The following is a 226,864-nucleotide window of genomic DNA, read 5'->3' as shown; positions in this document are numbered from 1 at the left end:
ATGCTGCTCCTTGGCGGATGCTCGCTCCCGGGATTGAGCGCCGCATCGGAGGATACCATTAAAATCGGCGCCCAAAGCATGACCGAATCGGAAATCATCGCGAGCATGCTCGGACAGATGATTGAACATCACAGCGGTTTGAAGACAACCGTTATTAAAAACCTCGGCTCAAATGCCGTACAGCAGCAATCTTTGCAGAACGGTGATATTGATATCGCCGCTACGCGCTATACAGGAGACGCGCTGACGGGCACGCTGCGCATGGAGCCGGAAAAAGACCCGGACAAAGCGCTGCGGCTCGTTCAGCGTGAATTTCACAGCAGATATGATATGAAATGGTTTGATTCCTACGGCTTTGATAATACATACGTTTTTACCGTTTCCAAACAGCTTGCCCGCAAATACCATTTAGAAACGGTATCCGATGTCAAAAAAGAAGCGTCTCATCTGAAATTCGGCGTTGATAACTATTGGATGAAGCTGAGAGGCAACGGATACCAGGATTTTATGAAAACATACGGAATGGCATTTGAAGGCACGTATCCGATGCAGATCGGCCTCGTGTATGACGCGCTGAAAAGCAGGAAAATGGATATCGCGCTCGCGTATTCCACCGACGGAAGAATCATTGCTTATGGACTGAAAACGCTGAAGGATGATAAGCGGTTCTTTCCTCCATACGACTGTTCACCCGTCGTACCGGATCGTGTATTAAAAGAGCATCCCGAACTGGAAGGCGTGATCAATCAAATGATCGGCGCGATTGATACAAAGATGATGCAGAAAATGAATTACGAAGTTGACGGACAATTAAAAGAGCCGTCCATCGTGGCCAAGGAATATTTAGAAAAACATCATTACTTTGAATAACGGAAAGGAGATGTGCGGATGGACACGCTGAGAGAGCTGTTTACGTATTACGTTCAAAACGGCAGCTATGTTCTGTATGAGTGTTGGAGGCATTTTCTCATGTCGGCGTACGGCGTCGTTTTCGCAGCCGTTTTCGCCATTCCGGCGGGAATTGTGACAGCCAGGCACGGGCGTCTCTCCGGCTGGGTGTTTGCTGTGGCAAACGTGATTCAAACCGTTCCGGCGCTGGCGATGCTCGCAGTTCTGATGCTTGTCATGGGACTCGGCGCCAATACGGTCATTACGGCCTTGTTTTTGTATTCCCTTCTGCCGATTCTCAGAAATACGCACACGGGCATTATCAATATTGAGCACGCTTATCTTGAGTCGGGAAAAGCGATGGGTATGACGAAATATCAAGTACTTCGCATGGTGGAGCTGCCGCTTGCGCTTTCCGTCATTATGGCGGGTCTTCGAACGGCGCTCGTCATTGCCATCGGCATCACGGCAATCGGCACCTTCTTCGGCGCAGGCGGCCTCGGGGATATGATCGTCAGAGGCTCGAACGCGACAAACGGTACCGCCATTATTTTGGCGGGCGCCATTCCGACCGCGCTGATGGCGGTGGCCGCAGATCTGTTGATGGCGTGGCTGGAACGAGCCCTCAGCCCCGTGAAAAAACAAAAAAGAAAGCTGCTTGTACGCTCAGCCTCATGAAAAAAAGCATTCTTCCGCGTGAAGGATGCTTTTTTTGATTTCTTGATTAAATTTTGATAACTGCGCTGTAAAGTCTTACATATCAAATAACAAAGCAGAGGGGTAATCATATGAGCAACATCTTAGAAACGAGACAGCTGCAAAAATCATTCGGCAGACAACAGGCAGTGGCTGATGTGTCTCTATCGGTTAAGCGCAACAGTATATACGGCCTGCTCGGTCCGAACGGGGCCGGAAAATCAACAACTCTTAAAATATTGACCGGCATCTTGCGGCAAACATCCGGCGAGGTTCTGTTCGACGGGCATCCATGGAAGCGCGAAGATTTGAAAAAGACCGGTTCCCTGATTGAAGCGCCGCCGCTTTACAGCAACCTGACAGCCGCCGAAAATCTGAAAGTCCGCTGCGTGATGCTCGGGCTTCCTGATTCAAGAATTGCGGAGGTGCTGGAAATCACGGGATTAACGGGGACCGGAAAAAAGCGCGCCGGACAATTTTCCATGGGAATGAAACAGCGGCTCGGCATTGCGTTAGCATTAGTCAACCGTCCGTCGCTCTTAATTCTTGACGAGCCGACAAACGGATTGGACCCGATGGGGATTCAGGATTTGCGGGAATTTATCCGCTCCCTGCCCGCACGGGGAATGACGGTGATTTTATCAAGCCACCTGTTATCTGAAGTCGAGCAGATCGCAGACCATATCGGAATCATCAGTGACGGTATTTTGGGATATCAGGGAGAAATCAGCCGGGAAGACGATCTGGAGCGGCTGTTTCTGGAGGTAGTCAAATCAACACGGGAGAAAGCGGGGACAGGAAAATGATTCAGTACATGCAGGCGGAACACCTTACATCTAAAAGAACATTTATCAGAAAGCTGATCATTCTGATTCCGCTTCTGAACACGGCTTTTTCTTTTCTGCTGAATGCCGCCTATTTTATGACGGGCACGTTCAATTGGTGGGCGGTTATTTTCATGCCGCTCATGATTGCTCTAATGTGCGGTTTATCTGTTAAAAAAGAGAAAAAATCTGCGCATGACCGCGCGGTGTACTCATTGCCGGCAGATTTAAAAAGCATATGGCTCTCAAAAATAAGCTTGATCGCGCTGTATTCACTCCTGTCGCAAATCGTCTTTTTCATCATCATGTTTTTACTTGGCCTTGTGTTTCCGGGAATTGCTGCGCTGCAGCTGAAAGGCGTTGAAGCAGGCTCCCTTTTGTGGCTGACGACGCTTTGGGAAATCCCATTGTGCTTATGGATTGCCAGACAGTTCGGGTTTACGGCAGTCATTCTCGTGAATATGATCGCCGCCTTTGTTGTGGGTATTGTGCCGGCGTCCGGTTCATTGTGGTGGCTGAGTCCGTGGAGCTGGTCAGTCCGGGTGATGTCACCGATTCTCGGGATTCATCCGAACGGAATTCCGCTTCCCGCAGACAGCGGCTTATTGAACGGAAACGTGATATTTCCGGCTATTATTCTTTCGATCCTTTCTTTTATCGCAATAAGTTTGATTTCCGCAGTGCCTTTTGCAAAAGGGGGAAACCGGTCATGACCGTGCTTTTGAGATCTATGTGGGCCGATGTATTAAAAATGAAGCGCACGCCGCTCATATGGATGCATGCGGCGGTGCCGGCCGTATGCGCGGGATTTTTCCTGTTGTATATGATGTATGGAAGGATTCAGGAGCCTTATGTGCTGTACAGCGGCTTCTTCAGCGCGATTGCCGTTTTATACCCTTTCATCATCAGTATTGTCTGCGGCATGTCTGCCTCCGTTGAGGAACAGGCGGGCCATTTTCAGATGATGCTGGCGGTGCCTCATTCTAAAATCGTTAGTTTTGCGGGCAAGCTGCTGCTGTTGCTGCTGTTGAATGTATTATCGATAGGTCTCGCCATCTGTCTTTATTTGGCGGGGATGAAATTTATTCTTCAGATCAATGACCTTCCGTACTTTCTCTTTTTAAAGGGAGGGGCGTGGCTGATTGCCGGCAGTATTCCGCTTTACATGATGTCTTTTTTTGTCGGTATAAAGTACGGCATGGGACCTTCCGGGCTTTTAGGGGGAGCGGGTTTATTAATGGCTGCGCTGATGAATACGGGATTGGGCGATGTCATCTGGCGTTTCTTCCCGTGGGCATGGAGCGTGCGGCTGTCGGGCCTTGAAGGACTGCTGCATTTTGACAAAGTCAAAAAAGAGTTCCTCCCTTATGTGAGATACGATATGAGATTCGGAGAAATAATGTTATATTTTTCTATAGTGATATTATGTCTGGCCGGCCTCCATTGGTGCAGAAGATGGGAAGGGCGGCGTTCATATGAATAAAGGCAAGGAGCGATTCGGCCGGTGGCAAACATTTTAGCGGTAGATGATGAAAAAGATATTCTCGTTCTGATCAGAAACATTTTACAGCGTGATCAGCATACAGTAACGATTCTGGAAAAAGCGGAAGATCAGTCATTGGATTTTTTTCAAGGCTATGATTTGATTCTTCTTGATGTCATGATGCCCGGAACGGATGGTATCGAACTCTGCCGGAGGATTCGGCCGCTGGTGGACAGCCCGATCCTGTTTTTAACGGCAAAGTCTGACGAAGAATCCATTGTGAAAGGACTCATGACAGGCGCTGATGATTACATCACAAAGCCGTTCGGCGTAAAAGAATTGATGGCAAGGGTAAACGCGCATGTCAGAAGGGAAAGTCGGGAAAAGCGTCAGACGAAACGTCTGATATCAGGCTTCATGTTTGATTTTGACAATAAAGAAGTATGGTTGGATGACCGGAAACTGCCTCTTACGAAAAACGAATATAAAATCGTAGAATTTCTGGCACAGCATAAAAACAGAACATTCTCACGGGAGCAGATTTACGAGGAAGTGTACGGCTTGGACGGCGATGCGCTCTATTCAACCATTACGGAGTTTATCAGAACCATCCGGAAAAAATGTAAAGAACACGGGGCTGATCCGATCAAAACGGTGTGGGGTGTCGGATACAAATGGGAATAGCAAAAGGAAAATCCAGCATCCGCAAAGAGCTTGTCAAATTTACCATCACGCTGTGTCTGAGCACGATGGGAGTGGCGGCATTATGCGTCGCCTTAAATGCCATTGCCCTGAATGCCGGAGCGATCCTGCCGGCAAATTACAGCGAGCATGAGGCGGAACAAATCAAGCCCCGCCTGAAATCGGCGGAAAAGATAACAGAAGACATGATCCCTGAAGGTATGACATACGCCGTTTTTGATAAAAAAACAAAGCGGATGACGAAAGGAACGATGACGGAAAAAGACGCGGCCAACGCCAGAAAAAAGATCCAGCATCAGCCGTATTTTAATTATGCTCAAAAAGGATTCATGGTGGTTGATCGGAAAAATGAATATTGCGTTCTCCAATATTCACTCAGGTCGGAATTTCAGTCGCCGCTACTAAGGCGCTATCTGCCGAATTATGAATGGACGGGTCTTGCCATTCTGATCACTTTGCTTCTGTTAACCGTATTTATCGTGACGACGCGATTCGCCAATCAGCTGAGACGGCATTTCAGCACACTCAGTTCCATCACGGCAAGCATTCAAAAACAGAATTTAAATATCAATCCAAAAAGGCCGCGGATAAAGGAATTTGACGATGTCATTGACTCTCTGCTGAAAATGAAAGACGCGCTTCAGGCATCTCTGGCGGCACAATGGGAGGCGGAGCGGATAAAAAAGGAACAGATCGGCGCGCTTGCGCATGATATTAAAATTCCGGCAACGATTATTAAAGGAAATGCCGAGCTGCTTCAGTTAACAGAACCTGATGAGGAGCAGACGGAATACACGCAGTATATCCTTGATGCCGGAAACAAAATCGAGCAATATGTCGGGCAGCTGATTCAGCTTTCCAAAGCGGAGGAGGCAGTTGCTGTTCATCTGGAATATACCGATCTCAAAGAGTGGGCTAAAAACATATATCGTGACGCGGCGGCGCTTGCGGGGCCGAAACAGATTGATCTCGTCCTCAGTGAGCGGGGCATTGACCGAAAAGAAGCGCCGATTGATCAAGAACTGCTCCGCAGGGCGGTCATGAATATCGCGGCGAATGCCGTCGACTACACGCCGGAAAGAGGAGAAATCCGTGTGGACGTCCTATGCACCGATAACGCACTCAGTATTGCCGTATCCGACAGCGGAAGCGGGTTCTCGCAGGAAGCGCTGAAAAAAGCGACACAGCTTTTTTACACGGAAGATAAAAGCAGACATTCGGCGGGGCATCACGGCATGGGGCTTACATTCGCCCATCATGTCGTACATCTTCATCACGGGGAATTGATACTTGAAAATAAGAAGTCTGGAGGTGCCCGGGCGGAGATCCGAATTCCGCTGGAAGGCATCAGACAAAAACAAGCCCTGCACGCATGAGGGCTTGTTTTCCTGTTTAAGAAAGGAAAAAATAAAAACGGCTGTCCGTTTGAGAGACCAGCCGCTTATGCGGAAAAGATTTTATCAGGAAGGATCAATCCATTGTGAAGACCACTTGGAAATTTCCTCTAAAATAGGGGCTAATGCGCAGCCTTTTTCCGTTAAAGAATACTCAATGCGGACAGGCGTTTCCGGAATGACTTCCCGTTTGATCACACCTTCTGTTTCAAGTTCTTTCAGCCTTTCTGACAGAACTCTGCCGCTTAAATTCGGAAGCGCTGCCTCAATCTCACTGAAGCGCTGCTGTCCGTTCAATAGCTGAAAGACGATAAGAGCGACCCAGCGTTTACTCAAGATGTCGACTGCCTTTTCAAATCTGGGGCACATTTCTGATTGCTTCATGCTTTTTCACCTCGTCTTCTGCTATTATACCGCAAAATCCGAGGGAACGTATGTCTGGCGTTTGTTAAGTTGGGGAGGGTTTCAAAAAGAGGATGAGGAATCCGGGGAGCGCTTTTTCGCTTCAGCCGCAATAAAATCAAAGTATTTGCTGACGCTTTCAATATCTTCTTTTGTGAAGTGCTGCCATTTTTTGCTATCAAACAGCGGCAGATGCTCCGCGCCTCTGGCAACGGCCGTCTGATAGATTGCGTATATGGATTGATAGCTCTCAGGGGCCTCGCGGATTTCCTCCTGAAATGACTTGATGTGTCCGGCCCGCGCCATTAACTCCTCGTACGGAATTTTTAATGTGTCCGCCAATTTTTTAATGGTCGCGGGTTTAGGAATGCCGCGGTGCCCGTTCTCAATTCTTGAAATGGTCGCCGAGCTGACGCCGGAATAGACGGCAAGCTGATTAACGGTAAGCGGCGCAGCTCTCTTAATTGCTTTCCGAATGTGTTCATTAGGATCGCCTCACATGTGCAAAGTCATGAGTCTTCATTTGTTCTTTTTTTGGCTTCCGCGGATAAGAACGCAAAGTATTTATCTAGCAGAACCAGGTCTTCTTTCGACAGGTGCCGCCAGTTCTCCCGCTCCAAAAGGGATAAATCATGCAACTCATACGTTTCGGCTTTTTCCAGCAAGGTGCAGCCCGTGTCGTACGAGACTCCCGTTTCCTGAACGGTCTCTATGTATCCCGCCGTCTGCATCAGTTCCTCGTACGGGATTTTTAACGCATCTGCGAGCTTTTTAATGGTTGCAGGTTTCGGCACCCCGCGTTTGCCGTTTTCAATCCGCGAGATTCCCGCGGCACTGACGCCTGAATACGTTGCCAGCTGGTTCACTGTCAGATGCCGTTTTTCCCGCAATGTCCGTAATTGTTTCCCGAAGCTTTCCACAATCTCTCCCCCTCCCGCGGTCTATTTATATTCTAGTATGTTTATTGACTAAAGGGAATAGGAAGGCTGGAAAAGTATTGACAAAAGTTAACAAAAGCCGTATGGTTATGTATAAGAAAGAAAGTATTTGACAGAACGGAAGGTGAAGAAAGTGGTCGAAAAGATACAGATCAGAAGAGATTATGTGCTGCAATATATGGTCAATAATGACTACTCGTTAAACCAGCTCGCCCTGGAGATCGGAATATCTCCCGCCACACTGAGCCGTGTACTGAATGGAGAGCGGAGGCCGGGCCAGCTGGTCATCGGAAAAATGCTCTATTACTTTGACATGAAATTTGAAGATCTTTTTTACTACGACTTTGTTGACAAAAGTCAATAACAATTGAAAGACAAACACATTTCCGTTTTTTCTGACATGATGTGTACCGATACGGCGTGACATGCCTTTGCTTTTCATGTAAAATAGAAGCAATGTAGGCCAGTCAGTCTGGAGGTGTATGGGATGCACACATTATTGATTACTTTATTGGTTATCGTCAGTATTGCACTTATTATTGTCGTATTGCTTCAATCCAGCAAAAGCGCCGGTTTATCGGGTGCGATTTCAGGCGGGGCGGAGCAGCTTTTCGGAAAACAGAAAGCAAGGGGCCTTGATCTGATTCTTCACCGCACAACCGTTGTGCTGGCAGTCTTGTTTTTCGTGTTAACGATTTCGCTTGCGTATATCGTATAAGGCAATGTTTGTATAAGGTCTGATTAATATCAGGCCTTTTTCTTGTTGAGAGACCGCGTTTGTTTCTCGCAAAACTGTGGAAAACTAAATTGAATGTGCAAAAAAGGGGTTATGAGCATGAAAATTGTGACACCAAAACCATTTACATTTAAAGGCGGAGACAAAGCGGTGCTTCTGCTGCACGGATTTACGGGAAATACGGCAGATGTCAGAATGCTTGGCCGCTACTTGAATGAGCGCGGCTACACTTGCCACGCGCCTCAATATAAAGGGCACGGCGTTCCGCCGGAAGAGCTGGTACATACGGGACCAAAAGATTGGTGGAAAGACGTCATGGACGGTTATGAGTATTTACGGTCTGAAGGCTATGAAAACATTGCGGCCTGCGGACTGTCGCTTGGCGGGGTTTTTTCATTGAAATTGGGTTACACTGTACCCATAAAGGGAATTGTACCTATGTGTGCGCCAATGCACATTAAAAGTGAAGAGGTTATGTACGAAGGAGTTCTCTCCTACGCGCGCAATTATAAGAAATTCGAAGGAAAACAGCCGGAGCAGATTGAAAAAGAAATGAAGGAGTTTGAAAAAACGCCGATGAATACGCTCAAATCGCTTCAGGAGCTGATTGCCGATGTGCGCAAAAACGTCGACATGATCTATTCCCCGACATTTGTGGTTCAGGCACGGCATGACCATATGATTAATACAGAAAGTGCAAACATCATTTACAACGAGGTGGAAACGGACGACAAACAGCTGAAATGGTATGAAGAGTCAGGACATGTCATTACGCTGGACAAAGAACGGGACCTCGTTCATCAGGATGTGTACGAATTTTTAGAGAAACTCGATTGGTAACAAACAGGAGGTCGGATAATGGAAAAAGAAGCGTTTATGGACCGTCTTCTCTCGTTCATGAAGGAAGAGGCGTACAAGCCCCTTACCGTTCAGGAACTTGAGGAGATGCTGAACATCACGGAAGCCGAAGAATTTAAAGAGCTGGTAAAAGCGCTGGTGGCGCTCGAGGAGACGGGTCAGATCGTCCGCACCAGAAGCAACCGCTACGGGCTTCCGGAAAAAATGAATTTAGTAAAAGGAAAAATTTCCGCGCATGCCAAGGGCTTCGCGTTTCTGCTGCCGGAAGATACCTCATTAAGCGACGTGTTTATTCCGCCGAATGAGCTGAATACGGCCATGAACGGCGATATCGTCATGGTGCGGCTCAACTCCCAGTCAAGCGGATCGAGACAGGAAGGCACTGTCATCCGAATTCTGGAAAGAAGCATAGACCGCGTCGTGGGCACATACACAGAAACGAAAAGCTTCGGCTTTGTCATTCCGGATGATAAAAAAATCACGAGCGATATTTTTATTCCGAAACATGCCAATAACGGCGCTGCGGAAGGCCATAAAGTCGTCGTGAAACTGACAAGCTATCCTGAAGGCAGAATGAACGCCGAAGGAGAAATCGTTGAAATACTCGGCCATAAAAATGACCCGGGCATTGATATTTTATCAATCATCCATAAGCACGGCCTGCCGGGAGACTTTCCGGCCGAAGCGATGGAGCAGGCAACAAGTACGCCCGACACCATCGATGAAAAAGACATAAAAGACCGCCGTGATCTCCGTGATCAGGTCATTGTCACCATTGACGGCGCGGATGCGAAGGATCTCGATGACGCCGTCACCGTGACAAAGCTTGATAACGGCAGCTACAAGCTCGGCGTCCATATTGCCGACGTTAGCCATTACGTCACGGAGAATTCCCCGATTGATAAAGAAGCGCTGGAAAGAGGGACAAGCGTGTACTTGGTAGACCGGGTCATCCCGATGATCCCGCACAGGCTGTCTAACGGAATCTGTTCTTTAAATCCGAAGGTCGACCGCCTGACGCTTTCCTGCGAAATGACAATCAACCAGCAGGGACAGGTGACGGAGCACGAGATCTTCCAAAGCGTCATCAAAACGACGGAAAGAATGACCTATTCAGATGTCAACCGAATCCTCACAGAAGACGACGCTGAGCTGAAAGAAAGATATGAGCCGCTCGTCCCGATGTTTAAAGACATGGAACGCCTGGCGGAAATTCTCCGGGCGAAACGGATGAACCGCGGCGCCGTGGATTTTGATTTTAAAGAAGCGAAGGTGCTCGTCGATGAGGAAGGCGCCGTAAAGGACGTCGTCATCAGAGAACGCTCAGTAGCCGAAAAGCTGATTGAGGAATTCATGCTTGTCGCAAACGAAACGGTGGCCGAACACTTCCATTGGATGAACGTGCCGTTTATTTACCGGATTCACGAAGAGCCGAACGCTGAAAAACTGCAAAAGTTCCTGGAGTTCGTCACGACATTCGGTTATATCGTCAAAGGGACAGCCGGAGACATTCATCCGCGCGCATTGCAAAGCATTCTTGACGAAGTCCGGGACCGTCCGGAAGAAACAGTGATCTCAACAGTCATGCTCCGTTCCATGAAGCAGGCGAAATACGACCCGCAAAGCTTGGGCCATTTCGGGCTGGCGACTGAATTTTATACACACTTCACATCGCCGATCCGCCGTTATCCTGACTTAATCGTTCACAGACTGATCAGAACGTATTTGATCAACGGACAATCGGACGAAGCAACTCAAGAAAAATGGGCCGAACGCCTCCCGGAAATCGCTGACCATACGTCAACGATGGAACGGCGCGCCGTTGACGCAGAGCGGGAAACGGACGATCTGAAAAAAGCGGAATATATGCTTGATAAAATCGGCGAGGAGTTTGACGGCATGATCAGTTCCGTCACGAATTTCGGAATGTTCGTCGAGCTGCCGAATACGATTGAAGGGCTTGTGCACGTCAGCTTTATGACGGATGATTATTACCGTTTTGATGAACAGCATTTCGCCATGATCGGCGAACGCACGGGCAACGTTTACCGGATCGGGGATGAAATCACGGTCAAGGTCGTGGACGTCAATAAAGATGAGAGAAACATCGACTTTGAAATTGTCGGCATGAAAGGCACCCGCCGTCCGAGAGAAACAACAGGCGACCGCAGAAAACGCGGCAGACCGGCGCGGAAACGTGTATTAAACAGCAATACCCCGGCTTCACCGCCGAAATCGGAGGAAAAAGGGGAATGGTTTACAAAACCGAAGAAGAAAAAGAAAAAACGCGGTTTCCAAAACGCGCCGAAACAAAAACGCAAAAAGAAGAAGTAAATGCGAAAAGCAAATGGGGCAAAATGCTCTGTTTGCTTTCTTTCGCAAGCCGCATTTTCATTGTCGCGGAACGCTCCATTTGCTAAAATAAAGCGTATCGCACACAGAACGGTTTTTGCGGAGAGAGGAGGATAAGGCATGCCAAAAGGATCAGGCAAAGTATTATCACAAAACAAAAAAGCAAATCATGATTACTTTATAGAAGAAACCTATGAAACAGGCATCGTGCTGCAGGGGACGGAGATTAAGTCCATCCGCGCCGGCCGCGTGAACATGAAGGATTCCTTTGCGAAAATCGAGCGCGGCGAAGTGTTCCTCCACAATATGCACATCAGCCCGTACGAGCAGGGAAACCGCTATAACCACGACCCGCTCCGGACGAGAAAGCTTTTGATGCACCGGAAAGAAATCAATAAGCTGATCGGCCTGACTAAAGAGAAGGGCTATTCCCTCGTGCCACTGAAGCTGTACTTGAAAAACGGCTTTGCCAAAGTATTAATCGGCCTCGGTAAAGGGAAGAAAACATACGATAAACGCGAAGATTTAAAACGAAAAGACGCTAAAAGAGAAATCGAAAGAGCGTTCAGAGACAGACAAAAAGGCTTCTGATGCGTGAGCCTTGATGTGATGACTGCCCTATGCTATACTGTTCACACATCAGATTCACAGGCTGTTTATTGAAGTAATTCCCAATTGAATTTGTCTGTGGTCATGATATAATAACAGTACAGCCAGTTGCGCAAGAGCTTGATAGATCTCCCGTATACCCTTAACAAGGGGACGTTACGGATTCGACAGGGATGGATCGAGCTTGAGCTGCGAGCCGAGAGGCGATCTCGTTAACACGCACCTAAATATAACTGGCAAAACTAAAAGTTTTAACCAAAACTTAGCACTAGCTGCCTAATAAACGCAGCGAGCTCTTCCTGACATTGCCTATGTGTCCGTGAAGAGCACATCTAAGTAGGCTACGCTTGCGTTCCCGTCTGAGAACGTAAGAAGAGACTGACAGACTAGCTCTCGGAAGGCCCGCCCGCAGGCACGAAGACGAGTGAAACACGAAATATGCAGGCTACGCTCGTAGACGCTTAAGTAATCGATGTTTCTGGACGTGGGTTCGACTCCCACCGTCTCCATACATAACGCCAAAACCGCAGTGTTATCAAGGCTTTCAAAGCTTTCGATGGCACTGCGGTAACATTTTGGTAACACTTTTTAAAATTCTTCGTTTTCCATGTGGTCTACAATTTCCCTCTGTGCTGAAGGGTAAAGGTGACTGTATGTGTTTAAAGTTTCTGCCACATTTTTGTGACCTAACCTCTGAGCAATGATGAGCGGGTTGCTTTTTTTATGGATTAAATAAGATGCATGAGAATGTCTGAATTCATGAATCAGAATTCTTTTAACACCAGACAGTTTTATGTATTTTTCATACCGTCTATCTATGGTGCTGGTTGCGATGCTATCATAGAATGAACCGAAAACTCGATAATCTGGTTTGACTGGCGCTGTTTCTTCCGCGCTTTTTTTTATGTCCTTTAATAAGTCCATGACTTTTTGAGGCATCATAATTATTCTGATAGATGATTTTGTTTTAGGCTTGGTAACCTCTCGGTTATATTCTGTTTTATTTATGTCGATCAAATTGTTTTCGAAATCAACGTCGGCCCAGTTCAATGCCAACAATTCACCTTTTCGCGCCCCGCTGAAATATAAAGTCGAGAAAAAGGCTTTATATAAGTTGTCGTCAACTACAGAAATAAACCTTTTAAATTCATCGAATTCCCAATAATTAAACCGTTTGTTTACTTCCATTTCAAAATTCCCGGCGACCTTTGCGGGATTGTTTTTTGTATTATGGAACTTGATCGAGAAATTGAATACCGCCGAAAGTGTTGAATGAATTTTTTTTAGAAAGTCCGGGGAATATAAATCAATAATTTTGTTTTGATATAGCATCACTTTTTTAGGTGTGATTGATTCGATTTTAGTATTTCCAAATTCTTTGATCAGGTGATTGAATAAAATGTTCTTGATTACGTTAATGGATGATGTTTTTCGTCTCGCTTTGTACCATGTGAAATATGTTTCAGCAGCTTCTGAAAATGTAATTGATGAACCCTGTTCTTCATAGCTTACCAACATTTTTCTTTCTGCATCTTTTGCTGCCTTTTTCGTTTTAAAACCACGCCGTTTTACTTGTTTAAGAGAACCATCGTTCTGTGGTACACGGCATACAAAATAAAACGTCTTCTTATTTTCTTCTGGATAAACAGGCATACATTCCCTCCTTACCGTAGGACAAATGAACTCAGTTTTACTTTATAAGATAGCATGTGATCCTTTCTTTGAAAAGAATATGAGGTGAAATATCATGCTAAAAAGGTATGAATACTTATACTTTAATATACATTTATGGTATAATTAAGTATCAGAAGAATAATTTTCTTTAGAAATATTGCAAAATTCTAAATTTTACTGCCACCGTTCGACAAAATTCTCTTTGTGATTATGTTAAATTTAAGTTGAAAAGGTGATCATATGGGAACAGTAGCAACTAGAGATATAAGTATTCATATAAAAGAATTGATAAAGTCATCCGATGAAAAGCAGAATATGATTGCTGCTAAAATCGGCATAAGCGAAGGGTATTTAAGTAAGTTTCTCAGCGGGAAAGAAATAAATTTTTGGATGGTCCGTGAGATCATAAGGTATCTTGACCCAGATAATGAAACTGAATTGATAAAGCAATATTGTTTAAGCGGAGTGAAGAAGAAGAATTACCCAGCAGCTTTAGAATATTGTTATGCAAAACGGCTTTTTTCGGTCGTTGAATCGTTGATTAAAAATCAGATAGCCCGAGATGGAAAATCTGACTTACGGTCAAAAATCTATAGATTCATCCTTGATTTTCGATTATCTGATGGAAATATAGAGTACATTGAAAACCTTAAAGAACTAAAATCAAATTCGGATGAAACAAAGGTGTTACTATATATCTTAGAGATGTACGGTAATTTTTATAATGGCAGGTTTGAGATAACTCTATATCAAATAGAATCTATTAAAATCTTGATTTCTGAGTTGAGTGATCCATTCTTAAAAATGGCTTATTCGGCCCGCGTTGAAGAAGTTTTAGTTAATATCTATTTGAAACAGAAAAACAATGTTAATAAGGCGAGGGAAGTAGCTCACTCGCTTTTGGAAAAGAATCTTAGTGTCAATCTAAATATGACGGCGTTATACATATTGGCATTATCATATATTTGCGAATCCTATTCTGCCTCCTATCACTACTACATGGAAGTCATAAAGTTGCTTGGGAAATTCCCTGACAGAGAAGACGAATTAATTCAGAATAAAGAAGAAATAGCAATACTTCAGTGTTACTGGGACAAAGAAATATCAGAGGATTTTCGTGTCACTAAATTTGCAAAAGCATTGGCAAAAAAGAAGGCTCTTAATAAATTTTATAAACATGACAATTACAAAAAATATGCTTTATTGTTTGATGGTAAGGAAGAGGCATCATCGGAGAAACTACTGTTATCTCTTTATTTTTTTTCACAGCAACAAGACCAATTCAGAGCAACACTTCCAAAAATACACTTGATAAAATTAGGATTTAATTTTAATATTTAGTATCAGGAGGTGTTGCAAATGAGAAAAATGCTATTAACTCTATCCCTAGTGTTCGGTATACTGGCTCTTTCTTATACCAATGTGAGTTTTACTCATACAGCAAAAGGCGAATTTCAAACTGCCGAGATTAGAGTAGGAGCATAAATCATTGCCACCTGAAAAGTATATAATTTTTTAAAAAAAGACGCTGCCGTAACGGGCAACGTCTTTCGTACTTTTCGGGGATATTTCCTGTTTTCAAAAAAAACGAAAACAGGAAATTCTTGAAAAAGTGTTTATTTTGAAATTGATATTAAGTATAATGGGAACAAGCGTTCTTTTTGAAAGGGGAAACATCATGCACATTTCATTTGAAAACATCATCGGGAATTTGAAAAAGGAAATTGAAAAGTAGAAAAATGCAGACACAAAAAAACTTAAAGTTGGTTAATCTAGGTCTTTCAAATGCCGTTCTTTTAATTCCCTTAATTCTTTCAAATAGTTTATAACCATTTGTAATTCTTCTTCTGTAATCTTACTTCCGTTATCATGAACAATATTTAACTTTTTAAGGTCATCTATCGTGATACTCTTTTGAGCGAGAAGTTGCTTTTCAGGTTCTGAATATTTTTTCAGACTCTCTTCATCAAAAAACAAGTATGATTTATGAACGCCTAAATAATCAGCGATATTTTCTATAACCTGCATTGATGGTTGTTGTATATTTCTTTCAATGCGTGAAAGATAACTTTGCGTAATTCCTATTGAAGCAGCCATTTCTTCTATGGTTCTCTTCTTCTCTTTTCTAAGGCGACGTATAGCTTCCCCTAATTTTAGATTTTCCATAACAAACACCCGCTTTTTTTTTTAAAATAACCCTCTTACCTATAGGTAATTATATCACAGGGTATTCCTCACAAGAAATTTTTTTTGGAAAACTCTTGTATAAAAAATTCCTCTGTGGTAACCTAAAAATATACCTGACAGGAATTAAAAAGGGTGTGATTGAAATATTTCGTCTTAATGAATTTGGACAAATGATTAAGGAATTAAGAAAAAAACGTAAAATGACACAAAATGATTTTGCTCAATTACTTGGATTTACTGCTTCTTATATCTCTCGTATAGAGAGCGGGAAAGCAAATCCAACGTTAAAGGCTATTGAACAAATGGAAAAAAAGTTATGTATAAGAATTTTTTTTGAGTATTAATAGTCCTGTCAGGTATATTTTATAGGGAGGTAATAATTTTGTATCTGAATCTTTTTATCGCTCGCAAAGAAAAACGAAAATCGCAAAATGATGTAGCTCAATATCTAAACATTAACAAGCAGACCTATTACCTGAAAGAAAAGGGAGTCAGTGATTTTACAATCACAGAAGGTCAAAAATTAGCTGTTTACTTTGGCCGGACCTTGGATGAGTTATTTCAGAAATCATAAGGGGGACGCAAGAGTTGTTTTTAGTTAGTCAAATATGGATGTATAACCAGTTTCAGGTCATTATCAGTGAATCTGCTTCTGTACACCAAAAAGCCGTGGATAAATTGGTGGGACTTGGCGGGGTTGTAGTTGCAAACAATCGTCAAGACAACGCTCTGGGTTCAGTAATTGTAAATGGCAAGCGGTCTGTCTGGCCGTTGACGAAATCAGAAGGGGTTGGGCTAAATGAGCGAAATTAAATTCGTAAAGCTCAGCACTCATATGTTTGATGACGAAAAGATCAAGCTTATTGAACAGATGCCTGAAGCTGACACTTTGTTAATTATATGGGTTAAATTACTTGCTCAAGCTGGTAAAACCAATGCCTCCGGATACATCTTCCTTAGTGAAAATGTTCCATATACCGATGAAATGTTGGCAGCTATTTTCTCGCGACCGTTAGGGGTTGTAAGAATGGCCTTGGATACATTTAGACGGTTCGGAATGATCGAGATTAACGATCAGAACTATATCAGTATTTGCAATTGGGAAAAGCATCAGAACGTGGATGCGATGGATAAAATCAGGGAAGATACACGCAAAAGAGTTGCTAAATATCGGGAAAAGCAAAAGGCTTTACAGCTATCTCAACCTAGTAACGTTACAGGTAACGTTACAGTAACGCAAGGTAACGAACAAGAAGAAGAAAGAAGAAAGAAGAAGAAGAATTAAAAGATATATTGTCGGGTAAACCCGACGACGCATCTTCTTCCAAAAACGAAAAGGACGAGATTCCTTACAAACTGATCATTGGTCTGCTGAACAAAGTAGCGGGCAAACGATACCGACCTACTACACCAAAAACAAAAAAAGACATCAAGGCACGCTGGAACGAAGGTTTTCGCTTTGAAGATTTTAAACATGTCATTCTAGTAAAAACTGAGGAATGGCTCAATGATCCTGCTATGAATAGATTTTTGCGCCCTGAAACATTGTTCGGGACAAAATTTGAATCATACCTAAACCAAAAAGGAGGATCAGCGAATGAAGGATTTTACAAAAGAACAAGCGGCCGCAGTCCAGAGCGAAATATCTCGCAGGATGACATTCCATACTGATGAGCACGGTAACCCCGTCTACTGCGATAAACACACCCGGATAATAGGTGGAGAAGAAAAGCCGTATCCAGTGCAGTTCATTAAACTGCGGGACGGTTCCGCAAAGTGTCCCATGTGCGAAAGGGAGAAACGCAACAACGAAGTCGAGCGAGAGGCTGAGGAATGGCGCCGCCAGATGGATCAACAGGTTTTATCTATGTATTCATTAATAGCTGATCCCACACTCAAAGAAGCGACATTCTCAACATTTCAAAGTTATAACCATGAAGACGAGCGGAACAAGCGCCGAATGATGGAGCTTGTTAAGCAAGTGAAGGCGGGAGCCGTCATGAACATCTTCTTAACAGGTGAATCTAACGCAGGAAAAAGCCATCTTGCCATGTCAGCCATTAAAGAGCTGAACAAAAGGGACACGGAAGGATACGCTAAATCAGCGTTGTTTGTAAACAGTGACGCCCTTATGAGGCGAATAAAGAACTCATTCAAGGACAGCTCTGAAAGGCTTACCGAAGCTTTTGCGATCGAACTGCTGACAAGGGTTGATTATCTTGTCATTGACGACCTCGGGGCCGAGGTGGGCGACACAGACAACGAAAACAGGGCGGCAAATGATTTTATTCATCGCGTATGGTATGGCGTCTCTACGGGGCGGCAAGGCAAACTGACAATCGTTACAACTAATCTATCAGGCATAGCTCTGACTAAACTTTATGACAAAAAAGTTGTCAGCCGGCTCACGGCTCACTTGGAAACAGTCAAATTTGAAGAGAAACAGAAGGAAAGAAAAGGCCGCACTGCGCCCGCCCTGTCCTTTTAAGGAGGTGAAAACAGTTGATACAGGCAATCATGCCCGGCGTGCTGCAGATCGTCCCTGAACGCAAATTAACGGATGACCAGCGCAAAAAAGAAATAGACGAGCTTATCAAGGTTCTTGATCAAAAAATAGCAGACTATCAGAACTTTAGGGGGGATGCAGTGTGAGACGTGGTAAATCTCCGACGCGTGCACAAAAGGCAATCATTAAGGCAAACGGCCTGACCATTGAGAACTGGCTTGTCTTAGAGCACTTACAGCACGAGCACCGTCTCATACTGGTTCACCGCTATATGAATTACAAAAGGGAGTGTTTAGCATGAGTCAGGCGGTCAATGCCGAACGGTTCGAACTGGCTTTGGAAGATATGAATTATGAATGGTCAATGGTCCAGCTAAAAAAGGTCGTTCAATACTGGCATGACGGGAAATCAATTCTTGATATGTCGGAATTATTAAACAGGGATTCGGATGAAATCATTTTGCTGGTCATGGACTTTGCAAGAAAAAACGTCCTGCCCGCCCGTAAGAACGGTTTACGCGCTAACAAAAGAATTAGAATATCCGAGAAAACCATGAAAGATAAAATGTACCGACTACGCTATTTGTTTGAAGAAAGCCCGGTGTATATCCCTTTTCAGGACCTAAACTTCATGTTTTATGACAGCGAAATCAGGCGTTTCCGGGAGCTATGGGCGGCAGATGAGTCTTACCTCAACATAGCAAAAGAGCTGAAACGGAATGAAGACGAAACGTTATTTCTTATCATCGACCAAGCAAAAAAAGACCTCATAGAGCCTCGGGAATCCGGCTTGCTCGGAAAGGAAGCGTCAGAAGATGAACGCAACAAGCAAAAGCTTCCGTTTTGAAAAAGCAACGGTCCAGCAACTTATGGTCATCGTGCGTTATGAAGACTGCGCCCCGGAGGTACGGAACGCAGCTTTACAAATGCTGATTATGAAGGGAGTGGCAGACGTTTGGGACAGGCAGAACGAGAGCATTTAATTGAATGGCTTTTGCTTATCGGCTCTTTTGGCAGAGCTTTTCTAAACCGCCAGACAGATGAAGAGCTTGAGCGCTTATATAATCTTCAAATCAAAGGCATGAACAAAGAATAGGAGGACAGCACCATGACAGAAAATAAAAACTTGCGTCGGCACGGCGAAGTTACAACACGGGTGATGAGCGAAGAAGAACGCCTTGAGTATATAAAAAAACACCCAATCATTCCGACGGAAAAACCAAAGGTTGGCATACAGCTATTCCCGTCAAACTATTGGATGTAAGGACGGCCGCTAAAGCAACCGCCACCGTATGGTAAATAAAAACTCGACACTTTTATTATACCATACGGAGGCTTTGAACATGCAGCCAAAACATATATCACTCAATCAAAATACAAGTGTTTCTCAATTTATTGAGCCGGGGAAGGTGTCTGTCATCGTGTTAGACGGCAATCAAAACGCCGCGTATGTCGTTGAGGCACCCGAACACGGTAAAACAATCATTCAAACAGTAAAAGGCGGCCTGGCTCGTTGTGATTACGAGATCGGCCATAAATTCAATTAGCAGGGGTTTTCCCCTGCGGGGGAGGAACGGAACATGTATCAAAATGAAATTGCCCGCAAGTGTGAACGTTGCGGAAAAATATATTATTCAGCTCAATGGGTTGTATGCAAAACATGTCTTTTAGACCGGGAGGCCCGGGCATGAAAGAATTCAAAATCAATTTGTCAAAAGGTGAGGTTTTATATACCGGCTCTTACATTTGCACCCTTTCGAAAACGACAGCCAGTACACCGGAGCAAATCTCTTTGGAAGCAGCAGCCGAAAAGCTCGCGGAAGAGTTAATCATGCAGCAGGCTATGAATCGGGAGCACCAGCGCCAGCAGGATGTCACGGTCATTCAGTTTCGGCAGGCTCAGGAAGAGATCAGCCGGCTACGAGGGGAATTAAAACAAGCTCATGAGAAATCCAGCAACCATCTCGATGAATGGCGGAGAGCCGAAACCCAGACCGCGAAAATATCGGATGAACTAATGAATATGAAAGTCTTACTGCGAATGGAACAGGGGAAGGTTCGGCAACAGAAGACTAAAAACGAGCAGATGAAAGAAGCGTTGACTTTTTATGCGAAGGAGACGAATTACACAAAAGAATTCGAGGACTGTCCACCAGCTGTCGAACTCGACGGAGGGCAAACGGCCAGAAAAGCATTGGAGGGGGCTGCGGAGTGATGCCATTACAAGTCGAACTACAACGGAATGTGAAGGCCACGAAGGACGAAGCAATGACCGTCGAGCAGGCGGCCGAGCTTTTAAAGGTTCACCCGGATTACATCCCGACGCTTGTCGCTCGGTCTGACGATCTAAAAATGATCGGCGACCATACCATTATCGCTAAACGGGATAAAACTAATATCTGGCTGGTCGGGGCATGCGTGGGGCTTTTCTTCTTCGCTGTTTGTGTCCTGCCGGGCTTGATGGGGTGACGGGATGATCAAACAACAACTGGGACTTTTCAGAGAAATCATTGTTGATAACTTCGCGGGCGGAGGCGGAGCCAGTACCGGAATTGAATTGGCTACCGGGCTTTCGGTGGACATTGCGATTAACCATGATCCGGCGGCCATCGCCATGCACCAAGTAAACCACCCTGATACAGAACATTATTGTGAGTCTGTTTGGGAAGTAGACCCGAGGGAAGCAGCCAAGGGGCGGCCGATTGGTTTAGCCTGGTTCTCCCCGGACTGCAAGCATTTTTCAAAAGCCAAAGGCGGAAAACCCGTTGAGAAGAGCATCCGGGGGCTTGCATGGGTAGCGGTCAGGTGGGCGGCAACGGTAAGTCCGCGGGTAATCATTCTTGAAAACGTCGAAGAATTTAAAACGTGGGGGCCTCTTGGGAAAGATGGAAGGCCGGACCCGGACAAAAAAGGATATACGTTCCGTTCCTTTGTCAGAGCGTTAAACAGACACGGATATAAAGTCGAATGGAAAGAGCTGAAGGCGTGCGACTACGGCGCCCCGACAATACGGAAAAGGCTGTTCTTAATCGCTCGGCGTGACGGGCGGCCGATCATATGGCCCGAGCCGACACATGGCGATCCAAAAAGTGCGACAGTGAAGTCCGGAAAGCTTAAACCGTGGCGGACTGCCTCCGAGATTATGGACTGGTCACTGGAAACGCCGTCAATTTTCAACAGGAAAAAGCCTCTTTCAGAAAATACAATGCGGCGCATCGCTCGAGGTATACAACGTTTTGTCATTGACAGTAAAAAACCTTTTGTTATAGGGGAGCGCGGTAATTCACTCATTCAAATGGGATACGGCGATCCGGAAGGCCGGCGGGTGCTCGATCTGAAAAAACCACTCGGCACCATAACGGCCGGCGGCAATAAATTCGCCATTGCCACAAGTCACTTGATCAAGCTCCGCGGCACATGCAGAGACGGCCAAACGGTGACGAACCCAATGCCAACAATAACGGCGGGTGGCCTGCACGTTGGCGAAGTCAGGGCTTTCCTGACGAAATATTACGGGTCAGATACGGGGCAGGCTCTCAGTGACCCTCTGCATACAGTCACCACAAAAGACAGATTCGGCCTGGTCACGATTAAAGGTGAAAACTATCAGATCGCCGACATTGGGATGAGGATGCTTCAGCCTCATGAATTATTTGCGGCTCAGGGATTCCCGACTAATTACGTGATTGATAGAGATATAAACGGTGTAGCGTATTCGAAAAAGAAACAGATTGAGCGATGTGGTAACGCAGTTCCGCCGCCCTTCGCCGAGCAGCTTGTCAGGGCAAACCTTCCTGAATTCTGCGTAAGTGAACATATGACCAAGTTTACAAGACTAAAGGCTAATTAGGAGGGAATAGTGTGACTTTACTTGATGACATCGGCTTCACAGAGGAGCAATATCGAGAGCTTCGTGAACGCGGTATGTCTGATACGGAAATAGCGAGAGAGGAACTCCATTGCTCTCCATCCACTCTTTCCGTCTGGAAAAAGGCTAACGGGATAGTAATCCAGAAACCGTATCGCCTGTTTACTCTGGCAGAATGGACGGAGCTTCGTAACCAGAATTGGACACACTTCCAAATTGCACAGCATTTCGGTTTCAAATGTATTGATACTTATTTCTATCATGCAAGAAAAATAGGCATTCCGCGTAAACGGAGAAGGGAGAAAGTTGAATCATGAATCTACAAAAAATGTTTGAAATGCAAAAGGTGCTTGACGATCGGATCATCAAAGAAAAGGGGCTTGAGGGGCAGGACTTGCTCCCAAACCTCATTCTTGCTCTACAGGTGGAGCTGGCCGAGTGTGCGAATGAATGGCGCGGCTTTAAGCATTGGAGTAATAACCAAAAGCCAAGAACAAAAGTATCAACAAATGTTGGTGCGAATCCTGAAAACGCAGCCTTTTTCCGATGTGAAAATCACTATTGCGGAGAAAATTTAAACAAAGATGATTTTAAACACTTATTAGATCCGGATTATGAAATATGTCCTGTTTGTAACGTGGGTGATGTAACGGCTTTTCGTGATAAAAACCCACTGCTTGAGGAATACGTGGACTGCCTGCATTTTATCTTGAGCATCGGGAACCGGCTTGGCTGGAATGACACTGACACCATAGATGATGTAGTCGCGCAGCATTTAATTTCTAAAAAAGGGTTTGGTACAGCAAAAACATTCTCTTGCTTGCTATCCATTGCTTACGGATTCCATTTCAGCAATGTAGAAAAGCGGACATATATCAGTTTATTTACGACTTTCTTTGAATTAGGCAGCAAGCTCGGTTTTAAATGGGAGCAAATCGAAGCGGCTTACATGGACAAAAACGCCATCAATCACCAGCGGCAGCAGGAGGGGTATTGATGAACCACACCGACAACCCGATCATTTCAGCCGTCATCAGCAAATTAAACGCACAACAGGAAAAGGGGCTTGCCAAGTACGGCCAGCCCGTCCAAGTTAATGCCTATGATCTGCGCGGCTGGTTGCAGCACGCACTTGAAGAAACTCTTGACCAGGCAGTCTATCTGGAAGCGGCTATCCAAACGATCCAAGCGTTTGACGACAATCCAAAGATCAAACAAGTTGTCAAAGGATTCAATGAAATGAAGGCTGCGCGTGAAACCACGTAAAAGATTATAGGTTTTATTCTAGTACCGGAGAAATTGCATTGCTGACTACTGATAAAGCCAAAGATGCGCTTCTATGGGATGAACCCGCCGATGACACAGCTAATTCACTTGCAGAAATGATTGGCGGACGAATGATACCAGTAATTTAGCTCAGAAAATTAAATAAGTCCAAGACGGAGAGCCTGCGGACCTGATCATTGCACAGAATCACTGTGCTCTGATTGGTGTCCGTTTTTTATTTGAACGGAGGGACGGCATGAAAACGAAGAAAAACGCCACGCTGAGCATTGATTTTAAAGAAAAACAGCCATCGTCACACAAAAGTATCGAAAAAAAGCCGCAGAAGCTTACTGAGAGAGAGTTGGAGTACCTCATGGGTGTAAACAGGCCTACATATAAAAGAGGCCGTGGTGGAGCTTTTAGACAGAAATAATAACGGGAGGGATTTTTGATGAATCAAATGACACTGAACATACCTCAAATTGACGAAGAAGCTACGAGAATGAAAGCTGAAAAGCTGCTCGAACAATATCGCATGTACTTACTACAAGTGCCGGAAGATTTTTTGCCGAAAGTGACCGCAACATACAGCCTTGTTCCGCCCAGCTTTTCGAATGAATTTCATTCCTCCACAGAAGACGCAGCATTAAAACGCATGGATTGGGAGATTGAGAGGGAACGGTTTTTAAAGAGAATGCAAAGAGCGGTTAACCGGCTTTCCCAAAAGGAGCGGCAAATACTTGTCATGCTCTACATGCAGAATGAAGAAATGTATGATTATGAAGTCTATGCAGAAATGAGACTCAGTCAGCGGAGCTACTACCGGACGAAAGCAAAAGCATTTTACCGGCTGGCCTTTGCTCTTCGCGTGGAAGTCTATAAGGACGGGGGCGCGCCGGAATGAATTTTGTTCAGCCGATAAGGGACCCGGAATGCATTTTCTATATCAAACGGTTTCTAAAAGAACAGAGCGAGCGGAATTACATGCTATTTGTCACCGGGATAAATTCAGGTCTCCGCATATCAGATATATTGGAACTGAGAGTAAGGGACGCCAAACGGCCGTATTTCAACCTTATAGAGAAGAAAACCAAAAAGAAAAAGAGAATTGAAATGACGCCGGAACTTCAAAGAGAATTAAAAGCATATATTGAGGGGAAAGAAGATCACGAATATCTTTTCAAAAGCCGCGAAGGGATCAACAAGCCCATTTCCCGGTCGATGGCTTATAAGATTCTGAGGGCTGCTGCTGAGTATGTCAATTTGGATGATATAGGCACGCACACGCTGAGGAAAACATTCGGATACCATTTTTACAAGCAAACAAAAGACGTTGCCATGCTGCAGGAGATTTTTAATCACTCTGACCAGCGGACAACCCTTCGATACATCGGGATTAATCAGGATGCCATGAACAATGCCATGAAGAAATTCAAAATATAAGCAGACTCATCTAATCGACAAGATGAGTCTTTTTTTCTGCTTATTTTTATTGATTCTCTTCAAAAAGTGAGTGTGGAATTCATTTTAGGGATATGGCTTGAAAACAGCAGGGGCAAGGGTTGGCGGCACTTCGGGCAGTTGCACAGTATATAACATATGGGTAATTCGTGGATTGTGTGGATAAATGGAAAATTTGGGCGTTTTTCGTGGTATTATCGTGTTACAGGAGGTGAGCGGCATGAGTAGAGGCGCAACAGGTTCAGCGTTAGAAGAGAAAGGCATGGTTTGATAGAACAACACAAAGTAATGAAGGGGTGAGCGGGATGACTGCTGCAGAGCAAAAAGGAATGTACTAAAACGATTTTGGCAGAAAGATGGCACGATAACGGCACACCATTTTGTTTTAGATAAGGTATTATGGTAATAGGTAATAAACAGGCAGGCGCTTTCCCAATCGGGAGGGCGCTTTTTCTATTGGAGGGATAATATGAGCGGCATCGGAAAACCGTCTTACGAAGAAGTAAAACAATGGGTAATGCTTGATCCATGCGGAAACGGAATAATGTCTATGTCTATCTTGCAATGGCGGTTCAGAATCGGTTATGTGAATGCTGCAACACTTATGGAGCGGCTTGAGGAGGATGGGGTCGTTTCACCTTGGGACGGCTCGAAACCCAGAACAATCATAAAACAAGGATAATAACTAATAGAAATATGTACTAAATATTCAGTGTCGTCTTATAGAATGACGCTTTTATATTGTGGGAGGTGAGAGTTGTGACTAAGGACAAACCGTCTAAGGATGATCTTATCTGGTATAAAGAATTAGGCATTTATATTCTCCCAAAAAATAAATGATGCTGAGAGCGGTTTCCGATGGAGGTCGCTTTTTATATTCTCTGTAAACTGCTTCCGGTAAATCAGTCGTTGATATTTACTGATTTTGTTTCCATGTAGTTAATAAGAATCATTTATTATGCTCTACCATTTTTCCGCCTCTAATAATGTGTTAACATGTTTTTAATAAATCATTATCTTTACAGCTAGTACAAGAAAAAAACAAATTGTTAGAAAGTTGCAAGTAGAAAAAATATTTCATATAATGTGGGTGTACTTAAAAACAAGCACCCGGAATTATGCAGATTGGAGAAATCAAAATGACTAATAAGAAAATTATCTTTGACATTATTATGTACATTATTTTCGGTGGGGTAAGTGTTTACTTATTTTCGCAAACTAATTTTGGAACAGGTGCGTTGATTTGTATTATCGTAATTTATCTTGCTGTTATCGCGTATAAAGTCAAACAGTTAGTCAGTCGGGCTGATTCTTAGGGTGCGTTAAGGGGGATTAGTAAGTGAAAAGGAAAAAATTTTTGGCCGGGGTTTTGGCTGCGTCAATCGCTTCAGGTACAGTTTTACCAACAAGTTCTGCGTTTGCTGAAAGCATTCAAGCACCTTCCTATGAACAGTTAAATAAGGATTTTAAAATCACAAGTGAAGTAATTAAGGATGACGGCAAACTAGTGGAGATTCAATACGCTAAACAAGGTGAGAAACACAAAGCTGTGCTTAATGCAAAAGATCATACTGTTAAAGTGGACGGTGAAGTACAAAAAGGTTTGAACTATGATTTTGATGAAAAGAAAGCAGAGATAGCAAATGGCACTCAAAATTCATCAGCGACAGATACATTCACAACAATGGCCGCGAAACCAAAGGCAGGATATAAGTATGTTGGAACGGTGTCTGGTCATACAAAAGAGTCTAAAAATGCAGTCACCTTAGTGGGATCTTTATTTGGAACAATTCCTGGGCTTGGATGGGGTGCTAAGGCTGCAGGTGTCTTGTTTGCTTACTGGACCAAAGAACGAATCCCTGATGCTTATTACAAATATGATTTGTATGAAAAAGGTGCAATGACTAACTCATGGTATCAATATACTACAACTCAATTTTTTGAAGATAAAGCACATAAAAAGCCGATGGGTAAACCTTGGACAAGTAGCCCAACAAAAATCGACTTGCCTAATAGCTAACTGGGAAAGCAGGTGTTTAAGCCTGCTTTTTTATATTCTCTGCAAACTGCTTCCAATAAATCTCGGAAATACGAATGGCGGTTAACAGTCTGAGGACGGGGGGCAGTTTAGAAAGAATATGATTGGAGGGATTACATGAAAACAATTAATTAAGCCTTTGAGGAATTAGGAAAGAATCTAAGGTGTGCGGCTGAAAGGATGCGAACGCCCAAACCGCTATCCATAGAAGCTTTTTATGTTGGTAGAGCATGGAAACAATTTATGCGCATCCATTTGAGACGTCATGGTTTATTTCGCTCACGTTCTTCTGCTTGTCGTGTGTAGTCTGTTCAGGTAAATCAGAAAAGGAATAAGTATGGCAAGGCAACGTGACGAATTAGACAAAATCTATAATACAGCACGCTGGAAGCGAGTAAGGAAAGTCGTTCTGATAAGGGACGGCTATTTGTGTTGTGAGTGCCGTCGTCGTGGATTGATAACGGAGGCAAATACGGTTCACCATATCACTGCATTAAGGGATGATCCGAGCCGGGCGTTTGATCTTGATAATCTTGAAACGATCTGTATAGAGTGCCACAACAGGGAGCACCCGGAAAGAAGTGGTGGGGAGAAGAAGAAAAAACGCAACGAAAATGTTTTCAAATTCTACGGGAACAACGAAATCAGTTAAAAAAACGCTGAAACATACCCCCCTACCCTTTAAACATGGGGCAATGCGCTTTTCAAACAACGGTATGCCCCTTCCTATACAATAAATTCGATTTTGAAGATTTTTCGCCCCGGAAAAACAGAAGAGAGCATCCCGGCCGAAGCCTTGATGCTCTTGGGTTTATCGTATATCGGGGGCCGCAATTTGTAAAGGGTGAAAATGAATTTTTTTCGAAAGAGGGTGAAAACGGTGGCTATGCCTGCAAAAAGTGCCAAACTTACATTATTAGACGGCAATAAAAGCCGCTATACGAAAGCCGAATTAGAAAAACGTATTGAAAATGAAGAGAAAATGAAAATGAGGGCCGAAAATATCGAACCGCCTTCCTGGTTGTCTGCTACTGCAAAAAAGGAATTTAAGCGGCTGACTGAGCTTCTTTTAGAAGTGGAATTGATCAATGAGGCCGATATCACACATTTAGCCTTTTATTGTGACGCGTATTCTCAATACATTTCATTTGAAAGGCAAATTAAAAAATATGGGTTGTGGGTTGATGGAAAACCCAACCCTTTTATTATGCGTAAAAAAGATATGGCGGCGCAACTACGGACGTATGGTTCGGATTTAGGCTTGTCGCCGGCAGCGCGTGCAAAATTAGCAATTAACTTGGAGAGCGGGGAAGAAGAGGAAGAAGATGACTTCTAAACCCTTGCTTGACATGAGTTATTCGGAGCTTACCAAGTGGTGGGCTGATTATCAAGCAGAACAACAATCATGGGGCGGCATCCTTGTAGAGCCTTATCCCGAATTACTAACAACATGGTACGCAGAGCGGCTTATAGATGGGTCAATCCCGGCATCAAAGGAAAATATCTTAGCTGCTAAACGACACATGAGAGATTTAGAGCGGCAGGGTACAGATGATTTTCCTTGGATTTTTGATGAAGAGAAAGGGCATCGCCCTGTCAGGTTTATCGAAAAGAAGTGCAGGCCATCGAAAGGTGACTACGATCAACTTGTTCTGCAGCCATGGCAACATTTTGTCATCGGCTCCATTTTTGGATGGGTTCATAAAGATACAGGAATTCGGAAATACCGTGAGGCCGTGGATTTTGTTGGCCGGAAGAACGGGAAAACAACGATTATCTCAGGTACTTCTAATTATATGTTGGGTTTTGACGGAGAGCGCGGGGCCAATGTTTACGTTCTGGCTAATTCACAAAAACAATCATCTATTCTGTTCAATGAATCAAAGGCAATGATTGAGAATTCCCCATATTTAGACAAACGTTTTAAGGCATTAAGAAGTGAGATTCGTTACGAAACTATGAAATGCACAATGCAAGCCATGTCAGCGGAAAAGAATAATAAAGATGGGGAAAATCTTCATTTTGCTGTATTTGATGAAATTCACGAATATGTGGATTATGCACTAATCAATGTCATGAAAAAGTCAAGGGGTATGAGGAAGCAGCCATTAATTATTTATATCACGACTGCCGGCTACGTTTTAGATGGGCCGTTAATGAATTTCTTTGAGGCGGGAAAAGAATGCCTTGAAAACCTTGAAGATGATTTAGACGAACGGACTTTTTATTATCTGGCGAAGCTGGACAAGCCGGAAGAGGCGGACGATCCGCGGATGTGGATAAAAGCCAATCCAAACATTGGCCTTATGGACTTTGTAAACCTCGTGACAGACTACAAAAAGGATAGGAAAAACCCGCAGGAGCTGGCCGACTGGTTAACAAAGCAATTTAATATTTTCAGTGATGTGGATGAACTGTCATTTGTTGATGTTGCTACGATCAATAAAAATAACAAAGAAATTGACATTGACTTGCTGAAGGGCCGGGAATGTGTCGGCGGTTATGACTTGTCCGAAACTGAGGATTTTACCAGCGCTTGTTTAGAATTTCCGCTTGATAACGGGGAGATATTCTTTTTAACTCATTCATGGATACCAGAAGCCCGATATAACCGGGACAATAATCAACAGCGGTTAGATGAATGGAGGAAAAAAGGATATCTGACCATTATCCCGGAGGCTGAATACGTCAATTACGAGGTTGTTTTGGATTGGTTTATTGAGAAATCTAAGCTGTACAAGATAAAGAAAATTGGTTACGACAAGTCCAAAGCGTTATTTTTAAACGCAGCTCTTGAAGAACATGGGTTTGAAACGGAAATAGTAATTCAAGGCTTTAAAACGCTTGGTGGCCCAATGCAGAACTTTAAAGAACTGATGTTAGACGGGAAGGTTATTTTTAACAATAACAAGCTTTTCCGTTGGTATCTGAACAATGTAAGAATGGTCAAAGATCGCAATAATAACTGGATGCCTACGAAACAATCCAAGAATCGCAAAATAGACGGGGTGGCCGCGGCATTAACGGCCCATACGTTTGTAATTCCTATGATAATCAAGCCGAAAAAGTCCGGGAAAGTGAAATATTATTCCGTTGCCGATTTAAAAAACATGTAGGGGGTGAGGCTTTGGGATTAAAGGAGATTTTTAAACGTTTTTTTAACCGGGTTACGTTTCAAAAACCGGTTACGCATCACATGAGTTTCCAAGGTGACTATTTTAGCAGCGCTTCAGATATGAACGAAGCGATATTCAGTGCAGTGAGCCGATTGGGAAATACGTTTGCTAGTCTGCCGTTAAAATTATTTGATGACAATTTTCAGCAGCCGTCTGATTGTGCCGGCTTTAATTTGCTGAGGGATGGGCCGCGATACTTTACCCGATTCGATTTTTTTAGAGACATTGAAACAATCCGGAATTTAAAGGGGAATGCTTTTGTTCAGTTATTCCGCAATGTGAACGGGCAAATTGTTGATATGGCCCTTGTAAAGCCGGGATGTTGTGAGCCAGTGCTTGATATAACGTCTGGTGAGTTGTATTACGCCGTTTCCTCCGTTGATAATGCACCGAATCAACAAACAATGTATGTCCATTATAGTGAAATGCTCCATTTTAAACATGCGCGGTTCGGTCAAGTTATGGGGATGAACCCAATTGACTTGTTAAAGAACACGATTGACTATGATCACGAAGTAAGAAAAATATCTATGAATCAATTAAACGGCACAAATGAGGGGCTTATTGTAAGGTTTGATGGAAGCTTAGATGAAGAGCAAAAGGAAGCACATATCAAAGCAATAGCGGGATTTTATCGAGATAATGGCGGTTTGCTGGTCGAGGAAAGCGGGATCACAATTACACGGGTTGAGCGTCAAGTTGTAGACCCGAAATTGATTGATATTGATAAAGTGACAAGATCGCGTGTTGCCATGGTGTACAACGTGCCTGAGCATTTCTTAGGTGATAATACATCTAGCTTTTCATCATTAGAGCAGCTTAATTTAGAATTTGTAACAAACAATCTGATGCCTACCCTCAAACAATATGAAGAAGAGCTGAACAAAAAGATTTTGACACCGGATCAAAAGCGAAGAGGCTATAAGTTTACTTTTATTGTCAACTCACTGCTGCGCGGTGATACAGAGACCCGACAAAAATACTATCAAGCGGCAGTGAGAAATTCGTGGATGCGCCCCAATGAGGTGAGATTAGAGGAAGGGCAGCCACCCGATCCTGATGAAAACGCTAATAAATTATGGATTAGCGGCGACCTGTACCCAATCGAAACGCCGGTTTCTGAACGTAAAGGGGGTGAAAGCAAAAATGAAAAAAAATCAGGCGAAAAATAAGTATTGGAGTATGAAGGCATCCGGTGACAGCAGCGCGGATGTTTTTATTTTTGGCGAAGTGGTCACAAGCGGTTATGAATGGGATGAAATAGATACCTCAGCCGCCTCATTCAAGCAGGATTTAGACCTTTTGGGAGATATGAGTGTTTTAAATGTACACATTAATTCGCCCGGTGGCTCTGTATTTGAAGGCGTGGCCATCTGCTCCATGCTCAAACAGCATAAAGCATTCGTTAACGTATATATTGATGGGTTAGCTGCTTCAATCGCAAGTGTCATCGCAATGGCGGGTGACGCTATTTTTATGCCCTCAAACGCTATGATGATGGTTCATAATCCGTGGACAATAGCGATGGGAAATGCGAATGAAATGAGAAAGCAGGCTGATGTCCTTGACAAAATTTCCGAGTCTATGAAAGCGTCCTATCTTGAAAAAGCGGGCGACAAATTGACAAAGGAAACACTAGATTCTTTGATGGATAACGAAACGTGGTTATCTGCTAGTGAAGCCGTTTCTTACGGCCTTGCGGATGAAATTACAGCAGCAAACCAAGCGGCAGCTTGCGTTTCCTCTGCATTATTTTCTCGTTATCGAAATGTGCCGCACGCACTCAAAGAACCTGAATCTATAGACGCGAAACAACCAAAATTACTGAATAAGAAATTACAGATTCTTAAAGGAGAGTTTAAACGATGACATATGAAGACCTAAAAAATACTTGGATTAATGCGGGGCAGCGGGTTTCTGATGCACAACACAATTTACAGCTTGCACTTGTTGACGATGAAGTAACCGCGGAGGAAGTCGAGGGCTTAAAGGCAAAGCTACAAGCAGCTCAGGCGAAACGAGACATTGCAAAAGAACAGATGGAAGAAGCCGAAAAAGCGGCTATTAAACAAGCGAAACAGGCCCCGTCTATCCCTTCTACGGCAGCGGATGTAAAAGACCAATTTATAAAGGATTTTAAAGACCTATTAAGCGGCAGACCGAGCGCGGCCGTGACTACCAAACTGGATGAAAACGGGGAAGGGATTGGCTTGACGATCCCGCAAGATATCCAAACTGCGGTCAACAAACTAAAACGTCAGTTTGATGCCCTGGAACAATACGTTAATGTGGTGCCGGTAACGTCCCTTTCAGGAAGCCGAAATATTGAAAAATTAAGCGATGTAACACCGTTTAAAAATATCGACAATGAAAGCGATGAAATAAACGAGAATGACGATCCATCTGCAAGCATTCTGAGATACTTAATTCAGCGGTATGCGGGCATTTCAACCATTACTAACACATTATTAAAAGAGTCGGCAGAACAAATTATCGCGTGGATTACTGATTGGTTGGCGAAAAAATCAACAGCAACGCGGAACGCAAAAATTATCCAAGTATTAAACGGCCTGCCTGATGCACAGAAAAAGACCGTTGCAAATGTGGATGATATCAAAGACGTTATGAATGTGGAACTCGATCCAGCTATCAAACTGACTTCATCTTTTATTACAAATCAAAGCGGCTTTAATGTTTTGGACAAGGTTAAAGATGCATTCGGCCGTTATTTGCTGCAGCCGAACCCGCAGAACCCAACAGAATTAATGTTATTGAATAAGCCAGTCAAGGTTATTTCAGACAAATATTTACCAAACGGTGGAACAGATAAAGCGCCTGTTTACCCTCTATTTGCTGGTGATTTAAAAGAGGCTGTGGTTTTATTTGACCGGGAACAGCTTTCTATCATGATGACAAATATCGGCGCCGGCGCTTTTGAAAAAGATCAAACCAAAATCCGCGCTATTGACCGGTTCGACGTGAAATTGTGGGATGAGGAAGCGGTTGTTTTTGCGAGCTTTAAAGGTATTGCCGATGAAACGCCAGCAGCATCCGCAACAACAGCAGGGTAAGGGAGTGAGATAAATGGCAGTATCTCTGTCCGAGGTGAAAGCGGCGGTAAGGATCGATACTGACGCTGATGACAAATTATTGGAGAAATATATTAAGGCTGCGGCTGACACCCTTATTTCTGCTGTAGGGGATAAGGTTGCTGGTTTTTACGATGATAACCCTATTTTTGACGTGGCGGTTATGAGACTGGTGGATCACTATTATAAAAACCGGTCTGCTACTTCAAACGGCGTAGAGGTGCGTGATATCCCATTTGGAATTACGCCCTCTATCATACAGTTGAAAGGCAAGTATTTACGTCAATTGCAAGAACAAGAAGAGAGGTAAAAAACGGTGCCAATCGCGAAAACAGGTGACTTAAACGAGCGAATTACGTTTAATGTTCAAAAATCAATCAAAATTAACGGAGTGCCGAAAATGGGACCTGTTGAGGTTGCTACGGTTTGGGCCGCGGTGTGGCGGCAACGCTTAAAAGATCGAATTAATAACCTGGGGGAAGGCATTGCCAACAAAATAACATTTGTTGTCCGTCAAAATCTTCCTTTTAAAATTACAAATGATATGACGATCACCCATAAAGGAACAGAATACAAAATCGTAGACATTGAACCGGATACCGTTAATTACGAATGGAAAACCATCATTTGTGAGGCGATAACATGAGTGTGGAAGTAGATATGACCGGTTTAGATGCTCAACTCCGTAAAGTGGCTTACCGGACAAAAAGTGGAGGCGTAAAAGCGACATTAGCGGGCGCTATGATCGTTAAAGAAGCTTTAAAGGTAAATACCCCTTACGAGAATGAATCTGACCGGAAATGGAAAGCACAGCGGCAAATTGAGGCTAAAACAGGGGAATCCCATGAGTTTAAACATATGCGTGACGATATCGTAATTTCAAAGCCTGACAAATTGGGCGAGGTAACGGTTGGCTATGGAAAGGATACGGCTTGGAGATCCCATTTTGTAAATGACGGCACAATTCATCAGCCGCCGCAGCATTTCGCAGAGAAAACCGTGGCAGAAACAAGGGAGACGGTAACGGCAACCATGCAGCACGTCATTGACACGGAGGTTGCCGGTTTATGAGCTTACTGACTGAAGCTTATGACCTTCTCACTGTTCAGGACAACCCGTTAATGATTAATGAGGATTACGTGTTTATGCATACGGTTCCGGTTGTCCTCCCGGACGGCACGGGTTTAAAAGACGCAAAGAACGCCATTGTGAAAATAAGTCATATTCTCAACAAAAGGGCGGGATATGCAAGTAATTTTAGTCGAGAAATTCAAACGTCTGTGCAAATACAAATTTGGTATGAGTATGACGATAGTTTGGCTGAACAATATGACGACTTACTAAATGGTTACTTTGAGTCAAACGGCTTTTATTCTTTCGAGAGTTACATATCCGTTGATCCGGATATTGAAAAGCTCTATTTAACGGCAAAATTCAAAAAAACAAGTGTGAATTAGTCACTGTCAGCCAGTGGCTTTTTTTAATACAAAAAAAAGGAATGATGATGAATGGCAACGGTGGGTTTTGAATCTATTGTTATTACCGTCTTGGATGAAAACGAAAAAGCAACAGATAAAAAATATGTGTTGGATGGGAAGCAAGACAAAAACGGGGTTGTTGAGGCAAATATCACGGGGCTGGCACCGACTAAAACGAAAAACTACGCGTCAAATATGGCGATTGATGTTTCAGCAAAAGGCACCGGAGATGTGAAATGCGAGCTGTCTATTTATAATTTACCGGATGACTGCATGGCGGAAATTACCGGTATGAAAAAAGTAAACGGCATCTATCAGCTTGGAAAGGATACGCAGCCGCCGTTTGTGTCTGTGGAATGCTTATCATCTGATATAAACGGAAATAAGCTCCATGTTGGTCTGTTAAAAGGAATGTTCGGCGCGCCGGATTCCGATCTAAAGACAAATGATGCAAACGTACAAACGGCGCAAGATAAAATTTCAGGGGAATTTATTGCCCGATCTTCTGACGGGCTGGTTTATGGTAAAGCAAACGAGGGGGATAAAGATTTTTCACAGGAAGCATGGGAAAAATTTATCCGTCCTTCTGATACACAAGCTGCATAAAATCACACTTTGCAGGGCCGGAAATCCCGGCCTCTTTTTAATCCGAAAAATTGAAACCGAAAAGGAGAAATGAACATGTTAAGAATCGAATTACTCAATCAAAAAGGTGAAAAAGTAGTCTATGAACAGGGGTTTATATCTAGTCGTAAAGTACGTGAAGCGTTGGCATTGCAGGATGAAATGGATAAAAATGAAAATCTGTCAGAGGCGGTACGTTTAGATAAAATGGTCACGTTCGTTGCCGATGTTTTCAGTGATGAAAAAGTAACGATGGATTCTATTTATGATGGAATAGACGCACGTAAACTTATGCGAACAATTGAGGGGATTATGGATATCGTCATGGGAAACGAGGAAGAGGGCTTAAAGGAAGTGGTACTAAAGGCACAGGAGTAACAGCAGCCGAGGCCCTCAGAAACTTTAAAAAAATGTATAGAAATTTGATGGAGGCCGGATGGTCGTTTCGTGATATCGACGAAGCAGATTATTACGGCCTTTTAGATGTGCTATCGGAAGACGCGCATGTGATGACGGGGGAAGAATTCTTTAATTCGATTACGTAAGAAAGGAGGGAGAACATGGCCGAGGGTGTTGTCATTAAAGTTGGTTTAGATGGAACAAAAGTAACGCAAAGTTTAACGGCTATTAAAAACACTGTTGCGGCATCTACCAGCCAATGGAAAGCTGAGTTTCAAATTTTTAAAAATGCCGGGGATCAATTAGGCATGTTGGGCGCAAAGTATGACGGATTAAGCCGGACGATCAAGATACAAGACGTACAAGTTAAAAAGCTGACAGAATCGTATAACAAGGCCGTTGAAAAGTATGGGAAGAATAGCGAAGCGGCTATGCGTTACGCAAATCAAATCAACAATACAACCCGGAGGCAGGCGCTTTACCGTCAAGAATTGAAAGATACTGAGATCGCTATGAATGATCAAAAGAGAGGGACAAGCCTTGTACGGGAAAACCTGTCTTTATTAACAAGGGAAACAACGGCAGCGATCAACAAATTCAAATCCCAGGGCAAAGCGCTCCGGGCCAATAAAGAAGAATACAAGGGCCTTGGAAATCAGATTAAGGAACGTAACCAGCTTATTGAAAAAGAAAAGCTGAAACTACAGGAATTAATAGAGAAAAAAGGCGCCGACAATATCGCAACCAAAAAGCAACGCACAGCCATTTTGGAATTGGAAGCGGCACAAGCATCTGCTGTCAGCCGGTATAAAACACTCAATCGGCAAGTAGGCAGCTCTTCAAAACTCAGTTTAACGTTTCGCGATAATGTCAACAAATTAAGGGATTCTGTGAACCGGGCCAGTGATAAATTAACGAGTGCCGGCCATTCAATGACAACAGCCACATTTGGCATTGGAGGGGCATTTGTTTACGGAACAAAGCAGGCCGTTGAATTTGAACGGAAAATGACGGACATTAAGTCCTTGCTTGAATCTGATGGAGAATCTGCGAAAGAAGCCGGCGAGATTACAAAAGACATGGAAAAGCAAGCGACGGAGCTTTCCGGAAAATACGGTATTTCTGTTCAAAAAATCGGTGATGCGTATGAAACCATGATCCGTAAAGGCGATACAGGCCGGCAGGCCATTGCTGCGGTTGAAAAAATGATTAAAGCGTCAACGGCTGCGGGATCTGAATTTAAAGAAACAACAAAAGTTTCTATGAACGTCATGGAGCAATTTTTTGACAAGTCAAAGTCAGCGGCAAAGACGGCCGAGAACACGACGAGAGTTACAAACGCCATGACTTACGCGGCGGATCATGGATCGGCTAAATTCACAGAATTGGGCTATTCCATGAACTATGTAGGGGATTATGCTAAATCCGTCGGCTACTCAATGGAAGATATGGCGGCATACCTTGAAGTCATGTCAAGGCGCGGCGTGGAAGGGACGTCCGCCGGTACTGGCCTGCGTGGAGTTATGGCAAGCCTTGTTAAGCCGTCAAAACAGGCAGCCGGAGCAATGGCACAGATTGGGCTAAAAACAAGCGATTCACACGGGAACTTGTTAAGATTGTCCCAAGTTGTGGAACAGTTGCGCGAAAAAACAAAAGGAATGGGAACCGAGGAAAAAGGGAATTTACTTTCCCGCATGTTTGGCCGGACTTCTCTTCCTACTATTACCGCCTTAATGACGGAATCAGGGGAGCACCTGGACAAGTTTTCTGCGAAAATCAAGAATGCCGAAAAGACGGATTATGCCGGAACCGTTACAAACCGCATGATGAAGTCAGGGAAAAAACAGCTTGATATTTTCAAAGAAACATCCAAAAACTTTGCTATGGAAGTATCAGCAACCCTGCTGCCGTCTGTGACATCGCTTGTAAAGCATCTTAATAAATTACTTGTGAAATTTGAAAATCTGTCACCCAAAACAAAGAAAACAATTGGTACCGTTGCGGCTCTGACTGCAGTATTCGCGCCTCTTGCTATTGGTTTAGGGGCTGTGTTTAAAGCTATCAGCATTACAACGTCCGGCCTCATGGGTTTAGGTCGGGCCGTCTCCTTTGTTGCGAAATCACCTTTTACCTTCTTCAAAAATGCAAGATTGGAAGGAACGAAGACCAACAAAGTTTTAAAAGGGATCGGCAAGGGTTTTAAATGGACTGGAAAACTGGCATGGGGCGGCGTAAAGAAGACCGGTTCAGCTATTAAAATATTTGGCAAAGGGATCGGAAAAGCCTTCAAATGGACGGGCAAGCTGGTATGGAGCGGTGTGAAGAAAACCGGCTCATTAATTAAGATTTTCGGAAAAGGAATCGGCAAAGCGTTTAAGTGGACTGGAAAACTGGCGTGGTCAGGTGTTAAGGCTGCGGGCCGGGGGATTACTGCCTCCGGTAAGGCCATCGGAAAATCTTTTAAATGGACGGCTCGTCTTGCTGCTACTGGTATCAAAAAAACAATTGTCGGTATTGGTGTAGCTTCAAAAGCTACAGCAAAAGGCATAAAAACAATGACAAAAGCGTCTCTATCCTTTGCGAAAACAGGGGGTATTTGGGTTGCACAAAAAGTGAAAATACTTGCAGTGGCAACAGCTCAAAGGGTCGCGGCAGCGTCAACAAAAGCATGGGCGGTCGCTCAAAGAGTATTAAATGTTGCTTTAAAAGCGAATCCCATCGGGCTTGTTATTACGGCTATTGGCCTGCTTGTAGCTGCAGTTATCTATTCGTATAAACACTTTAAGGGATTCCGAAAAGTGGTTGACTCTGTTTGGTCGGGCGTGAAGAAAGCTTTTTCTTCATCGGTCAAATACTGCAAAAAGCTTTTTACAAGATTGTCTAAGCATTTTGGCGATACATGGGGGGATATAAAGGACGAATTTAACAGCGCAACAAAATTGATTAAGAGCATTCTAAAAACCTTTTCTGATTTTTTTCATGGCCGATGGGACAAACTTTGGGACGATGTAAAAGATATTGTTAAAAAGGGCGTGAAGCTTGTTAAATCACATTTCAAGGCCGGATTTAATTTCTTGAATAAAATAACAGGCGGAACGCTAGGGAAGATGTGGAAAAAGGTTTCTAAAGTCGGCGGGGATATTATTTCTTTTTTTAAGAAACTGCCCGGAAAAATGGCTGACGGGATTAAAAGCGGAGCTAAAGCGCTTGGAAACGCCGGGATTTTTGTCGGGAACAAACTGATTGATGGCGTAGAAAGTGTAACAAACGGCGTCATTGGCGGTGTAAACTGGGTTCTTAAAAAGGTAGATATGCCAACAATCGACGACGTTAAAATGAAACACATTCCTTACTTCGCAAAAGGAACATGGCAGGGTGATCCGAACGCATTCGCTGGCGGGCTTGCTCATGTTGGTGATGGCGGTAAACATGAACTAATGCGTTTTCCCAATGGAGAAATGGCCTTATCTCCAAACACAGATACCATCGTAAACCTACCGCAAGGCACGTCAATTTTAGGCGGTGATAAAACCGAACAATTGATGAAAAGCGGGGCATTGCCGAAATTTTCAATTGGTACATGGCTTGGTTCTGCAAAAGACTTTATTAAGGGCGGCTGGAGCAAACTTAAAGACATTGGATCAAATATCTATGATTATTTATCCGATCCGACGAAATTATTAAATACGGTTGTTTCTAAATTCGCCGGCTCCGCGCTTGGGAAGCTGGGCGGCTCCGTCCTTGATATGGGAAAAGGGATAATTAAAAAGATTATCAGCGGCGTGAAAGACAAACTGACTGACATTGTATCTGGCGGAGTTGATACCGGCGATGTGAAGGTTTCCGGCTCCCTGAAATCATGGGTCAAAAAAGGAATGAAAATTGCAGGCGTAAGCGGCGCCGCATGGGAAAAAGGTTTAGAGACAATAGCGATACATGAATCCGGTGGGACGGCTGGTTCTCATATAAACAAATGGGATTCAAACTGGCGAGCCGGTCATCCGTCAGCAGGGTTAATGCAGATGATTGAAACAACGTTTGCATCTTATGCCAAGGCTGGTCATAAACAATGGCTTAACCCGATAGATCAGGTAGCGTCAGCAATCGGATATATTGAATCAAGGTATCACGGGATCGCGAATGTACCCGGCATTAAGGCGCTGGCTCATGGACGTAAATACATCGGATATGCTACCGGTACGGATCATCATAACGGCGGCCCGGCAGTTTTGGGCGACGGCGGGCAGCGTGAACCATATTTAACGCCACAGGGCCGGTTTGGTGTAAGTCCGAACGTGCCGACTCTTTTCGCAAACCTACCAAAAGGCACGAAAGTATGGCCGTCTATTAAAGCGTTTAAAGAGCAAGTGGGGCACTTTGCGAAAGGGACAAATGAGGTTTGGGTTGATGGCTATTACCGAGATAACGGAACCTACGTAAAAGAATATTGGCGGAAAAAACCCAAAAGTCATTCAACAAAATCGGGTTCCTCAAAGAAAACAAAAACGAGAACCATTATAAAGTATGTGACACGGCCGGCGGCCAACAACAAAACACTGAGTAAGGAGGCAAAAAAACAAAAGGCTGCAGCAGCGGCAAAGAAAAAAGCGGCTGAACTCAGTAAGAAAATTTCTGACAGCATTTCAACGATCATTACAGATTACAGGGCCGGGAAAATTTCAGCCAAAACCGAAAGGGCACGACTTGAAGCCATTCAAAAGAATCATAAATTAACAGCGACACAACGTAACCGCATTGTTGCGGCAATTGGTGCGTCAAGTAAAGCCATTGCAAAGCAAATCAGCTCCTATAATAACGCGATAGGCAACGCAATTAATAAGTTTGACAGCACAATGAAAACAATCAGAACAACATATAACAATGCGGTGGCAGATGCGAAAAAAACGTATCAATCGGCTTTGAATGAAAACAGAAACACGGCGTACACGACTTTTGCAATGTTTGATAAGGCAGAACAATCGAAAGTATCCGGGGTGGGCCTGCTGCGTAATCTTAAATCACAAAATTCTCTTTATAAAAAATTCACAGCGAATATAAAGAAATTACAGCGGCGTGGCGCCTCTAAAAAAATGATTAATGAATTGCTGCAGCAAGGGCCATCCGCAAATGCAGATGTAGAGGCTTTATTGAGCCTGTCCGCAAGTGATTGGAAGTCTTACAAAGGAGCGTACTCAGAAAAGACCAAGACAGCAAATGCTTTGGGTGATCTCACAACCTCATACGGTGGTGCAAAAACTGATCTTAACAAGGCTTTAAAAACAGCAAAGGCTAAATATCAATCAAGCGTGAATGATGCCGTAAATACGTTGGGAAATGCCATGAAATCGGCCAATAAAAAATATAAAAGCACCGGGATAACACTCAGCGGCCATTTTGTAAGCGGAATTGTAAATGGGTTGAAAAAGAGTCAAAAGGATGTTTCATCTGCTGCCGAGAAAATCGCACACAATATCGAAAATTCAATCCGGAAGAGATTAGATATTCATTCGCCTTCTCGTGTTGCAGTGCGGCTTATGGGTTTCTTTGGTGATGGTCTTGTGAATGGTCTGACTGGCAGCATCAGCAACGTTTCGCGGGCGGCCCTTCACGTCTCGGATTCCATCACAAAAAATATTATCCCGATAGATGGAACGGCAGCTATAAACGGATTGCAAAAGATGGCAAATGCTTCAATTGAACAATTGCCTAATAAGAAGTCTGAGTCTAACACTAATAAGATTGAAGACCTTCTTACCAAGATACTGTTCTCTCAAGAAAGAACTAATCAATTGTTACAATCAGCCATAGGACAAAATATGAATACCAACGAAGGGAATATTCTTAAAACGTTGGCCAAATTCTTGAATGAAGTAAATGGAAATGCTCTAGGGATTAATTCTTACATGCAAGGGGGTTAAAGGTGAGTATACTTCAAGATTTAATAGTTGAGAAAAACGGAAAAGAGCAACTTTTATCTGAAACTGTAGACCTACGTGGTCTGCAGTTTTTAGATATGACAGTATCTGCTCCATCAATAACCCAGAATTATTTAACTAATCCGGGGCTAGATGGTCAAATTGAAGCCGGTAAAGCAACTTATGGTGCTCGTACAGTAAGCGCCAATTTTTTATTTAAAGGAAGGGATTTATTTGATTTTGAATTAGGATGTAAAGCTATTCATGCCTTCCTGTTTGAAAGAGAAGCATACCATATTAGAACATCGTTAATGCCTGGTATCCGATATAGAGTTTTGGCGAAACCATATGAAACGACCAGAATTAACATGGTTGATATGTCATTTACAGTTGAATTTGATTTGCCTTCGGGTTTTAGGGAAGCAGTGAAAACCACTCTTGAAGCACCATTTGTTTTTAATGATGGATCCTGGCAAATCGGTATGAATTTACCTTCAGATAAAGAACTGTCATATGTGTTTAACACAAGTGAGTTTTCAGTGTTCAATGCTTCGGATATTACAATTAATCCTTTGAAATACAACATGTTAGAAATTGCATTAACTTGTGTAGGTAAACCTGTTATCACAAACAAAACTACAGGCGATGTCTTTAAACTAAATAAAGAAATGAATGCTTCAGATGCTTTGTTGTTAGATGGGTTTGATCCCTATTTGAATAATTCGAGATGTGGACGTGACACAAATCATGGTGTCATTACTCTTGCTAAAGGTTGGAATCAATTTTTAATTACAGGTTGCTCAAACCCAGTAATAGCTTTTAATACAAGATTCCTTTACTTATAGGTGTTCTTTATGGAAATCCTTTTAGTTAAGACTAAAGATTATGAAGAAATTGTTACAGGGTTTTCAGACTTTGAACGGACTGTTGAAACCAATTTAACTAACTGGCAAGTAACATTCAACATAGTCCAAACAAAACACAACGAATTTGTGTTTAATCTTCTTCAAAGTGACGATGCGTCTTTAATTGTCAATGGACAAGAGTTTGTAATACAACAAATTAATCCAGTAGTAAACGGGAATTCTCAAACACTTAGTGTTACAGCAACTCATGTTTATTTTGAAATTCAAAAGAAAATAAGACCTAAAGATGTGTTGGATGCTGATTACGACGAAGAAAGTAAACCTGAGCACACGTTGGCTGAGTATCTTGATTACTTATTTAAAGGAAACAAGTATGGTTATACCTATGAAATCAAAGGCACGTTCAAGATTAAGAAAAAAATTACTGAATTCGGAAACTCTGATTCCGTAACTCTTATCAATACCCTAATAGATACCTTTGAATGTTTTATTAAGGCGGACAATAAAAAAGTAATCTTTATGGACGAAGCCAACTTTAAGCAATTGACACAAAAGCAATTTCGCTGGTTGTACAATACGGATGATATTAACTTGTCATTAGACAAAACAAATATACGCACAATGTGTTGGGTTTACCCTTATAAAGACCAACATGACAACTATTTCTTTGAACCTTACATATACACGTCACCCAATGTTTCAAGGTTTGGGGAATCGTTTAGTGAACCGGTTGATCTTTCAACGGACACAGATGCAACAACAAAAAAGTATACAGATCAGCAAGCTCTTAAGGCACTTCAAGATGTACCTGAAACCACATTCACCCTCAACTATTATGGGAAAGACACTCCGCAAATTGGGGAGGTTTGGATGGCTATAATAGAGCCTATGGCATTAGATGTCGATGTTCCGATTGTTGGGATCAAGGATAGTCCGTTTGATGATTCTAAACCAATTGAATTAACACTAAGTAATGCTAAAAAGGACATGTTATCCGTTCAACAACAAATTTCTAAAAAGGCTAACTTAGCATATCAGAAATCGAGTAAGACAAATACGATTATCAACAATATCCAAAATGCTGTATCAATCACTTGGAATTCCAGATTGATCTTGGAAAAAGTAGGTGAGGTAAATGACTGATATTGTGCAGTTGAGGGATTCGAAGAATGTTCCGTTTTACCCTAAAACACATATGAGCGCTGTAATTGGATTTAACCCCGATGATATCAACACGGCTACTCAATTAGCTTTAGATAGTAAAGTTGATAAAAAATCAGGATATACACTTTCTAAAAATGATTACACAGATGAAGACAAACAAAAGACTATGCAGCTCGGTGAACAATCATTGGAATTAAAGTCACCAAATGGGACAGCGTTTCTCATTGGTGTAAATGATGATGGTACATTGAGTGTGATGAAGAAAGGGGAAGATTTATGATTGAGTTAAATAAAGACTTACCAACAAGTCTTGGTGGTGAGTTTCGTGATGCGCTGGATAGCAATTTCACCAAGATTGAAGATGCTCTAAACAATTTTCAATCCGATAGTAATATGAAAGAAATTGAGCAAAAGATCAAAGAAAATAATGAAGAAATGTATAGAGAAATCAGGGCATTAATTGCTCCCGAAATGTCACCATTAGAGGTTACGGAGCAAGTGGAGCAGGCGAAGACAGACAGTAAAAACGTCAAACACGCCACGTTATCGGAACGAATCGCGGCGGAAACAGCATACTCACAAAATAGTAATGAGTTAAATCAGCTTTTAAATATCACCGACAGCGGCCATATCAGTGTTGATTTTATTAAGAAAAGCAATCTGCTCAACGCAAAGAAAATCGCTATTTTGGGGGATAGTGTGGCCCACGGGCTACGCGCTCAATACAGCTTTGGGGATATCTTGAAAGAACGGACGGGGGCCGAGGTCATAAACCTTTCTGTCAGTGGCGTTAACATGAGCAATAACGGAAACAACAATATCTATCAGCAGGCTCTTAAAACGTCCGGGAACGATGTTGTCATTGTACAGGGAACGGATGATGACTGGTGTAACAGCATTGATGTAGGGACAGACGAAAAAGACATTACAAAATTCTACGGCGGTTTTTATCAAGTCATTCAACAGCTCCGTATGAGAAATAAAGGCTGTAAGATCATCGTGATGACTGCCACACGACAAGCGAAGATTACAAACGGAAAAATAGTCCGCCGGGATACGGATAAAAACAAATTGGGCCTGACATTGGCCGACTATGTGGATGCACAAAAGGAAGTGTGTACGCTGCTTTCTGTCCCGTATGCTGACATGTTTTATACGGATTTAATTGATCCTTACAATCCTGCATTCAGAAAGATGTGTATGTCAGAAGGGCTGCACCCGAACGAGATCGGGCATCAAATTATTTTCCAAGAAATTTGCCGGAATTATTTTTACTACTACGGATAAGGGGAGCGTTTAAAACATGGCAAATCAAGATTTAGTTTTTGATATTAGCAAGGCGCATTTAGAGCAAATTAACCAGCAGCTTATCATTGGAAGAGTGGGGGACGGCGGTTTAAAAGCGGTGACGGTATCAGTCATATCAAACGGTACGCCTTATGATCTAACCGGGAAAACTGTCTCTTTCGAAGGGCTGAAGCCTGACGGTACGCATATTATTGATACAAACGGCGGTATTGTCCTTAATGCCCAGGGCGGTATTTTTCGTTATGTGTTCCCTTACCAAGCATTTGCAGCCATGGGGGAATATGAACAGGCATTCTTTAAAGTGAGCCGAGACAGTCAAACAGACACCACATTAGAATTTAAAATCAAGGTACTTGAAAATAAAGTGGAAATGGGTATCAATTCAGCATCTTTTATTTCTGATTTTGAAAATTTGAAGACGCAGCTTAAACAAGCCTATGACAACTTTTTAGAACAGATCAAATCAGATCAGGACGCAACACAAAATATCATAGAGGGCACTAAAACAACGATTCAATCATTGCAAGAGCAATTAAACACGCTTAATACTAAAATTCAAAACAGTGATATTGTCACCACCGGCCAATATGAAAATGATATGAGAACCCTCAATGATCAAATTAGTCAATTCAACAGCGTAGTTGATAATTTGGGAAAAAGCGTGTCCGCTGATCTTGGAGAAATGAAACAAAAGATTGATACAGCTATCGTTAACAAAATGGATACAACACCCGTTGTTTTAGCAGACATTCATGACATTATCAGTACCGGCGTTTATCGGTATAATTCCACAACTCAAAACCTGCCGCCTAAATTAAACGGCGACAATGCAAATGGATTTATTTTTGCCGTTTTCAGTGATCAGGATAATGGTTTAGTGACTTTGCAGGGATCTGATTGGCATATTGAAAAATATCAGGGAGCCTATCGTAATTGGGTGTCAAAATCACCGGTTCTATTGTTTTCAGGGAGCGCGAAAGCGGGGGATACTATTAAACTTGCTGCAGACATTTCGAATTTCAGTTATTTCCTTTTCGAAGTCCATTTTAAAACGGACTATTACTATGTTTCGACGCAGCGCCCCGTCCCGGTCGATACTGTTTTTTATATCAACAATGCCGGCCTAAAAAGCAACGGGAAAGGCATGTATCAAGATGAAATCAGACTGAAGTACACGGACGGAAAGACATTAGTTGTTACAGAATGTCTTTCGCTGGATACTGAAAAAATGGAAATCAGTAACCCCGAAATCTATATTTCGAGTATCAAGGGGGTCTTTTAATTGCAAATTGTCCTAAATGAAAACAACGAAGTAGCAGCTTATGCATTGGTGGGGGAACTGGATAAAGCAATTGAGATATCGGATGAATTTGCCACGGCTGAATTTATTTCCAATCCGTTCCGTTACAAATTATCTGATGGTGCACTGATTGTTAACCCGGATTATCAAAATCCCGTCATTAATGATTTGAATACGCCCGGCCCAATGGAGCAGGCCCAAGAGCAAATTGTTTCCCTTGTGCAGCAGCACATTACGGATAGTCAAACCATCAAGCAAATGCAAGATCAAATTATTCAATTGACTAAAGCAGTCATGACATTACAGAAAGGGGAATAGTAACACATGAATTTTCCAACATATGCAGATGCACAGGTTTATTATCAATGGGGTTTTGATATTTCATTTTGTGTGGAAGGCGGCGCCATTACTCCCGATCAATTTAAGGAGATTACCGGAAAGGATTACGGAGAAGAGTCAACGGAAACGGCAGGCGATGCCACACCCTCGGCCGGGTCTTCTGAGTCAACTGGCAGCACTACTGAGAGTGAACAAGTAAAGAACAATGAAACGGCACCTGTAACCGAATAGGTGTTTTTATTTTGTCAAAAAGGAGACGTCAACAATGGAAATGGATATCATGCAGTATTTGATGACTCAGGGGCCGTTTGCGGTGTTATTTTGCTCCCTGCTGTATTATGTCATGAAAACGAGCAGAGAGCGGGAGGCGAAGTTATACGGGCAAATTGATTCTCAAAATGAGCTTTTAGCAAGATTCAGTGATAAATATGAAATTGTCATTGATAAGCTGGACGAAATTCAAATGAAAATTGAAAAATAGGAGGATTCTTCATGTTGAATATGAGAGACAGAGGTACGGTCATTCGGACTGTGCTTCTTTTTATTGCATTAATTAACCAAACAATGCTGATGTTTGGAAAATCTCCGCTAGAGATTACAGACAGTCAGGTCACTCAACTTGTGAATGGATTGTATACCGTCGGATCGGCGGCTTTTACAATTGGTACAACGTTGACAGCGTGGTTTAAAAATAACTACGTGACTGAGAAAGGCCATAAACAGAAATCCATTCTGAAACACCACAAACTCATTAAATGAGGGGTTGCCGTTCGGCAGCCTCTTTTATATTTCAAAACAGAATAGGAGAGATTTTATGTCATCATTCAGAAACCAATATATTGATATTAACAAATGGACGCGGCCGGGAATCAAAAACAACGGCGTGAAGAAACTGGCCGTTCATTACACGGCAAACCCCGGCGCGTCTGCTGCCAATCATTATAGATACTTTGGTCAAACGCTCCCCGCACAGAACAGAAATCTATCTGAGAAAAAACAGACCTTTGCATCTGCACATATCTTTGTCGATCGTACAGAGGCTATTTGCATCATTCCGTTGAATGAGGTGGCCTATCATGCGAATGACGTTCAGCAATTCGTCAACGGGCAGCCATACCGGGGTGTCGCGGCGCTGAAGCCGAATGCGAATTTCTTGTCTGTAGGCGTGGAGCTTTGCATCGAAAAGGACGGAACTTTCCATCCTGATACCATTGCCCGCGCAGAACAAGTTTGTGCCGAGCTGTGCAAAATGTATAAACTTGATCCAATCAATGACATTGTGCGACATTACGACATTACACATAAAATCTGCCCGGCGCCATGGGTAAGCAACTCGCAGGGGTTTGCCGATTTTAAAACCCGTGTTAAAAAGCGAATGGGTGGTGTGGTTGTAACGGTGCCTGTATCAAATCCAGATGTTACCCATACAGACACAGGAAGATTTATCAAAAACACGGTGGTTTCAAGCGATGGCCTTGTTTTGCGTACGCAACGGAGCGCCTCTTCTTCTATGGTGCTTAACCTTCCGAATGGCACAGCTGTAAAATATCAGCTTGGATCAACTGTCAACGGATGGGGGTATGTTGAGTACACAAATTCTAAAGGCCGGACATTCCACGGATATGTGAATGTCTCCTATATTAAGAGTGATAATGAGCTGAAAAGCGGCGCACAAAAGAAGGCTGCAGCAAAGCCCAAAACAAACAATAAACCAAAATTTCCCCTGCCTGATGGTGTTTTCAAAGTCACAAACCCGTTAATCAGGGGCGCAGCCGTAAAACAAATACAGACAGCGTTGGCGGCTCTTTATTACTATCCGGACAAAGGAGCAAAGAACAACGGAATAGATGGCTATTACGGGGCCAAAACAGCAAATGCGGTCAAACGATTCCAGTCCATGTATGGCCTGTCTGCTGACGGCATCTATGGGCCGAAGACAAAGGCGAAGATCGAAGCCCTATTAAAATAAAAAGCCCTCTGAGAGGGCTTTTTTTATTGTCATGAGTTTTCATTGTTTCTTTTTTTTATAGTCTCATTAATCTTCATAATAATATAAATTGGAATAAACAAAAAAATGAATAGTAGCGGAAAACTCAAGGAACTACCATAATAAACAATAACACCACAAATTAAAGCAATAAGTATTGTCATGATCAACTCTCTCATTTTTCACACTCCTTTTTTCAAATAATAGCACATAAATTCTAAAAAAAGGTAGCGTTTACAAAAACGAACCTTTATACTGGTAATCGCAAGAAAAAATACCAAGTGGAGGGATTTTTTTGAAAGTTTATAAGTCTTTGACGGTCGGTATTCTTTCGTTGTCACTTGCGTTTAGTGGAATAACTTCGGCTTTTGCAACAGAAAAGAAAGAGGATCATAGGAAAGATATTGCTGTTTCCGAATCTTTGGACCCGAATTCAAGCATTGAGAATTTGATGGTATATCATACTGCTGGAATAGATTTATATGACTCAAGCAATGTCTTGAAAAACAAATCTGATGTACAAGCGAAATGGGACGGGCAATTCAAATCAGATTATACTATCCCGGCTTATGTAGTTGCTTCAGCGGCATCAGGTGGCATGTGGCATATTACAAGATATTTGACTGCAACCTTTAATTTAGGCGGAGCTGCGGCTGCTGCATTTACAAGCATGGTAACAGGTTATGTTGCTTCAAAGGGTGATATTCGTTTAAAATCCACAGAAAAATATAAATGGATCGTTAGGTACACGAAAGCGAAATACGAAGCAACAACAAAGATATATAAAAAAGGAAAATATAAGACAACTAAAACGAAGACATGGATTTCCGAAGCTGATCCGAATATTGATTCGGTTGAATAGACAAAAACCCCTCTCTTTTTGTGAGGGGTTTTATTTGACTCTACTTAAACAAATTTCTCATCATTTTATTTGTTGCTTTTCCTACAGCGCGACGGGCCATCCTTTTTCCGAGCGTGCCGTTTTTGGTTGCTTGAACATCGCCAAGAATACGCGCGAGCTTGCACAATAAACCCCTTGTTTTGTTAATGTTCATGATAAGCTTCTTTTATCGTCCCACTCTCACTTCCCGCCCGATACTCATTCCGACTGGCGGATCGTATTTCATCCCAATTGCAGGATCAAAGCATATACCTACTGGCGTATGATATTTGAAATTCATTGCTCTCACCCCTTTTATTACGTCCGAGTTCTCTTTGTTCAATTATACCCTGATAGCCGTTTTTTCGGTAACATTTTGGTAACAAAAAGATAAAAAAATAGTTTTATCCACTGAAATTAAAAACAACGAAAAACCTTATTTATCAACGTTTATCCACCTTTTTAAAAATATACAAATGCAGTATAATAGACTCCCACCGTCTCCATACATAACACAAAAACCGCAGTGCCGTCATATGACCGCACTGCGGTTTTTTCATGCTGAAATAAAGGAGCAATTGATATGAAAGTTATCATAGACGGAAAAGATGTTACAAGTATAGAAGTTTTACACCGAATCTTAAAAGATGAATTAGATTTCCCGGACTATTATGGTGAAAATCTGAATGCCTTATGGGATTGTCTGACAGGCTGGATAGAATTTCCACTGACTTTGGTGTGGAAGAATTTTGAGACCAGTCAGAAGGAATTGGGTTCGGATGCTGATGATGTATTAAGGATATTAAAAAAGGCTCAGGAAGAGTTAGATGGTGAATTTTTCATTCAAATTGAGCAGCCGTCAGCCGGGACAACGGACAGGCACTAAAAAGTGCGTACTTCCCCTCATCCATTTTTCTATCCGATAATAGGGACGGAAGGTTTCAGGCTTTCGATTTCTGACCATATATAAGAAGAACTTGTGATAGGGAGGAATGGATGATGGATTTGCAGTTGAAAGGGAAGACGGCGCTTGTGACGGGATCGACGTCAGGCATCGGGAAGGCGATTGCGGCTTCTCTGATTGCGGAAGGTGCGGCGGTGATCATTAACGGCCGCCGTGAAGAAAAGGTAAACGAAACAATTCGGGAATTAGAGAAACAGACGCCGGATGCCCGTCTCTACCCGGCCGCCTTCGATTTAGGCACGGCGGAAGGATGCGGCGAGATTTTTCAGCAGTATCCTGATGTGGATATTCTCGTGAACAATTTAGGAATCTTTGAACCCGCGGAATATTTTGATATTCCTGACGAGGAGTGGCTCCGGTTTTTCGAGGTGAATATCATGAGCGGCGTGCGGCTGACACGCCGGTATGCAAAGCGGATGATTGAACGGAAGGAAGGGCGGGTGATTTTTATCGCGAGTGAAGCGGCCGTCATGCCTTCTCAGGAAATGGCCCATTACAGCGCCACGAAAACGACGCAGCTGTCGCTGTCACGCAGTCTGGCCGAGCTCACGGAAGGGACGAATGTGACGGTGAATACGGTCATGCCGGGCTCCACGAAAACAGAGGGCGTCGAAACGATGCTGGAGTCGCTTTATCCCGGTGAAAACCTGACAGTGGCTGAAGCGGAGAGACGATTTATGAAGGAAAATCGTCCGACGTCGATCATTCAGCGATTGATCCGTCCGGAGGAGATCGCCCATTTTGTCGCCTTTTTAAGCAGCCCGCTGTCGTCAGCCATTAACGGATCTGCTTTGCGGATCGACGGCGGCTTAGTGCGGAGCATTATATAAGATGAATATACAAAAACCCCCGCAAAGTGGCGGGGGTTTTTAATGCGGATCACGTTGAAACCGGCTGATGATCCTGCTGATTAAATCTTTTGTGGCGGAGTCAAAATGCTCTTCTTTTTGGTTTGTCAACAGCCCGACCGGCGGTGAAATCGTTAAGTTACGGATCGGAATGACCTTCGTGCCTCCGATCGGCTCTGAGTGCGCCGTCGCCGTAAAGATCGAGACGCCGATATTTTCCCTGACATAATATTGGTGAGCCATGCTGCTGGTCAGCTCCATTTTTCGATAGCGGCTGCCGATGGCCCGCTGCAGGTGCTGTTCAATTTGAATCCGGATCGGGCAGTTGGCGGGCGTGAAAATCAGGCATTCATTTTCTAAGTCTTCGAGATTGATACTTGTTTTGGCTGCAAGGGGATGTCTGTCGGACACGATGACATTGAGCGAGTCATGGAAAAACGGATCGAAGTAATTTTCCAGAATCAGCTCCGGCTCGCCGCATACTGCAAAATCAATGGTACCCTCCAGCAGTTTGCGGCTGCATGTATTGGCGTCGTCCACGCTGACATTGACCGACATGTCCGGATAATCATTTAAGAAACCCCGCAGCACGGCAGGGAAGATCAGGCTTGCCGTCGGTTCGGATATGCCGATCTGAATAAGGCCGGCCTGGCCCTGTCTGATATCGGCCAGAGTATGGTCAAGCACCTCATACTGTGCGAGAAGCTGCCCGGCCCGCTCATGAAACAGCCGTCCCGCTCTTGTCAGTTTCAGCTTCTTTCCCCGTTCAAAAAGCTGCGCGCCTACATCCTGCTCCAGCTGTTTAATCCGCATTGAAATCGTCGGCTGTGAATAGTTCAGAATTTCGGCGGCCTTATAAAAGCTGCCTGACTGTACGATGGTATGAAACGTTTTAATGGTGCGTAATTCCAACGAAATCCCCTCCCGGCTGTTCATTAATTTTCTTGAACTTTCCCTTTAATTTTTTTGATTAGTCAAACAAATCAGTTTGCTTTATAGTATAAACAATCAAAGCTCAGTAAACAAATTGGAATTATATATATTTGCGGGGGAGAGTGAACGGAATGAGTGAAGACATATTTCGATTGGCTGAGAAAAAGGATGCGCCCGAGTTTTTAGAACTGCTGTACAGCGCGTTTCAGCCGATCCGCAATTTGGAGATTGACTGGCCGTCGGCGCGGGCTGACCTTGATATGGTAACAGAAAATATTGAAAATCATTCAGCCGTCGTGCTGGAACGGGACGGACGGCTTCTTTCAACCATTACGATCCGTTTTCCGTGGGAGAGTGACACACCTCCGTCAAAATATCCGTTTGTCTGGTGGTTTGCGACGCTTCCTGAGCTGAAGGGGCAGGGCATCGGCAGCAAACTTTTGACTTATGTGGAGGAACACGTGCTGCGGGATACGCTGAAGGCCCCGGCCATCACGCTCGGCACCTCGGCGCGCAAGCATCCCTGGCTATTGGATATGTACAGACGGAGGGGCTATGAAGTGTATTTTGAGCAGGAGAAAGACGGAGACATCGGGGTCATGATGAGAAAGGTGCTCATACCGGAGCGGTTTGACGCGTCGCTGTTAGGCACACCGACCTGGGCGCAATAATGAAAAAGCGGATCAGAGCCGGCTGTCTGCTTCTGCTGCTCGGCGCGCTGGCCGGGTGCGGACAAGGAGAAAGCACGAAAGCGGGGAGCGGCGTGCAGACCGTCATTGTCGGCACGGGAACTGATTTTCCGAACATTGCTTTTATGGATGAAAAAGGCGAACTGACCGGCTATGACATTGAAGTGATGAAAGCCATTGATAAACAGCTGCCGCAATACAAATTTGTCTTTAAGACGATGGATTTTTCGAATCTGCTCACAAGTCTCGGAAACCGGAAAATTGACGTGATCGCGCACAATATGGCGAAAAACAAGGAACGGGAGAAACGCTTTTTGTATCACAAAATCCCGTATAACTACTCGCCGATGTACATCGCGGTGAAGGCGGATAATGCCGCGATACACACGCTCCGGGATTTAAAAGGAAAAACCGTCATCGTCGGCGCGACGTCAAACGCGGCGGATTATATGACGGCATACAACAAAGCCCACGGCAGCCCGATACATTTGAAATACGCCGGGCAGGGCAGCAATGATACAGCGAACCAAATTGAGACAGGACGCGCTGACGCCACCGTATCTACGCCGTTTGCCGTCGATTTTCAAAATAAGACGCACGCGTTCAAACAAAAGACGGTCGGTGATGTGCTGCTGGATACAGAAGTGTATTTTATGTTCAATAAAAACAGCCAAACCCTGGCGGACGATACGGATCGGGCGATTCAAAAGCTTGAGAAGGACGGTACATTGAAAAGGCTGAGTGAAAAATGGCTCGGCGCGGATTATTCAAAATCAAGTTTCACGAAATAATTGAAGCAGAAAACGGGGCGATCACATGAAAATAAAACTGGCGGTCATGTCATTAACAATTGCCGCAATGGCGGCGTTATCAGCCTGCGGCGCGGGCGGAGAGGCGGCATCAGGCAATCAGAAAAACGTGAAGAACATCACGGTCGGCACTGGAACTCAATTTCCGAATATTTGCTTTATTGATGATAAAGGAAAATTGACGGGCTATGATGTTGAGCTGGTGAAAGAGCTTGACAGGCGCCTGCCGGACTATCGTTTCACTTTTAAAACGATGGATTTCTCCAATTTGCTTGTCAGCCTCGGCCAGCATAAAGTCGATATCGTGGCTCATCAAATGGAGAAAAGCGCCGAACGGGAGAAAAAGTTTCTGTTCAATCAAGTCGCGTATAACAACTTCCCGCTAAAAATCACGGTGCTCCAAGAGAACGGGAACATTCACGGCATTGATGACTTGAAAGGAAAGCGGGTCATTACGAGTCCGACGTCAAACGGCGCGCTTGTGCTGAAGAAATGGAATGAAAAACACGGCAGTCCGTTTGAAATCGCCTATGCCGGCCAAGGTTCAAACGATGCGGCCAACCAGCTGAAATCCGGCCGCGCCGATGCAACGATTTCCACGCCGTTTGCTGTCGATTTCCAAAACAAAACGAGCACGGTCAAAGAAAAAACGGTCGGCGGGGTGCTGTCAAATGCCAAAGTGTTCTTTATGTTTAACAAAAATGAGCAAACGCTGAGTGATGACATTGATAAAGCGCTCAAGGAAATCATTGATGACGGCACGCTCAAAAAGCTGAGTGAAAAGTGGCTCGGCGCGGATTATTCAAAGGAGCAATATTAAGTGAAAAAGAGAGGGATCGGCAATGGAAAAAGCGTTTGATATCAGTATGATCGAATCCTTTGTGCCGACATTGCTCGGGTATTTGCCCATCACGCTGTATATATTGGCGGTGTCTTTGCTGTTCGGCTTTCTATTGGGGCTGCTTTTGGCCCTGCCCCGCATCTATCGCATTCCCGTGCTGAATCAGATCGCGAAGCTGTATATCTCTTTTTTCAGAGGAACGCCCATTATGGTGCAGTTGTTTATTGTATTTTACGGCATTCCGGCGCTCACGGCGCTCGCCGGAATTGACACTTCCAAAATGGACCCTTTGTATGCGGCCATCGCCACGTACGTGCTGAGCAGCGCGGCTAGAGCGGCGGAAATCATCAGGGGAGGTGTGAACAGTGTCGACCGCGGACAGGCGGAGGCGGCGTTCAGCATCGGGCTGAACGGGGTGCAGACATTCCGGCGCATCATTCTGCCGCAGGCGCTCGTGCAGGCTTTTCCTAACATCGGGAATATGGTGATCGGTTTTTTAAAAGATACGTCACTCGCTTTTTCAATCGGAGTGATGGATATGTCGGGCAGAGGTCAGACATTGATAACGTCGAGCAATCATTCTCTTGAAGTGTATATCTCGCTTTCTGTTTTGTATTACGCGGCCGCCCTTTTATTTGAATGTGTCTTCAGATGGTGTGAAAAACGAATCAAGAAAGATGAGACGCGCCTTGTGACGGTTTTTGACATGAGCGCGCACAGCTGAAAAGGAGGGAGAACATTGGAGCTGGACATTCCGTTTATCGGCACTGCGATAAAACAAATGATGAAAACCGTTCCGCTTACACTGGCAATGACGGTCATTCCGATTATTGCCGGATTTTTCATAGCTCTCGGCAATATCACGGTGCGTATATTCCGCATCAAATGGCTGCTTGCCTTCTCAGCGTTTTACGTGTCTTTTTTTCGAAGCACCCCGGCGATTCTCCATATTATGCTGATTTATTTAGGCGTTCCGCTGATTGCCGATCATTTCAGCCGCACCTTTCATCTCGGCTGGTCGGCCAATCAGATTCCGGTCGCCGTGTTTGTCATCATGGCACTGTCATTAACGGCAGGCGCCTATATGACGGAAATTCTCCGATCAGGGATCATGGCCGTCGATACGGGGCAGGCGGAAGCGGCTTATTCAATCGGCCTGACACGGGGCCAGATGATTCGGCGCGTGATTCTGCCGCAGGCGTTCATGATATCACTGCCGAATTTCACCAACATAGGCATCGGTTTTTTGCATACCACTTCAATCGCGGCAATCGTTGCAGTGCCTGAAATTACAGGAACGGCGACGATTGCGGCATCCGATAACTATGCGTTTTTGGAAGCATTTATCGGGGCGGCCGTCATCTATTGGGGATTAACGCTGATTCTCGAGGCCGTAAACACTTTGGCGGAAAAAAGAGCGGCCAGATATCAAGGAGGCGCAGTATGATCGAAATCCGAAACATTCAGAAACACTTTGGCAGTCATCACGTGCTAAAAGGGATCAATTTAAGTGTCCGGAAAGGGGAAGTCGTGACCATCATCGGTCCGAGCGGCTCGGGGAAAACAACGTTTCTGCGCTGCCTTAATTTACTTGAGCGGCCGGATGAGGGCGCCATTTCCGTACATGGTGAAGTCATTAACTGCAAAAAGCCGGCCAAAAAAGACATTCTTAGATTGAGGAAACAGACGGCGATGGTTTTTCAGCAATATCATTTGTTTTCGCATAAAACGGCAATTCAAAAAGTCATGGAAGGCCTGACGGTCGCAAGGAAAATGAAAAAAACAGATGCGTACGCCATTGCGGAGCGTGAACTGGCCAAGGTGGGGCTTCAGGACAAATTGCACGCCTATCCGAATCAGCTGTCGGGAGGCCAAAAGCAGCGGGTCGGAATTGCCAGGGCGCTTGCCATTCATCCTGATGTGATGCTGTTTGATGAACCGACCGCAGCCCTCGATCCGGAGCTTGTCGGCGAAGTGCTTGAGGTGATGCTTAACATTGTGCGGACCGGCGCCACCATGATCATTGTTACTCATGAAATGGAATTCGCCAGAAGAGTGTCCGACCAAATTGTGTTTATGGAAGAAGGAGCAATCGTGGAACAAGGAACGCCTGAAGAGGTCTTTTACAAGACGAAAAAAGAAAGAACGAAGAAGTTCCTCCGCCGCGTTCTTCCTGATTACGGTTATGACATAAAAGAACACATAAAGGAGCCTGTCGTATGATTCGTTTAAGCATTTTAGACCAAAGTGTCACCGCGGAAAACCAAACCGCAGAAGAAGCTTTGCGGCAAACGGTGAGATTGGCTCAAGAGGCCGAACAATACGGATATGACCGTTTCTGGGCGGCGGAGCATCATAACAATGAAGAGATAGCGGGATCAGCACCGGAAATTGTCCTGGGGTATCTGGCCGCCAGTACGAAAAAAATCCGCCTCGCATCCGGCGGGGTGATGCTGCAGCATTACAGCCCTTATAAAGTGGCGGAGCAGTTCCGGGTTTTGTCCGCCCTTGCCCCCGGCCGTATAGCGCTCGGTGTCGGCAAAGCGCCCGGCGGATTTCAGCTGTCAACCGATGCGCTGCAGCGCGAGCTTATTCAGCCCGCCCGTTTATTTGAAGAAAAGCTTGAGGAGCTGACTCATTTCATCCGCAATGATTTTCCGGACTCGCATCGCTACGCGTCATTGCGGCCGGCTCCGCATACTGAGTATGCGCCTGACATCTTTTTGCTCGGCGGCAGCACAGAAAGCGCGATCACAGCGGCCAAACTCGGCATTTCCTTCGTTTTCGCCTATTTCATAAACGGTGAAGACGCTGCGTTAGAAAAAGCGCGCCAAGCCTTTGACGAACATCTGCCGAAAGGGGCAAAAGCGGAATTCCACCTTGCGCCGATGGTCTTTACCGCGCATACAAAAGCGGAAGCGGAAAAACACGTCGTATCGCGTGAATCGGTCAAAATCATTCTCGAAGACGGCAAAAAGGTGAATGTCGCTTCCCGAAAACAAGCGGATGCGTTTCTTGAACAAGTTACGCAGCCATATAAGCTGATCACACAAAAGACGGGTGTGATTGCCGGGACAAAACAAGAGATCGCTTCCGAGCTGAGACGGTTATCGGTTCAATACAGCATTACCGATTTTGTGATTTTGTCGCCTATCAAAAATGCTGAAGAAAAACGGCTGTCTTATCGGCTGTTAAGTGAAGCGGTGCAGCCGGCCGCACAATTACAGGAGGGATGAACATGAGTCATGAAGCAAATGTAGTGGTTTGGAGCAAAAAGGGCTGTGCGTATTGCGATGAAGTGAAAGGATATTTGCGGGAAAAGGCCATTGCGTACGAAACAATTGATGTGACGGAGCGGGATGAATTGCGTGACGTGCTTCAGACTAAGTACGGCATCCGCCATGTCCCCGTCGTTGAAATCGGCAGCGGTGACAGGCGGGTGTATCAGGCCGTTACTCAAGTCGGCATTGAACACGTAGAACGGGCGCTTGCCGATTACGAGGGGAAAAAGGGGGAGAGAAAATGAGCCGGACGGATCTTATTCAATTCGGAGCCATGATTCACGGTGTCGGCGGTACAACGGACGGGTGGCGTCATCCCGACGTCGATCCGTCAGCAAGCACGAATGCGGCGTTTTACAGGCAAAAAGCGCAGACCGCTGAAAGAGGGCTGTTCAGCTTTGCTTTTATTGCGGACGGCTTGTTCATTTCTGAAAAGTCCATCCCGCATTTCTTAAATCGGTTTGAGCCGATCACCATTTTATCGGCGCTTGCCGCTTCTACAACCCATCTTGGTTTAATCGGCACATTTTCCACATCGTTCACTGAGCCGTTCACCATCGCAAGACAGCTCATGTCTCTTGACCATATCAGCGGCGGCCGGGCGGGCTGGAATCTCGTCACTTCTCCGCAGGCGGGGGCTGCGCGCAATCACAGCAAGGAAAGCCTTCCCGACCACAGCCGGCGTTACGCCATCGCCCAAGAACATGTGGACGTGGTGCGCGGTCTGTGGAATTCCTGGGAAGAAGATGCCTTCGTCCGCAACAAAGAAACCGGACAGTTTTTTGATCCTGACAAACTGCATCGTCTGTATCACAAAGGCGAGTATTTTCAAGTGGAGGGCCCGCTGAATATCGGCCGGTCCAAACAGGGAGAGCCGGTCGTTTTCCAAGCGGGGTCTTCAGAAACCGGCCGGTCGTTTGCCGCGCGGAATGCCGATGCAGTCTTTACGCACTCCAATTCACTTGAGGAAACGAAAGCTTTTTATGATGATGTGAAGAAGCGGGCGGCGGATTACGGCCGGGACGCTTCCAAACTGCGGATCTTTCCGGGAATCAGTCCGATTATAGCCGGCTCACAAGAAGAAGCGGAAGCGAAATATCAGGAATTCGCCGAGCTGATTCCGATAGAGAACGCCGTTAAATATGTGGCCAGATTTTTTGACGATTATGATCTGAGCCGTTTTCCGCTGGATGAGCCGTTCCCTGATTTGGGCGACATCGGGAAAAACGCGTTTCAAAGCACGACAGACCGCATCAAAAGAGATGCGAAAGCCCGGAATCTTACGCTGCGTCAAGTGGCGCGCGAAGCCGCGTTTCCGCGAACCCTCTTTATCGGCACACCGGAAGGGGTGGCGTCGTTAATTGAAACATGGTTTCAGGCAGAGGCCGCGGACGGCTTTATCATTCAATCTGACATCCCGGGCACACTTGAAGCCTTGTGGATCATGTCATACCGATCCTTCAGGAAAAGGGGCTGTACCGAAAAAGCTATCCGGCGGATACACTGCGGGGGAATCTCGGATTGGATATTCCGGTCTGCAAACCAAATCCGATTTTGAGCAGAAACTAAATGTTTCTGCTTTTTCTGCTGCTTCCAACCCCCGTCATTAAAGCATTTCAAAAAAAATATACTGATTTCGAGATATTATTGTTGCTAAAAGATTTTTTTGTAACTATAATTATTACAGAACTGATCAGTATAAAAAACATTCATATTTCATAATAAATATGTGTGTAATCTGAAAACGAAAGGGCTGTTTACAATGGCAAAAGTACTTTATATCACTGCTCATCCTCATGATGAAAAGACATCTTACAGCATGGCGACAGGAAAAGCGTTTATCGATTCTTATAAAGAATCAAACCCGAATGATGAGGTTGTACATATCGACCTTTACAAAGAAAACATTCCTCATATCGACGCGGATGTATTCAGCGGCTGGGGAAAACTTCAATCCGGCACAGGTTTTGAAGAGCTTTCTGAAAATGAAAAAGCGAAAGTCGGCCGTCTGAACGAGCTGAGCGATCAATTCGCATCTGCTGACAAATACGTATTCGTTACACCGCTTTGGAACTTCTCATTCCCGCCTGTTATGAAAGCGTACCTTGATTCTGTAGCTGTAGCCGGAAAATCATTCAAATATACAGAACAAGGCCCGATCGGTCTGTTGACAGACAAAAAAGCGCTCCACATTCAGGCGCGCGGAGGCTATTACTCTGAAGGCCCGGCGGCTGACATGGAAATGGGCCACCGTTACATCGGCATCATGATGAACTTCTTCGGCGTTCCTTCTTTTGACGGTTTAATCGTTGAAGGCCATAATGCTGAACCGAATAAAGCACAGCAAATTAAAGAAGATGCGATTGCCCGCGCGAAAGAAGCCGGAAAATCATTCTAATCTAAAAAAACCTCCCAGCTGATACGGCTGGGGGGTTTTTTATATTAAAGGGCAATCGTCCGTTTTTGTTCGCTGCTTTTCATCACCGCTTCAATGACACGGATGACATCGATGCCTTCTTCCGCCGTAACAGGAAGCGGTTTTCCGTTTAAGATGCTGTCTGCCAGCCGTTTGTAGTACGTAAGGTAAGATCCGTTCTCAGAGGGGATTGTTTCTGTATGTCTTTTTTCATCCGCTGCGGTTGTCAGCTCACCGAAGCTGTCAGGGTCATCGGCGCCCCAGTTCTCGTCAATCGGCTTTTGGCCGGCTGAAAGCGCAGCTTCCTGTCCGTCCTTTCCGTATTTGATAAAGCTTGCATTCCGTCCGTGAATCTGATAGCGCGGGCCGCTTGCCGCATTCATGGAGCCGGATTGAAGAATAACCTGAAGCTTGCCGTAATGGAGGGCGGCCAGAAACCAATCGGCCGTTTCACTGTTGTCCCGCTGTTTCATCACATGTGCGGTGACGGATTCCGGCATTCCGAAAAGCAGGAGTGTCTGGTCAATAATATGTGAACCGAGATCATACAGTGTTCCCGTGGCGGGTCCGCTTTTTTCGCGCCATCTTTCTTGTACAACCGGGTTGTATAGATCGTAGTTGACTTGATATGTATGAATGTCTTGAAGCGCCCCGTCCCGAATCAGCTTTTGAATCGTTAAAAAGTCATTGTCCCAGCGCCGGTTGTGATACACGCTAAGCAAGACGCCTTTATTTTCAGCCGTTCTTCTCAGCTCCTCCGCTTCTGCTGAAGTCGCCGTCATCGGCTTTTCCACGACGGTGTGTTTCCCCGCAAGGAGACATTTCATCGCTGATTCATAATGCATTCCGCTCGGTGTCGTAACGATGACGAGATCAATATCAGGGTCACCGGTGATGTCTTCAATCTTGCGCACGGCTTCAGCCCCCGGCAGATCACGTTTGACCTCATCCGTTCTGGAGGTCATGACTTTTTTGATCTGATAATCATCAAGGACGTCCAAAAGCGGCGCATGAAAGACTTTCCCCGACAGACCATATCCCAATATGCCAACCTGTATCGTTTTCAATGAACTTCCCCCTCTTGATATGTGATAACAATATATACCCCGCGGGTGTACTGGTAAAACTTGTGTGTTGAAAATTTTTTACACCGGTTTTTCAAGTCTGTATAATAAAGATAACGAAGAAAAAAACGAGGTGGAAAATGGACAAACATACCGAACATCAATCGTTAAATCATAAAAGCGCCAAGGAAAAAGACCAGATTCTGAACCGGCTGAAACGGATTGAAGGCCAAGTCAGGGGCATTCAGAACATGGTGGAAAACGAACGATATTGCGTGGATATTCTCGTGCAGATTTCAGCCGTTCAGGCGGCCATGCAAAAAGTCGCGTTTCATCTGCTGGAAGATCACGCCCATCACTGCGTAGCCGGCGCCATTGAGAGCGGAAACGGGGAGCAGGCGATTGCCGAGCTGCTGGATGTCGTGAAAAAAATCGCGAAATCATGAAATAAAATGTTTTGAAATACCCTACAGGGGTATGGTAACATGAAGAAGAAAAAACAAGACGTGGAGGGAATCATCATGGAACAAAAAACACTGCAAGTCGAAGGCATGTCCTGTCAGCACTGCGTCAAAGCAGTAGAGACCGGAGTAGGAGAACTGAACGGAGTGACGGAGGTTCAGGTGAAATTGGAAGCCGGACAGGTGGATGTGACGTTTGATGAGAACAAAGTCTCCGTATCAGATATAAAAGACGCGATTGAAGATCAAGGTTATGACGTCGTATAAGGTTTATCGCGCTTCGGGAACGGGCGCGGTTTTCTTTTATGAAAATGATACCCCCTGGGGGTTTGTGAGAAGAGGTGAGGGCATTGAGTGAACCAAAAGAAATGACTATTCAAGTGGGAGGCATGACATGCGCCGCCTGCGCTTCAAGAATTGAAAAAGGACTGAAACGGATGGACGGCGTCAATGACGCTTCCGTCAATCTTGCGCTTGAGACCTCAAATATTTCCTATCAGCCTGACAAAATCGAAGCTGGCGCCATAAAGGATAAAATTGAAAAACTCGGCTATCACGTCGTGACGGAAAAAGCCGATTTTCAGATTGAAGGCATGACGTGCGCCGCCTGCGCCAATCGGATTGAAAAGCGCCTGAACAAAATAGAGGGCGTTGTGGGCGCGCCGGTGAATTTCGCCCTTGAAACGGTCTCCGTTGAATACAACCCTAAAGAAGTGACACCGAAAGAACTGAAAGAGACCGTGGCAAAACTCGGCTATCGATTAGAAGATAAGGAAGCGGACGGCCAAGACGGCGGATTATCTCAAAAGGAAAAAGAACAGCGTAAACAGCTGATCAGGCTGATATTTTCTGCCGTTCTCTCCTTTCCGCTTCTATGGTCGATGGTCAGCCATTTTTCTTTTACTTCTTTTATCTGGATGCCGGATATCCTGATGAATCCGTGGCTGCAATTCGCGCTTGCCACCCCGGTGCAGCTCGTCATCGGCTGGCCTTTTTATACGGGAGCGTACAAGGCGCTTAGAAATAAAAGCGCCAATATGGATGTTCTCGTTGCCCTCGGAACGACGGCCGCTTACGCGTACAGCCTGTACATGACGATTGCGTCTCTCGGGCGAAACGGCCATGCCGAGGGGCTTTATTATGAAACGAGCGCCATTTTGCTGACTTTGATTTTGCTTGGAAAGCTTTTAGAGATGAAAGCAAAAGGCCGCTCATCAGAAGCGATTAAAAAGTTAATGAAGCTTCAGGCGAGGATGGCGGCGGTCGAGCGGGAAGGGAAGGTACAGGTGATTCCGATTGACGAGGTCCGGACGGGGGACATCGTATACGTGAAACCGGGAGAACGCGTTCCTGTCGATGGCGAAGTGATTGAAGGCCATTCCGCGATTGATGAATCGATGATTACGGGAGAAAGCATGCCTGCAGATAAGTCTCCGGGGAGCACCGTCACTGGGGCGACGATCAATGCAAATGGCTTTCTCAAAATCAGAGCGGTGAATGTCGGGAAAGATACCGCGCTTGCACACATTATTAAAATCGTGGAAGAAGCCCAAGGATCAAAAGCGCCCATTCAGCGGCTCGCGGATCACATTTCAGGCATTTTCGTCCCGATTGTGCTGGGATTGGCCGTGATGACTTTTCTCATTTGGTATGTATGGGCGTCTCCGGGACAGTTTTCTGAAGCGATCGGCAAATTCATCGCCGTGCTTGTCATTGCCTGTCCGTGCGCACTCGGGCTCGCCACTCCGACGAGCATTATGGCGGGCTCCGGCCGCGCAGCTGAATTCGGCATTCTCTTTAAAGGCGGAGAGCACTTAGAAAAGACCCAGCGTCTGACGACAATCGTACTGGATAAAACCGGAACGGTGACAAACGGCAGACCGGTGCTGACAGACGCCGTACCGGCAGCGGGAATGAACGAAGAGGAGCTCCTGCGGCTTGCGGCCGCCGCTGAAGCGGGATCGGAGCACCCGCTTGGAGAAGCCATCGTTTCAGGAGCCGAAAAACGCGGGATTTCCATTCCGAAACTAACCCGTTTCCAAGCCCGGATCGGTTCCGGAATCTATGCAGAGGCTGACGGGAAAACGATTCTTGCCGGATCAAGACGGCTGATGGAATCGGAACACATTGAACATGAAGCATTGCTTCCGCACATGACCCGCTTGGAGGCGGAAGGAAAAACGGTGATGCTCATTAAGGCAGACGGCAAAGCGGCGGGGCTTATCGCAGTCGCCGATACGATCAAAGAAACATCTCAGGCTGCGGTGAAACGCCTGAAGGATATGGGCCTTGACGTCATCATGATGACCGGTGACAACCAAAAGACGGCGGAAGCCATTGCTAAAGCCGCAGGCATCGGCAGCGTGATTGCCGAAGTGCTTCCCGAACAAAAGGCAGCGGAGATTTCCCGGCTGCAAAAAGAAGGCCGGCGCGTGGCAATGGTCGGCGACGGCATCAATGATGCTCCGGCGCTGGCTGTGGCCGATATCGGGATGGCCATCGGCACCGGCACCGATATCGCAATGGAAGCAGCGGACATTACGCTGATTCGCGGAGACCTGAACGGCATTGCCGACGCCATCGGCATGAGCAGGCTGACTATGAGAAACATCAAGCAGAATTTAGGATGGGCATTGGGCTACAACACCATAGGCATTCCGATTGCGGCAGCCGGCTTTCTGGCTCCGTGGGTGGCAGGCGCCGCCATGGCGTTCAGCTCGGTATCGGTCGTCCTTAATGCTTTGCGTTTACAGAAGGTGAAAAAAGACAAAATCGGCTGATGCCGGTTTTGTCTTTTTTATTGACACTTTATTCAAAACTTGCATATAATATAGAAAACAACTATATGAACATATGCTCATATATATAATTTCGTTTAGCTGCATTGATATTATGGGAATCCTATTACGGAAAGTAGGGTGAGTCGAAAATGAAAGCGGCAAAAGGTGAATTTGTGTTAGACGGACTTGATTGCAGCAACTGTGCAAAAAAAATAGAAAACGGCGTAAAAGCCATTGACGGCATCGACGGCTGTGCTGTCAATTTTGCGGCAAGCACCATTACAGTTTCGGCCGGGGGCAAAGATGAGCAATGGATGAAAGATGAAGTTGCAAAAAAAGTAAAGTCCATTGATCCTCATGTGACCGTCCGTTCGAAGCATGAAGACAAACCTGGCGAGGATGAATACCGCAAAAAGCTGCAGCTGATGCTAGTGAGATTGGCGGCGGGCGCCGTTTTGGCCGTCATCGCTTACTTCGCGCACACAGGCGCCGTCCTTGAGTTTCTGCTCTTTTTTGCTTCATATTTGATCATCGGCGGCGATATCGTAGCCAGAGCGGGGAAAAATATTGTCCGCGGCCAGGTATTTGATGAGCATTTTCTGATGGCGCTTGCGACAATCGGCGCATTTATCATTCATCAGTATCCGGAAGGCGTCGCGGTCATGCTGTTCTACCAAATCGGTGAATTGTTTCAGGGGGCGGCCGTCAGCCGATCCAGAAAATCGATCAGCGCGTTATTGGACATCCGTCCTGAGTACGCCAATGTGAAAACGGAAAACGGCATGACTGCCGTTCCGCCGCAGGAGGTCAAAGTCGGACAGGTCATCGTCGTGAATCCCGGAGAACGGATTCCGCTGGACGGAAAGGTGCTGAGCGGCTCATCGATGGTTGATACATCCGCTTTAACGGGCGAATCCGTGCCGAGAAAAGCGGAGCCGGGCCAAGATGTGATGGCCGGATTTATGAACCAGAACGGCGTGCTTCATATTGAAACCTCTAAAGGATATGAAGACTCCGCCGTATCAAAAATATTGGATCTGGTCGAAAATGCGGCCGGACGCAAAGCGAAAACGGAAAACTTTATTACGAAGTTTGCCAAGTACTATACACCGGCCGTTGTCATTGTCGCGGTGCTTCTCGCCTTTTTACCGCCGCTTTTCGTGCCGTCAGCCGCGCTGTCCGACTGGGTGTACCGGGCGCTGATTTTCCTTGTGATTTCTTGTCCGTGCGCACTCGTCGTCTCCATTCCGCTCGGGTTTTTCGGCGGTATTGGAGCCGCGTCTAAAGCAGGGGTGCTCGTGAAAGGCAGCAACTATTTAGAAGCGCTCAATCAGGTGGCATACGCCGTGTTTGATAAAACGGGAACCTTAACGAAAGGCAATTTCGCCGTTACTGATATCAAACCGGCGGCAGGATTTACGCAAGACAGCCTGCTTCATGCGGCTGCGCTTGCCGAAGTCCATTCCAATCATCCGATTGCTTCATCCATCCGTGAGGCTTACAATCAACCGCTCGCGGCTGAGGAGATTGAAGAATATGAAGAAATACCCGGACACGGCATTCGGGTGAAAACCGGCGGATCAACGATTTTGGCCGGAAATCAAAAACTGATGGCAAAAGAACAAATCGCTTTCGGCACAGCTGAAAACAACGGAACCGTCGTTTACGTTGCCGTTGATCAGCAATATGCGGGGGCGATCGTGATCGCCGATGAAATCAAAGAGGACGCCAAACAGGCCATTGCCCGTTTAAAAGCGCTCGGCGTCAAACGGACAGTGATGCTGACGGGTGATTCAAAGCAGACCGGTGAAGCGGTCGGCCGCGAGCTCGGTATTGATGACGTGTATACAGAACTGCTGCCGGGAGACAAAGTAGACCGAGTCGAAGAACTCGAAGCGGCGCTTGCACCGAATGAAAAACTGATGTTTGTCGGTGATGGGATTAACGATACGCCTGTGCTTGCCAGAGCTGACATCGGAGCTGCCATGGGGGCTCTCGGTTCTGATGCCGCCGTCGAAGCGGCCGATGTCGTCCTGATGACAGACCAGCCGTCAAAAGCAGCCGAAGCCATCCGGATTGCACGCCGCACACGCCGGATCGTCTGGCAGAATATTGGATTTGCTTTAGGCGTAAAAATCATTTTTCTCCTGCTTGGCGCATTCGGATTCGCCACCATGTGGGAAGCGGTCTTTTCAGATGTAGGCGTCACGCTGATCGCCGTTGCCAACGCGATGCGCGTCATGAGAGTGAAAGCGGAATAATTGTCAAAGATAATTCGTTTTTCAGGGTTTTCTTAAACAAGGTTGTCTTGGTAAAATAGAGAAGCGGGCCATCCGGCATCCGCTTCTTTTTTATTTTAAAAACAATGAGGTGTCTGAGTGAAAAAGAAACAATCGTCTGCGAAATTTGCGGTGATTCTGACGTTAATCGTTGTCGTTTTATTTGCGGCCATCGTAATTATTAACAACCAAACGGAAAAAGCGGGCGAAACAGTCGCCGAACAGCCTTCCATTAAAGGACAGCCCGTGCTTGGCAAAGACAGCGCGCCTGTGACGGTAGTTGAATTCGGAGATTACAAATGTCCGTCATGCAAAGTATTTAACAGCGATATCTTTCCGAAAATCAAAAAAGATTTTATCGATAAAGGCGACGTGAAATTTTCATTTGTGAACGTCATGTTCCACGGAACCGGCTCGCGTCTGGCGGCACTTGCTTCAGAAGAGGTGTGGAAGGAAGACCCGGCATCATTCTGGGCTTTCCATGAAAAGCTGTTTGAAGAGCAGCCGTCAAGCGAACAGGAATGGGTCACGCCTGCATTGCTTGAAAAGACGGTCAAAAGCACCGCGAAAAAGGTTGATCCTGACAAGCTGAAGGAAAACCTTGATAAAGAAACCTTCGCAACAGAGCTGAAAGCTGACACTGACCTGAATGATAAATTAAATATCACGGCGACACCGACGATTTACGTAAATGACAAAGTGATTAAAGACTTCGCTAATTATGAGGAGATTTCAAAAACGATTAAGAAAGAGCTGAAAAATGAAAAATAGAATCGTATTTTTATATGCTTCTTGGGTAATAGCTCTTGTTGCCATGCTCGGCAGCCTATATTTCAGCGAGATCAGAAAATTCATACCGTGCGAGCTGTGCTGGTATCAAAGAATTCTCATGTACCCGCTTGTCCTGATTTTAGGAATCGCCACCTTTCAGGGTGACACGCGCGTGAAAAAATATGTGCTCCCGATGGCCGTCATCGGTGCGTTTATATCGATCATGCATTACCTTGAGCAGAAGGTGCCCGGTTTCAGCGGCATCAAGCCATGCGTCTACGGCGTACCTTGCTCATCTGAATATATTAACTGGTTCGGTTTTATTACCATTCCATTCTTAGCATTGACGGCATTTATTCTCATTATTGTCTGCATGTGTTTTGTCAAAGCGGAACGCACGGCAAAATAAAGAGCCTGCTCCATGGGAGCGGCTCTTTTTCTATTATCTGTACCAAGCTTTGTTTGTCTCAATCTGTCTGTTATGGGAACTGTCCCAAATATCTACGGAATAGGCATAATCATAATTCATGACGCAGCGGATGCCGCTGCCTTGGGCGTCATGCTGAAGTCCGAAATTATGGGAAAACTCGTGCTGGGCCGCTTTCGCCGTGTTGGCCGTTCCTTGATCTAGGTTCACGCTGAAGGCCGGGCCGCTCGGTTTGCCGTTATATACATACGCGATACCGCCGGCGTCAAAACTCGATTTTGCGGTAAAACCGACGACAAAATGATAATTTTGATTTCTGAAGCTGCTTTGGAGATTCGATAAAATCTGAGAACTGTTTGAGCCGGAGGAATTCCAGGCTTGCACGGCCTGTACGACAAAATCAATGTTATGATCACGGTTGAAGGCGACATCAGCCTGCTCCACGATCTGGACGATTCGCGTTTGCCAGTCGCTGTATTTGGCGCGGTATTCAGCGTCCGCCACCGCCAGTACTCTGACCTTCTGAGAGCCCGTGCTGGCTTTAGTTGAGGCTTTATCCTGATTGACATTGGCATCGAATCGTTTCGTGCCGACCTGCTTACCGTTTTCATCCAGAATTTTTGTATCAACCGTCTGTTCAATCTGAACCGGGCCTTTCAGATCTTTAAAATGATCGGCTTTCGGAAGCGGGTCCGTATACACCGTTTTGGCCGGCTCCGCATGAGTGTGCGAATGCGTATGGTTTTCGGCTGACGGCAGGCCGGGAATTAATCCGGCGGCCAATAAAACTGGAAAAACAAGTGAACTGATTTTCATCTTATAACCCCCCTTTTTTGTTAAGAGAAAGTATTCAATGTAACTTCCAATAAACCTCCTAATATAGTATAAAATAGGAAAATATTCTCACCTCCAGATATGATGAATGCAGTTGTCCCGATTTTGGAATCAGAATCTTTCAAAAATAAGGTTGATTTTAAGAGAAAGCGATTATAAAATCTAATGGTCGTCAGAAAATTTAACAAATAAAAAGGAGCATATGGAATGGCCTGGGAGCTGCTTAGTGTAATCGGCATCATTGCGTTTGCGGTCAGCGGAGCGATTGTTGCGATGGAAGAGGAGTATGATATTTTAGGCGTGTATATCTTGGGGATTGTAACAGCGTTCGGCGGCGGAGCCATCCGAAACCTGCTGATCGGTGTTCCGGTCTCCGCCTTGTGGGAGCAAGGCGCGTTTTTTCAAATCGCTCTCGCATCAGTTACGATTGTCTTTTTATTTCCGAAGCTGCTGTTAAGACATTGGAGTAAATGGGGAAACGTATCCGATGCCATCGGGCTTTCGGCGTTTGCCATCCAAGGCGCTTTGTATGCCGTAAAAATGGGCCATCCGCTCAGTGCAGTGGTTGCGGCCGCGGTGCTGACCGGAAGCGGGGGCGGCATCATACGGGATCTGCTCGCGGGCAGGAAGCCCCTTGTGCTCAAGTCGGAAATTTATGCAGTCTGGGCCGCACTCGGAGGATTAATCGTGGGCCTCGGCTGGGCCGGGAATGCCGCAGGTTTGTATGTGCTGTTCCTAGTGCTTGTGGCATGCCGCATCTGCAGTTATGTTTTCAGGTGGCGCCTGCCGATTCGTTCCTATCATATAGATCAGTAAAAAACCGATTTCATAAAAGAAATCGGTTTTTTTGCATAACGGATAAAAAAGACGCCCGATATGATAAGAAAAAGGGTATTTGACTATAATGATGAATAATATGTTTGTGTAAAGAAAGCCGGATTTGTCAGCTTGATGTCGGAGGTGCCGCTGATGGCAAAACGTGATGAAGAATGGAAAGAAGAGCAGGGACGAATCAATTTTGTAATGAAAGAACTGGATCAGAAAGAAACGCGTCTTGAAGCATCATCGGGCGGATTGAAGCAGGATATTGTCGGCCTGAGAAAAACGTTCTGGGATGATGTCACCGTGAATTTGGATGACGCCCATGAAGCGGCGGAAACATTTTCAAGCATCAAACAGCAGGCGGAAATGCTTTCAGAACGTGAACGGACGCATCGGCTTCAATATCGGCAGCTTCAAAAAATCCAAAAGCTGAAAGCCTCTCCCTACTTCGGCCGTGTCGATTTTACGGAAAAAGGGGAATCTTCTTCCGAGCGGATTTATATCGGGCTGACTTCTTTGATGGACGAAAACAATGAGCAATTTCTCATTTACGATTGGCGGGCGCCCATCTCATCTCTTTACTATCAATATTCCCCGGGAAAAGCCCGCTACGAAGTTCCGGATGAAATCATAGAAGGCGACATCACACTGAAGCGGCAGTTTATCATTAAAAACGGGACGCTTAAAGCGATGTTCAACACGGATATGACGATTGGTGACGAAATGCTGCAAGAGGTGCTGAGCGAACATTCCGGCCGGCATATGAAAAATATCGTGTCAACCATTCAAAAAGAACAAAATGAAATCATCCGGGATGAAAAAAGCAAATATCTCATCGTTCAGGGAGCCGCCGGAAGCGGGAAAACATCCGCGGCGCTTCAGCGGGCCGCTTATTTGCTATACCGGGGGCGCGGTGTGCTTGATGCCCGTCAGATTGTGCTGTTTTCCCCAAACATTTTGTTCAACAGTTACGTTTCCGCCGTATTGCCGGAATTGGGAGAAGAGAATATGGAGCAGGCCACCTTTCAGGAATATATCGCCCGCCGGCTCGGACGAAAGTTTGATTGTGAAAGCCCGTACGAGCAGCTCGAATATTGCCTGACTGAGCAAAATCAGGACGCGCTTTTCGTAAGGCTCACAGCCATCGCCTACAAAGCGTCATCAGCTTTCCGGACCATGATTGACCGTTACGCCGGATCGCTTTCCGTCTCCGGCCTGATGTGTAAACAGGTCAGCTTCCGGGGAGAAATGCTGATTTCAAAAGAGCGGATTGAAGATTACTTTTACTCACTTGATCAGCAGCTGCCGATTCCGAACAGAGCGGAGCTGACGGCAGAATGGCTTCTTGCGGAAATCAGCGCACTCGAAAAAAAGGAACGTAAGAAGGAATGGGTTCTGCAGGAGAGTGAGCTGCTTGATAAGGAAGACTATGCTCAGGTTTATCAAAAACTCAAGAAGCAAGAGGCGGATGATGAACCTGCTTTTGACGACCATCAGCGCGAACAGCGGCTGCTTGGCGCCATCATTGTGGGGAAAGCTTTTAAGCCGATTAAGCAGGCCGTCAGACAGCTTGGCTTTCTCGATATAAACCGGATGTATCTCCGGCTGTTTTCAGACTGGGGATCATATGAAAAGCCTGATCAATGGCAGAGCATCGGCGCTTTGACCCGGAAAGCGTTCGCAGAGCAGTCACTCCCTTATGAAGATGCAGCTCCGTATCTTTATTTGCAGGATCTAATAGAAGGAAAAAGAAAAAACACACAAATGAAGCACGTATTCATTGATGAAGCGCAGGATTATTCCCCATTTCAGCTGACGTATATTCAAAGCATCTTCCCAGCCGCGAAGATGACGGTGCTCGGTGATATCATCCAGTCGATTTATGCCCACACCATCACAGGCCCTTCTTCACTTGCCGGCTGCTTTCGCAACGGCGCAGAAAAGTATGTCAGCCTGAAGCGGACTTACAGATCGACGCGGCAGATTGTTGAATTTACAAAAGCGCTGCTCGATGACGGCGATGACATTGAGCCTTTTAACCGGAACGGGGAAAAACCGCGTGTCCTGCGGGCGGATACAGAAAAAGCGCGGCAGGAGCAATTGACGGAAACAATACGGGAGCTCAGGAAAAAAGGCTGGGAAACGATCGCCGTCATCTGCAAAACTGCCGCGGAAGCAAAAAAAGTATTTCAGGCGGCCAGCGTCGCAAGCGATGTCCGTTTGATCAATAAAGAAAATCAGCCTTTCCAAAAAGGGGTATGCGTCATTCCCGTGTATTTGGCAAAAGGCATTGAGTTTGACGCCGTCATTGTCGCTGACGCCTCTGTTACCCAGTACAAAAGCCAGCATGACCGCAAGCTGTTATATACGGCCTGCACGCGGGCGATGCATCATCTGACCGTGCTGTCTCCCGGAGAAACTTCTCCTTTTATAAAAGAAGTGCCCGCCGGCTTATTCGTGTAAGCCCTTTGCCGAGTGCAAAGGGCTTTTTATCATTAGTAATCTTAATCATTATCATCATGATTATATATTTTACTTACATACAAATTTTCGGTAAAGTTTCAATTAGAATATTATTTTGACAATTCCTATAGAAATAACGTACGTTACGTTTAATTCCTTGTGAGGTGGATATCGTTGCAACTTCAGGTCATGAACAGTCCGTTTAATCAGGAGCAGGCAGAGCTCCTTAACCGCCTTCTGCCGACCTTGACAGAATCACAGAAAATCTGGCTGAGCGGCTACTTGGCTGCGGCCCGGTCCGAGTCTGGTGAAACAGCCGCACCCGCTCCCCAGGTTCCGGCAGAAAGCCCGGCAGTCTCAAGAGAGGTGACCGTCTTATACGGATCGCAAACGGGAAATGCGGAAGGTCTTGCGAAACAGACGGTAAAGACGCTTGAGGAACGGGGATTCCAGGTCACCATCGCGTCGATGAACGATTTTAAGCCGAATAGTCTGAAAAAAATAAACAATTTACTGATCGTGGTGAGTACGCACGGAGAAGGAGATCCGCCGGATAATGCGCTGGCTTTTCATGAATTTCTTCACGGCAGACGCGCGCCGAAGCTTGAAGCGCTCCGTTTTTCCGTTTTGGCGCTCGGAGACAGCTCGTATGAATTTTTCTGCCAAACAGGCAAAGAATTTGATGAGCGTCTTCAAGAGCTCGGCGGCACGCAGCTTGCGCCCCGGGTTGATTGCGATCTCGATTATGATGAGCCGTTTTCGGAATGGCTTGACGCTGTCATCGGCGGTTTGAACGAAGGAGCCGGAAACCAAACAGCCGAAGCGCCTGCCGAAACGCACGCTCTCGGTGAATCCGTTTATTCCAGAACAAATCCGTTTCGGGCTGAGGTTCTTGAGAACATCAATCTGAACGGACGCGGTTCGAATAAAGAAACGCGCCATCTCGAGCTTTCGCTTGAAGGCTCGGGTCTCGCGTATCAGCCCGGAGACAGCCTCGGCATCTATCCCGAAAATGATCCGGCGCTCGTTGATGAGCTGATCAATGAGCTGAAATGGGACCCGAAACAGGAAGTGGCGGTGAATAAACAAGGAGAGCTCCGTCCGCTGAAAGACGCGCTGACTTCTCATTTTGAAATCACCGTCCTGACAAAACCGCTCCTGCAAAAGGCCGCACAGTTTACGGCTGACAAAAAGCTGAGTGAACTTCTGGCCGAAGGGAACGAAGAGCTGGTGAAAGCGTACATCAATGGCCGTGACCTGCTTGATCTCGTCCGTGATTTCGGCCCGTGGGAAGCGTCCGCGGAAGACTTTCTTTCCATCCTGCGTAAAATGCCGGCCCGGCTCTATTCGATCGCAAGCAGTTTAGAAGCGAATCCGGAAGAAGTGCATCTGACAATCGGAGCGGTCAGATATGACGCGCACGGCAGGGAACGAAAAGGCGTCTGCAGCATTCTGTGTGCAGAACGGCTCCAGCCGGGAGATACGCTTCCGATTTACATTCAGCATAACCAAAACTTCAAGCTGCCGGAAAATCCGGATACACCGATCATTATGGTCGGGCCGGGGACAGGCATCGCGCCTTTCCGTTCCTTTATGCAGGAGCGTGAAGAAACCGGAGCCGAAGGGAAAACATGGCTGTTTTTCGGAGATCAGCACTTTGTCACTGATTTTCTGTATCAGACGGAATGGCAAAAATGGCTGCAAAACGGTGTTCTCACAAAAATGGACGTCGCTTTTTCCCGGGATTCGGAGGAAAAAGTATATGTGCAGCACCGCATGAAAGAACAAAGCAAAGAGCTGTATGAATGGCTGCAGCAGGGAGCCGCTGTATACATCTGCGGTGATGAACAGCATATGGCGCATGACGTGCACCAGGCGCTTCTCGATATTATTCAGGAAGAAGGCGGCATGAGCCGTGAAAAAGCGGAAAGCTTCCTGACAGACATGCAGCAGAAAAAACGCTATCAGCGTGACGTATATTGATTTTGGTTTGAAAGGAGCTTATTCAGCATGGTGAACAACATTTTAAAAGCGCCGGAAGGCCCTCCAAGTGATGTTGAGGATATTAAAGAAAAAAGTGATTATTTGCGCGGCACATTGAAAGAAGTCATGCTTGACCGGATTTCAGCCGGCATCCCGGACGATGACAACCGGCTGATGAAGCATCACGGAAGCTACTTGCAGGATGACCGCGACCTCCGCAATGAACGCCAGAAACAAAAGCTTGAACCGGCGTATCAGTTCATGCTGCGCGTCCGGATGCCCGGCGGCGTTTCAACTCCGGAACAATGGCTTGTCATGGATGAACTGGCGCAAAAATACGGAAATCAAACATTAAAGCTGACAACCCGTGAAACATTCCAAATGCACGGAATTTTAAAATGGAACATGAAAAAAACGATTCAGAAAATCAATGCGGCGCTGCTTGATACCATTGCGGCCTGCGGAGATGTCAACCGAAACGTCATGTGCGCTTCAAATCCGTATCAGTCGGAAATTCATGCCGAAGTATACGAATGGTCGAAAAAACTGAGCGACGACCTTCTTCCGCGCACGAGAGCCTATCATGAAATCTGGCTTGATGAAGAACGTGTGGCGGGCACTCCTGACACGGAAACGGAACCGATGTACGGGCCGCTGTATCTGCCGCGGAAATTCAAAATCGGAATCGCCGTGCCTCCGTCCAATGATATCGATGTCTTTTCTCAAGATCTTGGCTTCATTGCCATTGTAGAAGAAGGCAAGCTTATCGGCTTTAATGTAGCGATCGGCGGCGGGATGGGAATGACGCACGGCGATACGGCCACTTATCCGCAGCTTTCAAAAGTTATCGGCTTCTGCAAGCCGGAGCAGCTGTATGATATAGCGGAAAAAGTTATTACGATTCAGCGTGATTACGGAAACCGTTCCGTCAGAAAGAATGCCAGATTCAAATATACCGTTGACCGTCTCGGGCTTAACAACGTAAAAAACGAGCTGGAAAACCGCCTCGGCTGGCAGCTGGATGAAGCGAAACCTTATCATTTTGACCATAACGGCGACCGTTACGGATGGGTGAAGGGCGTAAAAGGAAAATGGCACTTTACGATGTTTATCGAAGGCGGCCGTGTCACGGACTATGAGGATTACAAGCTGATGACGGGAATGCGTGAAATCGCCAAAGTCCATACGGGGGATTTCCGTCTCACCTCTAATCAAAACCTGATTATCGGCAATGTCTCGAGCCAGAAAAAGCAACAAATCAGCGAATTAATCGAACAATACGGTCTGACAGACGGCCGGCAGCATTCCGCCCTGCGCCGCAGTTCAATGGCTTGCGTCGCGCTTCCGACATGCGGGCTCGCCATGGCCGAAGCGGAGCGGTATCTGCCGAAGCTGATTGATAAAATTGAAGAAATTGTTGACGAAAACGGGCTGCGGGATGAAGAAATCACCATCCGTATGACAGGATGCCCGAATGGCTGCGCCCGCCATGCGCTCGGCGAAATCGGTTTTATCGGAAAGGCGCCGGGAAAATATAATATGTATTTAGGGGCGGCGTTTGACGGCAGCCGTTTAAGCAAAATGTACCGGGAAAATATCGGTGAAGAGGAAATTCTGAGTGAGCTTCGCACCATTCTGCCGCGCTACGCGAAAGAGAGGGAGGAAGGCGAACACTTCGGAGATTTCGTCATCCGCGCGGGCATCATTAAAGCGACAACAGACGGAACGAATTTTCACGAATAAAATAGAGCTGCTGACAAGAATGCAGCCTGCGAAAAGCTTGTTTTCACAGAAAACAAGCTTTTTTCTTTTGTGAAAAAATATAGACATAGGAAAAAAGTTCGCTGTGAGCACGTTATGAGAAATTTTAAATAAAAACGGGTAAAATAAAAGAAGACTGGTTGTGTGCGGAAAATATATCAGGCCTGCCCGATGATTGGCTTCGGCCTTTGATCAAGGAAGAGAACAGGCAATAATGATACAATGCAGCAGATGAAGGAGGTCATGCTTTGGACATATTTTTAGTCGTACTCGTACTTTTAACCATCATTGCGATCTCAAATATTATAAATCGGTTTGTCCCCTTTATCCCGGTGCCTCTGATTCAGGTGGCGCTCGGTATCATTGCGGCGTCATTTCCGCAGGGGCTTCATTTTGAACTGAATACCGAATTGTTTTTTGTTTTGTTTATTGCTCCGCTGCTTTTTAACGATGGAAAACGAACGCCGCGTGCGGAACTTTGGAATTTAAGAGCGCCGATTCTGCTTCTTGCGCTCGGGCTCGTGTTTGCCACGGTGATTGTCGGCGGTTACACCATTCATTGGATGATTCCGGGTATTCCGCTGGCCGCCGCGTTTGGGCTCGCGGCGATTCTGTCACCGACTGACGTTGTTGCGGTGAGTGCTCTGTCAGGACGTGTGAAGATGCCAAAAGGCATTCTCCGTCTCCTTGAAGGAGAAGGGCTGATGAATGACGCATCCGGCCTGGTCGCTTTTAAATTTGCGATTGCGGCTGCCGTGACGGGGGCATTTTCGCTGGCGCAGGCCGCGTTCAGCTTCGTTCTGATTTCAGCCGGAGGTTTACTCAGCGGTGTCGTCATTTCTTTTTTGATTATCCGTTTCCGGTTATTTTTGCGCCGCCTCGGCATGCAGGATGTCACGATGCATATGCTCATTCAAATTCTGACGCCGTTTGTCATCTATCTGGCGGCTGAAGAAATCGGCGTTTCCGGCATTTTAGCGGTTGTGGCCGGCGGCATCACGCATGCGGTGGAGCAGGATCGTCTGGAATCAACGATGGTCAAACTGCAAATCGTCTCTTCAAGTACGTGGAATATTATTTTGTTCATTCTTAACGGTCTTGTTTTCGTTATTTTAGGAACGCAAATACCCGATGTGGTTTCTGTCATTTTTAATGACACCGCGTTTAACAATATGATGGTCATCGGGTACATTATCGTCATTACGCTGACGTTAATGATTCTCAGGTTTTTGTGGGTGCTGTTTTTTTGGAACGGGAAGTGGTTTTTTAACAAGGACCAGAGCATTTATAAGCCCGGCTTGCGCTCCACCCTGCTGATTTCAGTTTCAGGCGTCAGGGGAGCGGTCACGCTTGCGGGTTCCTTTTCCATTCCGTACGTGATCTCCGACGGCTCGCCGTTTCCTGAACGGAATTTGATTCTCTTTTTAGCCGCGGGCGTTATTTTGTGCACATTGGTGCTGGCGACAATCGTACTGCCGATTCTGACTGAAAAGCCGGAAGACAATGTGAAAGAAAAGAAAGTCAAATTGCTGACAGCGAGACGGAAGCTGATAAAGGCTGCCTTAACAGCCATTAAAGAAAATATGAATGAGACAAACAAAACGGCTTCTTTTGCGGTCATTGCCGAGTACAATGAGAAAATGAAAAATCTCAGGTTCCAGCAGTTCACGGTAAAAAACCGCACGAAAAAAGATGAGCGGAAGGTTCGCGCCCAAGGGATACAGGCTGAACAGGAAGAACTGCTGCGGCTGATTGAGCGGGGCGACATACCGGAAGAAACGGCTGACAGCCTACAGGAACGGTTCGATGAGCTGGAAGTGCTTTATACCAATCCGTTTAAAGTCGGCTTGTCTAAGAAAAAGCTGAAACGGCTGATGTACTGGATCTTTTTCGGCGAACATAAAAAGCCGGAAATGTCGATTTTAAATGAAGAAGGCCTTATTCGTGCCACAAGGGTTAAAACGGCAAAAGCGGCTATTGAAAGCCTGAAAAAACACATGACCGAAGAAAATAAAGACGTGACGCTTGCCGTCATTTCCTTTTACAATCACTTGATTTTCAGGCTGGAGCACTCGTATCACGAACAGAGTCCGAGCCGCCGTTTTGAAAATCAAAAGCTCGAAATCAAACTGCGGGCCGTGCAGGCCATCCGCAACGAAATCCAAACATTATTCGAAGAACGGGAGATTTCCCGCGACATGTCGCATGAGCTTCGCCAATACATCAATGATGTTGAAGCGGCCATGCTTGACGGAGATGAATAAATGAAAAAAGTCCGGCGTATGTGCGCCGGACTTTTTTATATTACGGGCGATGGAATTCGACGTGATTGCCGTCGCGGTCAAACCAGCCTCTGAAGGCCCAGTTGATCCAGCCGCCATCGCCTTTATTGGTGAAGCTTCCGTCTTCAAACACCCAAATGCCGTACGTAATGCCGTCATAAACGGCCGAACCGTAAAACTGAACGCCGTTAAAATGATCTTCATATTCCTGACTTAAATTAAACACCATGACGTTATATTTTTGTCCGGAAGAGTAGAATGAAGATTCCATTAAATTTTTGACGAAGCCGTCACGGTTTTTTGCGGACTTAATCGCGTCAGCAATTTGATTGCCGATTCCGAGCAGGTCAACGTCAATATTTAATCCTACATCTTTTGCTGAGACATCTGATGTTTGCTGTGCCATGTTTTGAGGGACCGGGTTTTCTTTTGCGGATACAAAGGACAGAGGAGTCAGAGACAAAGCGGCGCCAAGGGCAACGGACATAGGGATACGCATACGTTTCATAATATTTCCTCCTTCAATTGTTTGGTGGCTACAGTAGCCATTTACCCGGACAGTTACCCATTTAACCTTAATTATTCAAAAATAGGAAAATAATAACGTTAGTGGTACTTGGGGACTAAAGATGGTTTCTGTTAGAACGTTGAGCGTATAATTGGTTTCTTACTGCGGAAATATGAGATAATAATAACCGTTTACATAAAGACTAGAAAGGATGGTTCAACGTGGCAAAAAGCTTAAAAGATACTGTAAAGCTTCATAATGGCGTTGAAATGCCGTGGTTCGGCCTTGGCGTGTTCAAGGTGGAAAACGGAAGCGTAGCGGCAAACGCTGTCGAAGCGGCTATCAGAAACGGCTACCGCAGCATTGATACGGCGGCTATTTACAAAAATGAAGAAGGTGTCGGCGAAGGCATCAGAGCTGCAGGCGTTGCCAGAGAAGAGCTGTTCATCACGTCAAAAGTGTGGAATGAAGATCAAGGATACGAAACGACACTTGACGCATTTGAGAAAAGCCTTGAGCGCCTCGGCCTCGATTACCTCGATCTTTATTTGATTCATTGGCCCGGCAAGGATAAATATAAAGACACATGGCGTGCTCTTGAAAAGCTGTACAAAGACGGCAAAATCCGCGCAATCGGCGTCAGCAACTTCCAAGTGCATCATTTAGAGGAACTGCTGAAAGATGCTGAAATCAAGCCGATGGTCAACCAGATTGAATTCCATCCGCGCCTGACTCAAAAAGAAGTAAGAGATTTCTGCAAAGCGCAGGGCATTCAAGTGGAAGCATGGTCTCCATTGATGCAGGGACAGCTCTTGGATAACGATGTGCTGTCACAAATTGCGGAAAAACATAACAAATCGGTTGCTCAAGTGATTTTGCGCTGGGATCTTCAAAACGAAGTCGTTACAATTCCGAAATCCATTAAAGAGCACCGCATTATAGAAAATGCCGATATTTTTGATTTCGAACTGTCACAGGAAGAAATGGAAAATATCAGCGCATTAAACAAAGACGAGCGTGTCGGCCCGAATCCGGACGAGCTTCTGTTCTAAGAAAAAACAGCCCTTTACGGGGCTGTTTTTCTTTTACATAAATGTCTGTGACTGCCGTTTTACACTGAACCTGTATGCGGCAATTAATAAAAAGGCGGCGGCGAAGGCTCCTAAAATAGTGATATTCAGTGTCAGGCTTTGGAGCGAACGGCCGTGCTGCAGTTGATCCACCGTATCGAGCACCCAATGCTGAGGCAGAAATTCGGCGATTGTCTGCACCGTTTTCGGCATAATATTGCCGGGAAAGAAGCAGCCTGCCAGCAAACATGTCGGTACGACGATTAAATTCAAAAGCGCCGACGCCGAAGCGCTGCTGTTGGAAAAACCGACGGTAATAAAGGCGATCCCGATCGCGCTTAAGGCAAACAGCATCATCAGGGCGAACAGCTGCCACAGCGGGAATGACGGCTGAATATGAAAAGCTGCGCCCATAAAGAGAACGGCGAATATAATTTGGACGGCCATGATAATCATATTCACCGCCGCGTTCGCCAATACATACTGTTTTGACGTGATCGGCGTTGACAGCAGCCTGTAGTACGTTCTGTTTTCTCTCTCTTTAATCATCAGTTCTGTCAGGTTGCCGGCGGAATAGAGCATAATAATGATGAGATATCCAATGACTGAGTAAGTCATTTCTTTATGGTTCGATGTATCTTGTAAAACAGCGGATTCCGTTTGAATGGGAGAATGCTTGAAATCGGCGTACATCGCCTGAAAAGCTTTCGCGTCTCCGCCGGAAGATTTGCCGATTGAGGCGGCGCTGTTAATATAATTGTACAGATAAGAGCTGACATACCCGGTGACCTGGGCGCCTTTCAGCGAGGTCATGCCGATATGAGACGGTCTCCCGTCTTTTACGCTTTGCGAAAAGCCTTTTTCAAACGTAATCAGCGCCTCCATTTTCCCTGACGCGATCTTTGATGAGGCAGACGCAGCCGTTTCCTCCGAAATCCTCACATGATCCAGCCCTTTTAAAAACGATACCGTATCCTGGGACACTTCTCCTCCGTCTTGGTTGAGAATGCCGATATTGAGCGTTTCGGCTCCGCCATTGGCATTGGTCATGAAGGAGAGAAAGACGCCGATCAGCGGTGCGCCGATATAAAGGATGAGCTGTTTTTTGCTTTTTGTAATCCCTTTGAGAGCATGTGTAAACAGCCACCAGAAGTTTTTCATATTACAGTCCCTCCCGTCTTTGAAACGTAACCGCGGCGATCAGCAAAAAGAGCGCCGCTAATGCTGTATTTAAACCAATTGCAGGCCAGGCGGCTGATACGTCATTGGCGTATATAATTTTATTAATCGCCTTATTGATCCAAGTTAATGGCGACAGGACGGAAATTCCTCCGTCTTCATATTTATAATAGGCGCCGCCGATAATGGCCATCACCTGAACGATGATGACAGTGATTAATCTGGCGCTTTCGGGTTTTCTGGTCAAATAGCTCATGCTGAGACCGAAGCTGACGGCCAAAAGAATTTCAGAGACGAGAATCAAAAGCACAAGTCCCATATGGCTGCCCCAATTCGCTTTTAAGATAAATTTGCTGAAGGCGACAACGGCAAGGATCGTCAGAAAGTTCACAGCCAAAATGCCGAGCATTTTTCCAAGAAAGATATCGCTTTTCGAAAGGGGCGCGGCGATCAGGCGATCCGCAGTGTGCCGTATTCGTTCCCCGCGGAACAAGGTGCTTGCAAAAATTGAGGCGTACAGCCCGATCATTGTCGTCATGGAAACCGCGTAAAAATCTTTCGCTTTCGGTTCTTTCGCTTTGTTTAAAGACGTCTGCTTAATATAATCACTTTTTATTTCGCCGGCGGCAGGTGCCTTATGTGCCTTGTAAGCGGCGGCGCCTGCTTTGTATTGGTTGGTAAAAGCGGTCAGCATGCCTTGGACGATCGTGCCGTTCATGCCGCTCCGGTCATTTGTATAGACTTGAAAACCGCTGTTTTTTACAGTGACGAAAGCATCCGCCTGATTTTCACGAACATCGTTTTTGCCTTTTGCCTCAGTGTCCGCTTTTTGAAAATAGACATGCTCTTTTTTGGCCGCTTTCATAAACTCAGTAAAATAATGAGAAAGAGGGCCGTTTGACTGGTCCGTATAAACCACCTTGATGTTCCCGACCGTCACCTCTGAGTCAAAGGCGTTTGATAATGCCGCAGTGAAAATCAGCATAAAGACGATCGGAAAAGCAAGCATGAAAATAAAGGTCCGTCTGTCACGGAAACTGATTTTGATTTCTTTCCCGGCGATGTGCAGAATACGCATTTGCAATCCTCCTTTCAGTTTGGTCAGTCGCGCAGGCTTCTGCCTGTCAGAGTGAGAAATACCGTTTCTAAGTCAGGGGCCTGTTCCTGTAAGGAGCGGATCTCAATTCCTTTGTCCATGAAGTATCGGATCAGGCGGTTTAAATTGTTGACCCCTGTGTCAGAGCTGATTTTTACGCTGTTTTCTTCCAGTGCCGCGGCTCTGACGCCGGGAATCTCCTGAATATCGCCGAGACTGATGCCGTTTCCGGATGACAGCTCAATCACGACATCTTTTGTGTCGGTAATGATGGAGGTCAGCTGTTCCTTTGTGCCTTCCGCGATGACTTTTCCGTGGTCAATGATAGCGATGCGCGTGCATATTTCTTCAACTTCCTCCATGTAATGGCTCGTATAGATGATCGTGCAGCCCATTTCATTCAGTTTTTTCACTGATTGCAGAATATAATTTCTTGATTGCGGGTCAATGCCGACCGTCGGTTCATCCATGATGATCAGTTTCGGCCGATGGGCAAGGGCGCAGGCAATATTGAGCCGGCGTTTCATTCCGCCGGAAAAATGCTTCGGCAAATATTTGTGTTTATCGCTCAAACCGACGAATGTCAGTGCTTCCTCGACCCGTTCTTTCAGAGCCGCCCCTCTCAGGCCGTATAACCCGGCGAAGAATTTCACATTTTCATAGGCGTTTAATTCTTCATAAATGGCGAGGTCCTGCGGGACGATGCCGATATTCATTTTCGTTGCTTTGCTGTGCTTGAAAATATCTTTGCCGAGAAACAAAATGTCTCCGTCTGAGGGTTTTAAAAGGCCTGAAATCATGTTGATGGTTGTGCTTTTTCCGGCTCCGTTTGCGCCGAGAAACCCGAAAATCTCACCTTCTTTTACGGCAAGTGACATCTGGTCAACGGCGGCGTAATCGCCGAATTTCTTACTCAGCTGTTTGAGCTCCAAAATGTTCATGTTTCCACCTCTATGTCTTATGATGCTCTTATTATAAAAAAAAGAATGAACGGCCGTTAGTGCAGCTGTTCATTCCTTTGACATGAGAATCTTCATATTTTTCACATGAAAACATTCACTTATTCAATCGGCAGCAAGGTTGTGACGGAAAAACCCGCCGTGCCGTCAAAAATGACGGTTCCGCGGAGAACGGCGGCCCGTTCTTCCATACCGAGCATCCCGAGGCCTTTTTTAAAGCGGACGGCGCCGTTTCCGTTATCTTTCACTTCCGCTTTCACGGCTTTATTCAAAACGTGAATATCAATGGAGATCTGCGTGGCATCGGCGTATTTCATCGTGTTGGTCAGGGCTTCGGTTACGTTTTCCTGAATGACTCTCCAATGCATTTGCGTCAGCCTGTCCAAATCACCTCTGTACGTAAACGGAACCGGCAGGCCGTTTTTGGCCGAAAATTCATCAATAAATGTTCTTAATCTGTGAATGCCCATTTGTTCAGCGGGCGGTTTCATATTTTTCAGCGTAATCCGGATATCCTCTATGCCTTCTTTAGAAATGGTAATGGCGTTTTGAAGCAGGTCTGCCGCTTTTTCAGGATGGGAGCTGAGCATCCGCTTTGCCGCTTCCATCTGAATGAGCGCGCCGGTCATGGAATGGCCGATTTTGTCATGGATGGCCTGGGACAATCTGTTTCTTTCTTCGAGTTTGCCGGTGTACTCCGATTGTTTGATGTATTCGGTGCTGCTGTGCAGCTGTTTCGTCAGCTTTTCGATGCTCGACCGCATACTGTCTGACTGCTCCTCATATTTCTTCAGCCGATCGTTTGACCGGGCGGCCAATACGAAAATCGCCAGGCAGAACAGGGTTATGACGGTATAGGCGGGAAGATCGCCGTACGGAATAAATAAAAACGGCAAAAACACAAACAGGCAGAACATATAGCGGTGAACCGGGTATTCGGCAAGGACGGCGAAAATGGCGGGCGGCAAAAGAAACAGAAACGCCGGATGGCCCCGTACGGAAAGCCAGACGGTCAATGCCAGCGCGAGCAGGGTGATTCCGCGTCTCCAGGCGGGCGGCCTGATCATGCAGACCGCAATGCCCAAAGACAGATAAAGCAGCAGAAACAAGACGGCGTACGGCGTGTAAAGGCGGTCTGCCGATACGAACAAAAAGGCCGTGTAAAAAATGACGATCAGTCTGCTTATCAGCATCCAGAAATCCATACCGTTCAACGCCCGTTATCCACCTTCCCGGTAATATAATAAATCGCGATCTGCGTTCTGTGCTCAAGTCCCGTTTTCCCTAAAATAGATGAAATATAATTGGCCGTCGTCCCTTCAGAAATGAAAAGCTGTTTTGAAATTTCCCTGTTTGAGAACCCTTTCGCAATGAGCGACATGATGCTGAGCTCTCTTTCAGTAAACTGGCTTTCATCAATCTGATGCGCTGCTTCCGCCGGACGGAAAAGGCTGTCTTTTATTTTATCCAGCACGGTGTCCTGAAGGATGCTGTGCCCGTTGAAGACGCTTTTGATCGCATCGCGGATCCGTTCCGGTTCGGTATTTTTTAATAAATATCCTTTCGCGCCGTTTTTAATCGCTTCTAAAATATACTCATCGTCGTCAAATGTCGTCAGGATCATCGGCTTCGTATCCGTTTCCTCCGCGATCCGCTTTGCGGCTTCGACGCCGTTCATTACCGGCATGCGGACGTCCAATAAGGCGATATCGACGGGATTGTTTTTACAATACTCTGCCGCCTCAAGTCCGTTTTCCAAAGTTGCCGATACAGTAAATTCCTCATATGTATGCAAAATGATTTTCATTCCTTCTCTGATGAAAGAATTATCATCCGCGATAATGACATTAATCTTCATAGCCGCACCCTTTGTGTGTTTTTGTTTCATTATATACCATCCGATTTTAAATCAAAAAGCCTCCCGGCGAAATCTGCGCGGAAGGCGGATGGTCAAGCTGGTTTTTTCAATTGGATGAAAAACAGCATCAGAAAAGAAATGATCATAATACAGATCACCCATACCCAGGCGAGTGTTTCATTGCCGGAATCCATCGCGACGTAAATCGCTGTCGGCAGCGTTTGGGTGACGCCCGGGATATTTCCCGCAAACATTAAAGTCGCCCCGAATTCACCGAGCGCTCTTGCGATACTGAGAATGCTTCCGGTCAAGAGGGAGGGAAAGGCAAGCGGCACGGAAATGCGGGTAAATACCTGCCATCTGCCGGCCCCGTCTACTTTCGCCGCCCCCTCGATGTCAGAATCAACCGCGGCGAAACCCGTTTTGGCGGACTGATACATAAGCGGGAAAGCGACGATGGCCGAAGCGATCACCGCGGCCCACCACGTGAAGATGACGGACTGGTGAAAAACCTGTTCAATCGCCCGGCCGATAACGCTGTGTTTCCCGAAAATGATAATCAGAATGAAACCGACAACGGTAGGAGGAAGAACGAGCGGGAGCATAAACAGGGTTTCCACGGCCGTTTTTCCGGGAAATCTCGCTTTCGCCATCCAGGCGCCGGCGAGCGTCCCGAGAATGATGACGGCGATGCCCGATGCCAAAGCCACCTCAAAAGACAGTACGACGGGAGTGAAAAACTCCGAAGCCGTAATATTACTTGGCAGTAAATCCATATTTCTTAAACACTTTCATCGCTTCATCTGACTGCAGATACTGATAAAACGCTTCCGCTTCTTTACGGTGCTTTGTATCCTTGACGATGCCGAGCGGATACACGATCGGATCGTGGGTTTTCGCAGGCGCTTCATCGGTGATTTTCACCTTCTTTGAAATCAGCGCGTCTGTTTTATAGACAAGCCCGGCATCAACATTTCCGGTTTCAACATAAGAAAGCACCTGGCGGACGTCTTTTGCATAGACGACTTTATCTTTTACCTTGTCCCATAGGTCTAATTTCGTCAATGACTGTTTGGCGTATTGTCCGGCCGGAACGGATTCAGGCGTGCCGAGCGCGATTTTATCTGTACTGTCTTTTTTCAGGTCATTCAGATGTGTAAGGTGTGCGCTGTTTTTCTCAGGCACGATCATGACGAGGTCGTTTTTCAAAAGATCCGTGCTGTCCTTTTTGTCGATATCTCCGTCATCAACGAGCTTTTGGAATTTATCTTCGGTTGCCGAGAAGAATAAATCAGCTCCCGCGCCTTGTGAGATTTGTTTTTGCAATGTGCCCGATGATCCGAAGTTGTCTTGAATGGTCACGTTTGAATGGGACTTTTCATAGTTGGTTTGGATTTCTTCAAGCGCATCCTGAGCGCTGGCAGCCGCGGAAACGGTCAGCGTCACTTTTTCGTTTTGTCCGCCTTTGGACGATTGCCCGGATGAGCAGCCCGCCGTTGCCAGGAAAACGGCCATGGCCGCAGTTGTGATTAGTGTCGCTTTCTTTTTCAAAATGGTGCACCCCTTATAGCTAAATATCATTAGATCATACTAATTATAACGTAATTGTACGTTGTGGTGCGGTTTTTTTTCAATAACTTAACAGTTATAATAAAAACGGAGCGTGATATTATGGCAGAAGCCACTTCCTATACAATAGAAGAAGTTGCGGGCCTTTTGAAGGTCTCAAAACTGACGGTATATGATTTGATAAAAAAAGGGCTCATTCCTGCGTACAAGGTCGGGAGACAGATGAGAGTCGATGAAGAAGACTTAAAACAATATAAAGCAAACATGAGGATGTCAAAAAAGCCATCCGCAGCCGATGCGGCTGACTCGCCCCGCAGGCGGGACCCGGAAAAAAGGGAGTCCGTTATCATCAGCGGGCAGGATGTGTCGATGGACCTCCTCAGCAAACAGCTGGAACGAACGATACAGGCGGCTCCGCTTCGCAAGTACAGCGGCAGTTTAAACAGCCTGATCGAGATGTACCGGGGGGCTTGCGATATCGTCAGTCTTCATTTGTACGATGGGGAGACGGGGCAGTATAACATTCCGTATGTGAAGCGCATTCTTTCAGGAGAGCCGTTTGCGCTTTTTCATGTCGTGCTTCGGCAGGCCGGATTATATGTGAAAAAAGGCAATCCGCTGAACATTCAGGGCTTTCAGGACGTGAGCAGAAAGGACGTCCGCATCGTCAATCGCGAAAAAGGATCAGGCGCGAGGGTGCTGCTGGATGAACAGCTCAGATCATTCGGCATCACGCCGTCTGATGTCGCCGGCTACCATGACATTGTCACGGATCATCTGTCAGCGGCTTCACAAGTATCCGGCGGAAAAGCGGATATAGGAGTCGGGTCGCAGCATGCGGCGCATATGGCAGGCACGGATTTTATCCCGGTGATCAGTGAGCAGTACGATGTTGTCGTCTTAAAACAAAACCCGGAGCTTGTTCAAAGCGTGCGGGACATTCTCAATTCCGCGGAATTCAAGTCTCAGCTTTCTCAATTATCCGGATATGATACGAAAATGACCGGACGGCTGATATATGAAACATAAAAAACCCCTCCATAAAACGGAGGGATTTTTTTATTGCTTATAAAACCGCAGCAGGTCGCCGTTTAATATTTTATCGGAGAGCATCAGCTCTTGTTCCGCTTTTTCTTTCTCATCACTGCACGCGCTCACGTCAGAAAGCGGTTCGCCCGTTTTGCGGCTGCTGTAACACGTATTTTTCGTATAGATATGATCGTCCGTGATAAAGCTGCCGTTTCTCAGTACAGCAAACGGAGTCCGCTCTTTGGAAAACAGATCATTGCCGAACTGAATGCTGCCTTTCGTTTCAATGCCGAGAAGGTGAAGCAGCGTCGGTTTTACATCAACCTGTCCCGCAGCGGAAGCAACCGTTTCCGGCGCACGGTCGGTCACCCCGGGAATATGAATGATAAACGGCACGCGCTGGAGCTGAACCGTATCAAACGGAGTGATTTCCTCTTTTCCTAAGAACTCGGCAAGTCCTTTATTATGGGCTTCGGATATGCCGTAATGATCTCCCATCAGGACGATCATCGAGTTGTCATACAGTCCTGCTTTTTTCAGCTTCTTGAAAAAGTGTTTTAAGGCCTCATCTTCATAGCGGACCGTTGTCACATAGCGGTTTAATAAATCGCTGCTTGTGTCCGGTTCATCAATATGCTGATCTTGTTTTTCAATTTCAAAAGGAAAATGGTTGGTCAAGGTCAGCAGGCTTGCGTAAAACGGCTGCGGCAGCTTCTTTAATTTTTCCGCTGACTGCTCGAGAAACTCTTTGTCCTTCAGGCCCCAGCCCGTTGAATTTTCCTGTGTCACCTGAAATTCATCGGCGTCAAAAAAACGGTCGATTCCGAAGGCGCCGTACATCTCATCCCGGTTCCAAAAGGCCTTATGGTTGGCATGCAGAACGGCTGAATAGTATTGATGGTCTTTTAACGTATGGTACATCGTATTGAACCGGTGGCCGCTTTTTGTAAAAAAAAACGGCGCCGCTGGAAGACGGGTACAGCGAATTCGCGGTGATGAATTCTGAATCTGAGGTTTTACCCTGTTCGGTCTGCTGATAAAAATGAGTGAAATCATAACTTTTTTTCCGCAGCTTATTCATAAACGGGGTAATCTCCCGCCCGTTGACCCGTTCGTCCATCACAAAACGCTGTGTTGATTCGAGCGTCACAAAAATCACATTGCGCCCCTTTGCAAGCCCGAACTTTGAATCGGACGGGCTGCTGTAGTCGGCTTGAGTGTAATTCGCCACCGCCGCAAGGCTGTCTTCATCTGCAAACGCTTTAGCCCCTGCATTCAGCGTCTGCGAAATGGTGTCATACAAATGAAAGTGGAACAGGCCGATTCCTTTTACGAGCGCTTCACGATCAAAAGGATGCTTGAACAGCTTCGGCTGCTCGGCCTCAGACAGCGCAAGGTTGCACAGCATGAGGCCGGCTGATGCCCACGCATACGCTTTAACGGTTCGTGCGCCTGCTTTTCCCTTACCGGCTGTATCCCTTTTCGCAAGATAAAACAGAACCGCAATATCCAAGAATAAAGCGATATAAAGCGGGTGAAACAGCTCTTGGACGCTGCTTCCCATATCGCCCATATTGCTCGCCTGAAACAAAACCGGTATGGTGATAAAATCAATATAAAACCCGTAAAACACCGTGTTTGCGATTAAAATCCCCGTCAATATCACATTCGCCGAAAGCAAAAAGATCCGCTGTTTTTTTTCCGTCAGGAGCAGGGCGATGCCGAACAGCGGCACAATGAAGCTCAGCGGATTAATGAGAAGCAGACATTCCTCAAGAACAGAATTGTTCTGCAGATCAAAACCGAGCTTATAAACGACATATGTTTTTATCCACATGAACAGAATGGACAAGCATAAAAACCGATGATTTTTGAAAAAGGATTTCTTCATATGTATGACTCCTCACCCTAAAAGCGAAAAGACGCTTTTTGTTTAAGAGATGCGGCCGTGAACCAGTTCGTATAAATAATAGCAGGATACAATCGTTAAGCCGGCCAGCACAAGCTGCTCCGAAAAGCTCCCCGTCCTCATATAAAGGGGAAGACGGAAGCGGATCGCGGACGGAAACAGCAGTTTAATCCCGTTGACGGTCCATGCGTCAAGCACAAGATGGCTTGCCATTCCGATCATCAGTCCGGCGGAAATGCTTGGATTCGGAATGTAGGTTGCCGTGATGAAAAACATAATAAGCATAAACAGCAGGCTGTGTGTAAATGTTCTGTGTCCGAACACCGTGCTTACGATTTTGGACAGAACGGGCAGCGTCCTGCCGATTTTGCTTTTCGTATGGCATATATCGGGAATCAGCGCCCCGATGGCACCGGCTGAGGTCATCAGAACCGGATCATACCCGTAGTAATAAGCAATTGCGGAACAAGAAGCGATGCCTCCCATGATGTGTGTTTTTCCTGTCATTTTTCGCTTCTCCTTTTTATTTTTGCCAAAATCCCCTGAATTACAAATATATCAAGAGAATGCATGTTTGATCAACAAACTTTACCTGTAACACCAAAAGGAAGGAGACGCGGATTCCGCATATTCTGCCGCGTAAAAAGACACATTATAGGTGTACCTATATTTGATAAAGAGGTGATACAGATGGCTTTCTTTAACAAAGAAAAAGGAAAAAACAGCGATAAAAACAAAAACGTCATTCAAGGTGCGCTTGACGACGCCAGTGCAGCTCTGAAAGACGATCCGCTTCAAGAAGCTGTTCAAAAGAAAAAAAACAACCGCTGACCATATAAAACGGGTAGGGCGAATGCTCTATCCGTTTTCCGTCTAATTTTTCCCTTTGACAGATCTTTTTATCTCTGATAACCTCTGAGTAGAATTGAATGATAAAAATCCTCACTCTTTCTCGGTGAGGTAGAGGTTGCGCTTGATGATGAGTCGCACATGCCAGGCTGACAGGGGCCGCAAAACATGTGTTAAAGGCATCAGCGCCGAAGTGTAAAGAAAGCCGATCCTTCTTTATGCTGGGACTGTATCTGAATAAGTGCAGGACTGCCGCGTGCTTTTTCGCGGAGGGCTATCCGGAGATCAAGGGTGTGTGTTTCTTTAAGCATGGACTTTTGTTCAGGCTTTTTTTGTGTGTAAATATGGTCTCGGGGTCTGGTCCGTACGAATGAACAACCAGGAGGTACAGGAATGGAACAGACGAAAAAATGGGGTTTTTGGTTACTGACGGCATTTGTCGTAGGAAATATGGTAGGATCGGGCATCTTTTCCCTTCCGAGCACGCTCGCAAAAATCGCGAGTCCGTTCGGCGCTACATCGGCATGGCTTTTAACGGGAGCCGGTGTTTTAATGATCGCGCTTGTTTTCGGCCACTTATCCATCCGTAAGCCTGAGCTGACGGCGGGGCCGCAAAGCTATGCGAGAGCGCTGTTCAGCGATCGGAAGAAAGGGAATGCAGCCGGATTCACGATGGTGTGGGGCTACTGGGTGGCGAGCTGGATCAGCAACGTGGCGATCATCACAAGCCTTGCCGGATATTTAACATCATTTTTCCCGATTTTAACGGATAAGCGTGAAATGTTTTCGATCGGCGGTCAGGCGGTTACGCTCGGCCAGCTGCTGACGTTTGCCGTATGTACGGTTTTATTATGGGGCACTCACACGATTCTCGTCTCCAGCATTAACGGTGCGAGTAAATTAAATTTCGTCACGACGTTTTCAAAAGTATTAGGATTTATCTTTTTTATCATTGCAGGTTTGTTTGTGTTTCAAACGTCGTTTTTCGATCATTTTTATTTTCCGGTTCAAACTGGGCCTCACACAGTTGAGGGAATCGGCGGGCAGATCCACAATGCGGCGATTTCAACATTATGGGCGTTCGTCGGAATTGAATCTGCGGTCATTTTATCCGGGCGCGCCCGTTCGCAGCGCGATGTGAAACGCGCCACCATTACCGGCTTATTGATCGCGCTCAGCATTTATATTATCGTGACATTGATTACGATGGGCGTGCTTCCACATGATAAGCTTGTCGGCTCGGAGAAACCGTTTGTTGACGTCTTGTACGCGATTGTCGGCAATGCGGGAAGCATCATCATGGCGATTCTGGCGATCCTGTGTCTGTTCGGAACGATGCTCGGCTGGATTCTTCTCGGCTCTGAAGTTCCGTATCAAGCGGCGAAATCAGGGGACTTTCCCGCTGCTTTTGCAAAAACGAATAAACAGGGCAGTCCGGTTGTGTCGTTAATCGTCACGAACGTCATGTCACAAATCTTTATCTTTTCGGTTATTTCCCGGACGATCAGTGACGCGTTTACGTTTTTAACAACAGCGGCGACGCTCGCTTATCTGATTCCGTATCTCGTATCAGCATTTTACAGTCTGAAGCTTGTTTGGACGGGTGAAACATATGACGAGATCAAGGGTTCAAGAGTGCGGGACGGTTTCATCGCCATCTTAGCCTGCATTTATTCTTTTTACGTCATTATCACCGGAACGGCCGATTTAACGACCTTTATTCTCGGTATCGGGCTGTTTTTCGTCGGTTTGCTGTTATATCCTTTCGTCTCAAAGAAATTTGCAAACAACAGACAATCGGTTTGAAAAAAAGACATCTCACGACTGTGAGATGTCTTTTTTGTTTGCGGCAGCGGATTACTTTTTGACGGCGTGTATAAAATGAATGGTCTCGAAAGCGGTTAAATAGTCAGTGCGTCCGCTGAAAAAACGCTCATTGACGGCCGCTGGAGATAAGTGTTCATAAATAAGCAGACCTGATGATTCTAACACCTTTTCAATTTCTTCATAGCTGAAACACGATAGCATCGGCTCTCCGCTGGCTGCAGCCATTTTCACCATGTTTTCCACTCTGTTTGACAGTCCTTTATCTTCAAAGAGCGACTGATCTGCATAATCAAAGACGATAGAGCTTCCTGGAGGGACTTGGTCAAATAATTGAGTAAGCAGGCGGGCAAGATGCTTTTTCGTAAGATAGTATGAAACGCCGAGCAGACTGAAAAAGGTTTTTTGGCGGGAAAAACCTTCTTGGTACAGACGGCTGAAAGAAAGTGAAGCGGCAAAGTCCATCGGTACAAAATGAAGATGACTCGGAATATCGAAATCCAGGCGTTTCAATCTGTTTATTTTGTCTTCCTGTGAAGCGTAATGATCGATTTCAAAGATATCTAAGCCATTTGTTACCTCAGGATGCCTGAAACAGAAAGTATCCAGCCCCGCCCCAAGGATGACATATTGTTTAACCCCGAGCATCATTTCATTCAGAAGCACTTTTTCACAATACGCGGCACGTGCTAACGGTGTAGGAGACAGCTGGACTTGAATCACCCATTTTAAGATATCATCCGGTTTATCTTGAAGTTCCTGAGCCATGTCTTTGCTGAAGAATGATATACCTTGAATCAAATGATCACAAATGTCTGAATGCTCTTTTTCAGAAATAAGATCTTGTGCCAGAAAATCATCAAACATAACCGGCTTGCCGTATTTACTGTGGTACGCTCTTCCGAAAGCGGACAGCAGGGAAGTCATACTTGCCTTGTTTTCTTTCATATTAAGAATCCTCCGTCATTCACATCAATCTCCGGCCGGGAGAATCTTATTATACACGCTAATCCAAAATTGTAAATTTTAGCATAAATAAATTTTTTTGTCAAGTTTTAGGAATCATAAAAGCCGCTGTGTCAGCGGCTTCAGGGTTACTTCGTTAAGCTTTTTGTAATATAGTCCAGCTGGCCTTCAAGTGAGATCGGGTCTGAGAAATAGAAGCCGATCGGATCAATGCGGTAGACATGGTTTTGCTTGACGGCATCGAGGTTTTTCCAGATTGAACTGTCAAGGACGCCTTTGTCGTCACCGCCGGCCTGCCATGGTCCCATAAAAATATAGTCTCCTGCGAAGTCAGGCAGTTTTTCAAGTGAAATGCTGGCATAGCCCGGGCCTTGATTAATGGCTTTTTCCTGCGTTAGTTTTGTGGCTTTCAGCCCGAGTTTGTCATAAATGATGCTTCCCCCGCGACCGAAGTCTTTACCGAATACATAGATGTCTTTACCGTTTGTCTGCATGATGGAGATGGTTTTTGAGCCGACTGCTTTTTGAACTTTTGTTTTAGCGGCAGCTGTTTTCTTATCCCATTCGGCAAGCCATTTGTCTGCTTTATCTTCAGTGCCTGTCATTTTCGCAAACTCTTTGAATTGCTCAATGTTGCTGAGCTTGTCATATTTAATAGCGATTGTCGGCGCGATTTTCTCCAGTTTTTCAATATCGGCCCCTTGTGTCGTCCAGACAACGATTAAATCAGGCTTCAGGTCAATGATTTTTTCAACGGATGTGCCGTCGCCGATGTTTGTCACACCTTTTGTTTTCCCTTTGTAATAAGGGTTTTTAAATACGTTTTGCGGCGCGCCGACAACATTGATGCCGAGCTGTTTGAAGTCGCCGTAGTAGCCGTCAGCCATAACGACGACCCGTTTCGGGTGCTTCGGAATTTTAATATTGCCGTTTTCGGCTTTATACGTGACGGTTTCTTCTTTTTCAGAAGAACCTTTCGTGTCTGAAGAATTTCCGCATGCGGCCAAAGCGGCAATGAGCAGTACGGCAATCAGCGCTGCGCCGATTTTCTTGTATGTATGGAACATCTGGCATTCCTTCTTTCATAAAAAATAGTGATAAAGAGAATCATTATCAGTGTGATTATATCACTGCTTTCATAGAGAAGCACGCTCTTTTTTAAGAAAAACTTTCTTTTTTTATATGAAATTAGGTCTATTAAAAGAGAAGAAAATAGTGCTATACTGAAACAAGTCATTGATAATCATTATCATTAACATTCTTGTCTTGGAGAAAGGAAGAACGAGTGTTGGGTCTATTAAAAAAGAAACAGACAATGACGGCTCAAGGAGCGTCAGGGAGCGAAATCCAGTGGACGGCGCGTTCATTCAGAGCGGCTGTGCTGCTTTTTGCCGGTATTGCGGTTTTATTGATCGGCGCAGTTTTGTCTGTTTCCATCGGAGCCGCTGATATTCATCTGCGGACGGTGTGGAACGCTCTCTTTCACTTTCAGCCGCAAAATACATCTCATCAAATCATACGCGATCTGAGGCTGCCGAGAACCGCCGCCGCAGCGCTCGTCGGGGCTTTTTTAGCTGTGTCCGGGGCAATCATGCAGGGGCTGACGCGGAACCCGCTTGCTGAGCCTTCCATTATGGGGGTGACTTCGGGGTCCGGCTTTGCGATCGCTTGTGCATTTGCTTTTTTTCCGGGGCTGTCTGCAGCGGGGCTTGTCTTGTGGTCCTTTGCGGGAGCGGGAATCGGGGCGCTTATTGTTTTTGGCATCGGCCTGTTTTCAAAAGGCGGGCTGACACCTGTGAAGCTCGCGCTGGCCGGTACGGCAGTCGGCTATTTCTTGACTGGGCTTTCAAGCGCGATTGCGATCCGGTTTGACGTCGCCCAGGATGTGAAGTTCTGGTATGCCGGGGGAGTCGCGTCCGTGAAATGGGAAGGCGTGCAGCTGCTATTGGCAGTCGGGGTCATCGGCCTTTTGCTTGCCTTTTTGATTGCGCGCTCAGTGACAGTGCTGAGCTTGGGTGAGGAGCTGGCCAAAGGGCTCGGGCAGTATACGGCGCTTGTGAAAGTAATCGGAATGTTTGTCGTTGTCCTGCTGACAGGGGCTTCAGTCTCAGTCGCCGGAGCCATTTCTTTTATCGGCTTGGTGATTCCGCATATCACCCGATTTTTAGTCGGGGTCGATTATAGGTGGATTATTCCTTGTTCCGCGGTATTCGGCGCCGTTCTGTTAGTCTTCAGTGATATTGCCGCAAGACTCGTCAATGCGCCGTTTGAAACACCGGTCGGCGCTTTAACCGCCCTTATCGGCGTTCCCTTTTTCTTTTATTTGGCGCGCAGGGAAAGGAGAGGGCTGTAATGAATGTGAAATCGAAAAAACCGCTGGCGGTCGCGGCCGTTACGTTATTGCTCATATGCATCGTCTTTTTTATCAGCTTAAATATGGGTGTGATCCGGATTGCGCCTCTCGATACGTTACGAGTCTTTTTCGGACAAGGCGATGCCCGGGATCAGCTTGTTTTATTTGAATTCAGACTCCCGCGCATGGTGCTGTCATTGCTGGTCGGCGCCGGGATCGCGGTTGCAGGCGCGATTTTTCAAAGCGTGTCTCAAAATGACTTGGCGGAGCCGGGCATTCTCGGTATTAACGCCGGAGCATCATTGGCGGTCGTTCTGTTTATTTTCTTTTTCCAAGGGTCCGCTGTTGATTTAAGCATGTTCAGTACATGGCTGCTTCCAGTGAGCGCTTTGGCGGGAGCTTTTCTGGCTGCGTTTCTCATCTACGTGCTGGCTTGGAAAAAAGGTGTCTCACCCGTCCGGCTCATTTTGGTCGGGATTGGCGTTAATGCGGGGTTTAATGCGCTGCTCTTGATTTTTCAGCTGAAAATGGACCCGCGGGATTTCATGCAGGCGCTTGTATGGATTTCCGGTTCGATTTGGAACGCCAATTGGAAAATGGTGCTGTCGATTTTGCCGTGGCTGCTGGTTCTTCTGCCGTTCAGTCTGTATAAAGCGAGGTATTTAAATGTGCTGCAGCTTGGTGACCAGCTGGCTGTGGGACTTGGCACCCGGGTTGAAAAGGAGCGGCGCGTTCTGCTGATTTCCGCTGTCGCCCTGACGGCGTCATGTGTTGCGGCAGCCGGCGGAATCGCTTTTCTCGGACTGATTGCGCCGCATTTGGCCAGAAGGCTTACCGGGCCGCGCCACCAGACGCTTATTCCGGTTTCAGCTTTGATCGGCGCATTTTTATTTCTCCTTGCCGATACGCTGGCGAGAAATGTCCTTGTGACGTTCGAAGTTCCCGTCGGCTTGGTGATTTCCGTACTCGGCGCGCCGTATTTTATATATTTGCTGATGAAAGCGAAATAAAGGAGGGAGACTGCCGCGATGAACTCATTATCGGCGGAACAGCTTACTGTCGGTTATGGTGACCGTCTGATAGCGAAAGAATTGGATATCGCCATACCGAAAGGGAAAATTACAACGCTGATCGGTCCAAACGGCTGCGGAAAATCGACGGTTCTTAAGACGATGTCAAGAATCATGAAACCGAAATCCGGCGCCGTCTATTTAAACGGACAGGCGATCATGAAAAAATCAACGAAGGACATCGCCAAGGAAATGGCAATCCTTCCGCAGACGCCTGAAGCGCCGAGCGGGCTGACTGTATACGAACTTGTTTCTTACGGCAGATTTCCGCATCAGTCCGGAATGGGCCGCTTGAGTGATAAAGATCGTGACATGGTCAAATGGGCGCTTGAAGAGACGGGGATGGCCGAATTTTACGACCGGCCGATCGAAGCGCTTTCCGGCGGGCAGCGGCAGCGTGTGTGGATCGCAATGGCGCTCGCTCAAGAAACGGAGCTGCTGCTTCTTGATGAACCGACTACTTACTTAGATCTTGCCCATCAGCTGGAAATTCTGCAGCTGCTGGACAAATTAAACAAAGAGCAGGGACGAACCATTTTAATGGTCATTCATGATCTGAACCATGCCGCCCGTTTTTCCCATTATATGATCGCGCTGAAAAAAGGACGCGTCATCAAGGAAGGGACGGCGGAGGAAGTCATGACGCCCGGCATATTGGAAGACGTGTTTCAGATTGACGCACAGATCGTAAAAGACCCGCGCACGAACAAACCCGTCTGCTTAACCTACGATTTAATCCAGCATGAAAACGCCTCGGTATGACGGTAAAAACGCAGAGCCATTTCGGCCTGCGTTTTTTTATTGCGCCTGAGTTTGTTTCTGCACGGAGACGCATTTATCCAACACGAAAAAAACCCCAGCCACAATCAGCTCCTCGGTCGTTGACAGCCAAATCTTTTCAATCAGTTTATCCGTCGTATACGCGGTCATCCAAAGAAACAGCAGCTGAACGGTGCTGGCTAAAAGAAGAAAAGGCAGCCTGCCCGTCCTGAAAAAGGTAAAACTATGTACCATCAGCCGCTCAAGCGGTTCAAAACATAACCCGAGAAGAATAAAAAGCACAGAAAAAAGCAGGACGTACGCCATCGATCCGTAGCTCGTCCCGGCTAATGAAAATACGGTCATCATCACGATGAAATACCCGAATAATACAGCGGCCGCTGCCAGGGCATACGTGAGCACCCGGAAAAAAAACAATTTCGGCCCGTTTTGATTGATCATCTGCTCAGCTCCTTTTCACATAGAGGAGACTTGCAGAGATGAACTCTGCAAGTCAATGTGTGTCTTCAGCATTTCTTTTTGACGACTGGATGTTTCTCTTTCGAAAGAATGTCGGTAAAGTCTTTGCCCAGTTCAAGATGCTGCTGGACGAATTTCTCAGGAAGCATGGCGAGCCATTGGTTCAGAGACACATCGGCATAATGGTCATCTTTGAAGATTTCCAAGAAGACGAGCGGCTCATCTCCCAGGTTCTCCACATAGTGGCCCATTGCGAACGGAACGTAACCGACATCCCCGGCCTGATAGTTAAATGTTCTCGCATGGCCGTCCGAAGCAAAAACCGTCATCCGGCCTTTCCCGGAAATATAATACTGCCATTCATGCGTATTCGGATGCCAGTGCAGCTCTCTCATTGCGCCCGGTTCGACCACGACAAGCGCTGAAGCGATCGTTTTGGACACTTTGAAGTTTGTGGAATCCGCGATATATACTTTGCCGCCGTCCGTCTCAGCAGTCGGGCCTTCATCCAGCAGACGGTAAGTGAACGGGTAAGGCACTTCGCCGTTCGGCCCTTCCACAATGTCATCTTTCAGCTTTCCGGGAACAGGCTCTTCAAAGATATATTTTTCTTTCCGCGGCAGGCCGGCAAGGTCTTTTTCTGAAACCCCGAAGTTGTTGGCGATGACATCAAGCGGCGTGTGGGCAAGCCAGTCAGTCACTTGGAATGTGCTGTTTTCTGAGAATGAGCCGTCATCAAAGACTAAGAGGAATTCACAGCCTTCTTTCAGCGCCTGAATGGAGTGCGGCAGACCTGACGGGAAGTACCACAGATCTCCTTCCTTCACGTCATCGATAAAACTGCGCCCCTGCTCATCGACAATCGTGATCCGCGCTTTGCCCGTCAGCATATAAGCCCATTCCGCTTCTTTATGCCAGTGCAGCTCACGGATGGCGCCCGGTTTTAAACGCATGTTGACAGATGCGAGATTTTTAGAAATCGGCAGCTCGCGAACGGTCACCTCACGCGCGTATCCGCCCTTTTCCAGCCGGTTGTGCACATCTGAGAAAGAGAATTTCATATTATCCACTGTGCCGTGATCCGTTTCCGGCGGCACCAGCATATCCGGATTTTGGCGGTCTCTTTCAAGGTTGCGCGGAATCGTGACGGTCGCCCCTTTATCTCCTCTGATCGGCTGCGGGATATTGCAGTTGTTTTCTTTTGACATGTAAATCGTCTCCTCTCAAGCTTTGTTTTTTTCAGAAAGAGAATGTGAAAGGCCTTTCGTTTTCCCTTCTGCTTTGTTAAGTGATGCGTTCCGATGAAAAGTCAACTTCGTTTGAAAATTAATTTTTCATCTTCTGGTCTTTCAGTTCCGTCATCAGCTCGATCAGGGCGTCAAATTTCTTCTCAAACCGGGTGAGAAGGTACATGGCAATCAGAGCCGGAAAGCCGAGATTGCCGATCTGTCTGACTGCTTCTTCTATAAAAACCTGATCCATTATCAGCCACCTCCTGACTTGACCTGCAGTCATGTATATAAGTGAAAGAAAGAGCGGCTCTTGTAAACCTGATATCCGGGCTGAGAGTCTTTTTTTGTTCCGGAAAAACCGGGACATAAGGAGTGTAAAACCTTAGTCGGAAAGGAGTAGTTTACTTTTTTTTGCTTTCTTTCATTTAATTTAAATAGGAGGCGGTTTTATGGACTATCAAGTTCTTTTACGGTCAAAATGCAAGGAAATCATGAAACATCCGATCGTCAAACATTTTTTAAGTGACCCCAAGCATTACGAGAAATTTAAAAATGTGCTGGAACATTCAGACGAGAAAGATGCAAAATCACTGGACGAACATTTTAAGCAGTTTTATAAGGAAATCCGGATCATCAAATATATGAACTCTATGATCCGGATTTTCTCCATCGACTTTGACAAGCGCATCCGCAAAAATCAGAAGCGCTATCCGCTGACGGTTGATCAGCCGGAAGGAGGTGAAACGCTTCCCTATGAAATGGGAAAAGACGCGTATGAAGAGTTTCTGCGGCAGCAGGGAGATTTGAGCCAGCATGTCCAAAACCGGGATTTATATGAAGCGCTTCAGACATTAACCGATAAACAAAAAAGTGTGCTGACGAATATTTACCTTCACGGAGCGACGATGAAGGAGATTGCCGAGTCGCTGGGGGAATCCCGGCAGAACATTTCCAATATTCATAAAAAAGGGCTCGGCAATCTGAGAAAGCAGCTGGACAAGCAAAAAAAGGGGGAAAATAAGCAGTGAACGGGCCATTTGATTTCAACAAAGAGAAAACAGATATCGACGAAATGGAACTCTTGATATCACGTTTTTCGCCAATGATAAAAAAAAAACTGAGCAATACGTCTTACCAGGAAAGAGAAGATTTGGAACAAGAATTAAAGATTAAAATAGTTGAAAAAGCGGACATGCTGTTATGCCAGGAAGTGCCTGGATTTTGGGAATTTATTCTACATCTTATAAATGAAAACTCCTGACAAAAGGGCGGGATGACTGATATACCGCTCTGCCCACCGCGAGAAAAACGAGAGAAGATATCCGGTCTCGTTTTTCTTTTCTGTCTCCCCGCAAGACCTCCGCACTAAAAAAGTACCAAATCTTAACCATATAATGATATGATGAAAAAAACAAAGAGAAAGGAACGTCCAAGGTGGAAAATGCGTCAATTTTAATTGTAGACGATGAGAAGGCGATCGTTGATATGGTCAAACGCGTTCTCGTCAAAGAAGGCTATCACAACATTAAGACAGCCGGCAGCGCCGAGGAAGCGATTGAATTTGTTAAACATGAAACCGCGGATCTGCTCGTGCTGGATGTGATGATGGAAGGCATGTCCGGTTTTGAAGCATGCACCGAAATCCGGAACTATACCGATGCTCCGATCTTTTTTCTGACTGCCCGGTCTTCTGATGCGGATAAGCTGTCAGGATTTGCATTGGGAGCTGATGATTATATAACAAAGCCGTTTAATCCGCTCGAATTGGCGGCGCGGATCAGGGCGACGTTAAAAAGAACCTATAAGCGCGAAGAGAAAACGGCGGTGAAGACGTATTCATACAGCCATTTTTCCTATTCGCCGCAAAACGCCGAGCTGATTGTCGGGGGCGAGCCCGTCAGCTGCTCCGCACAGCTTTTGCAATTGCTGCAATATTTCTGCGAACACCCTGATGTGGTGCTCTCAAAAGACCAGATCTATGAAAAAGTGTGGGGATATCCGTCTTACGGCGACAACAACACCGTCATGGTGCACATCCGCAAGCTCAGAGAAAAGATTGAAAAAGACCCAAGCGATCCGTCCTATATTGTAACGGTGCGCGGCCTCGGCTATCGGTTTATTCCCGATCAAGGAGAAAAAGGAACCCGCCCATGAGAATGCGCGGAAAATTTCTGCTCCACTTTTTCGGGCAGCTGCTGCTTGTCATCCTGCTGATCTCTGTTTTGGCCGTCGCTTCTTTTTTCTATTTGGATTGGCGTTTCAGCGAAGCGGAAGCCAATGCGGGACTGACGAAAGCGACGGCTGACTCGTTTGAAGCGTGGCTTGATAAAAATGAAGACGGCACATGGGATGTCGATGAATTTTTAAAGATGTCAGTCAGAAAGCAGAAGGGCTGGCTGCAGATCATTAATGACAATGAAAAAACGGACTACGCGTACAGAGTGCCGAAAGACGTCCCGAGCCATTACAGCAGAAAAGATCTCTTATCCATTTATCAGTACCGGAATTTTGACAACTACAAGCTGAACTACTGGACGGTCACGATTAATAATGAGACCTATTTGATTCTGTTCGGCTGGAAATCCGCCAGCGAGCAGCTTCTCACTTACATCGAATCACAGGAGCCGTCCCTCGCTTCCCTTTCTCAATATAAAAAAAGCACGGTTGATTATATTAAACGGGAAAAAGGGGCGGTCTATCTTCTCGAGGACAGCGGCAGACTGCTCGGAGATATCAACAGCACCAAAAAAGAGCGGAACACCGTCAATGAGCTTGAATTGCTGAAATACAATTCCAAGCCGTGGAATTATAAGAGGGAAATTTCTTTTAAAAGACTCGATAAAACGAAATGGATGGTCGCGTCGGTGCCGAACCCCGTGTACATCCCCGATCATGAGTTTAATAAGTCATTTTTGAGAAATGTGATGAAAACCCTCTTTTTGCTGATCGGAATCTTGGTATTAATGATCTGTATTCTGACAATCTGGTACTCTTTCCGTTTCGGATGGCCGCTTTTTCATACCATCAAATGGCTTGTCAATTTATCAAAGGGCCGGCTTGAAGAGCCGAAGAACCGCAAAGGACAGCCGGTCAGCAAAAACAAAAAAGGCAAAACAAAGCAGCCGTTCCGCTTTTTCGCCGAGATTTTCGAATCGATGGACCAGCTGACCGATACGCTGAAGCGGGATAAGAAAAACAGAGAAAAAATCCAGGCGACTAGGGAAGAATGGATCGCCGGACTCAGCCATGATTTAAAAACACCGCTGAGCACGATTTACGGCTACAGCATGATGCTTGAATCGAAGCAATACGACTGGACCCCGGAGGAAGTCAAAGAAATGGGGCAGATCGTCCGGGAAAAATCAGAATATATGTCGAAGCTGATTGAGGACTTAAACTTGACATACCGGCTGAAAAACGCCGCCCTCCCGATTGAACGGCGGCTGATCAACGTCGTTCCGTTTATCAGAAACGTCACGAACGATTTCACGAAAAACACGTTCTCGGAAGGCTATGACATCGCCTTTGAAACCAAAAAGGAAGACATTCTTTTCGCCATTGATGAAGCATGGTTCCGCCGTATTCTGGAGAATCTGCTGGCAAATGCCGTAAAGCATAATAAGAAAGGGACCGCCATTCGGGTCGTGCTCGAGGAATCAGCCGAACAGCTGATTCTGAAGGTGAAAGATAACGGAAGAGGAATGGACGAAGAAACGATTCACCAGCTGTTTAACCGTTATTACCGGGGAACGAATACGAAGGGGCCGTCAGAAGGAACGGGGCTCGGACTCGCCATTGCCAAGGAACTGGTGCATCTTCATAACGGAACCATTCATGTCAACAGCAGAATCAGCGCCGGAACGGTTATTACGATTCTTTTTAAAAAAGATTGAGTTTGGACGCCGCTTTGTCGGGAATAACAATAGGAGACTGACAAGCAAAAGAGGTGTTCACACATGGAAGCAGCATTACGAGCAGATACGAGAGCGGTGATCGGAGAAGGCCCCTTATGGGATAAGGACAAGGAATGCCTGTACTGGGTGGATATACTGGGCAGCCAGCTCCATATCTTTACTCCGGCTGACGGAATCAACCGTTCCGTTAAATTCAAATCATTCGTAACGGCTCTGGCTTTGTATTCAAAGGAAGAGCTGGTGATGACGATGAAAGACGGTTTTTACCTGTACAATCTGCAGGAAGATACGTTGACGAAGATGAAGCAGCCGAAAGACATGCGGGAAGATATCCGTTTCAATGACGCCAAGTGCGACCCGTCCGGAAGATTATGGGCGGGAACGACGAGCATGGAAGGCAAAGAAGAGGAGGCTTCGCTGTACCGTCTGAATACGGACGGCAGCCTTGCCAAAATAAAAGACCAGGTCTCTACTTCGAACGGTCTGGATTGGGATCGAGACCGAAACCTGATGTATTATATCGATACTCCGACGCAGGAAATCGTCCGTTATTCATACGATCCGGAAACCGGAGCCGTATCAGATCCGAAAACGGTTTACCGATTTCCGAAGTCGCAAGGATCTCCCGACGGAATGACCATTGACCGGGACGGAATGCTGTGGGTGGCTCTGTTCGGAGGCGGCCGTGCCGTCCGGATTGACCCGTTTTCGCATAAGGAAATCGCATCTATTGAAGTTCCCGCAAAATACGTCACCTGCTGCGCGTTCGGAGGCAAAGAGCTTAACACATTATACATTACGACCGCGACGGAAAAATTGACGGAAGCCGAAAGACTTGAGCAGCCGCATGCGGGCGGCCTGTTTTCCGCAGAGCTTGAGACGGGCGGCTGGGAGCCGGTTCCGTTTGCAGGCATGATATAAAAAAAGCCCTGGCATATATGGGAGTTCCCATTGTGCCGGGCTTTTTTTGGTTAAATGGAGCGGATGATGCCGCCTTCAACCCGCTGTGCGATGCCGTTAATGGCAGATGCCGCATCTGAAGCGAGAAATACAATCGTATTGGCGACTTCTTCCGGCGTTGCGTAGCGCTGAATCAAGGACGTCGGTTCATTCACTTTAAAATAATCCCGGACGAAGCTGTCCGTATCTTCTCCGGCAGCCTTAGCGGCTCCTTCCATGTAAGAAGCGACGCCTTCGGTCCATGTCGGTCCGGGCAGCACGGAGTTTACCGTGACATTTGTGCCTTTCGTCATTTCCGCCATTCCCCGAGACAAGCTGATTAACGCCGTTTTCGTCATTGAATACGGAATCATTTGCGCAAGCGGTTTGACACCGGCTTCACTAGAGATGTTCAGAATCCGACCGCTGTTTCTTTCGAGCATTTGCGGCAGAAAACGCCGGCACAGGCGCACGGCGCTCATGACATTCACTTCAAAATACCGGGTCCATTCATCATCAGTCACCTCAGCGAAGTCTTTTACTTCAAAAAATCCGAGGTTATTGACGAGAATATCGACTTCTCCGATTCCGCCGGCGCGCTTCATCAGGTCATCCGCTTCATCCTGACGCGATAAATCAGCGGCGATGCCGTGAACCGTTCCGTAAGCGGAAAGCTCCTCAACCGTCCGTTCCACGGTTTCTTTTTTTCTTCCGTTTACAATCACCTCGGCGCCTTCGGCTAAAAAGCTTTTTGCCGCGGCTTTTCCGATGCCTGAAGTTGATCCTGTAATCAAAATGAGCTTTCGTTCAAGCTGTAATTCCATGATGATCCTCCTCTTAACATGATTGTGTAACAGTATACATGATGGGTTTTAGTGTTTACGAACAATTTGCTTTAATGCAAAAAAGGCCGGATATACAAGCCTGACAGACTTATAGTATAATTACTGCGAAAAAAGGATACGAATGTCAAAGAGACAATCGTTTACCATAACCAGGGGGAGTTAAAAGAATGAAGAAAATCACTGCCGTCTGGGCGGCGCTCTTTGTCACCGCCTTTATGGTCGCCGGCTGTTCCGGCGCACAAGAAGAAGGAAGCGCGGCAAAACAAAAAGCCGTCTCAGCCGAAGCATTTCCGGTAACCATTAAGGATGCCGCAAACGAAAAAGTAACCATAAAGCAGGCGCCGGAAAAAATCGTTTCCCTCATGCCGAGCAATACGGAAATTACATACGCGCTGGGGCTCGGAGATAAGGTCGCAGGCGTCACGACAAATGATACATATCCGAAAGAAGCGGTAAAAAAACCGAAAGTCGGAGATATGAATGTGAACGCTGAGAAAGTCATCGCGCTGAAGCCGGATCTCGTGCTTGCCCACGCGTCCTCTATGTCCGCTTCCGCCGATGCGATGAAGCAATTAAAAGATGCGGGCATCACCGTATTAACGGTCAATGACGCTCAATCGTTCCAAGAAGTGTACAAATCAATCAGCATGATCGGAAAAGCGGCCGGCAAAGAAAAGCAGGCGGACAAGCTGATCAAATCAATGAAATCCGACCTTTCCGCCATAGAAAAGAAAGCGGCGGCCATTTCTGAAAAAGATGAAAAGAAAGTATTCGTCGAAGTTTCTCCTGACGGATACACGACGGGAAAAGGCACGTTTATGAACGAAATGCTTGAAGATATACATGCGAAAAACGCCGCCGGCAGCCAGACCGGCTGGGTGCAGCTGACGGATGAAGCGATTGTCAAAATGAATCCGGATGTCATCATTACGACAGACGGCGTAAAGGCCGCTGAAGTGGAAAAACGCGCCGGCTGGGGTGCCGTCAATGCGGTCAAACACCACAACGTCTATTCTGTTGATCCTGACCTTGTCACACGCTCTGGCCCGCGTCTGGTAAAAGGGGTCGAGAAGCTTGCAGAAAGCGTTTATCCTGAAACGTTTAAAAAGTAACCGCCCGCTGGCCTACACGATCAGTCTGCTGTTTTTAGCCGTTTGTACGGCACTCGGCATTTCAATCGGCAGTCTGCATATCCCTTTATCCGACGTTTTTTTGATCGGGATCGGCCGGACCTCCTCTGTTGATCCCATGAATGTAAATATTATGATGAATATCCGTCTGCCGAGAGTCGTTCTGGCAGCCCTTGTCGGTGCCGCGTTATCCATTGCGGGAGCGGCGTTTCAGGGGCTTCTGAAAAATCCGCTCGCCGACCCTTATACACTCGGGGTATCTTCAGGAGCCTCGGCGGGAGCCGTTATCACTTTGTTTTTCGGCATTCAGATTCCCGTCATCGGCCGGTTCACACTTCCGGTCGTCAGCATTGCCGCAGCCATTGCGGTCATGGCGGCGGTTCTTTTTTTCAGCCGCCTCGTTCATGCGTCCATGTCGGTTTCGACGCTCATTTTGACAGGCATCATCATGAATTCTTTTCTCGGAGCCCTCATTTCGCTTGTGATCGCTTTAACGGGAAATGATCTGCTCCCGATTGTCCGCTGGCTGTTAGGCAGTGTGTCAATGAGGGGCTGGGGCTATGTCGCGCTGTTTCTGCCTTTTTTTCTGGCCGGGACGGCGCTTCTGCTTATCAACGGCAGAGAATTAAACATTATGACCTATGGAGAAGAAAAGGCAAGGCTTTTAGGCGTCAGTACGGGAAAGAGAAAACTGCTGATGATTACCGCCGGATCTCTGCTGACGGGAGGAGCGGTTGCCGTATCGGGGACGATCGGGTTTGTCGGCCTTGTCATTCCTCATGTGACGCGGCTTTTATGGGGAACGGATCATCGCCATTTACTGCCGCTGTCAGCACTGACGGGCGCCGGTTTTCTCATTTTGGCGGATTTGTTTTCCCGCACCGTTATTGAACCTGTCGAATTGCCGATCGGCATTATGACGGCATTGGCGGGAGCGCCTGTATTTGCCTTGATTCTGCTTCGTCAGCACCATGGAGGGAAACGCTTATGATCAGGGTGAGCAGCCTGTCCGGCGGGTACGGAGGGCGGATGATTGTAGAGGATGTCAGCTTTACCGCCGAAAAGGGTGAATTTGTCGGCATACTCGGTCCGAACGGCTCAGGAAAAACAACACTGATGAAACTGCTGACGGGGGTGCTCCCTCCCTCAAAAGGCGAGGTGCTCGCAGCAGGCAAGCCCATCGGAAGATACAAGCCGCGGGAGCTTGCGAAAATCATGGCCGTTTTGCCGCAGCATACGGAACAAGCCTTTACATTTACCGTCAAAAAAACGGTGTCCTTCGGCAGATATCCGTTTCAAAAAGGACTCTTCAGACAGACGGACCAAAACGACGAAGACATTATCCGGGAAGCGATGGAAATGGCGGGCATCGCCCGATATGCGCAGCAATCCGTCCGCAATCTGAGCGGCGGAGAAAGGCAGCGCGTCTATTTGGCGCAGGCGCTGGCTCAGCAGCCCGAGGTGCTTTGTCTGGATGAGCCGACGACATTTCTTGATCTCAAATATCAAAAAGACCTGCTCGATACGGTAAAGCGGCTGACGAGAGAAAGGGGTCTTACGGTCATCAGTATTTTTCACGACCTCAACGCCGCGGGACAATACTGTGATCAGCTCCTGATGATGAAGGACGGACGCGCTTTTTCGAAGCAGCCGCCGGAGCAGGCTTTGAAACAAGAGACGATTGAAGATATTTACGGCATCACCGTCAGCGCTGTTGACCAACAAGCGTCGCCGAAACCGCTGATCGCCTTCAAGCCGGAAGTGCGGGAAGAAAGAGAATCCGTCACCGTTCCGTTCGCCTCTCTGATAAACAAAAGCGGAAATACCGTAACGCTTCATACAGACCGGCCGTTTAGAATGTTGTCAACCGCATCTGACGGATCTGGTTTTTCATGGAGCCGCCGGCTTTCCGGCTCAGCGGCCGCTGGTTTGGTCTGCCGGACGTTTGATTCGGTTACGATTGCCGTGACGGCGCGGCACACAATTTGGGCACTCGTCAGCGGACGTTTATCTGAACAGGGATTTGTACGGCTCTTAACGGCAGCGGCAGAAGCGAGAATGCAGGCTCTTTCCGGAATGCAGGCAAATGGTGATATTGTCATCGCCGCTTTGCAGACGGGAGAGGCAGTGGACGCCCGTCATGCGGAAAAAGCCGTCAGAAGCGGGATCGCGGCATGTGTAAAAGCGGAGGAAGAAGGAGGAATAGATCGATGAAGCTCTATACGAAAACCGGCGATAAAGGACAGACAAGCCTGATCGGCGGCAGAACGGATAAAGACAGTCTGCGGGTTGAGAGCTACGGGACGATTGATGAGCTGAACAGTTTTATCGGGCTTGCGCTTGCGGAGCTTGCTGATTGTGAGAATTGCGGTGATCTGAAAGCCGAACTCCGAAACATTCAGCACGAGCTGTTTGACTGCGGCGGCGATTTGGCGACTGTCACTGAGCATAAGAACTATAAATTGAGAGAGAAATCTATTTCCGTATTGGAAGACTGCATAGACCGTTATACGGCTGAAGCGCCCCCGCTTGAGAAATTTATTCTTCCGGGCGGGCATAAGGCGGCTGCTCAGCTTCACATCGCGCGGACCGTCACAAGACGGGCGGAGCGTCTCACCGTGAAACTGGGCAAAACAGAAGAGATAAACGATACGGTGCTGCGTTACTTGAACCGCCTGTCTGATTATTTTTTTGCGGCGGCAAGAGCAATCAACACAAGACAAGGCGTTAAGGATATAGAGTATGAGAGAAGCGCCGCAGTATTCCGTGAGGATGAATAACGTTTCATTCAGCCGGCGGCAGCATGCCGGCTGTTTTTTTGTGGAGATACCCATCATTTGAACCCTTATTGCCAGTAGGAAAATGTATCTTATGCATTATTGACTGAAAAATTAAAAAATGAGATATTATAAGAAATGCTGTAAAATAATGGGTGATTTGATAGATGGATACATATAATAAGAGCGAGAGCATCTGGAATAAAAATTTCACCTTTCTGTTTATCTCAAGGCTTGTCAAATTGTCGGGAGACGGTTTTGCCTTTAATTCCATTCTATGGTTTTTGATTTTTGACGGAGAAGGCGCGATCGGCACGGCTCTGCTGATTGCGGTCACGTTCCTTCCGGAGGCGATGCTGGCGCCGATTACCGGGCCTTTTATGAAGCAGCATACGCTGAAATTCTGGATGTATTTTTCCGACCTCACGCGCGCGGCGGTCGTGTTAATCATTCCGGTCTGTTATTTTAACGGTTTCTCTCCTTTATGGTTTGTCATGCTCCTCATGATCGTGCATTCAGCCACGGGAGCCGCTTATAATCCTGCATCCATCTCGTTAATCCCCAATATTGTCGGAGAAAACAGCCTGCAGAAAGCGAATGCGGTCATCCAGTCATCCGGCCAGATCGTCAGGCTTGCCGCTATTACGCTGAGCGGGGTGTTTCTAACTTTTATCAGTCCCGCCTATTCTTTGTTTATCGCACTTATATTCTATCTTCTATCAGGTTTTCTCGTACTCTTTATTGCATACCAAGTTCATCAGGATAAACAGAAGACCGTCGCCGTTAAACAGCGCGGAACGTATTTCGGAAGACTCAAACGGGGTTTTGTGCTTGTCAGAAAACACCAGATTTTATACCCGCTCGCTATCTACTGTATCTTCATGAATTTTGCGGCCGCTCCATGGGAGGCGCTCTCTGCCGTTTATGTCGCTGAAGATTTACACATGCCGCCGATCATCTACTCGCTTCTGAAAGCGACAGGCACGGGCGGAGCCTTTTTAATGGGTTTTATTTTGGCAAAAGTGAAGGTGAACAAATACGGTCTCCTGTTTGTGTCGGCGGGAATCATAGAAGGGGCGGCATTTTTCATCACGGGCATCAACACTTTTCTGCCGCTCGTCTTCCTCGCCGCGTTTGCGTTCGGATCTGCCGTCAGTGCTATTAATGTGCCGGAATATACCATTATTCAGACGTCTGTGGACAATGATGACCAGCCGCAAGTTTATGCCGTCATCCATATGATCTCAAACATATCCATTCCGCTCGGTGCGGTTCTATGCGGATACGCGGCTAACGCTTTCGGTTCCGGAAAAGTCATCGCCGCCGGCGGTCTCGTCGAAGTCCTGTCCGGTCTCGGAATATTGTTTTTTACGAAGCTGGCCAAAGCGGAACGCTCCGATCTCATCAGGGAAAAAGAAGCGAGCGTCAGAATCTAGCATTTCCGTAAAACGCCCTGCGCCGTCTGGCGCAGCGGCGTTTTTTTATGTAAGGGTCCGGGGGCTTATACGACTCCGGTCTGATATGAAAATCAATCTCTGACTCGTTTTGCCGTCCGCGGGATTTGTTTATAGTAAAGACAAGGAAAACGAAAGGAGGATCTGCATGAATATAAATGTAAAAACGGCAGGCGGCTTCCTGCTGATTGTGTTCGGACTTTCTGTCTTTTTCGGAGGGGGCCACTTCGCATTTATCATCCCGCTGGCGATCGGAGGCCTGATGCTTTACTGGGGAATAAAACGGTTTTCAAAAGGCCGCGCCGTATCCGGTATCATCGCGGGCGTCATCGGGGCTATGATTCTCGTCGGCTCTCTTCCGTTTATCGTAGCTATCGGACTGGCTGGCGCCATGGTGTATTTCGGGTGGAAGATGATGAAGCAGGGCGGCTCAGACGCTGATTCCCGGCAGTATGAACCGGAAGCGGCATCACCGGGCTATCAATCCGGCTTTGATTCTGAATGGGAAGAATTTTTGAAGAAAAAATAAGGAGGAAAACAAAATGGTCTTAAAAAGAATAAGAGATATGTTCGTCGCATCTGTTAATGAAGGGCTTGATAAATTAGAAAATCCGAAAGTCATGCTGAATCAATATGTGCGTGACATGGAAAGTGACATCGCCAAGGCGAAACAAACGATTGTCAAACAGCACACAATCGTCCATCAGTTTAAGAAAAAACAAGAGGACGCCTCAGAAACGGCGGCCAAGCGGAAAAATCAAGCTCAGCTTGCCTTTGACGCAGGGGAAGAGGAGCTTGCGAAAAAGGCTCTGACTGAAATGAAGTACCTTGAGGGAAAAGCGGCCGAACATGAAAAAGCGTATGACCAGGCGAAAACACAGCTGGCAGAGCTGAAAGAGCAGCTGGAGACTCTGGAAACGCGTCTTCGCGACGTAAAGGATAAAAAACAGGCGCTCATCGCCCGTGCCAACGCGGCGAAAGCGAAGGAACATATGAACGCTTCTTTTGACAAAATTGACAGCGAAAGCGCCTACAGAGAGTTCCTTCGAATGGAAAACCGCATTGAAGAAATGGAAGTTCGCGTCAAATACGGCACTTCGGCTGAGGCGAACACAGAAGTCAGCCGTTCGCAATATTCGGACGAGGTCGAAGCTGAGCTTGAAAAAATGCGCTCGCTTTCTCTGGAAAAAACGGAGTATCAAAAAGCGGCTCATGAATAATGTGCACAAGGGAAGATCGGCGCTTTTACGCCTCTTCCCTATACGCACGTATCAATTATCAGGCTTTTCCTTTATAATAAAATGAATGAAAAAGGATGGAACGTAATGAAGCGTAAGATTGCCAAAGGGCTGATGGCGGCGTCCGTTCTGATCTGCTGTCTGTTTTTGGTGAAAGAAGTGGTTGCCGGGCGTTTTTTTCCGCTGTACGAAACAGAAACAGAATCGGTAAGCGTACCGCCCCGTGCCGTTAAAAGCTTATCCGTTTCATCTGAACAGACGGATGTGAAAATTATCGCGGAAGCGCGGAATGATATCTCGGCAAACGTGACGGGACCGGCGGGAAAAATGTTTGTCCGCAGCCGGGGGAAAACCCTCGATCTCAAAGCGAAGGAGAAAGGGTTCCAATTTCTGAATCTTTTTCAGCGTCCTCTGCTGATTGTCCGCATTCCGTATGATTACCATCAGGACATCACCGTCCGTTCATCAAGCGGCAGCATTGCAGTTGACGGAAACAGGGGGCTGTCTCTTTCACATCTCGGCGTCCATACTGTAAGCGGGAACATGTCGCTGAAGCATGTAAAGACGGATGTGTTTGAAGCGAAAGGGCTGTCGGGCGATCTCACAGCAGCCGGTCTTGCGGCAAAAACGGCGGATGTCCGCTTATCCTCCGGAAATGTCGGTCTTCATCATGTGTCAGGCCCTCTTGACGTGCGGGTCGCTTCCGGCAGTGTCGATGCCTCGCTTGAGACGGCAAGTGCCCCCGTATCCGTCAGGCTTGCGAGCGGCAGCGCAGCCATCAGCCTGCCGAAAGACGGGAGTTTTACGGTGAACGCCGAAACGGCAAGCGGGAGAATCCAGCCGTCCTATTCCTTTGAGAAAACGAGTAAGGAAGGCGGGGCTTTCACAGGCATTAAAGGCAGCGGCTCAAGAATGATTGATATAAAAGTGACGAGCGGCAATATTGCACTGCAATAGAAAAGGAAAGGAGGGGCAAGCAGCTGAAATGGCAAAAAAACAGATTCTCGGACTTATCATCGCCTTATTTGGCGTCAGCATGTTTTTACGTATTATCGGTATCGGCGACTTCTTGTTTTGGCCGCTCTTTTTTCTGATCACAGGCTATATTTTTAATAAATATTCCCGCGGCTGGCTCGGCTCCGTCCTGTATATCTTCGCCGCTTTTTTGTTTTTGAGAAACCTGTTCAGCGCCACCTTCAACCTGTTCGGCTATGCCTTTGCCGCCTTTCTCATTTACGCGGGCTACAGGCTTCTTAAAGGAAAGCGCGTGTTTGAACATAAAGAGAAGAAAATCAATCTTAAAAAAGAAGAGCAGCCAAAGCCTTCCGCCCAGCCGGAAAGCAGACAGCCGGATCTCCGCAGCTATTTTATCGGCGAGCTGCGCATGATGAAGGATCCGTTTGAGCTGAATGATTTAAATGTCTCCGGATTCATCGGAGATGTGAAAATCGATCTGTCAAAAGCGATGATTCCCGAAGGAGAAAGCACGATGACAATCAGCGGTGTCATCGGCAATGTTGATGTGTACGTCCCGCCCGATATCGAAGTGTCCGTCAGTTCGTCAGCTTTTATCGGCGATATGAATCTGCTCGGCTCTAAGAAAAGCGGCATGAGCACGAACCTGTATAAAGTGTCTCCCGAGTACGGCGACTCGCCGCGGCGCATTAAAATATCAATTTCGTTATTCATCGGCGATGTGGATGTGAAGTATTTATGAGGAAAAAATTACTCGCCAATATTCAGTGGCGCGCCATGAGGATGACCGCGGGGCTCAGTCTGCTTCTTTGCGCTGTGTTTATTACGCTGATGCTGTTATATTACGGGCTTGACCCGATGCTTTTGTTTTCTTCCGGCTGGTTCGGTATTCCGTTCGTGGTCATCCTGCTTTTGGCGTCCCTTTCGGCCGGACTGATCTCCGGTTATGTATACGGCGGCCGTCTGAAAACAAGAATGGATACATTGATTGAAGCGGTTTTGAAATTTGAAAACGGCAATTTCGCCTATCGGGTGCCGCCGCTCGGCGATGATGAAATCGGCCTGGCGGCAGACCAGCTCAACGAAATGGCCAAGCGGGTCGAGCTGCAGGTCACATCGCTCCAAAAGCTCTCCAACGAGCGGGCGGAATGGCAGGATCAAATGAAAAAATCAGTCATCACTGAAGAACGCCAGCGGCTGGCGCGCGATCTGCACGATGCCGTCAGCCAGCAGCTCTTTGCCATTTCAATGATGACATCCGCCGTCCTAGAGCAAGTGAAAGATGCAGATGACAAAATCGTTAAACGGATCCGCATGGTTGAACATATGGCGGGCGAAGCGCAAAATGAAATGAGAGCGCTGCTATTGCATTTGCGGCCCGTCACTTTAGAAGGAAAAGGTCTGAAAGAAGGGCTGATTGAGCTGTTAAAAGAGTTCAAAGCGAAGCAGCCGCTTGATATTGAGTGGGATATCAGCGACATGGGTGTGTCAAAAGGCGTTGAAGACCATCTGTTCCGAATCGTGCAGGAGGCGCTTTCCAACGTTTTCAGGCATTCAAAGGCGACCAAGGTCACCGTCAGGCTCGGCGCGAAACATCAAAAGCTGCAGCTTAAAGTCATTGATAACGGGGCGGGTTTTACGATGGATCAAGTCAAAGCATCCTCTTATGGCCTGCATTCCATCAAGGAAAGAGCGAGTGAAATCGGCGGCATAGCGGAAATTATCTCCGTGAAGGGAAAAGGCACGCAGATCGACGTGAAAGTCCCGATTTATCAGAAAACAAAAGGAGAGAACGACAGTGATTCGAGTGTTACTGATTGATGATCACGAAATGGTCAGGATGGGCCTGGCCGCATTTTTAGAAGCACAGCCGGACATTGAAGTCGCCGGTGAAGCGTCAGACGGACAGCAGGGCGTCGATCTGGCCGCAGAGCTTTTGCCGGATGTCATTTTAATGGATCTTGTCATGGACGGCATGGACGGCATCGAAGCGACAAAACAGATCTGTGCGAAACTCAATGATCCGAAAATCATCGTGCTGACGAGCTTTATTGATGACGACAAAGTGTATCCGGTGATCGAAGCGGGGGCGCTCAGCTATTTGCTGAAAACATCTAAAGCGGCAGAAATAGCCGAAGCCATCAGAGCGGCTGCCAAGGGCGAACCGAAGCTTGAATCGAAGGTGGCGGGAAAAGTGCTGTCAAGGCTGCGCCATTCAGAGAATCAGCTTCCGCATGAAACACTGACAAAAAGAGAACTGGAAATCCTCTGTCTCGTCGCGGAAGGCAAGACGAACAAAGAAATTGGAGAAGAGCTGTTCATAACGATTAAAACGGTGAAAACCCACATCACGAATATATTGTCAAAGCTTGATGTCAGTGACCGCACGCAGGCAGCCGTATATGCCCACCGCAATCATCTCGTGACATAAACAAAGGAGAGCGGCGCTATGCACACTCTCCCAAGGGACAGGTTATTGGGACATTCCCTTTGTTCCGAAATCTCTGATGGCGACTTTGACTTTGTATTCAATATCGGATTCACTGAAATGATGATCCCAATCTGACGACACCTTTTTCCACTTGTCAGGATAATGAATCCGGACCTGATTATCCAAACCGGTAATATCGACTTTTAAATCATGCTGCAGATAATCAATGAATGTCATAACATCTGAATGGATGCTGCGTTTTACCGTGTTTTTGATTTCATTTATATAGGACTCCTTAAAGGAATCTTCTTTCGGGTTCCAATCCTCAGACAGACGGCCTTCAACAAACCGGGTGACGATAAACTTGAATTTCCCGTTTTTATATTGTGTTTTCACATCATATTTGCTGGAAAATACCTCGAACGATAAATAATAATTATCATGCTTTGCAAATGTGACGCCTCCCTTTACCGTGCCTGTGAACAGGTTCATATTCTGGACTTGAAAAGGCGTTAAATCCGCATACCAGAATTTATTTTTTATAATGGATGCGCCCCAGATTTCCAGCCTGCTGCCCACTTTGCGCACTTGAGGAAGGACGAAGGTTTCGCCTTTTGTGATTTTCTCGGATATTTCCCCCAATGTCACGGGCTTCATCATTCGGATGGTGACCGCGTTATTCTCTGTTAAGTCATAGATCGTATTTGACGCAGGCTCCCCCTGATCACTGACATTGAAAATATCTTTCGTTTTGTCCGGCACTGTCATCACATTGCAGCTTCTTCTCGTTCCATTGTCCCTGACAAATTGGTTCATCAATGCGTCAAGCGGGATGCCGTCTTTTAACAGCGCTTCAGAAAACAGCATGATGCGCAAGTGCTGGGAGAATGCGGGGTGATTTTTTAATGATGCCGTCCTTAAGGCTTGATGGACGGTTTCCCCGGAAGTGGAAGTCACCTTTGTCGGGCTGCTTGATGACGACTGCTGTGAACTTGCTTTTTGCGGGATCAGAATCTGCTGAGTCACTTCCACGTTTTCTTCCTCAGGTTTATCGAGCCCGACTCCGATAACAAGGCTCAAATCTTCTATATTCCGGCTGTCCCAGCATCCGGCCAAAAGCAATGTAGAAAGGATGATGACGATATATTTCTTCATTGTGCTTTTTTCACCTTCCTTTTCACAGCGACGACTGCAAACATCAGTAAAGGCAGCAAAAAGAAACCTAAGAAGATGTAGCCGAGAATATCACTGAACAGCATCAGCTTGTTAGCGTCTTTTGGCATCAAGGACCCGAAGAATGTCGCGATGCCTACGAAGATGACACCTTTTTTCTGCTTCAGCCCGAAAATTTTATTAAGGCCTGACGTCGCGAAATATCCGTACGATACATAGGTGGTGAAAAATTGGATAATCCAGACCGCAAGCAAAAAGGACTCAAACCTTTCGATAAAAAGCCCTTTAATTTCAAATGACTGAAAGAGCGCGATTGTAGGCCAGATCATTGTTTTGACATCCTGGGTGGTTAAGGCGCCGACGACGAGGACGAAGGTAATAATATATAAAATAATCGGGATGCCGAAACCCGCAGCCGACATACGGAACGTGTGCTTTTTATTTTTGAGGTACTCGGGGAGAAACAGCATAACCTCAATGCCCAAAAAGGAAACAGAAACGACGGTCAAGGAGGCCATAACGGGAGAAAACCCCTGTCCGAGAACCGGCCGCAGATTGTCGATATCAAATATTTTAAAGCTGAAAGAAAACACCACCAGCAAAATAATAATCGTAATCGTTAAATAGAAAGGAAAGAGCCTGCCGATATCATTTATGCCGCCGATAATCAAATAAATAGAACAGGCGATAAAGATAAACAGCGTGACCGGCACGGGCGTTCTTTCCAATAAAAAGAATTTGACCATTTCCGCCATCGCCCGGGCTTCGAAGCTGGCGACTCCTATAAAATAGAGGCAGATCATGAGATTGACGATATTTCCCGCCCATTTGCCGAGACCTTCTTTCATATAATCAAAAAATGATTCGTACTGATGCTTTTTCATAATGAGCGTGTTGAGATAAATCAATAGGATAAAGATGATGCCTTCCAGACATAATGCGATCCAGCCGTCCGGCGAATTCGCCTTTGATGACAGCGCACGCGGCATGGTGAGGAGGCCCGCACCGAGCATCGTGTTGGAAATCAATGCTGTCCCTTGATAGCTTGTAAGCTTATTGTGAGTTGTTTTCTGGCTCATTTACGTTTTTCGCCTCTTTTGGTTGATTTTTAATAGGGAGACGGAGAATAGAATCGTTTGCGTTTTTTAAGCTGAAAAACCCATTCGGCGAGAAATACGGAGAACCGAAGCTTCGCTGTCTCGATAAATGAGTGTAGATCGCCAGCATAAATAAAATCATGCCGTACAACCCGAAAGCCGCGGCAGTAAACATCGAAATGAAACGGAGCACACGGAATGAAAGCCCCATCCCGTACTGCGGCACCGTAAATGAAGCGAGCGCGACAATACTGACCACGATCACCATGATAGAGCTGACAAGATTCGCCTCAACGGCCGCCTGACCGATGACGACTCCGCCCACCAATCCGATCGTCTGGCCGAGCGGGCTCGGAAGTCTCAAGCCCGCCTCTCTCAGCAGCTCTATCGTCATTTCCATTACCATCGCTTCGATGATAGGCGGGAAGGGGACGTTTTCTCTGTTCGCCGCGATGGTGACTGCAAGCGACGTCGGCAGAAGCCCTTGGTGAAATGAAACGAGCGCGATATAAATGGACGAAAAAAACAGCGTGATAAAAATAGATGTAAACCGCAGCGCCCGGATGAGCGAGGCGGAAATCCACCGTTCATAATAATCATCGGGAGACTGCATTAAAATTCCTAAAGAAGCCGGGACCACGAGCGCAAACGGTGAGTTGTCGACAAGGATGGCGACGCGGCCGTTAAACAAGGCGGAAGAGACTTTATCAGGCCGTTCGGTATTTTGTATTTGCGGAAACGGCGAATACTTATTATCCTCAATAAGCTCCTCAAGCGTTCCGGAATCCTGAATGTCATCCATCTTCACTTTGCTGAGACGCTTTAAAACATCATTGACGACAGATGGGTCCGCCTCATCATCGATGTACATGACAGTGGCGTATTTCAGCTTGTTTTCTCCGATCGGAACCTTTTTCGTTTTCAGCTTCGGATGGTTCGTCCGCTGCCTGATCATGGCGACGTTTGTATCAGAATCTTCTATGAAGGCGATTTTAGGCCCTCTTACGACCTTTTCAGATGTGGGTTCTGTTACGCTTCTTTTTTCTCTTTTTCCGGTGGACAGAATGTACACATGGTCAAGGCCGTTAATAAACATGGCACATTTCCCCCGCAGAATGGAGATGACGGCTTCCTTCGCCGTAAAGACGGGGCGGGCGTCAATCTTATCAAGACGTTTCGTCACCGTTTCCAGTGTTAAGGCGTCTTCTTCGTGAAGCAGCGTTTCAATCGCTTCTTTTATTTTGTCTTCATCGTTCATTTCACTCAGATACATATAATAAAAAACAAGCCCGTTCGGAAGCATCTTTTTATTTTGAACCAGGTCATCGTTCTGCTCTACATGGGGAAGTACCATAGCCAGATTAATGTGTATGTATTCCTTGAATTCCGATTGCGCCATCGACAGTCACCCGCCTTCCAATCCTTAATTGAGGTTATCTTTTCCTGTTAAAAAAATGATATACTATGATAAAGTATTTAATGGTACAAGTTTTTTTATGAAAGCGGAGGAGAGATGTGGCACAAGTCAGACTGGCAGGGAATGCCGAAGAAATAGAACAGCTCATCAAATCATTTGAAGCGCATTACGAAGTGGCTTACACGTCGAAGGAATACCGTAAAACAAATCCGAAGTACAAATACTCTAAGGATTCGCGCGTCTATCTTGAGCTGAAATTAAAAACGGCCAAGGCCGAAAAATAAAAAGGGTTTCATCTGTTACTGGCGAATAATACTCAGGGTGAAGCAACTGTTATGGAGGGATACATAAATGGACTACAGAATTGAAAAAGACACCATGGGAGAAGTTAAAGTTCCGGCAGATAAATTTTGGGGCGCTCAGACACAGCGCAGCAAAGAGAACTTCAAAATCGGTTCAGAAAAAATGCCTCAGCGTGTTGTGAAGGCGTTTGCAATTTTAAAAAGAAGCACGGCGATCGCTAACGAACGCCTCGGCAACTTAGAGTCTGAAAAAGCACAGGCTATTGCCGCTGTATGTGACGATGTGTTAAACGGCAAATATGACGATAACTTTCCGCTCGTTGTCTGGCAGACGGGAAGCGGCACACAAAGCAACATGAATATGAACGAAGTGGTGGCCAACCGCGCGACTGCTTTACTGAAAGAACAAAATTCCGAGCTGAAGATTCATCCGAATGATGACGTCAACCGCAGCCAAAGCTCAAACGATACATTCCCGACGGCGATGCACGTTGCGGCGGTTCTTGCCGTATATGAACAGCTTGTTCCGGCGCTTGATCAGCTCCGTACGACACTTGATGAAAAAGCGAAAGCGTATCAGGATATTGTGAAAATCGGACGTACGCATTTGCAGGATGCGACTCCGCTGACGCTCGGGCAGGAAATCAGCGGCTGGGTATACATGCTTGACCGTTCTAAAGAAATGATTCTTGAGTCAACGGAAAAAATGCGCGCGCTTGCCATCGGCGGCACGGCAGTCGGCACGGGCATCAATGCCCACCCGCAGTTCGGTGAATTCGTCGCTGAAGAAATCACAAAAGTAACGGGGCAGACATTCAAGAGCTCGCCTAATAAATTCCATGCGCTGACAAGCCATGATGAAATCACTCACGTTCACGGCGCGTTAAAAGCATTGGCTGCCGACCTGATGAAGATTGCCAACGATGTCAGATGGCTGGCAAGCGGCCCGCGCTGCGGAATCGGCGAAATCGTCATTCCTGAAAATGAGCCGGGAAGCTCTATCATGCCTGGCAAAGTCAACCCGACACAAAGTGAGGCGCTGACAATGATCGCCGCGCAAGTGATGGGAAATGACGCGACAATCGGATTTGCGGCCAGCCAAGGAAACTTCGAGCTGAATGTCTTCAAGCCGGTTATTATTTATAACTTCCTGCAGACAGTGCAGCTTCTCAGTGACGGAATGAATTCCTTCCATGACAAATGTGCTGTCGGTATTGAGCCGAACCAAGAGACGATTCAGGAAAATCTCTCTAACTCATTAATGCTTGTTACGGCGCTTAACCCGCACATCGGTTATGAAAACGCCGCAAAAATCGCCAAGCTTGCCCACAAAGAAGGCTTGACGCTGAAAGAAGCGGCATTACAGCTGAACCTTCTGACAGAAGAACAATTTAATGAAATGGTGCGTCCGGAAGATATGGTGCATCCGAAAGCATAAACAGAAAGAACGGCTGCAGTCACTGCGGCCGTTCTTCTAAATAAACTGCTGTTTCAGTAAAAATCTGAGCTGTTCTGCATCTTCAGCCAGCAGGTCAGATTCCTTCAAATTCAAAATCATTCCTTTGATGATTGCCGGTTTCGGCGACTTTTTCTTCATTTCCGCTTCCAGAATATCCAAGCTCTCGGTGAATTCAGATGCTTGCGGCTTGTCCATCGTGCTGATGCGCGCGCGGAGGGTCTCAAAGATCGATTGACTTAAAGGATCGGGCTGCCCGTTATGAAGGGGCCCAAACAGCGAGCTTGCCTCATCAAGAGAAATAAACGGTTCATCATGTCTGTCCGCCATTCCGTTTACGATGTCATCAATTCTGTGAATCACGGTATTTGCAAGAAGCGCAGGCTGTACGGACCGGCCGGTCAGAATGAGATATTCAAGATACATCTGACTGATTCCTTCTATTAAAAAGCAAAGTTCGGCTGTGTATGGTTCGGCTTTTTCTCCGTAAATAGCAAGAAGACTGTCGATATGAAACTGCAGGATCGACCGGCGGATTCTCTTTCCGCACTGCGCTACTTCTTCGGTATAAGGCAGTGAGCCGTCTTTCATCTGCACGGTAATAAAATCCTGATGCGCGAGAATCGATTCGTAAAAAACCGCAAGCTGTTTTTGGTAAGCGGCTCTCGGGCTGTCGCCCTCCGTTTGGATCGTCGTGATTCGGGTAAACGTTTTATCGTAGTAGTAATTCAGCATAGATAAAAGCAGTGCTTCTTTGGAAGGAAAGTAAAGGTAAAAAGCGCCTTTTGAGATTTTGCATTCATCGGCAATTTCCTGAACCGATGTTGATTTGTACCCTTTCCGGGCAAACAGTTTGATCGCTGCTTCAATAATCAGCTTTTCTTTTTCCTTCAATGGTTCCACCCTTTCGGAGCCAGGAGGCTGGCTTGTGCTTCTCATGTATGACTAAATGGTCATATTGATATTCCATAAATTTAACCTGATTGTAACTTGTTTTTTTGTTTTGTTTTATTTATATTATAAAGTGAGCTGACCGAATGGTCAAAGTTCTGGCGAAAGGGTGAATCTGAAAATGAAAGAATTAGATGAAATGATCAGCCGCTTGCGAAACAGAGGAATTAAAGTCGAAAAGGTGAAATATCCGAAAAAGACAATTTGTGAAAAGAAATGGGTTCATCAATGCCAAAAACCGCTGAAAACAAACTACAGAGATTTTAACGGCTACTCCTTCACATAAAAAAAGACTGCAATGAAACTACAGTCTACTTTGGTACGATAATCCGGTAGATTACACCCGATTGGTCATTTTCAATTGAAATTGATGCTTTATGCAGGGTTAAAATCCGTTTTACGATGCTGAGTCCTATGCCGAACTCGCCTTTCTTCCCTTTATTAAAAGGCTCGTACAAGCTGGATAGCATCTCATCCTCAATCGGAGGCCCGTCATTTTTAACCGTCATGACAATCTGCTGCTGATTTTGGCTGATCCGAATGTGAATCGCCGTTTCTGCGTAGCGGATTTGATTTTCAAGAATGTTTTCAAGGAGCTTGCTCCATTGTTCCGGATCACCGGGCATCATCATTACATCTTCTGTGTCAACGGTCCACGCTAATTCCTTCCGGGCCCATTTGAGCCGTTCAATGACTTCTTCCGTGACCTTCACAATGTCAAATGTCTCATGGTGCACCCGCTGCTTCATTAAGTAATCAAGCTTCGTTAAATATAATAGATCCTTAATTTTCTTCTCAAGCTTTTCTGCTTCGCCTTCAATTACATCAATTGTGTTTTCCAGATCCCCCTTAGGAAAAATCCCGTCCTTTATTGATTGAGTATAGCCCCTTATTACCATGACAGGCGTTTTTAAATCATGAGAGATATTTTGCAGGAGCGTTCTTTCCGTTTCATCCTTTTGCACCAGTTTGCTCCGCATGTCTTCAATGGTGTGGCCTAATTTTCCGATTTCGTCTTTTCTGTCGACGATGACCGGATCATCCCAATCCTGTTCCGAAATCCGTTTGACATGCTTTTCTAAGGAAACGAGCGGGCGCGAAAGATATTTGGCAAGCCAAATCGCCGGAATCCAGCTTAACAAAATCACCCCGGCAATGATAAAGAGCAGCTGCTTGAACAGGGTGTATGCCAGATCATCACGATAAGAATCAAGCGCATATGACAGCATCATGGCATTCTGACCGTTAATGGTGAGGCCTTTTTTAATGACGAAAAACACTTTTTCACCGCTGATGTCCGCGCTGTATCGTTTCGTGACGCTGTGCTGGCGGCCCGCGAGCTTGTACACCTTATGGATAAAAGAAGAAGAAAAATAGTTCAAGTCCTTGTCGCTGGCCGACTCCTCCCGTTCCGGCAAAAGAACGTGCTGAACGGATCGGAAAGTCGTCGGAGCGGTCGCATCTTCGCTGTAATATCCCCGCTCGATCGACCCGGGCAGCCGATACTCCGTCAGCACATGCTGTTCATTTTCAATGGTCGTGTACGTTTCATCCGTGAAAAAATTACGGAGCGTATTTGAGAACAGCACGAGAAGCAGAATCGAGATGGCTAAAAGGATGCCTGAGATGACCACCCATATTTGAAAAGCAAGCGGCTTATTTTTCATGACGTCATCATCCTGTAGCCGAATCCGTAAATGGTTTCAACCTTTAACCCGGGCATTTTTTTCCGCAGCCTCCGCACAAGATCATCGACCACCCGGTCAGTGCCGAAATAATCATGGCCCCATATTTTCAGCAGAATATCTTCCCTGGAGAAGGGGTGTCCCTTGTGATGAAGAAATAAAATCAGCAGATCAAATTCCTTAGACGTCAAATTGACAAGGCTGCCGTTTTCATCATAAACCTCTCTGGCCTCTTCGATCACATTGTAGGAGGAAACGGTGATCCCGCTTTTTTTGGGGGCGGGCTGTTCTTTATACACAAGCTCCAGAAGTTTCTGCACCCGTATAATCAGTTCTCTCGGCAAAAAAGGCTTGGCGATATAATCATTGCTTCCAAGCTCTAACCCGAGAACTCTGTCAATATCGGCATCCCGCGCGGAAATAAAAATGACCGGCACATCGGGATCTTTTTCTTTTATTTCTTTTATCAATGTATAGCCGTCCGTATCCGGAAGCATGATGTCAAGAATCCACAGGTGGGGAGACGGCTGCATCTGTTTTCTGGCCTCTTCGCCTTTTGTGAAAGATGTAATGTTCCAGCCTTCATTCTCTAAATATTTTGTGAGCAGTTCATTCAGGTTATCCTCATCTTCAACTAGATAAATGGTGTATGACAAGGCATTTCACATCCTTTCAACGTCATTATACTAGTTTTAACATACTCAAGCCGCATTTTCATAATTTCACATATTCTTTTCATTTTTATCCCACAATGTTTGTTTATGATGTGTATAAGGGAAGAAAGGAAGAAAAAAAGCGGGGAAGATAACATGTTCAAACACATTTTGTTTTGGAGCTTTGCTTTTCTCCTTATAATTGGGACAATAGAACTTGTACATGCGATGAATATGTAATCAATAGAATGAAAACATGCTAAAGGAGTGTGCGTGAATATGAACGATCAGCGAGATGACGGCATGAACCGCGATCAGTCAGATCTTTCACATACGGAGCAAAACAGAAATGCCCAGCAGCAGATCAGCCATCAGGAGACGGAGCTGCTCGAAGGCCCCGTCTCGAAAGAAGCAGAAAAAGAGACGGCTGCCGGCACGGAATTTGAAAAAACGGCTGCTGTGAAAAAAGAAAAAAAACGGAGAGCCGCTTGGCTGAGCCCGGTTTTGGGCGGTATCATCGGCGGCGGCCTCGTGCTTGGCATTGTGCCGAATCTGCCGAGTGAGCAGCATAAGACAGAAGCTGTTTCTGATACGAAACAAGTTCAGTCATCGAATTTCACGTCAACGCCATTAAAAAATACTTCAAGCGTAGCGGATATGGTAGAAGATTTGGAGCCTGCGATTGTCGGAGTGTCCAACTATCAGGCTTCGCAAAGCAGCCAGTTCGGATTTGACGGCAGTTCAAGCTCTGAAACGGAGAGCGGCACGGGGTCCGGCGTCATCTTCAAAAAAGACGGCGGAAAAGCGTACATCATCACGAACAACCATGTCGTAGAAGGAGCAAACAAACTGTCGGTAACTCTTTATAACGGGAAAACCGAAACGGCAAAGCTTGTCGGAAAGGATGCCATCAGTGACCTGGCCGTACTGGAAATCAGCTCGTCCAATGTCAAAAAAGCGGCCAGCTTCGGGGATTCTTCGCAGCTTCGCATTGCCGATAAAGTGATTGCCATCGGCAACCCGCTCGGCCAGCAGTTCTCCGGCACCGTCACACAAGGCGTCATCAGCGGACTGAACAGAACGGTAGACGCCGATACATCCCAAGGCACGGTGGAAATGAACGTGATTCAGACGGATGCGGCGATTAACCCCGGAAACAGCGGCGGGCCGTTAATCAATTCCAGCGGCCAGGTCATCGGCATCAACAGCATGAAAGTCAGTGAAAACGGCGTGGAATCACTCGGCTTCGCGATTCCGAGCAACGATGTAGAACCGATTGTCGACCAGCTTCTTGCAAAAGGAAAAGTCGAGCGCCCGTTTTTAGGTGTGCAGATGATTGATATGTCGCAAGTGCCGGAAACCTATCAGGAAAACACGCTCGGACTGTTCGGCGACCAGCTGTCTAAGGGCGTTTATGTAAAAGAAGTGCAGTCAGGCTCACCGGCTGCGAAAGCGGGCATCAAATCAAATGACGTCATTGTAAAATTGAACGGCAAAGATATTGAGAGCAGCGCCGATATCAGACAGATCCTATATAACCAGCTGAAAATCGGCGATAAAACGACTGTTCAAGTTCTCAGAGGCGGCAGCAAAAAGACGCTGAACATCACATTAACGAAACAAACTGAAAGCGCAAGCTGAACGCATAAAAAAAGCTGAACCTTCATTGGAGGTTCAGCTTTTTTCGTCATTCTCCCAAGTAGGCTGACAGCATCCACACGTGCTTGTCCGCTACTTCAGCCAATCCGACAAACAGGTCGGCAGTTGACGGGTCATTTTGTTCCTCAGCGACGCCGATGACAAATTTGGATTCGCGGCTGATTTGTTTGTAGTCTTGAATCAGTGATTCCACCATTTCAGAAGCTGTCTTTTCCTGGCCTTCATCTGTAATGGAAGCCTGTTCAAGGTAGCTGTGTAAAGTCGCTGCAGGCTGTCCGCCGATGGCCAGAAGCCGTTCGGCGATCGCATCAGCCGTTTCTGCCGCTTCGTTATACAGTTCTTCAAACTTTTCATGCAGCGTAAAGAAATGAGGGCCTTTTACATACCAATGAAAACGGTGCAATTTAGAGTAAAGGATAAACCAGTTTGATAATTGTGTGTTCATTGATTTCTCAACCAGATTTTCAGTTTTTTTCGCGTTTTGTGTATTCATATTCATCGTCCTCCCTGTGATTTGTTAATTTAATTATAACACGTATCAATTAAAAATCAATACTAAATTATAATAATTATAATTTAGGTTTAAGTAAACAGCTTTTTCTTTATAACAGATTCCCAGGCAGACCACGGGAAGAGTGAACGGAAAGCCAATGTCAGCTTAATGCCCCTGCCGATCGGATACCGCAGTTTCTTCAGGCGCTTTTTTTGTGCCAATTGATAAATCAGCTCTGCCACCTCATCGGGATCGCCGCTTTTTGATGCATTCGCTTTGACGTTAGCTTCAATGGGCTGAAAAAAGCGGTAATAGGGCGAGTCTTGACCGGGTGCCGTAATTTGATTGGAGAGAGACGTCTCCCAAATCGAAGTTTTATAGGATCCGGGTTCTATTAAAGCGGCATCAATCCCTAAAGGCAGGAGCTCAAGCCGCAGACACTCTGTAAACCCTTCAATCGCGAATTTGGAAGAGGCGTACGGAGAAAGCGCCGGAAAGCCGGTCAGTCCGCTGATGCTGCTGATATTGATGATTTTCGCCCCGCCGTTTTTTCTGATAGAAGGGAGGACGGTTTTTGTGACATGAATCAGGCCGAATACATTCGTTTCAAACTGCTGTCTGTAATGTTCCATCGGCACATCTTCAATAAATCCCCCGTACGCAGTGCCGGCGTTGTTCACGAGCAGGTCAACCGGCCCGAAACCGCTGACGGTTTTACCGAAGTCAGACACTGATTGCTCATCCGTCACATCTAAAGCAACGATCGTAATATGGGCGGATGCACCCGCTTGAGCGGCGGCTTCTTTCAGTGCATCAGCTTTCTCCGGCTGTCTGGCTGTTGCAATGACGTGATAAGACCGGGCAAGCTTCAGCGCTGTCAGCAGCCCGAATCCGCTCGTCGCGCCGGTTACAACGGCAATTTTTCTGTTCATCTCATCATCCCCCTCGTTTGTGCTATCTTTAGTGTACAACATCTTGCGGATAGAAGGAGAAATCGTTCGGAAATATGTCAGAATTGTTTTATAATGGAATCAGCTTCGTTAGAAAGGGGTAATGAAAAAGATGGCATTAGAGGGATTGAAGGAAACGTGGGATTTAAACTCCATTTTTGCGGGCGGGAGCAGGTCGGAAGATTTTCAGCAATACATACAGGAGCTTAAAAAGCAGCTCAGCGCTTTTCAAAAAGCGGCAGAGGCGTTTACAGTTCCGTCGCATGCTGATGAAGGTGGGGAGCTGGTCAATCTGATTGATAGGTTTGAACGGTCAGCGATCATGATCAGGCAGGCGGGAGCTTTCGTCAGCTGTCTTCAGGCTCAGAACACTGATGATCAGAAAGCGAATGAGTGGAGGGCGCGGATCAATCAGCTGAGCAGTGATTTTAAATCCGCTCTTGTCACGCTTGATGATACACTTGCCCGGATTGACGAGCGGGTTTGGGAGGAGCTGCTGCAAAAACCGGAACTTCAGGAACTCACATACGTTTTAAATGAAAGAAGAGACCGGATACGGGAGAAGCTCAGCGCTTCAGAAGAAAGACTGATTGAAGGTCTGGCGGTTGACGGCTATCACGCATGGGGCGACCTGTACAATGCGGCGGTCGGCAGAATGAAGATTCCGTTCGAGGATAAAGAGCTGTCGGTCGGCCAAGCGGAAAATATGATGGCGCACCCGGACCGCGGCATCAGGCGGCAAGTGTTTAAGGAGCTTAGCGAAGCGTGGAAGGGAGAAGAGGAGCTGTTCGGCAGTACGCTCAATCATCTGGCCGGCTTTCGAACGGAAATCTATAAAGCGCGGGGCTGGGAAAGCGCCTTGAAAGAGCCGCTTGCGATCAACCGGATGAAAAAAGAAACGCTAGATGTCATGTGGCAGGTGATTACTGATCATAAAAAGCCTTTTGCCGAATATCTGAATCGAAAGGCGTCTCTTTTAGGGCTTGAGCGGCTGAATTGGTATGATGTGAATGCGCCGATCAGTGAGGCACCGAAAGAATACACATATGATGAAGCGGCCAATCTGATCGTCAGCCAATTTTCGACGTTTGGCAAAAAGCTGTCCGCATTTACGGAAAAAGCGTTCCGCGATCGGTGGATTGAAGCGGAAGACCGGAGCGGCAAACGGGTCGGCGGTTTCTGCACCAGCTTTCCCGACAGCGGAGAATCCCGGATTTTCATGACGTTTTCAGGAAGCGCTTCAAACGTATCGACGCTCGCGCATGAGCTCGGGCACGCGTTTCACCAGGAGGCCATGCTCCAAGTGCGGCAGCTGAACAGAGCCTACGCCATGAATGTCGCTGAAACAGCTTCGACTTTTGCGGAAATGATCGTTGCCGACGCCGCTTTGAAACAAGCGGAGACAAAGGATGAAAAGCTGTTCTTGCTTGAAGATAAAATTCAAAAAAGCATAGATATGTTAATGGACATCCATGCGAGATTTTTATTTGAAACGCGGTTTTATGAAGAGCGGAAACAGGGCGTCGTTCCGGCTGAGAAACTGAATGAACTGATGGAAGCGGCGCAGAAAGAAGCATTTTGCGATTCATTAGGGGAATATCACCCTCATTTCTGGGCGTCAAAGCTTCATTTTCATATTACGGGAGTGCCGTTCTACAACTTTCCGTATACGTTCGGTTATTTATTTTCCCTTGGAATATACGCAAGAGCTTTACGGGAGAAAACGGACTTTGAAGAAAAATATATCGCGCTTTTATGTGACACGGCTTCGATGACCGTTGAGGATTTGGCGATGAAGCACCTTGGAGCGGATCTGACGGAACGGGCGTTTTGGGAAGATGCGATACGCCTTGCGGTCCGGGATGTGCAGGAGTTTTTAGAGCTGACTGAATGATGATAGATAGTTGAACCGCCCGGAGCTGTTACCGCTCCGGTTCTTTTTGTTCCATGAATGACAGCGGCCTCCCTTGGAAATACCTAAAAACGATCGGAATTGAATTGGAGTGAATCGCATGAAATGGATCAGGACGGCGGGCGTTTTATGTCTTACGCTGATGCTGATTGCCGGCTGCCGATTGAATGAAGAAAAACGGGAAGCGGAACAAGACAGCACACCCGTGTCATCCGCGAAGCCGGTTCCTTACAGCAGCTTTTCCCTGCGCGTCAACTACGGAGCCGGAGAGCATAACCGCTATGAGGGTTTGTATGAAAGAAAAGGCGGTCATGAAAAGGCAGACATCCAGGATAAGCTCTCAGGAGTTCACAGAGAGGGCGAGGAAGCGCTCGATGAAATGAAGATGATCCTCGGAGAACTTGCCGTTAACAGCCGGATGCAGGAAGGTGAAGTCGTCCGGCAGGTGCTCTCGGCTTTTAATTTAGACAGCCATTATGACCATTTTTATTTGAAACTGAAAAAAAGCGACGGAGAAATGACGGAAATAAAAAAATAACCTCCGTCCGCAGCTTTTTTGCCCAAAACTAATTGATAATGATATTCAGAGTCATTAATTTCTGTTACAATATAATCATTATCTCACGTTGAATGTGTAAGCAGTTTGTTTATATACATAGTGTTGGGAAACACAAAAAAGGAGCGGTTAGCGGTATGAGTGCAATTTCTACAGAGACGCTGAGCTTAGGGTACGGAGAGACTGTTATCATTGACGAATTGGATGTTGCGATTCCAAAAGGCGAAATAACTGTATTGATCGGAAGCAACGGCTGCGGAAAATCGACGCTTTTACGTTCATTGGCGCGGCTGATGAAACCGAGGGGCGGTTCTGTGCTTCTAGAAGGAAAAGCCATCGCTAAGCTTCCAACGAAGGAAGTCGCAAGAGAACTGGCTATCTTGCCGCAGAGTCCGTCAGCTCCCGAAGGCCTGACGGTTCATCAGCTTGTGAAGCAGGGAAGATACCCTTATCAAAGCTGGCTGAAGCAATGGTCCAAAGAGGACGAAGACGCCGTGGCAAAAGCGCTTAAAGCGACGAAGCTTGAGGAAATGGCCGACCGCCCGGTGGATTCCTTGTCAGGCGGACAGCGGCAGCGCGCATGGATTGCGATGACACTCGCTCAGGATACGGATATCATTCTGCTTGACGAGCCGACAACCTATCTCGACATGACGCATCAAATTGAAATACTTGATTTGCTGTTTGAATTAAATGAAAAAGAAAAACGGACGATCGTCATGGTGCTGCACGACCTCAATCTGGCATGCCGTTATGCTCATTATCTGGTAGCCATTAAGGATAAACAGATTTACGCAGAGGGGCGTCCCGAAGAAGTCATTACTTGTGAGCTTGTGCAGAATGTATTTGCGATGAACTGCCAGGTAACACAGGACCCGCTGTTCGGCACGCCGCTTTGCATTCCGCACGGACGCGGCAGATGTATCGTGCAGGAAGCGGCCCTCACCGCCCGATTGTCATAATCATGGAAAAGGGAAGGGAACGGTATGGAAGAGAAGCTACAGCAGCAGCTGGACGGCCTGCTTGAAAAATACACAGAACTATTGCTTGGAGAAACAAATCCGGATCTAAAGGAAGAAGTCAGGCAGTGGATTTTGTATACACATATCGCAAAAAGCATGCCTCCCCTCGTAAAACATTGGAATGAATCCTACCCGGACGCCAAAGAGGGCATCAAAGCTGCGATACAGCACATTAAACAGCTCAATGAAGATCACAGAAAAAAACAATAAAAAGCTTTCGGCATCAAAGAGAGGTGCCGGAAGCTATGACCGCTAACCCTTTAGACCAAGAAGGGGCTGATCTTTCAGAACGGATTTATTTAAAAGCCTAGGCTAAGGAAATTGACTCTTAAGTTTAGATTGTTAATTCCATGTTAGAAGAGCTGGGCGGACTAAAACAGAACTAAAATTAGAGTACGCTCCACTGTTTCAGCAAGCCCTAACAGAAGAAAAAACCTTAATGAATATGAAGCTTCCTTAATTCCGGGAAGATACCGATTTAATGCATACTGAGATAGTGGAGATCGGCAAGGAAATGCAAGGTCAATATAAGATTAATTTCCAATGACATTTATGTAGTGTTTGAAGATTCAAAAATAAGAGAAGAATTTTTACGAATAGATCATCTTTTTCCATGAGGATCGATCCATATAGACTAACTTACAATATAAAATGGACTTCTATTAGGAAGTCCATTCACCATTTTTTATCTGGTTTTTCCAATTCTTTAATGCAGTAAAAATCTCTCTAAAGTCCTTATCAAAAGTATATTTTTTTTTCAGTGAGTATTTAAATATCGACTTTTTTTAAAAGATAATTATCATTCTAGACTTAATGAAATTTGGTCATTGTTTTCGTTTTTTTTATCACCTTTAGAATTTCCCTCATGGTCTTGTCTAAAATCATCATCAATCCATAAACCATTTTTTTTACGTAATTCTTTAACCCTATTAGGGAACAGCTTGTTTTTTTCTTCATAAACTTTACCTAACAGCTTTTTATCTTTGTCTTTATTTTTAAGTCTCTCTTTGATAATTTCACAATTCCCCAACTCAAAACCAATCCATTTACGACCTAACATTTCACTTACAGCAAATGTTGTACCGCTTCCTCCAAACGGGTCTAAAACAACGTCACCTTCATTTGTACTCATAGTTATTATACGATCAAGTAATTTAACTGATAATTCATTGAACTTTCTATTTTTTGAACTACTATGTCTAACAGGGTAAATATCTGACCAAACATCAGAAAGAGTTACACCCTTTGGGTTCATTTTATTCTTGTAACCGCCATAGTCTTTTATTTCTCTACCACAATGAGGGCAAGTTTGTAGAGGTATCCTTTGAACATTAAATGTCTTAGGTTTATCACCTTTTACATAGTATAAAAGGCTGTAATTTGCTGGATATAATCTATTCTGAATTGGAAGTCCAAATTTCATATCTACAGTTATCCAGTTTCTAAAATTCAATTTCCTATTTAAGTACTCAGAAAGGTAAGTGTTCCATTTTGGAATATTATAAATGAATAAAGAACCGCCTGGTTTTAAAACTCTGATACACTCGTCTATCCATTTATAATACCAATCCAAATATCCGCTAAAGGAATTTTTATCTGTTACACCCTCATCATACTCTTTATCAAGGTTAAATGGTGGATCAGCAAAAATAGTGTCCACGTTTTCATCAGGAACTTGTTTAAACAGTTCTAAACAATCCCCATTGTATAATTTTCCAAGATCAGTATAAAAATAAGGTTTGATTTCTTGAATAGAATTAAATTCGTTTAGTTTAACACTATTTTTATTTTCGAGGATCTTGGCAATTTCTTTTGTGTTATTTAAGAACACATCCTCTAACCCAGCCGGTATCCTGCCTAATTTTAATTCTAATTCTACTTTAGTCATTCCAAGATAACTAAGTATTCCATTCAACACTTTATCTGTTGGAATAACTCCATTTTCTTTATAGGCGAGTAAATCCTTCTTATTCACATTGTAATTTTTCAATACAGCATACATTTCAGTTTCCGTATACCCTAACTGATTCGCTTTATTTTTAACAATGTCAAAAACAGAAAAAAAACGCAATATTATACACCTCGTGTAACTTATAGTCTGTAGACCTATAGTCTACTTGATTTTATCATTCCATTTAAACAAGCGTCAATTGTTATCAGGAGGTACTATGACTAACAATATCAGATTATTATTTGGTCAAAAAGTTCGTCAAATTAGATTGTCCAAAAGTAATATGTCACAAGAAAAACTAGCTTTTGAATGTGACCTACACAGAACCTACATTTCTGATATTGAACGAGGAACAAGAAATGTTTCCTTAGACAATATTGAAAAGATTTCTAAAGCACTCGGTGTTCAACCAAAGGACTTACTTGATTTTACTACAATCGGCAACTGTGAACAAAAGAAATAAGTGGGGGCAAATTAGAATGGAAGTAGAAAAAGAGTTTATTACTGATGAAGCAAAAGAATTACTATCTAAAGATAAGTTAATTCAACAAGCATACAATGAAGTTAAAACATCTATTTGTTCACCTATTTGGCCAGCAACCTCAAAAACCTTCACGATTAACAACACCGAAAAGAATTGTAACGGTGTAGTACCAATTAAAGAACTATGTTACACCTTACTTGAAGATACATATAACTGGTATAGAGAAAAAGCCCTTGATATACTTAAACTTGAAAAGAAAAAAGGTGGTCCGATTGATGTTTATAAAGAGTTCATAGAAAACAGTGAACTTAAACGTGTAGGTATGGAATTTGAAACAGGAAATATTAGTTCTGCCCACCGTTCAATGAACAAACTTCTATTAGGATTAAAACATGGCGAAATTGATTTGGCTATTATCCTTATGCCTATTAAACAATTGGCCTATTATCTTACAGATCGTGTTACCAATTTCGAGGAATTAGAACCTTATTTTGAACTTACTGAAGGACAACCATTTATTTTTATTGGATTTAATGCTGAGGCTTATAATTCTAATGTCCCTTTAATTCCCAAAGGTTCTGACGGTATGTCAAAACGCTCAATTAAGAAATGGAAAGATAAGTTGAAAACAAATAGTTTTTGGTAAAGAGGCTTCGATTTTTGGAGTCTTTTTTGTTATAAAAATCGCTGTTCCCATTATGAAAAAATTGCGGTTTATTTGATCATTTTCAATCTCCTTTATTTCTATTATTTCATTCTTCTATTAAAACATATATTTCCTAAGTAGCGATGGGGAGAAATAGATCTTCTCAAAAGTAACTTATTAAGAAAAAGTTACATTTACTTTCACTAAAATACAGATTAATTTAACAACGTTGCAACTGAAATAGTTAAAAATATGTTGCATTCAAAACGTTGATTTTTCTGCTAGAATATCTTCACAAGTCAATACACCGAGTTTATCGTCCTCTCGGGCAATGCGGCGGAAGACTGGTCTTTCGGAAACGGGATGGCCCAGATGATATAAAAAAAGCCCGCGGCATTCGCGGGCTTTTTCTCTATTAAACGGCTTTCGCTTTTTCTTCTTCTTTGCCTGTTTTTTTGTTTGTCAGCTTAATTGATTTGACAAACAGTGTCAGGACCAATCCGGCTGCGATAAAGGCCAGCCCTGTGAAAAACACGCTGTGAAGCGAATCCATCAGTGACGTTTTCAAAACCGGCACGATATGGGAAGAAAACGCGGCCGGAATCTGCTTAATCGATTCCTGACTGAACAGGGATTGAAGCAGTCCTTCAGGATTCTTGTCAATCATACCTTTAAACTGCTCGGCAAAGGCACTTGCCTGTTTCGGGAGTGAGTCTAAGTAAGGCACCAGTCTGTCGGATAAAAGGCTTCCGGATCTGGCATTCATGACAGCGCCTAGCACCGTAATGCCGAACGTTCCCCCGATCATCCGGAAAAATTGGCTTGAAGAAGTCACGACGCCAAGCTCTTCTTTTGAAAACGTTTCTTGCAGAGCGAGCGTGAGAAGCGGCATGACGAGTCCCATTCCCAGACCGATCACGGCCATATAGCACGTAGCCGCTAGTTTGCTGGTATCCAGCTGCAAAGTTGTCAATAAGAAGAAGCCGACGGCCATGATCAGCATACCGATCATGATTTGCGGTTTAATCCCGATTTTGTAAACCAGCTGGCCTCCGATAATACTTGTGATGATCATAGATACCATCATCGGCGTCATAATCGTTCCGGACGCGGTGGCGCTGACGCCGATAATTCCCTGCATAAAGAAAGGAACAAACGTGACGGCGCCGAACATGCCGATACTCATGAAAAAGCCGATCAGATTCAGTACGGTAAACGTTCTGTTTTTAAACAGATACATCGGAAGAATCGGCTCTTTTGCTTTGATTTCAGCGAACACGAATCCGACAATTCCGACAAGCGCAAGTACAAAGAGACCGATAATCTGCCATGATCCCCATGCGTAATCCTTTCCTCCGAAGCTGAGCGCGAGAAGGAGGCTGACGATTCCGACGATCATTGTGAAGATGCCGGCGATGTCAAAGTTAATCGGCCCAGTCTGTTTTCTGCCCTGAAGTCCTCTTGCGATAAAGATCACAGCTAAGATTCCGACAGGCAGGTTGATATAGAAAACCCATTTCCAATTTAAAGAGTCAACAATCCAGCCCCCGATTTGCGGGCCGATAACGGAAGCAAGACCGTAAATCGCCCCGAAAAGCCCTTGGAACTTGGCACGCTGTTTCCCTGTGAACAAATCCCCGATGACGATCATGGCCATCGGCATCATGACACCGCCGCCGATTCCCTGAAGGCCGCGGAAAATAATCAGTTCCGTCATGTTGCTGGCCATTCCGCACAGTGCGGAAGCTCCCATAAAAATCAATAAACCTGACACATATACGACGCGGCGCCCCAATAAATCTGCAAGTTTCCCCGCAATCGGAACGATAGTCGTCGAAGTTAAAAGATATGCCGTGGTCAGCCACGTCATCATGCTTAATCCCCCGAGGTCACCCACGATTTTAGGAATCGCCGTTCCTACGATGGTGCCGTCAAGGGCCGAGAAAAACATGGCGATAATTAAACCGGTTATTAATAATGCGCGTTTTGGATCTTTTTGTTCAATACTCATGTTTTGGCAGCTCCTCTTTTCTATTCATTTTCTTTTTTATCCGCCGCGTATTGCTCAGCGGCTTCCGCTACTTTGCGGATAATGTTCATGGACTGAAGCAGTTCCTCATCAGTCAGAACGGATAGGTTTCGCGCTAATATCGCTTTTCTTCCTTCCACGACATCTTCGAATTTTTTTTCGCCTTTTTTGGTAAGGCTGATGTCGATGACACGTCTGTCCTGCTGATTATGTTTGCGGACGATGAGTCCTTTTTGCTCGAGGCGGTCGGCCATCAGCGTCACTGCGCTCGGTTTTACTTCCATGCGTTCCGCGATTTCGGAAACTTTGCAGCTCCCGTGCTTTTTCAGGCTGGCTAAAACAAATAATTGGGCAGGCGTCACCTCATGCATCGCCATGCTTTCCATCATTTCCGGCTGTATGTTTTGCAGCAGCGTCTGAAGAGATTTTTGGATATCAGACACATATTGATCCGCGTTTTTCATAATTCCTCCTCATCTGGTTCCTTTGAAAAATAATTAACATTAGTTAAATATAAATAAGGATTAATGGTAAGTCAATCCTTTTGTGCAAAAATAAAAAAAGGATTGATGTTTGGCGAAAACATCAAATCCTTTTTCTTCATGTTACTGCTGGTAGGGTGACTGCTGCTGAATCGTCTGCTGGAACTTCTGATACGATTGCTGAAGCTTTTGGGTATCGGCTGCTTCAATGGAATACCAGCCATTCTGAAACATCACATCGTATAATCTTCTTTGCGCTTTTTGTGACTCATCGAAAATGGCCTGAATATCTTGATAAAGAGACTCATGGCTGAGCTCATGCAGGGCTGTGCAATATGAAGTTGTTATATACTTTTCCGTCGTCAGCAGCTCATTCACCAAGTCTCTGTCATTCATTTGCGCCGTATTGGGCACGGGCGTTTGCGGGTTAGTGATTTTTTGATTTTGCTGTTCCATGTATTGTCCTCCTATTGCATATAGCCTGTTGTTGTCTGTCCGCCTTGAGCAGGATTCAAGTGGCCCAATATGTTTTGATAATGCTTCTGATGCATCCGGCCGATTTGTTCAAGCTCTTGTTTTAACGTCTGATTCTGGCATTGTTCCGCCATAAAATGAGCTTTTTTCATGGCAAGCAGATTCCAGTTCAGCATGTCCTCAAGGTACAAATGGTCTTTCGTTGAGATGACGGCAGGCGGCAAGTTTCCGTGCTGCTCTTGGTTGTTCATTTAAACGCCTCCTTCAATTCTGTTCTTTTTAGCTTTCTCTGCGATCGGGATTTCATGCACGAAAAAAAGAAAAAGGAGGGAGTTCATCCATGCTGCGGAGCATATGTTTATTTTTGTCGAAAAATAAAATGCTTACGAAATTCGCCCAGGCTTACGGCCTCCGCTTCGGCGCGGGAAGATTTGTTGCGGGGGAAACACTCACAGAAGCCGTGAAAACGGTAAAGCGGCTGAACCAAAACGGGTTATCGGCTTCGATTGATTACCTTGGTGAATATGCAGGTTCAGAGAAAGATGCAAGAAGGACGGCCGAAGAATGTAAAAAAGCAATCAGGGCGATCGCCGATCATCAATTGGACTGTGAGCTGTCTCTTAAATTAACATCCATCGGTCTGGATATTTCCGAGAAACTCGCGGAACAGCATGTCAGAGACATATTGACGGAAGCGAAAGAACGCCGCGTTCCCGTAACGATTGACATGGAGGACTATTCCAGATGCGGCCGTACGCTTGATTTATATAAGCGGTGCAAGCCGGATTTTCCGATGCTAGGAACCGTCATTCAGGCTTATTTGTACCGCGCCGCTGAAGATATCAGCAGCCTGATGCCATACAAGCCGCGGCTCAGGCTTGTAAAAGGCGCTTATAAAGAATCGGCAGCCGTGGCGTTTCCCGATAAAAAAGGGACCGACCTTCATTTCCAGCAGCTGATTAAGCTGCAGCTTTTGAGCGGCCATGAAACAGCGGTGGCGACACATGATGATGACATCATTTCTTATACGAAAACACTCGTCAGCGACCATCAAATTCCCCGCGGGCAGTTCGAATTCCAAATGCTGTACGGTATCAGAACGGAGCGGCAGAAGGAGCTTGCCGAAGAAGGATACAGGATGAGGGTGTACGTCCCGTACGGAACCGATTGGTACGGCTACCTGATGAGAAGAATTGCCGAGCGCCCGGCAAATGCGGCGTTCGTGCTGAAAGGAATCTTCAAAAAATAACGGCTGCTTAAAAAGCAGCCGCAGTATGTTATTCCATGTTTTCTTTTTTATATTGCTGATTTTGGCTCGTCCGTTTGCCGCCGCCGTATTTTTGCTTCGGTCCCGCATTTCCTTTCATGCTGGCCGCGCTCACTGCGCCAGAAGACGGATCTTTTCTCCCTCTCACCATTCCCTTCACCTCCGCGTTTAAGTTTCCCGTCCCCGGCAGAGAACATGCGGAAGGCGAAAAATTTAAAAAAATTCCATATTTGCTATTGAAGTCATCCGGAAAATCTTTTAAGATGAAAGAAGAAAAGGGTTTCATTTTTTTTGCCGAAAAAATGAATGACTATTCATTCAAAGTTCAAGGGGGATGACTCATGCACAAGTTTATAAAGAAGGCAGCCGTTCTCGGATCAGGCGTCATGGGGTCCGGAATTGCCGCGCACTTGGCTAACATCGGAATTCCCGTCCTGCTGCTTGATATTGTGCCAAACGAGCTGACAAAGGATGAGGTGAAAAAAGGGCTGACATTAGAAAGCCCGGAGGTCCGCAGCAGACTGAGCCGATCGGCCATGAAAAAACTGCTGAAGCAAAAACCGGCGCCGCTGACTTCAGCTTCCAATCTCGACTATATAACGGCGGGGAATTTGGAAGATGACGCTGCTCAATTGAAGGATGCCGATTGGATTATTGAAGTCGTTGTAGAAAATCTTGACGTGAAAAAACAGATTTTCTCACTTGTTGATGAATACCGGAAACCTGGAAGCATCGTGTCCAGCAATACGTCCGGTATTTCCGTAACAAAGATGGCGGAAGGCAGATCTGCCGATTTTAAAGCTCATTTCTTAGGAACCCATTTCTTTAATCCGGCCCGTTACTTAAAGCTTCTGGAAATCATTCCGATTCAGGAAACAGATCCTGACGTGCTGAAGTTTATGACTTCATTTGCAGAAAACACGCTCGGGAAAGGTGTCGTTATCGCCAAAGACACGCCTAACTTTATCGCCAACCGCATCGGTACGTACGGCTTGTTAGTCACGGTAAGAGAAATGCTTTCTTCCGGCTGCGGCATCGGCGAGGTGGATACGGTGACCGGGCCTTTAATCGGCAGACCGAAAAGCGCGACCTTCAGAACCCTTGACGTTGTGGGGCTTGATACATTCGCTCATGTGGCAAAAAATGTTTATGATAAAGCCGACGGCGCTGAAAAAGACATGTTTAAGCTGCCGGAATTTATGAATGACATGCTGAAAAACAATTGGCTTGGCAGCAAATCAGGTCAAGGTTTTTACAAAAAAGAAGGTAAAACAATATATGAGCTCGATCCGCTAACCATGACATACGGCGAGCGCACGAAAATGAAAACACCCGCTTTAGAAGCCGCCAAACAGGCAAAGGGTGCCAAAGGCAAAATGAAAGCGCTTATTTATGCTGATGACCGCGCCGGACGACTGCTTTGGAATATTACGTCGCAAACCCTCTTATACTCAGCTCAGCTTCTTGGTGAGATCGCTGATGATATAAAAGCGATTGACGACGCCATGAAATGGGGCTTTGGTTGGGAGCTCGGCCCGTTTGAGGTGTGGGATGCCATCGGTGTCAGAAAATCAGCGGAGCGGCTTGAACAAGAAGGCGCAAAACTGCCCGGCTGGGTGAAAGAAATGCTTGATCAGGGTCATGAAACATTTTATATGAAGGAAAACGGAACACAATTTTACTATTCAGACGGCCAATACAGGGCAGTAAAAGAAAATCCGAAACGCGTCAGCCTGCAAACGTTAAAAGAAACAAAGGGCGTGATCAGCAAAAACAGCGGAGCAAGTTTGATTGATCTCGGCGATGATGTCGCGCTTCTGGAATTTCATACGAAAAGCAATGCGATCGGCTTAGACATTATTCAGATGATTGACAATGCGCTTGAGGAAACAGAGCGGAATTATAAAGGACTTGTCATCGGAAACCAAGGCAGACATTTCTGCGCGGGGGCAAACCTTGCGATGATTTTAATGGAAGCTCAGGATGATAACTTCATGGAAGTCGATTTTGTCATCCGCCGTTTTCAGCAGACGATGCTGAACATCAAATACAGCGCCAAACCTGTTGTGGCGGCGCCGTTTGGGATGACACTCGGCGGGGGAACGGAAGTCTGTCTCCCGGCGGCACGCGTTCAGGCGGCGAGCGAATCGTATATGGGTCTTGTTGAAACCGGCGTCGGTCTTATTCCGGGCGGCGGAGGAAATAAAGAGCTGTACATGAATTACTTGAACAGCGGAAGCGAACTGATGGACGCGGCCATTAAAACCTTTGAAACCATTGCGCTTGCCAAGGTGTCCGGTTCGGCGCACGAAGCGCGTGATATGCAGATTTTGTCCGCGGCTGACCGTGTCAGCATGAATCAGGATCACCTGCTGCACGATGCGAAACAGCTGGCCGCTTCCTTATATGACAGCGGATACCGCCCGCCAGCCCGCAAAAAAGTGAGAGTCACCGGGGAAACCGGCTGTGCGGCGTTACTGCTCGGAGCAGATCAAATGAGACGGTCGGGTTATTTATCAGATCACGATATGAAGATTGCGAAGAAGCTGGCTCATGTCATTGCCGGAGGAAGAGTTCCGTTCGGCACGGAGGTTTCAGAAGAATATTTACTCGAGATTGAAAGAGAAGCCTTTTTAAGCCTCGCTGGCGAGGCGAAGTCTCAAGCAAGAATGCAGCATATGCTGGTCAAAGGCAAACCTTTACGGAACTAGGAGGGTGTTTATGAGAGAAGCAGTCATTGTGGCCGGTGCGAGAACTCCGGTCGGTAAAGCGAAAAAAGGGTCGCTTGCAGCCGTTCGTCCTGATGATTTAGGCGCGCTTTGTGTGAAAGAAACGCTGAAACGGGCAGGCGGCTATGAAGGAAATATCGATGACTTAATTATCGGATGTGCAACACCTGAAGCCGAACAAGGATTAAATATGGCACGTAATATCGGTGCGCTGGCGGGGCTTCCTCATACGGTGCCGGCTATTACGGTGAACCGCTACTGCTCTTCCGGACTCCAATCCATCGCTTACGGAGCTGAAAAAATCATGCTCGGCGCTGGTGACACCGTAATTGCGGGCGGTGCCGAATCCATGTCGCAAGTACCGATGATGGGGCATGTGACCCGCCCGAATATCGCTTTGGCGGAGCATGCGCCTGAGTATTACATGAGCATGGGACACACAGCGGAACAGGTCGCCGAAACGTACGGCGTATCCAGAGAAGACCAGGATGCATTTGCCGTCCGGAGCCATCAGAATGCCGCAAAAGCCCTTAAAGAAGGGAAATTCAATGACGAAATCGTACCGGTTGAAGTGTCGCTGACAGAAATCGGTGATGACCATAAGCCTCGGAAAAAACAATTTATCTTTTCTCAAGATGAAGGCGTGCGTCCGGGCACATCGGCTGACGTTTTAGCGAAGCTCCGTCCGGCGTTTTCTAAAACGGGAACCGTGACGGCCGGGAACTCTTCACAAACAAGTGACGGCGCGGCGGCTGTCATGCTGATGGATCGCGAAAAAGCTTCGTCGCTCGGATTGGCGCCGCTTGTCAAATTCCGTTCCTTTGCCGTAGGCGGCGTTCCGCCAGAGGTAATGGGGATCGGACCGATTGAAGCCATTCCGCGGGCGCTCAAGCTTGCCGGACTCGAATTACAGGATATCGGGCTTTTTGAATTGAATGAGGCCTTTGCTTCACAGGCCATTCAAGTTATCAGATCGCTCGGAATAGATGAAGAAAAGGTGAACGTAAACGGAGGCGCCATCGCGCTCGGACATCCGCTCGGATGCACTGGGGCGAAGCTGACCCTTTCACTCATACATGAAATGAAACGGAGAAACGAGCAATTCGGCGTGGTGACGATGTGCATCGGAGGCGGCATGGGCGCTGCCGGCGTATTTGAGCTCATTTAAAAAAAGGGGGAAACGAACATGAAACAGGAAACGGTCAACGTCAAAAAAGGCGGCAGCTTTCTGATTGAAGAAACGGGATATGATCAAGTATTCACACCGGAGGATTTTACAGACGAACATAAAATGATCGGCAAAACGACAGAAGACTATGTCGTAAACGATGTTCTTCCTTATATTGATGAAATTGAAAACCATCAGTTTGAGCACTCAGTCAGACTGCTGAGAAAAGCCGGAGATCTTGGTCTCCTCGGAGCGGATGTGCCTGAAGAGTACGGCGGCATCGGTCTGGATAAAATCAGTTCAGCCTTCATTACGGAAAAGTTTTCACGTGCCGGCAGCTTTTCGCTTTCTTACGGCGCTCACGTCGGTATCGGTTCATTGCCGATCGTGTTCTTCGGCACGGAAGAGCAGAAGAAAACATATTTGCCGGACTTGGCTTCAGGACAAAGAATCGCGGCCTACGCCTTAACTGAGCCGGGTTCAGGTTCAGATGCCCTCGGCGCGAAAACAACGGCCGTTTTGAATGAAGCGGGCACACACTATATTCTCAATGGAGAAAAGCAATGGATTACAAACTCCGCCTTTGCAGATGTCTTTGTCGTCTATGCTAAAGTGGACGGAGATAAGTTTTCCGCATTTATCGTAGAAAAAAATTATCCTGGCGTGTCAACGGGCCCAGAAGAGAAAAAAATGGGGATTAAGGGTTCATCGACAAGAACGCTGATTTTAGATCAGGCGGAAGTGCCGAAAGAAAACCTTCTCGGCGAAATCGGAAAAGGCCATGTCATCGCCTTTAATATCCTGAATATCGGGCGTTACAAGCTTGCCGTCGGCACAATCGGCGCTTCTAAACGGGTGATTGAGCTGTCTGCCGCTTACGCAAACCAGCGCCGACAATTTAAAACGCCGATCTCAAGCTTCACGCTCACTCAGGAAAAGCTTGCGACGATGTCAGCAAGGCTGTACGCGATGGAGAGCTCTGTATACAGAACAGTGGGTCTGTTCGAAGATAATATGAGCAGACTGACGGAAGAAGCGCAAAAAGACGGACGCGAAGTCGCAAAGTCAATCGCCGAGTACGCGATTGAATGCTCGCTCAACAAAATGTGCGGGTCTGAAACACTTGACTACATTGCCGACGAAGGCGTTCAAATTCACGGCGGTTACGGGTTTATGCAGGAATATGAAGTGGAGCGCGCTTATCGTGACTCCAGAATCAACAGAATTTTCGAGGGCACAAATGAAATCAACCGCCTGATCGTAACGAGCACGTTCCTGAAAAAAGCCGTAAAAGGGCAGCTTCCGCTCTTTGAAAAAGCGAAAGCGCTCCAGGAAGAGCTCATGATGCTGATGCCTGAAGAGCCGGGCTCAGAGCCTCTTGAACAGGAGAAATACATTGTCAGACAGGCGAAAAAGATCGCCCTGCTGACAGCGGGACTTGCGGCGCAGAAATACGGAAAAGAGATCGAAGGCGAGCAGGAAATCATGGTGAACATTGCCGATATCGTCAGCGCGCTGTACGCTTTGGAATCTGCCGTCCTCAGAACGGAAAAAGCGATTGCGGCGGACGGTGCCGAAAAAGCTGCGCAGAAGCTGTTATATACGGAAATCTTTGCCCAGGAAGCCCTTCAGAACATTGAAGCGCACGCCAAAGAATCACTCATCGCCATGGAGGAAGGAGATTCCCTCCGCATGATGCTTTCTGTGCTGCGCAAACTGACGCGTTTGACACCGAAAAATCTCATTCAGAAAAAACGTGAAGCGGCTGCCGCTGTCTTCCGTGAAGAAAAATATACGGTTTGATCACATGCTGTAAGCGCTCCTTCATCCGGAGCGCTTTTTCATGAAGCAACGTTATAGGTTTTTACCAGTGATTGTGTTAAAATAACGACGATCATTTACGAGGGGTGAAGAAGATGTCGTTAAATTTTTACTGGTACCCTAAATGCGGAACGTGCCGTAATGCGAAAAAATGGCTGGAAGACCGCGGTAAGGAAATAAACGAAATACATATTGTGGAAGAAACACCGACGAAAGAAGAAATCAAAGACCTCTACGAAAAGAGCGGCCTTGAGCTCAGAAAGTTTTTCAACACGAGCGGCATGAAATACCGCGAGCTGAACTTAAAGGAAAAACTGTACCACATGTCAGAGGATGAACAGCTTGAACTCCTGGCATCAGACGGTATGCTCCTGAAGCGCCCGATTACGACAGACGGCGAAAAAGTCACTGTCGGCTTTAAAGAAGACCAATTCGAAAAATATTGGATGTAATGCCAGGTTCAAAGAATTATGGTATCTTCTTATTATAAGAAAAAAATGGAGGGATTTAGATGAGCACACCGAAAGATATGCGTTATTCCAAAGAGCACGAATGGGTAAAAGTTGAGGACGGAAAAGCCCGTATCGGGATTACACACTTCGCGCAATCCGAACTTGGCGACATCGTATTTGTCGAGCTTCCTGAAGTCGGCGCTGAAATTAAAGCGGACGAGCCATTCGGCAGCGTAGAATCTGTCAAAACCGTATCCGAACTGTACGCACCGATTAACGGAACCGTAACGGAAGTGAACGAAGACCTTGATGACAGTCCTGAATTCGTAAACGAGTCTCCGTATGAAAAAGCGTGGATGATCGTCGTGGAACCGGCTGATGCTGAAGAAATCGAAAACCTCATGACTTCCGAGCAATATGACGAAATGACACAGGAAGACTGATCGGATAGCAAAAGGGCCATTTGGACATTCTATCTGTAACGGGAGGTGTCCAATATGGCTTTTGATAAACAAAAGGTCGATGTCACGGAGAACATCACGGGCCGCTTTCAAAACGGCCGGTTTTCCTTGTTTCATGAAAATGAAGCCATCGGCGAGATGACAGGCATGAACCAGTACGAGCTCAAACAGGGCTTTCTATTTGAAAATCAAAAATTTTATAAAACAGCCGATGTCATAAACGGCAACGATCCGAAATATGTGGATTGCGATTATGAGAACGGCTGGTGTTAACTGTTGGCGGTGAATTTCACTGCCTTCTTTTTCAATTGAGCCTAAAACAATCGGCAGGTGATGCGCTTATGTTCAACGGAGATGAAAAGGTCATAATCGTAGAAGGAAAATCAGATAAAATCAAAGTCAGGGAAGTGCTCATCGAACCCGCGGAAATCATCTGTACAAACGGAACGATCGGCCAAACTGAACTGGAAGATTTGGCGGACCGCCTGTTTGACAGAGACGTGTTATTTTAACGGACGCAGACGACTCCGGAGAAAAATTAAGAAAACAGCTGAAACGGGAGCTGCCCGAAGCGCGCCATATCTGCATAGACAGAACATACAGGCAAGTCGAATCGTGCCCGGGCCATCATCTTGCATCTGTACTGATCAGAGCCGGCCTTGATGCAGACCCTGTATTTTTGAAAAAGAACGACCTGAGGTGGTAATCAAAATGAAAGAACTCCAAGAAAATGAACTCGAATCGATTCAGGATGACGTCTATCTCCTGTATTTGTACACCCCGTTTTGCGGCACATGCCAGCTGGCGTCCAAAATGCTTTCCGTCGTCGAAGAAATGCTGCCCGAAGCCGCCTTCTATAAAAACAACGTGAATTATTCCCCCGCATTCGCCAAAGCCTATCAGATTGAGAGCGTTCCGTGCTTTTTGCTGTTTAAAGGCGGAGAGCTTGTTGAGAAAGGATACGCCTTCCGCTCCGTTTCCTATTTATATGAGCTGATTAAACAAAAAACATCGCAAACGTTCCCGATGTGACAATTTTTACAGGAAAATGTCGTGCGGTTTATAAAGGGTTCTGTCCGTTAAAAAGAGAAATGTGTATGTATGGCCATTAAAACGGGAGGTTATACGAGTGGAGAAAATAGAAGTTTTAGAGAATGACGGACAGCATCTGTTTTTGAAACCGCTATTAAATGCCTCAACGCTGCTGATTACATTCCAAGGAGAAACAGAAGCCTTAACGGTCTCAATTAACGGACAGGGAGAAATGAGAAAAACGGCGGCTTCAAAGGAAAAATCTAATTTGACCTTTTACGGAAACCAGACGGAAATTATCCATCTTTTGCACGGTGATGTCTCTTTGCAGAAACTCATCCAAAGCGGAAAACTCAAAGTGAAGGGATCATTCCGGGCCCTGCTGAAGCTGGAGGCCATCCTCTGGCTGACAAATGGATTTTTTCAGGCGGTCAGCAAGCGGCCGTAACTGCCATTCTACTATGTGACAATAGCTCCCATTATTTATTTTATTGACTTTTTATCATTCGCCGTGCTATTCTACAGTAAGAATTTCCGGACGAAAATACAATATGTTTTCTCTTATCAAGAGAGGTGGAGGGAAGTGCCCTATGAAGCCCGGCAACCATCAACAATGTTGAAATGGTGCCAATTCACTCAAAGCGATCTGCTTTGGAAGATGAGAGAAAGGCCTTTTTCAATAAGCCTTTCTGCTCATTTTTGCAGAAAGGCTTTTCTTTTGCAGAGAAACCCGGAAGATTTCTTAGAATAGTGTAAGGCAGGTGATTGCTTTGATCCATCTTCAAAATGTTTCAAAAATTTACAAAGCGAAGCATGGGGATGTCAATGCTGTCCAAGATGTCACTCTTGATATCAAAAAGGGCGAAATATTTGGAATTATAGGATATAGCGGAGCTGGTAAAAGTTCCTTAATCCGTCTCCTGAACGGCCTTGAAAAGCCGACGTCGGGCACCGTGGAAGTCGCGGGGACGGAATTAAATAAAGTAAGCAGCCGCGGACTGAGAAAAGCGCGTCAGGAAATCAGCATGATCTTCCAGCATTTTAACCTTCTTTGGTCGCGCACCGTCCGGGAGAACATTATGTTTCCACTGGAAATCGCCGGCGTGAAAAAAAGCGAACGGGTCCGCCGCGCCGATGAATTGATTAAACTGGTCGGTTTAGAGGGTAAAGAAAAATCTTATCCGTCGCAGCTGAGCGGCGGTCAAAAGCAGCGTGTCGGCATCGCCCGGGCGCTCGCCAATAATCCGAAAGTCCTTCTATGTGATGAAGCGACATCAGCGCTAGACCCGCAGACGACCGATTCAATTTTAGATCTTTTATCCGATATAAATGACAAACTCGGCCTGACGATTGTGCTCATTACCCATGAAATGCACGTCATCAGAAAAATCTGCAACAGAGTCGCCGTCATGGAAAACGGGAAAGTCGTTGAAGAAGGCGAAGTGCTCCAAGTCTTCAGAAACCCGCGTGAGCCGATGACAAAGCGTTTCGTTCAGCAGGTGACAGAACCGGAGGAGACGAAAGAAACCATTCAGCATTTTCTGCAGGAAACCGCGACAGGAAAAACGATTCAGCTTTCATTTGTCGGGCAGGCTGCCGAACAGCCCCTCATTACGGAGATGATCCAAAACTTTGACGTGGACGTCAATATTCTGCAGGGGAAAATTTCACAGACGAAAGACGGAGCCTACGGTTCTTTATTCATCCACATTGACGGTCAGGAAAAAGAAGTAGAAAACGTGATCCGGTTCATCAAAGACAAACAGGTAGAAGCAGAGGTGATCACAAATGTTTGAAAAATGGTTCCCGAACGTTGATATAACCGAGCTGTGGACGGCCACATACGAGACCCTTTATATGACGGTCATTGCTTTAGCCTTTTCATTTGTCATCGGAGCGATTCTCGGTCTTCTGCTCTTTTTAACGGGCAAGGGAAGCTTATGGGAAAATAAAATCATTAACACCGTGATTGCGGCGGTTGTCAATATTTTCAGGTCTATTCCGTTTCTTATTTTAATTATTCTGCTTCTCGGCTTTACTAAGTTTTTGGTCGGATCGATTTTAGGGCCGAACGCTGCATTGCCCGCGCTGATTATCGGCTCTGCGCCGTTTTATGCCCGCCTTGTTGAAATCGCGCTCCGTGAAGTTAATAAAGGAGTCATCGAAGCTGCCAGATCAATGGGAGCAAAGACATCGACGATTATCTTCAAAGTGCTGATTCCTGAATCAATGCCTGCGTTAATCTCAGGCCTCACCGTTACGGCCATCGCTCTGATCGGATCTACCGCCATTGCCGGCGCCATCGGGTCAGGCGGACTCGGAAACCTTGCATATGTAGAAGGATACCAGTCCAATAATACAGATGTAACGTTTGTGGCAACTGTATTTATTCTCATCATCGTCTTTATCATTCAAATTATCGGTGATGTGATTACAAATATAATAGACAAAAGATAAGGGAGGATTTACATTGAAAAAGATTGTACTAAGTGCGCTGCTGCTTGTGTTCGCGGGAGTTTTGGCTGCCTGCGGATCAAACGGCTCAAATAAAAAGGAAATCGTCGTCGCTGCGACAAAAACACCGCATGCTGAAATTTTAAAAGAAGCGGAGCCGCTTCTGAAGGAAAAAGGCTACACATTAACAGTAAAAGTGCTGAACGATTACAAAATGTACAACAAAGCGTTAGCTGACAAAGAAGTGGATGCGAACTACTTCCAGCACGTTCCTTACCTTGAACAGGAAATGAAAGAAAATAAAGACTTCAAACTCGTAAATGCCGGAGCCGTTCACCTTGAGCCCTTCGGAATTTACACGAAAAAATACAAATCATTGAAAGACCTGCCTAAAGGCGCGACCATCATCATGACAAACAACGTCGCAGAACAAGGCCGTATGCTGGCGATGCTTCAAAAAGCCGGACTGATCACACTTGATCCGAAGGTGAAAACGATTGACGCCACTACGAAAAACATTACGAAAAACCCGAAAAACCTGATATTCAAAAAAATCGCCCCTGAATTAACGGCGAAAGCATATAATGAAGAAGAAGGCGACGCAGTCTTCATTAACGTCAACTATGCGATTCAAAACAAACTGAACCCGTTAAAAGATGCGATTGAAGTGGAATCAACGAAAAACAACCCGTACGCCAACATCATTGCCGTTCGTAAAGGTGACGAAAAATCAGCGAAAATCAAAGCGCTTATGGAAGTGCTTCACTCTAAGAAAATCAAAGACTTTATTGAGAAAAAATACGACGGAGCCGTACTTCCTGTATCTGAATAAAGCGAAAACCCCGGATGAATCGTCCGGGGTTTTTTTCGGGTATTAATCGGAGAACTGTCCATAATAAAAGGGAAGGTTAACAATTGGAGGGAATGGCAGTGGCTCAATATCAGGATAACGGCAAAAGCCTGCATGACGCATTAAAACAATACAAAGAAGGTTTAGGCATATTCGAGCAGAAAATGCCGATGATGGGACGGAAGTTTAATGAATTTACTGAACAGTGTTTCTCAGCGGATTCATTGACTGAAAAAGAGAAACAATTAATCGCTCTCGGCATCAGCATCAATGCTCAAGATGAATTTTGCATGATTTATCATACGAAGGGCTGCCTTGACCAGGGCGCGACAGAGGAAAACATCCTTGAGGTCATCAGCGTCGCGGCGGCATTCGGAGGAGGCGCAGCACTCAGTCAGGGAGTGACCCTCGTGCAGCAGTGCATTCAGGAATTCGGACATACGACGCATTAGAAAGAGCAATCGTGTGAATACCGCTTTTCACATAAAAACAGCGCCGGTTTCCGGCACATTCGAAAGGATTCAGGGGCACACTCTCTTTGGCCGGAGCAGCGGATCATTGTTACAATGGAAACAAACAAATGAAGGGATTGATTCATTATCTGCACCAGCCATGAAAGACTGGACCTTGACTATACGCCTGAAATGGAAAAAGCGATGCAGAAGTCACACGGCATCGGCTACGAGGAATATGGACGGCGTCTTTCAAAAAGGATGGAAGTCGAACGGCAGAGGGAGCTTGAATACCAAAAAAGCAAGTTCCTCGCAGCGCAGCTTAATGAGAAAATCGGTCAGTAAAAAAGGGCGGAATTCCGCCCTTTTTCTGTTTCAAACAGCTTTAATTACGCCTGGATCTTTGATAAACTTTAGGAATGTTCCGGGTAATATAAAAAGTTGTATTTACTTTTCATTTGTTATAAAATTAGAATGAGAATAAATTGAGAATAATGATTATATATTTTGGAGGTATAGATATGGCTGCTTCAACATTAACGATCAAGGATCTTCACGTTGAAATCGAAGGAAAAGAGATCTTAAAAGGTGTAAACCTTGAAATAAAAGGCGGCGAATTCCACGCTGTCATGGGGCCGAACGGTACCGGTAAATCCACGCTTTCAGCAGCGATTATGGGACACCCGAAATACGAAGTTACAAAAGGCAGCATCACGCTTGACGGCAAAGATGTACTGGAAATGGAAGTGGACGAGCGCGCTCAGGCGGGTCTTTTCCTTGCGATGCAGTACCCAAGTGAAATCAGCGGTGTGACAAATGCCGATTTCCTTCGCTCTGCGATTAACGCACGCCGCGAAGAAGGCGATGAAATTTCTCTTATGAAATTCATCCGCAAAATGGACGAAAACATGGAGTTCCTTGAAATGGACCCTGAAATGGCTCAGCGTTACCTGAACGAAGGCTTCTCCGGCGGGGAGAAAAAACGCAACGAAATCCTTCAGCTTATGATGATCGAGCCGAAAATCGCCATTCTTGACGAAATCGATTCAGGTCTTGATATCGATGCGCTTAAAGTCGTTTCTAAAGGAATCAACAAAATGCGCAGCGAAAACTTCGGCTGCTTAATGATCACTCACTATCAGCGCCTTCTGAACTACATCACGCCTGATGTCGTTCACGTTATGATGCAGGGACGCGTAGTGAAATCAGGCGGAGCGGAGCTTGCGCAGCGCCTTGAAGCGGAAGGCTATGACTGGATTAAACAAGAACTCGGCATTGAAGACGAAACTGTAGGCCAAGAAGCGTAAGCGTTAGGGGGATAAACATGACATTGGAAACGAAACTATCCGTAGATCAGGAATATGTCAAAGGCTTTTCCGAAAAGCATCAAGAACCTGCCTGGCTGAAAAACCTGCGCTTACAGGCTCTTGAAAAAGCTGAAGATCTGCCGCTGCCTAAGCCTGATAAAACAAAAATCACAAATTGGAACTTTACAAAGTTCAACAAGCATACAGTAGAAAACGCGCCGCTTGCTTCTTTAGAAGATTTAGCTGATGAAGCAAAAGCGCTGATCGACATCGAAAATGAAGACAAAACGTTATATGTGCAGCGTGACCAAACGCCTGCTTTCCTTTCTCTGTCTAAAGAGCTGAAAGACAAAGGCGTCATTTTCACGGACATCTTAACAGCTGCCCGTGAGCACAGCGACCTCGTTGAGAAATATTTCATGAAAGACGGCGTAAAGGTCGACGAGCATAAATTGACTGCGCTTCATGCGGCATTAATGAACGGCGGAGCATTCCTTTATGTTCCTAAAAACGTTCAGGTGGAAACGCCTGTTCAGGCTGTTTATGTTCATGAAAGCAATGACACGGCATTGTTTAACCACGTGCTGATCGTCGCTGAAGACCACAGCTCCGTCACTTACGTTGAGAACTACATCAGCACGGTGAATCCGAAAGAAGCTGTGTTCAACATTATCAGTGAAGTGATCACGGGTGATAACGCCAGTGTGACGTACGGTGCCGTTGACAACCTGTCAGCAGGTGTCACAACATACGTCAACCGCCGCGGAGCCGCGCGCGGACGCGACAGCAGAATCGAGTGGGCGCTCGGTCTGATGAACGACGGCGACACGATTTCTGAAAACACGACTAACCTCTATGGAGACGGCACATACGGCGATACGAAAACCGTAGTTGTCGGAAGAGGAGAACAGACGGAAAACTTTACGACGCAGATCATCCACTTCGGTAAGGCTTCCGAAGGTTATATCCTGAAGCACGGAGTCATGAAAGATGCCGCATCTTCCATCTTTAACGGGATCGGCAAAATTGAGCACGGCGCGTCTAAAGCAAACGCTGAACAGGAATCCCGCGTCCTGATGCTGAGTGAAAAAGCACGCGGTGACGCAAACCCGATTCTTTTAATTGATGAAGACGATGTAACTGCAGGACATGCGGCATCTGTCGGCCGCGTGGACCCGATTCAGCTTTACTACCTAATGAGCCGCGGAATTCCGAAAGAAGAAGCGGAACGCTTAGTCATTTACGGATTCCTTGCTCCGGTGGTAAAAGAGCTTCCGATTGAAGGAGTTAAGAAACAGCTCGTCTCCGTCATCGAAAGGAAAGTAAAATAATGAATATCACCGATATTCGTGAACAGTTCCCGATCCTTCATCAGCAAGTGAACGGACATGACCTCGTGTACCTTGACAGCGCGGCGACTTCTCAGAAGCCGCGGGCTGTCATTGAGGCAGTGGATCAGTATTACAACCGATACAATTCCAATGTCCACAGAGGCGTCCATACTCTTGGCACAAGAGCGACAGACGGCTATGAAGGAGCGCGTGAAAAAGTCCGTAAGTTTATCAATGCGAAGTCAATGACTGAGGTCATTTTCACAAAAGGCACGACAACTTCACTGAATATGGTGGCGCTGAGCTATGCCCGCGCCAACTTAAAACCCGGTGATGAAGTGGTCATCACCCAAATGGAGCATCATGCGAATATCATTCCGTGGCAGCAGGCTGTAAAAGCAACCGGCGCGACTTTAAAATATATTCCGATGCAGGAAGACGGCACGCTTTCGTTAGAAGACGTCCGGCAGACTGTCACAAGCCATACGAAGATCGTGGCGGTCGCTCATGTGTCAAACGTACTCGGCACGATCAACCCGATTAAAGAAATCGCTAAAATCGCTCATGACAATGGCGCGGTCATCGTGGTCGACGGAGCCCAGAGCACGCCTCACATGAAAATCGACGTCCAAGACTTGGATTGCGACTTCTTCGCGCTTTCTTCCCATAAAATGTGCGGCCCGACGGGAATCGGCGTGCTGTACGGCAAGAAAGAACTGCTTGAGAATATGGAGCCAGCCGAATTTGGCGGCGAGATGATCGACTTTGTAGGGCTTTATGAATCAACTTGGAAAGAGCTTCCGTGGAAATTTGAAGCAGGCACGCCGATTATTGCAGGCGCGATCGGATTGGGAGCCGCGATTGATTTTCTTGAAGAGATCGGTCTCGACGAGATTTCCCGGCATGAGCATAAGCTTGCTGCCTATGCGCTTGACTGTTTCGAACAGCTTGACGGCGTGACGGTATACGGTCCGAAAGAGCGGGCGGGCCTTGTGACATTTAATCTTGATGATGTTCACCCTCATGATGTCGCGACTGTCCTCGATGCAGAGGGCATTGCGGTCAGAGCGGGGCATCATTGCGCCCAGCCGCTCATGAAATGGCTGGATGTATCTGCTACTGCGAGAGCGAGCTTTTATCTGTATAATACAGAGGAAGAGATAGATAAGCTCGCGGAAGCTCTCCAAAAGACAAAGGAGTACTTTACAAATGTCTTTTAATGCAAATTTAGATACATTGTACAGACAAGTGATCATGGATCATTACAAAAATCCGCGCAACAAAGGGGTTTTGGATGACAGCATCGTCGTCGATATGAACAACCCGACTTGCGGCGACCGGATCAGACTGACAATGAAGCTTGACGGCGATACCGTTCAGGAAGCGAAATTTGAAGGGGAAGGCTGTTCCATCTCCATGGCTTCAGCTTCCATGATGACGCAGGCGATTAAAGGAAAAGATATTGATACCGCCCTTTCCATGTCTAAGATCTTCTCAGACATGATGCAAGGGAAAGAGTATGACGACTCAATAGATCTCGGGGATATTGAAGCCCTTCAAGGCGTTTCGAAATTCCCGGCCCGGATTAAATGTGCCACCCTTTCATGGAAAGCACTTGAAAAAGGAGTCGCTGGCGAAAAAGGCGGCAATTAAAAGATTGGAGTGAAAATGGATGGCTAAAAAAATGCCTGAAATTGGTGAATACAAGTACGGTTTTCACGATAAGGACGTTTCCATTTTCCGTTCAGAGCGCGGATTGACAAAAGAAATCGTAGAAGAAATTTCACGTATGAAAGAAGAGCCTCAATGGATGCTTGATTTCCGCCTGAAATCTCTTGAGCATTTCTACAACATGCCGATGCCGCAGTGGGGCGGGGATTTAAACTCTTTAAACTTTGACGAGATTACGTACTACGTAAAACCGTCTGAGCGTTCAGAGCGTTCTTGGGATGAAGTGCCTGAGGAAATTAAACAGACATTCGACAAACTCGGTATTCCTGAAGCTGAGCAAAAATACCTTGCGGGTGTTTCCGCACAGTACGAATCTGAGGTTGTTTATCACAACATGAAAGAAGATCTTGAAGCGCAAGGCATTGTCTTCAAAGATACAGACAGCGCGCTGAAAGAAAATGAAGACATTTTCCGTGAGCACTGGGCGAAAGTTATTCCGCCGACTGATAACAAGTTTGCGGCGCTGAACTCAGCTGTTTGGTCCGGCGGATCTTTCATCTACGTGCCAAAAGGCGTGAAGGTTGAAACACCGCTTCAAGCTTACTTCCGCATCAACTCAGAAAACATGGGTCAGTTCGAACGTACGCTGATCATTGTTGACGAAGAAGCAAGCGTTCATTACGTAGAAGGATGTACGGCTCCTGTCTACACAACAAACTCGCTTCACAGCGCGGTTGTTGAGATCATCGTGAAAAAAGGCGGCTACTGCCGTTATACAACGATCCAAAACTGGGCGAACAACGTTTACAACCTTGTTACGAAACGTACCGTTTGTGAAGAAAACGCGACGATGGAATGGGTAGACGGAAACATCGGTTCTAAATTGACGATGAAATATCCGGCTGTCATTCTGAAAGGTGAAGGCGCGCGCGGCATGACGCTTTCTATCGCTCTTGCGGGCAAAGGACAGCATCAGGACGCAGGTGCGAAAATGATTCACCTTGCACCGAATACGTCATCCACAATCGTATCAAAATCGATTTCTAAACAGGGCGGAAAAGTAACATACCGCGGTATCGTCCACTTCGGACGGAAAGCGGACGGCGCCCGTTCAAACATCGAGTGCGATACGCTCATCATGGATAACAAATCAACTTCTGATACGATCCCTTACAATGAAATCCTGAACGACAACATTTCATTGGAGCACGAAGCGAAAGTATCAAAGGTTTCTGAGGAACAGCTTTTCTACTTGATGAGCCGCGGTATTTCTGAAGAAGAAGCGACAGAAATGATCGTTATGGGCTTCATCGAGCCGTTCACAAAAGAACTTCCGATGGAATACGCAGTTGAAATGAACCGTTTGATCAAATTCGAAATGGAAGGCTCAATCGGTTAATAGTAAAACCCCGCCACATGGCGGGGTTTTTTTGTTTATTGAATTGTGAAATTTCCGTATTCGCTTGACCGGACATGAATCGGCCCGTCTAAATTATAGTTCTTCGCTTTTACGATATCACGGAAAACGTCGACACGGGCTACTGATTCTCTCCATTCATCCTGGGTATCCTCATCTGACGGATTCATCAGATCGTCATAGCGCACATCCAAAAATTTATTCAGCCATTTTTTCTCGTCTGTCCCGTCTTTCGGTGACCCGCCCATTTTTTTGTTCGTGCGTTTAATCAGGGCATAAAAGGAGTCTGGATCATCGCCGTCGCCATGCTGAATCACTGTATCGTACATCACTGCTTTTGCCAGTGCCGTTTTCAATCCGGCTTGATCTGAACGTTTCATCGCCGGCTGATAATATAAGCGGTCATTTACTTCATCCTGGGCAGCTCGGAAAGCCTTATCATTGCCAAGCGAACGCCAGGCAGAAGCGAATCCTTTCAGATTGCTTGTGTCATCGCTTTCGTCCTTCGCAAGACGGCGCAATTCAGGCAAATACTTTTTCAATTTGTTATTCGGGACCGCTTTCGTGTATACTTCCACTACTTCCAGCGCATCCCCGGTAGCCGTTGTAAAACCGGCCCGCCCGCAAGTGTAACCTCTTCCGTCATCCAACTCTTCAACATATCCGTATTGAATTTCCGTCTTTCCGTTTTCAAAGATGCTGGTCAGCTGTTCCGCCCGGCGCTTCTGATCCTTATTCAGCCCGGCCGCCAAAACCGTTCCGCTCATCATCATGGTAAAAAACATGGTGAAAATAAGTGATGAAACCGCCGTCTTCTTCCAAAAACCTGCTTTTTTCTTCAAACCGCTTCTCATTGTCATACCCCTTTCACATGTCTTATTACGCCATCAGTATACATGAGGGGGATGTCTTATTGTTGAAAACACACGAATTTGTCAATATTTTGAATCCTAAGCCCTATTTAGCGATTCATAAAAAGAACGCACTTTCACCAGACAGATAAACGCGTTCTCGCATCATTCTCATCTGTGACATAGTCAACATGGAGAAATCCGCATTGTACAGCCTGCTGATAAAGAGCTTCCAGCATGTCCGGATCTTTGCAGTATAAGGATACATATGAGCAATCTGCGATGAGAAGCACAAGCTCACAGGGACTCTTTAAATATTCTTCGTACGTATTGATTTCCGTTACCATCCCGCTTGGGAAAGCCTTCAATTCAGCAAAAATCATATAATAAGAGTTTCCTTCAAGACGCTGACGGAGCTCATGGCCCTCAATGATGCGCTGATTTTGCGGAAACAGGTCTGTATCGGTGTCTTCTTTGAAGTCGGTATATGCCTCCCCATCGCCGATAAACCACGTATAGGCGGAAATGGGGAATGGTTTTAATATGTCTGCCGCAAACTGTCCGAATGTGTTCGGGATGTCAAACGTAAGGCCTCGTTTCATATTGTCGTTTCTCCTTTCTGCTGCTGCCAGAATCATATGGTATACTATTTGGATAAATATTGAAAGGGCTGGACGATATGACAACACGATACGGCATTGATGCGCCTTACGGGGCGTTTGGATTTATCTTTGTTGCGTTCCTTTATGGCGCAGGTACTTTATGGGGAATTATTCTCCTTTCTGGGGCTGGCTGACGGGCGCCTTGTTTTTATTACTCGGTCTTTGGATGCTGCTGTATTCAATGACTATTAAACTTTCACACCGCCATCGCATTCTTGCGCTTTCCGGCTTAAAGCCGAACATGAAGGTGCTTGATGTCGGGACGGGGCGGGGGCTGTTAGCCATCGCCGCGGCGCAGAAAGGCGCGGATGTCTCAGCGATTGACAAGTGGTCTGGCTGGGATCTGGGCGGAAACGGACGAGAGGCGTTTGAACAAAACAGACTGGCTGAAGGAGCGCCGGGAATTGATCTGTATGACGGACTGGCGCAAGACATGCCATTTCCTGATGAAACGTTTGACCTTGTCATTTCACATTTTGTCGTACACAACATTTCAGGGAGAAAAGAGCGGGAACGGGCGATCGCGGAAATGGTGAGGGTGCTGAGGCCCGGCGGCACATTGGCCGTGTCAGATATAAAAAATATGTCTCAATACAGAAAGTTTCTTGAGGAAAACGGCTTTCAGACGAGGACTTATTCCTTTTATCATACGTTTCCGTTTTCGAAACTCATCATTGCCGTCAGGACTCCGGTAGGAACCGGGCGCTCCATTTGTTAAAATAAATAAGACAAAACAGATAGAAAAGGTGTTACACATGAAGTCTTATATCATTATCGGGGCCGGCATTCTCGGTGCGTCAGCGGCTTATCATCTTGCAAAGGCCGGCGCGGAAGTAACGGTCATTGACCGGAAACACCCGGGTCAGGCGACTGACGCAGCGGCGGGGATCGTTTGCCCGTGGCTGTCGCAGCGCCGCAATCAGGCATGGTATGCAATCGCAAAAGGCGGTGCCCGTTATTATGAACAATTGATCCAGCAGCTGGAAGCCGACGGAGAAACGGACACCGGTTATCAAAAGGTCGGTGCCGTCAGTCTCCATACGGATGAAAAAAAGCTCAGCCAGATGGAAGAAAGAGCTTATAAAAGAAGAGAGGACGCTCCTGAGATCGGCGGCATCACAAGACTGACTCCGGCAGAAACGAAGGCATTGTTTCCCGCGCTGTCGGAGGAATACGGAGCGGTTCATATCAGCGGTGCGGCCCGGGTGAACGGGAGGGCGCTTCGTAAGGCACTGTTAAACGCGGCCATAAAGCACGGTGCGGCAGTTTATCATGAAGAGGCGTCAATACTGACAGAGGACGGTGCCGTCACCGGTGTGAAAACGGAAGAACGCACGCTTCATGCCGACCAGGTTCTCGTAACGGCGGGAGCTTGGGCGAAGGAGCTGCTTCAGCCGCTGGGCATCCGCTTTTCAGTATCGTACCAAAAGGCGCAGATCGTTCATTTAGAGCTTCAGGGAGAGGATACGGGCGGATGGCCTGTGGTTATGCCGCCGAACGACCAGTACATCCTCGCATTTGACAGCGGCAGAATCGTAGCGGGCGCGACTCATGAAAACGATACCGGCATGGATTTGCGGGTGACGGCAGGCGGTCTCGGCGAGATTTTTGACAAAGCATTAACCGTCGCGCCGGGGCTTTCAGACAGTACCGTGATGGAGACAAGAGTCGGTTTCAGGCCGTTTACTCCCGGTTTTCTTCCCGTTATCGGCAGCCTGCCGAATATCAGCGGCCTCCTCGTGGCCAACGGGCTCGGCGCCTCGGGTCTGACGAGCGGACCGTATCTCGGAGCTGAACTGGCGAAACTCGCACTCGGCCGGCAGACCGAAATTGATTTGAGCCTCTATGATCCGGCCGGCGCGCTCGAATGAAAGAATGGCTTTTCGGGTATTCTTATGGTAGGATGGAGCTTTAATGAATAAGAGGACGTGACCTATTTTGATAAAAATAAAACTTCCTGCTCCTGATGTAACCATTACAGAACGGCAGCAGTCACCGTCGGAAAATGAACCGGCGATTAAAGCGATTTACGGTTTCATTGATTTTCACCAAATTCCGAGAGACAAAGGCGGCATATTTATGTTTTATAACATTCATGACGAGCTGCTGTTTGTCGGGAAAGCCCGTAAATTAAGACAAAGAATCAAAAAGCATTTTGAAGACAATGTGTCGCCTGTTAAACATCACAGGGACGAAGTGTATAAAATTGAGGTATGTGTCGTAAATGATCCGATGGAAAGAGATATTTACGAAACGTACGCGATCAATACCCTTCAGTCGAAATACAACATTGAGAAAGTATTTTATAAATAAGCAAAACCGGAGCCCTTTAAGCTTCGGTTTTATTTATGCTTACATTGCCAGCCACATCACTGCGATGTGCACGATCAGCAGGCAGTAAACGACGAGGAATAACTGGACGACCCGTTTTCTGAATAACATGCAGACAATCATAAGCACGGGAAAAATCAGGACGCCGGCCGTTTTATTGATGGCTGTATTCGGTCGGTTCGACGCGTCATAGTGAATAGCCATATCAGCAGGAAGAAACGGATAAAACACAATCGACAGAATAAAGGCGAGTGCCACCGCTCCCCACAGCACTTTATCATTCATCAAAAACATATGAACACTCCTTTTTACATATAATAGTATATTAGTCCAAAAAATCTAATTTCTCAATATTTTACCTGTTGAATGGTGTATAATCATGTCAATGAAATGTCCATTCGATAGGAGGGTTTCAATTGACTGACAAGAGACAAAACAGCATGTTTTCATTCTTTCTTTTTATAATGGCCGCCTGGATCATCGTTTTGTTTTTAACCGTCATCGCGGCACTGCCAAGCTCCGCCATCCAATTAACCAAGCATCAATCCAAAACCGTTTCCATGATTTATCCGCAAAGCTGGGGATTTTTCAGTAAAGATCCGAGAGAAGACAGTCTGAACATCTATCTCCTTGATGGCGATGAAAAGCTCAGATGGCCGAATAATTCACTGAAAAATGTGATCGGCTTAAACCGATACGGGCGGACGCAAGGGATAGAGCTCGGCCTTATGCTGGAAAAGCTGCCTTCCAAAGAGAAGTGGCACGATTTCACGGCTGGCCAGGACTTTAAGAATACCACATTTTTGAAAATGAAAAATGAGTCGCCCTCCCCAAGGCTGAAAGGGAAAATGATCATTACATATGAACGCATTACCCCATGGGCATGGAGCAAACATACCGAAACGAAACGAACCGTTGCTGTACTTTAACTCCGTCATTGCCAAGCTGATGGAAGAAGAATGGCAGAACGGAACCGCCGTTTATTACTATTTGAACGATCCGATGCTGGGGCTGCCGGATGCGCTTCACAGTCTGTTTGACTTTATCCTGCAGTCAAAGCTTGTCATCATCCCGACTTGGGGCACGCTCATTGTGCAAACCATTATGTTCTGCGCTTTGTTCGCTCCGAAAAAATATTGGCGTCTGATATTGTTTATATCCATTTTCATGCATGAAATCTTTGCTGTTATGCTGGGGCTTACCTCGTTCTCCATTACGGTAGCTGGTATTTTAGACCTGTTTTTGGTACCGGCAGAGAAAACAGTAGCTTTGAACCATTACAATCCGCTTTTTATCAGATACAATTTTCTCAATAAAAGGAAAAGGAAGAAATTATATGGTTAAAAGCAAAAAATCCGCTGCCGCCATGATGCTGGTGTTTGTTTTAATGATCGCATTAGTCGGCCCGCATGCCACAGCGAAAACTGAGGCATCCGTCTCTTATTCGGGTGAAGACATTTTTTCCGGCATCTTTTTCGGACAAGGTGAGGTCGCAAAGCTTCTTCCTGAAGTATGGGATACGAAAGCCGTCAAAAAGATTAATCAGGATGAATTAAAGCAAGTTTCCGATCAGGTGATCGCTGATATTAAAAAGTCATCGCCGGATTATTTTAAGAAGTTAAAAGCGGCGGTCTACAGCGGCGATTATGAGAAAGTGAACAGCGTCATCGATCAAGGCTCACAGATTATGGCGAAAGTGCTGAAAGAAGAGTTTGACAAAAAAAGCATGGACAAAGGAAAATCAACGGCCATCGGACAATGCGCAACGGCTGTATGGGTATTTTTAAACGCGGCGGCTGCCATAGAGACGATCGCTCTTGCCGTAGCGGCCATCATTTTGACGGTAGCAAGCGTTGACGAAGATTCCGACTTAGGAAAAGAGCAGCTCATCGCAAATGTCGTTGACCGCATTAATGCGCAGCACTGAAGCTGAAGAAAGAAAACGCTAAGGAAACGGGCCTTAGCGTTTTTTAATTTGCAGCATCTGATTTAAGTATGCCTCTGAATCAAAGCCGAGTTCCTCGTCGGCTTCCTTTTTCAGTTCTAGATGAAGCCGCACATATGTGTCATATTTCGGACTGAGCTTTTGAAGAAGATTGCTGAAAGGCGAGCCCGCTTTCAGCGCGGGCAGATCAGAAGCGGATTCCCCGATCTTGATCAGGCTTTCTCTGTATTCTTCATCCGTCTGCACTCTTTTCACAAGCTGAATGATTGTGTTTTTATGAGTGTCCCAAGTGGCTGGGTCTCTCTCCAAAATCCGCTCGATGAATTGATCATGCTGGGCTTTGTGCTGCTGGAGCTGAGCCGGGTCCTCCTTGCCGACAAGCTGCATCATCGGGTGTGCAGCCGGAACTTCATCCATATCATCCAATACTTTAATAAGCTCCGCCCATGCCGCTTTTTTCTCATCTGTATCAATAGAAAAGTCGAGGAAAGGTTCAAACAGCGCGGCAATAAATTCTCCGAAATCTCCCGGGAACAGTTTCTTCAGCTGAAGCCCCATATACTTTGGTTCATCTATTTTGACCTCGCCGATATCATGTAAAATCGAATCGACGTTTTCTGCATCCTCCACCCGTTTGAGCAGCATTTCGGTCAATTTCCGTTCCTGCTCAAGCTCTTCAATCTGCCGGCTGAGTTTTTCATGCTGCTGCCGCAGTATATCATGCAGGCTGGTGCCCTCTAAGAGGAACGCTTTAATATCACTTACGGACAGTGCCAGCATTCGGAGGGCGGCAATCATTTTCAGCGTATTCACGTCCTGAGCGGAATACTCACGGTATCCGTTATCAGGGTTTTTACTGACAGTGATTAAACCTTCCTGCTCATAATATTTGATGGCTTTTTTCGTGAGACCCGTCTGCCGGGCGGCTTCTTTGATATTCATTTCTGCATCACTCCCTGCTTTTCATTCTAAACGTGTCTCTAAGGGTCAGGTCAAGAGAGCGCGGGAATATTTTAGAAATTTCAGAAAATATGATTGACAACACGCCTTTATTGCGATTAATATAACGTTATATAATGTTATATAACATTATATAATAAAACACTGAGGAGTGAAGGATTTGAGTCAAACTGCCGCACAAGTGAATCACAAGGTTCAGGCTTTCTTGGATGATCTGAAAGGAAAAACGATTGATCATGTCTTTTTCGTTGCATGCGGAGGGTCTTCAGCCATTATGTATCCGAGCAAGTATGTGTTTGACAGAGAGGCGAAAGCCATCAGCTCTGATCTCTACAGTTCGAATGAGTTTATCCAGCGCAATCCCGTTCAGCTCGGAGAAAACACTCTCGTGATCCTATGCTCTCATTCAGGCAATACGCCGGAAACGGTGAAAGCCGCCGGTTTCGCCAGAAAAAAAGGCGCGCTTACGATTGCGATGACTTTTGAGCCTGACTCGCCGTTAGCGAAAGAAGCCGAATATGTCGCGGTTTATGACTGGGGTGAAAACGCACAGGCGATAAATACGAATTACGGAGTTCTGTATCAAATCGTATTCGGCGCTTTACACGTGCTGGAAAACCATCTCGCGTTTGAACAGGCGATCGACGGACTCAATAAGCTCCAGGCCGTTTATGACAAAGCGCTTAAACAAGAAGCGGATCACGCAAAGGCATTCGCGAAAGCCCACGAAAAAGAAGATATCATTTACACGATGGCAAGCGGTGCAAACTACGGCGTCGCTTACTCCTACAGCATCTGCATTCTCATGGAAATGCAATGGATTCATTCCCACGCCATTCATGCCGGAGAATATTTTCACGGACCGTTCGAAATCATTGATGAATCCGTTCCATTTATTATCCTTCTCGGCTTAGACGAAACAAGACCCCTTGAAGAGCGGGCGCTTTCCTTCTCCAAAAGATACGGCAAAAAACTGACTGTCCTTGATGCCGAAACATATGATTTTTCCGGAATTGACGATTCTGTAAAAGGATATCTGGCTCCGCTCGTATTAAATCGGGTGCTCAGAAGCTATGCGGATGAGCTGGCAGAAGCAAGGAACCATCCATTAAGCCAGCGGCGCTACATGTGGAAAGTCGAATATTAAGAACGCAGATTATATTTCACCGGACTATAATGATATATAACGTTATAGTCCGGTGACAAAGGAGGAAAAGCATCTGAAAAAGCTCATCTGCCTGTTCGTTCTGTTAGCCGTATGTCTGTCAGCAGCCGCCTGTTCAAGCCAAAGCAGTTCCTCTGCCGGAAAAGTGAACCTGAAGTTTTTTCACAGGTGGCCGAAAGAGCCGGAAAAAAGCTATTTTGAAGAAGCAGTCAAAGAATTTGAAGCCGCCCATCCGGACATTCACATCCAAACGGAAGCGGTATTAAACGATTCTTATAAAGACAAGGTGAAAGTCATGCTCGGAACAACGAGCCCTCCTGATATTTTCTTTTCATGGAGCGACCGGTTTGCTTACAAATTCATCAAAGGAGATAAAGCACTCGATCTGTCGTCTTACTATCAGAAAGATAAAGATTGGTCCTCACAGCTTGTACAGTCACAAGTCAAACCCTTTACGCATGACGGAAAAGAGTACGGTGTTCCGTGGCAAATGGACGCTAAATCATTCTTTTATAATAAAGACATTTTTAACAAATTACATTTGAAGCCCCCGGCGACATGGGATGAGCTGATCACAGTCTCTGAGAAATTGAAAGAGAACGGATATATTCCGATCAGTTTCGGCACAAAAGCGCCTTGGACCATTTCTCATTATATCGGCACGCTGAACCAGCGTATGGTCGATGAAAAAACGCGGGCCAAGGATTACAACCCGAAAACCGGGGCGTTTACGGATGAAGGCTATATCAAAGCGCTGGAAAAGCTTCAGGAGCTTCTCCCGTACTTTACAAAGCATGTGAATTCCGTGGATCACGAATATGTGCGTCAGCAGTTTACGAGCGGCAAAGCGGCGATGATTTATGCGGAAACGGCGGAAATTAAGCTCGTCGAACCGGTCAATCTGGGCTTGTTTCCTTTCCCTGAAATCAGCGGCGAAAAGGGATCTCCCCGTGCGCTGACCGGATCTCCGGAAGGATTTATGATTTCCTCAAAAACGAAGCACCCAAAAGAAGCCATGGAATTTCTTCAGTTTTTAACCTCGAAAAAAATGGGAGAGAAGCTGATAAAAGATGTCGGTAAATACAGTGCGGTTCAGGGAACGGCGACAGAAAACAATACCTCCCCGATCCAGCGCGAAGCCGTCCAGGATATTGTCCGCGCCGAATCCATGGTGCCGTGGTTTGACATGGACGTTGACGTTGAAATCGCCGATGTGTATGCTGCGGGCGTCCAGCAGATGCTCGGCGGCACAATGACACCGCGCGAAGTAATGAAATCCGTACAGAAAGCAGCCCGGCAAGTCAAAGCGTCATCTGCTGAATAGAACAGATTTCTTGGGAGAAAGGAGATGAGGATTTCCTTGGTCAGCCGAAAACGTTTCATTCCGTATCTGTTTCTCGCGCCCGCGCTGATTTTCTTGCTGTTCGTTTATATCCCGATTTTTGAGAATGTGTTTTTCAGTCTGTTTGAATGGAGCTCATTTCAACCCGAAAAGACGTTTATCGGTTTTAAAAATTATATTGATTTGTTTCACGATCCCGTGTTTTTTACAGCACTCCGCAACAATGTGCTGTATGCGGTCATATCGCTGATTTGCCAGGTAGGCGGCGGGTTGATTCTGGCGGCCGTGCTGGAAGACAGGCTGGTAAGAAAATGGTCGCCGTTTTTCCGTACGGTATTTTTTCTTCCGGTCGTCATTTCCATGACCGTCATTGCGCTTTTGTTTGATTTTATTTATAACCCGGAAATCGGGCTTTTGAATCAGCTGCTGGAAGCCGTGGGACTGGATGAACTGACCCGTGCGTGGCTGGGCGATGAAAATACCGCTATGCTGTCTGTCATTTTTGTGTCTCAATGGCAGTCCGTCGGTTACATCGCCATGCTGTACATTGTCTCGATTCAGAGCATTCCTGCTGAATTATATGAATCGGCGCAGCTGGACGGAGCCGGAAAAATCCAGCAGTTTTTTCACATTACGGTGCCGCAGACGAAAGAAATGTCGTTTGTTGCCGTGGTGATGACGCTGACCGGCGCGTTTACCGTATTTAATGAACCGTATATTCTGACCGGCGGCGGACCGGGCAACGCTTCGGAAGTGCTGAGCACATTTTTGTATAAGAGCGCTTTTACAAAAGATATGATGGGCTACGCTTCCGCGATTGCGACGGTGGTGCTTTTGCTGACGCTTGCCCTGTCGCTTATTCAGATGAAATTCTTTAAGACCGGAAAGGAGGAGTAGCCGATGCTTCCTGAAAGGACGGACTTGAGTCATCCGCGGCAGACTGTCAGAACAGCCGGAAAGCGGAGAAAATGGTATATCGGGGAAACGTCTGTATGGCTGTTTCTCTTTATCTACTTCATTGCCGTCGCTTATCCGCTGTTATGGATGGCGGTCAGCGCCTTTAAAAGCTCGGATGAAATTTTTGAGCACAGCTGGTCGCTGCCGTCTGTTTGGCATCCTGAAAACTTCGTCTCCGCATGGAACCAGGGGATTTCCGCTTATTTTATGAACAGCGTCATTGTGACCGTGCTGACTTGTCTCATAACCGTATTTGTGAGCGCCCTGGCGGCATACGGGCTGGCCCGTTTTCATTTTAAAGGAAAAGGGTTTGTGCTTATCATTTGTCTTGGCGGATTGATGCTGACGCCGCAGGTCAGTCTTGTGCCGCTGTACTCCATTATCCAGTCATTGGGGCTGTACAATACGTATTGGGCTTTGATCCTTCCGTACGCAGCCTATCGTATTCCGTTTACCGTTATTCTGATCCGTTCTTATTTTTTGTCGATTTCCAAAGAGCTTGAGGAAGCTGCCTATCTGGATGGATGTACAAGTCTGGGGGTATTTTTCAGAATATTCTTACCTATGAGTGTGCCGATTCTGGTGACATCGGGCATTTTGACGGCTTACCATACGTGGAATGAGTTTATGTTTGCGATTATTTTTATCGATGATGAAAATTTACGTACGATTCCGGCCGGACTGATGCAGTTCAGAGATGCGCTGCAGACGGATTGGGGCGTACTGCTGGCCGGGCTGACGATTTCGGCTGCGCCGATCATAGTGCTGTTTTTATTGATGCAGAGATATTTTATCCGCGGCATTGCAGCGGGAAGCGTGAAAGGATAAGGGGGATGAAAAGATGAAACTGATAGCGGCCGGAGATAATGTGGTGGATTATTATCAGGATCAGGAGACGTTTTACCCGGGCGGGAATGCGCTGAATGTAGCCGTGCTTGCGCGGCGCTTAGGCCACGACACTTCTTATATCGGGATACTCGGCAGTGATGAAGCGGCGGATCACGTATTGAACGTGCTGAAACTGGAAAAGGTGAATGCCGATTTGATCCGCCGGGCATACGGAGAAAACGGGATAGCTGTCGTCACTCTTGATGAAAGGGGAGACAGGATATTTGCCGGATCAAATAAAGGCGGCGTGCAATCGCGTCTGACGCTTGCTTTTCAGGAGAATGACATCTCATTTATCGCCGGACATGATCTGCTGCACACGAGCGTATACAGCAGGATAGAGCGTGACCTTCCGATGCTGAGCGGTCATGTGCCGATTTCCTTTGACTTCTCAACAAAACGTGACGAAGCCTATTTAGAGGCGGTCTGTCCGTACGTGACGTATGCGTTTTTTTCCGGGAGCGATTTGAGTGAAAGCGAATGTGTGCAGCTTGCCGAAAAAGCCCGCGGATACGGAGCGAGAATCGTCTGTCTGACAAGGGGAGAATATGGCGCGGTGTTATCAGATGGGGAGCGGGTCTATCATCAGCCTGTTGTTAGAGCTGATATAATAGATACATTGGGTGCGGGAGATTCTTTTATCGCCGGGTTTCTTACCGATTTTTTCGAGCATCAGGATATCCGGCGAGCGCTTGCTGCGGCTGCCGGGACGGCTGCCAAAACATGCGGGGGATTCGGTGCGTTCGGTTACGGGCATCCCTACAGGCCGGGCGGCGGGAAAAGCAATGAAAAAACGAGAATACGATAAGCATTGTCTCGTTTTTTATGCCTGTTACGTGTAGGGACTGTTAATGGTAAACGTGACGCGGTCGGTATGCATTAAAAACAGCGAGCTGTATATCGGCTGGTCTTTTGACATAAACGCGGTTTTATCAATTTCAAAAAGCGCATCCCCGATATCGCAAGCCAGATAGCGGCTTTCTTCCTGTTTGGCGTATACGACATTTAACAGCTTCGTATTATGGGTGGGCACCACCTGATAGTGCTGCTTCAGGATGTCATGCATCGACACGCCGTCTTTAATATGCTTGCCGATGTCGGGAAATAAACCGAGCGGATAGTGGGCGATTTCGAATGAGAGCGGCTGGTCGTCGTGAAATAAAATGCGTTTTAATTCAAGAACGGGACTTTCAGAAGCGACGCGAAGCTTTTGGGCGATGGATTTAGGCGCTTCAATGATTTCATGGGAAAGGACCTGGTGTTTCGGTTTTTTTCCTGTTGATTCCATAAATTCAGAGTAGCCATTGACCGCGATGAGCTCCCGCTTCAGTTTAGGGCTTTTAACGAACGTTCCCTTTCCCTGCTGCCGGACGAGCCAGCCCTCTTCCACAAGATCGAGGATGGCCTTTCTGACCGTGATGCGGCTGACATTGTACGTTTCGCAAAGCTCATTTTCAGTCGGCAGTTTCACGGACGGCGAATACACGCCCTTTTTGATATCGTCCGCGATAATTTGTTTCAGCTGAATATATAAAGGTTTTGAGCTCCCGTTATTTAACAATGGGACGGACCTCCTTATGTCGAGTAGTAGTACTATTATATGTATTATGACGTTATAATACAAATTTGCTTTTTTATGAATCTGTCAGAAACCCCGAACATTTTTAACATAACAGAAAGATGAGGCGGTTTCCAGTATTGGAGGAGGTTTCTAATGGCATCATTAACATTTGACCATGTCAAAAAAACATACGGCGCCCAATCGGCGGCAGTGAAGGATTTTCATTTGGATGTGAAGGATGAGGAACTGCTGGTGCTTGTCGGTCCGTCAGGCTGCGGCAAATCTACGACACTACGAATGATTGCCGGGCTTGAGAGCATTTCTGATGGGAAGCTTTATATCGATGGAGACGCGGTGAATGATCTTCCTCCGAAGGATCGCGACATCGCGATGGTTTTTCAGAATTACGCGCTGTATCCGCACATGACGGTGTTTGACAATATGGCGTTCGGTTTGAAGCTCAGAAAGCTGCCGAAAAAAGAAATCGCAGAGCGTGTCAGGGCGGCCGCTGATATTTTGGAAATCGGGCATCTGCTCAAGCGAAAACCGAAGGCTCTCTCAGGCGGGCAGCGGCAGCGGGTTGCGCTCGGCCGGTCGATCGTGCGGGAGCCGAAGGTATTTCTGATGGACGAGCCGCTTTCCAACTTAGATGCGAAATTACGTGTGACAATGCGCGCCGAAATCAGCAAGCTTCATCAGCGTCTGAAAGCGACCATCGTTTATGTCACGCATGATCAGACAGAAGCGATGACAATGGGCGACCGGATTGTCGTGATGAATGAAGGGGATATTCAGCAGGCCGCAAGCCCCCATGAGATATATCATTACCCGGCGAATATGTTTGTGGCGGGTTTTATCGGCTCTCCGAGTATGAATTTTATAAAAGGCATCATTGAGGAAAATGACGGACAATGGTATTTTGCCGGTTCGTCCGTTCGTTTGCCCATTCCGAAAGAAAAAGCGGCGGTTCTCGTACAAAAAGGATACAGCGGCAAAGAGATGACAGCGGGGCTGCGCCCGGAGCATTTGACGCTTGCGGGACAGTCAGACAATCCGGGTGAGGCGGGGTGCCGCGCTGTGGCGGAAGTGTGTGAAAACTTAGGCGCGGAGATGTATGTTCATGCATCAAGCGGAGACGAACGCCTGACGATCCGTCTTGACGGCGCTTCACAGGTGAGACCGGGCGACGCCATTCTGCTTGCGGTCAATATGGACAGGGCCGTCTTTTTTGATGCCGAGACCGAAGACGCCGTATATTAAAAAAGGGAGCCTGATGATCGGGCTCCCTTATCATTTCTGTGACACTATTTCCAGATTTCATCCGCCCATTCCGGGTGGTCGATAAACGGATTGCGGTTATGCTGATAGTCTTCGTAAATGAGTTCGTTCCGCCGTTTTTCCTTACTGTCGACGGGGTCCTGTTTATTCCATTTGAGCAAAACGGACAGTTTTCCCATGTAGGGAGCCGAACCGTTTCCTGTTTTATCATTCAGCTCAAGGTCAGGGTACCCGTCGTCTCCTTCATAACGCACCGCCATGTAAAACAGCATGCGCGCGACGTCTCCTTTGACCTCATCGCGCGGCTCCCACGAATCACCGTCGTAATAGTTGCCCGGCGCTTTCGGGTATTCTGAGCCGCCGTTATCAAAATCCATGTTACCTCTGGCGCTGTTCACCTGAACGTCTGCCGGGCGCAGATGATGAATGTCAGTGCCGGGGCCGGCAGATGTGCCGAAGTTTCCGTGTGACTTGGCCCACACATGTTCACGGTTCCAGTCCCCGACGCTTCCGCCGTTTTTACTTTTTGCCCGTGATTCCTGAGTATAGAGCAAGATGACATTGTTCGGATTTGCCGGATCTTCATCAGTTTCCTTCAACGCATCCCATACTTGGCTGTAAGACAGCTTTGTATTCCCGCTGATGATGCGGTGCAGAGCGCTTTTTAAGGATGTCCCGCTTTTTCCGGAAGCTTCTTTGTAATACGTGTCCGTGTCCGCAGACGGAGTGATGACCGATGAGGCGGTTTGCGGAAAAAAGGTGCCGGCAGTTGAAACCGCCAGCCGGCTGTACAGATTCGTGTCAGCCGGCGCGCCCGCAGAGGCTGACGGCGCGGCCCATCCAAAAATGAAATACAGGCAGACAATCGGCAGAAACCAAAGTTTTTTTGTCATGACTTGCCCTCCTTTACCTCTATTATCCAAAAAATAAATCTAATATTCTATCTTTTTTGAAAAATGGTTCCTTCGGCTTAGAGCGGAAGGTACGGCTTGTTGGACGAAGTGTCTGAAAAATGATCGATTTTTTAGAAGATATGATAATGAACTCATAAGGCGCTCCTTCTATAATGAAGATCATCTTGCCAGTTTGTCAGGTTAAAAGGAGGGTGCCTATGAAACATCAGCAGCTGTCGGCGGCGAGTATCGGAATTTCCGATGATATTCAATGGCTGTCTCAATTCGGGGCTTCCGCTGCCGGCGGAGTGACGAGGCTTTTATATACGAAAGAATGGATGGATGCCCAGCTTGCCGTCAAAAAGAAAATGGAGGCGTTCGGGCTTGAAACGGCATTTGACGATGTCGGAAACGTGTTCGGCAGGCTGAGCGGTTCAGAATCGCCGGATGAGGTGATTCTGACCGGGTCGCATATTGACACCGTTATTGACGGGGGCAAATATGACGGAGCATTCGGCGTGCTGGCGGGCATGCTGGCGATCCGTCATTTGTATGAGACGTTCGGGCGTCCGAAAAAAACACTGGAGGCTGTGTCGCTTTGTGAAGAGGAAGGAAGCCGTTTTCCCATCACCTATTGGGGATCGGGAAATATTACCGGGGCTTTCTCGCTTTCAGATGCGGAAACGCCGAGAGACGCTTCAGGCATTTCTCTAAAAGAAGCCATGCGGCAGAACGGCTTCGGTGCAGGCCGCTATCCCGCACCGCTACGGACCGACATCAAAGCTTTTCTGGAAGTTCATATTGAACAGGGACAAACGCTTGAACGATCGGGAAAGGATATCGGGATTGTCACCGGAATTGCCGGGCAGAGGCGCTATACCGTTACGCTTGACGGTGAATGCAACCATGCCGGAACCACTTCGATGAAATGGCGGAAAGACCCGCTCGCAGCGGCAAGCAGCATCATCCACGAGCTCATGCTCTCAGCAGAAAGACAGCCGGAAGAGCTTCGCCTGACGTGCGGGAAAATGACGGTGGAACCGAATATGGCGAATGTCATTCCGGGCCGTATCCAATTTTCCGTTGATATCCGCCATCAGCAGGAAGATGTGCTGACAGCCTTCCATCAGAAACTGGTTTCGATCATTGAAAAAATCAGCCGCAGCAAAGGGGTCCGGCACATTATTGATGAATATATGAAAATAGAGCCGGTTCAAATGGATGATACGCTGATACGAACGGCTGCAGAGGCTGCAAAAGAACAGGGGGCGGACTCGGAGCAGATCGTAAGCGGAGCGGGGCATGACGCCCAGATGCTCGGCAGAACCTTTCCGGCCTGCATGCTGTTTGTGCCGAGCCGGGGCGGAATCAGCCACTCTCCGCTTGAATTCACACCTGCGCATCAGCTGGAAACCGGCGTCCGTACGCTGGCGAATGTATTATATAAACTTGCCTATTAACGCAAAGGGGGAATCGGCGTGCCGACCAGAAAAGAATTGAGCATTCCGCAAAGAACAATTATGACACCGGGACCGACAGAAGCTGAACCGAGAGTGCTGAGGGCGATGGGCGCTCCGATCATCGGCCAGTTTGACCCGGCATTTACAGACATGATGAACGAAACGATGCAAATGCTCCGTGAATTGTTTCAAACGAAAAACCGCTGGGCCTATCCGATTGACGGCACATCAAGAGCCGGAATTGAGGCGGTTCTCGCAAGTGTGATAGAACCGGGCGACCGCGTGCTTGTTCCGATATACGGACGCTTCGGGTATTTGCTGACTGAAATCGCCGAGCGGTACGGGGCGGACGTCCATACGATCGAGTGTGAATGGGGAACGGTCTTTCAGCCTGAAGAGATTATCAGCGAAATGAAAAAGGTCTCCCCGAAAATTGTGGCCATGGTGCACGGAGAAACATCAACGGGACGGATTCACCCGCTGAAAGAAATCGGGGAAGCGTGCCGCGAACAAGACGCGCTCTTTATCGTAGATGCCGTGGCCACCATCGGAGGCTGCGCCGTAAAAACGGATGAATGGAACATTGACGCGGTTATCGGAGGAACGCAAAAATGCTTATCGGTACCTTCAGGAATGGCGCCGATTACATATAATGACCGGACGGCCGCGGTGATTGCCGGACGTAAAAAGGTAGAGCGGGGCATCGCGACGGCGGCTGACGGTCAAATGCTGTCTGATTATCGTCCGATTACGAGCAACTATTTTGATCTGAGCCAGCTCGAAGATTATTGGAGTGAGAGAAGGCTGAATCACCATACAGAAGCGACAACGATGCTCTATGCACTGCGGGAGGGGGTGCGTTTGGTCCTTGAAGAAGGACTTGAAGAACGGTTCCGCAGGCATCGTCGTCATGAAAAAGCGCTTATGGCCGGACTTTCAGCGATGGGCCTTGATTTATTCGGCGATCCGGAGGCGAAGCTGCCTGTCGTCACATGTGTGCAGATTCCGCAAGAAGCTGACGGCGAATCGATCAGGAGTATGCTTTTGTCTCAATTCGGAATTGAAATTGCCAGCTCGTTCGGTCCGCTGCAGGGGAAAATATGGAGAATCGGAACAATGGGCTACAGCTGCAGAAAGGAAAATGTGCTGTTTGTGCTGGCCGGTCTTGAAGCGGTTCTGATCAGGCACGGGGTTGCCGTTAAAGCCGGCGAAGCGCTGCAGGCGGCTCTCAACATATATGATCATCAGGCTGCAACCGGTGTGCTGTCATGAGACATAAAACCGAGCATTTAAATCATCTGGACTTTTTTCCCTTTCCCCAGTTATACTGAATGATATAAAAAATGACAAATATGGAATGGTTATCTGTTTGTCTGGGGAGAAGGTAAGAAATCATGGCGTATATGGGCCGATTGTCAATTTTAATGCTGAATATGTTTATTGCGATGCTTGGGATCGGGCTGATTATCCCGATTATGCCCGCATATATTACCGAATTCGGAGCGACGGGAAGCACGATGGGACTGCTTGTTGCTGCGGCGGGGCTTACACAGCTTCTATTTGCGCCTATTGCCGGGGAAATAACCGACAAATACGGACGGCGGAAACTGATTATTTTCGGCATCGCCGCCTTTGCGGTGTCACAATTGATCTTCGCCTTTGCCGGAAGCCTGTGGCAATTGTTCGCATCCCGCCTTTTGGGCGGAATGGGGGCGGCGTTTTTAATGCCGTCAATGTTCGCTTACATTGCGGATATTACGACGGAAAAAGAACGCGGGAAAGGAATGGGGCTGTTCAGCGCGGCGATGACGCTCGGTGTCGTCATCGGGCCCGGTGTCGGAGGCTATTTGGTTCATTACGGCATGGCTGTGCCGTTCATCGTCTCTGCAGGTCTCGCCTGCTTTTCAACCGTGCTTTCATTTTTCTTTCTGCCTGAGACGCTGGGACGCGAAAAGCAGCTGGAAGCCCGGGCAAAAATGGAAAAACGTGAGCATCTGTTTAAGCAAATGTCACGCGCGCTCAAATCACCGTTCGCGTTTATGCTGATTCTGGTTTTTGTGCTGAACTTCGGGATTATGAACTTTGAATCCGTCTTCGGCCTTTACGTTGACCATAAACACGGATTTAAAGCGTCTGATATTGCCTTTATTATTACGGCTGCGGGTCTCATCGGCGTCTTTGTGCAGGCGGTCGGTGTCAGTTATCTCGTCGGTAAGTTCGGGGAAAAGCGCGTCATTAACGTCACGCTGATCGGTGCGGCGGCAGGACTTGTATGGTGCAGGCTTGCAGGCTCATATTGGACCGTGTTTGCCGCGGCAATCTTTTTTCTCACGCTGACATCGCTGCTCCGGCCGGCGGTCAATACGATGCTGTCAAAGCTTGCGGGTGACCAGCAGGGGTTTGCCGGAGGGATGAACACCTCATTCATCAGTTTAGCGAATATCGCCGGACCGTCAGCAGCCGGTTTTCTCTTTGATGTGAATATGGAATTTCCGTATATGCTGGGGGCGGTCATTCTCGTCATCAGTTTTCTGGCCGCGCTTGGCTGGGGCAAAAAGACACAGACCCGGCCGTTCACGCAGCAAGGATAACCAGCTAAAGCCTCCGGGTTCCGGAGGCTTTTCGTTTTTTCTTCATATGAAAATTTCATTTATAAAACTGTCTCTCTCTTGTAGTATTTTCTGAAGGGAAGGGATATACGAAGCCGGCTGTCAGGTTTTATCACTTAATAAAGGAGGCTATGTGTGGCTCAATCTCCATTCATAATCCGGTCAACTGGACAAAAAAGTCGACACTACCACATGAATACCAAGGCCGGAGAGCCTGTTATTACTCTTCACCGAACAATTTTTTTATTACGGCGGATAAACTTTCAGGAACTGCGGTAGAAATAAAGAATACTGCTGAAGGAAATGTTCTCGATGTAGCACGCGCACAGCGGGCTAGTCTCCGAACATTTCTGATTTTTTCATATGTATCCGTCAGTCTCTTACCAAAGAGTCACCATGAATGCTGTCTCCTGCTTTAGCAGCTCCCTCATTTTTCTGAAATGATGACGTTTCTATAATGGAATCGGTTCGATATAAGCAAGGACGATTTTATTATAGCTCGCTGTGTAATGAGCATCTGATAACAACAGCCTGGCTCATCACAAATATATGTAAGCGAAAATACTAGAGGAAACGTTTCAGTTGCTTAAACATTTTCATTCGAACCAAATGTCTATCTGGCAACCTTGAAGATGTACAGAGGGGCGCCGATCTAGGTTTGCTTTACAAGTTGAAACTCCGTTCTTAAAAGTCGGACTATTATTTGAATTGGAGACTGCGGAAGGTCTTCTTTTGAGAAAATTAATAAAACTCACAATAATACACATATTTATTCCAAGACAAACCCGTACCATTATCGTTATTTTGAGTTAACGAATAGCCGCTTAGTGCTTGCGCTTTTACTTTATATAGAAAATTACCAGAAAAGAAAAATATCGATGGTTAATAATCAGAAATTTATCTCATGTTTTGTCTTTATACCAGAAAATTAGATGTTTCTCGGGCAATTATAATAATATATTTGTGAAATTTATAACATTACTTTAAAACTCAACGTATTCTAGTGTAGTTTTACAAATTAGGATATATGGGTTATAATGTATAATAGTCTTGTAATTTACAAGCATAATTATTAACGGAGGGATTTAACATGAAGAGTAAAACTAAGAATATCCTGGCAGCATTGTTAGCAGGTGTTATGGCTTTTGGCCTGATTTTTATAGGATCAAGTCAATCGGCGCAAGCAGTAAGTAAGACAACGAGCTTTAATTACAATACTGGATCTGTTATTGCAAAATCATATATACATACATCAGATAACTACAAAAATGTTTATGCAACAGTTGAATTAGGAAGATCAGGTACATGGGAAACTGCGGCTTATTGTAAATTATACCTTCAGCGGTATACAAGCGGTTCATGGAAGACTATTGATACTGCTTCGGGTAACGCAGCATACGGCAAAAAATTAAATGTTACTTTTATAAATATCGCCAAAAAATCCGCTTCAACCCGTGTGAAAGTGAAACTATATAATAACTGGGATCACACAGACCTAATTCAAACTGTATATTCAAGTAAATGGACACGCTAATATCTAATAATGGTTTCGAATTAGTAGTCATTCTTCTAAAATTCTTCTAAATTAATTAATGTTTTAGGGACTGAGAATTTTCTATAGTACTTAGGATGCAGGGAATACCTGCATCCTTTTCTTTGTCCGAGTATGAACCCCTAACTCCCTCTATACACTTGATAGCAGAATGGGGAGAGCAGGAGAGGAGGAATGTGATTATCCTTCGCTGAATCGGTGTGTGAAAATGAATCTGAATAAGATGGATCAAGGAAATGGGTAGTTTCAAGCAAGCCCAAAGGGGAGAAACAGGCATCCATAGAGCATTCCACCATATATTCTCAGAGTAGCATTTGTTCGCCGGGAAGAAGGGGATCTGTAAAATCGTCCGTCTTCGTTAGTGACGGCTACCTGCAAGAACGCCACACCCTGGCTTATCCGCATCTGCTGCCTCACAGAATCCATGCAAGCCTTTCTTTCATCTGAGCCAGGTATCTAGTCGACGACGGTTCCATGTATAATTTTGATTGGAAAGATGACTTGAAACTGCTGAGGAAATCCCAATTAAATTTCTGCGTCCGATTATTTAAAGCAGGTTCGCATTCGTTCGTAAATACGGAAGTGCCTATGTCATGAACCAGCTCTGCGGCAACGTAGCGTTCGAGCGGCTCTCCGTACGTATCCTCTTTGTTTTCATATATTCCGCCGATTTGTAAAGGGTAGCGGCCAGTTACTGTAATTCGGCATGGGTGTTTAATCATTAGGGATGAAGCCAACTTGATTGCCATCATCAGTGTGTGTCGGCAGCAAACGGGCTGCCGAGCATAACGGAGAAGCCGTAGTCGATGAATTGCCCCGCATGGTTTACAGCAAAGTGGTAAGAGCCCATGTCTGCAAATCAATCGCTAAAGGGCAAGAAAGCTCACCGGGCCTCAAAACTCATTGCGCGCCATGCCGAGTAAAAGCACTGTAATCACTCCTTCGTACATGATAGATATACACTGGAGGCTAAGTGTAAATACGGCCAATGATTCTGTTCTTCTCACTTTTCAATCTTTTCTTCTTCCGAATATGATGTTTAGTCACACGATAGTCGACGGAAGACGGGGTGTAATTTGGCGAAAATACTAATGAGAGTGAATTTCACGTTAAAAAAAGAAACGATTCCTTAACCAATCAGCCGCTGCATTCTCAGCGCAAGCCGCAGGCGCATCGTCGTCTCCGGGTCTTTTAAGCTTTTGCCGAGCAGTTCCTCGCATTTTTCTAACCGATAGATCACCGTATTTCGATGGACGTACAGGCGTTTAGCCGTTTCTGAGATCTGACAGTGTGTCTCAAGATATACAGACAGCGTATGAAGCAGGCTCTGGTCCTCCTGCTGCCGATCGGCCAGGCTTTGGAGGGTTACTTGGTAAAACTTCTTCAAATCCTCCGTCGGAAGCAGGCGGAGCAGCTCCGGGACGTCTTTGGCATGATAGATTTGAATAAACTCCGCGCTTCTGGACAAATGCCCGGATGAAAGGGCGTCAGAAGCCTCGGTAAACGCGTCAGGGACGTCGATCAGTTTTTGGCAGATGTTTGAGACGCCGAAGGAAACAGTCCGTTTAAACTGTGTCCGGACCTGCTTTTGAAACTGCTCCAAAAAGCTGATGACAGACGCGTGCATTTCATTCCAGCTGTCTGTCGCTTCAATTAAAAGAATACCCACATTTCCTTTAATGAAGAGATGAGGGGGAAACGGAAAGGATGACAGCTCACCTTCAAGCAGTTCAAACACATGATCAGAAGCGAGCTGATTTTCGGTAAAGCTGATTGTTTTTTCATCCCGGTCAAGCTTCCCGCAGATGCACATATATTTTTGATCCCAGCGGAGCCGGAATTCTTTGGCGCGGCTTTTGATTTCTTCATGGCCGGTAAACGAACGGTCGATGAAATTGCTGAAAAATTCATTGCGCGCCCGTCTGCCGAATTGTTTGACGGCATTTTCTTTCAGAAGTTCAAAGGCAATGACGTTGGCCGCCTGTTCGATGGTCAAAATCATGCCTTTATCAGCGGTCTGCACCAGCTCCGGTATCATGAGATAACCGCAGTTTTTTTCATCATTCAAAATCGGCAGGACAGAATACGCCTTTCGGTCGGACAGCATGGAAAAGCAGGTGAAATAAGGCCCGGAAAGGGAATAAAGGATGTTTTTCAATAAAGGTGTGTCAATGGATATGCGGTGGGACGATGATAAGAGTTTTGTATGCTGATTCAAAAGCACCACGGGAAGCCGGAGAATATCTGAGAGCTTTTTGAGCAAAGATTGCAGCCCTTTGCCGCTCATGATGTGATTTGTAAATTTTTTATGGGCGTAAATGGCCTGCTGCAGCTCATTTGAACGTATATCAAGAATATGGCTCAGCGTGGTGTTGACAATATCTCCGAGCCTGATGTCTTCCGGCAGCTCAATAATCGGAAATTCATACCGATCGGCAAGCTCCGCGGCATCTTTCGGAATGACATCAAGATAACGCTTCGTTTTGATCCCGAGTCCCGCGCAGCCCCGTTTTGCCATGAGGCGGATCAAGTCTTTCAACAGCTGCGGGCGGTCCTTCAAGTGATAAGCCGTGGTGACGAGCAGTTCATTTTTATGTAAAAAATCAGCGATATCAGGTGCATCCATCATGTTGACGTGCTCCACCTCCCTCCATCCGCCGGATTTGCCTGCGATTAATGCGGCCCGCTCATAAGCGGGAATCTTCATCACGTCATAAATATTCATCGGTCAATCTCCTTCCGGTTCTAAAGACAACCATTGGTTAATATGAATAAAAATCATCAAAAATTATAGCGGCTTTGCTGATGTATTACGATTATAGTAGCAGTAAACTGGCAATTATAGACGCATTTTGTGATAAAAACTGACAGAAAAATCGTCATCCTTACAAGGGAGGAATATGAAATGGCCTATGACGTAATTGTAAAGGGTGCGAAGGCTGTGCGAAAAGGCGGGACGAAGCAGGCTGATATCGCCGTTAAGGACGGGAAAATCGCAATGATCGGGCCCGGCATAGACGAAAAAGCGGAACAAGTGGTGCAAGCGGACGGCATGTATGTGTTTCCGGGCGCGGTCGATTGCCACGTGCATTTTAATGAACCCGGCCGAGAAGAATGGGAAGGCATTGAAACCGGCTCAAAGATGCTGGCTGCCGGCGGCTGTACGGCTTATTTTGATATGCCGCTTAATTGCATCCCCTCAACGGTGACTGCTGAAAACCTGCTGGCAAAGGCGGAAATCGCCAGCCGGAAGTCAGCGGTTGATTTTGCGCTTTGGGGCGGTTTGATGCCCGGATATACCGAACATATCCGGCCGATGGCGGAAGCGGGGGCGATCGGGTTTAAAGCATTCTTATCAAAATCAGGAACGGATGAATTTCAGTCAGCTGATGAACGGACACTTTTAAAAGGAATGAAAGAAATCGCGGCGTGCGGCAAGATTTTGGCCCTGCACGCAGAAAGCGACGCCCTCACCCGTTTCCTTGGCGCCGAGTACGCGCTCCAAGGGAAAATTGATGCCCGCGCTTACACTTCATCCCGTCCGGAAGAAGCTGAATGCGAGGCTGTGCAGCGGGCGATTGAATATGCGAAGGTGACGGGATGCGCGCTTCATTTTGTACATATCAGCACGAAACGGGCCGTGATGTCCATTCAGCAGGCGAAAAAAGACGGAATGGATGTCACCGTGGAAACGTGTCCGCACTACTTATTATTCAGTTTTGAGGACTTCCTTAAAAAAGGGTCTGCCGCCAAATGCGCGCCGCCGCTCCGGTCAGAGGCTGATAAAGAGGAATTGATCGGGGTGTTGGCAGAAGGCCTGATTGATATGGTGTCTTCGGATCATTCTCCCTGTCACCCGTCTTTAAAACGCGAGGATAATATGTTTCTGTCATGGGGCGGCATCAGCGGAGGCCAATTTACGCTTCTTGGCATGATTCAATTAGCGATCGAGCATCGGCTCCCGTTTGAACATGTTGCCCGATGGACGGCCGAAGCACCGGCAAAGCGCTTCGGCTTAATGAATAAAGGCCGGCTTGAAGCGGGATTTGACGCTGATTTTGTCATCGTACGGCCGGAATCCTTTACCGTCACAAAAGAAACGATGTTTTCCAGACATAAGCAAAGCCTGTATGAAGGCCATACCTTTCCATACCGCATTGCTGCGACCTACAGCAAGGGACGCTGTGTGTATCAGGATGACGGTGATAAGGAGAGCGGGGCTTTCGGAACATTTCTGAAGCCTACTGAAATGAAAGAGCCGATTCTCTGACGGGGAATCGGCTTTTTTTGTCGTTTGGAAAGCGGGTCTCGTGGTATCTTTTTATAAAAAGGAGTAAAACACATTGTATGATCAAATCTTGAACATATTAACGGCATCCTGGTCGCGCAAGACTAGTACAAAATGGACGGAAGAATGCCCGGCCAAAGGCCAGTGCGGCGTGACGGCTTTAGTCATCCAAGATGTGTGCGGCGGTGACATTCTCAAAACGAAAACCGGAACAAGCTGGCATTTTTATAACCGGATAGATGGGGAGATATATGACTTCACGAGCGGTCAGTTTTCAGAGCCGATCGTCTATCAGCATATCCCTTCTTCCAGAAGTGAGGCATTTTCGGACACCAATGAAAATCAATACGGGTATCTGACAAGAGCATTCAGAAAAAACATGGAAACGGAAAGAGAAAAACACCTGTGATAAACTAGAGTGAGAGGTGAAGGAATGTGATTTATATCGGACTGACGGGATGGGGGGATCATGACAGCATCTATCCGCCTAAAACAGCGGGCCCGCAAAAACTGCAGGCTTATTCCTCCCATTTTCCCATCGTTGAGCTTGACGCGAGCTTTTACGCGATACAGCCCGCCCGCAATAACGAAAGATGGGTCAAAGAGACGCCGGAATCCTTTCAATTTGTCGTTAAGGCATATCAAGGAATGACGGGCCATCAGCGCGGCGATATTCCTTTTGAAACGAAGGAAGAGATGTTTGAAGCGTTTAAGCTGTCATTGACGCCGTATATTGAACATGGAAAGCTTGCCATGGTGCTGTTCCAATTCCCGCCGTGGTTTGACTGCAAGAAAGAAAACGTCGCATATTTGAGATGGTGCAGGCAGCAGATGGGCGATATCCCGTGCGCCCTTGAATTCCGCAACCGGTCGTGGTTTTCCCCGCCATTTTACGAGCAGACGCTTTCCTTTATGAAGGCGGAAGGCTGGATTCACAGCATATGTGACGAGCCGCAAATTGGCGAGGGCAGCATTCCGACCGTCCTGAAAGCAACGGATGAAGAAAAAACGCTTATCCGTTTTCACGGGCGGAACAAGCAGGGCTGGATCAAACCTGACGGCGGTCAAAACTGGCGCGAGGTCAGATATTTATACCGCTATAACAAACAGGAGCTCAAAGATTGGAAAAACAATCTTCAGGAGCTGAAAAAACAGTCGCGCAATCTGTATGTGCTGTTCAACAATAACTCAGGCGGAGACGCCGCCGATAACGGCCTTGAGATGCTTGAAATGCTAGATATCTCATATACCGGGCTTGCTCCGAAGCAGCTCGACCTATTCAGCTAGAAAAGAGGTTTCAAGACACATGTCTTATCTTATTTTGATCATATTAGGATTTATTGCGGGAACGGTCGGCAGCCTGATCGGGCTTGGGGGAGGAATTATCATCGTGCCGGCGATGCTCTATTTAAGCACGATGACTTCGTTTTTCCATGACGTAACGCCGCAGACTGCCATCGGCACGTCCCTTTTGGTCATTATTTTCACGGGCCTGTCATCAACTCTGGCCTATATGAAATATAAAACCGTTGATTACAAAAGCGGGCTGATCTTTTTTATCGGTTCCGGCCCGGGAAGCATCATCGGCGCGTATTTGTCTAAACTTTTTAATGCGCATACGTTTTCCGTCTGGTTCGGACTTTTTATGATTTTGATTTCCATTACATTAATGCTGAAGGCGAAAGCAAAACCGGTCAATAAAGCCCATAAAGGCATAATCCGGACATATGAGGATGAATCGGGTGAGCTTTATACATATTCGTACCGTATTTTTACCGGTATCGCGATTGCCTTTTTCGTCGGCTTATTGGGCGGTCTCTTCGGCATTGGCGGCGGCTCTCTTATGGTTCCGGCCATGATGCTGTTATTTTTGTTCCCGCCGAAAGTGGCTGTGGCGACGTCAATGCTCATTATTTTCTTATCCTCCGTGACGGGTTCCGTGTCACATATCGCAGAGGGCCATGTCAATTGGTTGTATGCGCTGTGCCTTGTTCCGGGCGCTTGGTTCGGCGGCAAAATGGGCGCGTGGGTCAATAAGCGGGTCCGGACGAAAACGATCGTGCTTTTCATGCGGGTCGTATTGATTTTGATCGGCTGTGAATTGATTTATCAAGGGATATTCAGCTAAAAGGTAGGAGAGATGGTATGTTAGAGAAACTCCGTTTATATCATACGAATGATTTGCACAGCCATTTCGAAAATTGGCCGAAAATCGTACATTACATTGAGCAGAAGAAAAATGAGCATGAAAAAGACGGGGAGGAAACACTCGTATTCGATATCGGCGATCATATGGACCGATTTCAAATGATTACAGAAGCGACCTTCGGCAAAGCGAATGTCGACTTGTTAAACCGTCTTGAGATTGATGCGGCTGCCGTCGGGAATAATGAAGGAATTACGCTGCCTCACGATGAGCTGGCGGATTTATATCATCATGCCGCGTTTCCCGTCATTGTATCCAACCTGTTTGACGAGGACGGACAGCGGCCGAAATGGGCTGTGCCGTACGTGATCAAAACGCTGAAAAACGGGATGACCGCCGGCATACTCGGCGTCACGGTGCCGTATTATCCCGTCTATCAAAAGCTCGGCTGGACGGTGACGGATGCGGAAAAAAGCATTCAAGAATCACTCGACGATATCAAGGGCAAAGCGGATATCATCATTCTGCTTTCGCATCTAGGCCTCATAGATGACCGGGCCGCAGCGGAAACATTTCCGGACATCGATGTCATTCTTGAATCACATACGCACCACCTTCTTGAGGACGGGCAGGACATAAACGGCGTATTGCTTGCATGTGCGGAAAAATACGGAAACTATGTCGGCTGTGTCGAGCTGACGCTGGACAGTGAAACACGAACCATCGTCAGCAAACAGGCATCTGTGCAGAAAATGGCTGATTGGCACGGGGAATCTAAAGATACGGCGGCTTTTCTGAAAGAGAAAGAACGGGAAGCGGAAAATCTGCTCTCCGTACAGGTCGCCAATCTGAATGAAGAAGCCGGCGTGAAGTGGTTTGAGGAATCACCGCTCCCGCTTCTTTTAGCCGAGGCGCTGAAAAACTGGTGCGGCTGTGAAGTCAGCATGGTGAATTCAGGCGTCATTTTGGGGCCTCTAAAGAAGGGACCTGTCACAAAGCTTGATCTGCACCGCATCTGCCCTCATCCGATCAATCCGGTCGCCGTGCGTCTTTCAGGCAGGGAACTCCAGGAAACAATCGGCCAGGCTGCCTCAGAAAACATGGAGCAGCTGCGGATAAAAGGCCTCGGCTTCCGCGGGGAGGTCATGGGCAAGATGGTGTATGCCGGAGCCGAGGTGCAGACTGATATCCTTGAAGACGGTGTAACGCATCTCATCAATGTGAAAGTGAACGGAGAAGAGCTTGATTCGGACCGGATATACTCGGTTGCCGTTCTCGACATGTTTACACTCGGAAAGCTGTTCCCGTACATCCGCGATTCGAAAGAAAAGCAATACTTTATGCCGGAGTTTTTAAGGGATCTGCTCGCCTGGAAGCTTGCGCAGCAGTCATAATGCAATATAGCTGCCCCCAGTGAAAGCGGGACTTTTTAAGAGTGAAAATAAAATACTATGTCCCCCCTTACAAGCATACATTGTGATATGTAAGGGGGGATTTTTCTTGCCTAGATACCGGAGCGCTCTTCGCAAGAGAGGGCCTTTGCCTTTTCGATATGTGCTTCTTCTGTCGTTTGCTTTTTTTATCATATCGACGGTCATCAGCCTTTGGATGATCAATTCCTCAATTAAACCGGTGCTGATGAACATCGGGGAAATGGAAACGAAACGGGTGGCGACTGAAGTCATTACGGAATCCATTGAAGAATATATGTCTCACACAGATAATGTGAAAGATATGGTCGATATGAAAACGGATGAAAACGGAAAAGTCACAACGATGGATTTTAATACACAAATGGTCAACAGCATGAAGGCGAAAGTGACAAAGCAGCTTCAGGCTCACCTGAAGGAAGCGGAGTCGAACAATAAGCAGCATGAAACAGAAAAAGGCGCTAAAACGGCCGATGAAATTATGATTGATATTCCCTTAGGGCAGGTCACGGGAAACAGCATTCTCGGAAATCTGGGGCCGAAAATCCCGGTGCGCTTTAACCTGATCGGCGATGCGTTAACTGATGTGAAAACAAAAATAAAACCGTATGGCATCAACAATGCCCTGATTGATATCAGTATTTTTGTGGAAATTAAAGTGAAGGTCATTATTCCGTTTGCCAGCAAAACGTCGGTCGTTACGAATAATATTCCGGTCTCCATTAAAGCCATTCAAGGAGAGGTGCCACAGTTTTATAACGGAAGCGGCGGATCAGGCGTGACGCCTTCCGTTCAGCTGCCGAATGAAAAAAAGGAGAAAAACAAATAAAGACACACAGCCGCATTCTCTTCTGGCGGCTGTGTGTTTACTTTTTCTTGCGGATTTCTTTTCGCTCCCATGCCCTTAAATGAGGATACGGGTCAAAAGACCATTCCGACCTTCCGTTATCTTTATACATCCCGTAGTGAAGATGCGGCGGAAATTTTCCCGCGGTGCCCGGCGGTCCGTATCCGGAGCTTCCGACAGAACCGATCACCTCTCCGGGTTTGACGATCTGGCCTTTATGGACACCTTTTGCAAAGCCGTTCAGATGGGCGAAGTAGTGATACGTGTTATTGATATCCCTGATGCCGATTCTCCAGCCGCCGAAGCGGTTCCAGCCCTTCATTTCAACAATACCGTAGCAGGTCGATCTGACGGGGAGCCCATAATGAGCGAACAGATCCGTTCCTTCGTGAATCCGGCGTCCGCCGAAACCCCGTGCGGCGCCCCAAGTGCTGCGGTAGCTGTAATCCGTTTTTACGGGAAGCGGAAAAGCGTGTTCTCCGAGATCAAGGCGGCCGAACGTTTTGAACAGTGTCATGAATTCCGTGATAATGCCGACCGTCTGATCACGGCGATAATAATTCCAGAGGCCGATGCGGATATGGTCAAGATCCGTTCCGAATGCCGCCAAATACTGTGCAAATGTATAAAGGATATCCTCATCATTGCTTACTTCGGCTTTTCCGTCACCGTCACCGTCCAGACCGATCCCGTCAAATACTTTAATGCTGAGGGGCGCATCGTCCTTAGGATTTGGATTTTCAGGTCCGCTCCACAAATAATCCGGAATATAAATGCTGATGATTCCCGCTTTTTCAGGCAGGTCCTTTCGGTTTGAGCGGATATTTTCTTCATATTGATCAACCGCTGCAAGCACATACCAAGGAATCTGCGTGACCGCTTCGGCTTTGCGGTACAACTGCATCCGTTCGCTGTAAACAGAAGCCGATTGTTCTTTCCCGCTTGCAGCCGGACAGAAAACTGATAAAAGGAGAAGAGCAGATAACAGAACTTTCACAACATGATCTCCTTTCAGGATTGAATACAAATAGTTTGCGGCACAATTCCGAGAAAATGTAAGTAATTCTCTTCCCTTGTCGAGAAATTTTTCCTATGTTAAAGTGACTAATGAATAGAAATCCGCAAGTTTTATATCCATCGTGAAATAGAAATTTTTCGCACACGAACATGAATACAGGGATAATGGAGATGATGGGGAAATGGCAAAGAAAGACGAGCATCTGAGAAAGCCGGAATGGCTCAAAATAAAGCTGAACACGAATGAAAACTATACGGGCCTGAAAAAATTAATGCGTGAAAATAATCTGCATACCGTATGTGAAGAAGCAAAATGCCCGAACATCCATGAATGCTGGGCTGTAAGACGTACGGCGACATTCATGATTCTAGGTTCTGTCTGTACGAGAGCATGCCGATTCTGCGCTGTAAAAACGGGTCTGCCGACTGAGCTGGATCTGCAGGAGCCGGAACGCGTAGCTGATTCCGTCGCGCTGATGAATTTAAAACACGCCGTCATTACGGCCGTGGCGCGCGATGACCAGAAAGACGGCGGAGCAGGCGTCTTTGCGGAAACGGTCCGGGCGATCCGCAGAAAAAGCCCGTTCACGACGATTGAAGTGCTGCCATCCGACATGGGCGGAAATTACGACAACCTGAAAACATTAATGGATACCCGCCCTGATATTCTGAACCACAATATTGAAACCGTGCGCCGCCTGACACCGAGAGTCCGCGCCCGCGCAACATATGACCGTTCTTTGGAATTTTTGCGCCGTGCAAAAGAAATGCAGCCGGACATCCCGACCAAATCAAGCATTATGATCGGCCTCGGCGAAACGAAGGAAGAAATTATTGAAGTCATGGACGACCTGCTTGGGAACAATGTCGACATCATGGCGATCGGCCAATACCTGCAGCCGTCGAAAAAACATTTAAAAGTCCAAAAATATTATCATCCGGACGAATTTGCCGAACTGAAAGAAATCGCGATGCAAAAAGGCTTCAGCCACTGTGAAGCAGGCCCGCTTGTCCGTTCTTCCTACCATGCGGATGAACAGGTAAACGAAGCGTCTAAAAAACGCCAGGCCCAAGCATAATAAAAGCCGAAAAAACCCAAACCGCCGCAGGTTTTGGGTTTTTTGTGATGGAGCCGTTTTTTCTGGGGAAAAGTCATTCTTGAATAAGGATCGTCTGAACCGCTACACTGGATATAAAAGGGGAAAATTCTCCGGGCAATCCAAAGCGTCTCATTTTGCAATTGATGGACAGAAGTCAATGAATTATGATAGTAAAGAGTGATAAAAGAGGTGAAGACATGATTCTTATTCAAAATGCCGAGTTTGAACTCGTACATGATTTTAAAAACGGCTTTAATGAAGAAGCGTTCAAAGCCCGCTATTCAGACATATTAAATAAATATGATTACATTGTGGGAGACTGGGGATACAGTCAGCTGCGGCTCAAAGGCTTCTTTGATGACCAGAATCAAAAAGCAACCTTTGAAACGAAAATCAGCACATTGGACGAATATATTTATGAATACTGCAATTTCGGCTGCGCGTATTTTGTTTTAAAACGAATCAGAAAATAATTGATGCAGAAGGGGATGCTGTCACGTGTATTTTGTTGACAGAAATAAAATCGAACAAACACTCCGTTTTTTTGAGAACCAGCTGGCGCTGTTTGATAGCACGCCGGCATGGCAGAGCGAGATCGAAAAACGGGCGCTTGAGCGGATCAGCCATCTTATGATCGAATGCATTCTCGATGTCGGAAATGATATGATTGACGGCTTTATCATGCGCGATCCGGGCAGCTATGATGACATCATGGATATTCTGACGGATGAAAAGGTGGTAGCTGAAGAAGAAGGAAATAAGCTGAAGCAATTGATTTCTTCCAGAAAGCAGCTTGTCCAGGAATATCAGCACGCCGATCATCAGGAACTGTTTGCGTTGATCACGTCAAACAAGGACGTGCTGAAAGCCTTTCCGGTCCGAGTAAGAACCTACCTTGAAACAGAATTAGGTCCTGTTTCCGCATTTAAATAACAACAAGTGAGAAAATCCACAGGAGTGTTGAGTATGAAGGATTATAAAGGATATTTGATTGATTTGGACGGCACAATGTACAACGGGACGGAAAAAATCGAAGAAGCGTGTGAATTCGTGAGAACGCTTAAAGCGCGCGGCATTCCGTATTTATTTGTGACGAACAATTCTTCCCGGACGCCGAAGCAGGTGGCGGACAAGCTGATGAGCTTTGACATTCCGGCATCTGAAGAACAGGTCTTCACGACGAGCATGGCGACTGCGCAGCATATCGCCCAGCAGAAAAAAGATGCATCGGTATATGTAATCGGCGAAGAAGGCATCCGCCAGGCCATTGAAGAAAACGGGCTGAGCTTCGGAGAAGAAAACGCGGACTTTGTCGTTGTGGGAATCGACCGCGGCATTACATATGAAAAATTGGCAACGGGATGCCTTGCGATCAGAAACGGCGCCCGGTTTATTTCAACAAACGGCGACGTCGCCATTCCGACCGAAAGAGGGCTGTTGCCGGGGAACGGTTCACTGACGTCCGTTTTGACGGTGTCAACGGGCGTTGAGCCTGTCTTTATCGGCAAGCCTGAATCCATTATTATGGAACAGGCGATGCGTGTGCTCGGAACGGATATTTCCGAAACACTCATGGTCGGCGATAACTATGCAACGGATATTATGGCCGGCATCAACGCGGGGATGGACACGCTGCTGGTTCACACGGGTGTGACAAAGCGTGAACATATGGCCGGTTATGACCAGAAGCCGACATATGCGATTGATTCCTTAACCGAATGGATTGAACATCTATAAAAAAAGGACGGCCATTACGGCCGTCCTTATTCTGTATTTCTGGCGCTGTGAGCAAGCCGGCTTGAAGCCGCTGCTGCGATTGCGCCGACGATATCATCGAGAAATGTATGGCATTCGCCCGTTGATTTATCATTTAAACGCCCGAGAATGCCGGGTTTTTCTTTATCAATGTAACCGTAATTCGTAAAGCCGATCGAGCCGTATATGTTCACGATAGAGAAGGCGAGCACCTCGTCGACCCCATACAGGCTTTCATCAATCGCCAGAATGGTCTGAAGCGGTTCAGACAGCTTCTTTTGTTCGGCGAGCACATCTAATTCTATACCCGTTAAAATCGCGTTTTGCACCTCGCGTTTTGCGATGACACGGTCTACATTGAGCCTGCATTCCTCCATCGTCAAATCAGGATGATATTTTTTCTGGAGGAAATACACAAGATCGGCAATATCGTCCGTCTCAACCCCCCGTTCTTTTAAACGCGCTCTGGCGACAGCTTCCACCTGATTCAGTTGTTCCTTTTCTGACATTTGTTTCACCCAATCTTTTTTACTAGTTTATACAGCACCCTTCCGATGTGTACGATATTTCTCCTCTTCGTTCAAAGGAATACAATATGTATTCATAATTCCGCCGGCGTATGACTACGATGTGAATAGCTCTAATTTTTCAGGCAGGTGATTATGATGAAAAGCATCATTAAAGAAAAATACGGCATCCACGTCAGACAGCTTTCCGTTTATCAGAAATACCAATGCTTTCAGACGCCCAATTCCTTCTTTCTTATTATTCCCGTCTCCGGCTTTACGCAATCGGAGCTGACCGAGCTTTATTACATGAGTCAGTATTTACAAGAACAAAGTGACCCATACGTTTCCGTGTTTATCTTTACGAAGGAAGGAGAGCTGACCTTTGAGGACGAAGGCAAAACGTATGCGCTCTTAAAAGCGCCGATTCCAGTCTCAAACCGGCCGTTTTCTGTCGGCGGGGAGCTTGCCGAATTCCACAGAAAAGGGCGGGGCTTTCCGTATGAAGTGAAAGAAGCGGGCAGGATCGGCCAATGGAAGGACTTATGGGGGAAACGGGTGGATCAGCTGGAATCATTCTGGATGCAGAAAATTCATATGTCTCCGCTTGAACCGTTCGAAAAGAAAATGATCGAAGCATTTCCTTATTATTCAGGCTTAGCGGAAAACGCCATTCAATATTTAGTGGATACGGAGCTGGATGACAATCCCGGCGCGGAAGACTCGGGGACGATCTGCCATCAGCGGATGGAGCGGGATACCTGGTCTGCTGAATCATTGATCCGCATTCCGGGGGATTGGGTATTCGACCATGCAGCCCGTGATATTGCGGAATATATGCGCAGCACATATTTGTATCACCGTGACGACTTGCTTAATGACGGGTTTTTGTTTTTGCAGGAATATGAGCAAATTACGCCGTTATCCTCCTTTTCAAAACGCCTGTTTTACAGCCGGCTGCTGTTTCCGCTCCATTTTTTCGAGACGGTGGAGAGCTATTATATCTCTCATGATTCTGAAAAGCACTTTTACGAAGAGCAGCTTGACTACATTCTTGCTGACTGCACCCGTTATGAACAGTTTTTACAGACCTGTCACGACATGATGAATGTCAGATCGGCGCAGATTTTTGTCCCGCCTGTGGCTTGGCTCGGAAAAGGAAGAAATTCGTAAGAAGATATGACGTAAAAATATTTGGAAAATAGAGAATCTTGTCATATCAATGTGTTAAGCGTTTTCATGACCGTATAACCAATATTCAGCCGCTTGTCAAAACAAAAACAGGCTTATATAATATTTGTAACTTAAATGTCTGTGGAGGGTTAACAATTGTCCTTTTCTAGTGGACAAAAGGGAGAAAGGTGGAGTTTCTTTGGAAGCGATTCGTATTGGACTGTTAGGACTGGGAACCGTGGGAAGCGGTGTCGTCAAAATTATACAAGATCATCAGGATAAGCTTATGCACCAGGTCGGCTGTCCGGTGACGATAAAAAAAGTGCTAGTTAAAGATATTGATAAAAAACGAGAAGCAGACCTGCCGAAAGAAGTGCTGACGACAGAAGTCTATGATGTGATCGATGATCCTGAAGTCGATGTGATTATTGAGGTCATCGGCGGCGTCGAACAGACGAAGCAATACCTGCTCGACGCCTTGAGTGCGAAAAAGCATGTGGTGACCGCGAATAAAGATCTGATCGCTGTGTACGGCTCGGAGCTTTTAGCCGCCGCAAAGGAAAATGGCTGTGACTTGTATTATGAAGCGAGTGTCGCCGGCGGAATCCCAATTTTACGCACGCTCGAAGAAGGGCTTTCCTCTGACCGGATTACAAAAATGATGGGGATCGTCAACGGAACGACGAACTTCATCTTAACGAAAATGATTAAAGAAAAAAGCCCGTATGAAGAAGTGCTGAAGGAAGCGCAGGATCTCGGATTCGCGGAAGCGGACCCGACCGCCGATGTAGAAGGACTGGACGCCGCGCGCAAGATGGCAATTTTAGCCCGTCTCGGTTTCTCTATGAATGTCGATCTGGATGATGTCAAAGTAAAAGGGATTTCCCGCATTACGGATGAAGACATCAGTTTCAGCAAACGGCTCGGCTACACAATGAAGCTGATCGGCATCGCCCAGCGTGATGACAATAAAATCGAGGTCAGCGTTCAGCCGACACTGCTTCCGGATCATCATCCGCTCGCTGCGGTGCATAACGAGTACAATGCCGTTTACGTGTACGGAGAAGCCGTCGGCGAAACGATGTTTTACGGGCCCGGAGCAGGAAGCATGCCGACTGCGACTTCAGTCGTTTCCGATCTTGTCGCGGTTATGAAGAACATGCGTCTCGGCGTAAACGGAAACAGCTTTGTCGCGCCGCAGTTTGAAAGAAATCTGAAGCAGCCGTCAGATATCTACGCCCAGCAGTTTTTACGGATTCACGTCAAAGACCAAGTCGGCTCCTTTTCAAAAATCACATCCGCCTTCTCAGAGCGCGGCGTAAGCTTTGAAAAAATTCTGCAGCTGCCGATCAAAGGCCATGACGATCTCGCGGAAATCGTGATTGTCACGCATCACACGTCAGAAGAGGATTTCAGCGACATTCTGCAAAACTTAAATGATCTTGAAGTCGTACAAGAAGTCAAAAGCACATATCGCGTAGAAGGGAACGGTTGGAGCTAATGTGGAAAGGACTCATTCATCAATATAAAGAATTTCTGCCGGTAACGGATCAGACGCCGGCTCTGACATTGCATGAAGGCAACACGCCGCTCATTCACCTTCCGAAGCTTTCTGAAAAGCTCGGAGTTGAATTGCATGTGAAGACAGAGGGCGTTAATCCGACGGGCTCCTTTAAAGATCGCGGCATGGTCATGGCGGTCGCCAAAGCGAAAGAAGAAGGCAATGACACGATCATGTGCGCCTCAACGGGCAACACCTCTGCGGCGGCTGCGGCATACGCGGCGAGAGCCGGCATGAAATGCATCGTCATCATTCCGGACGGGAAAATCGCCTTCGGAAAGCTTGCGCAGGCCGTCATGTACGGAGCGGAAATCATCGCGATTGACGGAAACTTTGACGACGCGCTGGCCATCGTCAGGTCGATTTGTGAAAAAGCTCCGATTGCATTAGTGAATTCAGTAAACCCTTACCGGATTGAAGGGCAAAAAACAGCGGCCTTTGAAGTATGCGAACAGCTCGGCGGAGCGCCGGACATTCTGGCGATCCCGGTAGGAAACGCAGGGAATATCACGGCCTATTGGAAAGGGTTCAAAGAATATCATGAGAAAAACGGCACCGGACTTCCGAAGATGCGCGGCTTTGAGGCGGAAGGTTCTGCAGCTATCGTCCGCGGCGAGGTCATTAAAAATCCTGAAACCGTTGCAACGGCAATCCGGATCGGAAACCCGGCCAGCTGGGACAAAGCCGTTCTCGCAGCAAAAGAATCAGCCGGAAAAATTGATGAGGTCACAGATGAAGAAATTCTTCATGCCTATCAGCTGATTGCCCGTGAAGAAGGCGTATTTGCCGAGCCGGGCTCCTGTGCATCCATCGCCGGCGTTTTAAAACAGGTCAAATCCGGTGAAATTCCAAAAGGAAGCAAGGTTGTCGCAGTCTTGACCGGCAACGGCCTGAAAGATCCGAACACGGCTGTAGACGTATCTGAATTAAAACCGGTCACGCTGCCGACGAATGAAGACAATATTCTGGAATACTTAAATGGAGCGGCGCGTGTATGAATGAGGCGGAGATGCTGTTTTCCATTACGGTTCCGGGAAGCACCGCCAACTTAGGACCGGGGTTTGATTCCGTCGGGATGGCGCTCAGCAGATATTTGAAGCTATCGGTTTTCCGACATGATGAATGGAAGTTTTCGGCGGAAACCGAAACTGTCGCGGGCATCCCTCAAGGAACGGACAACCTCATCTACCAGGTCGCCAAACGGACGGCTGACCGCTGTCAGAAAGAGCTGCCTCCCGTACATGTCAAAGTATGGAGTGACATCCCCCTTGCGCGGGGACTCGGCAGCAGCGCGGCCGCTATCGTCGCCGCTATTGAGCTTGCGGATGAATTATGCGGCCTGCAGCTGTCAGAAGCCGACAAGCTGCACTTAGCCAGTCTTGAAGAGGGGCACCCTGATAATGCCGCTGCTTCCCTCGCAGGAGGGCTTGTGATCGGCCTCCACGAAGAAGATGAAACACATATCGTGCGTGTTGCCGAGGCGGATATCGACGTTGTTGCAGTCATTCCGTTTTACGAAGTTCTGACAAGGGACGCAAGAGACGTGCTCCCGAAAGAGCTGCCGTATCGCCGCGCCGTTAAAGCGAGCGCCGTCAGCAACCTCCTTGTTGCCGCAATCATGTCAAATGACTGGGCGCTTGCGGGGAAAATGATGAGAAAAGACATGCTGCATCAGCCGTACCGTGCCATGCTTGTTCCTGAGCTTTCGAAGGTGGAGCATGCGGCCGAAATGAAAGGCGCTTACGGGACGGCGCTGAGCGGAGCGGGCCCGACGATTCTTGTCCTGACTGCAAAAGGAAAGGGAGAAGAGCTGAGAAAACACCTTTCTCAACATTTTCCGCACTGCGAGATTGCAGCGCTTACCGTCCCGTCAGAAGGAAGCATAATTGAACGGAATCATTTAGAGCAGATCAAAAGTGTATAATGGTAAAAAGCGTTCTTCCCATAAGAGAAGGACGCTTTCTTTTTCTGGAGAAGGAATTTTATTTAGGGAAGCGAAATAAAAGAGAAAAGGAGGAGAAACAATTGAAAAAACTCATAACCGAGGAGGACATTGCGTCTCTCGTATCCGTGACGGATCCCCAATATGCCCCTGACGGCAGACGGGCCGCGTACGTCCGGACAAAAGTCAATGATAAACGGGACTCTTATTCATCAGCCATTATGGTATATGACACAGAATCCGGTACCTCAAACCCGTGGACATTCGGGGATAATAAAAATTCAAGTCCGCGGTGGTCGCCTGACGGACGGCGCCTTGCCTTTGTTTCTGACAGAGAGGATGGTGTCCCCCAGCTGTACATCATAGACGCTGCCGGGGGAGAGGCGGAACGGGCGGCTGATATTCCTTGGGGCGTGGCAGATCCGATATGGGCTCCCGACGGCAGATCCGTGCTTGTGTCCGTCAGTCTGACATCAGCGGAGCGCGCCGATGAGAAAGAAAAAAAGAAGCAAGACGAATATGAGCCGGTAAACATTCAGTCATTAACATATAAACGTGACGGGAAAGGCCTGCTGAACGGAAGCTGGACACAGCTTGTGCTGATTCATCTTGAAACGGGGGAGATTCAGCAGCTGACGGATCATGAAGCGGATCATTTTGACGCAGCCTTTTCACCGGACGGAAAGCAGCTTGCGTTTACCGCCAATTTATGCGAGCCGGGTGATGCCGGAAAGCCGAGGGATGTCTATCTGATGAATCTGGCGGACGGAGATCTCAAACAGATTACGCCGCACAGCGGTTCTTTCGGTTCCTGCGTGTTTTCACCGGACGGCTCTTATATCGCGTTGCTGGGCCATGAGAATGAATTTCGCAATGCTACTTTAGTAAAAGCGTGGCTGTACGACGTGAAAAATGAGCGGCTGTCCTGTCTGACCGACATGCTGGATGTTCATTTGAGCGATGCGCTTATTGCGGATTCACTTATAGGAGGAGTGACGCCCCGGCCGGTATGGACAAACGACGGACAGGGATTTTACGTCCTCGGCAGCGAGCAGGGAAGCACCGGGATTTATTATATCTCGATTGACGGCCTCGTATATCCGATCCGATTAGAAGAAGAGTACGTGAACGGTTTTGCTTTTCATCCGGATCAGAAAAGCTGTATCGCCGTAATTGTCAAACCCGAACGGCCTTCTGAGCTTTACAGCATTTCGCTTGAAGATGGGGAAGAGAAGCAATTGACAAACAACAATGATCGGTTTGCGGAGGAACATATCATATCCGTGCCGGAAAAGATGCAATATGAAACACAGGACGGACTGACGGTGCATGGCTGGTTTTTGAAGCCCGCAGCTTTTGAAGAGGATCAAACATATCCGCTCATTTTATACATACACGGCGGGCCTCACATGATGTACGGCCATACGTATTTTCACGAATTCCAAGTACTGGCCGCACAAGGATATGCCGTCGTGTATGTCAACCCGAGAGGAAGCCACGGCTATGGGCAGGATTTCGTCAATCGTGTCAGAGGGGATTACGGGGGCGGAGATTACCGTGATGTCATGCAGGCGGTGGATGAGGCCATTCAGGCGTATCCGTTTATTGACAGCGGCCGTCTCGGTGTGACGGGCGGAAGCTACGGAGGGTTTATGACCAATTGGATTGTGGGACAGACCGGCCGTTTTAAAGCAGCCGTCACACAGCGTTCCATCTCTAATTGGTTCAGTTTCCACGGTGTCAGTGATATCGGCTTCTTTTTCACTGACTGGCAGCTTGGGCATGATCTGTTTGAGGAAGCGGATAAGCTTTGGGATCGTTCACCTGTCAAATATGCGTCCCGCGTTTCGACACCGCTTCTGATCCTGCACGGTGAACGCGATGACCGCTGTCCGATAGAGCAGGCCGAGCAGCTCTTTACCGCATTGAAGAAACTAAACAAAACGACGGCGTTCATCCGGTTTCCGAAAGCCACGCACGAGCTGTCGAGAAGCGGCCATCCGGAACAGCGGATGAAACGCATCCGTTATATCCGTTCATGGTTTGATGACTATTTGCAAAAATAAAAAACCAGGCTGTATTCAGCCTGGTTTTATAATTAAAATACTTGTTCTACTTCAACGACACCCGGCACTTCTTCAAGAAGGGCGCGTTCGATTCCGGCTTTCAGCGTAATCGTTGAACTTGGGCAGCTGCCGCACGCGCCAAGGAGGCGAAGCTTTACAATGCCTTCGTCTATGTCAACAAGCTCACAGTCACCGCCGTCACGAAGCAGAAACGGGCGTAATTTATCCAATACTTCCTGTACTTGCTCTTTCATTTCAACCTCAGTCATGAGATTCGCTCCTTTCATATACATAAAACCATTATATTCACAGTAACGGTAAAAATCTAATGTTTGGTTTGCAAAGCTGCTTTCTCCATTATAGCATATTTAAACTTGAACATAAAAACCGTTTTTTATACAAAAGAAGCCCCGTCCTTTGTATACTGGTGTAAAGGGGATGATAAACATGACAAAGCCGGTTACACTCAGTGTTTACGGCGCTGAAACGCTCTGTACAAGCTGTGTAAATATGCCGAGCGCCAAAGATACATTTGAATGGCTGGAGGCGGCGCTGAAACGGAAATATCCGGAGCAGCCTTTTAACATGCGGTACATTGATATTGACACACCGCCCCGGCAAAAGGACACAGAAGAACTTGCGGAGCGAATCAGAAACGATGAATTTTTCTATCCGCTTGTGCTGGTGGAAGATGTCATTGTAGGGGAAGGGAATCCGCATTTAAAAGATATATATGAAGAAATGGAAAAGCGCGGCTATGTTGCGGGCTCATAAAATTGGCCGCTGATCGCAATCAGCGGCTTTCTTTTATCAGCCGTTATGATGCTTGTACATCCATAAAAGGCCAGATTTTAACAGGCGGGGCACACGCCCGATCAGCGGACGGTCGTTGACAAGACCAAATCCCGCTTTTTTTCCGAGTGAGCCGAGAACGCCTTTCAGCTTAAATTGCGGCATTGTTTCCGGCAGCTCTTCATTGTTCCATCGTTTCAGGAGGATCTGCACAATTTGTTCAGCTTGCGCTTCAGCCAGCTGGGCGCTCGGCGCATGCGGAAGGCTTGCGCAGTCACCAACGACATAAACATGTTCATCTCCCGGAAGGTTATGATACGGTGTTAAAACGATGCGGCCTTGCGGATCTTTCTCAGCGTCCAGTTCTCTGACGGCTTTATTCGGCTGAATTCCCGCCGTCCACACGACGGCATCGGCCGATATTGCTTCATCATGATTATAAACGATGCCGTCTTCCACTTTTGTAATATTCGCATTATTGATAATGGTGACACCGTGTTCTTCAAACCACTTCTGAACGTACTTGCTGAGCCTTTTCGGAAAGCTTGATAAAATCAGCTCGCCCCGGTCAAATAAAATAATCTTCAGATCGTCACGGCTTTCTCTTAATTCACTGGCAAGCTCCACGCCGCTTAATCCCGCTCCGACAATAGCGACAGATGCATTGGCGCCGAGGTTGTTCAGCTTTTGATAGGCTTCGCGTGACTGATCAATGGTCTGAATGCTGTAAGTATGTTCCGGCGCGCCGGGCACGTTATGATACTTATCCTCGCAGCCCAGTCCGATCACCGCGTCATCGTAAGAAATCGGTTCGCGGTCATGAAACAGAACTTGTTTGTTTTTCGTGTCAACGGAAGCCACCTCACCGTATTGAACATCCAGACTCGGATGCTCAGGAAAGGACACCCTGATATGATGATCAGAAATCGTGCCGGCAGCGAGCGCATAATATTCTGTTTTTAAGCAGTGATACGGGTTTCTGTCAATCAGCGTGATGGATATATCTGACGGAAGCTGGTTCGGCAATAAACGGTGCAGCACCCGCATGTTCCCGTAACCCCCGCCGATCAAGACCAATTTTTTCATAATGATTCCCCTTTTGCCCGAAAAATATGGTAGTCAATGTTGTTACAAAATAACGAACTATGTAAAATAACATCTAGAATTATATCGAATTTGATCTAAAACCACAATAATAGTTTTAAAATAACCTACAAATTGACCAGAAAATACGTAATAGTAAAACCTTTACCCTGAATTAATATGTTACGATAACATTGAGCGTGAAATCTGATCTTTGACGAATAGAGGAAATTCCGTTAGGATAAGGTACATATGTGAGGTGAAACCGCATGAATCCGATGATTGAATTCTGTGTCAGCAATTTAGCGCGCGGTTCCCAACAAGCACGGGAGATATTGGAGAAGGACCCGAATCTGGACGTGCTTGAATACGGCTGTTTAAGCTATTGCGGGAAATGCATGGAATCCCTGTTCGCCCTGGTTAACGGCGAAGTGGTCACGGGAGACACGCCTGCTGAACTGGTTGACAACATATATACATTCATAGAAGAAAATCCGATGTTTTAATCAGAGGCTCCGAACGGGGTCTCTTTTTTATAGCGCCCCGGGTTTCGGCAAAATAAAAAATTTGTAGACAGCAAAAATAAATATTGTTATCTTAATAAAGACTTTTTTTAAATAAAATTTTAGAGGTGTATTCATTGAATATCGTTTGGGGGCTGCTCGGGGCAGCGGCTATATTAGCCATTGCTTTTTTGTTGTCAGAAAAGAAAAGCAAAATTAACCTGCGAACCGTTATTGTCGGTTTATGTTTACAAATGGCCTTCGGATTCATCGTATTAAAGTGGGATGCCGGCCGGGCCGTATTTTTATGGTTCTCAAGCCGTGTGCAGCTTCTCATTGATTATGCGAACGAAGGCATCAGCTTTATTTTTGGACCGCTGTTAAAAGTGGGCAGCAGCCCGGCTTTTGCGCTGAGCGTTCTGCCGGTCATTATCTTTTTCTCAGCGCTGATTGCCGTTTTGTATCACCTGAAAATTATGCAGCTTATTTTTCGCGTCATCGGCGGCGGACTCTCAAAGCTTCTTGGGACAAGCAGAACGGAATCGCTTGCGGCGGCTGCGAATATTTTTGTCGGACAGTCTGAATCACCGCTTGCCATTAAACCGCTGATTGCGGGATTGACCCGCTCCGAGCTGTTTACGATTATGACGAGCGGCCTTTCGGCTGTAGCGGGTTCGACGCTTTTCGGTTACGCCCTGTTAGGCATTCCGATCGAATACTTGCTGGCGGCCAGCTTTATGGCGGCTCCCGCCGGTCTTGTCTTCGGAAAAATATTAATACCGGAAACGGAAAAAACGCAGACGATAAAAGGTGATTTTAATATGGACGAAGAAGGCGAAGGCGCCGCTAATGTGATTGATGCTGCGGCAAAAGGCGCGTCCACAGGCCTTCAGATTGCTTTAAATGTCGGCGCCATGCTGCTTGCGTTTGTCGCTCTCATCGCCGTATTGAACGGAATTCTCGGCGGAATCGGCGGCTGGTTCGGTTTCAAACATATTACATTAGAATCCATTCTCGGTTACGTGTTTTCACCGATCGCATTTGTTATCGGTGTTCCTTGGCATGAAGCACTCGGAGCGGGAAGCTATATCGGACAAAAGCTTGTGCTGAATGAGTTTGTCGCTTATTCAAACTTCGGTCCTCATATTGCGGACTTTTCTAAAAAAACGTCTACGATTATCAGCTTTGCGCTGTGCGGATTTGCCAACTTCTCTTCGATTGCGATTATGCTCGGCACACTGGGCGGTTTGGCCCCAAGCCGCCGTTCGGACATCGCGCGTCTCGGGTTACGGGCGGTTATTGCGGGAACACTCGCAAACCTTCTCAGCGCGGCGATTGCCGGCATGTTTATTTCGTAAACGATAAAAGCTCCCTGCATATGCAGGGAGCTTTTATGTATGAAAAACGGGGGATATTTGTATTGTGTCCGAGGGGAAGAGCTTTTATACTAAGTAAAAGAAAAAAAGTTGGAGGCCGATATGAATTCATTCCGTTTTACCAAGATGCACGGTCTTGGAAACAGTTATATATATGTAAACCAATTTGAAGAACAGCTGCCGGAAGAACGGCTCGCTGAGATTGCCGTTAAAGTGTCCAGCGTTTATACGGGTATCGGCTCTGACGGAATGATCCTCATCTGTCCGTCAGAAAAAGCGCCTGTCAAAATGCGGATTTTTAATAATGACGGCTCAGAAGGAAAAAATTGCGGCAACGGCCTTCGCTGTGTGGCAAAGTACGCATACGAACATAAGCTGACAGAAGAAACGTCCTTTTTCATTGAAACGCTCTCAGGCCTTGTAAAAGCAGACATTACTGTAGACAACGGAATTGTGAGTGAAGTTGCCGTCGATATGGGTGAACCGCGCCTGACCAAAAAGGAGCTGCCGATGCTCGGCAATGAAGATGAACGGACGATCAATGAAACCTTTGTTTTTGGAGAGACGGAGCTTTCAGGAACAGCCGTATCAATGGGAAATCCCCATATTGTCTTTCCGGTTGCCGATATCAGCCAAGCGCCTCTTACAACGCTCGGCCCCGTCATTGAAAAAGACCCGAGATTCCCGGAAGGCATCAATGTCGAGTTTGTGGAAACCGTCAGCGCCGATGAACTGCATTTCCGCGTATGGGAACGCGGCTCCGGCATTACACAGGCTTGCGGAACAGGCGCCTGTGCGGCGGCTGTCGCATCCGTATTGAACGGTGTTTCCGAACGAAACCGGGATATCACCGTTCATTTAGCCGGCGGCGACCTTGTGATTAATTGGCAGGACAACGGGCATGTGCTGATGACAGGCCCCGCCGAAACCGTATGCAGCGGCGTCTATTATTTGTAAACAGCTCGTTTGAGAATTGGGTCTTTCATGTTTATAATAGATAACAGCATTCGTTTTAAAAAGGAGGCCATACCATGAGTGTTCCCGTAACAATTACTGAAGCAGCGGCTTTGCACATAAAAGATATGATGAAAGAGCACGAAGAAGAAAACGCGTTTCTCCGTGTAGGCGTAAAAGGCGGCGGCTGCAGCGGCCTGTCTTACGGAATGGGTTTTGAGCATGAAAAAGGCGAAAAAGACAGCTTGTTCGAGCAGCACGGCATCAACGTTCTGGTCGACAGCGAAAGCCTTGATATTATGAACGGCACCATCATTGACTTCAAGCAGTCCATGATGGGCGGCGGTTTCACCATTGACAATCCGAATGCAATCGCTTCCTGCGGCTGCGGTTCTTCTTTCCGCACGGCCAAAAATGCCGGTACGCCGGAAGAGTGCTAAGGGCTCAACCGTTGGTATATCAACGTTTTCTACTCGATCCTATTTCCGAGATATGAATCGATCATCTAATCGGAAACTGAATCGGAGGATTACGGATTGCAGTGAAAAATCCGCGATTAATCGTTATTATTCGGAATAAAAACAACCCTGTTTTACGGTTGTTAGGATTGTTGATGACGCTTTTCTTAGCGATGTAACTTAAATCATCGTTAAGGGAGGCGTTTTTATTATGGCGTTAAATAAGAAACGACGAAGAGTCACGAATGTTTCGGCGGCCAAGAAAGACTACCCGCGGTTACTACTTAGCGAAGCATTAGAGATCGCTTTGGCCGGTAAAAGAACGGAAGGACTTCGCGAAAGAACACTCACAGATTATAAAAAGATGTGGCGGTATTTTACCGAATGGCTTAACGACAACTACGAAGTTACATATATCGATGAGATCACCACGGAGATTTTAAGGAACTATATTAACTACATGAAATACGATAAGCCGCGGTATCACGGGCACAAGTATATAAAATCAGACGATAATAAAGTCGGACTTTCAGATACGACGATAAATATTAATTTGCGGACAATTAAAGCGCTGTTTAATTACCTTGACCGCGAAGAGTTGATCGAGGTAAATCCGACCGCACGCGTTAAGCTGCTCCGGCAGGACATCGATCTTACAAACTGTTTTACTGATGATGAAATTAAAGACATATTGCGGCAACCGAATTTACGGGATTATGTGGGCTTTCGAGATTACTGCGCTATGAATTGCCTGCTAGATTCCGGGCTTCGCATCGAGGAGTTGTTGAGTCTACGCGAAAAGGATATAGATTTTTCAAGCCGATTCATAACGATTAACGCTGATGTTAGTAAAAACAGAAAGCATCGGTTAGTGCCTATATCTGCTCATTGCGTAAAGCTTTTGCTACAGCTTATCACAGAAAATAAATCACACTTTACGACTGATCGTATTTTTCTATCCAGTTATGGTGAGCCCTTGGGCGCAAATCATTTTAATAAGCGGCTGAAGTATTATGCGGAAAAAGCCGGGGTGAAAGATAAGAAGGTTACAGCGCACGTATACCGTCACACTTGGGCTAAAACGATGATACTAAACGGTTGTGATCCGTTCACGTTACAGAAGATCGGGGGATGGTCGGATATTAGAACAATGCGTCGTTATATACAAATGGATACGAGAGCAATGCGAAGAAGCCACGATGACTTTTCACCGTTGGCGACAATTAGAAAGAAAAAATCCTAAAAATACAAAAAAAAAGAACGCCATCCAACGGAAATAAATTCCGATAGATAGGACGCCCTAACCTACGTCTATCTTATCGGAAAAAAGCGTACTTGTCTACGTTTATTTAAGCGCGCTCATTTTTCCGACGGAACGGTGTCTCTTAACGAGGAGAAAGCCGTATGTACACGAAAGAAGCCTCTAAAATGGCGTCGTTCCGTTCAGTGGACGAGCTAAATGGCGCCGTCCGTACGCACATATACCGAAATAAATCTGATTTAACGCCTGCCGCAATCGAGGTTCTGAAGGCGCTGTCCCGTCATGCCGTGAAAACGCCGGGTGTGGCGTATCTGAAGCTCGCAACGATCGCGGAAATAATCGGCAAGCATCGCGTAACCGTTATTCGCTCCATTAAACGACTAATCAATCTCGGCATTATCCGCAAAGAAATTAAATACCGGCCAGTATCCGGCGGCAACGGCGCAAATATGTACGTTATCCTGCCGGCGGCCGATGTTACTCCGTCTGTGTTACCCCGCCAAGAAGCCGAAAAGCCAACGGAGACAAAGCCGGAAGCGCCGGAACGGGAAAACGAAGCTGTTATTTCTCAAAGTAAATTAAAGTTCTTACAGAATACGTATGCTGCGTTTAAGTCTGCGGTCAATATGTTTGTCAGCGATCAGAAATTAACGAGCAAGCTGTACGGTATATACCTTGCGCATACGTCGTATTTAAAAGGCGTGTATGCTGCCGATATTCTTCAAGGAATCGGACTGGAATCCGTTCGTCAAACGTTTATAGCGACTAAACGGAAGCCTATCCGCAACTTGGCCGGCTATTTTAACGGCGTACTGGATCGGATGCTCGATGGGCTATTTGCTGCACGATTTGATTCGTTAACGCCTCGTTAACGCCTTGTTAACGTCTTCGTGCGTTAATTCGTCGTTTTGTTAGCGGATATTTTCGTTCGTGTTTCGTTGGTATTTAAGGATTAATTACCTATTATAGTTCGGGTTTTATTGGGATATGTTTGTTTTTATTTAGTTAAATAGGGTTATTTTTCGTTATTACTCTTATGTTTAATGCCTGTTTTCGGTAATCTCAAAATGGGAGGCGATTTTTTATGCATTCAGAAAACCGAAAAGGTAAACGTGTAAAAAGAAAAATGAAAATGGAGCGTACAAATATTTATTCGTTAGAGGAATTATTTGAACGCTTAGTGCGTGCTAAACGCGCCGAAAACGTCATTCAGGAAACGATCGATAAGTACATGCGTGCTTGTCGGTATCTAACGAAGTACGCGGAGGAGATCGGAGTGTCCGCGGACATACGCCATATTGACGTTGACTTTGCGCGCGGGTTTGTCGCGTGGCTGATCAACGATAAAATAAAGTTCGACGGCCATAATTTCAAATTGGACGAGCATAAGACTCAAGGGTTATCACCGCGGTCAGTTAACGACTATATAAAGACCATACGGACTTTCTTTCGTTTTTTGATCGATGAGGATTTGGCTATGGAAAATCCTTTTTTGAAGTTGAAACTCCTTACGGAACCGCAAGATGTTATTGAGATATTGACCAAATCAGAACTTAGACAATTACTAGCTGCACCATACCTAAGGTCCTATCCAGAATTCCGAGACTTCGTAATTATGACTTGTTTAATCGATTCTTTGTGTAGGGTAGGCGAGATACTTTCGTTGAAAATTGAAAATGTAGACTTTTCTTCAAACTTTTTAATATTAGAAGGGACAAATACGAAAACCAGAAAAGGAAGACTAATACCTTTACAAGGTAGGACAGTGAGGCTTATAAAAGAACTAATTAAAGAGAACGAAGAATTCGATAGTGAGTATGTTTTTCTAGCAAACTACGGTGAGAAGATGACGACCAATAACTTTAGGCAGCGTTTGAACAACTATGCTGATCGGGCCGGCATCAAAAAGCGCGTGCATCCTCATTTGTTGCGTCATACAGGAGCGACAATGTTTTTAGAAGCCGGAGGGGACATTCGGCATTTACAGATGATACTTGGACATAATGATCTTCGAATGATCAAGAGGTATACGCATTTATCCGGAAAATCGTTGAAAGAACAGCACGATAAATTCTCGCCTCTTGTGCAAATCAGTAGTAAGGCTGGTCGTAAGAGAAAAGTTAACAACGATACGGATAAAAATTTTAGACAATTACCTTGAAAATTATAGTTTAATACGACGTCCCAGACGTTGAGGTATATCGGCATTACTGCGGAAGAATCCGAAGCAGCTTACGAGGCTATCGAAGTATAGGAGTTACAGTAACCAGCCGCACCTACCGAGGACGGCCGCCCCGAACTCATGGGGTGGCGGCATGTTACGCCAGCAATACGGCACAGAGTCGTAGGCATGCGGTAGGTAGCACAGGAATGAAGGCGCAACAAACCGCGTCAGATCAACGATTAGACGGATAATAGGCCGCAATATATTCGGGACATATTGCGTCCATGTGTATTACTGCATGTAACACTAACGCATAACCAGTATGCAGTATCTTATACATTGTATGCGGCATAGGGCATCCGGCATGACGTTGATACGGCGCGGTTTAAGCGTTGCATAAAATACGTAAGAAACAATGCGCGTTCGAAACGTCTTTAAACGTTGTTGTATCAATGATTGTCGATGATTGCGAATGTAACTCAAGTTCATTCTGTTAAATTCACTATTCAATTATATGAATGAAGTATACAGAACCATCCGCAAAGAATATTTTCAATCGCCCGCTCCCCAAAGCCCCCCAAACACGATCCCCGCAACTGCTGTTTTTAATTAGCGCATAATTTTTTAAACTCGGCGGGTTAGACCGATTAGGAAGGCGGCTTGGAAGGCGCGGTTAAATCGTGGTGAATCGTTTTAGGTCGACGTACCCCAGTTCGGACTTGCGGCGTAGTGCGTCCGTACGTACCTTAAACATAGCGCTAATTCCGGTCACTTCGTTCCCTACATACGCGCAGATATTAATAGATATATTGATTGCGTTAACCCCGGACGAAGGCGGAGCCGTAGTTCCGGAGGCTTGTGACTCACAAGACTAAGAAGTGATTGGCGGACTAAAACGGCTGTATCCCTTGCGGCTCTAAGCGTGAACCCACTTTTCGGGTGTACGAATAAAGTCGTGTTTTTGCCCGATTTGTACGAATAAAGTCGTGTTCATTATCATTTAGGCTATCGTAATTGAGAGTCGCGTGCATAAAAAAAGACGCCAACTAGCGTCTTAAAATCATTGAAACCTTTCTTTTTTATTTAGGAGTTCGTCGCGGATATCGTTATATTCTTTTCCCATCCGGATATAAGAGGCTATGATTTGCTCGACTTCAACGACTTTTTTGAGATCTTCGGTAGTCAATGAGTCTCGCAATGGTTCAGTTTTCTCAAGTTCATACGTTTCTCTAAGCCTAGTCGCATTACAGTCAAAAATCACTTTATATACAAGATTAGTGAAGTTTTTATATTCATGCCCTTTCATCGAAGGGCCTTCGTAAAAGGATTGTATCGAGTCTGTCAGTCGGCGTCTTTCTCTTTTGGATATCTCGCGTTCTACTGCCCATTCCCGAAGTTTTATGTCCGACCCTTCCTCAATATTTAAGAGGTAATTTCGAACAGATGCTGCGACTTCAGACTCAGTTAGAATCATTCCGAGCCTAAGTAATCCTCTTCTAGTTAACAAGTTTAAAGAGCTTGCACCCTTAAAGAGCGTTTCATCTTGAAACATGCTTTTGAATTCTTTCAATGCTTTTCCTTTTAAGATTCGTAGCTCACCGTACTGGTTAAACTCGGCTCGGTTCCTTGAAATTGCTGTTTTGATTGTGGCATATGGCACATTGTAATACTCTGCGGCCATTTCGAAGGTAACTTCTAAGGTGTCAGGAAGAGAAGGGACAACTTTAACTTTTTCTAATACATCATCACGGTATACATGCTCGTCTCTCATAGTTCTACTTTCGATAAGAACCATTTGATTACTATCGTTAACATTTGCTTCGAGTTGGGACATTTAACAACCTCCATATGGTTAAAATTTACTACACATTTTAATATTAAGACAATTCAGCATGTTAATCAATCAAAATAAAAAAGACGCCAACTATTTGTCAGCGCCTCCGGGTCTTTACATTGGATAACCTTTTATACATCAATTATTAATATATTTCCTCATGATAAGTGTAATAATGATATAAATTAAAATAATTAGAATAACTGAGATTATAATATTATGAACAATAAATGAAATTAAAAACAAGGTTATTAAAATAACTAGGCATAATAAAAATATTTTGAAAGAAATTCTTTTATCAAAGAAATTAAAAACTAATCCTACAACCATCATTATAAGAGATATTGTACAGAAAAATGCTGCGGCATCCGTTAGAGTGGTAGTATAGACTATTCCAAATAAAATGAAATACAAAATAATTGCCGTCTTCCATACAGGTTTAAATATTATCAATAAGTCTCCTATAAAATTGGAAAATTGATCCCCGATTTTTGTAGGTTTTGATGGACAGTGTTCTTTTTTAAGTCTATTTAAATTGTTTAGAGCAATCAATTTAAACTCGCTAATTGAGCGTGTATTCTTAGAAAGCGAATTTTGGAATTCAATAGAGGTGTCCTGATCTAAAGTTGAGAGGTACCCACTAACTGTAGCATAAAACTCTGAGTCACTGATTTCTTTTCCGAGTGCTAGTTCTGCATGTCTTAAAATATCGGCACAGGCTTCTTCAGAACGCTTAATAAGATCTTTGTACGATTTTAATTCTGAATTCTCACCATCTTTAATTTGTTTGTATAACCAAATTGATACTATAAATATCGAAGTTGCTACTAAAGTTGATACCGGATCTCCATCAAAGACACCTGTTATTTGTTTAATAATAGTATCCAAAAAAACTCCCCCTTATTTTTGAATAATACCTTTGATTGCGTCGGATATCGTGGACCATTTTTCTAGTCCGCGAGCTACATGCGTGCCTTTGCCTGCTATTGTCGCGTATGCTTCGTATGTATTATTGCCTTCAAAAACTCTAACCGATAGATCCCTCTCCTTAAAGAGTAGCCATTCTTGTTTTTCGCCTTCAAATAACATTTTATGATCAGTCCTCAATATCCAAGTTGTAAAGAATAATGTCATCGATGGTGTATGTCTTAGTTGGTGAGAGATTATTTAATACATATAAGATTTTCTCGATTGTTTCGAGTTCTATCCGTTTGGTTTTCCCTTCGCAAAGATCCCCGATGGTTGCCGGCCTTACTTTTGCTTCAACAGCTAGTTTGTTTTTTGTAATTCTTAGCTCGTCCAGTATATCGTTCAACTTAAATTCAAAAGGCATTTTCTCTAATCCTCCGTAATTTTATTTTAACCATATTATACAAGTAAAACGCCAGAAGTAAAATGTGTTTTTTAAAATTGAAAAAAACTCTTGACGTATTACTCCTGTAGTAATATTATTAACTCAACAAGTTATACTTCAGTAGTAAAAAGTGAAGGCATAGACAATCAGATCAGAAGCGAAAATTTTCTAGTCTACTAACCCTAAGTTACTTTTTGCACGATTTGCTTCTTATTGCAGTGTTGTGTCTTGATGAGAAATTAAAGGAGGTAATTGAAAATGAACATTTACTATAGAAAAACTGTTGTTGGTTGGTGGAATATTTATCCGGCAGGCTCGGTCACAAAGTTCGTAAATCTTTCACCAGAGGAATTCTTTACGCTATTGCCTCAAGTATCCCGAAAAGCAGTTGCTGGTTGCACAGAAATTAAGCCCGTGTTAGCACGAGAATTATTCGGTGAGGAGGTGCAGTCGGCATGACGGAAAAGTTTAGTCCTAAGAAGGTGAAACTTCACTGGCACGGAGTCGCTTTTGGTACGAGGCTGCCGATACATGAGGTATCTGACGCCTGGTTAATGAGGCACGACATCATCGGAAAATATATGGGAGTCGATGAACTCAGATGCGGATATTTCTAAAATTTTTTCCAGAACTCGCAAATATGTCATTTATGGATTTCATTCGGATTGGTTTCTCAATAGAAAGGGAGGGTTCACGATGAATAAATACAGTGTTTCTAAACCAGCGGTAAAAAATGCGGCAGATCGTCTCGGTCTTACAAAAACGCAAGCACAGAACATATTGCCGAAATATGCTCAAGGCGCAGCGTTCGTTTGGTCGCTCGAATCAACAAGCGGCAGCCAAGCGGTATATGACAACTACAAAGAAAAAGTCCGTCTTGTTATAGCTGAGAATGGCACCGTCTTGGACGTTTTCCCCGTTGATTACGCGCTACAGTCACCGCACAATTTATCGGAAGAAGTACGTCAATCGCTTAAGGATTCGACTAAAAAGACCCTGTTTGCGAGAAGAGACGAGATTCACCGCAAGTGGTGCGAAGCTGAACTCGCTTTCCACAAAAATAGTTACGAAATCGCTAAAGTGCGCTTCGAATTAATTGACGCAAGCGTCGAAGAAGCCGCGACGTTAAACAGTCGTTTAGCGAACCTTTGCACAGATAATAAGCGACTGCACGAAGATAGATCAGCATTCAGAAAAGAACGGACTGAATTAGAGCGTGCTCTTGTACCTTATATCTAAGATTGCGGATGGAACTAAAATCGAGGGGGAAACGAAATGGAAAAAGTAAAAGTAAATCATCTTTGGTTGGTCGAGGACGGGAAGCGTTTTGAAGAAGAAATTGACGCAGTTAATATCGGGAATGGTCACGTAATCACCATGACAAATGCTGAGGAAAACGAGCAACTAGTCTGCCTCTACTCACTGTATGAAGGCTTAAACGGACCAGAGATTGGATGGTCTTCGGAAGTTCACGAAGACCTAGCGTATACGGTGTCGGAAAGCGGATCTGTTCCGAGCTTAGAGGAGATCGCCGCCATGTCAGCGGTCGAGCTTATGCTGTTCTTAGCCGGTAAATATCGAAAGGAGGCGGCGTAAATGCAAGTTCGTTATGCACGCACAATTGTCGGATGGTTTAACGTGTATCCGGCAGGAGCTGACCGTTATGTCAATTTGAAGCCGGAGGACTTTTTCGCTCTTTTACCGCAAGTATCTCAGTGGGCACGTTCTGGTTGCGGAGAAATTAGTGTTGCTGCAGCATTTGAACTTTTTGGTGAGCAGGAGGAGCAACCGGCATGAGCCAGTTCCAACCACAGAAGGTGCATCTGGTCCGACACGGATCGGCGGATTTTCCCTATAAAGAAACCCACGACGCCTATTTAATCGCAGCGGATACGGTAGCATTGTGCGACTATGATGCGTGGGGCGGTGGTAGGTTTGCGTTTTACGACACGGGCGGCCTAACGCGTAAGAATGACGGATACCACTTATACGACGATGAGCACCCGGAATCATTCTCATTTGAGTTCGCTAAGGCTACGGCGGCTCTAAAGAAGCTCGACGGCCGCGAAATAGCAGATATGACCGTTGCGCAGTTCATGCGGATGTTTTTCACGGGAGGCGAAAACCGTGTATAAAGTAGGCGAAACTGTACGTTATTGGGGCGTTAAGGTGGGCGGCCTGACGTGGCTGTCGGCCGAAGCCATGATCGGCAGAATACTAAGCCAAAACACTGACGATAACACATACGTAATAGAAGGGCGGTCCGGGGCTGCGCAGGCGGTGCCGGAAAGACTAATCGAAGTAAGACGCTGAGAAGCAAAACATAGCGGCTCGCCTTCGCCACTTAAAAACCGTGGCTTTGGCGTCCGCAGTTATTTTATTTAAGTCCCTCTATCGCGATTATAAATATCTGCAACGACTGAACTTGAGGAAGTTGCTATGTTTTAAATGTCGGATTGTCTAGTACGTGGATTGCGTTATATTTAAAGACTGAATAAATACGACTGATTAAGATATGCCAGCAAGAAAGAAAACGGCTGAATTCCTTGTGGCTCTAAGTGTGGTCCTCATTATGTGCATCACCCGAAATGCAGGGTATTTGGTTAATTTCTCACCCGAAATGCAGGGTGTTTTAGAGTTGTCCCTGATATAGCGACTATATACACATTTTACCGGCTTAGCTGTCTATACATAATAGAGGGATTGGATATTGTATCAACTTTTCTCCGCGCAGATGTCTATACGTAATAGGAGGCGAAAATAATTACGTCTTAGTAACGATAATACGGTGTAATTTACCCCGTTAGTTGTCTATACGTAATAGAAGGACGTAACATACCGTATATTTTTTCGACGCAGTTGTCTATACGTATTAGAGAGCCCTACAAAATAAATAACGGGTGTCTAACGAAAAAGTACGATAAAATGTCGCCTTAGTTGTTTATACATCATGAGAGAGGCGTTAACCTAACGAAATAAATACCGTTAACAAAGCGTTTATTTAGTGACTTTTGCCGTCTTAGCTGTCTATGCGTAATAGAAGGACGTAAAGCTATGTAAAACTTAACGGAAATTATACCATTTTTGTTCGTTGGCTGTCCTTGCGTAATAGGAGAGCTGGATTTGTAGCGAGGAGATCCCTACAATTTACCTCGTTAGCTGTCTATACGTTATGAAAGTAATTAAATGCCACGCTTTAGTGATAGTACCGTATAATTTACCTCGATATGCTGTCTTACGTAATAGAAGATTAGTTTGTACCACTGGATTTAGAGTGGTGCTTTTTTATTTACTGAAAATGTTGCCAAATGAAAACAAAAATAGAGAGGAAGACGAAGATGACTCCAAAAACAATTCGGATGATTCGTCTTGCGTACGGGATGACGCAAAACGAATTTGCTGACCGTTTGGGCTGTTCACGACAACTTATCACAATGATCGAAAGAGGCGAGAGAAGCCTGTCCCGAAAGATGAGAGCACGGCTGGAATACGTGTTCAGTTTAGATGCGAACAAAATCGAAACAATTCAAAGATTGAGGGGGATGTTTGAGGATGGGGAATCGAATTGCTGAACAACGCCAGTGGATGAACCTATCGAATGGAGTCAAAAGAGATATCTTTGCAGTAAAAGAAAATGCGGTGATCGAGGACGGGAGAATCTACAATAAAAACGGAACTGACGTTTCTCATCTTGTAGAGGTGGTCACTAAAACAACTGAAGAACAAGTCAGAGCGCTTAAAGTAAAAGACGACTTAACAGCCCATGTATCCGAGAATGGCGGCTTTGTAACAGCTTTTTTTAACGCTAGAGTTACCATGGAGTCTCAATTTCAATCACTTAATCAATCTGACTTGGCACGTTTGATGTTTATCGGGACCTACACAGGATGGGGAGACGGCCAGTTAAAGTATGATAATGGAAAACCGATTGATAGATCTGGTCTTAAAAAGCTTGTAGGCATGAGCCCGAATAAATTTAAAGGATTCTATGAAAATCTTAAAAAAGAGGCCGTTCTTCGCGAGGAAGGCGACAGCATTTTTATGAATTCGGCAGTATTCTACCGTGGGAAGCATTCCGATATTAAGCGGGTAACGAGAGACATGCAATATACGCGATTGTTTCGCGATACGGTCCGAGACTTATACGAAATGTATAACGGGAGGACAATAAAACAGCTCGCAATTATTTACGCTGTTTTACCGTTTGTTAACTTTAACTTTAATATTATCGCGTACAATCCGAATGAATCGAACGAGGATATAGTCGAGCCTATACCACTTGACAAATTAGCGGCATTACTCGGGTACAAAGATACTAGCCGATTTAAGACAGCACTTAACAAGATCGAATACGATGGAAAACCGGTATTTGGTTTCTTTGAAATCAGCGGCGATCGCAGAAAGAAAAAGACGATACTTAATCCTCGAGTTGTGTATGCGGGTAAAGGGAATACATTAGCTGCAATCAAGGCGCTTTTTAACTAAATAAACTAGAGAAGGTCATCCGATGATGCTTGTTACCGGGCGGAGGATGGCTTTTTATATGGAGGTTTACGGATGGAACGCAATGAGCTATGGAAATTACGTAAAGGGTGGATCGCCGGATATACGGAGGACAAAGATCTTATACGACGCGTGAAGCGACATAAGAAGGACTGGAAGATTATTGCGGATTACATCAAGTACGGGCGGCTGATCGGCGTACACTTCAAAATACCGATTGAGCAGCGGCGGCCGGCGGAAAGAATGTTCGGTACGAGGTTATCAAATTCTTAACAAAATAAACGGCTACTAGCCTTTATTAAAGCGCCATTTCTGTTCCTATTCGAAAGTGAAAACGTCGTCTAATTTCGTGCGTTTTACAACAAAAATCTGTTCATTATGACCACTAATAAGGAGGCCTTCGCTTGTATGAAGTTTTCATCTATGTAAAGCCCGAAGAAGTGCTCACGGTAGATGCAGAAACCGGAGAAATTTTGCGGCGTGTGACCGGCTGTCATCGAGATTTACTAGTGTCACAAGCCATTCTTTACAGTCAAAGTGTCGATGAATTACCGAAAATCGTTTATCAAAAGGGGGATTCCGCATGTATTGCGTATCAAGAATGACCGAGTTTTGGGGTAGTTACGGAGAATCAGGCGGCTCATACATCCGAGAGGCAAAAGGCGGGAGCTTTACGGGATTGCTGCCCGGTCGTATCGCTCTTATTGAACTGGATACAGAAAGAGGAACCTATATTGTAACCGGTCGCGATGGCGGAATCATAGCGATGTCGACCATCAAAAGGAATGAGAAGGCCAGTGACACCGACTTCCGACGTGTACTCCTCGAAGCGGCCACCGACGGGGCAATACACTTCGGCGCCAAGAATGCGTTTGTGCTGCGCGGATCGGAAAGAGTGCCGTTAGATGAGTATGAGGCGGAATTATTTGCGGAAGAGAAGGCGGACATATGAAGCATACACTCTATATCGCGAAGGTGGGCGACGAGAAACGGGCGGCCTACGCTTACATCGTTACAAATTACGAGGGCATACAGGCCGCCGGACATTTCATCACTGCGGGCAAGCACAGGCACGACGGCCAGATGACCGATCATATCGCTTTTCAGCGCGCTTTACGAGCTGCATCGGCTTTAGCGGGCGTTGTCGACCTGACGATCGTCTTTGACCATTCGCTTATTGACTTGGCGTTCGAAATGGTCGCGGTTGAGCGTCCGAAATACCCATCCATCTATCAGAATTCTGTACGTTTGACCGGCCGGTTCCATTCATATGAATTTGCGTCGACAGATTTTAACGAAACGGGAGCGTGTCCGGAAGAAGTTTCCGTAATGGACGATGCGATGGAGGTTCTGGGTAATTGCCGGACGTTTAAGGGGCGTTTATTACTGCTGAAAAATTGCCTTTTCAACAATAAAATTATCATTTCTTAGGAGGGGTACGATGAAGTTTAAGTATTCAGATGAACTCAAAGAAAAATTTTCGGAGCTTGAGGGCCTAGAGGAGCAGAAGAAAAAAGCACTCGAAAGGCTTCAGGAACACGACGAAAAGTTAGCGAAGGAGCTTCAAAAGGCTGAGGAAGATTTGAAAGCGGCCACAATGGAACTAGCACTCGACGCATCTTCAGCAAAGAGAACGAAAGAGCGTAAGGCGAGGGAAACCGTTGCATCGCTGCGGCTGGAAGTTTCGGGTGGATACGAGAGGAAAACATCCGTTAAGCAGGCGCACGAACAAAAGATACATGCGGTCAAAGGAGACATCCTCCAGAAGTTATCAGATGAAGTAACCGCACATAAGAGCAAACATGAGCAGGCAGCGCTTGACCGCGTACGTAAAGCTAAGATGGAATACTTAGAAGCCGCAGCCAGTTACCACGATTTAATTAATATTCAATGCCGTCAAACGTACTTCGATGTAGGCCGACAGATAGGCGAAGCGCAATTCGCTACCTACGATGGGCTATTCGAAAGGTACAAACCGAGTATGCATGTCGCAGAGCCGACCTTCACGTATAGACCTAACGGGACAAACCCATACGGGATCATTGAGCCGGAAATACACCGGGCATGGTTAAAAGGAGAAATCCCCGCTGAATAAACAAGCAGCAAGACAAAATAAAGGAGGAATTTCATAATGAATAAATTTGAAAAGATGGGCCAGAGTTACGCGCAAATGGAACAAATTCGTGAATCAGTCAAAGGCTTGGTTAGGGAGGCTAAACAGGGTTTTGAGAAGCGCGAAACGGAGATTCTTCAAGATGTTACCCTTACACATGTAGGCCAAAAACAGCAACTAGATAAGGTGCGTGGCCAATATTTAAACCAACTATTAGGGCAACTTCAGAGTGCTAAAAAGGAATTCGATAAGACTTCCGATAATGCGGTCGCTTTTGCGGATGAAATCCTCCTCGCCGAGCTGGAAAAACCGTCCGCAGCAGCAGAAGCCGAATTTGAGCGACGTCTTACCGCCCTGAAAACGGATACTGTACTGGCGGCAAATACTAAATCAGGCTTGAGCAAACTAGAAACTTTCGTCAACACGATTGATAACCCGTATTTTGCTCGGAAAATGATGGCTGAGTTTCCGGCGTTGGCAGCCTCTTTTGTTAATAAAGACGTATCAAGCCAACTAAAGCTCGGCCATATAAATACGAAGCTGACAAATGTGGCGTCTACCGAAGAACAAAAACAAGCTCAACAGATTAAGGAGTCCACATTGAGTAAAAAAGATCAGCCACTTATTCCGGAATATGATCAGTATTATAATGTTGCGACTAAAACGTTCGGCCATCAGGTGGCTGACTATCTCCGTAATCCAGAATCGTATTCCGGCCAAGAGTAATTTAATAGAACACGAATCAAGCAAGGGTGTCCGAAATGGGCGCCCTTTTTATTTTACCTAAAAGGAGCGAATGAGATGGGAAAAGTAATTCCTTTTGTAACGAAAGAAGAAGCGGACAGAGTCGCATACGCAGTCGGTGTTATCGAATGGGTGACAGAAAAAGTCCTTAAAGGCGACGGGGATTTTACAGACGAGCAGGGAGAAAAAATAGTTGAAGCAACTAAGGTCTTAGATCAATACAGCGCGGAGGAAATTGTGCTTTTCTTCAATCGCTCGCAGGAAGGCGGTAAAGAATGAGCGGAACAACAGTCGGAGAAATCCGAGCGCGTATTGAATTAGACATGTCAAACTGGACGCGTAGGCAGGCACAGATTCGAAATGATATGGCGCAAATGGGCCGTTCATCAGCGAATCTGTCGAAACAAATGGGCCTCATCCAAAAGGCTTCGCTTGCGGTCGGCGGCGCAGTCGTAGCTGGTATCGGTGTTTCCGTCAAGAAAGCGGCTGACTTCGAGGAGGCCATGTCGCGAGTTAAAGCGATCAGTGGTGCGACCGGTCAGGACTTCGAAGATCTGAAGAACATAGCGGCTAAGATGGGCGCCGAAACAAAATATACCGCAGTCGAAGCGGCCGAGGGACTTCAATATCTTGCGATGGCGGGCTTCAGCGTAAAAGCGCAAGTCGGATCGTTGCCGGCCGTGCTCAACTTGGCGGCAGCTTCGGGCGAAGGGCTCGGACGTTCAGCGGATATCGTTTCGAATATCATGACCGGCTTTGGCATTAAAGCGGAAGACTCCGGGCATGCCGTTGACGTACTCGTAAAAGCGATGACGACGGCCAATACGGATTTGCCGCAATTGGGTAAACAAAATTGCCCGGCTGCTTGGGAACAAGCTGCGTAACACCACGTGAATTCGGTGAACTCTAAGTCACTTTCAAATGGTATGAGAATACCGAGCGAAGCCGCATAGGAAACTTGCGGAACGTGTAACGACTAGGTGAAGTAGTCTACGGCGTATTAGCTATGACGAAACACCCACGAGCGCGTGGCACCCTAACGTCTTTGGCGTGGGTGAAGATATAGTCTGAGCTTGCGGGAAACCGTAAGAACTACCGGATAAAGAGCCGGTAGGATAACAAACTGGATGCAATGAAATTCGTCGCCCCTGTCGCGCACTCTCTCGGATATTCAATCGAAGATACTGCGACAGCCGTTGCGAAAATGTCAGACGCCGGTATTCAGGGATCGATGGCGGGTACGGCGCTTCGTGCGTCACTCTTACACCTTACGAATCCGGTAGGCCAGTCGGCCAAGGCGATGAAAAAGTACGGAATCGAAGTAAAGGACGCACACGGAAATCTAAAGCCGATACCGGAGCTCGTCGGCCATATTTCGAAGAAGTTCGAAGGGATGACGTCGGCGCAGAAAACGGCAGCGGCGGCACAGCTCGTCGGAGTTGAAGCGGCTTCCGGATTCGTTACGCTTTTGGGCGTCGGAGAAAAGGGACTGCGCAATTATTCGAAGACGCTGAAGGAAGCCGGCGGGACCGCGGACAAAGTAGCGAAAACGCAGATGGATAACCTCAAAGGGTCATTCGAACAGTTTACGTCTGCGCTCGACGGTCTCGGAATCGCGATCGGTAACGAGTTTTTACCTACTTTCCGAAAAATTGTCGAAACCGGTACGAAGGTGGTCGAGTTCCTTAGCGAACTGAATCCGGGGATCATTACGACAGGCCTCGAAATGGCGGGTGCGGCGGCAGCGGTGGCGCTAGTTGCGTCGTCCATGGTGAAACTCGGAATCGCAGTGCGCGGTTTGTTCGTTGCGATGGGTCCAGCTGGATGGGTGATCGCCGGGCTTTCGATTCTTGGCGGCTTATTAGTCGGAGTAAAGTCCGGTTATGACGAAATGAATTCTGTGAGCTTGGAATCCGCCAAGGCTAAACAGAAGGAAATTGAATCGCTAAACGATTTAGCTGCGGAGTTTGAGAAACTTCAGAATAAGACGAAATTGACCGCGGACGAGTTTGCGCGTTATCTCGATTTGAATGACCAACTCAAGACCGAGAAGAATGCTGAAGCGATTAAACGTATGAAGGATGAGCAGGAAGGATTACGGAAAAAATCCGGTCTAACCAATGACGAATTCGATCAATTCCTCAAGCTGAATGACGAGGTTATTAAGAAATCGCCTGAGACAGAAGCCGCTATCAGCGGACAGGGTAACGCTGTCGCAAAGAACACAGACGCTCTTAAAAAGCTGAACGAGGAAAAAGCGAAAGAGTTGCGGATTGACCTAGAATCGAAGCAATCTGCGCTGGAAAGAGATATGTCAAAAAATATTCAGAAGGAAAGAGATCTCAAGACGGAGATTAACAGTCTCGATGAAAAGAGAAAGAGCCTTGAGTCGGATATCGCCTCTCAGCAAGATATCGTTAATCAAAAGCATCAGGAATATGCGAAAGCTATTGAGAGTGGCGATACGGCCCGCATAGGCAGAGTTTCGCAAGAAATGGTTCAAGAAGAATCGAAGTTACGGACGTTACGCGACCAACTTGCCACTAATATCGAAAATCTAAAGACCAAGAATGAGGATCTGACAACAACCCACGCAGAAATCGAGAAGCTAGGCGAGGTCCAGCAAAAATTGATTGATCTCGAACTCCGACAAGTCGGCTTAAACGCGAAAAAGGGCGAAGGCGTTAAGGTGATTAACGAAGAAATCGGTCGTCTACAAGCTGCGAGAGCGAACCTCGCCAATAACACAGACGCGGCGGACAAAAAGAAGAAGAAATATAAGGATGCCGTAAAAGCGATCGACGACGAAATTGCTAACCTCCGGACAGCTAAGGGACGCGTTCAAGATATCACCGAAGAAGCACAACGGATGAACAACGAGCTTGGCAAAGATGTACACAAAAAAGTGCTGGTCACGTATAATTCTGCCGGCGAAGAGATTAAGATTTCGAAGAAAACGTTTAAGAAAACGCATGGTCACGGAGGGCAGGAAGTAGCCAGCGCTTACCACACTGGCGGCGTCATCGGCCTCGGGCAGATCAATAAACTTCACATCGGCGGCCTAGCGTCTCAATTTGCTAATCCGATGAGCCACGAAGTCGATATCCGGGCCCTGCGTAATGAAATGGTGCTTACCGAAGCACAACAGGCGAATCTTATGCGAATGATTGACGCAGGCCACACGACGGGCCTTGGAGGAGATTCCGGCTTATCGTCGGATATGCTTCGAGCGCTTAGTTCGATTGAGCAGGCGATTAAGACGAAAGGTGGCGCTTCCATAATCGTAGATGGATACGAACTCGGCCATGTAATTGAGCCGCATATCAGCGCGATCCAACAAGACGGCCTCGATATAGAAAGTCTAAAGAGCGGGAGGTGATTTCGAATGGGAAATACGGACTTCATAAAGAAAATCGCCCCGGATGCACAGAAGATATTCGTAAATTATAAAATTCTCGCCAGCCTTGTAATCGCGCAGGGATGTCTCGAAAGTGCGTACGGAACCATAAAATAACGGAACTTTTTGCGGGCGCTTGCGTATGAATACGTAGGTGCCTGCGTACATAACGAACAGGTATTGCGGAAAAAGATGGTTGGATAGTATAATTTAACTACGAATAGGGGAGGCGTGGGATTTGGTTAAATTTATTCAATACGTTGGATTTGCTATACTTGCAGTAGGTATTATCGCGTTTTTGTATCTTGGATTCGGCTTGAAAACATATACACCGGGCTTATCGGAAGGCTATACGTATGCCGAACCGCATCCGCTACGATGGATTTACGCCACGGCCTCCTTTTTAGGGGCGGCTTTCTTCGGCAGCGTGCTCATCGGGCTGTCTCGTATTTTATATCACAAGGAATCCGACTCTAGTTACATTCGAGAAATACAAAATGACCTCCGCCTGATGAAAGCGCGCGAGGGAATTTCGAAATAATAAAAAGCCCTGTCCTTAACCGGATGGGGCGTTTTTTTTGTGCACATGTGGATAACAACGCTTGTCATTCGAGGAAAGTTTGGGTATTATGGTGTTAACGAGATTCGTCGCTAGGAATACGCGGCGTTAACAATCTAAACGAATAATAACAATCGTAAAATCGTACATAAACGTTGATATGATCGGGTTTTCATCTAACGTAAACTGATCGTATGATTCACCATTGACAATCCGAATGCAATCGCTTCCTGCGGCTGCGGTTCTTCTTTCCGCACGGCCAAAAATGCCGGTACGCCGGAAGAGTGCTAAGGGATTCATAGGATTAGTGATGACGTCTTTCTTTTCGATGGAACTTACACCGTCGTTAAGGAAGGCGTTTTTATTATAGCGGAAAATCAAATATGGCGGATAGTTGCGGGGCAGTCCATTCTGTTTAATAAAAAAACCCGCTTCTGTTGAGCGGGTTTCACTTTTTTCAAAGATGTTATTCAATTGTATGTTTCATTGCATTGTACATATTTTCCACGTGCTCATCAGCTTGATCCCGTGACATGCGCAGCCGTTCCACTGAAGAACCATAACCGATTTCTTGTTTGCCCTCTTTAAGTCCTTTAAAAATCCCATCAGCGAATTCATCTAGCGGTTCTCCTTGAGTATGCAGTCCTGCTCCTCCTAAATCCGTATTCACTGCCGGAGGCGCAACTTCAATAACTTCTACAGATGAATCAGAAAGCTGATGTCTCAGACTCATCGTAAATGAATGAAGTGCCGCTTTCGTTGCTGAATAGATCGGAGCAATGGCAAGCGGTGTAAAAGCTAATCCGGATGTGACGTTAATGACAGCCGCATTTTCTTTTCCGGCAAAAACCGGGGCGAACAGCATAGACAGATGGAAGGGAGCTTCAATGTTCGTGGTGATTTCTTTATTAAAATAATCCCAATTGTCCTTCGCATCTGCTTTTAATACATGAAACCGCTGCTGAATCCCCGCGTTGTTCACTAGCACATTCACTTCCGGATGGTTCTCTGTCACCCAATCAAACAATGATACACGTTCAGATGGAATGCTCAAATCACTGACATAGGTAATAAGTTCCGGACATTTTTCTTTTGCTTTTTGAAGAGCATGTTCACGACGTCCGGTAATGATGACTTTATTTCCCGCTTTGACAAAGCGTGCTGCGAAAGCCAATCCTATCCCGGCATTTCCGCCTGTAATCAGTATTGTATTTCCTGTTAGTTTCATTTTAACGCCTCTTTTCCAATTGTTTTTCATTTCTTTGACAAACATTCACCGCTTTTTAAGTCGAAGTTCAATTAACTACTATCCAATCAATATATTGCTAAAATAACCGTTTCAAGGATTGAATCATCACGCACAATCAACAGCAGCAGTGATTCTGTAAAATTGAATTTTGTGCATCATCGGAAAACCGCCAAAATTATTCTTTCCTTGTCACAGGATAATGATACGACTTTAAGTATGGTTTAAGTCAACAAAAAAAACTTGTGTTGCCGTTCCGATTAAAAAGGATAAAGTCTGGGATTTTTCTTGATTACCATATAACATTGGATAAGAGGTAGTGCTGATTATTATAAGCCATGTAAAAGGATGGGAGACTTATGCAGGAAGAAAACGCCATTGTTATCAGACCGCTCAGCCTGAATGATGCAGAGCGGGAACTGGTTCTGCAGACGGAAAACCGCATGTTTTTTGAACAGTTTGCCATGTCGAGACAAGAGGACTTTTATACGCTGGAAGGCCGGAAAAAACGAATTGAACAATCACTGAAAGATGCGGAAAATGATACAGAATACAGCTTCGGCATCTTTCTTCAGGATCAGACCCTGATTGGCACGATCAGTCTTTTTCAGGTTGTTCGAGGCTCCCTCCAAAGCGCTTTTATCGGTTACTTTTAGATGGAAAACATAATGGAAAAGGCTATGCGACGAAAGCTGTCAAGCTGATTGTTGATTATGCATTCAATGAGCTGAAACTGCATCGGATAGAAGCCGGTGTCATGCCGCACAATAAGGCGTCAATCCGAGTGCTCGAAAAAGCGGGCTTTCATAAAGAAGGTATTGCGAGAAAAAATGTAAAAATAAAAGGGAAATGGGAGGATCATCAGGTGCTGGCGATCATTCATCCGGAGGATAAATAACGATATCCTCCTTTTTTATCCGGCGTCTCATTCCCCAGGTATTCTTCCAATATCCTTAAATCAATTGTCCGAATATACTGTTTGTAAACTCGGATAAAAATAAAGGGTATATAGGACTAAAATTTCTGAATAATATCCTCTTTGACAACCGTTCCAAAGTCATATTTTCGTGAAAGTATGTTGATTTTTTCATAGAAATAAACTAAATTGTAAAAGTATAGAATAGTTATTTTATTTTGTAAGAAAAGGATGATAATATGATAGGTCAATTGAGCAATAAAAAAATATTTTTAAGTTCTTTTTTCATCATTTTGATCTGTTCATTACTCTTCCAATTTAGTATTTCAGATAAAGTGCTGCAGGCATATTACTCTTCTGTCGGTGAAAGTACCTACGATATCGGGGAGAAAAGTGTTCGTACTATTGTCATGTTCCTGCAAGGGTTTATGATCTTCACGACTTTTGTAGAAATTCTGATAGGCGGATTTCTGTTATTTGTTGCCGCTTTTATTCTTGGTTCAAAGAAACCGAAAAAAACATATTTGCTTCTATATACACTGACTTCTTTAATCTCGGCATTTAAAATGTTAATTCTATCAGTTGTTAACTATGTAACGGCTGATTCCTCACTTATATATTCTGCCGGCGGCTCCAAATTGAGTTTACAGCTGCTGGACCCGTTTCTGCTTCTATCAATCGCGGCTTTATATACTGCCGCAGGAAAACTTACCGATCTCAGCCAGAAAAAAAGAATCATTTTGACTGGATGTTTTGTTTTATTAAAACTCTTCACTATTTTCTTTAATTATTTTATGGCGGATAAAATTTAGCTCGGGAGAGAGTCAATGAAGCTGAATTTTATTATATATTAAAAAGCATAGTAGGGAGATGTTATGATGAACTTAGTAAAATCTAATAAAAAATCTTTCATTTTGTTTGGCGCGGCACTAGCTGCAGCAACTTTTGTTTATGCACTTTTATTAACGGGAACTGAATTAAATGTGGCGGCGGCTCATGCATTCTCAGCCAATGCTGAATTAGCTTCGACTCTTGGCATCTCTGCAGCAGCAGCTAAAAAAGCAATTGACATTATTGATGCGGCATCTACAATTGCTTCTATCATTTCTCTCATCGGTATCGTTACAGGCGCTGGTGCTATTTCTTATGCAATCGTTGCCACAGCAAAAACAATGATTAAAAAATACGGCAAAAAATACGCAGCTGCTTGGTAAAATCGATCAATAAATAATTGCTCTTTTTGTACAAGCTGCAAAAAGAGCCTCTCTCCCAAATACATATGTAAGGATTGAAAGTATGATAGTCAAACAAATTGCGGCTCTTATCAAATATAATACCCTGTCATCGTTTCGCAAAAGAAAGGAAGATTGGGGAATTCCTCAACTCAGCAGCAAACTGCTGTCTGCCATTATTATTTCTCTGTTATGTGTTTATCTCATTTTACTGGGATGCGGTGTCGTATTCGGGACAAAACTGATTCAGCTCCCTCTCAGCGCATGGGGACAATTTGTTTTAATCGCCGTTTCACTGGAGCAGCTTTTTTGGGCTGCCGGCTTCTTTAAAGAACATCAAAATGCCTTTCTGCTGGATACGCGCAAGGTCATTCATCAATTAAAAAAGGTTCGTTTTTTACAGCTGTTTTCTGTTTTTACCGGCCAGGCGATCAAAAAAACCATTTTCGTATGGTATCTTTTTGTTTTTCCGGTCTTTTTGTTTTTATCAAGCGCAGGCATGACTGGGTCTGCAGCGGTCATCGTATTTTTCCTGGGCTTCGTTTATTTTCTTCTCAATCTATTTTTATCTATGCTGTTTTCTTACGTTGTTTATCTTCTTACGAATATGTGGAGCAAACTATTTTACCTGAAAATCTTGAAGGGCATATTATTCAGCGTCAGTCTGCTGGTTCCGCTGGCAGTCGGGTATGCTGTTTATCTGCTCGTATTTGGGGAGTACACGGTAAAGGAAATCTCTGGATTTACGGAGTCACCGGCTTTCCGGAACATCCTCATGAATACGCCGTATGTATTGTTAGCATTCCGCTCCCATTCCGTGCTCGTCTTCGCCGCGGTATTTGCGGCAGCCGTCCTTTTAACGGCGGGGCTGTTTAAGCTGTGGTCGGCCACATTGAAGAAAATGGACCTTATCCCTTATATGTTTTTGACAAACGCTGATTTTGCGCCAAAACTGAAATTATATAGGAATAACAAAATATTTCATGCCGTTTTTCAAAAGGATCTGCTGTTCTTATCGAGAATTGACGGGTTTTTCATCAGAAATTTCGGCAGTATGCTTTATTTGTTCATGCTGTTTTTAGGTTTTTGTGTTCCGCTGCTCTCCCATCATTTCACCGGGTATTCGGCAGCGGCCATCGTATCCGCGGCGGTTATCATTGCGAACTTTTCGTATCAGCTCGTCGGGGATGCGCTCAAAACAGTATTATCAGTTGACGGAGAAATCAAAAATCAGCATCTGTTTCACCGGAATATTAAACATGCGTGGCAGCTTGTGTTTCCGAAAGTATGTATTTATAACCTTGCGGCTCTTATCTATTCGATCATCATCACCATTTTGATTACGGTGTTTTTTCCGTCTCCCGCTGCACTGACAATCTACTTGTTTATTGTATTTTTATGTTCTGGTTTTTTATACAGTCTTGTTCAGATTTCAAGCACCGCTCTGTATCCAAAGAAAAACTGGGAGCACCTGTACGAAATTGGAGAAGCGGGAAAAGCAAAGACGTACAACAACTTATACGGTTCTTTGATTTTCATTGTGTCGCTTCAAATCGCTGCGATCACGTCGTATTTTATCTATAAAAAGCCGGAAATTGAAACGATGCTTATTCATTCTGCATCAGGTATATTTGTCCTGTTCACACTATTAAACTATGGAGTCATGTTTCTGTTTCTTCGCAGAATCAATATGGCGGAAAGGTTTGCGAACAATGATTAAATTAGTAAATATACAAAAAAACTATAGTGAAAAACAGGTGTTAAAAGATATTTCTTTTGAAGTGAAGAAAGGCTCAATTTACGCTTTGCTGGGGACCAATGGGGTAGGGAAAACAACGACTTTAAAAATTATCTCGGGCCTGCTTAAACCGACTTCAGGCCGCGTTGTGATTGACGGCAAAGAAATGGATTCAGAAGAGGGGGGGCAAATATCGGCTGACATCGGTTTTGTGCCCGATCATACCTTTTTGTATGATTATTTAACGGGAGTCGAATACTTGCGTTTTACAGCTGAGATGTTTCAAGTGCCGTCCCAGCGGACAAATGATTATATAAAGAAAATGCTGGAGATGCTGAAGCTTTCTCAGGACGGTAATCAGTTGATTAAAACCTATTCGCACGGAATGAAACAGAAATTATCAATCGCGGCCGCGCTCATTCATCAGCCGAAGATTTTAATTCTTGACGAGCCGCTGACGGGCATTGATTTAATCAGCGGCAAAACGATACGGACGTTGTTAAAAGAGTACGTCAAACAGGGGAATACGGTTCTTTTATCGACTCACCTGCTGGAGCTGGCGCATTCGCTGTGCGATACGATCGGCATTATACACGAGGGCGTTTTTGCGGCGGAGTATCAGTCAGCCGAGCATTCATTAGAAGAGATTGAAGAAATGGCTGAGCGTATCTATACATGATGAATCGCATTTTGCCGGCAATCAGGACGTCCGCCATTCCGTTAACCGCGTCATTGCTGTTTTTTTCAGGCGGTGTAATCGCTGCGGTTTTTACTGATCACTTTGTTTCATCAGCGTCTTATAATGGCTCGTCAGGCGCGGTTGAACTGTTAAAAAATAATGCCATCGCTTGTCTGTTTTTAGCGGCAGGTTTTTTTACTTTCGGGTTAACCTCCATCTTTTATTTATTCACCAACGGTTTTATTTTAAGCGGCTCTATTATAGAAAATCTGCACAGCGGGATGCCTTTATATCAGATTATTTTACTGCTAATTCCTCATGGTATATTTGAAGTTCCTGCGTTATTATTAAGTGGCGCCATTGGTTTTAAAGGCGTTGAATTGATCATCAGACTGTGTTTTTCTAAGGAAAAAAAGATATTGAGATCAATGTTCAGGCATATCGGAATATTGGTGATGCTTATTATTTGTCTGCTGATCGCCGCTGCTATTATTGAAGCTTATATCACACCAATTTTTAAGTAAAAGGGGCAGAAATCATATGAGAAGCAAATTATCATTAATCGGTGTGCCGATTGTTATGATTATCGGTTATTTCATTTCTTTATCTTTTGAGTGGCTGTTCCCTGTCCTTACTTTTGGGGCGGCAGGGCTGTATCTCTTTATATTTGCCCCGGTGCAAAATAAATTCATTCGTTACATATTTCTGTTTATTTTTGTGATTAATCTGTTAGCCAGCGCGGCTCTTTATTTCCGCATTTAATAAAAAATGACATTCTTATTGAATGTCATTTTTTTATCTTTGAGCGGCTTTGCTGCGTGTTAAAATCTGTCGCCGTTGAAAATAGAGTTTTTCACGATCACGTAGTCGACATTGCGGATGGCTTCGAGTTTATTGCCGCCGGCGTAGGAGATGGAAGATTGCAGATCCTGCTCCATTTCAATCAGCGTGTCCTGCAGAGACCCTTTATGCTCGACATGCATTTTTTTGCCCTCTACATTTTTCTTTTCGCCTTTTTGAAATTCGGAAGCGGAGCCGAAATATTCTTTATAAAGCTTTCCGTCGATTTCGACCGTTTGTCCCGGTGATTCCTCGTGACCGGCGAATAATGATCCGATCATGACCATAGACGCGCCGAAACGGATGGACTTCGCAATATCCCCGTGCGTGCGGATGCCGCCGTCGGCAATGATCGGTTTGCTTGCCGCTTTTGCGCACCAGCGAAGCGCGGCTAATTGCCATCCGCCTGTTCCGAAGCCTGTTTTAATCTTTGTGATGCAGACTTTACCGGGGCCGATTCCCACCTTTGTCGCGTCAGCGCCGGCGCGTTCCAGCTCCCTTACGGCTTCAGGCGTCCCGACGTTCCCTGCAATGACAAAGCTTTCCGGAACATGTTCTTTAATAAATTGGATCATGCTGATCACGGCATTGGAATGACCGTGCGCGATATCGATGGTGATATAATCCGGCACAAGCTGCTGTGCTTTCAGCTCCCGAATGAATTCATAATCATTTTCCTTCACGCCGACACTGATGGAAGAAATCAGTCCGCGCGCTTTCATATCCTGAACAAAAGCCAGGCGTTTTTCCGGCTCGAAGCGGTGCATGATATAAAAATACCCGTTTTCCGCGAGCCAGGCAGCGATGTTTTCATCTATAACCGTCTGCATGTTGGCTGGCACGACCGGAAGTTTAAATGTGTGTCCGCCCAACGTAACTGATGTATCACATTCTGAACGGCTGTTCACAATGCATTTTGCGGGAATCAGCTGAATATCTTCGTAATCGAATACATTTTCCATACATAACACCCCTAAAAGCGAATAATAAAATTATATCAAAAATAAAACGTTCGTCTTTTTATAATGTACTTTGTTTTGTCAGGAATGTCAAATGATTTCATGCTGCCTTATATGCGGTCAGCTTGTCATCCAATTGCAGTTTGGTTATCATAGTAGTATTGATTGTTGTAAAACACTTGTCACGATAGATAGTTTTGCAGAGGAAGGGAGGGGCCGGTGTGGAAGAAAAACAGCCCGGGCACAGTCCGAAAGCCCAGAAAATTCAGGACCGGATTATTTTAGGCACGATTTGGGTCGTCTCAGCGCTTGTCATTGCGCTTGTTGTCGGAACTGTCATGAATTATATTTGGATGTTTAAATAAAAAAGAGTCTGTGCCGATATGACACAGACTCTTTTTTATATTATTTTTCAAACATGCTTGTAGAATGCAGAGGCTGGACGCGCGCTTTCGGGTCCATGTAAGCCTTCGCGTTGTTCACGGCTGTCGGAGCTTCGCCGAAACCGCTGGCAATCAGCTTGACTTTGCCTTCATATGTGCAGATATCTCCGGCGGCAAAGAAGCCTTCAATATTCGTTTCCATCGTGCTTTTGACGACGATGGAGTTTTTCTCGATTTCAAGGCCCCAGTTTTTAATCGGGCCGAGAGAAGAAACAAAGCCGTAGTTTACGATCAGGTCATCAATTTCAATGATTTCTTTGCGGTCGCCTTTCACTTCTTCAAGAACGATCTGTTCGATCCGGTCTTCACCGACAAGTTCAGTCGGAACAAACGGTGTCAGCACGTTGACTTTAGAATTGTGCAGGTTTTCTACACTGTGTTCATGCGCGCGGAATTTATCGCGGCGGTGGATGATGCTGACTTCTTTCGCGATCGGCTCAAGCATGAGCGCCCAGTCAACCGCGGAATCGCCGCCGCCCAAAACGGCAACGCGTCTGCCTGCGAATTGATTGAGGTCGTCAATGAAGTAGTGAAGGTTTTTGCCTTCATATTGCTCCGCTGATTCAAGCTCAAGCTTTCTCGGCTTAAACGCACCGTTTCCTGCGGTGATAATAACCGTTTTTGAATAGTGCGTTTCTGAATTTGTGACAAGCTTAAACACACCGTCCGCCTGTTTTTCAACAGATTCGACAGCCTGCTCTAAGCAGATGGTCTGCTCGAACTTTGCCATTTGCTCTTTTAAGTTGTCCACAAGTTCTTGGGCGCGGATTTTCGGGAATCCGGCTACATCATAAATATATTTTTCAGGGTACAGCGCGCTGAGCTGGCCGCCAAGCTGAGGCAGGCTCTCGATGATTTTAACGCTTGCCTGTCTCATTCCCCCGTAAAAAGCGGTAAACAGGCCGACCGGGCCGCCGCCGATGACCGTAATATCATAAACCTTTGAATCCTCTTGCATACCAAATTGCCTCCTAATTGAAAATTGTTATTAATTATAACATACAAATTGAAAGAATGACGAGTGCCGAAAACCGCCAGGCCGCTTCATTCTTGAAAAAAATCGCGGCCGCCGCTAAGATGGGGACAAATTCCATTCTGTT

General features: G+C 46.1%; 255 protein-coding genes, 1 other RNA gene, 8 pseudogenes and 2 riboswitches (1 of these 266 only partly in view). Of the genes and pseudogenes, 208 read left to right on the top strand and 56 right to left on the bottom strand.

Annotated features, from left to right (window positions below):
• From ACW5MY_RS16080 to ACW5MY_RS16050, 7 genes are all read left to right on the top strand, one after another.
• Positions 1-870, top strand: partial view of an osmoprotectant ABC transporter substrate-binding protein gene (locus ACW5MY_RS16080; protein WP_014471040.1) — the 3' portion only. Its footprint begins 48 nt before the window's first position; only the last 870 of its 918 coding nucleotides appear in the window; the start codon falls outside the window, past its left edge; the stop codon is at positions 868-870.
• An 18-nt stretch (positions 871-888) separates the two neighbouring features.
• Complete coding sequence (locus ACW5MY_RS16075) at positions 889-1,566, top strand: ABC transporter permease (protein ID WP_014472276.1); 678 nt, start codon at positions 889-891, stop codon at positions 1,564-1,566.
• Between the two features lie 110 nt (positions 1,567-1,676).
• On the top strand, positions 1,677-2,390 hold the full coding sequence (locus ACW5MY_RS16070) for a lantibiotic protection ABC transporter ATP-binding protein (protein ID WP_014472275.1): 714 nt from the start codon (positions 1,677-1,679) through the stop codon (positions 2,388-2,390).
• Positions 2,387-3,121 (top strand): lantibiotic immunity ABC transporter MutE/EpiE family permease subunit, encoded by a 735-nt coding sequence (locus ACW5MY_RS16065; protein ID WP_014472274.1) that lies wholly within the window; start codon positions 2,387-2,389, stop codon positions 3,119-3,121. Before ACW5MY_RS16070 ends, ACW5MY_RS16065 begins: the two co-directional genes overlap by 4 nt.
• Positions 3,118-3,891 (top strand): lantibiotic immunity ABC transporter MutG family permease subunit, encoded by a 774-nt coding sequence (locus ACW5MY_RS16060; RefSeq protein WP_014472273.1) that lies wholly within the window; start codon positions 3,118-3,120, stop codon positions 3,889-3,891. The genes ACW5MY_RS16065 and ACW5MY_RS16060 overlap by 4 nt, the downstream gene beginning before the upstream one ends.
• A gap of 21 nt (positions 3,892-3,912) precedes the next feature.
• Positions 3,913-4,575, top strand: coding sequence for a response regulator transcription factor (locus ACW5MY_RS16055; protein ID WP_013353632.1), 663 nt, complete (start codon positions 3,913-3,915; stop codon positions 4,573-4,575).
• Entirely contained in the window at positions 4,566-5,969 is a 1,404-nt protein-coding gene (locus ACW5MY_RS16050; RefSeq protein WP_013353631.1) for a sensor histidine kinase, read from the top strand. The genes ACW5MY_RS16055 and ACW5MY_RS16050 overlap by 10 nt, the downstream gene beginning before the upstream one ends.
• Before the next feature lie 84 nt (positions 5,970-6,053).
• Here ACW5MY_RS16050 and ACW5MY_RS16045 read toward each other — a convergent pair whose 3' ends face one another.
• The 3 genes and pseudogenes from ACW5MY_RS16045 to ACW5MY_RS16035 form a co-directional block, all read right to left on the bottom strand.
• The gene (locus tag ACW5MY_RS16045; protein ID WP_013353630.1) at positions 6,054-6,371 is read right to left on the bottom strand and encodes a winged helix-turn-helix transcriptional regulator; all 318 of its coding nucleotides are present in this window, start codon (positions 6,369-6,371) and stop codon (positions 6,054-6,056) included.
• 81 nt (positions 6,372-6,452) lie between these two features.
• Positions 6,453-6,874: pseudogene (locus ACW5MY_RS16040) on the bottom strand (helix-turn-helix domain-containing protein).
• A 24-nt stretch (positions 6,875-6,898) separates the two neighbouring features.
• Positions 6,899-7,309 carry a helix-turn-helix domain-containing protein gene (locus ACW5MY_RS16035; protein WP_013353628.1) on the bottom strand — a complete coding sequence of 137 codons (411 nt, stop codon included), beginning with the start codon at positions 7,307-7,309 and terminating at the stop codon, positions 6,899-6,901.
• 196 nt (positions 7,310-7,505) lie between these two features.
• On the opposite strand from ACW5MY_RS16035, the gene ACW5MY_RS16030 reads away from it, so the two are divergent.
• The 6 genes from ACW5MY_RS16030 (at position 7,506) to ssrA (ending at position 12,394) form a co-directional block, all read left to right on the top strand.
• On the top strand, positions 7,506-7,691 hold the full coding sequence (locus ACW5MY_RS16030) for a helix-turn-helix domain-containing protein (RefSeq protein WP_087920807.1): 186 nt from the start codon (positions 7,506-7,508) through the stop codon (positions 7,689-7,691).
• A gap of 123 nt (positions 7,692-7,814) precedes the next feature.
• Positions 7,815-8,045: a preprotein translocase subunit SecG gene (gene secG, locus ACW5MY_RS16025; protein WP_013353627.1), complete on the top strand. Its 231-nt coding sequence runs from the start codon at positions 7,815-7,817 to the stop codon at positions 8,043-8,045.
• A gap of 117 nt (positions 8,046-8,162) precedes the next feature.
• The gene (locus tag ACW5MY_RS16020) at positions 8,163-8,903 is read left to right on the top strand and encodes an alpha/beta hydrolase (RefSeq protein WP_013353626.1); all 741 of its coding nucleotides are present in this window, start codon (positions 8,163-8,165) and stop codon (positions 8,901-8,903) included.
• An 18-nt stretch (positions 8,904-8,921) separates the two neighbouring features.
• Complete coding sequence (rnr, locus tag ACW5MY_RS16015; protein WP_014471033.1) at positions 8,922-11,255, top strand: ribonuclease R; 2,334 nt, start codon at positions 8,922-8,924, stop codon at positions 11,253-11,255.
• A gap of 138 nt (positions 11,256-11,393) precedes the next feature.
• Complete coding sequence (gene smpB / locus ACW5MY_RS16010; RefSeq protein ID WP_003151688.1) at positions 11,394-11,864, top strand: SsrA-binding protein; 471 nt, start codon at positions 11,394-11,396, stop codon at positions 11,862-11,864.
• A gap of 167 nt (positions 11,865-12,031) precedes the next feature.
• Positions 12,032-12,394, top strand: a transfer-messenger RNA (tmRNA) gene (gene ssrA, locus ACW5MY_RS16005).
• 76 nt (positions 12,395-12,470) lie between these two features.
• Here ssrA and ACW5MY_RS16000 read toward each other — a convergent pair.
• Positions 12,471-13,535 carry a tyrosine-type recombinase/integrase gene (locus ACW5MY_RS16000; RefSeq protein WP_047936209.1) on the bottom strand — a complete coding sequence of 355 codons (1,065 nt, stop codon included), beginning with the start codon at positions 13,533-13,535 and terminating at the stop codon, positions 12,471-12,473.
• A 261-nt stretch (positions 13,536-13,796) separates the two neighbouring features.
• On the opposite strand from ACW5MY_RS16000, the gene ACW5MY_RS15995 reads away from it, so the two are divergent.
• Positions 13,797-14,897: an AimR family lysis-lysogeny pheromone receptor gene (locus tag ACW5MY_RS15995; protein WP_289393926.1), complete on the top strand. Its 1,101-nt coding sequence runs from the start codon at positions 13,797-13,799 to the stop codon at positions 14,895-14,897.
• An 18-nt stretch (positions 14,898-14,915) separates the two neighbouring features.
• Positions 14,916-15,041 (top strand): hypothetical protein, encoded by a 126-nt coding sequence (locus ACW5MY_RS15990; protein WP_254900092.1) that lies wholly within the window; start codon positions 14,916-14,918, stop codon positions 15,039-15,041.
• Between the two features lie 282 nt (positions 15,042-15,323).
• Here the strand turns inward: ACW5MY_RS15990 and ACW5MY_RS15985 are convergent, their stop codons facing one another.
• Complete coding sequence (locus ACW5MY_RS15985; RefSeq protein ID WP_047936207.1) at positions 15,324-15,722, bottom strand: helix-turn-helix domain-containing protein; 399 nt, start codon at positions 15,720-15,722, stop codon at positions 15,324-15,326.
• 155 nt (positions 15,723-15,877) lie between these two features.
• Between ACW5MY_RS15985 and ACW5MY_RS15980 the strand changes: the two genes are divergently transcribed.
• The 50 genes and pseudogenes from ACW5MY_RS15980 to ACW5MY_RS15735 all read left to right on the top strand — a co-directional run bounded on the left by ACW5MY_RS15980 (position 15,878) and on the right by ACW5MY_RS15735 (position 51,200).
• On the top strand, positions 15,878-16,087 hold the full coding sequence (locus ACW5MY_RS15980; RefSeq protein ID WP_330937737.1) for a helix-turn-helix domain-containing protein: 210 nt from the start codon (positions 15,878-15,880) through the stop codon (positions 16,085-16,087).
• A gap of 38 nt (positions 16,088-16,125) precedes the next feature.
• A complete protein-coding gene (locus ACW5MY_RS15975) occupies positions 16,126-16,317 on the top strand; it encodes a helix-turn-helix transcriptional regulator (RefSeq protein WP_047936206.1) in 192 nt (63 codons plus the stop codon).
• A gap of 14 nt (positions 16,318-16,331) precedes the next feature.
• Positions 16,332-16,556 carry a hypothetical protein gene (locus ACW5MY_RS15970; protein WP_330937738.1) on the top strand — a complete coding sequence of 75 codons (225 nt, stop codon included), beginning with the start codon at positions 16,332-16,334 and terminating at the stop codon, positions 16,554-16,556.
• Positions 16,543-17,414, top strand: a pseudogene (locus tag ACW5MY_RS15965) (phage replisome organizer N-terminal domain-containing protein). Before ACW5MY_RS15970 ends, ACW5MY_RS15965 begins: the two are co-directional and overlap by 14 nt.
• On the top strand, positions 17,398-18,231 hold the full coding sequence (locus ACW5MY_RS15960; RefSeq protein WP_165625868.1) for an ATP-binding protein: 834 nt from the start codon (positions 17,398-17,400) through the stop codon (positions 18,229-18,231). Before ACW5MY_RS15965 ends, ACW5MY_RS15960 begins: the two are co-directional and overlap by 17 nt.
• Before the next feature lie 14 nt (positions 18,232-18,245).
• Complete coding sequence (locus ACW5MY_RS15955) at positions 18,246-18,395, top strand: type VI secretion system contractile sheath protein TssC (RefSeq protein WP_160331354.1); 150 nt, start codon at positions 18,246-18,248, stop codon at positions 18,393-18,395.
• Positions 18,392-18,550: a DUF6906 family protein gene (locus tag ACW5MY_RS15950; protein WP_164971933.1), complete on the top strand. Its 159-nt coding sequence runs from the start codon at positions 18,392-18,394 to the stop codon at positions 18,548-18,550. Before ACW5MY_RS15955 ends, ACW5MY_RS15950 begins: the two co-directional genes overlap by 4 nt.
• Complete coding sequence (locus tag ACW5MY_RS15945; protein ID WP_289393922.1) at positions 18,547-19,095, top strand: hypothetical protein; 549 nt, start codon at positions 18,547-18,549, stop codon at positions 19,093-19,095. The genes ACW5MY_RS15950 and ACW5MY_RS15945 overlap by 4 nt, the downstream gene beginning before the upstream one ends.
• 108 nt (positions 19,096-19,203) lie before the next feature.
• Positions 19,204-19,344 carry a BH0509 family protein gene (locus ACW5MY_RS15940; protein ID WP_014721586.1) on the top strand — a complete coding sequence of 47 codons (141 nt, stop codon included), beginning with the start codon at positions 19,204-19,206 and terminating at the stop codon, positions 19,342-19,344.
• A 12-nt stretch (positions 19,345-19,356) separates the two neighbouring features.
• On the top strand, positions 19,357-19,512 hold the full coding sequence (locus ACW5MY_RS15935; protein WP_164971932.1) for a hypothetical protein: 156 nt from the start codon (positions 19,357-19,359) through the stop codon (positions 19,510-19,512).
• A gap of 79 nt (positions 19,513-19,591) precedes the next feature.
• Positions 19,592-19,795, top strand: a complete 204-nt coding sequence (locus tag ACW5MY_RS15930) for an XtrA/YqaO family protein (protein WP_024085436.1) — start codon at positions 19,592-19,594, stop codon at positions 19,793-19,795.
• Between the two features lie 140 nt (positions 19,796-19,935).
• The gene (locus ACW5MY_RS15925) at positions 19,936-20,463 is read left to right on the top strand and encodes a hypothetical protein (RefSeq protein WP_390184218.1); all 528 of its coding nucleotides are present in this window, start codon (positions 19,936-19,938) and stop codon (positions 20,461-20,463) included.
• Complete coding sequence (locus ACW5MY_RS15920; RefSeq protein WP_015387923.1) at positions 20,460-20,717, top strand: hypothetical protein; 258 nt, start codon at positions 20,460-20,462, stop codon at positions 20,715-20,717. Before ACW5MY_RS15925 ends, ACW5MY_RS15920 begins: the two co-directional genes overlap by 4 nt.
• Before the next feature lie 4 nt (positions 20,718-20,721).
• A complete protein-coding gene (locus tag ACW5MY_RS15915; RefSeq protein ID WP_014471503.1) occupies positions 20,722-22,098 on the top strand; it encodes a DNA cytosine methyltransferase in 1,377 nt (458 codons plus the stop codon).
• Positions 22,099-22,109: 11 nt separating this feature from the next.
• Positions 22,110-22,433: a hypothetical protein gene (locus ACW5MY_RS15910; protein ID WP_017417266.1), complete on the top strand. Its 324-nt coding sequence runs from the start codon at positions 22,110-22,112 to the stop codon at positions 22,431-22,433.
• Positions 22,430-23,113 (top strand): dUTP diphosphatase, encoded by a 684-nt coding sequence (locus tag ACW5MY_RS15905; RefSeq protein ID WP_017417267.1) that lies wholly within the window; start codon positions 22,430-22,432, stop codon positions 23,111-23,113. The genes ACW5MY_RS15910 and ACW5MY_RS15905 overlap by 4 nt, the downstream gene beginning before the upstream one ends.
• The gene (locus ACW5MY_RS15900; RefSeq protein ID WP_289393921.1) at positions 23,113-23,382 is read left to right on the top strand and encodes a hypothetical protein; all 270 of its coding nucleotides are present in this window, start codon (positions 23,113-23,115) and stop codon (positions 23,380-23,382) included. The genes ACW5MY_RS15905 and ACW5MY_RS15900 overlap by 1 nt, the downstream gene beginning before the upstream one ends.
• A gap of 256 nt (positions 23,383-23,638) precedes the next feature.
• Positions 23,639-23,815, top strand: coding sequence for a hypothetical protein (locus ACW5MY_RS15895; RefSeq protein WP_166460971.1), 177 nt, complete (start codon positions 23,639-23,641; stop codon positions 23,813-23,815).
• An 18-nt stretch (positions 23,816-23,833) separates the two neighbouring features.
• The gene (locus ACW5MY_RS15890; protein WP_017417278.1) at positions 23,834-24,286 is read left to right on the top strand and encodes an ArpU family phage packaging/lysis transcriptional regulator; all 453 of its coding nucleotides are present in this window, start codon (positions 23,834-23,836) and stop codon (positions 24,284-24,286) included.
• Complete coding sequence (locus ACW5MY_RS15885; RefSeq protein ID WP_038458303.1) at positions 24,283-24,825, top strand: tyrosine-type recombinase/integrase; 543 nt, start codon at positions 24,283-24,285, stop codon at positions 24,823-24,825. The genes ACW5MY_RS15890 and ACW5MY_RS15885 overlap by 4 nt, the downstream gene beginning before the upstream one ends.
• A gap of 487 nt (positions 24,826-25,312) precedes the next feature.
• Positions 25,313-25,525, top strand: a complete 213-nt coding sequence (locus ACW5MY_RS15880) for a DNA translocase FtsK (protein WP_289393920.1) — start codon at positions 25,313-25,315, stop codon at positions 25,523-25,525.
• A gap of 457 nt (positions 25,526-25,982) precedes the next feature.
• On the top strand, positions 25,983-26,159 hold the full coding sequence (locus ACW5MY_RS15875) for a hypothetical protein (protein WP_017418372.1): 177 nt from the start codon (positions 25,983-25,985) through the stop codon (positions 26,157-26,159).
• A gap of 23 nt (positions 26,160-26,182) precedes the next feature.
• Positions 26,183-26,863, top strand: coding sequence for a hypothetical protein (locus tag ACW5MY_RS15870; RefSeq protein WP_014418639.1), 681 nt, complete (start codon positions 26,183-26,185; stop codon positions 26,861-26,863).
• Between the two features lie 355 nt (positions 26,864-27,218).
• Complete coding sequence (locus ACW5MY_RS15865) at positions 27,219-27,533, top strand: HNH endonuclease (protein WP_289393919.1); 315 nt, start codon at positions 27,219-27,221, stop codon at positions 27,531-27,533.
• A gap of 234 nt (positions 27,534-27,767) precedes the next feature.
• On the top strand, positions 27,768-28,217 hold the full coding sequence (locus tag ACW5MY_RS15860) for a phage terminase small subunit P27 family (protein WP_412095952.1): 450 nt from the start codon (positions 27,768-27,770) through the stop codon (positions 28,215-28,217).
• Positions 28,207-29,997, top strand: coding sequence for a terminase large subunit (locus ACW5MY_RS15855; RefSeq protein WP_289393761.1), 1,791 nt, complete (start codon positions 28,207-28,209; stop codon positions 29,995-29,997). Before ACW5MY_RS15860 ends, ACW5MY_RS15855 begins: the two co-directional genes overlap by 11 nt.
• Positions 29,998-30,008: 11 nt before the next feature.
• Positions 30,009-31,229: a phage portal protein gene (locus ACW5MY_RS15850; protein ID WP_270354869.1), complete on the top strand. Its 1,221-nt coding sequence runs from the start codon at positions 30,009-30,011 to the stop codon at positions 31,227-31,229.
• Positions 31,204-31,926, top strand: coding sequence for a head maturation protease, ClpP-related (locus ACW5MY_RS15845; protein WP_045507553.1), 723 nt, complete (start codon positions 31,204-31,206; stop codon positions 31,924-31,926). The genes ACW5MY_RS15850 and ACW5MY_RS15845 overlap by 26 nt, the downstream gene beginning before the upstream one ends.
• Positions 31,923-33,128 (top strand): phage major capsid protein, encoded by a 1,206-nt coding sequence (locus ACW5MY_RS15840; protein ID WP_289393917.1) that lies wholly within the window; start codon positions 31,923-31,925, stop codon positions 33,126-33,128. Before ACW5MY_RS15845 ends, ACW5MY_RS15840 begins: the two co-directional genes overlap by 4 nt.
• A gap of 13 nt (positions 33,129-33,141) precedes the next feature.
• Positions 33,142-33,456 (top strand): head-tail connector protein, encoded by a 315-nt coding sequence (locus ACW5MY_RS15835; protein WP_289393916.1) that lies wholly within the window; start codon positions 33,142-33,144, stop codon positions 33,454-33,456.
• Positions 33,457-33,462: 6 nt separating this feature from the next.
• Positions 33,463-33,792: a phage head closure protein gene (locus ACW5MY_RS15830; protein WP_289393915.1), complete on the top strand. Its 330-nt coding sequence runs from the start codon at positions 33,463-33,465 to the stop codon at positions 33,790-33,792.
• On the top strand, positions 33,789-34,217 hold the full coding sequence (locus ACW5MY_RS15825) for an HK97-gp10 family putative phage morphogenesis protein (protein WP_013351474.1): 429 nt from the start codon (positions 33,789-33,791) through the stop codon (positions 34,215-34,217). Before ACW5MY_RS15830 ends, ACW5MY_RS15825 begins: the two co-directional genes overlap by 4 nt.
• Positions 34,214-34,603, top strand: a complete 390-nt coding sequence (locus ACW5MY_RS15820; RefSeq protein ID WP_014471615.1) for a hypothetical protein — start codon at positions 34,214-34,216, stop codon at positions 34,601-34,603. The genes ACW5MY_RS15825 and ACW5MY_RS15820 overlap by 4 nt, the downstream gene beginning before the upstream one ends.
• A 51-nt stretch (positions 34,604-34,654) precedes the next feature.
• Positions 34,655-35,230: a major tail protein gene (locus tag ACW5MY_RS15815; RefSeq protein ID WP_013351476.1), complete on the top strand. Its 576-nt coding sequence runs from the start codon at positions 34,655-34,657 to the stop codon at positions 35,228-35,230.
• Positions 35,231-35,305: 75 nt separating this feature from the next.
• The gene (gene gpG, locus ACW5MY_RS15810; protein WP_289393914.1) at positions 35,306-35,626 is read left to right on the top strand and encodes a phage tail assembly chaperone G; all 321 of its coding nucleotides are present in this window, start codon (positions 35,306-35,308) and stop codon (positions 35,624-35,626) included.
• 32 nt (positions 35,627-35,658) lie between these two features.
• Positions 35,659-35,793, top strand: coding sequence for a hypothetical protein (locus ACW5MY_RS15805; protein ID WP_013351478.1), 135 nt, complete (start codon positions 35,659-35,661; stop codon positions 35,791-35,793).
• Positions 35,794-35,808: 15 nt separating this feature from the next.
• Complete coding sequence (locus tag ACW5MY_RS15800) at positions 35,809-41,565, top strand: phage tail tape measure protein (protein WP_289393913.1); 5,757 nt, start codon at positions 35,809-35,811, stop codon at positions 41,563-41,565.
• A gap of 2 nt (positions 41,566-41,567) precedes the next feature.
• Positions 41,568-42,407, top strand: a complete 840-nt coding sequence (locus ACW5MY_RS15795) for a phage tail domain-containing protein (RefSeq protein ID WP_289393912.1) — start codon at positions 41,568-41,570, stop codon at positions 42,405-42,407.
• A gap of 9 nt (positions 42,408-42,416) precedes the next feature.
• The gene (locus ACW5MY_RS15790; protein WP_013351481.1) at positions 42,417-43,571 is read left to right on the top strand and encodes a prophage endopeptidase tail family protein; all 1,155 of its coding nucleotides are present in this window, start codon (positions 42,417-42,419) and stop codon (positions 43,569-43,571) included.
• Complete coding sequence (locus ACW5MY_RS15785) at positions 43,564-43,872, top strand: hypothetical protein (RefSeq protein WP_013351482.1); 309 nt, start codon at positions 43,564-43,566, stop codon at positions 43,870-43,872. The genes ACW5MY_RS15790 and ACW5MY_RS15785 overlap by 8 nt, the downstream gene beginning before the upstream one ends.
• Before the next feature lie 113 nt (positions 43,873-43,985).
• Positions 43,986-44,879 carry an SGNH/GDSL hydrolase family protein gene (locus ACW5MY_RS15780; RefSeq protein WP_353131735.1) on the top strand — a complete coding sequence of 298 codons (894 nt, stop codon included), beginning with the start codon at positions 43,986-43,988 and terminating at the stop codon, positions 44,877-44,879.
• A gap of 16 nt (positions 44,880-44,895) precedes the next feature.
• Positions 44,896-46,182 (top strand): phage baseplate upper protein, encoded by a 1,287-nt coding sequence (locus ACW5MY_RS15775; protein WP_045507543.1) that lies wholly within the window; start codon positions 44,896-44,898, stop codon positions 46,180-46,182.
• On the top strand, positions 46,183-46,518 hold the full coding sequence (locus tag ACW5MY_RS15770; protein ID WP_013351485.1) for a DUF2977 domain-containing protein: 336 nt from the start codon (positions 46,183-46,185) through the stop codon (positions 46,516-46,518).
• 6 nt (positions 46,519-46,524) lie between these two features.
• Positions 46,525-46,770, top strand: a complete 246-nt coding sequence (locus ACW5MY_RS15765; RefSeq protein WP_270354875.1) for an XkdX family protein — start codon at positions 46,525-46,527, stop codon at positions 46,768-46,770.
• Between the two features lie 34 nt (positions 46,771-46,804).
• Positions 46,805-47,020 carry a BhlA/UviB family holin-like peptide gene (locus tag ACW5MY_RS15760; RefSeq protein ID WP_013351487.1) on the top strand — a complete coding sequence of 72 codons (216 nt, stop codon included), beginning with the start codon at positions 46,805-46,807 and terminating at the stop codon, positions 47,018-47,020.
• 14 nt (positions 47,021-47,034) lie between these two features.
• Entirely contained in the window at positions 47,035-47,298 is a 264-nt protein-coding gene (locus ACW5MY_RS15755; protein ID WP_289394468.1) for a phage holin, read from the top strand.
• 55 nt (positions 47,299-47,353) lie between these two features.
• Positions 47,354-48,508, top strand: coding sequence for an N-acetylmuramoyl-L-alanine amidase (locus tag ACW5MY_RS15750; protein WP_289393910.1), 1,155 nt, complete (start codon positions 47,354-47,356; stop codon positions 48,506-48,508).
• 313 nt (positions 48,509-48,821) lie between these two features.
• Positions 48,822-49,388 carry a hypothetical protein gene (locus tag ACW5MY_RS15745; RefSeq protein ID WP_289393909.1) on the top strand — a complete coding sequence of 189 codons (567 nt, stop codon included), beginning with the start codon at positions 48,822-48,824 and terminating at the stop codon, positions 49,386-49,388.
• A 601-nt stretch (positions 49,389-49,989) separates the two neighbouring features.
• The gene (locus ACW5MY_RS15740; protein ID WP_013353624.1) at positions 49,990-50,292 is read left to right on the top strand and encodes a barstar family protein; all 303 of its coding nucleotides are present in this window, start codon (positions 49,990-49,992) and stop codon (positions 50,290-50,292) included.
• A gap of 113 nt (positions 50,293-50,405) precedes the next feature.
• Positions 50,406-51,200 (top strand): SDR family NAD(P)-dependent oxidoreductase, encoded by a 795-nt coding sequence (locus tag ACW5MY_RS15735; protein ID WP_041481675.1) that lies wholly within the window; start codon positions 50,406-50,408, stop codon positions 51,198-51,200.
• Positions 51,201-51,239: 39 nt separating this feature from the next.
• Here ACW5MY_RS15735 and ACW5MY_RS15730 read toward each other — a convergent pair whose 3' ends face one another.
• The gene (locus ACW5MY_RS15730; protein ID WP_013353622.1) at positions 51,240-52,130 is read right to left on the bottom strand and encodes a LysR family transcriptional regulator; all 891 of its coding nucleotides are present in this window, start codon (positions 52,128-52,130) and stop codon (positions 51,240-51,242) included.
• 152 nt (positions 52,131-52,282) lie between these two features.
• On the opposite strand from ACW5MY_RS15730, the gene ACW5MY_RS15725 reads away from it, so the two are divergent.
• The 10 genes and pseudogenes from ACW5MY_RS15725 (at position 52,283) to azoRB (ending at position 60,169) form a co-directional block, all read left to right on the top strand.
• Positions 52,283-52,822: a GNAT family N-acetyltransferase gene (locus ACW5MY_RS15725; RefSeq protein ID WP_013353621.1), complete on the top strand. Its 540-nt coding sequence runs from the start codon at positions 52,283-52,285 to the stop codon at positions 52,820-52,822.
• Positions 52,822-53,631: an amino acid ABC transporter substrate-binding protein gene (locus ACW5MY_RS15720; RefSeq protein ID WP_289393907.1), complete on the top strand. Its 810-nt coding sequence runs from the start codon at positions 52,822-52,824 to the stop codon at positions 53,629-53,631. Before ACW5MY_RS15725 ends, ACW5MY_RS15720 begins: the two co-directional genes overlap by 1 nt.
• A 25-nt stretch (positions 53,632-53,656) precedes the next feature.
• Entirely contained in the window at positions 53,657-54,469 is an 813-nt protein-coding gene (locus ACW5MY_RS15715) for an amino acid ABC transporter substrate-binding protein (RefSeq protein WP_013353619.1), read from the top strand.
• Between the two features lie 22 nt (positions 54,470-54,491).
• Complete coding sequence (locus ACW5MY_RS15710; protein WP_013353618.1) at positions 54,492-55,214, top strand: amino acid ABC transporter permease; 723 nt, start codon at positions 54,492-54,494, stop codon at positions 55,212-55,214.
• A 15-nt stretch (positions 55,215-55,229) separates the two neighbouring features.
• The gene (locus ACW5MY_RS15705; RefSeq protein ID WP_013353617.1) at positions 55,230-55,937 is read left to right on the top strand and encodes an amino acid ABC transporter permease; all 708 of its coding nucleotides are present in this window, start codon (positions 55,230-55,232) and stop codon (positions 55,935-55,937) included.
• On the top strand, positions 55,934-56,713 hold the full coding sequence (locus ACW5MY_RS15700) for an amino acid ABC transporter ATP-binding protein (RefSeq protein ID WP_061573644.1): 780 nt from the start codon (positions 55,934-55,936) through the stop codon (positions 56,711-56,713). Before ACW5MY_RS15705 ends, ACW5MY_RS15700 begins: the two co-directional genes overlap by 4 nt.
• The gene (locus ACW5MY_RS15695) at positions 56,710-57,726 is read left to right on the top strand and encodes an LLM class flavin-dependent oxidoreductase (protein ID WP_061573645.1); all 1,017 of its coding nucleotides are present in this window, start codon (positions 56,710-56,712) and stop codon (positions 57,724-57,726) included. Before ACW5MY_RS15700 ends, ACW5MY_RS15695 begins: the two co-directional genes overlap by 4 nt.
• 2 nt (positions 57,727-57,728) lie before the next feature.
• The gene (locus tag ACW5MY_RS15690) at positions 57,729-58,016 is read left to right on the top strand and encodes a glutaredoxin family protein (protein WP_013353614.1); all 288 of its coding nucleotides are present in this window, start codon (positions 57,729-57,731) and stop codon (positions 58,014-58,016) included.
• Positions 58,013-59,340 (top strand): annotated as a pseudogene (locus ACW5MY_RS15685) (LLM class flavin-dependent oxidoreductase). Before ACW5MY_RS15690 ends, ACW5MY_RS15685 begins: the two are co-directional and overlap by 4 nt.
• A 193-nt stretch (positions 59,341-59,533) precedes the next feature.
• Positions 59,534-60,169: an FMN-dependent NADH-azoreductase AzoRB gene (gene azoRB / locus ACW5MY_RS15680; protein ID WP_003151719.1), complete on the top strand. Its 636-nt coding sequence runs from the start codon at positions 59,534-59,536 to the stop codon at positions 60,167-60,169.
• A 44-nt stretch (positions 60,170-60,213) separates the two neighbouring features.
• Here azoRB and ACW5MY_RS15675 read toward each other — a convergent pair whose 3' ends face one another.
• Positions 60,214-61,254 (bottom strand): oxidoreductase, encoded by a 1,041-nt coding sequence (locus ACW5MY_RS15675; RefSeq protein WP_013353611.1) that lies wholly within the window; start codon positions 61,252-61,254, stop codon positions 60,214-60,216.
• 137 nt (positions 61,255-61,391) lie between these two features.
• On the opposite strand from ACW5MY_RS15675, the gene csoR reads away from it, so the two are divergent.
• The 6 genes from csoR (at position 61,392) to ACW5MY_RS15645 (ending at position 67,951) form a co-directional block, all read left to right on the top strand.
• Entirely contained in the window at positions 61,392-61,697 is a 306-nt protein-coding gene (csoR, locus tag ACW5MY_RS15670; RefSeq protein ID WP_013353610.1) for a copper-sensing transcriptional repressor CsoR, read from the top strand.
• Between the two features lie 75 nt (positions 61,698-61,772).
• The gene (gene copZ / locus ACW5MY_RS15665) at positions 61,773-61,979 is read left to right on the top strand and encodes a copper chaperone CopZ (protein ID WP_041481741.1); all 207 of its coding nucleotides are present in this window, start codon (positions 61,773-61,775) and stop codon (positions 61,977-61,979) included.
• An 83-nt stretch (positions 61,980-62,062) separates the two neighbouring features.
• Positions 62,063-64,492 carry a heavy metal translocating P-type ATPase gene (locus ACW5MY_RS15660; protein WP_289393905.1) on the top strand — a complete coding sequence of 810 codons (2,430 nt, stop codon included), beginning with the start codon at positions 62,063-62,065 and terminating at the stop codon, positions 64,490-64,492.
• A 149-nt stretch (positions 64,493-64,641) separates the two neighbouring features.
• The gene (locus ACW5MY_RS15655) at positions 64,642-66,753 is read left to right on the top strand and encodes a heavy metal translocating P-type ATPase (protein ID WP_013353607.1); all 2,112 of its coding nucleotides are present in this window, start codon (positions 64,642-64,644) and stop codon (positions 66,751-66,753) included.
• A gap of 117 nt (positions 66,754-66,870) precedes the next feature.
• Positions 66,871-67,542, top strand: coding sequence for a DsbA family protein (locus ACW5MY_RS15650; RefSeq protein WP_013353606.1), 672 nt, complete (start codon positions 66,871-66,873; stop codon positions 67,540-67,542).
• The gene (locus ACW5MY_RS15645; protein WP_013353605.1) at positions 67,532-67,951 is read left to right on the top strand and encodes a disulfide oxidoreductase; all 420 of its coding nucleotides are present in this window, start codon (positions 67,532-67,534) and stop codon (positions 67,949-67,951) included. The genes ACW5MY_RS15650 and ACW5MY_RS15645 overlap by 11 nt, the downstream gene beginning before the upstream one ends.
• A gap of 33 nt (positions 67,952-67,984) precedes the next feature.
• On the opposite strand, the gene ACW5MY_RS15640 is transcribed toward ACW5MY_RS15645, so the two are convergent.
• The gene (locus ACW5MY_RS15640; RefSeq protein WP_013353604.1) at positions 67,985-68,785 is read right to left on the bottom strand and encodes a zinc-dependent metalloprotease; all 801 of its coding nucleotides are present in this window, start codon (positions 68,783-68,785) and stop codon (positions 67,985-67,987) included.
• 225 nt (positions 68,786-69,010) lie between these two features.
• Between ACW5MY_RS15640 and ACW5MY_RS15635 the strand changes: the two genes are divergently transcribed.
• From ACW5MY_RS15635 to ACW5MY_RS15615, 5 genes are all read left to right on the top strand, one after another.
• Positions 69,011-69,619 carry a trimeric intracellular cation channel family protein gene (locus tag ACW5MY_RS15635; protein ID WP_013353603.1) on the top strand — a complete coding sequence of 203 codons (609 nt, stop codon included), beginning with the start codon at positions 69,011-69,013 and terminating at the stop codon, positions 69,617-69,619.
• A 153-nt stretch (positions 69,620-69,772) separates the two neighbouring features.
• Positions 69,773-72,088 carry an RNA polymerase recycling motor HelD gene (helD, locus tag ACW5MY_RS15630; protein WP_289393903.1) on the top strand — a complete coding sequence of 772 codons (2,316 nt, stop codon included), beginning with the start codon at positions 69,773-69,775 and terminating at the stop codon, positions 72,086-72,088.
• Positions 72,089-72,262: 174 nt separating this feature from the next.
• Complete coding sequence (locus ACW5MY_RS15625; protein WP_289393902.1) at positions 72,263-74,071, top strand: assimilatory sulfite reductase (NADPH) flavoprotein subunit; 1,809 nt, start codon at positions 72,263-72,265, stop codon at positions 74,069-74,071.
• A gap of 27 nt (positions 74,072-74,098) precedes the next feature.
• A complete protein-coding gene (gene cysI / locus ACW5MY_RS15620; protein ID WP_014471010.1) occupies positions 74,099-75,814 on the top strand; it encodes an assimilatory sulfite reductase (NADPH) hemoprotein subunit in 1,716 nt (571 codons plus the stop codon).
• A 266-nt stretch (positions 75,815-76,080) separates the two neighbouring features.
• Positions 76,081-78,096 (top strand): Na+/H+ antiporter, encoded by a 2,016-nt coding sequence (locus tag ACW5MY_RS15615; RefSeq protein WP_014471009.1) that lies wholly within the window; start codon positions 76,081-76,083, stop codon positions 78,094-78,096.
• 40 nt (positions 78,097-78,136) lie between these two features.
• Here the strand turns inward: ACW5MY_RS15615 and ACW5MY_RS15610 are convergent, their stop codons facing one another.
• Positions 78,137-78,622 carry a hypothetical protein gene (locus ACW5MY_RS15610; protein WP_014471008.1) on the bottom strand — a complete coding sequence of 162 codons (486 nt, stop codon included), beginning with the start codon at positions 78,620-78,622 and terminating at the stop codon, positions 78,137-78,139.
• 221 nt (positions 78,623-78,843) lie between these two features.
• Between ACW5MY_RS15610 and ACW5MY_RS15605 the strand changes: the two genes are divergently transcribed.
• Positions 78,844-79,674, top strand: coding sequence for an aldo/keto reductase (locus ACW5MY_RS15605; protein ID WP_014471007.1), 831 nt, complete (start codon positions 78,844-78,846; stop codon positions 79,672-79,674).
• Between the two features lie 33 nt (positions 79,675-79,707).
• Here the strand turns inward: ACW5MY_RS15605 and ACW5MY_RS15600 are convergent, their stop codons facing one another.
• The 7 genes from ACW5MY_RS15600 to modA all read right to left on the bottom strand — a co-directional run bounded on the left by ACW5MY_RS15600 (position 79,708) and on the right by modA (position 86,299).
• Positions 79,708-80,853, bottom strand: a complete 1,146-nt coding sequence (locus ACW5MY_RS15600) for an ABC transporter permease (protein ID WP_013353597.1) — start codon at positions 80,851-80,853, stop codon at positions 79,708-79,710.
• 1 nt (position 80,854) lies between these two features.
• Positions 80,855-81,949: an ABC transporter permease gene (locus tag ACW5MY_RS15595; RefSeq protein ID WP_013353596.1), complete on the bottom strand. Its 1,095-nt coding sequence runs from the start codon at positions 81,947-81,949 to the stop codon at positions 80,855-80,857.
• A gap of 23 nt (positions 81,950-81,972) precedes the next feature.
• On the bottom strand, positions 81,973-82,908 hold the full coding sequence (locus ACW5MY_RS15590; RefSeq protein WP_013353595.1) for an ABC transporter ATP-binding protein: 936 nt from the start codon (positions 82,906-82,908) through the stop codon (positions 81,973-81,975).
• Between the two features lie 119 nt (positions 82,909-83,027).
• Entirely contained in the window at positions 83,028-84,131 is a 1,104-nt protein-coding gene (locus ACW5MY_RS15585) for a sensor histidine kinase (protein WP_038463294.1), read from the bottom strand.
• Positions 84,132-84,136: 5 nt separating this feature from the next.
• Complete coding sequence (locus ACW5MY_RS15580) at positions 84,137-84,784, bottom strand: response regulator transcription factor (RefSeq protein WP_013353593.1); 648 nt, start codon at positions 84,782-84,784, stop codon at positions 84,137-84,139.
• A gap of 92 nt (positions 84,785-84,876) precedes the next feature.
• The gene (gene modB / locus ACW5MY_RS15575; RefSeq protein WP_013353592.1) at positions 84,877-85,560 is read right to left on the bottom strand and encodes a molybdate ABC transporter permease subunit; all 684 of its coding nucleotides are present in this window, start codon (positions 85,558-85,560) and stop codon (positions 84,877-84,879) included.
• Positions 85,541-86,299: a molybdate ABC transporter substrate-binding protein gene (gene modA, locus ACW5MY_RS15570; protein WP_434534079.1), complete on the bottom strand. Its 759-nt coding sequence runs from the start codon at positions 86,297-86,299 to the stop codon at positions 85,541-85,543. Before modA ends, modB begins: the two co-directional genes overlap by 20 nt.
• A gap of 156 nt (positions 86,300-86,455) precedes the next feature.
• On the opposite strand from modA, the gene ACW5MY_RS15565 reads away from it, so the two are divergent.
• A complete protein-coding gene (locus ACW5MY_RS15565; RefSeq protein WP_289393900.1) occupies positions 86,456-87,382 on the top strand; it encodes a substrate-binding domain-containing protein in 927 nt (308 codons plus the stop codon).
• A gap of 30 nt (positions 87,383-87,412) precedes the next feature.
• On the opposite strand, the pseudogene ACW5MY_RS15560 reads toward ACW5MY_RS15565, so the two are convergent.
• Positions 87,413-89,273 (bottom strand): annotated as a pseudogene (locus ACW5MY_RS15560) (LTA synthase family protein).
• A gap of 42 nt (positions 89,274-89,315) precedes the next feature.
• Positions 89,316-89,798, bottom strand: a complete 483-nt coding sequence (locus ACW5MY_RS15555) for a metal-dependent hydrolase (protein WP_013353587.1) — start codon at positions 89,796-89,798, stop codon at positions 89,316-89,318.
• Between the two features lie 183 nt (positions 89,799-89,981).
• Here ACW5MY_RS15555 and sspJ point away from each other — a divergent pair, with 183 nt between their 5' ends.
• Positions 89,982-90,122 (top strand): small acid-soluble spore protein SspJ, encoded by a 141-nt coding sequence (gene sspJ, locus ACW5MY_RS15550; protein ID WP_003151760.1) that lies wholly within the window; start codon positions 89,982-89,984, stop codon positions 90,120-90,122.
• A gap of 122 nt (positions 90,123-90,244) precedes the next feature.
• Positions 90,245-90,425, top strand: a riboswitch (Lysine riboswitch).
• Between the two features lie 108 nt (positions 90,426-90,533).
• Entirely contained in the window at positions 90,534-91,946 is a 1,413-nt protein-coding gene (locus tag ACW5MY_RS15545; protein WP_013353586.1) for an amino acid permease, read from the top strand.
• Positions 91,947-91,997: 51 nt separating this feature from the next.
• Here ACW5MY_RS15545 and ACW5MY_RS15540 read toward each other — a convergent pair whose 3' ends face one another.
• Together ACW5MY_RS15540 and ACW5MY_RS15535 are read right to left on the bottom strand one after the other, a co-directional pair.
• Positions 91,998-92,912, bottom strand: a complete 915-nt coding sequence (locus ACW5MY_RS15540) for a class I SAM-dependent methyltransferase (protein ID WP_013353585.1) — start codon at positions 92,910-92,912, stop codon at positions 91,998-92,000.
• A gap of 146 nt (positions 92,913-93,058) precedes the next feature.
• Positions 93,059-93,997: an iron-hydroxamate ABC transporter substrate-binding protein gene (locus ACW5MY_RS15535; RefSeq protein ID WP_014471005.1), complete on the bottom strand. Its 939-nt coding sequence runs from the start codon at positions 93,995-93,997 to the stop codon at positions 93,059-93,061.
• 248 nt (positions 93,998-94,245) lie between these two features.
• On the opposite strand from ACW5MY_RS15535, the gene ACW5MY_RS15530 reads away from it, so the two are divergent.
• From ACW5MY_RS15530 to ACW5MY_RS15520, 3 genes are read left to right on the top strand one after another with little or no spacing between them, the layout of a single operon-like run.
• Positions 94,246-95,283, top strand: a complete 1,038-nt coding sequence (locus ACW5MY_RS15530; RefSeq protein WP_044051913.1) for a FecCD family ABC transporter permease — start codon at positions 94,246-94,248, stop codon at positions 95,281-95,283.
• Positions 95,283-96,293 (top strand): FecCD family ABC transporter permease, encoded by a 1,011-nt coding sequence (locus ACW5MY_RS15525; protein WP_013353582.1) that lies wholly within the window; start codon positions 95,283-95,285, stop codon positions 96,291-96,293. The genes ACW5MY_RS15530 and ACW5MY_RS15525 overlap by 1 nt, the downstream gene beginning before the upstream one ends.
• 18 nt (positions 96,294-96,311) lie before the next feature.
• Positions 96,312-97,115 (top strand): ABC transporter ATP-binding protein, encoded by an 804-nt coding sequence (locus ACW5MY_RS15520; RefSeq protein ID WP_013353581.1) that lies wholly within the window; start codon positions 96,312-96,314, stop codon positions 97,113-97,115.
• 36 nt (positions 97,116-97,151) lie between these two features.
• On the opposite strand, the gene ACW5MY_RS15515 is transcribed toward ACW5MY_RS15520, so the two are convergent.
• The 3 genes from ACW5MY_RS15515 to ACW5MY_RS15505 all read right to left on the bottom strand — a co-directional run bounded on the left by ACW5MY_RS15515 (position 97,152) and on the right by ACW5MY_RS15505 (position 99,074).
• On the bottom strand, positions 97,152-97,574 hold the full coding sequence (locus ACW5MY_RS15515; protein WP_013353580.1) for a YrvL family regulatory protein: 423 nt from the start codon (positions 97,572-97,574) through the stop codon (positions 97,152-97,154).
• 65 nt (positions 97,575-97,639) lie between these two features.
• The gene (locus ACW5MY_RS15510) at positions 97,640-98,800 is read right to left on the bottom strand and encodes an oxalate decarboxylase family bicupin (RefSeq protein WP_013353579.1); all 1,161 of its coding nucleotides are present in this window, start codon (positions 98,798-98,800) and stop codon (positions 97,640-97,642) included.
• Between the two features lie 118 nt (positions 98,801-98,918).
• Positions 98,919-99,074 (bottom strand): YvrJ family protein, encoded by a 156-nt coding sequence (locus ACW5MY_RS15505; RefSeq protein ID WP_012118419.1) that lies wholly within the window; start codon positions 99,072-99,074, stop codon positions 98,919-98,921.
• A 241-nt stretch (positions 99,075-99,315) separates the two neighbouring features.
• Here ACW5MY_RS15505 and ACW5MY_RS15500 point away from each other — a divergent pair, with 241 nt between their 5' ends.
• The 5 genes from ACW5MY_RS15500 to ACW5MY_RS15480 all read left to right on the top strand — a co-directional run bounded on the left by ACW5MY_RS15500 (position 99,316) and on the right by ACW5MY_RS15480 (position 103,659).
• Positions 99,316-99,852, top strand: coding sequence for a sigma-70 family RNA polymerase sigma factor (locus tag ACW5MY_RS15500; RefSeq protein WP_088030697.1), 537 nt, complete (start codon positions 99,316-99,318; stop codon positions 99,850-99,852).
• Complete coding sequence (gene rsoA, locus ACW5MY_RS15495) at positions 99,849-100,085, top strand: sigma-O factor regulator RsoA (RefSeq protein WP_013353577.1); 237 nt, start codon at positions 99,849-99,851, stop codon at positions 100,083-100,085. Before ACW5MY_RS15500 ends, rsoA begins: the two co-directional genes overlap by 4 nt.
• 173 nt (positions 100,086-100,258) lie before the next feature.
• Positions 100,259-100,978: a response regulator transcription factor gene (locus ACW5MY_RS15490; RefSeq protein WP_013353576.1), complete on the top strand. Its 720-nt coding sequence runs from the start codon at positions 100,259-100,261 to the stop codon at positions 100,976-100,978.
• The gene (locus ACW5MY_RS15485; RefSeq protein ID WP_013353575.1) at positions 100,975-102,717 is read left to right on the top strand and encodes a HAMP domain-containing sensor histidine kinase; all 1,743 of its coding nucleotides are present in this window, start codon (positions 100,975-100,977) and stop codon (positions 102,715-102,717) included. Before ACW5MY_RS15490 ends, ACW5MY_RS15485 begins: the two co-directional genes overlap by 4 nt.
• A gap of 63 nt (positions 102,718-102,780) precedes the next feature.
• Complete coding sequence (locus ACW5MY_RS15480) at positions 102,781-103,659, top strand: SMP-30/gluconolactonase/LRE family protein (protein ID WP_013353574.1); 879 nt, start codon at positions 102,781-102,783, stop codon at positions 103,657-103,659.
• 50 nt (positions 103,660-103,709) lie between these two features.
• Here the strand turns inward: ACW5MY_RS15480 and ACW5MY_RS15475 are convergent, their stop codons facing one another.
• On the bottom strand, positions 103,710-104,501 hold the full coding sequence (locus ACW5MY_RS15475; RefSeq protein ID WP_013353573.1) for an SDR family NAD(P)-dependent oxidoreductase: 792 nt from the start codon (positions 104,499-104,501) through the stop codon (positions 103,710-103,712).
• Positions 104,502-104,689: 188 nt separating this feature from the next.
• Between ACW5MY_RS15475 and ACW5MY_RS15470 the strand changes: the two genes are divergently transcribed.
• The 11 genes from ACW5MY_RS15470 (at position 104,690) to ACW5MY_RS15420 (ending at position 114,527) form a co-directional block, all read left to right on the top strand.
• Complete coding sequence (locus ACW5MY_RS15470) at positions 104,690-105,634, top strand: ABC transporter substrate-binding protein (protein ID WP_013353572.1); 945 nt, start codon at positions 104,690-104,692, stop codon at positions 105,632-105,634.
• Positions 105,597-106,643, top strand: a complete 1,047-nt coding sequence (locus ACW5MY_RS15465) for a FecCD family ABC transporter permease (protein ID WP_013353571.1) — start codon at positions 105,597-105,599, stop codon at positions 106,641-106,643. Before ACW5MY_RS15470 ends, ACW5MY_RS15465 begins: the two co-directional genes overlap by 38 nt.
• Positions 106,640-107,866, top strand: coding sequence for an ABC transporter ATP-binding protein (locus ACW5MY_RS15460; RefSeq protein ID WP_462061628.1), 1,227 nt, complete (start codon positions 106,640-106,642; stop codon positions 107,864-107,866). Before ACW5MY_RS15465 ends, ACW5MY_RS15460 begins: the two co-directional genes overlap by 4 nt.
• Positions 107,863-108,432: a cob(I)yrinic acid a,c-diamide adenosyltransferase gene (locus ACW5MY_RS15455; RefSeq protein ID WP_014471000.1), complete on the top strand. Its 570-nt coding sequence runs from the start codon at positions 107,863-107,865 to the stop codon at positions 108,430-108,432. The genes ACW5MY_RS15460 and ACW5MY_RS15455 overlap by 4 nt, the downstream gene beginning before the upstream one ends.
• Positions 108,433-108,596: 164 nt before the next feature.
• On the top strand, positions 108,597-109,865 hold the full coding sequence (locus ACW5MY_RS15450) for an MFS transporter (RefSeq protein WP_013353568.1): 1,269 nt from the start codon (positions 108,597-108,599) through the stop codon (positions 109,863-109,865).
• A 166-nt stretch (positions 109,866-110,031) separates the two neighbouring features.
• A complete protein-coding gene (locus tag ACW5MY_RS15445; RefSeq protein WP_013353567.1) occupies positions 110,032-110,412 on the top strand; it encodes a protein liaI in 381 nt (126 codons plus the stop codon).
• A gap of 13 nt (positions 110,413-110,425) precedes the next feature.
• The gene (gene liaH / locus ACW5MY_RS15440; RefSeq protein ID WP_013353566.1) at positions 110,426-111,103 is read left to right on the top strand and encodes a stress responsive protein LiaH; all 678 of its coding nucleotides are present in this window, start codon (positions 110,426-110,428) and stop codon (positions 111,101-111,103) included.
• A 105-nt stretch (positions 111,104-111,208) separates the two neighbouring features.
• Entirely contained in the window at positions 111,209-112,078 is an 870-nt protein-coding gene (gene liaG, locus ACW5MY_RS15435) for a LiaG family protein (protein WP_013353565.1), read from the top strand.
• Between the two features lie 28 nt (positions 112,079-112,106).
• On the top strand, positions 112,107-112,838 hold the full coding sequence (gene liaF, locus ACW5MY_RS15430) for a cell wall-active antibiotics response protein LiaF (RefSeq protein WP_013353564.1): 732 nt from the start codon (positions 112,107-112,109) through the stop codon (positions 112,836-112,838).
• A complete protein-coding gene (gene liaS, locus ACW5MY_RS15425; protein ID WP_013353563.1) occupies positions 112,835-113,917 on the top strand; it encodes a two-component system sensor histidine kinase LiaS in 1,083 nt (360 codons plus the stop codon). Before liaF ends, liaS begins: the two co-directional genes overlap by 4 nt.
• Positions 113,895-114,527 carry a response regulator transcription factor gene (locus ACW5MY_RS15420; protein ID WP_003151798.1) on the top strand — a complete coding sequence of 211 codons (633 nt, stop codon included), beginning with the start codon at positions 113,895-113,897 and terminating at the stop codon, positions 114,525-114,527. The genes liaS and ACW5MY_RS15420 overlap by 23 nt, the downstream gene beginning before the upstream one ends.
• Before the next feature lie 42 nt (positions 114,528-114,569).
• Here ACW5MY_RS15420 and ACW5MY_RS15415 read toward each other — a convergent pair whose 3' ends face one another.
• The 3 genes from ACW5MY_RS15415 to ACW5MY_RS15405 are packed head-to-tail and all read right to left on the bottom strand — an operon-like array spanning position 114,570 to position 118,196.
• Positions 114,570-115,682, bottom strand: coding sequence for a Ger(x)C family spore germination protein (locus ACW5MY_RS15415; protein ID WP_013353562.1), 1,113 nt, complete (start codon positions 115,680-115,682; stop codon positions 114,570-114,572).
• Positions 115,679-116,779 carry a spore germination protein gene (locus tag ACW5MY_RS15410; protein ID WP_013353561.1) on the bottom strand — a complete coding sequence of 367 codons (1,101 nt, stop codon included), beginning with the start codon at positions 116,777-116,779 and terminating at the stop codon, positions 115,679-115,681. Before ACW5MY_RS15410 ends, ACW5MY_RS15415 begins: the two co-directional genes overlap by 4 nt.
• Entirely contained in the window at positions 116,754-118,196 is a 1,443-nt protein-coding gene (locus tag ACW5MY_RS15405) for a spore germination protein (RefSeq protein WP_014470998.1), read from the bottom strand. The genes ACW5MY_RS15410 and ACW5MY_RS15405 overlap by 26 nt, the downstream gene beginning before the upstream one ends.
• Before the next feature lie 116 nt (positions 118,197-118,312).
• Here ACW5MY_RS15405 and ACW5MY_RS15400 point away from each other — a divergent pair, with 116 nt between their 5' ends.
• Both ACW5MY_RS15400 and fumC read left to right on the top strand, forming a co-directional pair.
• Positions 118,313-118,498, top strand: a complete 186-nt coding sequence (locus ACW5MY_RS15400) for a YvzF family protein (protein ID WP_003151806.1) — start codon at positions 118,313-118,315, stop codon at positions 118,496-118,498.
• A 67-nt stretch (positions 118,499-118,565) separates the two neighbouring features.
• Positions 118,566-119,954 carry a class II fumarate hydratase gene (gene fumC / locus ACW5MY_RS15395; protein ID WP_013353559.1) on the top strand — a complete coding sequence of 463 codons (1,389 nt, stop codon included), beginning with the start codon at positions 118,566-118,568 and terminating at the stop codon, positions 119,952-119,954.
• Between the two features lie 36 nt (positions 119,955-119,990).
• On the opposite strand, the gene ACW5MY_RS15390 is transcribed toward fumC, so the two are convergent.
• On the bottom strand, positions 119,991-120,866 hold the full coding sequence (locus ACW5MY_RS15390) for a TetR/AcrR family transcriptional regulator (RefSeq protein ID WP_013353558.1): 876 nt from the start codon (positions 120,864-120,866) through the stop codon (positions 119,991-119,993).
• A gap of 178 nt (positions 120,867-121,044) precedes the next feature.
• Here ACW5MY_RS15390 and spxO point away from each other — a divergent pair, with 178 nt between their 5' ends.
• Positions 121,045-121,209, top strand: coding sequence for an anti-adapter protein SpxO (spxO, locus tag ACW5MY_RS15385; RefSeq protein ID WP_007410067.1), 165 nt, complete (start codon positions 121,045-121,047; stop codon positions 121,207-121,209).
• Between the two features lie 25 nt (positions 121,210-121,234).
• Here the strand turns inward: spxO and ACW5MY_RS15380 are convergent, their stop codons facing one another.
• Both ACW5MY_RS15380 and ACW5MY_RS15375 read right to left on the bottom strand, forming a co-directional pair.
• Positions 121,235-122,590: a sensor histidine kinase gene (locus ACW5MY_RS15380; RefSeq protein WP_013353557.1), complete on the bottom strand. Its 1,356-nt coding sequence runs from the start codon at positions 122,588-122,590 to the stop codon at positions 121,235-121,237.
• The gene (locus ACW5MY_RS15375) at positions 122,587-123,264 is read right to left on the bottom strand and encodes a response regulator transcription factor (RefSeq protein ID WP_013353556.1); all 678 of its coding nucleotides are present in this window, start codon (positions 123,262-123,264) and stop codon (positions 122,587-122,589) included. Before ACW5MY_RS15375 ends, ACW5MY_RS15380 begins: the two co-directional genes overlap by 4 nt.
• A gap of 276 nt (positions 123,265-123,540) precedes the next feature.
• On the opposite strand from ACW5MY_RS15375, the gene ACW5MY_RS15370 reads away from it, so the two are divergent.
• A complete protein-coding gene (locus ACW5MY_RS15370; RefSeq protein WP_013353555.1) occupies positions 123,541-124,902 on the top strand; it encodes a S1C family serine protease in 1,362 nt (453 codons plus the stop codon).
• Positions 124,903-124,948: 46 nt separating this feature from the next.
• Here ACW5MY_RS15370 and ACW5MY_RS15365 read toward each other — a convergent pair whose 3' ends face one another.
• Positions 124,949-125,413: a Dps family protein gene (locus ACW5MY_RS15365; RefSeq protein ID WP_013353554.1), complete on the bottom strand. Its 465-nt coding sequence runs from the start codon at positions 125,411-125,413 to the stop codon at positions 124,949-124,951.
• Between the two features lie 89 nt (positions 125,414-125,502).
• A complete protein-coding gene (locus ACW5MY_RS15360; protein ID WP_013353553.1) occupies positions 125,503-126,345 on the bottom strand; it encodes an oxidoreductase in 843 nt (280 codons plus the stop codon).
• Between the two features lie 130 nt (positions 126,346-126,475).
• Here ACW5MY_RS15360 and ACW5MY_RS15355 point away from each other — a divergent pair, with 130 nt between their 5' ends.
• The 4 genes and pseudogenes from ACW5MY_RS15355 to ACW5MY_RS15340 all read left to right on the top strand — a co-directional run bounded on the left by ACW5MY_RS15355 (position 126,476) and on the right by ACW5MY_RS15340 (position 130,063).
• Positions 126,476-128,257, top strand: coding sequence for a M3 family oligoendopeptidase (locus ACW5MY_RS15355; RefSeq protein WP_013353552.1), 1,782 nt, complete (start codon positions 126,476-126,478; stop codon positions 128,255-128,257).
• Between the two features lie 118 nt (positions 128,258-128,375).
• On the top strand, positions 128,376-128,813 hold the full coding sequence (locus tag ACW5MY_RS15350; protein ID WP_013353551.1) for a YusW family protein: 438 nt from the start codon (positions 128,376-128,378) through the stop codon (positions 128,811-128,813).
• A 155-nt stretch (positions 128,814-128,968) separates the two neighbouring features.
• Entirely contained in the window at positions 128,969-129,793 is an 825-nt protein-coding gene (locus ACW5MY_RS15345) for an ABC transporter ATP-binding protein (protein ID WP_013353550.1), read from the top strand.
• Positions 129,794-129,795: 2 nt separating this feature from the next.
• A pseudogene (locus tag ACW5MY_RS15340) lies at positions 129,796-130,063 on the top strand (YusU family protein).
• Positions 130,064-130,652: 589 nt separating this feature from the next.
• On the opposite strand, the gene ACW5MY_RS15335 reads toward ACW5MY_RS15340, so the two are convergent.
• Positions 130,653-131,924 (bottom strand): DNA-methyltransferase, encoded by a 1,272-nt coding sequence (locus ACW5MY_RS15335; protein WP_013353548.1) that lies wholly within the window; start codon positions 131,922-131,924, stop codon positions 130,653-130,655.
• Between the two features lie 97 nt (positions 131,925-132,021).
• Here ACW5MY_RS15335 and ACW5MY_RS15330 point away from each other — a divergent pair, with 97 nt between their 5' ends.
• Together ACW5MY_RS15330 and ACW5MY_RS15325 are read left to right on the top strand one after the other, a co-directional pair.
• Positions 132,022-132,267 (top strand): helix-turn-helix domain-containing protein, encoded by a 246-nt coding sequence (locus ACW5MY_RS15330; protein WP_014470997.1) that lies wholly within the window; start codon positions 132,022-132,024, stop codon positions 132,265-132,267.
• Between the two features lie 16 nt (positions 132,268-132,283).
• The gene (locus ACW5MY_RS15325) at positions 132,284-132,934 is read left to right on the top strand and encodes a PDDEXK family nuclease (RefSeq protein ID WP_289393895.1); all 651 of its coding nucleotides are present in this window, start codon (positions 132,284-132,286) and stop codon (positions 132,932-132,934) included.
• A 415-nt stretch (positions 132,935-133,349) separates the two neighbouring features.
• Here the strand turns inward: ACW5MY_RS15325 and ACW5MY_RS15320 are convergent, their stop codons facing one another.
• The 4 genes from ACW5MY_RS15320 to ACW5MY_RS15305 all read right to left on the bottom strand — a co-directional run bounded on the left by ACW5MY_RS15320 (position 133,350) and on the right by ACW5MY_RS15305 (position 136,170).
• A complete protein-coding gene (locus ACW5MY_RS15320; protein ID WP_013353546.1) occupies positions 133,350-134,945 on the bottom strand; it encodes an MDR family MFS transporter in 1,596 nt (531 codons plus the stop codon).
• A 20-nt stretch (positions 134,946-134,965) separates the two neighbouring features.
• A complete protein-coding gene (locus tag ACW5MY_RS15315; RefSeq protein WP_013353545.1) occupies positions 134,966-135,427 on the bottom strand; it encodes a MarR family winged helix-turn-helix transcriptional regulator in 462 nt (153 codons plus the stop codon).
• A 141-nt stretch (positions 135,428-135,568) separates the two neighbouring features.
• Positions 135,569-135,901 carry a spore coat protein gene (locus tag ACW5MY_RS15310; RefSeq protein ID WP_013353544.1) on the bottom strand — a complete coding sequence of 111 codons (333 nt, stop codon included), beginning with the start codon at positions 135,899-135,901 and terminating at the stop codon, positions 135,569-135,571.
• Positions 135,902-135,912: 11 nt separating this feature from the next.
• Positions 135,913-136,170 (bottom strand): hypothetical protein, encoded by a 258-nt coding sequence (locus ACW5MY_RS15305; protein WP_013353543.1) that lies wholly within the window; start codon positions 136,168-136,170, stop codon positions 135,913-135,915.
• 89 nt (positions 136,171-136,259) lie between these two features.
• On the opposite strand from ACW5MY_RS15305, the gene ACW5MY_RS15300 reads away from it, so the two are divergent.
• The gene (locus ACW5MY_RS15300) at positions 136,260-137,168 is read left to right on the top strand and encodes a proline dehydrogenase family protein (RefSeq protein ID WP_013353542.1); all 909 of its coding nucleotides are present in this window, start codon (positions 136,260-136,262) and stop codon (positions 137,166-137,168) included.
• 28 nt (positions 137,169-137,196) lie between these two features.
• Here the strand turns inward: ACW5MY_RS15300 and ACW5MY_RS15295 are convergent, their stop codons facing one another.
• Entirely contained in the window at positions 137,197-137,337 is a 141-nt protein-coding gene (locus ACW5MY_RS15295) for a YuzL family protein (protein WP_013353541.1), read from the bottom strand.
• A gap of 190 nt (positions 137,338-137,527) precedes the next feature.
• Between ACW5MY_RS15295 and ACW5MY_RS15290 the strand changes: the two genes are divergently transcribed.
• The 19 genes and pseudogenes from ACW5MY_RS15290 (at position 137,528) to sufB (ending at position 154,313) form a co-directional block, all read left to right on the top strand.
• A complete protein-coding gene (locus ACW5MY_RS15290; RefSeq protein ID WP_013353540.1) occupies positions 137,528-139,897 on the top strand; it encodes a 3-hydroxyacyl-CoA dehydrogenase/enoyl-CoA hydratase family protein in 2,370 nt (789 codons plus the stop codon).
• 10 nt (positions 139,898-139,907) lie between these two features.
• On the top strand, positions 139,908-141,083 hold the full coding sequence (locus tag ACW5MY_RS15285; RefSeq protein ID WP_013353539.1) for an acetyl-CoA C-acetyltransferase: 1,176 nt from the start codon (positions 139,908-139,910) through the stop codon (positions 141,081-141,083).
• Between the two features lie 18 nt (positions 141,084-141,101).
• Positions 141,102-142,886, top strand: a complete 1,785-nt coding sequence (locus ACW5MY_RS15280; RefSeq protein WP_013353538.1) for an acyl-CoA dehydrogenase family protein — start codon at positions 141,102-141,104, stop codon at positions 142,884-142,886.
• 113 nt (positions 142,887-142,999) lie between these two features.
• Positions 143,000-143,356 carry an arsenate reductase family protein gene (locus ACW5MY_RS15275; RefSeq protein ID WP_013353537.1) on the top strand — a complete coding sequence of 119 codons (357 nt, stop codon included), beginning with the start codon at positions 143,000-143,002 and terminating at the stop codon, positions 143,354-143,356.
• A 59-nt stretch (positions 143,357-143,415) separates the two neighbouring features.
• Complete coding sequence (gcvH, locus tag ACW5MY_RS15270; protein WP_013353536.1) at positions 143,416-143,799, top strand: glycine cleavage system protein GcvH; 384 nt, start codon at positions 143,416-143,418, stop codon at positions 143,797-143,799.
• A gap of 54 nt (positions 143,800-143,853) precedes the next feature.
• Positions 143,854-144,090 (top strand): YusG family protein, encoded by a 237-nt coding sequence (locus ACW5MY_RS15265; RefSeq protein ID WP_013353535.1) that lies wholly within the window; start codon positions 143,854-143,856, stop codon positions 144,088-144,090.
• A gap of 68 nt (positions 144,091-144,158) precedes the next feature.
• A pseudogene (locus ACW5MY_RS15260) lies at positions 144,159-144,523 on the top strand (toprim domain-containing protein).
• Between the two features lie 5 nt (positions 144,524-144,528).
• On the top strand, positions 144,529-144,849 hold the full coding sequence (locus ACW5MY_RS15255; RefSeq protein ID WP_013353533.1) for a thioredoxin family protein: 321 nt from the start codon (positions 144,529-144,531) through the stop codon (positions 144,847-144,849).
• A gap of 97 nt (positions 144,850-144,946) precedes the next feature.
• Positions 144,947-145,297, top strand: a complete 351-nt coding sequence (locus ACW5MY_RS15250; RefSeq protein ID WP_013353532.1) for an SCP2 sterol-binding domain-containing protein — start codon at positions 144,947-144,949, stop codon at positions 145,295-145,297.
• 110 nt (positions 145,298-145,407) lie between these two features.
• Positions 145,408-145,514: riboswitch (SAM riboswitch) on the top strand.
• A gap of 105 nt (positions 145,515-145,619) precedes the next feature.
• Positions 145,620-146,645, top strand: coding sequence for a methionine ABC transporter ATP-binding protein MetN (metN, locus tag ACW5MY_RS15245; RefSeq protein WP_289393894.1), 1,026 nt, complete (start codon positions 145,620-145,622; stop codon positions 146,643-146,645).
• Complete coding sequence (locus tag ACW5MY_RS15240; RefSeq protein WP_013353530.1) at positions 146,638-147,306, top strand: methionine ABC transporter permease; 669 nt, start codon at positions 146,638-146,640, stop codon at positions 147,304-147,306. Before metN ends, ACW5MY_RS15240 begins: the two co-directional genes overlap by 8 nt.
• Before the next feature lie 13 nt (positions 147,307-147,319).
• The gene (gene metQ, locus ACW5MY_RS15235; protein WP_462061627.1) at positions 147,320-148,135 is read left to right on the top strand and encodes a methionine ABC transporter substrate-binding lipoprotein MetQ; all 816 of its coding nucleotides are present in this window, start codon (positions 147,320-147,322) and stop codon (positions 148,133-148,135) included.
• A gap of 92 nt (positions 148,136-148,227) precedes the next feature.
• Positions 148,228-148,605, top strand: coding sequence for a carboxymuconolactone decarboxylase family protein (locus tag ACW5MY_RS15230; protein WP_038463290.1), 378 nt, complete (start codon positions 148,228-148,230; stop codon positions 148,603-148,605).
• Positions 148,606-148,797: 192 nt separating this feature from the next.
• Positions 148,798-148,950 (top strand): hypothetical protein, encoded by a 153-nt coding sequence (locus ACW5MY_RS15225; RefSeq protein ID WP_003151857.1) that lies wholly within the window; start codon positions 148,798-148,800, stop codon positions 148,948-148,950.
• A gap of 176 nt (positions 148,951-149,126) precedes the next feature.
• The gene (sufC, locus tag ACW5MY_RS15220; protein ID WP_003151872.1) at positions 149,127-149,912 is read left to right on the top strand and encodes a Fe-S cluster assembly ATPase SufC; all 786 of its coding nucleotides are present in this window, start codon (positions 149,127-149,129) and stop codon (positions 149,910-149,912) included.
• Between the two features lie 17 nt (positions 149,913-149,929).
• Positions 149,930-151,243 carry a Fe-S cluster assembly protein SufD gene (gene sufD, locus ACW5MY_RS15215; RefSeq protein ID WP_013353527.1) on the top strand — a complete coding sequence of 438 codons (1,314 nt, stop codon included), beginning with the start codon at positions 149,930-149,932 and terminating at the stop codon, positions 151,241-151,243.
• The gene (sufS, locus tag ACW5MY_RS15210) at positions 151,243-152,463 is read left to right on the top strand and encodes a cysteine desulfurase SufS (protein ID WP_013353526.1); all 1,221 of its coding nucleotides are present in this window, start codon (positions 151,243-151,245) and stop codon (positions 152,461-152,463) included. The genes sufD and sufS overlap by 1 nt, the downstream gene beginning before the upstream one ends.
• Positions 152,453-152,896, top strand: coding sequence for a Fe-S cluster assembly sulfur transfer protein SufU (gene sufU / locus ACW5MY_RS15205; protein WP_003151877.1), 444 nt, complete (start codon positions 152,453-152,455; stop codon positions 152,894-152,896). Before sufS ends, sufU begins: the two co-directional genes overlap by 11 nt.
• A 19-nt stretch (positions 152,897-152,915) precedes the next feature.
• Positions 152,916-154,313 (top strand): Fe-S cluster assembly protein SufB, encoded by a 1,398-nt coding sequence (gene sufB, locus ACW5MY_RS15200; protein WP_003151878.1) that lies wholly within the window; start codon positions 152,916-152,918, stop codon positions 154,311-154,313.
• Positions 154,314-154,348: 35 nt separating this feature from the next.
• Here the strand turns inward: sufB and csn are convergent, their stop codons facing one another.
• Both csn and ACW5MY_RS15190 read right to left on the bottom strand, forming a co-directional pair.
• Complete coding sequence (csn, locus tag ACW5MY_RS15195; RefSeq protein WP_289393884.1) at positions 154,349-155,185, bottom strand: chitosanase; 837 nt, start codon at positions 155,183-155,185, stop codon at positions 154,349-154,351.
• 134 nt (positions 155,186-155,319) lie between these two features.
• Positions 155,320-155,784, bottom strand: coding sequence for a DUF2691 family protein (locus ACW5MY_RS15190; RefSeq protein ID WP_013353485.1), 465 nt, complete (start codon positions 155,782-155,784; stop codon positions 155,320-155,322).
• 160 nt (positions 155,785-155,944) lie between these two features.
• On the opposite strand from ACW5MY_RS15190, the gene ACW5MY_RS15185 reads away from it, so the two are divergent.
• The 3 genes from ACW5MY_RS15185 (at position 155,945) to ACW5MY_RS15175 (ending at position 158,157) form a co-directional block, all read left to right on the top strand.
• Positions 155,945-156,562 carry a class I SAM-dependent methyltransferase gene (locus tag ACW5MY_RS15185; protein ID WP_013353484.1) on the top strand — a complete coding sequence of 206 codons (618 nt, stop codon included), beginning with the start codon at positions 155,945-155,947 and terminating at the stop codon, positions 156,560-156,562.
• Between the two features lie 37 nt (positions 156,563-156,599).
• The gene (locus ACW5MY_RS15180; RefSeq protein WP_013353483.1) at positions 156,600-157,715 is read left to right on the top strand and encodes an NAD(P)/FAD-dependent oxidoreductase; all 1,116 of its coding nucleotides are present in this window, start codon (positions 156,600-156,602) and stop codon (positions 157,713-157,715) included.
• A gap of 67 nt (positions 157,716-157,782) precedes the next feature.
• A complete protein-coding gene (locus ACW5MY_RS15175; RefSeq protein WP_013353482.1) occupies positions 157,783-158,157 on the top strand; it encodes a nucleotide excision repair endonuclease in 375 nt (124 codons plus the stop codon).
• A gap of 39 nt (positions 158,158-158,196) precedes the next feature.
• Here the strand turns inward: ACW5MY_RS15175 and ACW5MY_RS15170 are convergent, their stop codons facing one another.
• Positions 158,197-158,469 (bottom strand): DUF1648 domain-containing protein, encoded by a 273-nt coding sequence (locus tag ACW5MY_RS15170; RefSeq protein WP_013353481.1) that lies wholly within the window; start codon positions 158,467-158,469, stop codon positions 158,197-158,199.
• A 122-nt stretch (positions 158,470-158,591) separates the two neighbouring features.
• Here ACW5MY_RS15170 and ACW5MY_RS15165 point away from each other — a divergent pair, with 122 nt between their 5' ends.
• The 3 genes from ACW5MY_RS15165 to ACW5MY_RS15155 are packed head-to-tail and all read left to right on the top strand — an operon-like array spanning position 158,592 to position 160,102.
• Positions 158,592-159,104 (top strand): SdpA family antimicrobial peptide system protein, encoded by a 513-nt coding sequence (locus ACW5MY_RS15165; RefSeq protein ID WP_289393883.1) that lies wholly within the window; start codon positions 158,592-158,594, stop codon positions 159,102-159,104.
• Entirely contained in the window at positions 159,091-159,519 is a 429-nt protein-coding gene (locus ACW5MY_RS15160) for a hypothetical protein (protein ID WP_289393882.1), read from the top strand. Before ACW5MY_RS15165 ends, ACW5MY_RS15160 begins: the two co-directional genes overlap by 14 nt.
• Positions 159,512-160,102, top strand: coding sequence for a sporulation delaying protein family toxin (locus ACW5MY_RS15155; protein ID WP_013353478.1), 591 nt, complete (start codon positions 159,512-159,514; stop codon positions 160,100-160,102). Before ACW5MY_RS15160 ends, ACW5MY_RS15155 begins: the two co-directional genes overlap by 8 nt.
• Positions 160,103-160,135: 33 nt before the next feature.
• On the opposite strand, the gene ACW5MY_RS15150 is transcribed toward ACW5MY_RS15155, so the two are convergent.
• Positions 160,136-161,062, bottom strand: a complete 927-nt coding sequence (locus tag ACW5MY_RS15150) for a MerR family transcriptional regulator (protein WP_013353477.1) — start codon at positions 161,060-161,062, stop codon at positions 160,136-160,138.
• 178 nt (positions 161,063-161,240) lie between these two features.
• On the opposite strand from ACW5MY_RS15150, the gene ACW5MY_RS15145 reads away from it, so the two are divergent.
• From ACW5MY_RS15145 to ACW5MY_RS15125, 5 genes are all read left to right on the top strand, one after another.
• A complete protein-coding gene (locus ACW5MY_RS15145; RefSeq protein ID WP_013353476.1) occupies positions 161,241-162,227 on the top strand; it encodes an SIS domain-containing protein in 987 nt (328 codons plus the stop codon).
• Positions 162,228-162,300: 73 nt separating this feature from the next.
• Positions 162,301-163,569, top strand: a complete 1,269-nt coding sequence (locus tag ACW5MY_RS15140; protein ID WP_041481740.1) for an ABC transporter substrate-binding protein — start codon at positions 162,301-162,303, stop codon at positions 163,567-163,569.
• Between the two features lie 24 nt (positions 163,570-163,593).
• Positions 163,594-164,484 carry a carbohydrate ABC transporter permease gene (locus ACW5MY_RS15135; protein ID WP_013353474.1) on the top strand — a complete coding sequence of 297 codons (891 nt, stop codon included), beginning with the start codon at positions 163,594-163,596 and terminating at the stop codon, positions 164,482-164,484.
• Positions 164,485-164,487: 3 nt separating this feature from the next.
• Positions 164,488-165,372, top strand: a complete 885-nt coding sequence (locus tag ACW5MY_RS15130; RefSeq protein WP_013353473.1) for a carbohydrate ABC transporter permease — start codon at positions 164,488-164,490, stop codon at positions 165,370-165,372.
• A gap of 13 nt (positions 165,373-165,385) precedes the next feature.
• A complete protein-coding gene (locus ACW5MY_RS15125; protein WP_013353472.1) occupies positions 165,386-166,240 on the top strand; it encodes a PfkB family carbohydrate kinase in 855 nt (284 codons plus the stop codon).
• Positions 166,241-166,264: 24 nt separating this feature from the next.
• Here ACW5MY_RS15125 and ACW5MY_RS15120 read toward each other — a convergent pair whose 3' ends face one another.
• Entirely contained in the window at positions 166,265-166,993 is a 729-nt protein-coding gene (locus tag ACW5MY_RS15120; RefSeq protein WP_013353471.1) for a GntR family transcriptional regulator, read from the bottom strand.
• A gap of 153 nt (positions 166,994-167,146) precedes the next feature.
• Between ACW5MY_RS15120 and ACW5MY_RS15115 the strand changes: the two genes are divergently transcribed.
• The gene (locus ACW5MY_RS15115) at positions 167,147-168,253 is read left to right on the top strand and encodes an ABC transporter ATP-binding protein (RefSeq protein ID WP_013353470.1); all 1,107 of its coding nucleotides are present in this window, start codon (positions 167,147-167,149) and stop codon (positions 168,251-168,253) included.
• 44 nt (positions 168,254-168,297) lie between these two features.
• On the opposite strand, the gene ACW5MY_RS15110 is transcribed toward ACW5MY_RS15115, so the two are convergent.
• On the bottom strand, positions 168,298-169,164 hold the full coding sequence (locus ACW5MY_RS15110; protein WP_014472219.1) for an endonuclease I family protein: 867 nt from the start codon (positions 169,162-169,164) through the stop codon (positions 168,298-168,300).
• Positions 169,165-169,382: 218 nt separating this feature from the next.
• Here ACW5MY_RS15110 and allC point away from each other — a divergent pair, with 218 nt between their 5' ends.
• The 4 genes from allC (at position 169,383) to ACW5MY_RS15090 (ending at position 174,767) form a co-directional block, all read left to right on the top strand.
• On the top strand, positions 169,383-170,624 hold the full coding sequence (allC, locus tag ACW5MY_RS15105; RefSeq protein WP_013353468.1) for an allantoate deiminase: 1,242 nt from the start codon (positions 169,383-169,385) through the stop codon (positions 170,622-170,624).
• An 18-nt stretch (positions 170,625-170,642) separates the two neighbouring features.
• The gene (locus ACW5MY_RS15100; protein ID WP_013353467.1) at positions 170,643-171,896 is read left to right on the top strand and encodes a pyridoxal-phosphate-dependent aminotransferase family protein; all 1,254 of its coding nucleotides are present in this window, start codon (positions 170,643-170,645) and stop codon (positions 171,894-171,896) included.
• A gap of 122 nt (positions 171,897-172,018) precedes the next feature.
• A complete protein-coding gene (locus tag ACW5MY_RS15095) occupies positions 172,019-173,215 on the top strand; it encodes an MFS transporter (protein ID WP_013353466.1) in 1,197 nt (398 codons plus the stop codon).
• Between the two features lie 1,108 nt (positions 173,216-174,323).
• Positions 174,324-174,767, top strand: coding sequence for a hypothetical protein (locus ACW5MY_RS15090; protein WP_289393881.1), 444 nt, complete (start codon positions 174,324-174,326; stop codon positions 174,765-174,767).
• A gap of 431 nt (positions 174,768-175,198) precedes the next feature.
• On the opposite strand, the gene ACW5MY_RS15085 is transcribed toward ACW5MY_RS15090, so the two are convergent.
• Entirely contained in the window at positions 175,199-175,507 is a 309-nt protein-coding gene (locus tag ACW5MY_RS15085; protein WP_014470983.1) for a hypothetical protein, read from the bottom strand.
• Positions 175,508-175,527: 20 nt separating this feature from the next.
• On the opposite strand from ACW5MY_RS15085, the gene ACW5MY_RS15080 reads away from it, so the two are divergent.
• The gene (locus ACW5MY_RS15080; protein WP_232469708.1) at positions 175,528-175,719 is read left to right on the top strand and encodes a hypothetical protein; all 192 of its coding nucleotides are present in this window, start codon (positions 175,528-175,530) and stop codon (positions 175,717-175,719) included.
• Between the two features lie 195 nt (positions 175,720-175,914).
• Here the strand turns inward: ACW5MY_RS15080 and ACW5MY_RS15075 are convergent, their stop codons facing one another.
• Complete coding sequence (locus ACW5MY_RS15075) at positions 175,915-177,510, bottom strand: PucR family transcriptional regulator (protein ID WP_013353464.1); 1,596 nt, start codon at positions 177,508-177,510, stop codon at positions 175,915-175,917.
• A 180-nt stretch (positions 177,511-177,690) separates the two neighbouring features.
• On the opposite strand from ACW5MY_RS15075, the gene ACW5MY_RS15070 reads away from it, so the two are divergent.
• From ACW5MY_RS15070 to yunB, 6 genes are all read left to right on the top strand, one after another.
• Positions 177,691-179,055 (top strand): allantoinase, encoded by a 1,365-nt coding sequence (locus ACW5MY_RS15070; protein WP_013353463.1) that lies wholly within the window; start codon positions 177,691-177,693, stop codon positions 179,053-179,055.
• 73 nt (positions 179,056-179,128) lie between these two features.
• Positions 179,129-179,482 carry a YunG family protein gene (locus ACW5MY_RS15065; RefSeq protein ID WP_013353462.1) on the top strand — a complete coding sequence of 118 codons (354 nt, stop codon included), beginning with the start codon at positions 179,129-179,131 and terminating at the stop codon, positions 179,480-179,482.
• Positions 179,483-179,508: 26 nt separating this feature from the next.
• Positions 179,509-180,360, top strand: a complete 852-nt coding sequence (locus ACW5MY_RS15060; protein ID WP_013353461.1) for a DUF72 domain-containing protein — start codon at positions 179,509-179,511, stop codon at positions 180,358-180,360.
• A gap of 19 nt (positions 180,361-180,379) precedes the next feature.
• Positions 180,380-181,201 (top strand): sulfite exporter TauE/SafE family protein, encoded by an 822-nt coding sequence (locus tag ACW5MY_RS15055; protein WP_013353460.1) that lies wholly within the window; start codon positions 180,380-180,382, stop codon positions 181,199-181,201.
• 17 nt (positions 181,202-181,218) lie between these two features.
• Positions 181,219-182,613, top strand: a complete 1,395-nt coding sequence (locus ACW5MY_RS15050) for a bifunctional metallophosphatase/5'-nucleotidase (protein WP_013353459.1) — start codon at positions 181,219-181,221, stop codon at positions 182,611-182,613.
• Between the two features lie 106 nt (positions 182,614-182,719).
• Positions 182,720-183,478, top strand: coding sequence for a sporulation protein YunB (gene yunB, locus ACW5MY_RS15045; RefSeq protein ID WP_013353458.1), 759 nt, complete (start codon positions 182,720-182,722; stop codon positions 183,476-183,478).
• A 37-nt stretch (positions 183,479-183,515) separates the two neighbouring features.
• Here the strand turns inward: yunB and lytH are convergent, their stop codons facing one another.
• Complete coding sequence (gene lytH, locus ACW5MY_RS15040) at positions 183,516-184,493, bottom strand: L-Ala--D-Glu endopeptidase (RefSeq protein WP_013353457.1); 978 nt, start codon at positions 184,491-184,493, stop codon at positions 183,516-183,518.
• A gap of 202 nt (positions 184,494-184,695) precedes the next feature.
• On the opposite strand from lytH, the gene lipA reads away from it, so the two are divergent.
• From lipA to ACW5MY_RS15020, 4 genes are all read left to right on the top strand, one after another.
• Entirely contained in the window at positions 184,696-185,592 is an 897-nt protein-coding gene (gene lipA / locus ACW5MY_RS15035) for a lipoyl synthase (protein ID WP_289393878.1), read from the top strand.
• Between the two features lie 218 nt (positions 185,593-185,810).
• The gene (locus ACW5MY_RS15030; protein ID WP_003151928.1) at positions 185,811-186,086 is read left to right on the top strand and encodes a YutD family protein; all 276 of its coding nucleotides are present in this window, start codon (positions 185,811-185,813) and stop codon (positions 186,084-186,086) included.
• 25 nt (positions 186,087-186,111) lie between these two features.
• Positions 186,112-186,546 carry a DUF86 domain-containing protein gene (locus ACW5MY_RS15025; RefSeq protein WP_013353456.1) on the top strand — a complete coding sequence of 145 codons (435 nt, stop codon included), beginning with the start codon at positions 186,112-186,114 and terminating at the stop codon, positions 186,544-186,546.
• A gap of 33 nt (positions 186,547-186,579) precedes the next feature.
• On the top strand, positions 186,580-187,350 hold the full coding sequence (locus ACW5MY_RS15020) for a TIGR01457 family HAD-type hydrolase (RefSeq protein ID WP_013353455.1): 771 nt from the start codon (positions 186,580-186,582) through the stop codon (positions 187,348-187,350).
• Positions 187,351-187,376: 26 nt separating this feature from the next.
• Here ACW5MY_RS15020 and ACW5MY_RS15015 read toward each other — a convergent pair whose 3' ends face one another.
• Entirely contained in the window at positions 187,377-187,877 is a 501-nt protein-coding gene (locus ACW5MY_RS15015) for a phosphatidylglycerophosphatase A family protein (protein WP_013353454.1), read from the bottom strand.
• A 153-nt stretch (positions 187,878-188,030) separates the two neighbouring features.
• Here ACW5MY_RS15015 and yutH point away from each other — a divergent pair, with 153 nt between their 5' ends.
• From yutH to ACW5MY_RS14990, 5 genes are all read left to right on the top strand, one after another.
• A complete protein-coding gene (gene yutH, locus ACW5MY_RS15010; protein WP_014472214.1) occupies positions 188,031-189,047 on the top strand; it encodes a spore coat putative kinase YutH in 1,017 nt (338 codons plus the stop codon).
• A gap of 199 nt (positions 189,048-189,246) precedes the next feature.
• The gene (locus tag ACW5MY_RS15005) at positions 189,247-190,548 is read left to right on the top strand and encodes a homoserine dehydrogenase (RefSeq protein ID WP_013353452.1); all 1,302 of its coding nucleotides are present in this window, start codon (positions 189,247-189,249) and stop codon (positions 190,546-190,548) included.
• Complete coding sequence (gene thrC / locus ACW5MY_RS15000) at positions 190,548-191,606, top strand: threonine synthase (RefSeq protein ID WP_014470982.1); 1,059 nt, start codon at positions 190,548-190,550, stop codon at positions 191,604-191,606. The genes ACW5MY_RS15005 and thrC overlap by 1 nt, the downstream gene beginning before the upstream one ends.
• The gene (gene thrB, locus ACW5MY_RS14995; protein ID WP_013353450.1) at positions 191,603-192,532 is read left to right on the top strand and encodes a homoserine kinase; all 930 of its coding nucleotides are present in this window, start codon (positions 191,603-191,605) and stop codon (positions 192,530-192,532) included. The genes thrC and thrB overlap by 4 nt, the downstream gene beginning before the upstream one ends.
• Positions 192,533-192,633: 101 nt before the next feature.
• Complete coding sequence (locus tag ACW5MY_RS14990; RefSeq protein WP_041915624.1) at positions 192,634-194,616, top strand: S9 family peptidase; 1,983 nt, start codon at positions 192,634-192,636, stop codon at positions 194,614-194,616.
• 32 nt (positions 194,617-194,648) lie between these two features.
• Here ACW5MY_RS14990 and ACW5MY_RS14985 read toward each other — a convergent pair whose 3' ends face one another.
• A complete protein-coding gene (locus tag ACW5MY_RS14985) occupies positions 194,649-194,984 on the bottom strand; it encodes a NifU family protein (RefSeq protein WP_171866182.1) in 336 nt (111 codons plus the stop codon).
• A 79-nt stretch (positions 194,985-195,063) separates the two neighbouring features.
• Here ACW5MY_RS14985 and ACW5MY_RS14980 point away from each other — a divergent pair, with 79 nt between their 5' ends.
• Complete coding sequence (locus tag ACW5MY_RS14980) at positions 195,064-195,390, top strand: YuzD family protein (RefSeq protein WP_013353449.1); 327 nt, start codon at positions 195,064-195,066, stop codon at positions 195,388-195,390.
• 36 nt (positions 195,391-195,426) lie between these two features.
• On the opposite strand, the gene ACW5MY_RS14975 is transcribed toward ACW5MY_RS14980, so the two are convergent.
• Positions 195,427-196,494: an NAD(P)/FAD-dependent oxidoreductase gene (locus ACW5MY_RS14975; protein WP_013353448.1), complete on the bottom strand. Its 1,068-nt coding sequence runs from the start codon at positions 196,492-196,494 to the stop codon at positions 195,427-195,429.
• Positions 196,495-196,760: 266 nt separating this feature from the next.
• On the opposite strand from ACW5MY_RS14975, the gene ACW5MY_RS14970 reads away from it, so the two are divergent.
• The 7 genes from ACW5MY_RS14970 (at position 196,761) to ACW5MY_RS14940 (ending at position 203,204) form a co-directional block, all read left to right on the top strand.
• Complete coding sequence (locus ACW5MY_RS14970; RefSeq protein WP_014470978.1) at positions 196,761-196,997, top strand: YuzB family protein; 237 nt, start codon at positions 196,761-196,763, stop codon at positions 196,995-196,997.
• A 134-nt stretch (positions 196,998-197,131) separates the two neighbouring features.
• Positions 197,132-198,352, top strand: a complete 1,221-nt coding sequence (locus tag ACW5MY_RS14965) for a NupC/NupG family nucleoside CNT transporter (protein WP_013353446.1) — start codon at positions 197,132-197,134, stop codon at positions 198,350-198,352.
• A 120-nt stretch (positions 198,353-198,472) separates the two neighbouring features.
• Positions 198,473-199,327, top strand: coding sequence for a diaminopimelate epimerase (dapF, locus tag ACW5MY_RS14960; RefSeq protein WP_013353445.1), 855 nt, complete (start codon positions 198,473-198,475; stop codon positions 199,325-199,327).
• A 74-nt stretch (positions 199,328-199,401) separates the two neighbouring features.
• Entirely contained in the window at positions 199,402-199,764 is a 363-nt protein-coding gene (locus tag ACW5MY_RS14955) for a HesB/IscA family protein (protein ID WP_013353444.1), read from the top strand.
• Between the two features lie 229 nt (positions 199,765-199,993).
• Positions 199,994-201,025, top strand: a complete 1,032-nt coding sequence (locus ACW5MY_RS14950) for a tyrosine-type recombinase/integrase (protein WP_147785979.1) — start codon at positions 199,994-199,996, stop codon at positions 201,023-201,025.
• Between the two features lie 161 nt (positions 201,026-201,186).
• Entirely contained in the window at positions 201,187-201,915 is a 729-nt protein-coding gene (locus ACW5MY_RS14945; protein ID WP_289393876.1) for a helix-turn-helix domain-containing protein, read from the top strand.
• A 212-nt stretch (positions 201,916-202,127) separates the two neighbouring features.
• The gene (locus tag ACW5MY_RS14940; protein WP_125122407.1) at positions 202,128-203,204 is read left to right on the top strand and encodes a tyrosine-type recombinase/integrase; all 1,077 of its coding nucleotides are present in this window, start codon (positions 202,128-202,130) and stop codon (positions 203,202-203,204) included.
• Between the two features lie 1,063 nt (positions 203,205-204,267).
• Here the strand turns inward: ACW5MY_RS14940 and ACW5MY_RS14935 are convergent.
• From ACW5MY_RS14935 to ACW5MY_RS14925, 3 genes are all read right to left on the bottom strand, one after another.
• A complete protein-coding gene (locus ACW5MY_RS14935; protein ID WP_013351554.1) occupies positions 204,268-205,041 on the bottom strand; it encodes a hypothetical protein in 774 nt (257 codons plus the stop codon).
• Positions 205,042-205,179: 138 nt separating this feature from the next.
• The gene (locus ACW5MY_RS14930) at positions 205,180-205,929 is read right to left on the bottom strand and encodes a hypothetical protein (protein WP_190664607.1); all 750 of its coding nucleotides are present in this window, start codon (positions 205,927-205,929) and stop codon (positions 205,180-205,182) included.
• Positions 205,930-206,137: 208 nt separating this feature from the next.
• Positions 206,138-206,374, bottom strand: coding sequence for a helix-turn-helix domain-containing protein (locus tag ACW5MY_RS14925; protein ID WP_190664606.1), 237 nt, complete (start codon positions 206,372-206,374; stop codon positions 206,138-206,140).
• Positions 206,375-206,653: 279 nt separating this feature from the next.
• Between ACW5MY_RS14925 and ACW5MY_RS14920 the strand changes: the two genes are divergently transcribed.
• The 21 genes and pseudogenes from ACW5MY_RS14920 to ACW5MY_RS14820 all read left to right on the top strand — a co-directional run.
• The gene (locus ACW5MY_RS14920; RefSeq protein WP_268540550.1) at positions 206,654-206,854 is read left to right on the top strand and encodes a hypothetical protein; all 201 of its coding nucleotides are present in this window, start codon (positions 206,654-206,656) and stop codon (positions 206,852-206,854) included.
• A complete protein-coding gene (locus ACW5MY_RS14915; RefSeq protein WP_268540552.1) occupies positions 206,851-207,012 on the top strand; it encodes a hypothetical protein in 162 nt (53 codons plus the stop codon). The genes ACW5MY_RS14920 and ACW5MY_RS14915 overlap by 4 nt, the downstream gene beginning before the upstream one ends.
• A gap of 79 nt (positions 207,013-207,091) precedes the next feature.
• Positions 207,092-207,634, top strand: coding sequence for a hypothetical protein (locus tag ACW5MY_RS14910; RefSeq protein WP_268540554.1), 543 nt, complete (start codon positions 207,092-207,094; stop codon positions 207,632-207,634).
• Positions 207,635-207,670: 36 nt separating this feature from the next.
• Positions 207,671-207,991 carry a hypothetical protein gene (locus ACW5MY_RS14905; protein WP_268540557.1) on the top strand — a complete coding sequence of 107 codons (321 nt, stop codon included), beginning with the start codon at positions 207,671-207,673 and terminating at the stop codon, positions 207,989-207,991.
• Complete coding sequence (locus ACW5MY_RS14900; RefSeq protein ID WP_268540558.1) at positions 207,992-208,192, top strand: hypothetical protein; 201 nt, start codon at positions 207,992-207,994, stop codon at positions 208,190-208,192.
• Positions 208,189-208,530 carry a hypothetical protein gene (locus ACW5MY_RS14895; RefSeq protein ID WP_289393872.1) on the top strand — a complete coding sequence of 114 codons (342 nt, stop codon included), beginning with the start codon at positions 208,189-208,191 and terminating at the stop codon, positions 208,528-208,530. The genes ACW5MY_RS14900 and ACW5MY_RS14895 overlap by 4 nt, the downstream gene beginning before the upstream one ends.
• Complete coding sequence (locus ACW5MY_RS14890; protein ID WP_094247058.1) at positions 208,523-208,708, top strand: hypothetical protein; 186 nt, start codon at positions 208,523-208,525, stop codon at positions 208,706-208,708. The genes ACW5MY_RS14895 and ACW5MY_RS14890 overlap by 8 nt, the downstream gene beginning before the upstream one ends.
• A gap of 995 nt (positions 208,709-209,703) precedes the next feature.
• Positions 209,704-209,967, top strand: coding sequence for a helix-turn-helix transcriptional regulator (locus ACW5MY_RS14885; protein ID WP_362903271.1), 264 nt, complete (start codon positions 209,704-209,706; stop codon positions 209,965-209,967).
• A complete protein-coding gene (locus ACW5MY_RS14880) occupies positions 209,948-210,880 on the top strand; it encodes a hypothetical protein (protein ID WP_040221632.1) in 933 nt (310 codons plus the stop codon). The genes ACW5MY_RS14885 and ACW5MY_RS14880 overlap by 20 nt, the downstream gene beginning before the upstream one ends.
• A gap of 72 nt (positions 210,881-210,952) precedes the next feature.
• Complete coding sequence (locus ACW5MY_RS14875; RefSeq protein ID WP_040221634.1) at positions 210,953-211,171, top strand: hypothetical protein; 219 nt, start codon at positions 210,953-210,955, stop codon at positions 211,169-211,171.
• Positions 211,172-211,302: 131 nt separating this feature from the next.
• Positions 211,303-211,503 carry a hypothetical protein gene (locus ACW5MY_RS14870; RefSeq protein ID WP_024085155.1) on the top strand — a complete coding sequence of 67 codons (201 nt, stop codon included), beginning with the start codon at positions 211,303-211,305 and terminating at the stop codon, positions 211,501-211,503.
• Complete coding sequence (locus tag ACW5MY_RS14865) at positions 211,482-211,850, top strand: hypothetical protein (RefSeq protein ID WP_462061623.1); 369 nt, start codon at positions 211,482-211,484, stop codon at positions 211,848-211,850. Before ACW5MY_RS14870 ends, ACW5MY_RS14865 begins: the two co-directional genes overlap by 22 nt.
• Positions 211,847-212,329: a hypothetical protein gene (locus ACW5MY_RS14860; RefSeq protein ID WP_289393869.1), complete on the top strand. Its 483-nt coding sequence runs from the start codon at positions 211,847-211,849 to the stop codon at positions 212,327-212,329. Before ACW5MY_RS14865 ends, ACW5MY_RS14860 begins: the two co-directional genes overlap by 4 nt.
• 10 nt (positions 212,330-212,339) lie before the next feature.
• Positions 212,340-212,993, top strand: a complete 654-nt coding sequence (locus ACW5MY_RS14855; RefSeq protein WP_289393868.1) for a hypothetical protein — start codon at positions 212,340-212,342, stop codon at positions 212,991-212,993.
• Between the two features lie 36 nt (positions 212,994-213,029).
• A complete protein-coding gene (locus ACW5MY_RS14850; RefSeq protein ID WP_039063548.1) occupies positions 213,030-213,737 on the top strand; it encodes a hypothetical protein in 708 nt (235 codons plus the stop codon).
• 75 nt (positions 213,738-213,812) lie between these two features.
• The gene (locus ACW5MY_RS14845; RefSeq protein ID WP_094247051.1) at positions 213,813-214,034 is read left to right on the top strand and encodes a hypothetical protein; all 222 of its coding nucleotides are present in this window, start codon (positions 213,813-213,815) and stop codon (positions 214,032-214,034) included.
• A complete protein-coding gene (locus tag ACW5MY_RS14840) occupies positions 214,031-214,639 on the top strand; it encodes a phage tail tape measure protein (protein WP_094247050.1) in 609 nt (202 codons plus the stop codon). Before ACW5MY_RS14845 ends, ACW5MY_RS14840 begins: the two co-directional genes overlap by 4 nt.
• A 248-nt stretch (positions 214,640-214,887) precedes the next feature.
• Positions 214,888-217,134 (top strand): phage tail tape measure protein, encoded by a 2,247-nt coding sequence (locus tag ACW5MY_RS14835; RefSeq protein ID WP_462061622.1) that lies wholly within the window; start codon positions 214,888-214,890, stop codon positions 217,132-217,134.
• Positions 217,135-217,140: 6 nt separating this feature from the next.
• The gene (locus ACW5MY_RS14830) at positions 217,141-217,269 is read left to right on the top strand and encodes a hypothetical protein (RefSeq protein WP_257823854.1); all 129 of its coding nucleotides are present in this window, start codon (positions 217,141-217,143) and stop codon (positions 217,267-217,269) included.
• A 121-nt stretch (positions 217,270-217,390) separates the two neighbouring features.
• Positions 217,391-217,693, top strand: a complete 303-nt coding sequence (locus tag ACW5MY_RS14825; protein WP_094247048.1) for a hypothetical protein — start codon at positions 217,391-217,393, stop codon at positions 217,691-217,693.
• A 216-nt stretch (positions 217,694-217,909) separates the two neighbouring features.
• Positions 217,910-218,002, top strand: a pseudogene (locus ACW5MY_RS14820) (iron-sulfur cluster assembly accessory protein); the annotation flags it as partial.
• Between the two features lie 175 nt (positions 218,003-218,177).
• Here ACW5MY_RS14820 and ACW5MY_RS14815 read toward each other — a convergent pair.
• Positions 218,178-218,939 carry an SDR family oxidoreductase gene (locus ACW5MY_RS14815; RefSeq protein ID WP_013353443.1) on the bottom strand — a complete coding sequence of 254 codons (762 nt, stop codon included), beginning with the start codon at positions 218,937-218,939 and terminating at the stop codon, positions 218,178-218,180.
• Positions 218,940-219,316: 377 nt separating this feature from the next.
• Here ACW5MY_RS14815 and ACW5MY_RS14810 point away from each other — a divergent pair.
• The 7 genes and pseudogenes from ACW5MY_RS14810 (at position 219,317) to ACW5MY_RS14780 (ending at position 224,284) form a co-directional block, all read left to right on the top strand.
• Positions 219,317-219,855 (top strand): annotated as a pseudogene (locus ACW5MY_RS14810) (GNAT family N-acetyltransferase).
• Between the two features lie 257 nt (positions 219,856-220,112).
• Complete coding sequence (locus ACW5MY_RS14805; RefSeq protein ID WP_013353442.1) at positions 220,113-220,685, top strand: hypothetical protein; 573 nt, start codon at positions 220,113-220,115, stop codon at positions 220,683-220,685.
• 66 nt (positions 220,686-220,751) lie between these two features.
• Complete coding sequence (locus ACW5MY_RS14800; protein ID WP_041915581.1) at positions 220,752-221,087, top strand: uberolysin/carnocyclin family circular bacteriocin; 336 nt, start codon at positions 220,752-220,754, stop codon at positions 221,085-221,087.
• An 82-nt stretch (positions 221,088-221,169) separates the two neighbouring features.
• Positions 221,170-222,825, top strand: coding sequence for a hypothetical protein (locus ACW5MY_RS14795; RefSeq protein WP_013353440.1), 1,656 nt, complete (start codon positions 221,170-221,172; stop codon positions 222,823-222,825).
• On the top strand, positions 222,818-223,522 hold the full coding sequence (locus ACW5MY_RS14790) for an ABC transporter ATP-binding protein (RefSeq protein WP_013353439.1): 705 nt from the start codon (positions 222,818-222,820) through the stop codon (positions 223,520-223,522). The genes ACW5MY_RS14795 and ACW5MY_RS14790 overlap by 8 nt, the downstream gene beginning before the upstream one ends.
• Positions 223,519-224,046 carry a stage II sporulation protein M gene (locus ACW5MY_RS14785; protein ID WP_013353438.1) on the top strand — a complete coding sequence of 176 codons (528 nt, stop codon included), beginning with the start codon at positions 223,519-223,521 and terminating at the stop codon, positions 224,044-224,046. Before ACW5MY_RS14790 ends, ACW5MY_RS14785 begins: the two co-directional genes overlap by 4 nt.
• 16 nt (positions 224,047-224,062) lie before the next feature.
• A complete protein-coding gene (locus tag ACW5MY_RS14780) occupies positions 224,063-224,284 on the top strand; it encodes a DUF5970 family protein (RefSeq protein ID WP_013353437.1) in 222 nt (73 codons plus the stop codon).
• 59 nt (positions 224,285-224,343) lie between these two features.
• On the opposite strand, the gene guaC is transcribed toward ACW5MY_RS14780, so the two are convergent.
• Entirely contained in the window at positions 224,344-225,324 is a 981-nt protein-coding gene (gene guaC, locus ACW5MY_RS14775) for a GMP reductase (RefSeq protein ID WP_013353436.1), read from the bottom strand.
• 218 nt (positions 225,325-225,542) lie between these two features.
• Here guaC and ACW5MY_RS14770 point away from each other — a divergent pair, with 218 nt between their 5' ends.
• Positions 225,543-225,686, top strand: coding sequence for a hypothetical protein (locus ACW5MY_RS14770; protein WP_013353435.1), 144 nt, complete (start codon positions 225,543-225,545; stop codon positions 225,684-225,686).
• A gap of 40 nt (positions 225,687-225,726) precedes the next feature.
• Here the strand turns inward: ACW5MY_RS14770 and yumC are convergent, their stop codons facing one another.
• Entirely contained in the window at positions 225,727-226,722 is a 996-nt protein-coding gene (yumC, locus tag ACW5MY_RS14765) for a ferredoxin--NADP reductase 2 (RefSeq protein WP_013353434.1), read from the bottom strand.
• Positions 226,723-226,864: the final 142 nt, after the last annotated feature.

It is taken from the genome of Bacillus sp. Bwzl_19, assembly GCF_054900515.1.
The sequence above is the reverse complement of the archived record's forward strand: the minus strand, read 5'-3'. Positions and strand labels throughout refer to the sequence as shown.

Bases quoted from the DNA above. Each gene is read 5' to 3' on its own strand.
- ACW5MY_RS15480 (WP_013353574.1), top strand. From the start codon at position 102,781: ATGGAAGCAGCATTACGAGCAGATACGAGAGCGGTGATCGGAGAAGGC.
- ACW5MY_RS14830 (WP_257823854.1), top strand. From the start codon at position 217,141: ATGGGAAATACGGACTTCATAAAGAAAATCGCCCCGGATGCACAGAAG.
- ACW5MY_RS14895 (WP_289393872.1), top strand. From the start codon at position 208,189: ATGAGCCAGTTCCAACCACAGAAGGTGCATCTGGTCCGACACGGATCG.
- ACW5MY_RS15310 (WP_013353544.1), bottom strand. From the start codon at position 135,901: ATGGAACAGCAAAATCAAAAAATCACTAACCCGCAAACGCCCGTGCCC.
- ACW5MY_RS15135 (WP_013353474.1), top strand. From the start codon at position 163,594: ATGAGGATTTCCTTGGTCAGCCGAAAACGTTTCATTCCGTATCTGTTT.
- ACW5MY_RS14875 (WP_040221634.1), top strand. From the start codon at position 210,953: ATGGAACGCAATGAGCTATGGAAATTACGTAAAGGGTGGATCGCCGGA.
- ACW5MY_RS14970 (WP_014470978.1), top strand. From the start codon at position 196,761: ATGAATCCGATGATTGAATTCTGTGTCAGCAATTTAGCGCGCGGTTCC.
- ACW5MY_RS15295 (WP_013353541.1), bottom strand. From the start codon at position 137,337: ATGGTGAGAGGGAGAAAAGATCCGTCTTCTGGCGCAGTGAGCGCGGCC.
- ACW5MY_RS15500 (WP_088030697.1), top strand. From the start codon at position 99,316: ATGAAACATCCGATCGTCAAACATTTTTTAAGTGACCCCAAGCATTAC.
- ACW5MY_RS15540 (WP_013353585.1), bottom strand. From the start codon at position 92,912: ATGAAAGAAAACAAGGCAAGTATGACTTCCCTGCTGTCCGCTTTCGGA.
- ACW5MY_RS15895 (WP_166460971.1), top strand. From the start codon at position 23,639: ATGAAAACGAAGAAAAACGCCACGCTGAGCATTGATTTTAAAGAAAAA.
- ACW5MY_RS14940 (WP_125122407.1), top strand. From the start codon at position 202,128: ATGCATTCAGAAAACCGAAAAGGTAAACGTGTAAAAAGAAAAATGAAA.
- ACW5MY_RS15640 (WP_013353604.1), bottom strand. From the start codon at position 68,785: ATGAAAATCAGTTCACTTGTTTTTCCAGTTTTATTGGCCGCCGGATTA.
- ACW5MY_RS14900 (WP_268540558.1), top strand. From the start codon at position 207,992: ATGCAAGTTCGTTATGCACGCACAATTGTCGGATGGTTTAACGTGTAT.
- dapF (WP_013353445.1), top strand. From the start codon at position 198,473: ATGAATTCATTCCGTTTTACCAAGATGCACGGTCTTGGAAACAGTTAT.
- yutH (WP_014472214.1), top strand. From the start codon at position 188,031: ATGATGAAAAGCATCATTAAAGAAAAATACGGCATCCACGTCAGACAG.
- ACW5MY_RS15900 (WP_289393921.1), top strand. From the start codon at position 23,113: ATGAACCACACCGACAACCCGATCATTTCAGCCGTCATCAGCAAATTA.
- ACW5MY_RS15070 (WP_013353463.1), top strand. From the start codon at position 177,691: ATGGCCTATGACGTAATTGTAAAGGGTGCGAAGGCTGTGCGAAAAGGC.
- ACW5MY_RS15945 (WP_289393922.1), top strand. From the start codon at position 18,547: ATGAGTCAGGCGGTCAATGCCGAACGGTTCGAACTGGCTTTGGAAGAT.
- ACW5MY_RS15115 (WP_013353470.1), top strand. From the start codon at position 167,147: ATGGCATCATTAACATTTGACCATGTCAAAAAAACATACGGCGCCCAA.
- ACW5MY_RS15890 (WP_017417278.1), top strand. From the start codon at position 23,834: ATGAATCAAATGACACTGAACATACCTCAAATTGACGAAGAAGCTACG.
- ACW5MY_RS16000 (WP_047936209.1), bottom strand. From the start codon at position 13,535: ATGCCTGTTTATCCAGAAGAAAATAAGAAGACGTTTTATTTTGTATGC.
- ACW5MY_RS15545 (WP_013353586.1), top strand. From the start codon at position 90,534: ATGGAACAGACGAAAAAATGGGGTTTTTGGTTACTGACGGCATTTGTC.
- ACW5MY_RS15525 (WP_013353582.1), top strand. From the start codon at position 95,283: ATGAATGTGAAATCGAAAAAACCGCTGGCGGTCGCGGCCGTTACGTTA.
- ACW5MY_RS14945 (WP_289393876.1), top strand. From the start codon at position 201,187: ATGTACACGAAAGAAGCCTCTAAAATGGCGTCGTTCCGTTCAGTGGAC.
- ACW5MY_RS15565 (WP_289393900.1), top strand. From the start codon at position 86,456: ATGGCAGAAGCCACTTCCTATACAATAGAAGAAGTTGCGGGCCTTTTG.
- ACW5MY_RS14975 (WP_013353448.1), bottom strand. From the start codon at position 196,494: ATGAAAAAATTGGTCTTGATCGGCGGGGGTTACGGGAACATGCGGGTG.
- sufC (WP_003151872.1), top strand. From the start codon at position 149,127: ATGGCTGCTTCAACATTAACGATCAAGGATCTTCACGTTGAAATCGAA.
- allC (WP_013353468.1), top strand. From the start codon at position 169,383: ATGAAACATCAGCAGCTGTCGGCGGCGAGTATCGGAATTTCCGATGAT.
- gcvH (WP_013353536.1), top strand. From the start codon at position 143,416: ATGAGCACACCGAAAGATATGCGTTATTCCAAAGAGCACGAATGGGTA.
- ACW5MY_RS15775 (WP_045507543.1), top strand. From the start codon at position 44,896: ATGGCAAATCAAGATTTAGTTTTTGATATTAGCAAGGCGCATTTAGAG.
- ACW5MY_RS15370 (WP_013353555.1), top strand. From the start codon at position 123,541: ATGAACGATCAGCGAGATGACGGCATGAACCGCGATCAGTCAGATCTT.
- ACW5MY_RS15130 (WP_013353473.1), top strand. From the start codon at position 164,488: ATGCTTCCTGAAAGGACGGACTTGAGTCATCCGCGGCAGACTGTCAGA.
- modB (WP_013353592.1), bottom strand. From the start codon at position 85,560: ATGGATTTACTGCCAAGTAATATTACGGCTTCGGAGTTTTTCACTCCC.
- ACW5MY_RS14915 (WP_268540552.1), top strand. From the start codon at position 206,851: ATGACGGAAAAGTTTAGTCCTAAGAAGGTGAAACTTCACTGGCACGGA.
- ACW5MY_RS15930 (WP_024085436.1), top strand. From the start codon at position 19,592: ATGCAGCCAAAACATATATCACTCAATCAAAATACAAGTGTTTCTCAA.
- ACW5MY_RS15075 (WP_013353464.1), bottom strand. From the start codon at position 177,510: ATGAATATTTATGACGTGATGAAGATTCCCGCTTATGAGCGGGCCGCA.
- ACW5MY_RS16050 (WP_013353631.1), top strand. From the start codon at position 4,566: ATGGGAATAGCAAAAGGAAAATCCAGCATCCGCAAAGAGCTTGTCAAA.
- ACW5MY_RS15030 (WP_003151928.1), top strand. From the start codon at position 185,811: ATGATTCTTATTCAAAATGCCGAGTTTGAACTCGTACATGATTTTAAA.
- ACW5MY_RS15585 (WP_038463294.1), bottom strand. From the start codon at position 84,131: ATGGATTTCTGGATGCTGATAAGCAGACTGATCGTCATTTTTTACACG.
- ACW5MY_RS15840 (WP_289393917.1), top strand. From the start codon at position 31,923: ATGACATATGAAGACCTAAAAAATACTTGGATTAATGCGGGGCAGCGG.
- ACW5MY_RS15325 (WP_289393895.1), top strand. From the start codon at position 132,284: ATGGAAGTAGAAAAAGAGTTTATTACTGATGAAGCAAAAGAATTACTA.
- ACW5MY_RS15880 (WP_289393920.1), top strand. From the start codon at position 25,313: ATGAGCGGCATCGGAAAACCGTCTTACGAAGAAGTAAAACAATGGGTA.
- ACW5MY_RS15595 (WP_013353596.1), bottom strand. From the start codon at position 81,949: ATGCGTATTCTGCACATCGCCGGGAAAGAAATCAAAATCAGTTTCCGT.
- ACW5MY_RS15785 (WP_013351482.1), top strand. From the start codon at position 43,564: ATGACTGATATTGTGCAGTTGAGGGATTCGAAGAATGTTCCGTTTTAC.
- ACW5MY_RS15635 (WP_013353603.1), top strand. From the start codon at position 69,011: ATGGCCTGGGAGCTGCTTAGTGTAATCGGCATCATTGCGTTTGCGGTC.
- lipA (WP_289393878.1), top strand. From the start codon at position 184,696: ATGGCAAAGAAAGACGAGCATCTGAGAAAGCCGGAATGGCTCAAAATA.
- ACW5MY_RS15600 (WP_013353597.1), bottom strand. From the start codon at position 80,853: ATGAAAAACTTCTGGTGGCTGTTTACACATGCTCTCAAAGGGATTACA.
- cysI (WP_014471010.1), top strand. From the start codon at position 74,099: ATGGTGAACAACATTTTAAAAGCGCCGGAAGGCCCTCCAAGTGATGTT.
- liaH (WP_013353566.1), top strand. From the start codon at position 110,426: ATGGTCTTAAAAAGAATAAGAGATATGTTCGTCGCATCTGTTAATGAA.
- ACW5MY_RS15190 (WP_013353485.1), bottom strand. From the start codon at position 155,784: ATGAAACGAGGCCTTACGTTTGACATCCCGAACACATTCGGACAGTTT.
- sufU (WP_003151877.1), top strand. From the start codon at position 152,453: ATGTCTTTTAATGCAAATTTAGATACATTGTACAGACAAGTGATCATG.
- ACW5MY_RS16065 (WP_014472274.1), top strand. From the start codon at position 2,387: ATGATTCAGTACATGCAGGCGGAACACCTTACATCTAAAAGAACATTT.
- ACW5MY_RS15450 (WP_013353568.1), top strand. From the start codon at position 108,597: ATGGATACATATAATAAGAGCGAGAGCATCTGGAATAAAAATTTCACC.
- yumC (WP_013353434.1), bottom strand. From the start codon at position 226,722: ATGCAAGAGGATTCAAAGGTTTATGATATTACGGTCATCGGCGGCGGC.
- ACW5MY_RS15735 (WP_041481675.1), top strand. From the start codon at position 50,406: ATGGATTTGCAGTTGAAAGGGAAGACGGCGCTTGTGACGGGATCGACG.
- ACW5MY_RS15855 (WP_289393761.1), top strand. From the start codon at position 28,207: ATGACTTCTAAACCCTTGCTTGACATGAGTTATTCGGAGCTTACCAAG.
- ACW5MY_RS15815 (WP_013351476.1), top strand. From the start codon at position 34,655: ATGGCAACGGTGGGTTTTGAATCTATTGTTATTACCGTCTTGGATGAA.
- guaC (WP_013353436.1), bottom strand. From the start codon at position 225,324: ATGGAAAATGTATTCGATTACGAAGATATTCAGCTGATTCCCGCAAAA.
- ACW5MY_RS15095 (WP_013353466.1), top strand. From the start codon at position 172,019: ATGGCGTATATGGGCCGATTGTCAATTTTAATGCTGAATATGTTTATT.
- ACW5MY_RS15170 (WP_013353481.1), bottom strand. From the start codon at position 158,469: ATGTTTTTGATGAATGATAAAGTGCTGTGGGGAGCGGTGGCACTCGCC.
- ACW5MY_RS14855 (WP_289393868.1), top strand. From the start codon at position 212,340: ATGAAGTTTAAGTATTCAGATGAACTCAAAGAAAAATTTTCGGAGCTT.
- ACW5MY_RS15725 (WP_013353621.1), top strand. From the start codon at position 52,283: ATGAGTGAAGACATATTTCGATTGGCTGAGAAAAAGGATGCGCCCGAG.
- ACW5MY_RS15835 (WP_289393916.1), top strand. From the start codon at position 33,142: ATGGCAGTATCTCTGTCCGAGGTGAAAGCGGCGGTAAGGATCGATACT.
- ACW5MY_RS14865 (WP_462061623.1), top strand. From the start codon at position 211,482: ATGTATTGCGTATCAAGAATGACCGAGTTTTGGGGTAGTTACGGAGAA.
- ACW5MY_RS15320 (WP_013353546.1), bottom strand. From the start codon at position 134,945: ATGAGTATTGAACAAAAAGATCCAAAACGCGCATTATTAATAACCGGT.
- ACW5MY_RS15535 (WP_014471005.1), bottom strand. From the start codon at position 93,997: ATGTTCCATACATACAAGAAAATCGGCGCAGCGCTGATTGCCGTACTG.
- ACW5MY_RS15380 (WP_013353557.1), bottom strand. From the start codon at position 122,590: ATGAAAAATAAGCCGCTTGCTTTTCAAATATGGGTGGTCATCTCAGGC.
- ACW5MY_RS15700 (WP_061573644.1), top strand. From the start codon at position 55,934: ATGATCGAAATCCGAAACATTCAGAAACACTTTGGCAGTCATCACGTG.
- ACW5MY_RS14850 (WP_039063548.1), top strand. From the start codon at position 213,030: ATGAATAAATTTGAAAAGATGGGCCAGAGTTACGCGCAAATGGAACAA.
- ACW5MY_RS15905 (WP_017417267.1), top strand. From the start codon at position 22,430: ATGAATCTACAAAAAATGTTTGAAATGCAAAAGGTGCTTGACGATCGG.
- ACW5MY_RS15515 (WP_013353580.1), bottom strand. From the start codon at position 97,574: ATGATCAATCAAAACGGGCCGAAATTGTTTTTTTTCCGGGTGCTCACG.
- ACW5MY_RS15280 (WP_013353538.1), top strand. From the start codon at position 141,102: ATGAAACAGGAAACGGTCAACGTCAAAAAAGGCGGCAGCTTTCTGATT.
- ACW5MY_RS15555 (WP_013353587.1), bottom strand. From the start codon at position 89,798: ATGACAGGAAAAACACACATCATGGGAGGCATCGCTTCTTGTTCCGCA.
- thrC (WP_014470982.1), top strand. From the start codon at position 190,548: ATGTGGAAAGGACTCATTCATCAATATAAAGAATTTCTGCCGGTAACG.
- ACW5MY_RS15820 (WP_014471615.1), top strand. From the start codon at position 34,214: ATGAGCTTACTGACTGAAGCTTATGACCTTCTCACTGTTCAGGACAAC.
- ACW5MY_RS15750 (WP_289393910.1), top strand. From the start codon at position 47,354: ATGTCATCATTCAGAAACCAATATATTGATATTAACAAATGGACGCGG.
- ACW5MY_RS15985 (WP_047936207.1), bottom strand. From the start codon at position 15,722: ATGGAAAATCTAAAATTAGGGGAAGCTATACGTCGCCTTAGAAAAGAG.
- ACW5MY_RS15350 (WP_013353551.1), top strand. From the start codon at position 128,376: ATGAAATGGATCAGGACGGCGGGCGTTTTATGTCTTACGCTGATGCTG.
- ACW5MY_RS15300 (WP_013353542.1), top strand. From the start codon at position 136,260: ATGCTGCGGAGCATATGTTTATTTTTGTCGAAAAATAAAATGCTTACG.
- sufD (WP_013353527.1), top strand. From the start codon at position 149,930: ATGACATTGGAAACGAAACTATCCGTAGATCAGGAATATGTCAAAGGC.
- copZ (WP_041481741.1), top strand. From the start codon at position 61,773: ATGGAACAAAAAACACTGCAAGTCGAAGGCATGTCCTGTCAGCACTGC.
- ACW5MY_RS15990 (WP_254900092.1), top strand. From the start codon at position 14,916: ATGAGAAAAATGCTATTAACTCTATCCCTAGTGTTCGGTATACTGGCT.
- ACW5MY_RS15315 (WP_013353545.1), bottom strand. From the start codon at position 135,427: ATGAAAAACGCGGATCAATATGTGTCTGATATCCAAAAATCTCTTCAG.
- ACW5MY_RS14860 (WP_289393869.1), top strand. From the start codon at position 211,847: ATGAAGCATACACTCTATATCGCGAAGGTGGGCGACGAGAAACGGGCG.
- fumC (WP_013353559.1), top strand. From the start codon at position 118,566: ATGGACTACAGAATTGAAAAAGACACCATGGGAGAAGTTAAAGTTCCG.
- ACW5MY_RS15085 (WP_014470983.1), bottom strand. From the start codon at position 175,507: ATGATTAAACACCCATGCCGAATTACAGTAACTGGCCGCTACCCTTTA.
- ACW5MY_RS15110 (WP_014472219.1), bottom strand. From the start codon at position 169,164: ATGACAAAAAAACTTTGGTTTCTGCCGATTGTCTGCCTGTATTTCATT.
- ACW5MY_RS15865 (WP_289393919.1), top strand. From the start codon at position 27,219: ATGGCAAGGCAACGTGACGAATTAGACAAAATCTATAATACAGCACGC.
- ACW5MY_RS15485 (WP_013353575.1), top strand. From the start codon at position 100,975: ATGAGAATGCGCGGAAAATTTCTGCTCCACTTTTTCGGGCAGCTGCTG.
- ACW5MY_RS15305 (WP_013353543.1), bottom strand. From the start codon at position 136,170: ATGAACAACCAAGAGCAGCACGGAAACTTGCCGCCTGCCGTCATCTCA.
- azoRB (WP_003151719.1), top strand. From the start codon at position 59,534: ATGGCAAAAGTACTTTATATCACTGCTCATCCTCATGATGAAAAGACA.
- ACW5MY_RS15655 (WP_013353607.1), top strand. From the start codon at position 64,642: ATGAAAGCGGCAAAAGGTGAATTTGTGTTAGACGGACTTGATTGCAGC.
- ACW5MY_RS15715 (WP_013353619.1), top strand. From the start codon at position 53,657: ATGAAAATAAAACTGGCGGTCATGTCATTAACAATTGCCGCAATGGCG.
- ACW5MY_RS15935 (WP_164971932.1), top strand. From the start codon at position 19,357: ATGACAGAAAATAAAAACTTGCGTCGGCACGGCGAAGTTACAACACGG.
- ACW5MY_RS14845 (WP_094247051.1), top strand. From the start codon at position 213,813: ATGGGAAAAGTAATTCCTTTTGTAACGAAAGAAGAAGCGGACAGAGTC.
- modA (WP_434534079.1), bottom strand. From the start codon at position 86,299: ATGGCCGTTTTCCTGGCAACGGCGGGCTGCTCATCCGGGCAATCGTCC.
- ACW5MY_RS15590 (WP_013353595.1), bottom strand. From the start codon at position 82,908: ATGAACATTTTGGAGCTCAAACAGCTGAGTAAGAAATTCGGCGATTAC.
- ACW5MY_RS15230 (WP_038463290.1), top strand. From the start codon at position 148,228: ATGGCAGTGGCTCAATATCAGGATAACGGCAAAAGCCTGCATGACGCA.
- ACW5MY_RS14910 (WP_268540554.1), top strand. From the start codon at position 207,092: ATGAATAAATACAGTGTTTCTAAACCAGCGGTAAAAAATGCGGCAGAT.
- ACW5MY_RS15050 (WP_013353459.1), top strand. From the start codon at position 181,219: ATGTTAGAGAAACTCCGTTTATATCATACGAATGATTTGCACAGCCAT.
- sufS (WP_013353526.1), top strand. From the start codon at position 151,243: ATGAATATCACCGATATTCGTGAACAGTTCCCGATCCTTCATCAGCAA.
- ACW5MY_RS14800 (WP_041915581.1), top strand. From the start codon at position 220,752: ATGAACTTAGTAAAATCTAATAAAAAATCTTTCATTTTGTTTGGCGCG.
- ACW5MY_RS16070 (WP_014472275.1), top strand. From the start codon at position 1,677: ATGAGCAACATCTTAGAAACGAGACAGCTGCAAAAATCATTCGGCAGA.
- ACW5MY_RS15530 (WP_044051913.1), top strand. From the start codon at position 94,246: ATGACGGCTCAAGGAGCGTCAGGGAGCGAAATCCAGTGGACGGCGCGT.
- ACW5MY_RS15150 (WP_013353477.1), bottom strand. From the start codon at position 161,062: ATGAATATCAAAGAAGCCGCCCGGCAGACGGGTCTCACGAAAAAAGCC.
- ACW5MY_RS15860 (WP_412095952.1), top strand. From the start codon at position 27,768: ATGCCTGCAAAAAGTGCCAAACTTACATTATTAGACGGCAATAAAAGC.
- thrB (WP_013353450.1), top strand. From the start codon at position 191,603: ATGAATGAGGCGGAGATGCTGTTTTCCATTACGGTTCCGGGAAGCACC.
- ACW5MY_RS15345 (WP_013353550.1), top strand. From the start codon at position 128,969: ATGAGTGCAATTTCTACAGAGACGCTGAGCTTAGGGTACGGAGAGACT.
- ACW5MY_RS14880 (WP_040221632.1), top strand. From the start codon at position 209,948: ATGGGGAATCGAATTGCTGAACAACGCCAGTGGATGAACCTATCGAAT.
- ACW5MY_RS15520 (WP_013353581.1), top strand. From the start codon at position 96,312: ATGAACTCATTATCGGCGGAACAGCTTACTGTCGGTTATGGTGACCGT.
- ACW5MY_RS16020 (WP_013353626.1), top strand. From the start codon at position 8,163: ATGAAAATTGTGACACCAAAACCATTTACATTTAAAGGCGGAGACAAA.
- ACW5MY_RS15510 (WP_013353579.1), bottom strand. From the start codon at position 98,800: ATGTCAAAAGAAAACAACTGCAATATCCCGCAGCCGATCAGAGGAGAT.
- ACW5MY_RS15925 (WP_390184218.1), top strand. From the start codon at position 19,936: ATGAAAGAATTCAAAATCAATTTGTCAAAAGGTGAGGTTTTATATACC.
- csoR (WP_013353610.1), top strand. From the start codon at position 61,392: ATGGACAAACATACCGAACATCAATCGTTAAATCATAAAAGCGCCAAG.
- ACW5MY_RS15155 (WP_013353478.1), top strand. From the start codon at position 159,512: ATGGTTAAAAGCAAAAAATCCGCTGCCGCCATGATGCTGGTGTTTGTT.
- ACW5MY_RS15225 (WP_003151857.1), top strand. From the start codon at position 148,798: ATGGAAAAAGCGATGCAGAAGTCACACGGCATCGGCTACGAGGAATAT.
- ACW5MY_RS15960 (WP_165625868.1), top strand. From the start codon at position 17,398: ATGACATTCCATACTGATGAGCACGGTAACCCCGTCTACTGCGATAAA.
- ACW5MY_RS15695 (WP_061573645.1), top strand. From the start codon at position 56,710: ATGATTCGTTTAAGCATTTTAGACCAAAGTGTCACCGCGGAAAACCAA.
- ACW5MY_RS15445 (WP_013353567.1), top strand. From the start codon at position 110,032: ATGAATATAAATGTAAAAACGGCAGGCGGCTTCCTGCTGATTGTGTTC.
- rnr (WP_014471033.1), top strand. From the start codon at position 8,922: ATGGAAAAAGAAGCGTTTATGGACCGTCTTCTCTCGTTCATGAAGGAA.
- ACW5MY_RS14780 (WP_013353437.1), top strand. From the start codon at position 224,063: ATGAGAAGCAAATTATCATTAATCGGTGTGCCGATTGTTATGATTATC.
- ACW5MY_RS15275 (WP_013353537.1), top strand. From the start codon at position 143,000: ATGTCGTTAAATTTTTACTGGTACCCTAAATGCGGAACGTGCCGTAAT.
- ACW5MY_RS16045 (WP_013353630.1), bottom strand. From the start codon at position 6,371: ATGAAGCAATCAGAAATGTGCCCCAGATTTGAAAAGGCAGTCGACATC.
- ACW5MY_RS15800 (WP_289393913.1), top strand. From the start codon at position 35,809: ATGGCCGAGGGTGTTGTCATTAAAGTTGGTTTAGATGGAACAAAAGTA.
- ACW5MY_RS15995 (WP_289393926.1), top strand. From the start codon at position 13,797: ATGGGAACAGTAGCAACTAGAGATATAAGTATTCATATAAAAGAATTG.
- ACW5MY_RS14885 (WP_362903271.1), top strand. From the start codon at position 209,704: ATGAAAACAAAAATAGAGAGGAAGACGAAGATGACTCCAAAAACAATT.
- spxO (WP_007410067.1), top strand. From the start codon at position 121,045: ATGAAAGAATTAGATGAAATGATCAGCCGCTTGCGAAACAGAGGAATT.
- ACW5MY_RS15915 (WP_014471503.1), top strand. From the start codon at position 20,722: ATGATCAAACAACAACTGGGACTTTTCAGAGAAATCATTGTTGATAAC.
- ACW5MY_RS15180 (WP_013353483.1), top strand. From the start codon at position 156,600: ATGAAGTCTTATATCATTATCGGGGCCGGCATTCTCGGTGCGTCAGCG.
- liaF (WP_013353564.1), top strand. From the start codon at position 112,107: ATGGCAAAAAAACAGATTCTCGGACTTATCATCGCCTTATTTGGCGTC.
- ACW5MY_RS15240 (WP_013353530.1), top strand. From the start codon at position 146,638: ATGTTTGAAAAATGGTTCCCGAACGTTGATATAACCGAGCTGTGGACG.
- ACW5MY_RS15740 (WP_013353624.1), top strand. From the start codon at position 49,990: ATGAAAGTTATCATAGACGGAAAAGATGTTACAAGTATAGAAGTTTTA.
- ACW5MY_RS15470 (WP_013353572.1), top strand. From the start codon at position 104,690: ATGAAGAAAATCACTGCCGTCTGGGCGGCGCTCTTTGTCACCGCCTTT.
- ACW5MY_RS15805 (WP_013351478.1), top strand. From the start codon at position 35,659: ATGTATAGAAATTTGATGGAGGCCGGATGGTCGTTTCGTGATATCGAC.
- ACW5MY_RS15875 (WP_017418372.1), top strand. From the start codon at position 25,983: ATGACTAATAAGAAAATTATCTTTGACATTATTATGTACATTATTTTC.
- ACW5MY_RS14795 (WP_013353440.1), top strand. From the start codon at position 221,170: ATGATAGTCAAACAAATTGCGGCTCTTATCAAATATAATACCCTGTCA.
- ACW5MY_RS14980 (WP_013353449.1), top strand. From the start codon at position 195,064: ATGACAAAGCCGGTTACACTCAGTGTTTACGGCGCTGAAACGCTCTGT.
- liaG (WP_013353565.1), top strand. From the start codon at position 111,209: ATGAAGCGTAAGATTGCCAAAGGGCTGATGGCGGCGTCCGTTCTGATC.
- ACW5MY_RS15765 (WP_270354875.1), top strand. From the start codon at position 46,525: ATGAATTTTCCAACATATGCAGATGCACAGGTTTATTATCAATGGGGT.
- ACW5MY_RS15055 (WP_013353460.1), top strand. From the start codon at position 180,380: ATGTCTTATCTTATTTTGATCATATTAGGATTTATTGCGGGAACGGTC.
- ACW5MY_RS15710 (WP_013353618.1), top strand. From the start codon at position 54,492: ATGGAAAAAGCGTTTGATATCAGTATGATCGAATCCTTTGTGCCGACA.
- helD (WP_289393903.1), top strand. From the start codon at position 69,773: ATGGCAAAACGTGATGAAGAATGGAAAGAAGAGCAGGGACGAATCAAT.
- ACW5MY_RS15580 (WP_013353593.1), bottom strand. From the start codon at position 84,784: ATGAAGATTAATGTCATTATCGCGGATGATAATTCTTTCATCAGAGAA.
- ACW5MY_RS15125 (WP_013353472.1), top strand. From the start codon at position 165,386: ATGAAACTGATAGCGGCCGGAGATAATGTGGTGGATTATTATCAGGAT.
- ACW5MY_RS15825 (WP_013351474.1), top strand. From the start codon at position 33,789: ATGAGTGTGGAAGTAGATATGACCGGTTTAGATGCTCAACTCCGTAAA.
- ACW5MY_RS16075 (WP_014472276.1), top strand. From the start codon at position 889: ATGGACACGCTGAGAGAGCTGTTTACGTATTACGTTCAAAACGGCAGC.
- ACW5MY_RS14785 (WP_013353438.1), top strand. From the start codon at position 223,519: ATGATGAATCGCATTTTGCCGGCAATCAGGACGTCCGCCATTCCGTTA.
- ACW5MY_RS14835 (WP_462061622.1), top strand. From the start codon at position 214,888: ATGAAATTCGTCGCCCCTGTCGCGCACTCTCTCGGATATTCAATCGAA.
- sufB (WP_003151878.1), top strand. From the start codon at position 152,916: ATGGCTAAAAAAATGCCTGAAATTGGTGAATACAAGTACGGTTTTCAC.
- ACW5MY_RS14815 (WP_013353443.1), bottom strand. From the start codon at position 218,939: ATGAAACTAACAGGAAATACAATACTGATTACAGGCGGAAATGCCGGG.
- ACW5MY_RS14905 (WP_268540557.1), top strand. From the start codon at position 207,671: ATGGAAAAAGTAAAAGTAAATCATCTTTGGTTGGTCGAGGACGGGAAG.
- ACW5MY_RS15355 (WP_013353552.1), top strand. From the start codon at position 126,476: ATGGCATTAGAGGGATTGAAGGAAACGTGGGATTTAAACTCCATTTTT.
- ACW5MY_RS16060 (WP_014472273.1), top strand. From the start codon at position 3,118: ATGACCGTGCTTTTGAGATCTATGTGGGCCGATGTATTAAAAATGAAG.
- ACW5MY_RS15405 (WP_014470998.1), bottom strand. From the start codon at position 118,196: ATGGCGCAATCGGAATTCAAGGAATACATACACATTAATCTGGCTATG.
- sspJ (WP_003151760.1), top strand. From the start codon at position 89,982: ATGGCTTTCTTTAACAAAGAAAAAGGAAAAAACAGCGATAAAAACAAA.
- ACW5MY_RS15455 (WP_014471000.1), top strand. From the start codon at position 107,863: ATGAAGCTCTATACGAAAACCGGCGATAAAGGACAGACAAGCCTGATC.
- ACW5MY_RS15285 (WP_013353539.1), top strand. From the start codon at position 139,908: ATGAGAGAAGCAGTCATTGTGGCCGGTGCGAGAACTCCGGTCGGTAAA.
- ACW5MY_RS15790 (WP_013351481.1), top strand. From the start codon at position 42,417: ATGGAAATCCTTTTAGTTAAGACTAAAGATTATGAAGAAATTGTTACA.
- ACW5MY_RS15720 (WP_289393907.1), top strand. From the start codon at position 52,822: ATGAAAAAGCGGATCAGAGCCGGCTGTCTGCTTCTGCTGCTCGGCGCG.
- ACW5MY_RS14950 (WP_147785979.1), top strand. From the start codon at position 199,994: ATGGCGTTAAATAAGAAACGACGAAGAGTCACGAATGTTTCGGCGGCC.
- ACW5MY_RS14805 (WP_013353442.1), top strand. From the start codon at position 220,113: ATGATAGGTCAATTGAGCAATAAAAAAATATTTTTAAGTTCTTTTTTC.
- ACW5MY_RS15015 (WP_013353454.1), bottom strand. From the start codon at position 187,877: ATGTCAGAAAAGGAACAACTGAATCAGGTGGAAGCTGTCGCCAGAGCG.
- ACW5MY_RS15780 (WP_353131735.1), top strand. From the start codon at position 43,986: ATGAAAGAAATTGAGCAAAAGATCAAAGAAAATAATGAAGAAATGTAT.
- ACW5MY_RS15845 (WP_045507553.1), top strand. From the start codon at position 31,204: ATGAAAAAAAATCAGGCGAAAAATAAGTATTGGAGTATGAAGGCATCC.
- ACW5MY_RS14920 (WP_268540550.1), top strand. From the start codon at position 206,654: ATGAACATTTACTATAGAAAAACTGTTGTTGGTTGGTGGAATATTTAT.
- ACW5MY_RS15460 (WP_462061628.1), top strand. From the start codon at position 106,640: ATGATCAGGGTGAGCAGCCTGTCCGGCGGGTACGGAGGGCGGATGATT.
- ACW5MY_RS15020 (WP_013353455.1), top strand. From the start codon at position 186,580: ATGAAGGATTATAAAGGATATTTGATTGATTTGGACGGCACAATGTAC.
- liaS (WP_013353563.1), top strand. From the start codon at position 112,835: ATGAGGAAAAAATTACTCGCCAATATTCAGTGGCGCGCCATGAGGATG.
- ACW5MY_RS15365 (WP_013353554.1), bottom strand. From the start codon at position 125,413: ATGAATACACAAAACGCGAAAAAAACTGAAAATCTGGTTGAGAAATCA.
- ACW5MY_RS14790 (WP_013353439.1), top strand. From the start codon at position 222,818: ATGATTAAATTAGTAAATATACAAAAAAACTATAGTGAAAAACAGGTG.
- ACW5MY_RS15505 (WP_012118419.1), bottom strand. From the start codon at position 99,074: ATGGATCAGGTTTTTATAGAAGAAGCAGTCAGACAGATCGGCAATCTC.
- ACW5MY_RS14955 (WP_013353444.1), top strand. From the start codon at position 199,402: ATGAGTGTTCCCGTAACAATTACTGAAGCAGCGGCTTTGCACATAAAA.
- ACW5MY_RS15645 (WP_013353605.1), top strand. From the start codon at position 67,532: ATGAAAAATAGAATCGTATTTTTATATGCTTCTTGGGTAATAGCTCTT.
- ACW5MY_RS15610 (WP_014471008.1), bottom strand. From the start codon at position 78,622: ATGAAACGTATGCGTATCCCTATGTCCGTTGCCCTTGGCGCCGCTTTG.
- secG (WP_013353627.1), top strand. From the start codon at position 7,815: ATGCACACATTATTGATTACTTTATTGGTTATCGTCAGTATTGCACTT.
- ACW5MY_RS15760 (WP_013351487.1), top strand. From the start codon at position 46,805: ATGGAAATGGATATCATGCAGTATTTGATGACTCAGGGGCCGTTTGCG.
- ACW5MY_RS15410 (WP_013353561.1), bottom strand. From the start codon at position 116,779: ATGAGCCAGAAAACAACTCACAATAAGCTTACAAGCTATCAAGGGACA.
- ACW5MY_RS15290 (WP_013353540.1), top strand. From the start codon at position 137,528: ATGCACAAGTTTATAAAGAAGGCAGCCGTTCTCGGATCAGGCGTCATG.
- ACW5MY_RS15690 (WP_013353614.1), top strand. From the start codon at position 57,729: ATGAGTCATGAAGCAAATGTAGTGGTTTGGAGCAAAAAGGGCTGTGCG.
- ACW5MY_RS15090 (WP_289393881.1), top strand. From the start codon at position 174,324: ATGAAGAGTAAAACTAAGAATATCCTGGCAGCATTGTTAGCAGGTGTT.
- ACW5MY_RS15330 (WP_014470997.1), top strand. From the start codon at position 132,022: ATGACTAACAATATCAGATTATTATTTGGTCAAAAAGTTCGTCAAATT.
- ACW5MY_RS15885 (WP_038458303.1), top strand. From the start codon at position 24,283: ATGAATTTTGTTCAGCCGATAAGGGACCCGGAATGCATTTTCTATATC.
- ACW5MY_RS15415 (WP_013353562.1), bottom strand. From the start codon at position 115,682: ATGAAGAAATATATCGTCATCATCCTTTCTACATTGCTTTTGGCCGGA.
- ACW5MY_RS14840 (WP_094247050.1), top strand. From the start codon at position 214,031: ATGAGCGGAACAACAGTCGGAGAAATCCGAGCGCGTATTGAATTAGAC.
- smpB (WP_003151688.1), top strand. From the start codon at position 11,394: ATGCCAAAAGGATCAGGCAAAGTATTATCACAAAACAAAAAAGCAAAT.
- gpG (WP_289393914.1), top strand. From the start codon at position 35,306: ATGTTAAGAATCGAATTACTCAATCAAAAAGGTGAAAAAGTAGTCTAT.
- ACW5MY_RS15360 (WP_013353553.1), bottom strand. From the start codon at position 126,345: ATGAACAGAAAAATTGCCGTTGTAACCGGCGCGACGAGCGGATTCGGG.
- ACW5MY_RS14925 (WP_190664606.1), bottom strand. From the start codon at position 206,374: ATGCCTTTTGAATTTAAGTTGAACGATATACTGGACGAGCTAAGAATT.
- ACW5MY_RS15255 (WP_013353533.1), top strand. From the start codon at position 144,529: ATGAAAGAACTCCAAGAAAATGAACTCGAATCGATTCAGGATGACGTC.
- ACW5MY_RS15265 (WP_013353535.1), top strand. From the start codon at position 143,854: ATGGCTTTTGATAAACAAAAGGTCGATGTCACGGAGAACATCACGGGC.
- ACW5MY_RS14935 (WP_013351554.1), bottom strand. From the start codon at position 205,041: ATGTCCCAACTCGAAGCAAATGTTAACGATAGTAATCAAATGGTTCTT.
- csn (WP_289393884.1), bottom strand. From the start codon at position 155,185: ATGAGAAGCGGTTTGAAGAAAAAAGCAGGTTTTTGGAAGAAGACGGCG.
- ACW5MY_RS16030 (WP_087920807.1), top strand. From the start codon at position 7,506: ATGGTCAATAATGACTACTCGTTAAACCAGCTCGCCCTGGAGATCGGA.
- ACW5MY_RS15475 (WP_013353573.1), bottom strand. From the start codon at position 104,501: ATGGAATTACAGCTTGAACGAAAGCTCATTTTGATTACAGGATCAACT.
- ACW5MY_RS15185 (WP_013353484.1), top strand. From the start codon at position 155,945: ATGGGGAATTATTCTCCTTTCTGGGGCTGGCTGACGGGCGCCTTGTTT.